Origin of the sequence: Clostridium beijerinckii HUN142, assembly GCF_000621745.1 — a bacterium.
GTDB classification, from domain to species: domain Bacteria; phylum Bacillota; class Clostridia; order Clostridiales; family Clostridiaceae; genus Clostridium; species Clostridium beijerinckii_A.
Map to the genome: position 1 here is coordinate 129,833 of NZ_KK211335.1, position 182,417 is coordinate 312,249.

Genomic DNA, 182,417 nt, shown 5'->3' on the forward strand with positions numbered 1-182,417 from the left:
AAATAAATTTATATATTTTTATTACTTGGGAAATATCAGAAATTACGCTAGAAAAAATAATATGTAAAGGATTTTATCAAGGCAATATTAATTTTATCTTAAGAAAATAGGGTTGATTTTTTATTTTTATTGAAATATTATTAAATAGGTATAGTATGATGATAAATATATAAAATAATAAATGGGAATAAATCTCATTAAATATTAGGAGTGAATGTAATGGGAAAATACATTTTTACCATAACAGCATTTTTTCAAATTTTTGTTTTTGCGATAACATGTTACTATTTAGCTTTAGGAGTTATAGGGCTTTTCAGAAAGAAAGAAAATAAGAACTATGAACCTAAAAATAAATTTGCATTGTTAATTGCAGCGCATAATGAGGAAGTTGTTATTGGTAGTCTCATAGAAAGTATGTTAAAACTAGATTATCCTAAGGAAATGTATGATGTTTTTGTTATTGCAGATAATTGCACAGATGATACAGCTAAGATATCTAAGAATTATGGAGTAAATGTTTGTGAAAGATTTGCAAAAGATAAAAGAGGAAAAGGTTATGCGTTAGAGTGGATGTTTGCAAAGTTATTTGCAATGGAAAAACAGTATGATGCTATTGCTATTTTCGATGCAGATAATCTTGTACATAAAGATTTCTTAAAAGAGATTAATTCAAAGATGCTGGAAGGCTATAAAGTTGTTCAAGGATATATAGATAGTAAGAATCCAGATGATTCATGGATTTCTGCCGCTTATTCAATAGCTTTTTGGACTCAAAACAGAATGTTCCAATTAGCTAGAGCTAATATAGGGTTTTCTAATCAAATTGGTGGAACAGGATTTGCTATTGAAACTAAGACATTGAAAAAATTAGGCTGGGGTGCTACCTGTTTAACAGAGGATTTAGAATTCTCTTGTAAGCTTGTACTAAATGGAGAAAAAGTTGGTTGGGCTCATGATGCGATTATATATGATGAAAAACCATTAAAGCTTAAACAATCATGGACTCAGAGAAAAAGATGGATGCAAGGATTTACAGATGTTGCTTCAAGATATTTCTTTAAGCTCGTTAAGAAATCAATAATGGAAAGAAAATTTTATATGTTTGACTGTGCACTATACGTATTGCAGCCTTTTGTAACGTTATTACTAGGTATTTCAGCAGTTTTAACATTGATACAGGCGAATACTACAGGCGTAAATATATTTATTATAAATTATTTATTTAGTGATGTTGGTTTTAAAACATTTGCGGCTATTCAATTTTTGATTACTCCGTTAATATTAACAATTGATAAAAAAATTACAAAACCATTCTTAGTTATGATGGTATTATATTCTAGTAATGTTTTTGTAGTTCCTTATTTAACAGCTAATATGGATAATTGGATTATTGCCTGGATAATTGGAGTAGGGTATAACTTAGCATTCTTGATATTAACAGGGATATTATTAGGAAAGAGAGAATTGATCTTATTCTTTAGATTTTGGCTATATGCTTTATACACATTAACATGGATACCAATTACAATTCAAGGTATATTAAATAAGAATAATAAAGAATGGAGTCACACTAAACATGTTAGAAAGATAGAAATATGTGATGTATAAGACTCTAAACAAAAGTATAATTTAGAAATTAGGATGTCGTAAAATGGTTAGAAAAGCATTTTTGACATCCTATTTTTATGAATAGCTTTAGGCACATTAACCAACTGTTTTTATGTTAGGCATTATTAAAATAAAATATGAATTTAGATATAGATGTATATTATTAACTTACATATGCAAATATAATTATAAGTGAAATATGCTAAGGAAATAATATTCATTCCTAAGAGTATATTACTTAAGTAATTAATAATATTTAAGTTTTTTTTGACATTAAAGCAGAAAGGCAGTATATTTTATAGAGCGAAATAATTACGAAAAAAATAAGAACTGGTGTTCAAATGGAGGAGTTTTATGGAAGTAAAAAATACTAATGCCTATGATGTAACAGATTTAACATCACTTGAAAAGTTAGAACCTGTAAGAATAAGACCGGGTATGTATATAGGATCTACAGGTAGTAAGGGGTTACATCATTGTATATGGGAAATAATAGATAACTCCATAGATGAAATAGCTAATGGATATGGTGACAAAGTAACGATAACGTTAAATGAAGATAAAAGCGTAACCGTATTGGATAATGGGAGAGGTATTCCTACAGGAATTCATCCAATTAAAAAGAAATCTGGAGTTGAAATGGTATTTACTGAGCTTCATACAGGAGGAAAGTTTGATAATAAAAATTATAAGACGTCTGGAGGGCTTCATGGAGTTGGAGCAGCAGTAGTAAATGCTTTATCAGAATGGTTGGAGGTTGAAGTCTATCAAAACGGAAATATATATAGACAAAGATTTGAATATACTTTTGATAAAGAATTAAAAAGAGAGATGCCAGGAACAGCTGTTGGCAGCTTGAAGACTATTGGAAAAACAGGCAAGGTTGGAACAAAGATTACATTTAAGCCAGATAAAGAAATATTCTCAACTACTGATTTTAAATTTGATATAATAGATAGTCGATTACAAGAATTAGCATTCCAAAATAAGGGGATAAGACTAGAATTAATAGATAAGAGAAAAGGACAAGAAATCTCTAAAGAATATTACTCGGAAAATGGTCTTTTAGATTTTATAAATTATCTAAACGAAAGCAAAACACCAATTCATGAAGAACCCATAATTTTCGATGGCGAAAGAACTGTTGGAGAACTTCAATTATATGGTGAAGTCTGTATTCAGTTTACTGATTCAACTACTGAATATATTGCGAGTTATGTAAATAATATTCCTACAACAGAAGCCGGAACTCATGAGACTGGATTTAAGACTGGAATGACAAGAGCTTTTAAAGAATGGTCTAAAAAGTTAGGATTGGTTAAGGAAAAAGATAAAGAATTTGAAGGTGATGATTTAAGAGAAGGCATGACTGCCATTGTAAGAATTAAAATCACAAATCCCATCTTTGAAGGTCAAACTAAAACTAAACTTGGAAATAATGAAGCATATACCATGATGAATGATTTAGTGTATACTAAATTTTCTGAATGGATAGAAGATAATAAAACTTTGGCAACAAGTATAATTAACAATGCATTAGAAGCTGCTAAAAGAAGAGATAAGATTAAGAAAATAAATGAAGCAGAAAAAAAGAAAATAGGAAAAGGTACAGCACCGCTTGCAGGAAAAGTTGCGGTATGTACATTGAAAGATAAAACAGTAAATGAATTTATAGTTGTGGAAGGAGATTCGGCAGGAGGATCTGCAAAACAAGCTAGAGACAGAAGGTTTCAAACTATAATGCCATCAAAAGGTAAAATAATGAATACCGAAAAGCAAAAACTTGAAAATGTATTAGCATCTGAAGAACTAAAAATATTTAACACTGCTGTTGGAACAGGGACTTTAGACAACTATAAAGAAGAAGATTTGAAATATGACAAGATAATAATAATGAGTGATGCTGATGTAGATGGATATCACATTAGGACACTATGGATGACTTATATTTATAGATATATGAGGCCGCTTATTGCTAATGGACATTTATATTTAGCACAGCCTCCATTGTACAAAGTATATAGGGAAACTAAAGGTAAAACTATAATTAAATATGCATATAGTGATGACGAACTTGAAAGTACAAAGAAACAGGTAGGAAAAGGGTCATTGATTCAGAGATATAAAGGACTAGGAGAAATGAATCCAGATCAGTTATGGGAAACAACATTAAATCCAGAAAGTAGAACGCTGCTTCAAGTAACTATAGAAGATGCAGCAAAAGCAGAAAAAATGGTTTCGTTACTTATGGGCGATATTGTTGAACCTAGAAAGAATTATATGTATAAGTATGGAGAATTTTAAAAAGCTTAGATTCTATTAGCGTAAAAATAAAGTTTGCTAGAATGCTTTAATAAAATATGTACATCAAAAAAGATGTATAACGAAAAAATAAATTGTAGAGCATAAACACAATTGTTTATATGCGACATTAAAGGACGCTAACTGTATATTAAAAAAGGAGAAAAGTATGGCAAAGAAAAATGAAAATATTATACCTAAAGATAATAATATAATTGGCATTCCGTTAGAAGAAGCAATGCCAGAAAATTATTTACCATATGCTATAGAAGTTGCTAAAGATAGAGCTCTTCCTGATGTGAGAGATGGGCTTAAACCTGTGCATAGAAGAATTTTATACGGTTCATATATGCTTAAAGCCTTTCCTGATAGACCTTATTATAAATCAGCAAGAATAGTTGGAGATATTTTGGGTAAGTATCATCCTCACGGAGATTCATCTGTATATGAATCTATGGTAATTCTAGCTCAAAATTTTTCGACAAGAGCGCCACTAATTGAAGGACACGGGAATTGGGGATCTATTGATGGTGATGGTGCGGCTGCTATGAGATATACAGAAGCCAGATTATCTCCTATTGCTATGGAAATGCTGAGAGATATTGAAAAGGATACAGTAGAAATGGTTCCAAACTACTCAGATAGTGAAATGGAACCTAAAGTATTACCAAGTAGATATCCTAATTTATTAGTAAATGGAGCGTTCGGTATAGCTGTTGGACTTGCAACTAATATACCACCACATAATTTGGGAGAGGTAACAGAAGGAGTACTAGCATATATTGATGATAATGAAATAACTACTTCTGAACTTATGAAATATATAAAAGGACCAGATTTACCTACTGGTGGAATTTTAATAGGGGAGAAATCCATTTTATCAGCATATGAAACTGGTGAAGGAAAAGTAGCGTATAGAGCAAAAACTTCAATTGAAAAATTAGAAAATGGAAGAATAGGAATAATTATAACTGAATTTCCGTATAGAAGGAATAAGTCTAAGATTCTTCAAACAATATCTGAAATGACTGGAGATAAGAGACATGCAAAAGCCTTAGAATCTATAACAGATATTAGAGATGAATCTGATAGAAGTGGAATAAGAGCTGTAATTGAATTAAAGAAAAATGTTGATGAAGATGTTGCTGATAAAATTCTAAAATATTTGTTCAAAAAAACTGATTTACAATGTAACATAAGTTTTAACATGGTAGCACTTGCAAATGGAAAGCCAGAAACCATGAGCTTAAGGGCTATAATAAGATATTATGTAGAACATCAGAAAGAAATAATAACTAGAAGAACCCAAAAAGAACTTGATGTAGCGAAAAAGAGACATCATATTGTTGAAGGTTTCATCAAAGCTATAAGTGTTTTAGATGAAGTTATAGCAACCATTAGAAGTTCAAAATCTAAAAAGGATGCATCGGACAACTTAATAAGCAGATTTGAATTTTCTGAGACGCAAGCACAAGCTATATTGGAACTTATGTTATATAGATTAACAGGTCTCGAAATAGAAATATTTGAAAAGGAATATGGACAGCTTGAAAAACTTATAAAGAAACTTGAAAAGATTTTATCTAGCGAAAAAGAACTTTTAAAAGTTATTAAAAGTGAATTAAAAGAAATAAGCGATAAGTACGGAAATGATAGAAGAACTGAAATTATACATGATGATAATGAAAGTAAAATTGACGTTGAAGAATTAATTGTTGTAGAAGAAGTTATGATAACAATATCTAAAGATGGATTTGTAAAGAGAATACCATTAAAAAATTACACCAGATCTAACTCTAATCCAGAAGATATTGAGTATAGAGAAGGGGATTCTTTAAAATATTTAATAAATTCGAATACTAAGGATACACTTCTTGTATTTACAGATAAAGGTTTTATGTATCAAACCAAAGGTATTAATATTCCTGAAATGAGATGGAAAGAAAAAGGGGATAGATTGGATGAGATTATTAAATCTTTAAATCTTGATAATGAGAAGATCATTGCAGCTATATCAATAGATAATTTTAATCCTAGTAAAGCATTTAGGTTTATAACGAAACATGGAGGAATTAAGTTAAGTTCTTTAGATAAATTCCAGACTGCATATGGTAAACTTCAAGCGTTAAAGATTAGAGACGGCGATGAATTGCTTGATGTATCCATAAGAGAGCTTGAAGAAGAAAAGAAATTCTTAAAAGTTAAAAGTAAATTAGGTTTAGAATTTACTCTAGAAATAAAAAATCTTGAAGAAACTGCTAGGAATATTTTGCCTAACCAGCTATTCAATTTCTCGGAAGAGGATGAAATTGATCAAGTAGAAGATACTAATGAAATTGAATATTTTGAGTTAAGTGTTGGGATTACGGATAAAAATAAGTTCAAATTTTATGAGCGAATAAAAGAGGATTCATTAAAAGTTAAAACAAACTCGTTAAAAGAATTATTGATTTTTAGCAATAAGGGATATGTATATAAAATACCGGTATTTTTAATGAAAAATGTTTTGAATAAAGAAATAAATATAGAGGCATTTACAGGTAAACTAGAAAAGGGAGAGAAAATAATAAGTCTAATTTCGGTTAATTCTTATAATGAGGAATTAGGAGTATACACATTTACCAAAAAGGGAATGGTTAAGAAAACCTTATTAAAAGAATTTGAGGGTGACTTTTTAAGGCAAGCATGCTATAAGTTTAAGTTTGAAGATGATGAAGTGGTATCTGTAGAAATCAATCAAACAAAGTTTGGACATTTAATTATGATAACTAAAAAGGGAATGGCAATAAAATTCCCGGTTGAGAATGTAAATATTATGGGTAAAATAGCATCAGGCGTAACTGGAATAAGTCTAAGAGATGAAGATCAAGTTATTTTTGGAAAGTATCATAGCAATTACGTGAAGAGTGATGAAAATAGCGTGATTTTATCTTCAGATAATACGAAAATCACACTTGTTTCTAAAGGCAAGGAAAGATTAGTAATGGACATAAGTGATATTAAATTACAAAATAGAGCTGGAAGAGGAACGAGTATAATGATGGTTTCACTTGATGATGAAATTAAAGATGTACACCTATAAAAAAAGTGCGAAGCACAACCAAGAACTTATCACCTATAAAAAAAAGTGCGAAGCACAATGAGGAACTTATTAAGCACAATATGGAACTCGTTAAACACAACTAGTTATGTTGTCGATAAAATAAAAGTTTTGATTTTTATTTTTAACAAAGTAAATGACTCACACAGAATATATCATTATGTGTGAATCATTTATGGTAGTTGGTTAGAAACTTATAGATTTTAAAATTACCAATTCTGGCCATTAAGTTGTGGTAGTTAAACAATAAATAGGGTATAATGTAGATATGAATTGAAGAGAAATAGAATGAGGGTGTTCTAAAGAATAGTTTAGGATATCCTCATTGTTTAGATTTAAGGAGGAATTGATATGAAGAAAGTATGTGTATTATTGGCAGAAGGTTTTGAAGAAATAGAAGCTTTAACTGTCTCTGATATAATGAGAAGAGCAGATGTAACTTGTGATTTAGTATCAATTGCAGAAAAACAAGTTAAATCAAGTCATGGTGTGGTAGTTCAGGCGGATAAGCTTTTTGATGAGAAGATGGAATATGATTTAGTGGTAATACCAGGAGGTATTCCAGGAGCTACTAATTTGAGAGACGATGAAAGAGTAATAAAATTTGTTGAAAAGCAAAACAAGGAAGGAAAATTAATTGGAGCAATTTGTGCAGGACCGATAGTTCTTGGCAGAGCTGGGATCACAGAGGGAAGAAATATAACTTCTTATCCAGGATATGAAGATGAATTGCCAAATTGCGAATATTTAGAAGATGCTGTAGTAGTTGATAATAATATAGTAACTAGCAGAGGGCCTGCAACAGCAATGGCATTTGCATATAAATTATTAGATATTCTTGGATATGAGCATAAAGTAGAAAGTATCTCATCTGGTATGTTATATAAGATGTTTATAGGTTGAAAGGTCTAAAGTTTACCGAGTAGGTTTTGAGTTATTTCCATATAAGAGAAATGAGAAAAATAGAAAACTTAAAGTATATAGCCTCTAGGATCAATGGTCTTAGAGGTATTATTGCGGCATGCTGTGAGGGGAGAAGAAATGTCAGAAAGATGGTTTATAAAAAATATAAAAGCTGATTATAAATACATATCTAAAAAATATGCACTTTCAGAATTAGTTAGCAAGCTTATAATAAATAGAAATATTACAAGTGATGAAATGATAAGAAGTTATATTAATCCGGATTTTGATAAATTTCATAAGGCAAGAGAGATGAAAGACCTAGAAAAGTCGGTTGATATACTACGTGATAAAGTAGAATCTCAGAAAAAGATAAGAATTGTTGGAGATTACGATGTTGATGGTGTAATAAGTATTTATATTTTATATTCAGCGTTGAAAAGGTGTAGTGCAAATGTAGATTATGAAATTCCAGATAGAATAAAAGATGGATATGGAATTAATATGAGCATTATAAAACAAGCAAAAGAAGATGGAGTGGATACAATTCTAACTTGTGATAATGGTATATCGGCTATAGATCAAATAAAATATGCAAAAGAATTAGGAATTACCGTGATAGTGACAGATCATCATGATATACCGTTTGTTGAGAAAGAAAATAATGTTAGAGAATTCATAAGTTTAAGTGCTGATGCAGTAGTAAATCCAAAGCAAAGTGAATGTAATTATAAATTTGAACAATTGTGTGGAGCAGGCGTAGCATTTAAACTTGTAGAGGTTCTTTATGAGACTTTTAATATAGATAAAAGGGAATGCTATAAATTTATAGAATTTTTAGCAATAGCAACAGTTTGTGATGTTGTTGACCTAATAGATGAAAATAGGATATTCGTTAAAAAGGGATTAGAGCTTATTAATAGTACGACCAACTTAGGATTACAAGAATTAATAAGAGAGTGCGAATTGACAGAAAAAACTTTATCAGTGTATCATCTTGGGTTCATTATAGGACCATGTATAAATGCTTCAGGAAGACTAGACTCAGCTAAAAGAGGATTGGAATTATTGCTTTCGGATGACGAGGAAGAAGCAGTAAAGCTTGCAAAAGAGTTAGTTAGATTAAATGAAGAGAGAAAAGATATGACCATGAGAGGTGTTGAAGCTGCTGTTGAAATTATAGAAAAAAGTGGGATGGTAAATGATAAGGTATTTGTTATTTATATTCCGGATATACACGAAAGTTTAGCGGGTATAATAGCAGGAAGAATAAAAGAAAAATATAATGTTCCAACTTTGGTTATAACAAAAGCAGAGAATGGAGTGAAGGGGTCTGGGAGATCAATAGAAGAATACAATATGTTTGAAGAGCTTATTAAGTGCAAAGATCTGCTTGAAAAATTTGGCGGTCATCCTATGGCAGCAGGTTTTTCTTTAAAGGAAGAGAATATAGATGAATTTAGAAGAAGATTAAATGAAAATACAATTTTAAAAGACGAGGATTTATTGAGAAAAGTTACTATAGATTCGGTTTTGCCGATTGATGCTATAGACTACGATGTGATAAATGATTTGGAAAGATTAGAGCCTTTTGGTAAAGCAAATTCTAAACCATTGTTCGCTGAGAAAAATATTAATTTATTAAGAGCAACAATACTTGGAAAGAATAGAAATGTACTGAAATTGAAACTGAAGACCAAGTTAAACAAAACTCTAGATGCCATTTATTTTGGGGATATTGAAAAATTTGAAGAAGAAGTTAGCAATAAATATGGAAATGAAGAATTACAAAAACTTTATAATGGGGAATACAACCATGTAAATCTTGATTTAGTATTTTATCCAAGTATTAATGAATATAATGGTAATACGACTATCCAAATTGTAGTACAAAATTATAGGTAAAAGTATAAAGTTTTAGGTTAAGTATAGAAAGATGTTATAAACTTAAGATTACATAGTAAAAATTTTGAGTTATTACCAGGAAAGGATGATAGTTTTTGGCTAAGTATAAAATAATAATGACCGGGGGAGGAACTGCTGGTCATGTTACCCCTAATTTAGCACTGGTTCCTAAATTAAAACAAAAAGGTTTTGAGATAAAATATATTGGAAGTGTTGATGGCATTGAAAAAGAAATAATAACTAAAAACAATATACCTTTTTTCGGAATTTCATGTGGAAAATTACGAAGATATTTTGATGTGAAAAATTTTACTGATCCATTTAAAATTTTAAAAGGCATTGCTCAAGCTCTAAAAATATTATCTAAAGAAAAACCAGATGTGATTTTTTCAAAAGGTGGTTTTGTAGCTGTTCCAGTTGTAATAGCAGCATCTATAAAAAAAATACCAGTAGTGGCGCATGAATCAGATATGACGCCAGGACTTGCAAATAAACTTTCAGCACCATTTTGCGATAAATTGTGTGTCACATTTAGAGAAAGTCTAAAGTTTATAAAGGATAATAAAGGGGTACTTACAGGAAGCCCAATCAGAGAAGAAATACTTAATGGAGATAAGGCTAGGGGGAAAAAAATATGTGGATTTTCTGATAGCAAAGAAATTCTATTTATTATGGGAGGAAGCCTAGGTTCTAAACTTATAAATGAAGAAGTAAGAAAAAATCTAGACAAACTTTTAAAAGATTTCAATATAATTCATATCTGCGGAAAAGGTAATGTAGATAAAAATTTTATAAATAAAAATGGATATAAGCAATTTGAATATGTAAGTGAAGAATTGCCAGACCTTATGAAAGCTTGTGATTATATAATTTCAAGAGCGGGAGCTAATTCCATATTTGAATTCTTAGCATTAAAAAAACCGACACTATTAATACCACTTTCTAAAAAAGCAAGCAGAGGTGACCAAATATTAAATGCCAAGTCATTTGAAAAAGAAGGATATTCACTAATGCTGCAAGAAGAAGAAATTAATAAAAATATATTATATGAAAAAGTCCTTGAACTAAAAAAAAGAAAACAAGAATTAATTAGCAATATGGAAAAGAGTCAAGCTAAAAGCGGTGTTGAAGCAATAATAAACGTATTATTAAGAAGTATAAGATAAAAAAATAATTTATTGGACTTATAATTATTATTTAAAAAAGTACAAATTATACAATCAAATCTTGCAAAAAAAAATATGTGAGATATAATAAAAGGGTAAGTTCATTTTAGTGAAAACATAAGTTAATTATTTAACAAGAAGATGAGGTGCATTTCAATGAAAAAAGTTTCAATCATTTATTGGAGTTGTGGAGGAAATATAGAAGCACTTGCGAATGCTATGGCAGATGGTGCTAGAGCGCAAGGCGCAGAAGTAACTGTAAAGCACGTTGCAGATGCCACAGTAGAAGATGTTTTAGAAGCTGATTCTATTGCTTTTGGAAGCCCAGCAGTAGATGCCACTAAAATTGAACAAGAGGAAATGAAACCATTTTTAGATCAATTACAAAACTATAGAGATGTAAATAAAAATAAAAATTGTATTTTATTTGCAACTTACGGGTGGATTGAAGATACTTTCATGAAGTTATGGAAAGATGAAATATCATCTTATGGTTTTAATGTAATTGGAGATTTAGCAATTAAAGATTCACCAACTAAAACACAGGCAAACATTATTAAACAATTAGGAAAAAAACTAGTTAATTAATATAAGGTTTGTCATATTGTTTCGTGTGTCTAATGTTAAAAAATCTCTTAAGCTAAATATTAATATGTTTATTAGGTGGTCTTTAAGACTAACTTATATAATAAATTTAAATTACTAATTTATGTTTAAAATTAGAAAGAGGGGTCAACGCGATGAGAAAAATGAAAACTATGGACGGTAATACTGCAGCAGCTCATATATCTTATGCATTTACAGAAGTTTCTGCAATATTCCCAATTACACCATCATCACCAATGGCAGAACATGTAGATGAATGGGTAGCACAAGGAAGAAAGAACATATTTGGACAACCTGTAAAAGTTATGGAAATGCAATCAGAAGCTGGAGCAGCTGGTGCAGTTCACGGATCTTTACAAGCTGGAGCTTTAACAACAACTTATACAGCTTCACAAGGTTTATTATTAATGATACCAAACATGTACAAAATTTCTGGTGAAATGTTACCAGGAGTATTCCACGTATCAGCTAGAGCATTAGCTACTTCTGCTTTAAACATATTTGGAGATCACCAAGATGTTATGGCAGCAAGACAAACTGGTTTTGCAATGCTTGCAGAAGGATCAGTTCAAGAAGTTATGGATTTAGCAGCGGTTGCTCATTTAACTGCTATTAAAACAAGAATTCCATTCTTAAACTTCTTTGATGGATTCAGAACTTCTCATGAAGTACAAAAAATTGAAGTTTTAGAATATGATGAATTAGCAAACTTACTTGACTGGGATTCAGTTAAAGCTTTCAGAGAAAGAGCATTAAACCCAAATCATCCTGTAACTAGAGGAACTGCTCAAAATGCAGATATCTATTTCCAAGAAAGAGAATCTGTTAATAAATTCTATAATGAATTACCAGAAACAGTTGAAAATTACATGGCTGAAATCACTAAGTTAACTGGTAGAGAATATCATTGTTTCGATTACTATGGAGCACCAGATGCTGATAGAGTAATTATAGCTATGGGTTCTGCTACAGACGTTTGTGAAGAAACTATAGATTACTTAAATGCTAATGGACAAAAAGTTGGTGTTATTAAAGTAAGATTATTCAGACCATTCTCAAATGAAAGATTATTAGCTGCTATTCCAAAGACAGTTAAGAAAATTGCTGTTTTAGATAGAACTAAGGAACCAGGATCAACTGGAGAACCATTATACTTAGATGTAAGAAATGCATTCTATGGACAAGCTGATGCACCAATTATTGTTGGTGGAAGATTCGGTTTAGGTTCAAAAGATCCAAATCCAGGACATATTGCTGCAGTTTACGCTAACTTAGCACAAGCTACACCAAAGAATGGATTCACAATCGGAATCGTTGATGACGTTACAAATACTTCATTAGAAGTAACTGAAGATATAGATGCAACTCCAGAAGGAACTACATCTTGTAAGTTCTGGGGATTAGGATCAGATGGTACTGTTGGAGCAAACAAGAGTGCAATCAAGATTATTGGAGATAATACAGACATGTATGCTCAAGCATATTTCTTCTATGATTCAAAGAAATCAGGAGGAATTACTGTATCTCACTTAAGATTTGGTAAGAAAGCAATTAAGTCACCATACTTAATAAACAAAGCAGACTTTGTTTCATGTTCTAACCAATCATACATTCACAAATACAATGTACTTGAAGGATTAAAACCAGGTTCTACTTTCTTATTAAATACTATCTGGACTCCAGAAGATTTAGAAGAAAAATTACCAGCTGCATATAAGAGATTCTTAGCAAACAACAACATTAAGTTCTACACTATCAATGCTGTAGGTATTGCTCAAGAAATCGGTCTTGGTGGAAGAATCAACATGATAATGCAATCAGCTTTCTTCAAGTTAGCTAACATTATTCCAGTTGAAGATGCTATTAAACACTTAAAAGATTCAGTTGTAACTTCTTATGGTAAGAAGGGTGAAAAAGTTGTTAATATGAACAACGCTGCTATAGACAAGGGCGTTGAATCAATTGTTGCAATAAATATTCCAGAAGCTTGGAAGACAGTTGCAGATGACGAAGTAGAAGAAGTTAAGCATGCTACAAAATTCGTTAAAGATATAGTTATTCCAATGAACAGACAAGAAGGAGATCAACTTCCAGTTTCAGCATTTGCAGGTATGGAAGATGGTACTTTTGAAAATGGTACTGCTGCTTTCGAAAAGAGAGGAATTGCAGTAAATGTTCCTGAATGGGATTCAGAAAAGTGTATCCAATGTAACCAATGTTCAATGGTATGTCCACATGCTTCTATAAGACCATTCTTATTAACTGAAGCAGAAAAAAATGCTGCACCAAGTGCAAATAAAGCTGTGGCTGCAAAAGCATTAAAGACAGAAGAACCATTATTCTATACAATGGGTGTAACACCACTTGATTGTGCAGGTTGTGGAAATTGTGCTCAAATATGTCCAGCACCAGGAAAAGCATTAGTTATGAAGCCACAAGAATCTCAACATGACCAAATAGAAGCTTGGGATTACTTAACTCATGATATATCAGCTAAGAAGAACCCAATGAACAAGAAGACAGTTAAAGGTAGCCAATTTGAGCAACCATTACTTGAGTTCTCAGGAGCTTGTGCAGGTTGTGGAGAAACTCCATATGTTAAAGCTATAACTCAATTAGTTGGTGATAGAATGATGGTTGCTAATGCAACTGGATGTACATCAATTTGGGGAGGATCAGCTCCTTCAACTCCATACACTAAGAATAAAAATGGACATGGTCCAGCTTGGGCTAATTCATTATTCGAAGATAATGCTGAATACGGATTAGGTATGTTCTTAGGAGTTAAGGCTATAAGAGAAAGATTAGCTGAAAAAGCTGAAGCTGCTATAGCTGCAAATGATCCAGCAAAAGCTGAATTACAAGAATGGTTAGATAATATAGATGAAGGTGAAGGAACTAGAGAAAGAGCTGATAAATTAACAGCTGCTTTAGAAGCATCTAACACTGAATTAGCTAAAGAAATATTAGCTGAAAAAGACTACTTCGTTAAGAGATCACAATGGATCTTCGGAGGAGACGGATGGGCTTACGATATCGGATACGGTGGAGTTGACCATGTATTAGCTTCAGGAGAAGATGTAAATATATTAGTAGTAGATACAGAAGTTTACTCAAACACTGGTGGCCAATCATCTAAATCTACTCCAACTGCTGCAATCGCTAAGTTTGCTGCAAGTGGTAAGAAGACTAAGAAGAAAGATCTTGGAATGATGGCTATGAGTTATGGTTATGTATATGTAGCTCAAATTAACATGGGTGCTGATAAGAACCAAGTTATGAAAGCTATTGCAGAAGCTGAAGCTTACAAAGGACCATCATTAATAATAGCTTATGCACCATGTATCAACCATGGATTAAGAATTGGTATGGGTAACAGCCAAGAAGAAGCTAAGAGAGCTAGTGCATGTGGATATTGGCAAACATATAGATTCAACCCAGAATTAAAAGATGCTGGAAAGAATCCATTTACATTAGACTCAAAAGAACCAACTGCAGACTTCAAGGAATTCTTAATGGGAGAAGTAAGATACTCTTCACTTGCTAAGGCATTCCCAGAACAAGCTGATGCTTTATTTGAAAAGACTAAGAAAGATGCTATGGAAAGATTAGAAGGATACAAGAAATTAGCTAATCAACAATAGTAATTAAAATATTGAAATAACTAAATTTGCGCGAAAAGAGGAGTCACTTCTTTGTAGAAATTATTCTATAGGAAGTGGCTCCTTTTTTGATTCTTTAGGAAATTATGATGCAGTTAAATTTGTGAACGAGGTACTTCTTATGTGTAAAAAATCTTCTGCTTCACAGTCGTTTGGGATTTTGTCCTTAGAAAAGCTGAATATATGTGCTACAACAATAAAATCACATTCAAAAAGCGTATATATTAGATACATGATTATCTATAGAATCCAGAAAATTAATTATAGTGTATATAAATATTACATAACATAAATTTCATTTCTATATAAAATGTTTTGTCTTTTATGACCTATAATTTGGATGGAATTTCGAAGAATTGAATTTTTTAAACGTAAATAGCTAATATTTATTGAAATTACGCTACAATTTTTTTATTTAAGGGTTTTAATTTTTATCATTTAAGGGTAAAATTAATTAAGAACCAAAAGGAGGTTGAAACATGGAAAAAGATTTAGAAAAATGTGGATGCAATAGTGAAGAAGGAAATTGTGGATGCGGTGGGCATAACCATGATGAAGGTCATGAATGCGGATGTGGCTGCAATGATGAAGAAAACTTCGTTATAGATTTAGAAGATGAAAATGGAAATGTAGTTACATGCCCTATAATCGATGAATTTGAATGCGAAGGGAAAGCATATTATTTAGCTCAAAATCCAGAAGAAGATTCAGTTTATCTTTTCAGATTAGATGAAGATGAACTTGTTGTTCCGGATGAGGAAGAATTTGATAGAGTATCAGCTTATTATCAAAACGAGTTAGTAGGCGAAGAATAAAAAATAAAAGGCTTTAGTAATTTATTACTAAGGTCTTTTATTTAATGTGTCTTAGGGACATTAAATAAAATAACAAGTGAATCTGCCAAGCCTATTTTCCATCATATCGGAAGGTCGACTCGCTATGAGAACAATCTGCTTCATTGTCTGATGAAAAATAATCATTGCATTTTTTGACTTGTTATTTTCATTCATGTCCATTAAATATTCCATATTGTTTACAATTCAATATATTAATGATATATTTTTATTATGTGACAAAAGAATATACAAATGAATTAGAACATTTTTCACGATTCATTTTAAGGTCAAAATTGGAGGGAAAAAGCAATGCAATTATCTAAAAAAGCGGGGAATATCACACCATCAATTACATTAGCAATTACAGCTAAAGCTAATGAACTAAAAAGTCAAGGCGTTGATGTAGTAAGTTTTGGAGCAGGGGAACCAGATTTTAATACACCAGAAAACATAATTCAAGCAGCTATAAAAGCGATGTATGATGGGAAAACTAAATACACTCCAGCAGGAGGTTTGTTAGAATTAAAAACTACTATATGTAGTAAGTTTAAGAAAGATAATAACTTAGATTATAAGCCAAATCAAATAATAATTTCTACAGGTGCAAAGCAATGTCTTGCAAATGTATTTATGGCAACTTTGAATCCGGGGGATGAAGTGTTAATTCCTGTACCATATTGGGTTAGTTACCCTGAATTAGTGAAGTTAGCTGATGGAGTTCCGGTATTTGTTGAAACATTAAAGGAGAATAATTATAAATATACAGTTGCTGATTTAGAAAAGGCTTTAACTAGTAAAACTAAAGCACTTTTATTAAATAGCCCTAATAATCCGACAGGAACAATTTATCACGAAGAGGAATTGTTGGAAATTGCTAGTTTTGCAAAAGAACATGATTTGCTAATCATATCAGATGAAATTTATGAGAAGTTAATATATGATGGGGAAAAACACATAAGTATAGCAGCATTAAATGAGGATGCATATGAAAGAACTATAGTAATAAACGGTGTTTCAAAAACATATGCAATGACTGGGTGGAGATTAGGATATGCAGCAGCAAGTGAAAGTATAACTAAACTTATGACAAGCATTCAAAGTCATATGACATCTAATGTTAATACAATAGCTCAATATGCTGCAATAGAAGCATTAAACGGACCAATAGAAGATTTAAATAATATGATTAAAGAATTTGAAAATAGAAGAAATTTCATGATATATAAATTGGAAAAATTAAATGAAATATCAATTATAAAACCTAATGGTGCCTTTTATATAATGGTTAATATATCTTCGTACTTAAACACTACATTTAAGGATCAAACTATTAATAACTCTGTAGATTTTGCAAAAGTATTGTTAGAAGAAGAGAAAGTTGCTGTAATACCAGGCGCTGGGTTCGGTTTAGATGATTATATAAGATTATCATATGCGACATCTATGGATATAATAGAGACTGGAATAGATAGAATTTCAACATTCTTAAGTAAAATTAAATAATGAATTGCTTTACTGATATGTATATCAGTTGAAGTTAGGTGAATACTTATTTCAATGAGCTGTAAAATTTCACTGGAAAGCACTAAATGGCAGGTTGTCACCATTTATGAATATTCCCAATATTTATTGTGACAAGTAAAATGTAATGATCTGTTATTAAGTGTTTTCAACAGTTCATATTAAAATATTACTCTAAAAATATGTATATAATTTTTATTCTATATTAATACTAAACAATAGAAAATATTGAATCCATTATTTCATTAGAAGAAATTTTATGCAGAAGATATAATATCATTTAATTATATATATTGCAATAATAAAGTTAAATTTAGAACTCTAGTAAACCAATTATTCAATTAAAGCTAGAATGTAGAAACTTAATTGCAATGTATAATATGCGAATAATATTTAGTTCTAAGCACTTAATAATTTAAGATAAAAGTTAAATAATATATTTAAGTGTTAAGAATTAAATATTAAAAAGGTAGGTATTTGTGTTTTGAAGAAACTTGCTATATTTGACATAGATTATACCATTACTAAAAAAGAGACTCTAATGGAATTGTTTAAGTATGTAATTAAGAAAGACATAAAGAATCTTAGATTCGTACCAAGAGCAGCATACTGTGGAATTATGTATGCAATTGGAATGTATGATGAGAGAAAAGTGAAAGAGGCATTTTTAAAGTTTATAGATGGAATAAAAGAAGAGGAGTTAGCAGAACTTGTTAAAAGGTTCTATGATGACAAGCTAAAAACGATTTTATATGAAGATGCATTGAAAATGATGAAAAAGCTTAAAAATGAAGGTTATGATATATATTTGATTTCGGCTTCTCCTGAGTTTTATGTTAATGAATTTTATAATATAAAAGAAGTTGATAGAGTAATTGGAACTAAATTTACTTTTGAAAATGGAACTTTTGTAAGAAAGATGGTGGGAAATAATTGTAAGGGAGAAGAGAAGGTTAGAAGATTAAAAGAAATTATTGAACGTGAAAAAATTGAAGTGGATTTTAAGGAGTCATATATGTTTTCTGATTCTTTATCAGATAAACCACTACTAGATTTAGTAGGTAAGCCTTATTTAATAAATTATAAAAAAAATCATAATATAGAAATATTAAGATGGAAATAAAATATAAATTAAAGTGTTAGTCTTATAAAGAAATGAAATTAGGTTATATATAGTTTTTATAAAGTTAGAAAGGAATGGCGAGCCATGGGAGATAAAATAATTTATGAAGTTTTAAGAGTAATAGATAGAAAGCCAATTTTTCTAGAAAGTCATTTAAAAAGAATGAAAAATTCGTTTGATTTAATAAATGAAGAATTTCCGCTAAGTTACGATAATATAAGTAAGGAAATTGATGAGTTGATAAAAAATGAAAATAAATCTGACGGAAATATAAAAATAACATTTGGAATTAATGAAAAAAAGCTAAGAGTATTTTTTATTGAACATTCATATCCATCTGATGAAATGTATATAAATGGTGTTGATACCATACTTTATTTTGGAGAAAGAGAAAATCCTAATGCAAAAATAATAAATGATACCTTTAGAGAAAAGGTTAATAAAGAGATAAAAGATAAAAATGCGTATGAGGCCATCTTGGTTGATTCAAACGGATATATAACGGAAGGCAGTAGATCAAATATTTTCATTGTTAAAGGAAATAAACTTTTGACATCACCTGTAAAAGCTGTATTACCAGGTGTGACTAGAGGAGAAATAATAGATATTGCCAATAAAGTTGGAATTGAAGTTAATGAAGTAGAGTATAAATATTCAGATATTGATAAATTAGATGGTATGTTTATTTCGGGAACATCTCCTAAAATATTACCAATAAAAACAGTAGATAGAATAAGTTTTAATGTAGATAATAACATAATTAGAAAATTGATGAAAGAATATGATAGTGAGATAGAAAAGTATATAAAAAATCATTAAAATTAAGTTAATTTGTATTTTCATGTAAAATAATATAGATTAATAGAAATAATGGATATAAAATTAAAATGGGCTGTGGTATACTTAAATAAAGGAGTATATTTAGGGGGAGATATTTATGGAATTGAAGTTTTCTGGAACATCCTTAGATGAATGTCTTGAAAAAGCATCTTCTGAATTAAATATTTCGAAAGAAGCTTTAAAATATAGAGTTATTAAGGAAGAAAAGAAATTTTTTAGAAAAAAAGTAGAAATAGAAATAATAGAAGTTGACGAAAATAAAATCAGCATCGAGGAAAAAGAAATAATTGAAGAACTACCAGAAGCTAAAGAAGAATTTGGAGCTAAGATTGAGAATGGGAAAATAATAATAACAGAATCTAAGAATAAAGACGAAATTATTACTATAAAAACTTGTCCAGATGTAATTTTGATTATTAATGGACAGAAATGTGATGGTATAACTCCTGTAACGTCACGAGATAAAATTGAATATAAATTTGAAGAGTCTGAACCGGTAAGAAATATCAATATATCGATTACAGATGATAAAATGGAAGCATATGTTGATATCAAATCAACCCCATCTCATGTATACGAATTAGTTGATCAAGAATATCAAAAAAACTTGACAATTAAAAAGAAGAATGCTGATAATAAATATCCACCAAAATATACAGTAAAAGAATTAGAAGATTTATTAAAGAATAATAGAATTAAATATGGAATTATTAAAAAAGAACTTGAAGCTATATGCAATGAGCATAATATAGAAAAGAAATTAGTTGCCAAAGGAGTACCAGCTGTAGATGATATTCCGGATGAGATTCAAGTTTTATTTCACGATTCGGAAGAATTAATTCATTATAAAGATTCAGAAGAAAGAGTTGATTATAGAAATAGATTTCTAATTGCAAATGTTAAAGTTGGAGAGGTTATAGGTAGAATAGTACCTGGTAAGCCAGGGAATGATGGACAAGATATCTTTGGCACTACTGTTAAAAGAAAAACTTTTAAAAAGGTAGGAGTAAAGATTGGAGAAGGGTGTAAACTTGAAAATAACAGTATTATAGCAACATCTGAAGGTAAACCTGCTTATAAAGCTAATACATTTGTAGTGAACAAACTATACAAGGTAGATGAAGTAGATCTAAAAAGCGGAAACATAGATTTTGTTGGAAATGTTGAAGTTGTCGGCAATGTTTTAGAAGCTATGGAAGTTAAGGCAGGGAATGAGCTTCATGTTGGCAAAAATGTAGAATCTGCAATATTGAGATCTTCAGGAGAAATTTTTATAGGTGGAAATATATTGAATTCAACAGTAACAGCTGGATCTGAAAATGTTGAAAAAAAGCAGTATTTAGAAAGTTTGAAGAGCTTATCTAATATTATTAATGACTTAGTTAATTCAACAAAACAAGTAAAAGAACATAACTTACTAGGTTCAAAGAAAGATGGAGAAATAATTAAAATATTAATAGAGAATAAGTTCAAATCATTACCTAAAATATGTAGAAATATTTTGAATTACAACATGTCCGAAGGAATTCAACATAATGATGTTACTACATTTATAATAAATAAACTATTAGGGCTTGGGCCACTTAAAATAAATAATATTAATGAATTTGACATTTTTAAGGAATTGTTAGATGAAGAAATTTGCGAAATAGAGGATTTAATAGTGATTCCTACAAATGTTCATTTAGCATATGCTCAGGGATCAACAATAGAAGCATCAGGAAGTGTTTTCATAACAGGTAAAGGACAGTATACATGCAACATAATAGCTTTAGAAAATATAGAGTTTACTAGTGAAAAAGCTGTTTGTAGAGGTGGTACACTTTCAGCTGGATCTGAAATAAAACTAAAGACAGTGGGAAGTGTAGCAGGAGTTAGTACTGTTTTAAAAGTCTCTAAAAAAGGAAGAATTACAGCTGACATAGCTTATAACAATACTATTTTTTGCTTTGGAGAAAAACAAATTATGTTAGAAGTTTCTTCTAAAAATGTAGAGGCATATATAGATAAAACTGGAGAAATAACAATTGATAAATTTATACTATAGGAGGGTTCAAAATAATGTCAAGTAATGAAGTGAAAATTTTGATATTTGGATTAAATGGAGAACATTACGCAACGGATATAAAAGAAGTTGAGAGAATTTTAGGGTATGAGGAACCAACTATTCTTCCTGATTCACCTAGTTTTGTAAAGGGAGTAATAAATTATGAACAAAGTATACTTCCAATAATTAGTTTGTCAAAAAAGTTTAACTTTGGAGAAGACAAAGAAAATGATAATAGAAAAATAATAGTTGTAAAAAGAGCCGAAAATAAATTTGGAATTATTGTGGAAAATGTTTACGAAGTGCGAGATGTTAATAGTGATTTAATGGAAGAGGCGCCTCCTATAACAGCAACAATAGACAAAAGATATATAGCTGGTCTAATAAAATTAGAAGATAAGATAGTTATTTTATTGGACTTAGAAAAGATACTGTCTTCAGAGGATGAAGAAAAAATCTTTTAGGGGGTAAAGATGGTAAGTGCAGAAGTAAAAGTTGGAATAGCTGATCTGAATTTAGTGATAGATCCAGGAACAATAATGACAATTGGCTTAGGATCATGTATAGGAATTGCTTTATATGATAAGGCAGTTAAGGTGGCGGGATTAGCACATATAATGCTTCCTGATAGTACACAATTTAAGAGCAGTGCAAACCCCATGAAATTTGCAGATTTAGCTATTCCAATATTAATTGATAAAATGGAAAAGCAAGGGTGTAAAAAGAGAAATATAGTAGCTAAAATAGCTGGAGGAGCTTCAATGTTTAATTTTTCTGATAAGAGTATAATAAGCGATATTGGAAAAAGAAATAGTGATGCGGTAAAGAAAAGACTAAAAGAAGAAAGTATTCCTTTAATAGCTGAAGAGATAGGTGGAAATAAGGGTAGAACTATGATACTTTATGCTAGCGATGGAAAAGTAATACTTAAAGTTGTAGGACATGGAATTGTAGAATTGTAGAATAAAAAGAGAGGTGTGATTAGGTGGGTAAGATAAAGATTATTGTTGTTGATGATTCAGCTTTTATGAGAAAAGCTATATCAGATATGATAGAATCAGAAAGTAATTTTGAAGTTGTGGCTAAATTAAGGGATGGAAGAGAATTAGTTGAGAAGGTAGATGAGTACAATCCAGACCTTATCACATTAGATGTACATATGAGGGATTTAGACGGGCTTGCAACTCTTAAAGAATTAAAAAGACTTGGAAAAAGTTATCCTGTACTAATGCTTAGCAGTTCAACGACAGAAGGATCGGAATTAACTTTAGAATGTTTAGATAATGGAGCTGTTAGTTTTATAACTAAGCCATCAGGAAGTATTTCATTGGATATAGCAAAAGTTAAAAATAACTTAATAGAACAAATAAAAAGTATAACTAGTAATATTAATTCTAGAAAGAAGTTAACAAGCTTAGAAATTAATAAAAATAACACAATGACCAATAATGAGGCGTTTTTAAATAATTTAAATGCAATAAAAGAAAAAAATATACATAGAGTAAGCGCTGTACCTAAAAATAAAAAGATAGATGCAGTTGTTATTGGAGCATCTACTGGAGGACCTAAGGCTCTTCAGGAAGTATTAACTAAATTGCCTGAGAACTTAGGTGTTCCAGTTTTTGTAGTTCAGCATATGCCAGAAGGGTTTACAAAAGTATTTTCTGAAAGATTAGATAAAGCTTGCAAGATGAAAGTGCTTGAAGCAGCAGAAGGAATGAGAATTAGCAATGATACTATATATATTGCTAAGGGCGGTCAACATATGACTGTAGGCTCAAATAATTTAATACACCTAAATGAAGAACCACCTATATGGGGTGTAAGGCCAGCCGTTGATAAGCTATTTAACTCTGCTATAAAAGTTTACAGGGGAAATTTAATATCTGTAATTCTTACAGGAATGGGCAGAGATGGTGCTGATGGTACTGCTAATATAAAAGATAGTGGTGGTATAACAATTTCAGAGGATAAATCTACATGTACGATTTATGGCATGCCAAAGGCTGCATTTGAAACTGGAAAAGTAGATTTAGTAGTTCCGCTTGATGAGATAGCTGAAAATATAGTAAAAATAATTAAACACTTATAGGAGGAAGTATGGATTTTAATGAATTTCATAAATGGGTTCATAAAGAGTTGGGGATAAATCTGTCAGCATATAAGCCAGAACAACTCAATAGAAGAATAAACAGCTTAATGACAAGAGTTGGCATAAAAACACTAGATGAATATTCCAAGTCTATAAAAAGTAATTCAGAGCAGAGACAAAAGTTTTTGGATTTTATAACAATAAATGTAACAGAATTTTTTAGAAATCCAGAATTATTTACTGATCTAGAAAAACAAATTGCAAAAGATTTACTACCAAGTAATCCTAGTCTAAAAATTTGGAGTGCAGCTTGTTCAATAGGCTGTGAGCCATATTCATTAGGAATGATATTAGATAAGTTAGCGCCAAATGGAAGACATAATATAATAGCTACAGATATAGATGATACTATACTTTCTAGGGCAAAGCTTGGGGAATATACTCAAAATGAAATGAAAGGTGTAAATAATGCAGATTTAAGTAAATATTTTAAAGTAAAGGACGATAAGTATTATGTAGAGTCTAAAATTAAGAATATGGTTACTTTTAAAAAACATGATTTAATTTTAGATAGATATGATACTGGCTTTGATTTAATTGTGTGTAGAAATGTAGTTATTTATTTTAATAATGATGTTAAACAGGAAATTTATAAAAAATTTAGTAACTCATTAAAAAAAGGTGGGCTTTTATTTGTAGGGGCTACAGAGAGCATTTATAATTATAGAGACTATGGATTTGAAAAAGCATCAACCTTTATTTATAAAAAGATATAGAGGAGGAGTAAGGATGGATACATCTCAATATATGTCAATGTTTTTAGAGGAGTCATTAGAAAATTTACAAACATTGAATGAATCACTATTAGATTTAGAACAAAATCCAGATGATACAGATAAGGTTAATGAAATATTTAGAGTTGCTCATACAATTAAGGGAATGGCAGCGACTATGGGATTTACTGATTTGGCAGAACTTACCCATAAGATGGAAGACGTATTAGCTGAATTCAGAGAAGGAAAGTTAAAAGTAACTCAGGATGTAGTAACAGTACTATTTGATTGTCTTGATACATTAGAAAAGATGGTTGATAATGTTCAAGAAGGTTCTGAAGAAAAAATAGATATAGATGGGATAATGAAGGCTTTAGCCTATATAAAAGAAAATGGAAATAAGAGTGCTGCACAAGAAGAAGCACAAGCTAGTGAAGTTAAATCAGAAAAAGAAAGTAAGCATGCATTAGGCGATGAGTTTGATTTAGATTTAAACCAATATGATACATCTGTTATTAGACAAGCTAGAGAAAAAGGATTTAACTCTATTGAACTAAAAGTAACATTGAGTGAAAATACTTTATTAAAATCAGCAAGAGCGTTTTTAATTGTTAAAGACCTTGAAGATCATGGGGAGATATTAAAATCAGACCCATCAACTCAAGAAATTGAAAATGAAGAGTTTGATTTTGAATTAAAATTTATCCTAGTAACCAAAAACACTGTAGATGAAATATTAACTGTTGTAAATGGGATTTCAGAAGTTGCAAAAGTTGAAGCTTCTTTAATAGAATTAGAAAGTTCAGATATAGCTCCAAAAGAAGCAGAAGTAAAAGAAGTGCCACAACTACCAGTTATAGAAAAAGCTGCGGTAGAAAAGCCGGCTGAAGCAAAAGTTGAGATAATTCAACCAGTTGCTAAAAAGCCTGCTCAAAAGAAAGAAGTTAAGAAAGCGCATCAATCAGTAAGAGTTGATCTAGAAAGAATAGATAATTTAATGAATATGGTTTCTGAGCTTGTAATTTACAGAACACGATTAGAACAAATCGTAAATGTTCATAAGTCGCAAGAATTAAATGAAACATTGGAACAAGTTGGAAGAACAACATCTGATCTTCAAGACTTAGTTATGAAAATTAGAATGCTTCCATTAGACACAGTATTCAATAGATTCCCAAGAATGATAAGAGATATATCAGTAGAACTAAATAAGGAAATTAACTTTATTATAGAAGGTGCTGATACAGAACTTGATAGAACTGTTATTGATGAAATAGGTGAACCATTAATACATTTATTAAGAAACGCAGCGGATCATGGTGTAGAATCTGTTGAAAAGAGAGTTGCACAAGGTAAGTCTCCAGTTGGAACAGTCAAGTTGGTTGCTTATCAAGAAGGTACTAAAGCATTAATAAAAGTAATTGATGATGGTGCAGGAATAAATCTTGAAAGAGTAAAAGCTAAAGCAGAGCAAAGAGGAATAAACACAGAAGGAATGTCAGATAGTGATATTAAGAACTTGATTTTTGCTCAAGGATTTAGTACTAATGAAGTTGTAACAGATATCTCAGGAAGAGGAGTTGGAATGGATGTTGTTAAGACAAAAATTGCAGCACTCGGTGGTACTGTAGACTTACTAAGTGAAGAAGGAAAAGGTTCAACTTTTGTAATTAAGCTTCCACTTACATTACAAATAATACAAGCTTTACTTGTAAAAATAGGAGAAGAAACATTAGCAATATCATTAGGCTTTATTGATAGAGTAATTGACTATAAAGAAGAAAATATAAAGAAAAGTAATGGAAAAGAAGTTATTATTTATAGAGAAAATGTAATTCCATTAGTAAGATTAAATGAAACTTTAGATATAGAGGCTAGTAATACTGATAAGAAATTTGTTATAATAGTTAATGTAGGTGATAAAACTATAGGTTTATTAGTCGATTCATTACTTGGGCAACAAGAAATAGTTATAAAACCACTCGGAAAAACATTAAAGAATTTAGATCAGTATATTGGTGCAACTATACTTGGTAATGGTTTAGTAACGCTGATACTAGATGTAGGGGCATTATTATAAAGTGAAATTTTTAAGTAAGATTTTTAAATCTAATTAAAATTAGTTTGACTTATAATTCCGTAAAAGTGAGCAAAAGGCTAAAGGTTTGGAGTGGACAAGATATATTATTATTGGTATGTTATAACAGCAATAATAATATATAAATGTGAGATGATTGGCCCTTTAGGGTGAGAAATTTTAAAGGAGGGTTATAAGTGGAGTATTCTAATTTAAGCACTTTGCAATTAGATGCACTTAAAGAAGTTTCTAACATAGGTGCAGGTAATGCAGCAACTGCTCTTTCTATGATGATGGGAAAAAAAGTAGATATGACAGTACCAGCAGTAAATGTAGTAAAACTAGAAGAAGTATTTCAAGAAAGTGGAGAATGTGCTGTAGCTGGAACAGTTGTAAGAGTGCTGGGCGATATTTCGGGAAATATGCTTTTGGTGTTCGACCAGGAAACAGCTGAAAATGTAATAAAAAAATTAGTTGGAAGCAAGCAGTCTCCAGAAAGTGAAATGGGAAGTTCTGTATTATGCGAGATAGCGAATATAATATCAGCATCATATATGAATGCTATTGCACAATTAACTAATCTTGTTATGGCACCATCAGTGCCTGCAACTTCATTTGATATGTTAGGTGCAATACTCACAACTACATTTATTGAGTCCAATCAATATGATGAATATATACTAGATATTGAAACTGTATTCTTAGACAGTGATACAGAAGAGAATATAGGTGGACATTTTTATTATATCCCTATGCCGGGTTCGTTAGAGAAAATATTGAAATCTATAGGAATAAATTAAATTTTGGAGGTAAAATTATATGGCTAGAGTTTTAATTGTAGATGACGCAGCATTTATGAGAATGATGATAAAGGATATTTTAGAAAAAAATGATTTTGAAATAGTAGGGGAAGCAAATAACGGAATAGTTGCAGTGGACCTTTATAAGAAAGAAAAACCAGATGTAGTAACAATGGATATAACTATGCCAGATATGGATGGAATTGAAGCAGTTAAACAAATAAAAGCATTCGATCCAGATGCTAAAGTAATAATGTGTTCAGCTATGGGACAACAATCGATGGTTATGGATGCAATAAGAGCTGGAGCAAAAGACTTTATAGTAAAGCCATTCCAAGCGGATAGAGTTTTAGAAGCTATAAAGAAAGTTGTAGGTTAAATATAAAAGCAACAAGAAATGAATTTTAGCAGGCTATAAATAAATCTTTGCAAATTTTAAGGAATTTTAAATTTAAGTGTCAATTATCAATGGTTGATTGTATATTATTGTAGAGGAGGAGTATGAATGCAAATAGTAGTATTCAAACTAGGAGAAGAACATTTTGCAGTAGAAACAGATAGAGTCCAAAGTATTAACGATACTATGGGGATTACAAAAGTTCCTAAGGCTCCGAGTTATATTAAAGGGTTGATAAATTTACGTGGGAGTATTAAATCTCTTGTTGACATAAATTTGTTACTTGATGTAACTCCTGGAAAAGAGCAAAATAATATAATTATTTTAACAGTTGAAGATGAAGAAATAGGAATATCAGTGGATGAGGTTGAAGAAGTTTTAGATATAGATGAAAGAAATATACAGAAAATAGAGAAAGATGCAGGTAAAGCACAACCTTATATTAAAGGTATATTAAATTATGATGAAAAACTTCTTACAATAATAGATATCGACAAATTATTAAATTAGTTTATTGAAATGAGGGAAAAGTATGGCAGATGTCTTATCACAAAATGAAATAGATGCCTTATTGTCTGCCTTATCTACAGGTGAAATAGAGTCAGAAGATGTTGGTAAAGATGAAGAAAAACATAAAGTTAAACTTTATGATTTTAGGAGTCCTCAAAAATTTTCGAAAGAGCATATAAGAACACTTGAATTAATTCATGATAATTATGCAAGAATTATTTCAAACTACTTAACGGGCCAGACTAGGCAAAATGTTAAAGTTAAGATAGAAACTGTAGAGCAGATAACATATGAGGAATTTATTCACTCTGTGCAAAACCCTACCATTATTACAATATTTAAAATGGCTCCATTATCAGGGACAATAATATTTGAAACCAATCCTCAATTTTCTCTTCAAGTGATAGATGTTTTACTTGGGGGGAAGGGGAATAGAAAAGCTGATACAAAGGAATTTACAGATATAGACAAGAATATAATGCGACAAGTAACTACCGGAATGATAAGTAATTTAAAGTTAGCATGGGATTCAGTATTGGAAGTTGAGCCAGAAGTAGAAGCAATTGAAACTAATCCGGCAATCAATCAAACACTAGCACCTAATGACCCTGTAGCGTTAATAACATTTTCAGTAGAAATGAATAAGAGAAGCACATTTATTAATATGTGCCTTCCTTACTTGAGTGTAGAAAAAATATTAGATAAATTAGTAGTGCAATATGCATTTAAGAGTGATAATGAAGCTTCGATAGCTGAATCAAGAGAAAAAATAGAAAAGGGAATCAATAAAGTTGATGTTGAAGTTATAGCAGAACTAGGAACTGCCAATATAACAGTAGATGATTTCTTAAAACTAACAATAGGTGATGTAATTAAACTTGATAATAAAAGTTCATCTCCAATAAAAGTGTATGTAGGTAATGAGGAATGTTATTATGCTAAACCAGGTGTAGTAGGAAAAAATACAGGTGTTATGATTTTAGATATAACGGATAAGGAAGTGAATGGGTATGAGCAATAACTTTTTATCACAAGATGAAATAAATGCATTATTAGCAGGTGAAGATTTAGCGTCCGCTGAATCGGAAAATGTAGACACGTCAGCTGATAGTAATAAAATAGATACAGGAGTTATAACTGATATTGATAAGGATTTGCTTGGAGAGATCGGAAATATTTCTATGGGATCAGCTTCGACTGCCTTATATCAGCTTATAAATCAACAAGTTAACATAACTACTCCAGTAGTTAGTGTAACTACATTGAAAGAAATAAAAGAGGGATTTGAAACCCCCAACATTGTTTTAGATATTGAATATATTGCAGGGATAATAGGAAGAAACATTTTAATTATAAAAACATTAGATGGTTTAGTCATATCTAACCTGATGATGGGTGGAGATGGAAATGTTACTGAAGCTCATGATTTGTCTGAAATAGAGATTAGTGCAGTTTCAGAAGCTATGAATCAAATGATAGGCTCTGCAGCTACATCAATGGCTACTATGTTTGGAAGAAAAGTTGATATATCACCACCAAGTGCTAAAATTGTAGTTGATGGATCTATACCAATTTCGGATGCAATACCAGAAGATCAGCCGATAGTCAGAGTATCATTTAGAATGACCATTGGAGATATAGTAGATAGTAATATAATGCAAATATTTCCAATAGAGACAGCTAAAAACATTGTTGCAATAATGACTGGAGAAGATAAGGAAAAAGAAGTGGCGGCATCAGAGCCATCAAAAGGTAATAAAAAAGATACAATTGTAAATAAAGAAATATCTGAACAACCAAATGCGGTTCAACAGCAGCCACAGTATCAACCAGAGCAACAAACACAATACGAACAGCCAAGAATGCAACAGCCGGTAGAGGTTCATGCAGCAGCATTTGAACCGTTAGTACCGCAAAACAGTGTTCCGCCGATAAAGAATATTGACTTAATTTTAGATGTTCCTTTAGATATATCTGTAGTTCTAGGAAGAACAAAGAAAAGTATACAGGATATCTTAAACTTAGGGACAGGTTCCTTAATAGAGTTAGACAAACTTGCAGAAGAACCAGTTGAAATATTAGTCAATGGAAAACAAATAGCTTTAGGTGAAGTTGTTGTAGTTGATGAAAATTTTGGAATAAGAATAACTAATATAGTAAGTAGTGTTGAAAGAATAAAGAGATTAAAATAAAAACTCCCGAGAGGGAGTTTTTATTTTTTTTTAGGAAAAATTTTATTAGAACCCTTTATAGATTTCTTTTTTTGCGTATATATTAATTAGAAGGATAAATATACACTTATAAAAAGAGCAGCTATGCTGCAATACGGAACTTTTTAAGTGTAAGAAAACTTTTGTGAATTAATTTATTAATATATATGAAGGGGATTGATGAGAATGAGAGAAAGAAAGTATGTTAAATTTAGAGTTGATATGTATGAGGACACAAAATTTAAAATAATAGATAGGATGCCTAAAAGGGATCTTATTCATTATGTTTGGAATAGGATAGTTGTTTTAGCTGGAAAGGTAAATCAAGAGGGAGAACTATATATGTCAAGAAATATTCCATACACAGTAGAGACTTTATCAATAGAATTTAATAGAGATAGTGATGAAATAAAAGCTGCATTAGACGTTCTAATTAACTTAGAGATGATTGAAACCATAGATAATAATATATATAAGGTGAAAAATTTCGTAAAGCATCAAAATATTAAAGTAAAAGAAAAAACTGAAATTGTGAAAAAAGAAAATGAGATAAAAATTCCAGAAAAGAATGATATGGAGGAAAATAAGAATATAGAAGTAAGTCCGAAAAAAGTGATTCATATAAAACAAAAAGGAGAAGTCCATACTAAAGAAAATAAGAATAATGAAATAACACTTTTAAAAGTAGATAATCCAAATTTAAATAGTGAAAATAAACGTGACAAGGATAGTGATGTGATTAAAGTAAGGAAGGCGGAGATTAGTAAACATAAAAATTCTCCTATAATTTTTGAAGTTGAAAAAAATACAAGTAAGAAGAAGAGAAAAGTAAATAAAAAGAAAAATGAGAGCGATATAGAAGTTTATGATGAAGGCATTTCTGATGATATTACAGATAAAAGTAATAAGGATGATCTTTTATGCTGGGTTAGTGAAGGTGAGATTGTCTTAGGGGAAGGAGAAACTAAGATTGCAGAGTGGTCTTTTGATTAATAAGAACATATAACAATGATATTTCATTGAAAATAGTTGATATCAATTATTTTTTATTGACTTTTCTATAAACTTATAAAAGAAAAGTACGATAAGTATAGTAATGAAGTAGTAATGAATGGAGAAATGTATTATGAGTATTGATAGAATAAGTAGATCCACATATATAAATGCATATAACTCAAATAGCGGTAAAGCTGTAGAAAAGACAAAGAAAACTAATGATGTGGATAGAATTGAAATTTCAGAACTTGGAAAAAGTCTTAAAGGTTACTCATTAGATAGTAATATACAAAATGCAAAGAAAATAGCAGATATTAAAAGTAAAATAGATAGCGGAACATACAATGTTGATGCAAGGTTAACTGCAAAAAGTATGTTAGATGCAATGAAGGAGAGTAAGGCATAAGTATGATAAATGAACTTATTAAATTAATGCAAAGCCAAGAAGAAGAGTTGAAAAAACTTTTAGAATTGTTAGAAACTCAATATAAAATGATAATGAGTAAAGATGTGTTTGGTTTAGAGGGATTAGTTGATAAGATTAATGAATCGGGTAAGAAAATTGCAAAACAGGAAATTGAGAGAAGAAATATACTCGGGAATAATGGAATAACAGAAGTTGTGAATGATTCAAATAATGAGGAATTAAGAGAAAACTATAATAAGATAAAAATAACATTAAATTCAGTTATTTCTCAAAAAGAAACAAATGATATGCTGTTAAAGCAACAGATAATATTTAATAATAAAATGTTAGAAATAATAAATCCAAGAAGAGAAATAAAGACATATAATTCATATGGAAATTTATCAAGATAGATTAAACATTTGATTATGTATAAACTTTTGTGCAATTGAATAAATGTTGTAAAATCAACAATTACAAATTTCAAAATGGACTATTTCTACATTAATAACTTATAAGTGAAAAAATAATAAGGATGTTACAATATCTAAAACATGGAAGTTGGTATTATTGAAAGGTAGGAAAATAAATGTCAGGATTATTTGATACGTTTACCATTGCTAAAAGAGGGTTAAATGTACAACAAAGCAACTTGAATACAACATCTCATAATATAGCGAATGTAAATACTGATGGTTACTCAAGACAAAGGTCAGTAGCACAAACAACCAGACCTTTTGGAGGAATGTCAAGATTTGATACTTGTTCAGTTGGGCAGGTTGGTACAGGTGTAGAAATAACTTCTATACAAAGAATAAGAGATACTTTTATAGATTATCAAGTTCGAAGTGAAACAGGAACATCTGGATATTATACTCAAGCAAATGAGACACTTTCAAAGGTTGAGGATATTTTTGGAGAACCATCAGATAAAGGAATACAAGAACTTTCAAGTAAGTTTTTTAATGCATTTCAAGAAGTTTCAAAGAGTCCAGATAAATCGGATGTAAAAACTGTAGCTATTCAAAATGCATCAGCACTTGCAGATGCGCTTAATTATACTTATAATCAACTAAAAAATGCTTCTAATGATAGTCAAAAACTTCTCCAATCAAATGTTACTGATGTTAATAGTTATTTAGATCAAATAAATGAATTAAACAAACAAATAAGATCTATTTCGGCGGTTGGACAAACACCAAATGATTTAATGGATAATAGGGATTTACTTTTAGATAAACTCAGCAATAAATTTGGAATAAAAGTTGATAGAGACAGTTTGGATACAATAAATCTATCGTCGACAGAATACCCTAATTCACCATTAGTAAAATCAGATCCCAATGATACTGGATATTCAAGATTATCATATGTAAAAAGTGCAAAGGCGGGTAAAGATACATCTGGAAATTCTATTGTAACACTGGAGTATTATCCAAAGGGAGATGAAAAGGCAGTAGTAAATACTGTTAGTATAAAAGTTGATAATGATACTAACGCTAAAACATTACAGGATGAATTAACACAGTGTAGAATTTTAATTACAGATAATAATGGGATAATGACAACAAAAGATCCAAGTACAGGTAAAGATGTAGAAGTTTCTAGTGGTGGGACTGTAGATGCTACTTCCACGGGATTTGCAGGCTTAAAAGCAAAGATTTTTCAGACTTATAAGTATGAATCAGGAGTAAACAATGTAGATGATAAAAATGTTAAAGGAGATATAGCAGCTAACCAATCAGTACAAGAAACTATAACTGGATATATGGATAATTTAGATAGGCTTGCAGCAGGATTAGCGTATTCGGTAAATGCAATTCAAACTGGAAGTGTAGATGATAGTACATCATCACAGGGATTGAATAACAATCCTATATTTGTTAACAATGGAGCAAGTACAAAAACAGATAAAGGAATTACAGCATCAACAATCACAGTGAACAGTGGATTATTGAAAGATCCCACAATGCTAAATTGCAGTGCAACATCAAAAAGCGGAAGTGGAGATGGGGCAAGAGCTAATGCGATAGCAAATCTTAGTGTATTGAAAATGAATTTAAGTAATGTAACTTCTGGACAAGATTTAACAACCATGGATAGAAAATCATTCTTAAATGCAATAGGAATAAATACATCGGGGACAGGATTTAATGATAGTACTTGTTTAAGTTTAAATGCAGGGACAAATGGATCGACGGTTGATTCTTATTATAAAACAATTATAAATAATATTGCGGTAAAAACACAAGAAGCTGGAAGAATGCAGGATAACCAAGAAACAATATTATCTAATTTACAAGATCAAAAAAGTTCAGTTTCAGGTGTGTCATTAGATGAAGAAACTACAAATTTAATTCAATATCAACATGCATATCAGGCAAATGCAAAAATGATATCAACAATAGATGAATTGTTAGATGTGGTGATAAATGGGCTGAAAAAATAATCAATTGAAAATGGATGTATTTAAGATTGTTAGGAGGGAAATTTATGGCTACTAGAGTTACTAGCAGTATGTTAACTAATAATTATTTAAGAAATGTTAAGCGTAACTTAAATAATATGAAATCACTGCAAAATCAATTATCATCAGGGAATAAGATTCAAAAAGCATCAGAAAATCCTTATATTGCATCGAGAACAATGCAATTAAATTCAGGAATCTCTTATAATAAACAATATGATGAAAATATAAAGGATACATCAAATTGGCTTGATACAACAGATACAGCCTTATCTCAAATTGGGAACGTCTTTGGTAGAATACAAACTCTTCTTGTAAATGCAGGTAATGGTAGTTATAGCAATGATGAAAGAACTGCAATACAAGATGAAATTAAGGAAAAGGTAAATGAATTGTCACAAATTCTAAATACTAATTTTGATGGTTCTTATATATTTGGAGGAACAAAAACTAATTCAAAACCTACTACTGTAGTAAATGGAGTATTACAATATGCTAATTCAGATGGAAATATGATAAGTACATATCTTGATGCAGGGGGTGCAGTTACTAGTGATTCTGTATCCACTAATACATTACTAGCACAAAGTGCTTCAATATATTTAGATCAAGGTGGGAAGATTACCACATCAGCAACCTCAACTAATGGAACGGCTAATACACAAATAATTCAAGGGAGTTCTTTATATGTGGATACATCATCAGGAACTGCTTATACATCTAAAAGTTCAAGTGTAAGTGCAGGCGCAACTGCAAATCCTCTTATATTAAAAGATGAGTTATATATAGACTTGAATGGAAATATTACGCCATCCAAAACAACAGATAATACGTTAATTACATCAGATAATGAATTGTTATATTTAACTAGTGATGGAAAGGTAACAACAACATATAATTCGGCATATACATTAATATCAACTGGAACACCTTTATATAAAGGCGCGAATGGACAAGTAATGACTACAGGTGCAGCTGGAAATCAAATCAATCAAGCAGTACCTATATATAAAGATGCTAAAGGATTTGTAACAACATCATCAATTACGGTAAATACAACATTAACAGCAGCTTCTGTAAATGCTTTAAATGTTTCGAAATATGATCCGACAACTGGATATACAACAAGTTCTATAGATCCTTCGTGTAATGTATATATGGATTCTAGAGGCATTTTAACAAATTCCAGTACTACAGATTTAAGTAAGAGAGAAGCTAGATTGAAAGATTTATGGACTAGTTCATATATAGACCCAACCAATCAGCAGGTAAAAACTGCAACACCAATACCTTCACATAGCAATCAAATAAATTTATATAAGGATGCAAATGGATTGGTGACAACATCACCTGGGGCATATCCAGCTAATGAACAAATACTTTTAGGAACTACTAATTTATATAAAACTAGTGATGGTAAAGTAACTACTGTAGCAGGAGCAGGAACAACGCAAATACAGTTAACTGATGCTGTATACGTTGATTTAAATGGGAAGCTAACTACATCAGCGTCAGTAGCAAATAATTCTGTTTCAGTAAGAGATACGTTAAGTATTTCAACAACGGGGACACATGCTTTAGCTAAAGCTTCAATTAATCCTGTATCTTCTCCAGATACAGTAATACCATCAGATAGTATTACATTGTTTACAGATGGAGCAGGAAATATAACAAATGATGGAACTGTGGCAAATGCAACTAAAATAGTTTTAAGTGATTCATTATATAGAGATAGCTATGATAATATTACAACTTTTGCAAATACTCAAAATAAGTTGATTAATTCAGATGATAAATTATATAAAGATGCAAATGGAAATGTAACAAATTCAGCATCAAATATTGCAATAATTTCAGGAACAACTCTATATAAAGATTCAACAGGAATGGTGACAACATTACAGGGAAGTGCGCCTCCAAATGAAGCAATAGATTTAAAGAATGCTGTACTGTATAAGGATGCAAATGGTAATGTGACCACAAATGCTTCTTTAGGTGGTGTTACTAATACATTAGTTGATCATACAACGAGTTTTTATAAAGATGTAAATGGAAATGTAACAGTTGCCGCAAATAATACACAGATAGATTCTAGTACTCAGTTATATAAAACTGTTGATGGAAAAAGTATAACAACTGATCCTGTGGGATCATTATCAAACACAACTCAACTATATAAAGATGGAACTGGAAATGTAACAACTACAGCAGGAGCTGGAAGAACTCCCATGTCAGTACCAATATCAGCAAACAGCTTATATATGGATACAAGCGGTAAGGTAACAACTTCAGCGGGAACTCCTCCAACAAATACACCAATTCCTTCTGGGACTAAATTATATGATGATGGTACCGGACAGGTAAGAACTAGAATTGTATCAACAGGTGACCCTTTGTATGCAGATACTAATGGAAAGATAATAACAGCTAAAACAACATCCAATACTATACTGACAGCAAGTGATAATATTTATGTTGATGCAGCCAAAAATCTAACAATGTCAGCAATTACTGCAAATAAAAAATTAACTATGTCAGATGTAATAAATCTTAAAACTGAGTATGATGCTGCAGGTACAACTTCGACTAGAAAGACTCAAATTAATGCTATACTTAACGATAAAAATGTTGCTCAACTGTCTCAGCTGGATTCAGATTTAAAAGTAGATATTTCTCAGGGTGTTAAGACAAAATATAATGAGACTGCAGTTGGAATATTGGAGTTTAAAGATAAGAATGGAAAAAGTATAAATGTATCCGATCTTTTATCAAATATAATAACTGATCTAGGTTCAGGTGGAAATACTAATAATTTGACTACGACAGAATTAACAGATATACAATCAGTTACAGCAAATTTATTACAAAGGCGTTCAGAAGTTGGATCTATGCAAAATAGAATGGACTCTGCTCAACAGAATAATGAGGCTCAAAATTATGATATGACGGATATATTATCAAAAACATATGATATAGACTTTGCAGAAACTACAATGGATTATTCAACAATGCAGACAGTATATACCGCATCGCTTCAAACTAGTGCTAAGATATTACCAATGAGCATATTAAATTACTTATAGTTAGGAGAAGATAAATATGAAATTTATTTCTAAAGTTCATGGTGAGATGCAATATGAAGAAAATAATATAATTTCTTTTAACAAAGGTATTCCAGGACTAGATGAATTGAAAAAATTTATTCTTTTAGATTTGGAGGAATATGAACCTTTTAAATTACTACAATCATTGGAAGATGAGGAAATTTCATTAATAGTAACTTCACCATATGAATTTTTTGAAGAATATGAAATTAAATTAAGTGAAGAAACAATTAAAAATCTAGAAATAAAGTCTCCAGGACAAGTGATGATTTTGACTACAGTGACATTAAATTCAGACGTTAAAAAAATCACCACTAATTTGCAAGGACCTATAGTTATAAATACTTCTACTAATTTTGGGGAACAAATAATACTAGATAATTCTAAATATAAAGTAAAAAGTCCTTTGTTATAAGGAGGCATGATATGTTAATCATAACTAGAAAAAAAGGTGAATCTCTTATGATTGGAGACGACATAGAGATTGTTATAAGCAAGATAGATGATGGAAGTGTAAAGATTGGAATAAAAGCACCAAAAGATGTAACTATATTAAGAAAAGAGTTATATGAGGAAGTAGAAAAAGAAAATAAGGAAGCAACTAAAATTGATATAAGTATTTTGAATAAGATTAAGATAAAGTAAGAGTTATTGGGTTAATTTATAATTACATGGAGGTAATATAGACATGGATGTTAATAATATAAGACAAAATGCAATTAATTTATATAGTAATAATGCAAATATATCACAGTACACACAAACTGATATAGATGTAGCGGTTCAACAAGTGCAACAGACTCAAAAAGATGATGGCACACAGAAGGAAAAATCAGACAATGAGGATAAACAAATTAATAAAAAAGATGTAGAGCAGGCAGTAAAAAAGATTAATGATTTTTTGAAAGATGAGCATACACGCGCAGAATTTTCCTATGATAAGGAATTAAAAGCTACAAGTATAAAAATTATAGATGAAGATACTAAAGAAGTTATCTTAGAAGTTCCGCCTAAGAAAATATTAGATATGGTAGCAAGTATGATGAGGCAAGTTGGTTTGCTAGATAAAAAGGCCTAAGGTAAAGACGTTGAATTAGGAGGCGTTTAACTTGGAGTTTAGGTTAAATAAGATTGATACTGATATTAGAAAAAAAATGCAGGAAGAAACAAAAGATGATAAAATTCATTCAAGTGATGGCATAAGTGTAAAGAAGGATTTAAAAGAAGAAAAAAATGAAGTAAATATAGAAGAGCTTTGTGATAATAGTAAAGAAAAACTATATTTTACTATAGATGGAGTAAAATATAATAATGCAAGTGTAAAGATAAAAGCAGAAAAGTTAGAAGAAATAAGTGAAGAGAATTCTAAAGGCAGAGTTTTAGATGCCACAAAATAGGAGGATTAAAATGTATTCTAATGGATATAATGTATATAAAAATAATTCTGTAAATTATGCATCAAAAGAACAATTGCTGCTAATGTTAACAGAAGGAGCAATTAAGTTTTGCAAAATAGCAAGACAAGCTATTGTAGATAAAGATGTAAAAAAGGCTCATGATGCATTAATAAGGACTCAAGATATATTTTCAGAACTTATGGTTAGTTTAGATACTACAGTTGGGGAATGGGCGGTTCAGTTATTTAGAGTTTATGAATTCATAAAACAGAGATTAATAGACGCTAATATTAATAAGGATCTAAAAATTATAGATGAAATTCTTCCTCTAGTAGAAGATATAAATGAAACGTGGAAAGAAGCTTATAAGAGAGCTAAAAAATAAAAAAAGGAGTGATATGATATGACAAGTATTATGCAAGGTAGTAGTACTAGCTCTAATAGTAGTACTTCAAGTGCTAATTTATTAAGAATTTCAGGTATGGCATCAGGGATTGATACAGATTCAGTAGTTAAATCTATGGTTTCAAACTATCAAAGTAAGATAGACAAAGCAAATCAGGCAAAACAAACTTTGCAATGGAAACAAGATGCTTATAGAGACATTATAAAGAGCGTAAAAAAGCTACAAGACTATTTTGATCCAATTTCAAGTAAGTATATTCTAGGTGGAAGTTCTATGAATATTAATACAGCTACAAGTGATAACACAGCTGTAGCTTCAGCAACTGCAGCATCAACTGCTACGGCTGGAACTTATGTGGTAACTACAAATAAATTGGCGGAACAAGCAAAAGTTACTGGTACCTCATTGGATTCGATGATAACAGTAGGTAATGCAACCAGTAATGGATCAACTTGGAGCAAGGCAACATTAGTTTTTGGGACGGATTCTACCGATACTTTCCAAGTAAAGGATGGTATTACATCTATGTCTGATTTAGTAGCAGATATAAATACAAAATTAGCATCAAGTAAAACTGCAGGTGGGAAAGTTTCAGCATCCTATGTAAATGATGGAACTAATAGTTATATAAAATTTACAAGTACTGATAGCACTATTGGGGTGAAAGCAACAACTTATGATGGAACAACGCCATTAGGTTCACCAATTACCAAAATTAATAGTGGAATATCTTCGAGTACAAAATTATCGGATTTAGGGATTGGTACTGCTGGTTTTAAATTATCTTATGATTCAACAACTACAGGAACACCAGTACCGATTACTGCAACTGGCTCTGATACAGTACAAAGTTTAATGGATAAAGTAAAAAGTGCAACTAGTGGTGCAGTTACAATGAGTATAGACGATGCAACTGGAAAAATTTCCTTTCAATCAAAGGGCTATGGTTCTGCATCGATGATTAGCATAAGTAGTGTAAGTGGTGACATAGCTAAATTAGGTATATCAGCAAATTCTGATCAAGGAGCAGATGCAAATGTAACTATTACTGCACCGGGACAATCAGCTGTAACAACTACACAAACTTCGAATCAATTTACAATTAATGGAGTGAGTTATAATCTTTCTAATGTAGGAACTGCTAATGTAACTATAGCAGCAAATACAGATAATATTGTAAATAATATTAAGAGTTTCATTACAGATTATAACGCTATAATTTCAACAATTAATACAAAATTAACAGAAAAGAAAGATAGTGCTTATCCGCCACTTACTGATGCACAAAAAGAAAGTATGAGTGAAAGTCAAATTACAGCGTGGGAAACTAAGGCCAAAGTAGGGGTACTTAAAAATGACGATTACTTAAATGATGTAATGACTCAATTAAAAGGAATATTTTCATCGCCTGTATATAATAGTTACAATGGTGACTCTACTACAGGAAAAGTACCATTAAGTCTTGGTAAATATGGATCAAATGCCATTGGGATAGATACTTCCTCAGATTATACAGATGGAGGGAAGATTGTTATTACAGATGCAGCTAAATTAGCAAGCACAATTCAAAATCATTTTGATGATTTTAAAAAAATGTTTAGCGGAACTTCAAGTACTTCTCTTGATTCACTACCTGCAAACACACCATATATTGGCTCTAAAACGTATATGGAAGATGGACTGTTTACGAGGATGAATACTATACTTAGTAGTTATGTGGCAACACCAGGATTGGGTACAGATGGGACTTATACTTTATCTGGAAGTATGAATATATTTGTAAATAAGCAGTATGACTATAGCACTTCAGGTGCTTCTAGTAAAAATACATTACCAGACCAAGTGTATCAGAGAACTTTAAGCATTAGTAAGCTTAAGACTCAAATGTCAGATGCTGAAACTAGATATTACGCTAAATTTACAGCATTGGAAACTGCTATGAGCAAATTAAATGCACAGCAGAGTCAACTTAGCTCAATGCTTGGAACAGCCTAATCATTAATGGAAATAGTTAATAATAAGCATCGAGAAAATTTGCTGTCAAGTTTTATACAACAAAGTGGGTGGAAAATTGGAGATACAAGAACAATTTGTACAATATAAAAATATCACTTTAATTATTATGGAAACAGTTAAAACAGAAAATTACGAAAAGCTAGATGAGTTTTTTTCACAAAGGCAATCTGTTTTAGATAATATTAATAAATTAGCTTGTTCAAAAGAGGAATTAAATAGATTTTATCTAAAATATGATGTTTATGAATTGGATAAAACATTAGAAAAAGAAATGAATAGTAGGAAAGAAGCATTGTTGGAAAAGATAAAAGAAAATCAAAAAAGAAGAATAATGATGAATGGATATAACGATTTGCAAGCGAGATCGGTCTTTTTAAGTAAAGAGCTATAAAAAACTTTTGAATAAATGTATAAATTCTAAAAATACTATTAAGTATTAAAATTTATAACCGAATATATAAATATAAGATTTAAAATATTATTATTTTACTTAGTAAAAAAGATAAGAAAAAAGTATAAAGTAATATAAAATTAAATCGAATATATAAAGAGTATAAGCTATTAACTCTTAAGAGTTGATATAAATTAAAAAAACAAAGAGATGGACATGGAAGTCCAAAGCTCAAAATCAAGGAGGAATATATTATGATAATTAATCACAATCTTATGGCAAACAATGCAATTACAAGTGCGAATTCTAACGCAAATAAGGCAGCTAAATCAGCAGAAAAACTTTCTTCAGGTCTTAGAATAAACAGAGCTGGAGACGATGCAGCAGGTCTTGCAATCTCAGAAAAAATGAGAGGACAAATTAGAGGACTTGATCAAGCTTCAAGTAATGCTCAAGATGGTATTTCATTAATACAAACAGCTGAAGGTGCATTAAATGAAACTACTGCAATTCTTCAAAGAATGAGAGAACTTGCAGTTCAAGGTGCAAATGATACAAATGTTAGTGTTGATAGAGCATCTATTGGTAAAGAAGTTCTTCAACTTAAGAATGAAATTAACAGAATAGCAAGCCAAACAGAATTTAATACTAAGAAGTTAGTAAATGGTAGTGCAAAGAATATGAAATTCCAAGTAGGTGCTAATAGTGGTCAAATAGTAAGTTTAACTATTGCTACAATGACAGTAACAAAATTAGGTGTATCAGGTGTTACTATGGTATCAGCAACTACTGCTGCATCAGCGACTGGATTTATTAAGAAGATAAATGACGCAATAAATACAGTATCAGCTGAAAGAGCTAATCTTGGTGCATACCAAAATAGACTTGAACACACAATAAACAACTTATCGACTTCAAGTGAAAACTTGACTTCAGCTGAATCAAGAATTAGAGATGTTGATATGGCTAAAGAAATGTCAACTTTCTCAAAGAACAATATTTTATCTCAAGCTGCTCAAGCTATGCTTGCTCAAGCTAACCAACAACCACAACAAGTTCTTCAATTATTAAGATAATTATTTTATTAGTGAAGTTTAAGAAATGTGTACAAGGAGACCAGCGTGTCTCCTTGTATAATTTTAAGCGTAAGTAGAAAGTATTTGTATTAGTTATATTGTGAAATTTGAATTGAGGAGAATTTTATATGGAACATAATAATAATTCAAATGATTATACAGTTGTAACAAGTAAAGATGGTAAATTGATACTTAGAGTGAATAAAGAAGAAAAAACTGTCTATTTGGGAAGTTTCTATTCTGTAAGTAGGGATATAAATCAACTTATTAGTCAGTTAGGGGGAGTGAAACCATATGATATTATTATTATCTTTGGTATTGCGACAGGAGAATATTTACCCCAATTGAAAGAAGGATTATCTAAAAATAATAAGGTATTGATATTTGAGCCAGATGAAAAAATCTTTTCTGATTTTCTGAAATCTAAAAATGCCAAGCTAATAACTTTAGATGATAAAATAAAACTTTTTAAATTTAATAGTGATAACAATAGTTTAAGGGAAATATTAAACTTTGAAATAAATGATTATGAGTTAGAAAGAATTAAATTTGGATTTTATGCAAATTATAATGTTATATATAGAGAAGAATTAGGGACTTTTGTTGAGGGACTTAAACAAACTATAAGTGGCGGATATGTAGATAGAGTTACAAATTTAGTACATTCAAAAACATGGTTTAACTGTTTTTTGAAAAATGTTAAGTTTATGGCGGAAAGTACTCCAACTAATTATTTGGAAAACATTTTTAAAAAAAGACCTGCAATAATTGTTTCGGCAGGACCTTCGTTGGAAAAGAATGTACATAAATTAAAAAAGATTCAGGATAGATTTGTAATTATAACAGGAGGCAGAACTCTTAGAACATTATTGAATGAAGGAATACGGCCTGATTTCTTATGTGTAGTGGATCCAGTTGAAAATACATATACACTAGTTAAAGATTTTTTGAAATCCAATATTCCGTTGGTATTTTATGAGGGAAGCAATCCTAATGTAGTAAATGAACATAAAGGAAAAAAAATATATTTTACAGGAAATTATTTTACCAATGAAATTTTAGGTAAGGAAGTAAAGACGCTCGCATATGGCGGCTCTGTAGCCCATACTTGCATGGGGTTAGGGGTGCATTTAGGATGTGATCCTATAATATTTATGGGACAAGATTTTGCTTTTACAAATGAAAAATTGCATGCTAATAATGCAACTCATAAGGAAGAAAAAAATGATATAGAAGATATAGAAGATAGTATTTTTGTGGATGATGTTTTTGGTAATAAGGTGAGAACAAATCCAACATATAATGAATTTAGGATAAAAATGGAGAGTCTTATACAAGTTTTTAGTAATATTACATACATAAATGCTACTGAAGGTGGAGCAAATATTAAAGGGACAAAAGTCATGAGTTTAGATGAAGTAGCATCTTCAATTGAAAAAAATGAATTTTCTAAAAATATAGATGAGTATTTAGTGAAAAATGAGGATGTTGATTTAGAAAAAATAATTAATAAATTTAATGAAACATTGGAATGCATGATGAATATAAAAAAAGATTGCAAGAAGGCTATTGATTTATCAGAAAAATTAAATGATTATTTCGAAAAAGGGAATAAAGTTGATATTATAAAGATAAATAACAAACTGGATAAAATTGATGATAATCTTAATAAGGCGTTTGAAGAATTTGCATTTGTTGATTTTTTACTTTATCCAACAACACAATATGTGCTTGGAAATGATAAATTTTTAATATTACCTGATGATTCTGATAAGGTTGCTGGAAAGAAAATAGCTTTAAGAGTAAAAGCATTATATGAAGGAATTTTAAATGTTATTGAAGAAGCAGTTCCACTTATTAATAAATATGTTTTCAATAAATAATTTATACATAAAAGGAGGAATTTTAATGAATAATTATAAAAAACCTAGAATAATTGCAGAAGTAGGCTGCAATCATATGGGAGATATTGAGATAGCAAAAAAATTCATAAAAATGGCATCTGTATTTTGTGAGGTTGATGGAGTAAAGTTTCAAAAGAGAAATAATAAAGAGCTGTTAACACCTGAACAATATAACGCAGCACATCCTAATCCATATAATTCTTATGGAAAGACTTATGGAGAGCATAGGGAATTTTTGGAGTTTACAGTACAACAACATTTAGAATTAAAAAAGTATTGTGAAGAATTTGGAATGGTGTATAGTACGTCTGTTTGGGATTTAACTTCTGCAAAAGAAATTGCGGAATTAAAGCCTCAGTTTATAAAAATACCGTCTGCTTGTAATAATAACTATAAAATGCTTGATTGGTTATGCAAGAATTACCAAGGAGAAATACATATTTCGGTTGGTATGACAACGTATAATGAAATTAAAGAAATGATAGAGTTTTTTGAGGAAAGAGGAAGAAATAAGGATTTAGTAGTTTATTCTTGTACATCTGGATATCCTGTTCCTGTAGATGATATATGCCTTCTTGAGATAACACGATTAAAAGAAAAGTATGAAAATAAAGTAAAGGAAATTGGCTTTTCGGGGCATCACAACGGAATTGCTATTGATGTGGCTGCATATACATTAGGTGCATCTACAATTGAAAGACACTTTACATTAAACAGAACATGGAAAGGTACCGATCATGCTGCATCATTAGAACCTGATGGAATGAGAAAGCTTGCTAGGGATTTAAGAAATACTTATAAAGCACTTACATATAAAAGAGAAGAAATTCTTGATATAGAAAAAGTTCAAAGAGAAAAATTAAAATATAGGGGTATATAGAAATGTATAAAAACATAGCGTTTATACCAGTAAGAGGAGGAAGCAAGTCTATTCCATTAAAGAATATTAAGTTATTAATGGGGAGGCCGCTTGTATACTGGACTTTAGATGCAGCAGTGGAATGTAAGTGCATAGATAAGGTATTTGTTTCAACCGATAGTGATTCAATTAAAGACGTTGTCATGAAATATGGATCTGATAAAATTGAAATAATTGGTCGTTCAAAGGAAACAGCAGAAGATACTTCAACTACTGAATCGGCTATGCTTGAATTTGCAGATAAATTTGATTTTGAAAATATAGTTCTTATACAGGCTACTTCACCGCTTTTGACTGTAAATGATATAAGCAATGGTTTTAAAAAGTTTACTAATGAAAAATACGATGCTGTCTTTTCAGCAGTAAGACAAAAAAGATTTATATGGGAAAAAGGCGTAGATAATTCTTTTTATCCTAAAAATTATAATCCTTTAAGTAGGCCAAGAAGGCAAGAGTTTGAAGGATATCTTGTTGAAAATGGAGCTTTTTATATTACAAAAAAAGAATCACTTTTAGAATCCAAGTGCAGAATGTCGGGTAAATTCGGCGTTGTTGAGATGAGTGAAGAATCTTATTTCGAAATAGATGAAGAAAGTGATTGGGTTATCATTGAAGAATTATTAAGAAAAAGAAAATCAGAGAATTTCAAATATAGTGATATTTTGAAGAATATAAAAATGCTTATAACAGATAGCGATGGAGTCCTAACAGATGGGGGAATGTATTATTCCGAAAAAGGTGACGAGTTGAAAAAGTTTAATACAAGAGATGGCATGGCATTTGAACTTTTAAGAGAAAATGGAATCAAAACAGCTATAGTAACTGGTGAAAAAGTTGATATGGTAAAAAGAAGAGCTGATAAATTAAAAATAGATTATGTATATCTTGGAGCAAAAGATAAATTAAAGATAATTAGAGAGATTGCCGATATTAATAATCTAGAACTTAATGAAATAGTTTATATTGGTGATGACATAAATGATTTAGAGGCAATACAAAGTGTGGGTTTTGGATGCTCGGTTTTTGATGGAGTAGAAAAGGTAAAACAAGCATCAAATTATATCACTAATGCAAAAGGCGGATCGGGGGCAGTACGAGAAATTACAGATTTAATACTTAGATATAGGACTTAAGGAGAATTCTCGGATGAACTGTTTATTATGCGGAAGCGAAAAGACTACTATTGTTGATACCAAAATAAGAAATGTAAAAACCGATTCAATAAAGGTATACATATGTAAGAAATGCGGTGTTCATTTTTTAAATCCTCGACTTACTGAAGAAGAATTAGAGGAATATTATAATGGTGAATATAGAAAAGAATATACCGAAAAAGAATATTATTCACGAGAAAAGTTAGAAGAGTTTTTTAAAAAATCTTTACCAGAAGCAACAGTAAGAATTAACAGAGTGAAGCAGTATATAAATAAAGAAGATGAGATTCTTGAAATTGGTTGTTCTTCTGGATACTTTTTGTATGACATAAGAAACAAAGTAAAAACGGTTTACGGAACAGAATGGGATGAAAATAACTTAAGATATTGCAAGGAATTAGGGATAAATGTTGCTAAAAATCCACCTGATTTTCATAAAAAATTTGATAAGATATTTTTATTTCATGTGTTAGAACATATAAAAAATCCAATAAGTTTTATGAAATCATTGAAGGAGCAAATGAAAGATGATAATTCAATGATTTTTATAGAAGTTCCAAACAATCAGGATATATTGCTTAATGAATATGATATACCTGAGTTTAAAAGTTTTTATTATCAGTCTGCTCATTTATGGTATTTTAATACTACTAGTTTATCATATGTTTTAAATGAAGCAGGATATGAATTTGAAATTCATAATATTCAACGATATGATATTTCAAATCATCTTTATTGGTTAAAACATAGAAATCCAGGTGGCCAGGAATATTTTAATGAAATATTTAATGATGAGTTAAAAAAATCTTATGTTGATAATTTGATTAATACAAATAGAAATGATACATTATTTGCAATAGCTTATAAAAATAAATAACTCTTAAATTGCGGAGGAACTATGAATAATAATAAAATTGAAGTATTGGAGACTGCGAGTAAATATATAGTAAATCTTAAAATGGGGATAAATAAAGCAGTAGAATATTATCAAGAGGGTCGAGAAAATGAGGCGTGTAATTTAATAATACCAATTACAGAAGGCATGGAATGGTTAAATAATGCTATTCGTCTTACATCGGAGATACAAAAAGAACCAATATCTTTTGATGTTATGAATGGAAAATTGGTTGAAGTCTTAGAGGCATTCGAAAACTCTGATTATATTCTAGTTGGAGATTTGTTAGAATATGAAATAATGCCAATAATTCAAAGAATAGAAGAAATAGTAAATAAAACTATTAATAACTAATAATGATTTTGATTTTATTTAAATAGCACCAATAAAATTTGAAAAAGTTTTATTGGTGCTATTTTTAAAATATTATTGATAATGTTGCCTAATAGTGATTCTAGTAGATGTTAAAGATATCGGACATAATCACGATAATTATATATAGTTAACTTATGCAAAGTATAATAGAACATACAAATTAAACGGATTTCAAAGGAGAAAATTATGATTAGCATTTGTATGATAGTAAAAGATGAAAGTAGAATACTAGAAAATTCTTTAAAAAATATAAGTAAATATGGTTATGAGATAATAATTGTAGATACGGGTTCAAAAGATAATACTAAAGAGATAGCTAACAAATATACAGATAAGGTTTATGATTTTAAATGGGAAAATGACTTCAGTATGGCAAGAAATTTTTCTATTAGTAAAGCAAGTAATGACTTGATATTGGTTGTAGATGCTGATGAAGTGATAGTAGAACTTGATAAACAATTATTGAAATGTAATATTAATAAACATATGGTTGGTAGAATACTTAGAATAAATAAATATTCAAGAGGTCAAGATGAATTTAAATATAATGAAAGAGTTAATAGATTTTTTTGTAAAAATGAATTTAAGTATGAAGGCAGTATCCATGAGCAAGTTGTTTCAAAAAATGGAAAAAACTATTTAACATATAATATACCAATAACTATGGAGCATTTTGGTTATGAAGATGATGAAATAAAAAGAAAAGATAAAACTAAGAGAAATATTGAGTTGTTAAAAGTAGAATTAGAGAGTAAAGGGAAAGATCCATACATATTATATCAATTAGGCAAAAGTTATTATATGGAGAGTAATTATCAAATGGCAGAATTCTATTTTAATAAGGCTTTAGATTTTGATTTAGATACAAATCTAGAATATGTGCAAGATATGATAGAAAGTTTAGGATATGCATTAATTAATGAAAAGAAATATGAAGAGTCTATGAAGCTTCTAGGAGTATACTCGGAATTCAGTTCTTCGGCAGATTTTGTTTTTTTAGTTGGTCTTATTTATATGAACAATGGGTATTTTGATAAGGCAGTAAAAGAATTTAAAAATGCAAAAAAATATGAAGAGTGCAAAATTCAAGGGATAAATGATTATCTCGCTAATTATAACATTGGTGTGGTGTTAGAATGCTTAGGTAATGAGAAAGAAGCTATTAAATATTATAAAAAAAGTATAACTTATAAATTATCTAAAGAACGTATAAATTTATTAGAGGCAAAATAAGGAATTAATTTAAAAGTTAGATATATTAGCCAATAATTAAAGTAGACAAGATGTTGGGAAGTATAAACAAAATTATGATATAATTATACATATATTGTGAGTTCAAGGAACTTTTTAAAATAAAATGTAAAATAAAAAGGAATAATGATATTTATAGAATTATAATATTAAAAAAGTGATGGTGGTTGTTATGAAAGTAGTTATTTTGGCAGGCGGACTTGGAACTAGGATTAGTGAAGAAAGTCATCTTAAACCAAAACCAATGATTGAAATTGGTGATTCTCCAATTTTATGGCATATATTAAAGTATTATTCATCGTACGGATTTAATGAATTTATTATTTGTTGTGGATATAAGGGATATTGTATTAAGGAATATTTTGCAGATTATTATTTACATAGAAGTGATATTACATTTGATTTTTCAGATAATAATAATATGGTAATACATAATAATATAGCAGAGCCTTGGAAGGTTACTGTAGTAGATACTGGCTTGGAGACTCAAACGGGTGGGAGAATTAAAAGAATTGAGAAATATATTAATAACGAAACATTTATGCTTACATACGGTGATGGCGTTTCTGATGTGAACTTAACTAAGCTCTATGAATTTCATAAGCAACAAGGGAAAATTGCAACTATAACAGCTATACAGCCAGGGGGGAGATTTGGTGTATTAGATATTGATAATAATCACCAAATTAATAAATTTGCAGAAAAAACAAAAGAAGATGGAGGCTGGATTAATGGTGGATTCATGGTGTTAGAACCAGAGATATTTAAATATATAAATGATGATATGACTGTTTTTGAAAGAGAGCCATTAGAAAGTTTAGCAAGAGAAAAACAGCTAATGGCATATAAGCATGATGGTTTTTGGAAGTGCATGGATACACTAAGAGATAAAGAAACATTAGAATACCTATGTAAAATAAAAAATGCACCATGGATAAGATGGTAAATTGGAACCATAGAATGGAGGGATATAATGATTACTAAGTCATTAGAAGTAGATTTACAATATACATATAACAAATTATCAGAGGAAGAAATTAATAAATTAACTGATTCAACTATCCTAATAACAGGTTGTGCTGGATTTTTAGGATATTATTTTATCCACTTTTTATATAAGTTTAAGGATGATTTAAAATTAAAGAAGGTTGTTTGTCTTGATAATTTCATGCTGGGCTATCCAAAATGGATAGACGAAATTGGAAAAGATAAAAGATTTGAAGTTAAAAAGTTTGATATTATTAAAGATAAAATAAGTGATATAGAGGAAGCAGATACTGTAGACTTTATTATACATATGGCGTCTATTGCATCTCCGATATTTTATAGAAAATATCCTATTGAAACATTAGATGCTAATATATGGGGGTTAAGAAGCCTTCTTGATTATTATGCTGAAAAAGAGATTAAAGGATTTCTTTTCTTCTCATCAAGTGAACTTTATGGTGATCCATCACCAGAGGCTGTACCTACATCTGAAGAATATTATGGATATGTATCAGCAACAGGACCACGTTCATGTTATGATGAATCGAAGCGTTTTGGAGAGACTATGTGCATGCTTTTTGCAGAAAAATACAACATGCCAATTGGAGTAGCAAGACCATTTAACAATTATGGTCCAGGTATGAAGCTTAATGATAAACGAGTACCAGCAGATTTTGCTAAAAATATAATTGATGGAAACAATATTGCTATATTATCAAATGGGAGTCCAACAAGAACTTTTTGTTATATAGCAGATTCTATAGCTGGATATTTTAAGGTTATGTTACACGGAAAATATGATTATTTTAATATTGGTATAGAAAAACCTGAAATTACAATTACACAATTAGCAGAGATTTATAAAAAAGCAGGAAAAGAAATTTTCGATTATACAGGAGAGGTAATATTTAATTCATCAGAAGATAAAGATTATTTAACTAATAACCCACAAAGAAGATGTCCTAGTATTGATAAAGCTAGAAACATTTTAGACTATAATCCAGAAATCTATGTAGAAGATGGTGTATACAGATTTTTAAGATTTATAAAAGAAAGTACTGAGGATAATTTAATATGGTAACAGTTTTTGGATTGGGATTTGTAGGACTTACAACAGCCTTAGGATTTGCTCATTTAGGCTATACAGTATATGGGGTTGATGTTGATGAAAAACGTAAAGGTACACTAAGAAGTGGACAAATACCATTTTTTGAACCATATATGGAAGATGTGTTAAATGAACATCTTGATAAGAATTTCTTTGTGACAGATGATATTGAAGAAGCAATAAAAAATAGTGAGTATGTATTTTACTGTGTTGGGACTCCATATGGAGAAATGGGAAGTGCAGATTTAACTTATTTATTTTCAGCTATCGATACAACTGTTGATGCAATTAAGGATGAAAAGTTTAGAGTGTTGGTCACAAAATCAACAATACCACCATCAACTACAGCTGAAAAGATATATCCATATGTGAAATCAAAAGGAAAAATAGCGGATAATATTGGAGTTGCAAATAACCCTGAATTTTTAAGAGAAGGGCATTGCTGGGAAGACTTTATAGAAGCAGATAGAATTGTTCTTGGATGTAATGATGGAAGATCTAAGGAAATGCTATTAGATCTCTATAGAGATATGAATATACCTATTAAGTGCGTATCCCATTCTACAGGTGAATTTATAAAATATTTATCAAATACTCTTTTAGCTACTTTAATTAGTTACTCAAATGAGATGTCTCAAGTAGCAGATAGTATTGGTGGAATAGAAATTGCAGAAGCATTTAAGATTCTACATATGGATAAGCGTTGGAACAATTGTGATATGACTTCATATGTATATCCGGGCTGTGGATATGGTGGATATTGTCTTCCAAAGGATACAAGTGCTTTGTATTCTCAAGCTAAAGCTAAGGGGTTTGAACCTCAAATATTAAAAAATGTAATAAGTACAAATGATAATATTTCAAAGGCTATAGTAAAAAAGATTACTAGTGGACTGAATAGAGATCAAGCAATAGGAATTCTTGGATTATCTTTTAAACCAGAATCTGATGATGTAAGAGATACGCCAGCGGCTAAAATTATTAAAGCAATGATTGAAGCTGGTTATAAGAATATATATACATATGACCCAATAGCTATAAAAGAATTCAAAGAAAAATATCCGAGTATCATTGTAAATTATTGCGATAGTGCTAAGGAAGTTTATGATAATTCAGAAGTTATAGCAGTTGTCACAGCTTGGGAAGAATTTAAGAAGATCAAAGAATTTGGCGATAAGAAAATTATAGATTGCAGATATATGCTTTAGTCTATATTTTGAGAGGTGGTAGCGTTTTGGAAAAAGAAAAGATTTTAGAACTTGTAAAAGAATACTATAAAGAAAATCATGAAAAAGAAGCTTATAAAATCGGTGATAGGATTAATTATGCAGGACGTGTGTATGATGAAGAAGAAATGTGTAATTTAGTAGATTCAGCATTAGATTTTTGGTTGACAGCTGGAAAATATACAGATGAATTTGAAAAGGGATTAGCTAATTATTTAAATGTTGCATATTGTTCATTAGTTAATTCAGGTTCATCAGCAAATCTTCTTGCTATTATGGCATTAACATCGCAACTATTAGGGGATAGAAGAGTTAAGCGTGGTGATGAAATTATAACAGTAGCAGCAGCTTTCCCTACAACAGTTGCTCCTATTATTCAATGTGGAGCAGTTCCTGTATTTGTAGATATTGAAATTCCTTCATATAATTTAGATATTTCAATGCTAGAAGAGGCTTTATCAGATAAAACAAAAGCAGTATTTATTGCGCATAGCTTAGGTAATATTTTTGATTTGCAAATAATTAAGAATTTTTGTAATAAACATAACTTATGGCTTGTGGAAGATAACTGTGATGCCTTAGGTGGAGAATATGAAATAAATGGAGAAACAAAGCTAACTGGAACTATTGGAGATATAGGAACATCTAGCTTTTACCCAGCACATCAAATGACTATGGGTGAAGGCGGGGCAGTGTATACAAGTAATTCATTATTAAATAAGATAATACGTTCTATGAGAGATTGGGGACGTGATTGTGTATGTTCTGGCGGACAAGATGATACATGTAATAGAAGATTTAAGGGTCAATATGGAACATTGCCAGTTGGATATGATCATAAATATGTTTATTCACATTTAGGATATAATTTAAAAGCAACAGATATGCAAGCAGCTATAGGAGTAGCACAATTAAAAAAGCTTCCTAGCTTTGTTGAAAAACGTCGTGCAAATTGGGATTATTTAAGAGAAAATTTAAAAGGATTAGAAGAAAATATTGTACTTCCAGAAAAAGAAGATAATGCGAACCCTTGTTGGTTTGGTTTTATAATCTCAGTAAAAGAAGAAAGTACTAAAACAAGGGATGAAATTGTAGCTTATCTTGAAAAATATAAAGTACAAACTAGGTCGTTATTTGCAGGTAATATTACAAGGCATCCATGTTTTGAAGGTTTGGTTAATGGAGAAGATTACAGAATAGTTGGAGAATTAAAAAATACAGATTTTGCTATGAATAATGCATTTTGGATTGGTGTGTATCCAGGAATGACAAAAGAAATGTTGGATGAGATGATAAAGAGAATTAAAGAAAGTATAGAGAAATAATTCCTTTGGATTTAATGAGAAAGGATGAAATATAAATGATTAACGGTATAAAAATATTTGATTGTACATTAAGAGAAGTAGGATATCAAACAGGTTGGAATTTTGAAGATGAGTTTGTTAGAAATTTATATAAATTTGCACAAGGTAAAGGAATAGATTATCTTGAATTAGGATTCTTTCATAATGAAGAAGCAGATCCTAATAGAGGAATATATAGATACTGTAGCACTAAAAATAGAGAAATTGCAGAAGTATTTAAGTCTATAAAAAATTTTACAAAGATATCAGCGATGAGGGATGTTCAAAGACCATTATCGAATTTATTACCTAAAAAAGATAGTGTAGTAGATACTATTAGATTACTTACAAGATCACATGAAACAGATTTCGAAATATTAGATAAACATGTTAATGAGTCGCTAGAGTTAGGTTATGAAGTGTTTTTGAATTTTACAAGTGCAGGATACAATGATATCGAAAAAAATATTAAATTTGCTGAATTTGCGAAATCAAAAGGTGTAAAAGCAATAGAGTTTGCTGATACAGAAAGCGTTATGACAGAAAAGTATGTTGTAGACACAATTAGAGAATGTCATAAGGTCGGAGTTGAACTTGGAGTTCATTTTCATGATAAAAATGGTACAGCTGAAAAGCTTGCTGATTTAGCTATTAATGAAGGTGCAGACTATATGGATGTTACCCATTTAGGGCTTGGTGGAAAATGGAGAGATGGAAATCTTACAATGGAATATTTATTAAGAAAACTTGAGATTAATGGCGGGTATGAAGCTACAATGGTTAAAAATGAGTTGATAGAGGATTTAATAAAGTTCAATGAGTTTTCAGTAGCAGAGTAATGAGGAATATTAGAGTTTTTAATTGGTTAATATTTATGTAAATTTTGGAGGAAAATATGAAAATATCAGATTATGTTATGAATTTTATATCTGGACTAGGTGTGAAACATGTGTTTTATATCAGTGGCGGTGGAGCAATGCATCTTAATGATTCTTTAGGAAGAAATGAGAATTTAAAAGGAATATGTATGTTGCATGAACAAGGAGCTTCAATTGCAGCAGAAGCCTATGCTAGAATTAATGAAGGTTATGGAGTATGTTTAGTAACATCTGGGCCAGGTGCAACTAATGCAGTAACAGGTCTTGCAGGAGCATATTATGATTCAACACCAGTAATATTTATATCTGGGCAAGCTAAGAGAGCTGATTTAGTTAATAATCAAAATATACGTCAGTTTGGAATTCAAGAGACGGATATAGTTTCTATAGCAAAACCAATAACTAAGTATGCTGTTCAGATTAAAGAACCTGAAGATATAAGATATGAACTAGAAAAGGCAGCTGCTATTGCAGTAAACGGAAAACCAGGACCAGTATGGCTTGATATACCATTAGATATTCAAGCCACACAAATAGATATAAAAAGCTTAACAGGATATGATGTTTCAGAACTTAAGGAATATCCTTGCAATAAGGAAGATATTGATAGAACTATAGAATTATTTAATAGAGCAAAAAGACCAGCACTTATTTTAGGGAATGGAATTAGGTTAGCAGGTGGAGTTGAAGAGGCAAGAGAACTTTATGAATTATTAAATGTACCTGTAATGACATCATGGAATGGTGTTGACTTAATTGAAGATACCCATTCGTTATTTTGTGGAAGACCAGGTGCAGTGGGACATAGGCATTCTAATTTCATTCAACAAAATGCTGATTTTGTATTAACAATTGGTACAAGATTAAATTTGCTTTCTACAGGCTATAATTTCGAAAGTTTTTTAGAAAATGCTAATCATGTAATGGTAGAGATAGATGAAAATGAAATGAAGAAGAAAAGTGTTCATCCGACACTTGCAATAAACTGTGATGCAAAAGCGTTTATTGAAGCTCTACTTCAAAGAAAAAATGAATTGAATACTGAGATAAGAACAGAGTGGATAGAGCATTGTAATAAATTAAGGGATAAATATCCTAGATTTATTCCAGAGCAAGCGGCAAGAGATGGTTTTGTAAGTACATATAGATTAGTTGATGAAATTTCAAATCAAATGAATGAAAATGACATATATCAATTTACAAGCTCTGGTACATCTGTAGATATTGCAATGAAGACATTTAGAATTAAAAAGGGACAAAGAGCATTCTTAACAAAAGGATTAGCAGCAATGGGATATGATTTACCTGCATCTATAGGATCTTGTATTGCATCAGGTAAAAAGAGAACTGTATGCGTTACAGGTGATGGCAGCGTGGTTATGAATATTCAAGAACTTGAAGTATTAAAGAGGTTACAACTTCCAATAAAATTATTTGTTGTTGATAATAATGGTTATAGTATGATTTATGGTTCTCAAAATGGAAACTTTAAAGGTCATCTTACTGGATGTACACAGGAATCAGGACTAACACTGCCAGATGTTAAAAAGCTAGCAGAAGCCTTTGGAATAAAAGGATATCATATTGATAATGAAAGCGAACTAGCTGATAAAATAACAGAAGTTTTAGAATATGATGGTCCGGTAGTCTGCACTGTAAAGGCAGATATTATGCAACAAATCCTTCCTAAACAAACAAATTATATGAGAGAAGATGGGCAAATGGCATCTAGACCATTGGAGGATATGTCACCATTGCTTGATAGAGATGAATTTGAAGATAATCTTATTTAAAAAATGAGATATTGAAAGGTATGGGATATATGAATGTATTAATAACAGGAGCAACTGGATTTATTGGAACTGCATTATGTGAAGAATTTGTACATAATGGTCATAATGTTACAGCTGTAATAAGACCAAACTCTTACAAAAAAAAAAGATTACTTAAAGATGTTAATGTCATAGAATTATCTATTGATAAATTAAGTGAATTAACTGGTAGTTATGATTTATTTTATCATCTTGCGTGGAATGGTTCTTCTGGTGATGAGAGAAATGATTTTGAAATACAAAATAGCAATATACAGTATACGGCGGATGCTATAAGAGCAGCTAAAAGATGCGGATGTAGGAAATTTATAGGAGCAGGAAGTCAAGCTGAGTATGGCGTAGTACATGGCTTATGTAATGAAGATACTACTGTACCTAATCCGTTTATGATGTATGGAGCAGCAAAGTTAGCTTCTTATCATATGGGGAGAGTATTAGCAGAACAGTTAGAAATTTCATTTGTATGGCCAAGAATCTATAGCGTATATGGTGTTGGGGAAAATGAAGGAACACTTATATCATATGTAATAAAGACACTAAAAGAGGGGGGCATACCTGAACTTTCTTCTTGTGAAAATATGTGGGATTTTATGTATATTACTGATTGCGTACGTGCATTGAAGATTTTGGGAGAAAAAGATTTAAGCAATAATGAACAATATATATATAATGTATCGCATGGAGAACCAAAGATGCTTAAAATTTTTGTAGAACGAATAAGAGACATTATAAGTCCTTCTGCAAATCTTAAATTTGGTGTCAAAAGTTTAAATGTAGATCGAACATTTTGGCTTAATCCAGATATTATACATCTAAAAGAAGCTACTGGATTTATGCCAGAAGTGAGTTTTGATGATGGCATAAGAATGATGGTTAAATGAAAATTTTAGATTATATTAGGAGTAATAAAGGAGGAGTGATTAAACATGCTTTCTGATAAACTGCATTCATTGGAACTCACATTGCAAATAGGATGTAAGCTTAATTGCAAGTTTTGTCCGCAAGAAACATTAATAAAAAATTTTAAGTACAAAGGTAGTGACACAACTAGATTAAGCTACGAAAACTTTAAAAAGTGTTTAGAAAAAGTAGAAAAAGGAGCAACAGTAACTTTCTCTGGAATGGCTGAACCTTTTCATAATAAGGAATGTGCAAAAATGATTAAGCATGCCTATAGAGAAGGGTATAAAGTTGTATTATTTACAACTTTAGTTGATATGACAATGGAAGATTATGAAATGATAAAGGATATAAAGTTTGATAATTTTATTTTGCATATTCCGGATGAAGAGGGTAATTCAAAATTTGTTATAACATCAGAATATTTGGAATTGCTTAAAAAAGTCGTTAATAGTATTGAGATTGGATACTATTCGTGTCATGGAACAGTACATCATGCAGTATCAGATTTGATAAAAAAAGATAAATGTGATAAGTTTCAGCCAATTGATAGAGCAGGAAATATTAAATCAGAAGAATGCAAAAGTTATTCTTCTAAAGGTAAAATTACTTGTGTTGTCGGTAGTGGCACAGAAAAAGGACGTTGGGCTCCTGAAATGTTACCGGATGGAACACTAGTACTATGTTGCATGGATTATGGGATGAAGCATATACTTGGCAATCTTATAAATCAGAGTTGGGCTGAAATTCAAGATCGAGATGAGTATAAGAAATATGTTGCAGGTTTAAGTGATGATACTATAGATATTTTGTGCAGACAATGCCATGCTGCATGTGAAGAAAAGAATCTTGATGCTATGAAACTGAAAAGAGCATTAGATGAGTTGAAATGTAATTCAGAACAAACAAGTTTTGAAAGTTTGGGAGGAGAAATGAATACGGATTCTCTAAATACGATGAATAAAATCATAGCTGCAAAGAATATATGTATATTTGGATTAGGTAAATTATTTAATGATAAATATTTTGTCTTGTCTTGGAACGAAGCAATTGGTGCAAATATTTTTAGTGATAATAACAATCTAATATGGGATACAGAAATTAATGGAATCAGATGCATTTCACCAAATGAGCTAACTACATATGAAGATTTACTAATTATAACTCACATGAAGAATGATTCAGAAGTAAATAAACAACTGGATGCTATGGGCTTTTATAATCATATAAATATTTATGATATTTATTGTTTGCTAAATTAATTATTTGTTTTATTATACAATTACAAATGGAAGGAAGAAATTATATGAGTATTTCTGAAAAATTACATTCATTGGAATTTACTTTGCAGTTAGGTTGTAAGCTTAACTGTAAATTTTGTCCACAAGAAACATTAATAAGGAACTTTAAGTTGAAAGGCAATGGAATAACAAGATTAAGTTACGAAAATTTTAAAAAGTGTTTAGAAAAAGTTGAAAAAGGGGCGACAGTCACTTTTTCAGGGATGGCTGAACCTTTTCATAACAGAGAATGTGCAAAAATGCTCAAACATGCTTATAAAAAAGGTTATAAAATAATATTAGCGACTACATTGGTTGATATGACATTAGAGGATTTTGAAATAATAAAAGATATTGAATTTGATCACTTTATTCTACATATTCCTGATGAAGAGGGAAATTCAAAATTTCTTATAACACCTGAATATTTAGAAGTGTTCAAAAAGGTTGTTAATAGTATTGATGTTGAATACTATTCGTGCCATGGAACAGTACACCATGCAGTAGCTAATTTGATTAAGAAGGATAAATATGCTGGGCTTGATCCGATAAATAGAGCGGGAAATCTTAAATCAGAAGAATATCAAACGTATTCTCCAAAAGGAAAAATAACCTGCATTGTTGGTACTGACAAGGAAAAAGGAAAATGGGCACCAAGCATGTTACCTGATGGAACATTGGTATTATGCTGTATGGACTATGGAATGAAGCATATACTTGGAAATTTGATAAATCAGAGTTGGGCTGAAATTCAGGCAGGAGAAGAGTATAAAAAATATATTGCTGGGCTTGAAGATGATACTATTGATATTTTATGTAGGCAATGTAATGGGGCTTGTGAAGAAAAAAATCTTGATTCTACGAAATTGAAAAGAGCGTTAGAAGAGTTGAAATCAAATCCAAATCAAACTAGTTTTCAAAGTTTGGGAGGAAAGATTGAGGAAGATGCGATAAATATAATGAAGAAAATTATTTCGGCAAGAAATATATGCGTATTCGGATTGGGTAAATTATTTAGGGATAAATATTTTGTTTTATCTTGGAATAAAGGAATTTGTGCAAATATTTTCAGTGATAATAATAATGAAATATGGAATAAAGAGACTAATGGAATTAAATGTATTCCTCCAAATGAACTAACTGAATATAAAGATTTACTTATTATAACTCACATGAAGAATGATTCAGAAGTAAGTAAGCAACTAGATGATATGGGATTATACAATCATATAAATATTTATGATATTTATCGTATTTTTTATTAATTTAATGAAATGGGGAAAAGTAATGAATTATATTAAACGTATTAATGAAGCAATTGATTATGCTATTGAAAGTAATTATTCTATTTATAATAGAGAAACTGAAATATTAGAACGATTAAAAAATGCACAAAATGTATGCATTTTTGGAGTAGGGGCTTTTTTTGAAGGATATTCTGATGGATTTGCAAGTATTTTTTCACAGTTTAACATTAAATGCGTAAGCGATAATAATCATAATAAATGGGGTAAGAAAATTAAAGAATTTGTGTGTGTTTCACCAAAACAGCTTCAAGAAATGAAAGATGTTGTTGTTATAGTTATGGCTGGAGTATATAAAGATATTTGTAATCAGTTGACTAATATGGGGATAGAAAACTATTTCATAGGGGATATAGTTTTAAATGTGTATGGAAAATTTCATAATTGTGAATGGTTTTTGAAGGAAAAAGAGAATATTTTAAATGCATTTGAACTATTTGAAGATGAAAAATCAAAAGAAATTTTTACTGAGGCTTTGTGTAATAGAATTGCACCTCATTTAGCTGAAAAAATATTTAATCAGTTTGAAACCAAGGATGAGTATTTTGAACATGGAATTTTTGAATTTTCAGATAATGAATATATGGTTGATGCAGGGGCATTTGATGGAGATTCCATGAGTGATTTTATTAAAAAAGTAAATGGGTGCTTTGGAGGTGTTTATTCATTCGAATTGGATGTAAACAATTTTGAAAAGCTTAAGAAAAATACAGAAAAATATAATACTGAAAAAATTGAGATTTATAATGCAGGTGTCTTTGAAAAAAATATGGAAATTAGTTATGAGAGCAATGGACCTTTGGCATCTATTGGTAACGGATTATCCCAAAAAGCAAAGGTTATAAAGCTTGATGACATGCTTGCAAACAAAAAAGTTACATTTATCAAAATGGATATTGAGGGATCAGAGCAGGCAGCATTAAGAGGTGCTGAACAGATTATTATTAGTCAAAAACCTAAACTTGCAATTAGTTCATATCATAGACTAGAGGATTTATGGCAAATTCCTTTACATATAAAATCATTAAATAATGATTACAAGATATACCTTCGTCATCATTCTCCAATTGTATGGGATACTGATTGTTATGCATATTAGAAATGTGAATAAATTGAAAAGGAACTATAAATGGGAAATATTAAATTCTAAATAAAAAACAAGGAGAAAAGATATGTTCAATTTAGAAGAATTTTATAAAAAGTGTAAATCAGGAGAAAAAGTTGATTGTAGTGGAATATTTGAATATATTAAAGGGTTTAAAAATATTATTTTAAGAGGTGCTGCAGGACAGGGAAAAGCTGTAGGAAAAAGGCTTTTGGAAGAGGGAATCAATGTAACACTATATTGGGATCAAAGATATGAAGAATTACAATCAGTAAATGGAATAGTAGTGGAAAAGCCTTTTGAAAAAAAGTTTGATAGTGAGGATACCATAGTAATTTACTGTATTCCTAACCATGTAATTATGCCAGAGTTAATGGAAGAATTGAAAAAAGAAAATTATAATAACATAATCCGCGGAGATATTTTGTATAGTGGAAGTGTTTGTGAACTCTCAAATGATACTAAGCTTTCAGCGCAAAAATGCTGGGCAAGTGGAGAGTGTAGATCTGTAATTTGTGAGAAAGCTCAAAATATAATAAAAAATCAAACTAGTTATGATAAATCTGGGGATAGAATAGATCTTACATATTGTTGCTTTATAATTAATTCAATTTGCAATTTAACTTGTAAGCATTGTGTGCAGTTTATTAATAATTATCCTTTGCATGCAAGGGGAAACGTTCCTGTTGAAACAATATGCAGAGATATTGATATATTTTTAGATATGATAGATTCAGTAGGTACTATATCAGTAATGGGAGGTGAAACATTTATGCATCCAGATATAGCTAAGATAGCAAAGAAGTTTTCTGAAAAGAAAAATTTTGGATTCGTTTCATTTCCTACTAATGGATTATATCCAATTAAGCCAGAACAATTGGAAGGTATTACAGATCCTCGTATAGTAATTGCATTTGGTTATTATCTCCATGTTGCGACTGAAGAACAAAAAGAGATATATCGCAAGAATGTAGAATTGGTTAAATCTTATGGTATTACATACACAGAATCATTACACCTTCCGTCTTGGGTTGCTCCAACAGGAATGTACAAAAGAAATGTAGATGAACAGTACATGACAAATCTTAAAACTGGATGTACTATGCCGCCTCGTAATTTGCAAGTTAAGAATGGAAAAGTACATACATGTGACAAAGGAGTAGCAGTATACAATATAGGAGTAGCAGATTATCCAAGTGATTATGTTGATTTGACTAAAGGGGTATCATTAGATGAAATGAGAACGGAATTTAGGAAATTTGTAGATAGACCATTTTATTATACATGTGGTCATTGTAGTGTAGGATTAGAAAAGGTTGAATCAGCTACTCAAGGGAAGATAGATATGATAAATAAAATATAAAAATGTTAAAAAGTAGCGATAATGGAGGGAAGTATGGATTATTTAAGTAAGATAGAAGAGGCTGTAAAATATGCAGTAGATACAAATTATGAAATATATGATAGGCAAATTAAGGTGAGAAAGCGATTTAGCGAAGCTAAAAATATTTGTATATTTGGGACTGGAGAATTTTTTGATGATTGTTCTGAGCACCCTGGATTTACTTTCAAGTACGTAAGCGATAATGACGAGAGCAAATGGGGAATGACTTTTAAGGGAAAGTTATGTGTACCACCTAAAGAATTAGCGAAGATTGAAGATTTAGTTGTTCTAATCATGGTAGGAAATTATCTGCCAATATCAAAGCAGTTAACTGAAATTGGAGTTGAAAATTATTCATGTGATGAAATATTTTTAAATCTCTTGGATGAACATTATGATAAACAGTGGTTTATGGATAAAAAAGAGCGAATGATACAAGCTTTGAATGTATTTGAGGATGAAGAATCTAGGGAAGTGTATATTGAGGTATTATGTAATAGAATAGCACCACATTTAGCTTCTAAGACATTTAATGAAATTAAAATACCAGGAGAATACTATAATAGTGGAGTTTTTTCACTTACAAATAAGGAATGTCTTGTAGATGCAGGTGCGTTTGATGGTGATTCTGCAGAAGCATTTATGAAAGCCGTAAACATGAAATTTGAAAAAATATATGCATTTGAATTAGAAGAAAATAATTTTAAATTATTAAAAAAGAAGATGGAAGTGTATTCAAGTGAAAAAATAGAATTATATAATGCAGGAGTATATAATGAAAACAAAAATTTAACATTTGATGGTGGAAAAGATGGGTCTCATATAATCGAGGGGGGAAGGAAAAACGCTGAAGTAGTAAAGTTGGATTCGGTACTTGGAAGTAAGAAGGTGACTTTTATTAAAATGGATGTAGAAGGTTCAGAATTAGCGGCACTAGAAGGTGGAATGGGAATAATCAAAGAGCAAAAACCTAAATTGGTAATAAGTGCGTACCATTACCTTTCAGATTTATGGGAAATTCCATTATATATTAAAGAAATTAATGGTGAATATAAAATATTTATGCGACATCATGCGCCAACTGTATGGGATACTGATTGTTATGCGTATTAACAAAATTATTAATAAGGGGAAATATTATGAATAGAGAACCATTGGTTAGTATTTTAATTCCTAATTATAACTATGCACATTATCTCGAGCAATGTTTAAATAGTGTATTAAATCAAACATATAACAATATTGAAGTGATATTTTGTGATAATAATTCAGAGGATAATTCATACCAAATTGCAATACAATATCAAAAACTTTTCAAAGAAAACGGTAAATATTTTGAACTGATGAAAAATAAGAGAAATATAGGAAGTTCAAGAAATTCATCTAGATGTTACTATGAATCTGAAGGTGATTTTGTTATATTTTTATCTTCAGATGACTTTATGGAATCTACATTTATTGAAAAATGCGTTAATATTATGAAAAAAAATCAATATGTTGGAATGGTTATGGCACATAGAAATGAAATTAATGAGAAAGGTGAAATATTTTCTACTATGCCGTTTTATAATAAAAGTTGCATTATACCAGGGGAAGAACAATCAGCTGTCTTTATGATGGCAGGAATTGCAGTTCCATCACAAATTTTAATAAGGCGAAGCATTTATGAAAAATCAAGAAAGGAAGCAGCATTAGCATTTCAAATCGCGGGGGATTGGTTTAATAATTTCTTAGTTAGTATATATTCTGATGTTGCATACATTGCAGAGCCTTTATGTAATTATAGAGTTCATTCGGGAAATGAAACTAGTGGTTCTGAACTTAATTTATTGGGAATATTCGAACATTATCAATTAATTAATCAATTTGTCAGCATTGCGAAAGCGCATAAAATGATTAAGCCTATTGCAAGATATGATGAAGCTGTAATAAAATTGGGATCTATGTGTTTAAGATATACAATGAAAATGTTTAGAGATAATCAAATTGAGAGTGCAAGGAGATATCTATGTTTGGCACCAGTGTTTGATAAGGAAATTGTAAAAAATGAGTTATATAATGAATTTATTAATTGTCTAGAGTTAAATGAATATGAGTTATTAGAAAAACTTGATGAAATTGATAAAAAAAATTCTGTTAAAAGAACTATTTCTTATTCGCCTCCAGAAGGTGCAATAGAAATTTAATTCAGAAACAAGAAATAAAGTATATCGAATATTATTAATTACAAGAGGTAATGTATGGATGAAAAGAAATATATAGATGGATTAAATGAGATAATTAAAGAAATATCTAACGGTAATTGCAGTGATGATATTTTGGATGAAATAGAAGAATATTATAAAATTAAACCAGTTAGACTATTATGGTTCATTACTAAAGCAAAATATATGTATAAAGCTGGCTTTAGTTTTGAGGATATATACAATACACTAGAAGGTAAGATAACTGTTTTTGATAGTTATTGTGGAAGTAATGAATATCTTCAATTATGTATTGATTTAGCAGAGATTAGACAAGATAATATTGATAGATTAAGAATAGAGTACCAATTTAATTGTATTAATTATTCGAAAGGATTATTAAGATATAAAAACCATTTGTTAGAGGTAAATGATAAATTAATTTTAGAACAAAATAAATATATTAACGAAAAAGAAATATCAATTGCGATAACTAATAAAATTTCAGAGGCCTACTTTATAAAAAGTGATTATATTTTATATCTTATAATGCTTTTATATGACAACAAAATGCCAACATACAATAGAGAATGGGTATTAAATATACCGAACATGGGATATCTGGTGGAAAGAATTAAGTCTACATCAAATGATGTGTTTATAATTTTGGTATCGAATAAAGCAGAAATCAATGAATATAAAATTGTTGCAGATATACTGTTTAAGCTTGGTAAAAAAGTTTGTTTTATAGGAGTGCCGATAGATGTAAATATAGATAATTTAATGAATATTTCAGATTCATTAACGATAACTCTAGATAATATTGAAGAGTATAATAATATGATAATTTTTCATCCTATTGAACTAATATATAATAGATCAAGTATTGGTGATAATAGAGAATATATAATTGATTACATTTGCCGGAATTATACGGATAATACTTTGGCAACTATATTATGTAATGGAAGATTAATTGATGAACTATGTCAAAGACCATTGTTGAAAAAACAAATGGAACGGCTCTCACCATTTTTGGGCGAATATCTTGAAGATAATATGGCTTTTGGCTGGGTTGGAAAATATATGTCATATATAAGTAATGTTTATCAGTTTGATGTAGAGGCTGAGATTCAAAAAAAATCAGAATGTAATTTCTCAATTGTAATTCCAGCTAGAAATTCATCAATTTCATTAAGGTATACCTTAGAAACTTGCTTAAATCAACGATATTCAGGATCTTATGAAATAGTATTAAGTGATAACTCAACAAATGGAAATACCCAAGTCTATGATTTATATTGTGAAATTAATGACCCAAGGATAAAATACTATAAAACACCTAGAGATTTACATCTGCCAAAGAGCTTTGAATTCGCTTTGTTAAAAGCAAAAGGTGATTTTATTATATCAATTGGTTCTGATGATGCTTTGCTTCCTTGGACGTTAGAAGTATTAGATGATGTTATTAAAAAGTATCCAGAAGAAGAAATATTTCAATGGGAGAGAGGTTTTTATGCTTGGCCTGGATTTAATGGAGGACAGGAAAATCAGTTCGTAATTCCATCAAAATATGAAAAGAATAAATATGAAGTATATAATGTAGATAAAAATGATTACTTAGCAAAAATACTTAATAATCCAAAGTCAATGTATGGGTTACCTATGCTGTATATTAATTCGGGATTTAGAAGAAGTTATATGAATACTTTACTTAATAAGACAGGAAGATTATTGGATGGAATATGTCAAGATATATATATAGGAGTTGTTAACATATCTATAAATAATCATATAGCCAATATTAAATATCCATTAACAATAGCAGGTATGACAGGTGCCTCAGTTGGAGCACAATCTAATATAGGAGCTACTAGTGTTAATGAGAGTAATAATAGAGCGAAAGAATTAATTAAAACAAACAATATTGGTGGTTTCTCTACATCTGCTATAGAAAGACTAATGCCAGAAGTAACAACGGATACTAGTTCATTATATAACAGCATATTAAGAGTAATAGCTAGAGGACTGTTTCCATTAGAGTTTTTAGATAATCTATTAGATTGGAAACAAATGTTTAAGGAATGCTTCAGTCAATTAGAAGTAACAGATGTATTATATGATAAGAAATTGCATTATTTTCGTTATACAGCAGCAAAGCATGGAGATGAATTTTTGAAGTGGTTCGATGAAAGTATATATGAAAAGGCTATTATACCAAGAAAAATAGATGATAAAAGAATAGAAGAGCTTTTAAAAAGAAAGACATATAAAGAAGGAATAACAGAATCAGGTGGAGAAATATTGGATGCATCTAAATATGGAGTGACGAATGTATATGAAGCTTCATTATTATTTGAAGAATTAACAAAATTATAAGCCTTTAATAAAAATAAATAAATAGGATTAATATAATAATTTACGAATTTTAAAGAATATATAAATATTTAAAAAAAATAAACTGGGTTTTCTGGAAATATGTTATGCGAAGGTGGTACAGAATGATAAGATTTTGCGATAAGGAAGTTTATTCTGTTTATGAAGAAGAGTTGGATAAAGTAAATCTATTTTCTTTTTTTTGTGGAAAAGGTCATAGTACAGATATTATTCTAGTTATTAATTACCAAGAAGAGTTTGTTGGTATTATAACATATGAACGGATGCTTTATGACAGAGAAAATTTAATTCAGAAACAAAGATTAATAGCAGATGAAGAGATTTGGAGTAATGCTGGTAAAATATTTGCGGAAAATAAAAACATTATATTTATACCAGTGTATAACAAAAAACATGAATTAATCTATTTTTGTTATAAATCTAATTTTCCAAGTGATTATAGTAATATTATTAGAGAGCTTGATAAAAATGAAGATTTACTATTTATCAATGAATTATATCCTCAAATTCAAGTAGTGTACATACATGATTTAAATGAAATGGCATTTAGATTTTATAAATTACTATTAAAAAGGAAAATACCAACGGTAGTCGTTGGAGAAAAGTGGAAGCATATACTTGGAATTGATTCGCAAATTATTGAATGTTCTAGTTATTCTAAAATGGAAATATATGCGGAGGGTACTCCATTTATAAAAGAAGATAAGGAAATATATGATAAAAATAGATTTGTAGCACCTAATGTATGGGGATTTTTACTGGAAATTGCAAATGTAAATCGTATAGTAATTGAAAATAAAATTAAAAAAGATTATAGATATGATGGGAAAAAAGTATTTATTTGTAGACTGCCAATGTATGATGAATTGATAAATTGTACTTTAGAAGAAGAATACCGGCATTTAAAAGGAATAAATATAGTGAATTCAGATTTAGATTTTAAAAATGATTTAATTAATAATCAAATTGTTAATATTTATAATATGGGATATATGGAAGTTAATAATAAGATTAATGTAGAAAAAGCAAGGCAGAGAGGACAAAAGCTCCATTATAGTAAAAATATTAAAAAACTTGGGACTGGAGATAATATTATATATTTGATAGGACCATGCATTGTTGAGGGATTATTCAATTTCGAAAAAGAAGAATTACTATATTATCTTTTTCATAATCTAAATAGAGAGTATAACGGTGAATATTCAATTGTTGGAATTGCTATATCAGAGGAACAATGTGGTAATTTGAGAGAAATTGTTAACTCTATATCTATTAGAGATAATGATATTATAATTTTTTTAGGAAGTTCATTTTATTCTTTATGCAAAAAATTTGATATTAATGATTCTATAGATCTGAATTTAAAAGAATTATTTAATACACGTTCTAAAAATGAGACATGGTTTATGGATGGACCAATACATACTACAGGAATAGCTAATAAAGCAATATCAAATGAATTAACAGAAAAAATAATAAAACCTGAGATAGATAGAATAGATTTTACAAAAGAATCGAGATGTCTTCAACTTGGGAAAGTATACTTATCCAATAAAGAAAAAGAGAATTTATACAAGTATATTAATAATATACAAAAATATAAATTTAATGTGGAAAATAATGAAAGAGTTGGATCAATTGTGATGAATTGCAATCCAATAACATTAGGGCATATGCATTTAATTGAATATGCAAGAAAAAATGTAGATTGGCTATATATTTTTGTAGTCGAGGAAGATAAGTCGTTTTTTAAATTTAATGAGCGTTATGAATTGGTTGAAAAAGCTATTAAAAATATGGAGAATGTTAAAGCAATACCTTCAGGACAATTTATTTTATCTAATAAAACGATGCCATCATATTTTACAAAAGAGTATGAACAAGAGCAAATAATAGATGCTTCGGAAGATGTAAGAATTTTTGCTGAGTATATCGCACCACAAATGAATATAGATGTTAGGTTTGCTGGAGAAGAGCCGTTGGACAATATTACTAATCAATATAATTTTGAAATGAGGAGAACCTTAACGGATTATGGAATTAAGTTTATTGAAATTCCACGTAAAAAAGCATCGGGAGAAGTCATTAGTGCTTCAAGGGTTAGAAAATTGTTAAAAAGTGATAATATGAATGAAATTCAAAAATTAGTACCTGATGTTACATTTAAGTATTTGGTAAATATGAAGAAATAGTATTATAATCTATATAAATTTATTTTACTACATAGCACACAGAATGATGATGAATATTTGAAATGATTTGTTGATAATATATATGAAAAGTTATTTTTCAAAGGGAAAAAGATAATAAAAAATAGAAGAATAGAATTAAATGAAGAAATATTATATGGAATTATTATTCAACCAGTAGATCTTACTAAAGATAGAAAAAAGTTTTTATAGTAGTTTATTTATAAAATTGTTATATTTAGCTGCAGATTTTACTATAAAAGACTTTAATTACACTTTATTTATGATGTTATATAAATAAAACGGAAGAGAGTGGAAAATGATGGGGAGTTTTTTTGAGAAATTTGTTAATCAAATCCAAATTGAAAATTATATAAAAAATATTAAGAATAGAAAAATTGTCATTTGGGGTGCGGGTGAGGATGGAAAAGTTCTACATAAAATATTATTAAATAAGAAACAATCTGTATATGCATTTGTTGATAAAAAAGCCTGTAAATCTGACTTTGAGTTTAATGGAATTAAAGTTGAAGCTCCTGAATTTTTAATGAAGAATAAAGGGGAATTTTATGTTTTTGTTGCAGCTAACTTTTATGAAGAAATCGAATTGTTTTTAAATAATAATGGTTACTTCGAAATTCATGATTATTTATATATATTACATAAGCCTATTGAAATAGAGAAAAATGAAGAATACATTGATAAATATGGGAATATTATAAAAGGAAGCAAAGGAACAAAAATTAAGTTTATTGCATATAATAGTGTTTTAAATATAGGTGTTGATTGCGTACTAGAAGAGAAAAATTCTATATATTGTGTTAATAGCAATATAAGTATAGGGGCAGGAAGTAATTTAGGGAGAAATACTAAAATAACAAGTATTAATAGTAGCATAAGTATAGGTTCAAATTGCAAATTAGGAATAAATGGAAGCATAGATTGTACTAATAATAGTGATATAAAAATAGGAGATGATTGCTTTTTTGGAGAAAGATATATAATGTGTTTAAATAATGGAATTATAAACATAGGAACTGAATGTTATTTTGAAGAAAAATGTCATATAGACTGCAATGATAATAGTAATATACATATAGGAAATCAATGTAATTTTGGAGAAAAATATTTAGCATGTTGTGTTAATGATAGTATATTAAATATAGGAAAAGGATCTACATTTGGAGAGTCATTTTTTTTATTTAGCTATTACGGTGGAGTGGTAAAAATAGGAAATGATTGTATGGTATCACTTTATGTTACTGTTGGAAATAATGATGGACATCCAGTATTTGATATTAATACAGGAGTTCAATTTAATAAAAATAATGATATTATTATAGGAAATCATGTGTGGTTAGGCAATAAATGTACAATAATCTCTGGAAGTGATATTGGGGATGGAAGCATTATTGGAGCTAATAGTTTAGTAAATAAAAAGTTTCCTAATAATTGTACTATTGCAGGAAATCCAGCTAATTTGAAACGAAAAGATATTGCATGGGATAGAAGTGAGACCAATATTGATTTAATAAACAAAAAGTTATATTGGAATAAGACAATAAAATAAGTTTTTATTAGCTAGATTAAAGTTTTTGATTATGGATTTAAATCACATATTATACAATATATTAAATAGAAAACAACACAATCAGGTGTAGAAATCTTAGATGCATCTAAATATGGAGTGACGAATGTATATTAAGCTTCATTGTTATTTGAGAAAATAACAAAATTATAGAATTTAATAAAAATAAATAGTATATTTAGGATGAAAAATATTATAATAGACATCAATAGTTATTGATGTCTATTTTGTTATAGAATATTTAGACCAATATGAAACTAATATAAATTTTTAATAAAAATATAAAGGAAGAGCGCTGGGGGAACAAGAATGAATAATTATGTAATATTAGGTGGCGGAGTAGCAGGAATAGCTTGCGGTTATTTTTTAGGAAGAGAATCTTGTACTATATATGAAAAAGATGAAGACTATGGTGGATTGTGCGGCAGTAGAAAAATAAATGATTTTACTTTTGATGAGGGTCTTCATTTATCTTTTGCAAAATCATCAGAAGTTAGAGATATTTTTGATAAACCATCTCATTTTACCTATAATCCAGAACCATACAATTATTACAAAGGATTATGGATTAAGCACCCTATTCAGAATAACTTGTATAAGCTACCAACTGATGAAAAAGTGAAATGTATAAAATCATTTTTGGAAAGAGAAAATTCAAAAGAAGATTATAATAATTATGAAGAATGGCTTTACACTCAATATGGTAAATATATTGCTGATAAGTTTCCTAAACTATATACAAAAAAATATTGGTGTGATGATGCAAGAAATTTAGAAACGAAATGGATACAGAATAGAATGTATAGTCCTAGTATAGATGAAATACTTAAAGGTGCAATGAGTGATAATACAAATGATGTATATTATGTAAAGGAAATGAGATATCCAGTGAGAGGTGGGCATAAAAGCTTTTTAGAGCCAATGGCAAAGAATTTAGATATTAAACTAGATAAGAAAGTCATTTTAATTGATGGAAAACATAATTATGTGGAATTTTATGATGGTAGTAAAGTATATTACGAAAACCTAATAAGTAGTATTCCTTTACCAGAATTAATTAAAGTTTTAAAAGATGTTCCAAATGAAATAATTAACGCTTCTAAAAAATTAATAGCTACATCTATGAAAACAGTATCTGTCGGATTTAATAGACCTAATGTTAGTGATAAGTTATGGTTTTATATATATGATGAAAATATTTTACCAGCAAGAGCACATTCGCCAAACTTAAAATCATCTAATAATGCTCCGTATGGATGTAGTTCTATGCAGTTTGAAATATATGAATCTCCATATAAAAAAATTGATATGACTGATAGTAATTTATGTGAACATATAAAAAAAAGTATGGTAAATATGAAAATCGCTGATAATAATGATATACTTTTTATAGATGTAAAAGATGTACAGTATGCTAACATTGTTTTCTATAAAGATATATATAAGAATAGAGAAATAGTACATAAATATTTAGAGAAAGTTGGAATTCATTACATTGGAAGATTTGGTGAATGGGATTATTTGTGGAGTGATCAAAGCTTTTTAAGTGGTATGAATATGGCATTTAAATTAAAGAATATTTATAAATAAAATTTCATTGAAAAATCAAAAGGGGATAACTAAAAAATGATAATAAATCACAATATTAATTCAATAATTTCAGCGAATAAAGCAAATAAGGCAGAAAATGATAAAGCTAATGCAATGGCGAAGATTTCATCAGGTCTTAGAATAAATCAAGCTTCAGATGATGCAGCAGGTTCTGCTATTTTACAAAAAATGAAAGCACAGATTAGAGGACTTGAGCAATGCCAAAGAAATATACAAGATGGTATTTCTTTAATAAATACTGCAGATAGTGGGTTAGCTAATATTATGGATCCAAATTTATTTAGATTAAAAGAATTAGCTGTAGCTGCTTCAAATAGTACATTAACTCAAAGTGATCTTCAAAAAATACAGCAGGAAGCAAATCAGATTGTAAGCGGCATTAATGATATTGCAAACAATACAGAATTTAATGGAATAAAATTATTAAATGGTAGCAATCCAACTGGATCAGTTCAAACGAATATAAATCAAATTCCGTTTGATTATAAAGACGTACTAAAGCTACCTGTTCCAAACGGTAAAGGAGAATTAACATTAGGTACAGATAAAGGATATCCTACAACAGTTGATGATGACAATAAAAGATTAGTTTTTGGTTCGGGAGGTACTTCATATCCTTCGGTAACCGTTAATGGAAGCAATTACTATTTTCAAAATAAAACCAATATGAATCCAGTTGGCACTAGTATAAATGTTACAAGTGATAGCATAGTTAATAATAAATATGTAACGACATATAAAATAACTGATTTATCTAATAATGTGGATTTAGAAGTAACACAATCAGTGGGTATTGTAGCAGATAAATATGAAATAAGATATGATATAAAAAATAATTCTAGTATAACTTCGCCAGTAGGACTTGAATTTAATTTAGATACAGATATAGCAGATGATGATGCTGCTAAATTTATGGTAAATGGATCGGTTGTTTCTGAGCAAAAATTATATTCAACCTCTTCAGATGTTCCAAATTCTTTTAATGTATATAATCAGTTTGGAAGTACAAAAAAAATTGAAGCTTGTGGAATATTAAAAACTCAGGTAAATCCGTACAATTCTAATATTAAATATGAAGTTTTAGAAGAACCTTCGAAATTTGGCATAGGTCAATGGGCTAATGGAGTAGAGTCAAGTAATTGGGCGCCACCTGCAAACTCGAGTTATGGAGATAGTGCATATAGTATATGGTATAATGAAAAGCCACTGAATAGTGGAGAAACACGTTCAGTAAATACTTTTTATGGTCTATCGGTTCCTCCAACTATTCCTCAGCCAGATCCACAAGTAATTGAAAATCCTTACGATATCAAATTACAGGTTGGACCAAATAGTGAACAATTATTTCATATTGAATTAAGTGATGTTAGAGCAGAAAAATTATTTCAAGATGGTACTTCACTTGGCACAAGGGATGATGCAAATAAGTTTATCAACTATGTTAATTTAGCGATGGAAAAGGTCTCAAATGAAAGAACAAAATATGGAGCATACCAAAATGCATTAGAACACATAGGAAGCAATGCTGCCAATTATGATAATAACATAATATCAGCAGAATCAAGGATAACTGATGCAGATATGGCGAAAGAAGTAATGGAGATGTCTAAAAATAGTATAATTGAACAATCAGCACAGGCCATGGAAAAGCAATCTGAGAATATGTCACAAAGTATTATAGATTTAATGAGTAAATGGAAAATGCAAGGGTAATTATGATCGTGTATAAGTCATAAAGTAAATGGAATATTAGAATGAGCATCAATGATGTAGAAGCTATAGATGCTTATTTTAGTATTGTATTAATACTAAGGGGAATAAGTTTAAATAATGGAAAATAAAATGTAATTACTAAAAAATAGATTTGCAGAAAGTTGGAAACATATAATTTTAAAATAGTTATAATCCATTTAATTTATGAAGATAGAAGTATTGTTAAAGATATTTATATTTCTCACGATAATAAGCTATAGACATGAAATGATAATAAGGAAAGGATCTGATTTTATGGATATAGAGGCAATGTCGATAAATATGCATCAAGCATCATTACAAAATGCAGTTTCAATATCACTTATGAAGATGGCTATGAACACGGAGGATCAATCTTCATCACAAATGATAGATATGATGAAGAATATGGCGGTAGATCCAAACAGAGGCACAAACTTAGATGTAAGTGCCTAAATTTAATAAATATATTATTATTTATTAATAAAAGGAGGTTTTAATGTGAGACTTAATCATAATATGTTTTCACTAAGTATATATCAACATTATAAAAATGAACTTGTTGATAATGCAAAAGCATCAAGAAATGTCAGTAGTGGGAGCAAAATAAATTCAGCTAAAGATAATCCTGCTAAAATAGGGAAAAATGAGACTTTAAAGATACAAGTATTAACTAATGATGCAGCAAGTAAAAATGTTCAAGATGCTACTTCTATGCTTCAAACTTTTGATAGTTCACTTCAGGGGATAAATGATAATTTAGCTAGAATAAAAGAACTTACAGTAAGTGCAGGATCTGGATCTTTAACAGCTGAAGATAAAAATAATATTCAAAAAGAAATTGATAGTATTAAGAAAAGTATAGATGATTTAGGAAATAATACAGAATTTAATGGAATGAAATTAAATTCACCTAGTACATCAACTTTAAATGGAAATCCAACAAGCACAGTAAAAACTGCTGTTGGAAATATGGATGATGAAAATATTGATATACCTTTATTTGATGTAAGTGCATCAAATTTAGGGGTTAGTAATCTAGATATAAATGATGTTAACACATCTCTTCAATCTGTAGATAAAGCAATTCAAATAGTTAGCAGAATAAGAAGTAAGTATGGTTCCATTCAAAATAGACTAGATAGTACAGCAGATTATTTAAGTAGTAAAGATATATCAATTGAAACGGCTCAAAGTAGAATTGGAGATGCAGATATTGCAGAAGAGATGATGAATTATTCTAAAAGTCAATTGTTGGCTAATTCTTCAATTGGATTAATGGCCCAAAGTAATAATTTCCCTAAAGATGCATTAAATATTTTAGCTAATGTTAAATAATGCATTAATAATTTAATGCTTAAGAAATAAACTATAGTAAATCTTAATTGTTGGGAGTTACTATAGTTTATTTTTTTTGAAACTAAAATAAATGATTTAAACAATTTTGATGGATAATTTTGTGAAATGTTAGATTTATATTTATACAAAATTCGATTATCTGAAATTATTGAACAAATTATAATGAAATTTATAATTTATTAGATAATTTTATCAAAAATTAAAAATAATTGTGGTGAAATAAACAAAAATACATTATAATTTAAAAGGATAAATTATATTGATACTAGCACACTTATTGAAAAATAAGGCCGCAAAGCCGTGAGTCTAAGGGAATTTTTTATTCTATGATTGTCAGGTTGCCAAAATATAAAGTGAAACTTAGTTCTTAACTTCATAAAAAGAGTTTTATGTTGAAGACTATTTCAACTTATCTAATGTCGTGTAACTGTTATCTCGAATCTTAATAAAAAGTAGAGGGAAAATAAGATTTTTGATTTTATTTGATTTTTTATTTTTTAATATGCGAGTATTACAAGACTAGACATAAGATAATTATAATAAATTTTATATTTATTTTGCTTTAAATATTTTTGGTGCCTATAATTTATAGACACCTTTTATTTTGTAGATATATGGTAGGCCACAGCACAAATAAATACAGCAGAAAGTCTAAAAATGACATTTAATTTATTTTAAAAGATTTAATATGTGGGACAATATTACAATAAAACCAAAAAAAATCGGAATTAGTAAATAAATTGGAAAACATTTTTCAAAAAATTATAGATAAAATTGCATAGTTATTCTATAATTAGATTATTAATTAGTTAAAATAAAATGTAATATTTTACTTAGGTGAAAATTGTGAGGAAAAAAGCATTTTATTTTACATATTTCTAATAATGTGTAAAATAAAATGTTTGGACTTAAAGTTTTAGATATTTATGCAAGTAGAAGACGAAATGTAAGGATGTGAATTTATGGCAATACAATCTATTAGTTCAGATGCTACTTATGACTTGATTAAACAAGGGATTAAAGCATCAAATGTTAGAGCTAAAACAATTGCTAATAATATGGCAAATGTTAATACGAAGGATTATAAGAGATTTAATGTAGTATTTGAAGAAAATTTAAAAAATCAAGGAAATTTTTCAAATTTAGAGTTAAAACGTACTAATCCAGCTCATTTTTCTAGCAGCAATTCAAATAGTGATAATATATCAATCGAACAGGATAAGAGTACAAGTATGAGAAATGATGGGAATAACGTTGATTTAGACATAGAAAAGGTAAATCAAGCGGCCAATACTCTTAAATATAATGCTTTAATAACTGATATAAATAATAAATTTAATAATTTAAAGACTGTTATTAAATAGTGATAAATAATACATAATTAGGAATTATATTTAGATAAGCTAGGAAATTTGGAATTATTGATTACATAAAGGAGGATTATGAATGAATGCATTTACTTCTATGCAAATAAGTGCAACAGGTCTTTCGGCAGAAAGATTAAGAATGGATACTATAACTTCTAATATGGCTAATGCAAGTACAACAAGAAGTGCAGATGGTAAAGGACCATATGTAAGAAAAGTAGCTGTATTTCAAGAGGCTCTTGATGCTAATAAAGATATGGCAGGAGTTAAAGCAGTTAAAATTGAAAAGGATCCATCACCTTTAAGAAAGGTATATGATCCAACGCATCCAGATGCAGATAGCAATGGATACGTTACAATGCCAAATGTAAATGTATTAAATGAAATGGCAGACATGATGGTAGCGACGAGGTCTTATGAGGCAAATGTTGATACTTTTAATGCCTTAAAGGGTATGTTTTCAAAAGCTTTAGAAATTGGTAAATAGGGGGATGAAAAATGAGAATAGAAGATAATTTTTCACAGAATGAAATTATATTTAATAATAAATTTAAAGATATTAATAATAGTAAGAGCAATAATGAAAATAACAGTTCAGTTAGTTTTGGAGATGTCTTAAAAAAGGCAGTAGACGATACTAACGGTAAGATGACACAAGCTGATGAAACTGCAACAAAGTTTATTAAAGGCGAAGATGTTAATATTGATGAAGTTATGGTTAAAAATCAAGAGGCTAGTTTGAGTCTTCAGTTTTTAGCACAAACTAGAGACAAGTTATTAGAAGGATATAATCAATTATCGAGGTTGCAATTGTAGTAAGGTGAGGAGAGCTTAATAATGAAAAAACTTTTAGAAAAAGTTAAGGGGCTTTTGGAAAAGTTTAAATCCAAGAATAAGAAGATAAAAGCTGCTATAATAGTAGCAATTGTGGCAGTTATTATTGCAATCGCAAGTGGGATCTTTTACTCATCTTCTAACAAGTATCAAGTACTATTTTCTGATCTTGATGCAGCTGATGCTCAAACTGTCGTTAATAGTTTAAATGAAAAGAAAGTTGACACTAAAATAGATAGTAACACAAATACGATTTGGGTTCCTAAAGATCAAGTAGACAAATTGAGATTGGAGCTGGCACCAACTTTGACATCTGGAAGTAAAGGCTATGAATTAATGGATAGTGGAAGTTCCTTTGGAATGACGGATGAAGAATTTAAAATAAAAAAAGTTAGAATGCAGCAAGGTGAGTTGGAAAAGACAATAAAAAGTTTTCCACAAGTAGAAGAAGCAAGAGTACATATAACTGAAGCTAAGGATTCTGTTTTTGTAAAGGATAAAGAACCTGGAAAAGCAGCAGTTTATCTAAAATTAAAAAAGGGGACAACTATTGGTGAAGATCAAGTTAAATCAATAGTAGCTCTAGTATCTGGAGCAACTGAAAACATACCAAGAGAAAACATAGATGTTATAGACGATAACATGAATTTACTTACTAAGGATATAAATTCAGATCAAAATAATTCAGTAAGTTCTGAAGCAATATCAAAGCAACAAGATGCTGAAAAAGCCTATGAAGATAGGATGCAAAAGGCAATTGTTAGTTTATTAGAACCAATTGTCGGTAAAGGGAAAGTTAAGGCTACTGTTAATGTAAACTTAGATTTTGATTCAAAACAAAAGACACAAACAGTAGTAGATCCGAATAAAGTAATTGTAAGCCAAGAAAATTCTAAGGAATCAAATAACTCAGGATCAACAACTACAAGTCAAAGTCCTGTTGATAATAATATGAGTAATACAACTACAGCTACAAATAATAACCCTTCGGCTTCAAGTAAGGAAGATCAGAAGACAAATTATGAAGTGGGTAAAAGTGAATCTAAAGTTATTAGCGCACCAGGAGAAGTTAAAAGACTTACAGCATCAGTTGTGATTGATGGAAATTTAGATGCTGCGACGCAACAGACACTTGAAAATACAGTTGGAAATGCAATTGGATTGGATACACTTAGAGGAGATAAAGTTTCAGTACTTGGAATGGCATTTGACACAACAGCTCAGGATCAAGCTAAGGCAGAAATTGATGCTATGAATGCAGAGACAGCTACAGCTAGCAAGAATAAGATGATGATTGTTGCAGGAATTTTAGGAGCATTGCTTTTAGGTATTATTATTTACTTCGTCGCAAAGAGAAGAAAGAAGAAGAAAGAAGAAAATGAACAATTATTAAATACTTTAATTGATGATACTATATTACCTAAAGAACCATCAGATGATGTTTTTGAACCAATAGAATTTGAGGCTAAAACTAAAAAATCTCACTTAGAAGAAGAGATAAAGAAATATGCAACAGAAAAACCAGAGCAAGTAGTAGAAATAATCAAGTCATGGTTGACTGAAAATGAGAGGTGATGGCTATGTCAAAAGAACCAAATCAATTGACAGGGGTGCATAAGGCAGCAATATTATTTATAACTCTTGGACCTGAAGCCTCATCGGGGATATTGAAAAAACTACCAGAGGCAGATATACAAAAAATAACTTATGAAATTGCTAATATTACGTCTGTTACACCAGAACAAAGAGAAGAAATATTAAATGAGTTTTATCAGATGAATAAAGCCAGAGATTATATAATTGAAGGTGGCATGGATTATGCCAAAACTTTATTATCAAAAGCGTTAGGAACTCAAAGAGCTGGTGAAATATTAGATAAGGTATCTGAGGCTACAGCTCAATACAGACCTTTCTCAATTGCAAGAAAGGCAGATTCTCATCAATTATTAAATGTAATTATATCAGAGCAGCCTCAAACTATAGCTTTAATTTTATGTTACTTGCAGCCAGATAAAGCGGCACAAGTTATGGCTGAATTACCAGAAGAAACTCAAAGTGAAGTTGCTTATAGAATAGCAACTATGAGCAATACTTCACCAATGGTAATTAAAGAAATTGAATCTGTACTTGAGAGCAAGTTATCTTCAGTAGTAAGAACTGAAATGACGACTTTAGGTGGTGTAGAAACTTTAGTTAGCATATTAAATGCAGTTGATAGAACAACAGAAAAGAATATTACAGAAGGATTAGAAAGAGAAGATGCAGAACTTGCAGATAAAGTTAAGAGTTCAATGTTTGTATTTGAAGATATTATCTCTCTTGATGATGTATCTATCCAAAGAATTCTTAGAGAAGTGGAAGTAGGAGACCTTGCACTTGCACTTAAAGGATGTTCTGATGAGGTGGCAAATTCTATATACAGGAATCAATCTAAGAGAGCCGCAGCTTCATTAAAGGAAGATATGGAATTCTTAGGACCAGTAAGGCTTATGGATGTTGAAAAAGCACAACAAAAGATTGTTTCTGTTATTAGAAGACTAGATGATGCTAATGAAATCATCATTGCAAGAGGTGGAGAAGATGCAATCATCGTATAAATTAATAAAAAAGGACTTTGCAAAGTCCGGAACAAGTAAAGTTATTTCAACAGAGTATGTTAGTAAAAAGGCAGCATCTGAAGAAATAGAAGAGGAAAAAGAGGAAGAAGAAATTGTAGTAAAAGCTCCACAGATTGATCCAGAAGAACTTCTAAAAAGGTATGAAGATATTGGTCAAAGGATAATACAGGATGCTAAAAACGAGAAGCAGATTATTGTTTTAAGGGCACAAATGGATGCCAATGCTTCAGAGAAAAAAGCATATGAAAAAGGATATGCTCAAGGATTAGAAAATGGATATGATGATGGGTATAAGAAAGCTTATGATGAAACAATTGAAAGTGCAAGGGCAGAGGCGGCAGAAATTGTTAATAAAGCAGAATCGCTGCTGAAATCAGCTCATGATAACTATGAAAGATATCTAGAAAATAAAAAAAATCAGATAGTAAAATTGGCACTAGAAATTGCAGAGAATATTGCAAAAAAAGCATTGAGTAATGATGATTCAATGAATGATATTATTGAAGAAGCTTTTAAAATTTCTAAGGGAGAAGAAAATGTTATTTTAAAGGTAAATTCAATCCATTTTGAAGAATTAAAATCTCAAGTGGAAAGATGGAAGGTATCATATAATATAAAAAATGAAATCTTTGTGATTGCAGATGATTTTATGGAACCAGGAAATGCAGTTTTAGAAAAAAATAGTGGGATGGTAAAAGTAGGCGTAAATATTGGAATGGAACAAATACGAAAAGCAATATTAGGATAATTAGGTGATAATTCATAATTATTGAGATAAGTGAAAAGTTATTGTGAATTGTCCATTGTAAAGGGGTAGTTCTAAATGCTAGATTTAGACGTGGATTTTGATAAACTTATTAAAAAAGCAAGTGATACTTCAACAATATATAGTGAAGGCGTTGTTAAGAAAGTAATAGGGCTTACTATTGAAGTACGGGGCATTAAGGCTTTTGTTGGTGAACTTTGCATAATATATAATGAGAAAAATGTTCCTGTAAATTGTGAAGTTGTTGGATTTAGAGATGAATTTGTAATTCTAATGCCGCTTGATGAGCTCATAGGAATTTCGCCTGGATGTAGAGTTGTACCACAACGTAAGCCGTTAAGTGTAAAATGTTCAGATAAGCTACTTGGTCATATCATAGATGGACTTGGGAATCCTTTAGACTGCGATAGTATATCTATGGATGGAGAAGAGTATCCACTAGAAAATGATGCGCCAGATCCATTAAAGAGAAAAAGAATAAAAGAAATAATGCCAACTGGAGTAAGAGCAATAGATGGTTTCTTAACTTGTGGGGATGGTCAGAGAATTGGTATCTTTGCAGGTAGTGGAGTCGGAAAAAGTACTACACTAGGAATGATAGCAAGAGAGGCAAAAGCTGATGTTAATGTTATTTCACTAATAGGTGAAAGAGGTAGAGAAGTTCTGGAATTTATAGAAAATGATCTAGGGCCAGAAGGCATGAAAAAATCTGTTGTAGTATGTGCTACATCAGATAAGCCAGCATTAATAAGACTTAAAGGAGCATTGACAGCTACAGCTATCGCCGAATATTTCAGAGATAAAGGCAAAAAAGTAATTCTTATGATGGATTCAGTTACTAGATTTGCAATGGCACAGAGAGAAGTTGGACTTGCAATAGGGGAACCTCCAGCTACTAAAGGATATACGCCTTCAGTATTTGCAAAACTACCTAAGCTCATGGAGAGATCTGGAACATCTATAGATGGATCAATAACTGCCTTTTATACTGTGCTTGTTGATGGCGATGATTTTAATGAGCCTATAGCAGATGCTGTTAGAGGAATATTAGATGGTCATATAGTTTTATCAAGAACTTTAGCTCATAAAAATCATTATCCGGCTATTGATATTTTAAATAGTGTCAGTAGACTTATGAACACAATAGCACCTAAAGAACATAAGGAAGCTGCATCTATGGCAAGAGATCTTTTAGCAACTTATAAGGACTCTGAGGATTTAATAAATATAGGAGCTTATGTTAAAGGTAGCAATAAAAAGATTGATATGGCAATCAACTACAATGATGCATTAAATGATTTCCTATGTCAGGGAATTGATGAAAAATCGTCTTTTGAAGGTACACAAAATTCTTTAATATCAATGTTTAGATAAGGGAGGTTCTATTTTGGCTGAGAGATTTAAGTTTGGCTTAGAAAAGCTCCTTGAAATGAGAATGGAAAAAGAAGAAGAAAGCAAAAGATTATTTACTGAAAGTCAGAGAGAGAAAAACAAGATTGAAGAAAAATTAGAAGAACTTAAGGAAAATTATCAAAAATATAACGGCATATCTCCAAATGAGGATGTGGTATATCAGAAATTAAAAAGATACTATATCCAAGGTGTTCAAAGTGGAATAAAATCTACAGAGAAAGATTTAGCTGTCAAAAATCAGGAGATTGAAAATAGAAGAAAAGATTTAACAGTTAAGCAGATGGAGAGAAAAACTGTTCAGACCTTAAAGGAAAAGAAGTATTCTGAATATGTTAAAGAACAGGATAGAATTGAACAAATCAATATTGATGAGTTGGCTCTTTATGCGTATGTGAGAAATCAGAAAAATTAAAAATATTAATCTATGATTTAGAGATAGAGGTGGAGTTAATCTTAATTAAATTTCAATTTATAGAATTGGACTACTTGAAGGGAGGTGAAAATAATGGTTACAGCTACAAAAAATTCAAATAATTCGTCAAACAGCTTAGATAGTATGTTAAAGTCATTTACGTCTAATACAAATTTTGAAAGCAAATCTACTTCGGAAGTTACTAAGACGCTAAATAATTCATACACTTCTAGGAAAGATGATTTTAGAAATGTATTAAAATCAAAAAGTGATTCTAAAGCTGATGAAAAGGATAGATATATATCTTCTGTAAATCAAAGCCAAAATTCAGCTGGCGTTGAGAATACTGATGATACAAATGAATTAAATGAAAAGCTTGAGGAGTTAGAGAAGGAAAGTAAGTCAGCATCGAAGGATAAAATGAAGGACATATTATCAGAACTGCTAAGCTTACTTGCTAAATTAGGGATAAAACAAGATAACATAAATGCCAATGGAGCAATTAATTCTAAATTGGGAGTTGATGGAACTAATAGCACATTATCTAATGGTGGTTTAAATAGTATTATGGAAAAGATAGTTGAGTTACTAAAAAATGATTCCGTAAAGAGTAAGTTAGATGTTAGTTCTTTAAACTTAATGGAAAAACTTTTAGGAAATTTGAATGGTAGTATTAAAGAAAATGCTACAGAATCTACTAAAAGTAATTTAAAAGGAATAATGTCTGAAATATCTGATTTGCTAGAAAATAAGCAGAATGCAGGTAATAAAGTTTTAACACTTGAAGATATGCTAAGCAAAAATTATTCTCAAGACAATGGTGAAAGCGAAGATTCTTCAGCATCAAAAAATAATACTCCGACAGCTTCAAAAGAGGAAAAGTTTTTAAATTCCTTAGTTGATGATAATAAGGATGATTCCTTAAACAAAATTAACTTATTTGCATCTAGAGCTTCAGCAATACAGAATCAAAGTGTAAATAACGCTAGAGGACTTACAATTAATAAAGCTACTTTTGCTGATGATTTAATAAAAGATGTTAAGTTTATGAATACTAATTCACTAAAGGAATTAACTGTTAAAGTAAACCCAGGGAATTTAGGGGAGATAACTATAAAACTTGTTCAAGAGGATGGCTTAATAAAAGCGAACCTAAAAGCTAATTCAAAAGAAACAAGTGCTTTGATTTCACAAAATTTATCAGATATTAAAAAGCAGCTTGGAGAGCAAAACTTGAAAATAGCAGATGTAAATATTGATCTTTATCAAGATGATACTACATTTTTTAGCGATCAAAGTTTTGGTGGACAGCTTTCAGAGGAAGAAAGAAGAAACAATACTAGAAATAGTAATGCAGGAAATAATTTAGCAGCCAGTGAAGAAGATTTAGTGGAGAATATTGAAGCTAATGATAGTAATATAGAATTTTTTGCATAGGAGGTAGAAGTATGAGTACTACATTAAGTCCATTAAATGATTCAACAGTAAATGTTGCGAGTTCAGGGACAACTGATAAAGGAACTAAGATTTTAAAGAAAACGGATAATACTATGGATAAAAATTCATTTTTAAAAATATTATCTGCTCAATTAAGTAATCTGGATCCAACCCAAAATCAAGATTCTAGTGCGTATGTAAGTCAAATGGCTCAATTTGCATCCATGGAACAAATGCAGAATTTAAATACTACTATGTCAGATTCATCGTACCAGCAAATGGTTGGTAGAACAGTAATAACCAATGAAAAAGACGATAATGGCTCATATATACAAGGTTATGTAACTCAAGTGTTAAAAGAATCTGGTGGAACATATTTGAACATGTTAGTTAATGGAAAAGAAGAAAAAGTTGCTGTTGAAAATATAATCGGTACTGTGCAAGCTACTGATTCCAATACTAACGCAAATAGTAGAACTGCTCTTAATTCTGATTTCTTAGCTGCTTCAGCTTTAGCTAATAAACAAGAAAAAGTTGTGATAGCAACTTTAGATGATAATAAGAAGACTGTTTTAATAAAAGGAAAGATTACTGGTGCTTATATTGATATTGTCAGCGGTCCTACTGTAAAGATAAAAGTTGATGTTTTGGACGATAACGGTAAGCCAACAGGACAAACTAAGACTTATGATTATGGAGATATAGTAAGAGCTGGTGATTTGGCGGACGATGATATGAAAGTGAATTTAAATAGCACTACTACTAACGGAAGTACAAGTGAAACAGGTACAAACAGCTCGAGTAACAGTAGTTCTAGTGGTAGCGGAACAACTACTAATTCTAGCTCGACAGGTACTAATACAAATAGTGAAACATCAAATAATGCTACAAGTACTAATACAGGAACAGCAAGTAATACTGGAACTGCAACTAATTCCACAAACACTAATACCGAAGCAGAAAATAATACTGCAAGTGCATCTTCAAATGGCACAATAAATACCCTTTCAAGTGCAACTAGTGATTTGACAGCTACAGAAAATGCAATTTTAGCTAAAATAGCAGGTGTATAAATGAGTTATAGAATTATTAATGGGCAAGCTTATTCTATAGGGAATATTGGGCAATTTGCAAATTCCCAAAAGACTATAGGTAATAATCCTAGTGGCAAACAGAAGGAAGCAAGCTTTCAAGATGTACTGGATGATGTTAAAAATAAAGATCAGAGTTTTAATGTATCAAAACATGCGGCTTCAAGATTAAATGAGATTAATTTTACTAAAGAAGATATGGAACAAATACAAAAGGGGTTTAAAATAGCTCAAGATAAAAATTCTAAAAATACAGTTATGTTATATAAAGATATTGCATTAATTGCTAGTGTTGAAAATAAGACTTTAATAACAGCTGTGGAAAAGGATAGAGCAAAAGATAATATATTTACGAACGTAGATAGCGTAGTAATTTTATAGGCTGGACCTAAAAGGAAGCCTAGGCTTGTTGAACGATAGAGACAAGTTATAATTAAAAAAGATTGGGAGGTATGTTTATGTTAAGATGTATGTATTCTGGGATAAGCGGAATGAAGGTTAACCAAACTAAATTAGACGTTATAGGTAATAATATAGCAAACGTAGGAACAACAGGATTTAAATCTTCAAGTGCAAGATTTAAGGATATGCTTTATCAAAATTCTTCAGAGGCAACAGCACCGACTTCAGTGCTTGGAGGTACAAATGCTAAACAGATAGGACTTGGAGCACAGCTTTCAAGTATTAACAAAGTTATGGGACAAGGTAATGCATTATCAACAGGTAGAAGCCTTGATGTATGTATTGATGGTGATGGATACATGGTAGTATCTAAAGGAGATTTGAATTCGGGAATTGGTGCCAATCAAAGTACTGGTGAACCAGATACAGCAGCTTCTGATGCTACAGGAGAAATTTCAGAAACCTTGTTTACAAGGGATGGAAATCTTACGTTAGATTACCAAGGAAATTTATTAACATCTGATGGACATAGAGTAATGGGATATTATTTAACTAGCTCTACAAATGCTGGTGGAACTGCTAGTGCTAAAAGTTTAGCTTATGATTCAACAAATAATGTTATAAATGCTAACTATGTAAATGCAGATTCTAAAGATTTAACAGTGTCTGATAGTACAATGAGACCTTTGGTTATACCAGATAGTGTTACTATTTCAGGGACACCAGGTGCATCAGGTGCGGTAACACAGCCTGTTAAGAAATTTGAAATCGGAAAAGATGGTGTTATTACAGCTGTATTAGGAGATGGTAAGAGAGCTGCAATTGGTCAAATTGCTATGGCAAGTTTCAAAAATCCAGAAGGATTGACTGATCTTGGTGGTAATATGTGCATAAATTCTTCTAATTCAGGGCCTATAGTTTATAAAACTGGAAAGGTAGCTACTAGCGGATCATCTTCTACAACTACTCCAACAGGCAATCAAGGTGGTTTTGGATCTTTAATTCAAGGAGCACTTGAAGGTTCAAATGTAGATTTAACAGAACAATTTACAGATATGATTACAGCAACTAGAAGTTTCCAAGCTGCCTCAAAGATGGTAACTACAGGAGATGAAATTCTACAAACAATTACTGGGCTTATGAGATAGCTTAGATAATAAAAGATAAATAATATTATATTAAAGCAGGTTGAGTGAAAGCTCAACTTGCAATTAAATATTAGCAGAGTATTTTACTTATCAGTAATATGTTTTATAGTGCACAATTCACAATGCACAGTTGGTAAGTTATAGTATTACTTAAAATCTATATACTTTAAATAATATAGTGAATATAATAATAATTAAGTGTGTATTGTGAACTGTACAGTTTATTATTAAAGGGGTGAGGATTTTATGATAGATGTAACTGGAATGAACCATGAGCACTTCATATTAAATGCAGATCATATTGAAAAAATAGAAGAAGTGCCTGAAACAATAATTACATTAACCAATGGAAGAAAATATATAGTACTTGAAAGCATAGAAGAAGTTAGACAGGCCGTTATAAAATACAAAAACAAAATATTTACTTATAAAATATAATTATAAAATTTTATTAAAATAAAGTGAAACTTAGCTTCAGAGGGAGATTTCCAGGTGCCCCTTGAGGGTGGATTTTCAACTGAAGGTTAGTTGAACTTATCTAGGGTCGTGGCACTGTTGTCTCCCGCTTTAATAGAAGATGGGAATGCTACAGTGGCTAGACATCAGATAAAGCTAATAATAAAAAAGTTAATACTTTAATTGTTGCAAGTGGTAAGGAGTGGTAATAGTGGCTTTAGGAAAAGGTAAGGACAAGGAAAAAGAAAAAGGTGAAAAATCAGGTAAAAGTAGTAAAGGTCTTATGATAGTTTTATTTATTTTAGGATTATTAGTATTGGGATCAGCGGCATTCGGTGGAATGTATTTATTTTTCAAAACCCAAAAAACAGTAGATGCTCAAGAAGTTGTTGTTGAAAATGAGTATATGGATTTAGCTGAATTTACAGTAAATTTAGGTGATGAAGGTGGCAAAAGATTTTTTAAGGGGGAACTTTCTTTAGGTTATGATAAGACTAAAACTAAACTAAAGGATGAATTAACAGCTAATCAAGTAGTTGTAAGAGATGATATTATATTTTTCTTTAAGAGCCAAAAAGCTGATTATTTAAATAATGTAGCGAATAGGGATTCTATAAAAAGACAATTAATTGATTCTATTAATAAGGATTTAACAAAAGGCAAGATTACTGATGTTAGATTTAAAAGCATGATAATTCAGTAGGTAATAGAGATGGATTTTGGATTTTTAGGAATGATTGTACAGCTTATTTTGGCCTTGGGAGTTACTTTAGGATTAATATTTTTAAGTTTTAAGTTAGCAAATTCAAAATTTAATGTTATTAATAGTAATAAATATATTAAGGTTATTGAAAGAGTACAAGTAACAAAAGATAATTCTATATTAATAGTTAAAATCGGAGAAAAAGGATATATAATGACTAGTACTGCAGGCCATATGGAAAAATTATCAGAGTTATCAAAAGAAGAAATTGATAATATTGAAGAAGATAAAAAGAAAGCATCGCAGGAAATGGCAGAATATTATACTAATTTAATATTAAAATCGAAAAAGAACTTTTCTAAGATTACAAAGAATATAAAATCAAAGGAAGAGAAGCATGAAAAATAATAAAAAGAGAATTGCATTTACCTTCATGATGGCTCTTGGGATTATGATATTTTGCACTATAAGTGCATCTGCAGCTCCAAGTAGTACAAGCGTGCCGCAACTAAATATATCTTTTGGAGACGGAAGTAGCACACCGCAGGATTATGTGTCGAGTATTAAAATATTGATATTTTTTACAATACTATCATTATTGCCATCAATAGTGATAATGATGACATCTTTTACTAGAATAGTGGTAGTGTTTTCATTTCTTAAGAGTGCAATGGGAGTACAACAAGCTGTTCCAAATCAAATATTGACAGGGCTTGCTATATTTTTAACTTTATTTATTATGCAACCTGTTTATAATGAGGTAAATACCAAAGCAATACAACCATATTTGGAGAATAAAATAACTCAGGATCAGGCATTTGAAGAGGCATCTAAACCTCTAAAATCATTTATGCTCAAACAAACAAGGGAAAAGGATTTAGAGTTATTTGTTGAAATAGGTGGAGTAGATAAAGAGAATTTAACAAAAGAGAATGTTTCATTTACAACATTAATTCCAGCCTTTGCGATAAGTGAATTAAAGACAGCCTTTCAAATAGGATTTTTAATATATTTACCGTTTTTAGTTATAGACATGGTAGTATCTAGTGTGCTGATGTCTATGGGTATGTTTATGTTACCTCCTACAATGGTATCATTGCCTTTTAAATTGATATTGTTTGTAATGGTAGATGGTTGGTATTTACTGGTGAAATCTTTAATACAGAGTTTTATGTGAGGTGAAATAAGATGACGCAGACAATGCTTAATGCTGTAGTTAAGGATACAATAATAACAGCGGCGAAAGTATCAGCACCTATATTAATAGTAGTTCTAGTGTTGGGGTTAGCTATAAGTATTATACAAGCTACAACTCAAATACAAGAGCAGACATTAACATTTGTTCCTAAGTTAATAGCAGCAGCAATTGTTGGAATATTTTTAGGAAGCTGGATGCTTGAAACAATTATGTCTTTCACAACCAGGATTTTTGATTTGATTTCAAAAGTTATTACATAGGGGGTAGGACAGTATGGTGGATATATCCTACTTTCTTGCATTGTTTCTAATTTTTTTGAGAATAACCTCATATTTTATAGCTGTTCAAATATTTTTTCCAACTGGAACACCTCAAATTATGCAAGGAGTATTTTCACTTATATTATCATTTGGAATTGTAGCAGGGATAGATCATTCTACATTGAGTGCTTTAAATAGTGGCTACATGTTGATGTTTTATGCTATAAGTGAAATAATGTCTGGCTTAATATTGGGATTTATAACCAATTTGATTTTCCAAGTGGTAAAGTTGGCGGGAGAATGGATGGATATCCATGCAGGTTTTTCTATGGTATCAGTGCTAGATCCGACAACTCAGACTACATCGACTTTACTTGGAAATTTATCATATTTTGTTTCTTTAGCTTTCTTTTTTATAGTTGATGGACATCATGTTGTTATAAATATGCTGGTTGAAAGTACAAAGATAGTACCTATTGGTAAAACTATAGTCTATCAGGAAACTTTAATGGGCGTTATGAAAACTATTTTTAGCTATTTTGCTTTAGGCGTTAAAATAGCAATACCAATAGTTTTGATAATAGTTATAACTGATGTATGTTTAGGGTTAATTTCTAGAACAGTACCAACAATTCCAATTATGATTTTTGGGATGCCAATAAAAAATTTATTAGGACTTATTACATATATTATACTGCTTCCGTTAATGTTAAAGTTAATTGGAACAGCTATATACAATCTGCCAAGTATTTTCCGGGAAATAGTTAATTTAATACCGGCAGTACCCTTAGTTTTAATTTTTGCTGGTGATGATAAAACTGAAGAAGCAACTCCTAAGAAAAGATCAGAATCTAGAAATAAAGGACAAATAGCTAGAAGTAAAGATGTATCAGTAGCAATTACAATGGTTATTTGCACGTTATTAATATCATCTTTATGGGGAATGTTAACAAATGGATTTAAAGATGTTCTGATCTATTTTTTGAATTTTCCAATGATAAAAGATTTTGATAATGCAACTATTTCCAATTTAGGAATTACTACTGTTATAAAGATAGGAAGTTATTTATTACCTTTTGCATTACCTATAATGGTTGGAGGAATTATTGCAAGCTTACTGCAAACAGGTTTTCTAATAACTGCTGAACCTTTAAAACCATCCTTTGGAAAATTAAATCCCTTAAATGGATTAAAGAACATGATATCCAAAAGGAGTATGGTGGATTTATCTAAAAATTTAATTATAATAACAATAATATCAATTATTTGTTATAAATACATAGCGGGAAACTACCAAAGTATCCTAGGAATTTCAAATTTATATTTACCTTCTTTAAGCGAAGAAGTTAAAAAATTAGTTGTAGGAATTTTTAAACAGATATGCATTGTATTGGTTATTATTGCAGCAATTGATTATTTTCTACAAGTTAGAATGCATAATAAAGAGATGAGAATGACTAAGCAGGAAATTAAAGATGAGTACAAACAATCTGAAGGAGATCCTAAGCTAAAAGGGAAAATTAAGCAAAGGCAAAGGGAATTAGGAATGAAAAGAATGATGCAATCTGTTGCAGATGCTACAGTTGTAATAACAAATCCTACTCACTTAGCAATTGCTATAAAATATGAAGAAGGAAAAGATATGGAAGCACCTAAAATTGTGGCGAAAGGTGCTGATTATGTAGCATTTAAAATAAAAAGTATTGCGAAAGAAAATGAAGTCCCAGTTATTGAAAATAAGCCTCTTGCAAGGCTTATGTATGATAGGGTAGAAATAGATGACGATATACCGCAAGATTTATATCAAGCTGTAGCAGAAATATTGGTAGTGGTAATGAAACTTAAGAAAAAATAAAATTTAAATGCACAATGTATAATGCACAATTTAGGTTGAAATTCTTACAGAAGCTGTGAATTGTGGATTATGCACTGTGAATTGATCAAAAAGGGAGGTTTGAACTTTGGAGTTTGGCAATAGAAAATTAAGGGTAAAAGATAATCTAGATGTATTAATTGCATTTGGTGTTATAGCTATAGTTCTTATGATAATAATACCTTTGCCTAAACAATTAATCGATTTACTTTTAGCTTTAAATATAACAATTTCTATAATTATAATTTTAATTACAATGTTTACAACGAATGTATTGCAGCTTTCAGTCTTCCCTACATTATTGTTGGTTACAACATTGTTTAGATTAGCACTTAACATATCTTCAACAAGACTTATACTTACAGAAGCAGATGCAGGAACTATTATAACAGCTTTTGGAAACTTTGTTATACGTGGAAATTATGTAGTTGGTATTATAATATTCTTAATTATAGTAGTAATTCAATTTATGGTTATTACTAACGGTGCAGGAAGAGTTGCTGAAGTATCGGCAAGATTTACACTTGATGCAATGCCAGGTAAGCAAATGAGCATTGATGCTGATTTAAATTCGGGAATAATAGATGAGGCTATGGCAAAGAAGAAAAGAAAAGATCTGCAATCAGAAGCAGATTTTTACGGTGCTATGGATGGTGCATCTAAGTTCGTTAAAGGTGATGCGGTAGCAGGTATTGTAATTACTATTATAAACATCGTTGGTGGTATGATAATTGGCGTACTTCAAAAAGATATGACTGCAGCTGCAGCAGCTCAAACATATACGATTTTATCTGTTGGAGATGGTCTTGTGAGCCAAGTTCCAGCACTACTAGTGTCAACAGCTTCAGGTATTTTGGTAACACGTTCAGGTAGTGAAGAAAATTTAGGAAATACACTATCTGCTCAATTGACAGCTTTTCCGGTGGCGACAGGGATTGCAAGTGCAATTATGTTGTTTCTGGGCATTATACCAAGCATGCCTAAAGTTCCATTTTTTGTAGCATCTTTAGCAATGGGGGTATTAACCTACTTACTATATAAAGATGTAGCTGCTAAAGAGATACAGGAATTTGTGTCAGAGGAAGAAGAAATTATTCAAGCGGAGCGTAAAGAGCCGGAAAATGTTATGAATTTAATTTCTGTAGAACCAATGGAAGTTGAAATAGGATATGGACTTATACCTCTTGCTGATGAAGCATCTGGTGGAGATTTACTTCAAAGAATTGCATCTGTTAGAAGGCAATGTGCTATAGAAATGGGGATTGTTGTTCAACCTATAAGAATTAGAGATAATCTCCAATTGAAGACAAATGAGTACATAGTAAAAATTAGAGGAACAATGGTTGTTACTTCTGAATTAATGCCAAGCATGCTCCTTTGTATGGATCCAACAGGAGAAAATTCAGAGATGCCTGGTATAAAGACAATTGAGCCGACTTTTGGACTTCCAGCAGTCTGGATAAATAAAGATCAAAGAGAAGAAGCTGAAATTAAAGGCTTAACTGTAGTTGACCCAACGACAGTAATGGTAACTCACTTAACTGAAACTATAAAGAGTCATTCATATGAATTGCTTGGAAGGCAAGAAGTTAAACTTATTGTTGATAATGCTAAAGAAAAATATAGCGCAGTTGTTGAAGAACTTATACCAGACTTGTTAAGTATTGGTGAACTTCAAAAAGTGCTACAAAATTTACTTAGAGAAAAGGTTCCAATTAAAGACATTGTTACGATAATGGAATCTTTAGCCGATAACGCGAAAAATACTAGGGATTTAGAGGTATTAACTGAGTATGTTAGATTTGCACTAGCTAGGACTATTTGCAACCAAGTTGTTGATGAGAATAGAACAATTACAGTGGTAACTTTAGATCCAAGTATAGAAGAAATGATAGCTAACAACACTCAGAAATCGGTACAAGGATCTTTCCCAACAGTAGATCCAGATACAACTACAAGAATACTTACAGGAATTAAGAATACGGTAGAATCAGTTTATTTTTACAATAATCAACCTCTTATACTTGTTTCGCCAAATATAAGAGCTGTATTTAGAAAGTTAATCGAAATGGTATTTCCTCACATTATGGTAATTTCTTTAAATGAAGTGCCAAATGATGTTCAAATTAATAGTGAAGGAGTCGTAAGAATATAGATGATTATAAAAAAATATCTTGTAGCAAATATGAACGAAGGTTTGACTCGCATTAGATATGAGCTAGGAAAAGATGCTATTATAATAAGCCAGAGAAAGGTTAGAAAGCCAGGTTTAAAAGGCTTATTTTCTAAGAAAGTAATAGAGGTTACAGCAGCTATTGAAAATTTGCAAAGTGATGATAATAATAATTCTAATAAGTATAGCAGTAAGTACGATAAAAAGGATGAAGAATTTCAAAATTCATTAGAAAGCATTAAAAGATTAATGCAGGATGAAGTATCGGCTTCAAAAGATTTAAGAGAAATCAATAAGGCTGATACAATAAGAGATAAGATATTAGAGCATAATGCTAATCTTGAAAAGGAAGAAGCTAATAGTAACAGATATGAAGAAATTATAGATAAGCAGGAAATTAAAAGTAGCATTATAAAAATGGAAAATAGCATTAAAGAGAAAAAAGATACGGATTATATTGATAATGCTAGAAATAATGAGGCAAATATAGAATCGATACATAAAGAAGTAAATGAATTAAAGAGCTTATTAAGCAAAGTTATAAAAAATACTTCCAACGAAGATGTCTCAGTAAACTTTCTAAAGGAAAGATTAAAAAGTTTGGATATTGATGAAGAATTACAAGATGGAGTTATAGAGTCAATAGAGAATATGAATTCTGGTGAAGTTTTAGGGGAAATAGAAGCTTTGAGAGAAGTCTTTGAACGAGATATATTAGTATCTACTAAGAGTTTGAGTGGACGCGTAGTATTAGTAGGTCCAACAGGTGTTGGTAAGACAACTACAATAGCAAAGCTTGCCGGAAGACTTGCACTTATAGAAAAAAAGAAGGTAGGATTAATTACAGTAGATACATATAGAATTGGAGCTATCGAGCAACTAAAAACATATGCGGAAATAATGAATATACCATTTAAAGTTGTAATTACAATGAAGGAAATGGAAGATGCGATTGAAGCGATGAATAACTGTGAGGTTGTTCTTATAGATACTACAGGAAGAAGTAGTAAAAACGCTATGCAAATTTCAGAGCTTAGAGCTTTTGTTCAAAAAGCAAATCCTGATCATGTGAATATGGTAATAAGTGCAACTACTAAAAATAGCGATATAAAATCTATACTTACAGGCTATTCAAGTCTTGAATATGATAATGTTATTATTACTAAACTTGATGAAACTACCGTGTATGGTTCTTTATATAATATCGCTAAATTTGCTAACAAGCCAGTTAGTTTTGTAACTATAGGGCAAAATGTTCCAGATGATATAATGGTACCTACAAAGGAAGAAATTGCTAATTTTATCCTAGGGGGGGAGATTCTATGCTAGATCAGGCTGAATCATTACGAAAATTAATTAACAATGAAGAGCAAGAAATAAAGAAGACAACTACAAAAATTATAACAGTAACATCTGGAAAAGGTGGAGTTGGGAAAAGTAATTTTGTTGTGAACTTGGCAATATTACTTCAAAACAAAGGAAAGAAAGTTTTGGTCTTTGATGCTGATTTAGGAATGGGAAATGATGATGTACTAATGGGATTATATCCCAAGCATAATATATTTGATATTATATTTACTGACTTGGAAATAAAGGATATAATTATAACAGGAACCAATGGAGTTGATTTAATTCCAGCAGGATCAGCCTTGAGCAAGGCTCAAGAATTAGAAGAAGATCAAAAGAAATTATTTATAGAAAAACTTGAAACGTTAGATGAATATGATTATATATTAATGGATACAGGAGCTGGAGTTAATAAAGATGTTTTATCTTTTATAGCTGCTTCTGAAGAGTTAATTATTGTAACTACGCCTGAGCCTACGTCTCTTACAGATGGATATAGTTTGATTAAAGCAACAGATCACTATAATCTTAAGACTAAGGCAAAAATAATTGTAAATAAAGCGTTTACCAAAGAAGAAGGCGAAGAAACCTATAATAAATTCAATAGAGCAGTTACTAAATTTTTAAAGATTGATGTTGAATATTTAGGATGCATTTTAGAAGATAAAAAATTAGTACAGAGTGTTAGACAGCAGAAACCTTTTGTTGTATTATATCCAAATTGTGATGCATCTAAGGATATAGAAAAGATAGCTACAAAACTTTTGGGACAAGAAGCGGATTCATCAGATGGAGCAAAAGGATTATTTAAGAGACTATTTAATATATTTTCATAGGAGGATTTTAAGGTGCTTAATTTTAACTTGAAAGTCAATGATAGAGTGGAAGTAATAATTGGTGAAAAAGCATATAAAGCTCTAATAATGGATGTAGAAGATGACTTTTTAAAAATAAATGTTCCAGTTTGTGATGGGGATTACTTAATGCTCCATACAGGTGAAAAGATCGAAATGAATACTTACCTAAGTGAAAATGGTTGCTTTAATTTTTCGTGTGAAGTAATTTCAAGAGGTAAAGAAGGCAGCATAATATATTATAAAATCTCAACTCCATTTAATATCATAAAAATACAAAGAAGAAACTTTTTTAGAGTTGGATTATTAAATCCAGTTCAATATAAAAAAATTACTGGAATCGATGAAGAAGATATTCCTAAGATACCTTATAAAGATGGATTAATGGTTGATCTTAGTGCTGGCGGGTTGAAACTTAAAATAAATGAAGAAATTACGAAAAAGGATTTACTTTTTATTAGCTTAAAATTAAGCAGAATTGAACTTGAAATTAAGTGCGATATTGTAAGAGTTGAGAATACTCCAGATAAAGAAAAATTATGTGGATTAAGATTTATTGATATTGCACCAGCTCAAAGTGAAAAGATAATTCAGGAGCTTTTTGAGATAATGAGAAGGCAAAGAGCTACTACGTAAATGTGTGAAATTTTGAATAAACTATATATAGAAAACTCTAATATTGTATATTAAGGTATAAAGTTAAAATACAATAAGATGAAAAATATTATAGATTTTTATAATAGATTAAGAGTAAGAATAAAACAACTGTGGATATATATTGAAAAACGAATTTAGGGGGAGGTAATAAGGGTATGCACGCATTAAAAGACGTTGATGGAAAAGAGCAAATAATACAAGAATATATCCCGTTAGTAAAGTATATTGCCTCGAGGGTTATGTTTGGAAAAAACAAATATATGGAATATGAGGATTTAGTTAGTTATGGTATGGTCGGACTTATGGATGCATTAAATAAGTTTGATAATACGAAGGGGATGAAGTTTTCATCATATGCGTCTATAAGAATAAAAGGTGCTATGATAGATGAACTTAGGAAAAATAGGCCCATATCTAAAGGTGCAATGGATAAACTGAATAGATATAATAAAGCAATCGATACATTGCAGTTAGAATTATTAAGAGAACCTACAAATATTGAGATTGCAAAGTACCTTGGAATGTCTATAAGTGAAGTAGCAGAAGTTGAAAATTATATAAATTATATTTCGATGGTATCGCTAGAGAATGTGATTTTTTCGGATGATGAGGATGTAAACCTTATTGGAATTATAGAAGATAAAAATAGTCCAAGTCCTGATACTCATCTACAAGATAAAGAACAATTAGAGATTTTAACAAAGGCAATAGATCTCCTCAAAGAAAAAGACAGAATCGTATTAAATCTTTATTATTATGAGGGATTAACTTTAAAAGAAATAGGAACAGTGCTAAGTGTTTCCGAGTCTAGAGTTTGCCAATTACATAGTAGAGCTATTAGTAGTTTGAGAGAATGCATGAGAAAATTGCATTATATTGATTAAAAACATACTTAACATAAATTTCATTATAAGTTGAACTGAGGTGTTTTATGCCATTAATATTACTGATAATAGGATTCAGTTTAATAATTTATAATTATCGCGCTATCAAAAGAGAAAATAATATAAGCAAAGAAAATGATGGATTAAATATATCATTTCAAAGTGTGTTACAAGATAGTAAAGAGGAATTAAATGATTATAAAATGGAAATAGGACTTTTAAGAAGAGATATTGCAGAAAGTCTAACTGAATTACAGGAAGAAATTATTAAAATAAAAAGTGATTTAAAAGAGCTTAAGAATGGTGAAGAAGGATACGAAAATAAAGAAGATCTAGAAATTGAAGATTTTCTAGATAAATATGATATAGATGACAGTATAAATTATGGCGAAGATAGAGATGATCATAAAAAATCTAAAAGGCTGTACATTGTGGATGATAGTATAATGGATCTAGATGAGGAATATACTGAATCTTTAACAGATACTGATATAGACGAAGAAATTGGAGTGATATCTGAAATTAATTTTTCAGAAAGTGACGATAGTAACAAAACTCAGAGCATAAAAAGACTTTTAAATGCAGGATTAACAGAAGATGAAATATGTCGTGAATTATCTGTGAGTAAGGGGGAAGTACTATTAGTAAAAGGCTTATTCAAAAAATAAAAAACAAATTTATATTTCTCATGGATAGGAAGATCTTATTGGGTATAGGGATAGGATTGGTTTTAGGAGTTATATTTATGTTTGGATATAAATATACTGCTAGTCTTTCGGATAGCCAGATAGAGGAAAAGGCTAGAGCTTTAGGTATGATTTATGAAAGTGAACGTAAATCTATTTTGAAAGGGGACAATTAAAGTGATAAGAGGATTCTATACTTCTGTTTCAGGATTAATAGCACTTCAAAATGATCAGGAAGTATCAACTAATAATATAGCTAATGTTAATAATACAGGATATAAAAAGCGTGAACTTACAAAAAGTAGTTTTGAAGATGTGATGATATCTAACAGACAAAAGCTTGTAGGAGATAAATACGTTAAAAATGATATTGGGAATTTAAATATGGGTGTAAAAGTTAATGATGTTGAAACAGTTTTTACACAAGGAGCGTTTAAATCAACAGATAGCATGACAGATTTTGCTATAGATGGCAGAGGATTTTTTGTAGCTCAAGATGGGAATAAAGAAGTTTACACAAGAGATGGAAATTTCAAAATTAATAATCAGGGATATCTAATAACAAATGATGGATCACAAGTATTGGGAATAAATAATTCTACAGGGGCTAGAGAACCAATATATGTTGGTGATTCAAAGTTTTCAATAGATGGCGAAAATAATATTAATATCGAGGGAGTTGGAGCTGCAGATAAGTTATTAACAGCAGACTTTCAAAATTATAATAATTTAGAACCAATAGGTGATAACTATAGTACCATGGATAATCCAATTTATAATGCGAAAGTAAATGTAAGGCAAAACTTTCTTGAAAGTTCGAATGTTGATCCATCAACAGAAATGGTAAAACTTATGGAAATAAAAAGACAGTTTGAAACAAATCAGAAATTTGTTAAGATGCAGGATGAAACTGTGCAAAAGGCTGCAAGTGAATTAGGTCGAGTATAAGGGGGAGAAAATTATGTTTAATATTTTTGCTACAGCAAAGAGTGGAATGAATGCGTATCAAGAGAAGCTAGATTATCTTTCTAATGACCTAGTTAATATCTCAACAACAGGTTATAAGAGTACAGATGTAAACTTTAAAGATTTGTTGACTGAATCACTGGATAGAAGAGGAACACCTCTTGTGGAAAAAAAGGCGATTACTGGAACTGGAGTTAAACTAGGCGTAAATTATGCTGATAATAAACAAGGGAATCTCTTAACAACAGGTCAAAAAACAGATCTTGCTATAGATGGAAAAGGATACTTTGCGCTTTCAAAAGAAGATGGTAGCATAGTATATACTAGAGATGGTAATTTTAAAATAGATTCAAATGGGGCTTTAGTAGACTCAAATGGAACTAAAGTTTATGTTCAATATGAGAATGGATTTTCAGAGGGAAATCCAGCGTTAGACAGAGAGAAGATGTCTATAGATAAAGATGGAGGAATATCCATGGAAGTCAATGGACAAGCAACTAAAATAGGTACCATTTCGGTATTTACAGCTGTAGGTGATAAGAGCTTTATACCTATAGGAAATAGTTATTTTGTTCCAAGCTCAGATGCACAAGTTACATTAAGTAGTAACTATAATATAGAACAAGGTATGTTAGAAGGCTCAAATGTAGATGCAGGAGAAACATTTTCAGATATAGTATTGACACAGAGAGCTTTTCAACTTAGTTCAAAGGCTGTAACTACAGCGGATGATCTTTGGAGTATGATAAATAATATGAGATAATTAAAACAAGAATAATATAGGTTTTAGATAAATTAGATATATGTTTGTTGAAGATGGAAGAGTGAAATCTCTAAATATTTTCAACCCATATATCTAATTTTTTTAGTTTGCAGTAAGTTATTTATAGTATTTGTTTTGTAAACAATACTGTAAATACAATTAACGCTTTACAATAATTAACTTTATAAGTAAAATAAATATGTGTGAATTAAGTAATATACTTGTTCTAATATGTCAATTTATATAAGGCACAATCAAAAAAATAGCAATTTCATTATTTTCATGTGCCTAATGTACTAAAGTAAAACAAAAATTTAGGAGGAATTATTTTGGAAAATGTAGTTTACGTAACTGGACATAAAAATCCTGATTCAGACTCTATTTGTGCTGCATATGGTTACGCAGAGTTTAAAAATAAGACAGGTAATATTCCAGCTATACCTGTGAGATTAGGAAATGTAAATGCAGAAACACAATTTATATTAGATCATTTTGGTGTTAAGGCTCCAAGACTTTTAGAAACAGTTAGATTAAAAGTAGAAGATTTAGATATTGATACAATTGGACCTATAACTTCTAATATTTCTTTAAAAGCAGCATGGAATATAATGAGAGACAATCATTTAAAGTCATTACCTGTAATTGGAAAAGATGGCAGATTAGTAGGAATACTTTCGATTTCAAACTTAACTTCATCATTTATGGATATATGGGATAACAATATATTAGGTAAAAGTAATACATCAATTGAGAATATATTAGATACGCTTTCTGCTACTAGTGTATATATAAATGAGAAGTGTAAGACATTCCAAGGGAAAATTACTGTTACAGCAATGCAGCCAGACAGTTTAAAAGAAATTGTAGATAAAGATGATATTGCCATTGTAGGAGATAGACCAGATGTACAAGAAGCTTTAATTGATATTAATACATCATTAATAATCATTACAGGAGCACATAAGCTTGCTGAAAATTTACTTTCTAAAGCTAAAGAAAAAGGAGTTACTATAATAAGTACACCTCATGATTCTTTTACAGCTTCAAGATTATTAATCCAAAGTATACCTGTAAGTCATGTTATGGCTACTAAAGATTTAATATCATTTTCTAAAGATGATTTAGTTGATGATATCAAAGATATTATGGCTGAAACTAGATATCATAGCTATCCTGTAACTGATGAAGATGGAAGAGTAATAGGAACTGTTTCAAGATATCACCTTATTTCAAAGCATAAGAAAAAGGTTATTCAAGTAGACCATAATGAAAGAGGACAGTCAGTTGATGGATTAGAAGATGCTGAAGTACTTGAAATTATAGATCACCATAGAGTTGCTGATATACAAACAAGTAACCCTATATTCTTTAGAAATGAACCACTAGGAAGTTCTTCAACTATAGTTGGAAAAAGCTTTTTTGAACGTAATATAACACCACCTAAAGAAGTTGCTGGATTATTGTGTGGCGCAATAATCTCAGATACTTTATTGTTCAAGAGTCCAACTTGTACAGAACAAGATAAAGATATATGTCATAAGTTAGCTGAGATAGCTGGCATTTCAAGTTTGGAGGAATTTGCAAAAGAGATGTTTAAAGCTGGAACTTCTTTAAAAGGAAAGACTGTATCTCAAATATTTAATCAAGACTTTAAGCCTTTTAATATGGGAGAATCAAGAGTTGGAGTAGCTCAAGTAAATACAATGGACATCGATGGATTTATGCCATTAAAAGATGAAATGTTAAGTTATATGAAGAGTGAAGCAGATAACAAGGGTTATGCAGTAGTAATGTTACTTTTAACAGATATATTAAAAGAAGGTTCACAAGTGCTAGTTGCTGGTGAAAGACATGATTATGTTGAAAAGACATTTAATATTGAATTAGTAGACTCAATGGCATTTTTACCAGGGGTTCTATCAAGAAAGAAACAGGTAATACCACCGCTTACAAATGTAGTTAACTCAATGAAATAAATAATCTTTAAAAAGAAAAAATCCCTTATGGGGATTTTTTCTTTTTTTTAATGTGAAAAGAACTAATAAGTGCTAACGCACTTTTATTTTTTTTAGGTGAAAATAATTGATAAGTGCTGACGCACTTTTATTTTTAAATGTGCATAACTTTTGTAATGGAAAATATATATATTATATAAAGTTCTATATTTAGGAGGAAAAGTTGTGGTACAGGAAAAAGAGTTGACATCTGGTCTTAGCACTAAGGAAGCGGAAAAGAGGATTAAGAACTTTGGACTTAATGAATTGAAGCACCATAATAAAGCATCAGCATTCAAAATATTTTTATCTCAGTTTAATGACTTCATTGTTTGGGTGTTAATTGCATCTACTATAATTTCCGGAGTAATTGGAGATAAGGCAGATGCCATTACAATACTCATAATAATAGTTATTAATGCAATACTAGGATTTGTCCAAGAATTTAAAACGGAGAAATCTTTAGAGGCACTGAAAGAATTGGCAGCGCCTACGTGTAAAGTTTTGAGGGATTCAAGTATACAGATTATAAATTCTATCTACCTAACAATAGGTGATGTTGTTATTTTGGAGGCTGGAGATAGAATACCTGCTGACGGATTCTTTATAGAAAGTTCATCAGTAGTTGTTGATGAATCACTATTAACAGGTGAATCAGTTGGGGTAAACAAAGAAGCTAATCCATATAAAGCTGATGGTAAAAAGACAAAGAAGAATAACGAAGGATTTATGGGAACTACTGTAGTAAAAGGAAAAGGGTTATTTAAAGTTGATTGTATAGGAATGAACACCGAAATGGGGAAGATTGCAGACTTAATTCAAAATATTGAAGAAGAAAAATCCCCTTTAAATAAAAGGTTAGACTCTCTAGGGAAAGTCTTAGTTGTAATTTGCCTTGTAATATGTGCAATTGTTACTGCAATGGGAATAATAAGAGGAAATGATATAACAGAGATGTTCTTACTTGGCGTTAGTTTAGCAGTTGCTGCAATTCCAGAGGGGCTAGCAGCAATTGTTACTGTTTCACTAGCTCTAGGTGTGTCTAGAATGCTTAAGAAAAATGCACTCGTAAGAAAACTTCCAGCAGTAGAAACACTTGGATGTACATCTGTAATATGTTCCGATAAAACAGGAACTTTAACTCAAAATAAGATGACTGTAAAAGAGGTATACCTAAATGGCAGAATTCATGAACTTGAAAAAGAGAAACTAAGTAATTACACAAAGTTCATGAAAGCTCTTGTATATTGTAATGACTGTAATTATGATTTTACAAAGAAAAAAATGAGTGAAGCACTTCATGGTGATCCAACTGAAACTGCACTAATAAATATGTTTTTTAATGATGTTAATGATTTAGAGGATTTTGTGAATGATGCAGATAGAGTATATGATATACCATTTGATTCAACCAGGAAGATGATGTCTGTTATAATTAAAGAAGGGACTAAGGAAACATGTTACGTTAAGGGAGCTCCTGAAAGAGTAATAGATAGATGTGAATTTATACTAGAGAATAACAAAATAAAACCATTCACATATCAAAAGAAAAAGCAAGTTAGTGATTTTATTACAGCAATGTCATCTAGAGCACTTAGATGTATAGCAGCAGCATATAAGGAAGATAATCTAACAAAAAGTGATAAGCTAGAGCAGAATTTAATTTTTATAGGTATAGCAGGAAGTATTGATCCACCAAGAGAAGAAGCTAGAGATGCAGTTTTAAAATGTAAACTTGCAGGAATAAAACCTATAATGATAACAGGAGATCATCAAAATACTGCACTTGCAATAGCAAAATCTTTGAATATATGTAATACTGCAGAACAAGTAATGACAGGCGATGAGATTGAGGCTATAAGCGATTTAGAATTAGAGGGAAGAATAAAAAAAGTAAGAGTGTTTGCACGGGTATCACCTAACCATAAGTTAAGAATTGTAAGGGCTTTTAAGAAAAAAGGGAACATCGTTGCAATGACAGGCGATGGTGTAAATGATGCACCTGCTATTAAGGAATCAGATATAGGAGTTGCAATGGGAATTTCGGGTACAGATGTAACGAAGGAAGCATCATCTATGATTCTTATGGATGATAATTTCTCAACTATAGTTGCAGCTGTAGAAGAAGGAAGAATAATATATGATAACATAAGAAAGTTTATAAGATACTTACTATCTTGTAACCTTGGAGAGGTATTAACAATGTTTTTGGCAACTTTGTTCTATTTACCTAATCCATTAAGCCCAATACAAATATTACTTGTAAATCTAGCTACTGATGGACTTCCAGCTATAGCACTTGGAGTTGATCCGCCAGAGCAAGATATAATGAGACAATCTCCAAGAGAAAAAAAGGAAAGTATATTTGCAAGAGGATTAGTTGAAAAAATAGTAATAAGAGGAACACTAATAGGATTGTGTACCTTACTATCATTTATGGTAGGAAGATATTACAAGATGAATTTAGAAACATGCAGAACCTTAGCATTATGTACATTAGTTTTATCTCAATTAATACACGTATTTGAATGTAGATCAGAAAGATACTCCATATTCCAAATTAAATTATTTACAAATCCTTATTTAGTTGGAGCAGTTTTAATATCTATATCGCTAATGTGTTCAGTTTTATATGTACCGTTTTTACAAAATATATTTCATACAGTAGCATTATCTCTTAATCAATGGCTTATAGTCCTATTCTTTTCAGGGATAATAGCATTTATTAACAGTGTATATTTATTAATAAAGACAAAATAAAAAAAAGGGCTCAGCCCTTTTTTTATCTTCTCATCATATTGTTTGCTTGTTGACGTGATTTTTTTATTTGGCTATGATCTATTGGCACTAAGTCTTTCTTAGTTGTAAGATTTAATAGGTTAAATATTTGAACTTCCTGAGAATTTTCCTTCTTACTATCCTTATCACCTGTAACACCCATAACAATAACTTTGTTACCTTGCTTTACAGCAATGAATTCAGGTTTCTTAAACCATCTATTCTTTTTATACCAACACTTAACAACTTTTTTTCCAACTTCAGGCTTTATAACCATTTCAACCATTAATCTATTGAAGATAACATAACTTTTTTCAATAAGCTTTACTGATAAAACAGTTCCAGATATGCTTGTAATTCTGTCACCATACTTTTCCATATAAGCATTTTGGAAATAGTTACTGAATTTACTACCTATTTTTTCTTTAAGACCCATAATAATTACTCCTTTACATAAAAATATCGCTAATAACGCTATTATACTTAAAATACTTTATTATTATACCATATGTCAAATAAAATTAGCTAACTTTTTAATATGTATAGTAATTAATATAAATGCAAGGTTTATATCATATATTATTGTTTCATTAGTTAATGATTTGTATGTTAAAATACTTATAGAATGTTATGTATAATAATGTACATAACATTCTATAAGTATATGAAAAAAACGGGTTAAATTTTTGTTGTGCCAATTAGATATTAAAAATTAGTTAATCATAAAGAGGTGATTTTAGAAAAATGGATAATGTAATATTGCATGTAGATATGGATGCTTTTTTTGCATCTGTTGAGCAAAGAGACAATCCAGATCTTAAAGGTAAGCCTGTTATAGTAGGCGGAATAAGTGAAAGGGGAGTAGTATCAACTTGTTCTTATGAAGCAAGAAGATATGGGATTCATTCAGCTATGCCGATGTTCATGGCTAGAGAGAAATGTCCAAATGGAATATTTGTATCTGGAAGATATGGAAAGTATGCTAAGGTATCTCAGGAGATATTTGAAATATTTAATGAAGTTACGCCACTAGTAGAACCTGTATCTATTGATGAAGGTTTCTTAGATTTGTCTCAAGGAAAAATGAAAGATGGAATTGAAGCAGCAAGGTATATTAAGAATAGAGTATTTAAGGAAGTTGGTTTAACATTATCTATTGGTATATCTTATAATGTATGTTATATTTTATGAATGAAATATACATGTAATTATATATAGAAATAAATAAGATGAATACTAGAAATAAAGTATTTCATCTTTTGTTTATAGTTAGAAACAAAATTATATAAATACAAAATACTTATTATATGGTAAGATATATTGGAGACGAAATTAAAACTTATTATATGAGAGGGTATAGTTTTAATTTAAGATAACAAGCATAAGTTGAAGGTGGTGCAAAAGTTGAAAGATAACATACTTGAGATATCTAATTATAAACAACGAATATATAGATTAAAAAAAGGATATACAATTGTTAATGGAACAATAAGCGAGTATCCTGTAATAGTACATTCATATGTTGGAGAAATAAAGAAAGAAGTGAGCATTTTTAGTGACTTCTTTTATTATAAATCAACTAACAGGGCTATAAATTTGTTGAATGATAGCATGAATACTATAACAAAAAAATATGGTAGATTATTAGTTATGTTTCTTAACTATGTGTTTTATGGATGTGAAAAACCTATTTCAAGGATAGAAGATATCACAATAGAAATGGGTCAACAATTTTTACAACGATATGCTAAAGGATTAGAAGGTAGAAAACAGAGTAAATCTGAATACACAGTAAGCGGAGGCGAAATGACTTTAACATATTTTTTTTATTGGTTATTGCATAATTATCCTGTGAAACTCAAATATATTAAACTATCTAATTTTGAATGGGAAGAATATTACTCAATAAATGAAGCAACTAAATTTAGAGAGGAAAAAGTAAAACGCAAAAGGCTAAATTCAATATTTTGTATTGATGCTGATGATGAATATGTGACAAGGGATAAAGTTGTTACTGGAAGTTTGTATATGGTATTGTTGCTACTTGATATAGCAAAGAAACATGACAAAATGCTAAGATTGGGAATCGCTCTAGGTGCATTTGCGGGACTTAGAAAAGGTGAAGTGTGTCAAATGTCAAAAAGTCGCATTAAAACATTTGAGCCTTATGTGAATGTTCAATTTGAAACAACTATAGATACTACATACAATCAAATTCTTAGAAGCGATGGTTTGATGACTGGATATATAAAGACTAAAAAAGTTAGACCAGTATATGAACCATTTTTACCGATGCTTAATGACATATATAATGACCATTTGGACATGCTTAATGAAGATGGATTAAATAATCAGTATGGGGCTTTATTTATTGATAGTAGAGGAAATGCAATGATGGACTATACATACTTAGAACGATTTAAAAAATTAACAGACATAATGAGAGATATACTCAGAGTTGCAGCATTAGATGATGAGCAAGAAAGTGCAAAAGAAGCCTATTCTTTATTGCAAGGTGTAGCATTTACACCTCATTCATTGAGATATTTTTTTTCACAGTATATATGTGAGAGAGAAAATAATCCTATAGTTCTTCAAAGATATAGAGTGGATAAGCAAATAGCAACCCAGATGGGATATATATTAGAGTCGAGAAAAGCAAAGGAGCGTATAAAAGAATTGCAAGAAGAACTTCACAAAGATGCTGTAGAGCATATGAAGAACGTAGAAAAATTATTTGATCAAGAAGTTAGGAAATATAAAGGAGATAGAGTGTGGTAGGAATAAAATTGGAAAATGGGGAAAATTATTATTCATATCCAGATACGCTTGGAAGATTGGGTTATGGTAGTGCAGCATATTCAAAAAAGATTAGGGATAGTTTGGAGAAAATATTTAATCCAATACATTTAAAAACAAGAGTATATTATTTGAAAAATGATGTAGATGAATTTGCTATCAAATATGTAGATACTACCTGTAAACAAGTGGAATTTGCAGAACTGTTAGATAAAGAACTTAATAAATTAACTAGAAAATTAGTTCCTCACTACCAGACACCAAGTAAAGCAGGTGGTGACTTTCCGAAACTTTTTGAACAGTATGGGAAAATTATATTAGAACCATACACAGATGAAAATCCGAGTGGAAATAGACGTTTTTATCGTTCTGATGTTAAAGATATAGCTGATAATTTGGTGAGAGATCATGTTGAAATATATAATGTGGATGGTAGCAATTATAATATTAACAGTATTAAAGAACTATCTTTGTATATTATTGAAACTAAATATTATACTTCGGAAAGTTATGAACAAATCTATAAAAAAGAGCCTGGAAGAGGACAGTGGATAGGTAAAGTTCCTATGATAAAAATTAGATATATGTATTACTTTAGAAAAGAACACATACAATTTAATGAGGATTTGAAATGTAATACAATAAGCATAGTGGACTTAATTATAAAAATTAAAAAGGATACTGGTAAATCAGTACCTAAAGTTTCTTTAATAGATTATTTGGTTACGAATGGAATTCCATATTACTCCGGTAGAGATTTACAAAGTACGTCATATTCACATATTGAATATGATTATGTAGGAACTGTTTTAGATCACTATAGACGTATTGCTGAATATGATGAATGTAAATCAACATTTGAAAAAGTAAAGCTCTATATGAAATATAGTCCATTAAAAAATAATAATATACATGAAACACTAAAAGATTTCGATGAATTCATGATAGAGAGATTCAAGAACAAAGCTAGAAGCACTAAAGAACGCTGTAAATGTTCATATTATGCGATATATGATATGCTTATGTCAAAATTAAGCTGTGAACTAAAAGATATTACATCAGAGAAATTTGTGTCTTTAAGTACATATTTGATGAATTATATTAATAAATATTCACAACAAGAATTTGGTTATTTTTATAATACTATAATGAAGAAATATAAGATTTCTAGAAATATAACAGTTGGGCAAGCGCCATCAGTTATAAATGAAGTGTTACCATATGAGTTAGAAAAATTTCTAGAAATGTATGGAATTATTTTCTTAAAAATGCAAGATAAGAAATGGATAAATAGACTTGCTACAGAAGGTGCAATAGCATCAGCAACTCTTTATGTAGCTGTGCATTATTTAAGTGCATGGAGGTCGGTAGATATAAGAGATATTCCATTTCCTAACTTGAAATTAATTAATTTTAGGTCTCCAGAAAAATTTTTGGAATTTATTAAGGACGATTCAGATTCTTTTACCGATTCAATGGGGCAAAAAATTTGTATGGATATTGAGAATAAGATAAGGCTCTGGAGAAAAAGGGCTAAAAAAAATAAAGGTAACTTAGTTTTGTATATTAATGATTCGAGTAAAAAGCATATAGGTATGCTGCTAGCAATTTGTGAAGCACACAGACAAATAAGGGAGAATAAAATACGAAAAAGTGGAGGGCAAAATATAGGTTCTGGTAGTACGTTGATATACAGGTCAACAATATGGCAGAGAGTTTATTATAAAGAAATTTTTGAAGAAAGAACTGACTATCTTCTTGAAGAAAAAACTTTTGGGAATAGAAAAGCTAATAAAGCGTTTATGACATACATACAGAATAAAAGTGAGGAATGGGGACTAGGAGTAGGATATCTTTTAGATTCAATTCTAAGGGGGCACAAATTGGATGATAGACTTATATCTGAAACTACTCAAATATATATAAAAAGAACGGTAGATAAAACCACAATAAGGATATTTACAGCGGGTATTTTTGGAGGAATTAAACACAAACTTTTAGAACTTGTATATGATGATTATGAAGATTTATCTTTAGATGAAAGAGCAGAGAGAGTTAAAGGATTGAAGATATTACCTTCAGAAATAGAATCTATGAATAAAGTTTTAGCGGATAGAAGTTCACATGTTGGTAATCTCTTAGATACGTGCTTGAAGGTAAAATACACAGAATTTAAAAAAAGTAAGGGGTATAAAGTTTTGCAAGAACTATTATACGGAAAGGATTGCTATGGTAAGCATGAAGGAGCAAAATGCTTAGTAAGAGCTATTCAGAAAGTTGAAAATGATGAGTTAAATATAACTCATGTTTATGGAAATTATGAATGTATAAATAGTGAATGTAAAACATGTTTTGGTTGCCAATATCTACTAGGTAAAAAGCTTTTTTTACATGAGGTTAGTAGCAGTTTTAATGAAACTAAAGAAAATCTGAAAAGATGTATATCACCAATAGATAAAATAATTCATATGAAAAGAATTGAAAAAATATATTTCCCTATAATTTTTGAGGCGATAGAAGCCTTCGGAGAAGATGAAGTTGTGGATATTATTCAAATTGGCAATATAACAGATATATTGAGAATTGAAAAAAATAAGATAATAAATCAAGGAGAACAAAAATGTTAGTGAAAAAATATATAGATGATTTAGGAATTGTAATTAAAGAAAATGTTACTTTTGATATCAATGATGAATCTAAATATATTCATGAATTTAAATTTTTACAATCTAGGGGAATTATTAATAATGCAGATAATTTTTATGGTACTAAATGGAATATACGTGAACGAGGCACAATGAAAGTTCTTAAATTTCCATTTAATGAAGTTTGGTTTGAAAAAATGAAAAAGAAAAATAATTTACCTTTTACATATAAGGCATTTAATATGGCTATTAGAATATTTATTGTGGAATCAATGAAAACATATGTTTTTAGGACTTATTATTCAGTGATGAGAGTGTTATATAAGAATCTTAATCTTACAAATTTTTTTGCTTTAGATAAGTTTGATGACATGGAAAAATATTATGATAAACTTAAAACTTTTCATAGTACGACTCATGGTTTAGGGTTAGAGTTTTTCTCGTTTTTTTATGAATTTGATGTAGCATATGAATATAGGGAACTTATCTATGATTTAATTAGGAGTAAAGGGATAAGGAATGTAAGAACATTGCCGCATTTTGAGGATATATTTGATTTCAATGATATTATAAATGATTTTGTGCATACTGCATTTGAGGAAGAACTGAAAAGATTTTACCCAATAGTTTTATGGTGGAAAATAACGAATATAATCCCTTTGAGAACGACAGAGTTTTTGGTGACTAAAAAAGATTGTATTAATAGGATTAATGGTAAATGTTATTTAGATATTAGGCGATCAATTCTTAAGGGAAAGGGAATCGTTCAGTTGCAAAAGAAAGAATTAAAAGATGTATATAAAGACGAAACCATTGAGATAACTGAGGAAATATATAATTTAATTGATTCTTATCTTAATTGTGTAAGAAATGAAGTTTGTGATGAAGATCGTGAATGTCTATTTTCTTACCAATTTTATTATAAATATAAGACAGATAAAGCACATCTAAATGCTGATACATCACAATTGACATATAAAAATTTATATTCCCTTTTAGAATTATTTTTCGAAAAGATTGTAGAAAAGAAATACAACAGAGAGGTTATTAGTAGATATGAGGAAGTTGATTTGTTAGGAAGTAGTTCTAATAAGAAACTTGTAAAAATGCAATTATATGATACAAGACATTTAGCTATTATAAATCTGATTTTCAGTGGGTGCGAAGCTGAAACTACTAAAGCGTTAGCAGGACATACAATGATGTCAACAACTGCTGGTTACTATGACCACTATGAGGAATATGTTAGGAGCTATGCAATAGCATATGCTAAAAGACTTAAAAGTGAAAAGGATAAAGATACTGAATTGTTTATAGATACTATAAAAAGCAATGCTGATGAACAAGAAAAAAGATTGATTGTGTGGGATGGAGTTATCAATGGAAATAGGAAGAGTAATATTAGATATAAAAAAGTTGATGGAGGATACTGTACACATACTCTAAAATCATATGAACAATGTCTTAAGATGGAAGGGGTACATAAGGTATGTCCATACTTTGAACCTGATAATGATGAAATACTAATAGAAGAAATCAAAAAAGTAAATCATCAAATAAGAGCTGAATTAGATACGCTAAAAGAAATCTTGGAATCTGAAAAAATGATATCTAATGTATCTGAAAAAAGAGCCGTGGTATTAGAAAAGATAAGAAGGCTATCAAATTCAAAAGCAGAAACGATGAGCAAGTTATCAAGTGTGGAATTAATTGAAGCAAATGAGGGGCAGGTATGAGAAATATAAAACAAGAGAATGAAAAAAAAGAAGGTAAAGTTGGTAGAAAAAGAGCTTTTACAACAGAAGAATTAAGTTATGTTATAAAAATGTACATATCTACTAAAAAGTATATAACAAAGTTATCAGGCAAGCACATGGCCGAGTTTGCTCAAAGATATCTAGTTGAGCAAAATTCCAAATATGAAAATATACAAGGATATCATTTTAATAGAAATGAAGAAATAAAACAAGCTATTAAAGATTATGAAACTCAAACATCTACTATTAAACTAATAGGCAAAAAAGATACTCGTACAATGGTTAGATTTGATATTGATGCATTTTTTAAATTGACAAAAGGTGATGAGAATTCTCAGAGAAAGATATTGCAATCGTTCAATTCTAATTATGAAAAAACATATAGAGATTTAGCAAAGGTTGATAAGAAAGTTGAGGAATTAGAGATACAATATAGGCGAGATATAGCCGAAAAAGACGAAGAGATAATAGCACTTAAAAAGCGTAACATGGAACTATCTACAGATAACAGAAAAATTAATATGAAAATAGCTAATCTAAATAGATTAGATAGATTTATTGAGCAATTGGATATATATGAATATTTACGTTCTAAAGGAATGGTGGGTGAGCTAGACCTAGAGAATCTAGAGCTATTATTAAGTAGAGCTGGTTTGATTAAAATCAAGGATGTGTATAATGATATTGAACCAGAGGTCTTAGAATTAAAGGAACTTTCTATAGCAGTAGATGATGATATAAATAACGATGTGGAAATGGAAGAAAAATATGAATACACTGACTTTGTGAATGAAGCTATTGATGTAATAGAGGAAGATGACATGGAAGCTAGGGCTTTTGCATTTATGGATAAGTTTTCTAGTAAAAATAAATAAGTTGTACGTTAAACAATTATAAAATATTATTATATATCATAATTAAAATAACTATGTTTTAAAGAATAATTTATAAAGAATACGATGTTAGATTTAATTTTTGATACAATCATAGTAAAAAAATTTTAACTAGTGAGGTGATACTTATGCCAATAATTCTATATGTAGATATAAATAGTTTTTTTGTATCAGTAGAGATAGCTAATAACCCTAAGTTGAAAGCTCATACGTTTCTAGCTGTGGCAGGAAGTGAGTCTTCTAGAAAAGGTGTAATTATGACTGCAAATTATGCATCAAGAGATTATGGAGTTAAAGCTGGAATGTCAAATAGGGATGCTTTACAGTTATGCCCTAATCTAAAATTAATTCCACCTCATATGGATTTATATAAAGAATATTCCAATAAGGTAATGGACATCTTATTGAGTTTTACACATAAAGTAGAGAAGCGAAGTATAGATGAAGCGTGTGTGGATATAAGTGAGCTTGTATTTGATTATAAAAATGCTAAATCTTTAGCATATGAAATAATGAAACAAATAAAAAGTACATTAGATATATCTGTAAGCGTAGGATTAAGCTTTAATAAGAGTATGGCTAAGCTAGGTAGTGACTTAGCAGGGCCATTAGAAGTTTTTTTAATAGCTAAAGAATCTATTGAAACGATTGTATGGGCATTACCTGTAAAATATTTAATGGGAGCTGGACCCAAAACGTGTAAAAAACTGAGAAATGTAGGTATTAATACGATTGGTGATCTGGCGAACACCGACATACTGTTGTTAAAAACTATACTTAAGAAACAAGGCGAAGCCTTATATAATTGTGCTAATGGTTTAGATACATCTCCAGTAAATCATATACAGACGCTACCTAAGAGTATAGGAAATTCGAAAACAGTTTCTTCAGACATGACAACAATAGAAGAATGCGAAGAACTTTTAAAGTCGATAGCAATTAGTATTGAGCAGAGATTACTTAAGTATCAAGCAACAGCTACTACAATATCTATAGCAATAAGAACAAATGATTTTAATACAATTACAAGGCAGAAAACATTCGAGGGTCCTATTAGTTCAAGAGATACTATATACAAAGAAGCATGTTTGTTATTTAAAGAAAATTGGAAAACAGAAATTCCAGTTAGATTACTAGGCATATCTATGTCGGGTATAGAATACTTTAAAAGACAACTATCTTTTATGGATATGATTTAGGTATTACAGTAAGAGTTATCAAAGATATTTATTAAAAATGTTCAAAAGCAATCAAGAATTTAGACCTTAAATAAAATAAAGGCCATCTATTTAGAGAATATAAATATCTTTGTGTAAATTTATAGTAATCATATATAACTGGAAATTTTATTTTCAGTTATATTTTTAGAATCAAGTGTAATACTAATACGAGGTTATTAATCAATTTTTAGTGTTTGAAAAATGAACCAAAATATACATAAATTTATAAAAATGTACAAGTCTTAAGTTTAAATATTTTCAATCCTTTCTTTGAATTTAATTATCAATTGTGCTAGTGTAATACCCCAATTAGGTATAGGTTTGGAGTAGAAAGAAGAAATGAAAATCTGGCTGTACCTCCTTTTGAAAGACCAGAAAATAATCAAGTTTCATAGTGATTCCAAATCGAGATACGCCAGGTATAATGGCTAAAACTTGTGATAGACCAATGAAAAAACTTCTTTTAAAGCCTATATCTTCAACTGTTACTTTACCATCATATATCTTATTTGCCATATATGATACTATACCAATTATTATAAGCATCATACCTATAAGTCCTAAATTTCTAAAGGCAGACTCAGATTGCTTTTCAAATAGATTTCCTATTATAGCTCCAGGTATAGAAGCAGCAGCAATAAACCAAAATAACTTACCATCCGTAGAGTTTGGGTTTGTAATACCAGGATGAATTAAATTAACCCAATATTCCCCAAGCAATGCTATTACCGCAACAAGAGTTCCTAGATGTTGTGATACATCAAATGCAAGACCATGATCTTCCAATCCCAGTATTTGTGGAATAGCTATTAAATGAGCTGGCTAGATATAGGTAAAAATGAACAATCCCATAGATAATTGCTTGTAATATTGACGTTTTGATTCCTCCTAAAATTAATTTAATGTAATTAAATAGAACTTTATATTGTATATATGGATTGACTTACCATAATAAATTATGTATACCTTAATGTTATAAATAATTAACAATATTTATAGGGGAATTCTTAACAATAGAATTGTTGAAGTAAATGTAGATTCGAATGAAGGTATAATTTCAGCAGCTGATAATGATCAGGAAACTGCTGATTAAGTAGTATTAATTGAGTTTTTATTAGGGTATGCTAAAATAAATAACAGGTTCATTTATACTTTATTTCAAATTCCAGCTTAGTATTTAAAATATTAGGTTGGTTTTAATTTACATTAATAATTCAAAGAATAATTTCAAAGTGGTAAAATTAATATATAAATTGATTAAGAAATACTAAAATCAAAGGAAGAATGGTGATTATATTGAAAAAAATTATATTATTGTTATCTTTAACGTTATGTACCAGTTTTCTTGGTTGCTCAGCTCAACAATCTTCAAGTCAAAGTAACCAAAGTCAAAGTGGAAATACTACAAAGCAGATTACTGTAAATAATAGTTCTACTGTGGGAGGCAACACTGATTCTAGTTTAGATAAAGAGGCGTTTAAGAAAGGGTATACACCTTTTTCTTTAAAGGATTCAGCTATTTATACATCTTTATTTCAAATAAATGACAAGACATTAGTTTTTCCTAACTGGGATGACAATAATAATCTTTCTGTGGTTAAAGAACCATATCCTAAAAATATTATAAATACTTCGAATGTAAGTGATTTTTATAATTATCCTATTAATTCTTTAGTTGTCATGAATAAGGTAGCATATTTTTCTGATGCCGATAATAACAGTAAATTATCAAAAGTAGATTTATCAAATAGGGCATATACAACTAATTTAGCCTCGGGAAAAGTTTCAAATATGATAGGTGTAAATAATGTTGTATATTTTATTGATCCTGACAATGGAAATAAACTTCATGCTTTTGATACAAGTAACAATACGGACACAATTATATCTTCTGATAACGTTGGAAATTATTTGGTGGATGAAGATACTATACTTTATGAAAATAAAAGTGATAAATCTACTTTATACTCAATGAAAGTAGATGGGACACAAAAACAAAAACTTTCTAATTTTTCAGTAAATAGCTTTGTACCTTATTCAGGACAAATATTAGCTTTTAATTCTTCAGATGATAATAACCTTTATTCTATTAGTTTAACTGATCTATCAACAAAAAGATTAGGGGTAATGAATGGAGAGGATATGAAGATTTTTAATGGAACAATATATTTTATAAATGTAACTAATAATAGACATCTTTCAAAGATGACAGTAGATTTAGCAACTCCAAAGGTAAGTTTCAATGATTTTTCTGATTATGAGGTAAATGAATATTATCCAACTAGTAAAGGGATATTTGCACGGAAGGGTGTTAATGTTGATAATAGTTATATATACTTACCTGCATAAAAAAGTATATTTATCTCCTATGCAAGAATTATAGAAAAAGCAGTTCTTTAAAGTAATGAGCGAGATTAATATGAAATAATTATAAGTATTGGAGGTGGCTTAATGTTTTCGAAATTAAAAGGAGGTAATCATATGTGGTTTGCATTTGCAATATTGTCAGCTGTATTTGCAGCTCTTACATCTATATTAGCAAAGATAGGTATTGATGGTATAAATTCAAATTTAGCAACAGCTATACGAACTGCCGTAGTTTTAGTAATGGCTTGGGGGATAGTTTTTATTACAGGAGTACAAAATCAAGTTTCGAATATAAACCAAAAGAGCTGGATTTTCTTAATTCTATCTGGTATTGCTACGGGATTGTCATGGCTTTGCTACTATAAAGCATTGCAGATTGGAGAGGCTTCTAAGGTTGTTCCTGTGGACAAGTTTAGTATTGTAATTACAATGATACTTGCTTTTGCAATATTAAAGGAAACATTAACTGTAAAAACAATTCTTGGGGGTATATTTATTACTGTTGGAACATTTGTTATGATTTTATAGTAATATACTAGTAATGTTATGATAGTCTGTGTAATCAGATTAAATTAAAGGACTTAAATAAGATTTGTATTTATAATCTTATTTAAGTCCTTATTTTTGTTGGAATAAGTTACAATCAAAAAAATAATATACTGTATATTACTGGCCTCTCATCATACTGTATCAGCAGATTTTCCTAATATGCTCCCTCTATGAGACCAATCTTGACACGAAACATTTAGCGCACATTTTATTTATCACTTTCTTTCATGTGCCTAATAAAATTTTAACATTAGTTTATAAATAGTTTAACTTTGATTTCTTTCTATTTTACCTTTCTAATTTAAACTGTATATATGAATGAGAAACGAGGAGTGAAAAAAATGAAGATAGGACTTTTTACTGACACATATTACCCACAAATTAATGGAGTAGCAACCTCTGTGCTAATGCTTAAAAATAACCTTGAGCTTAGAGGTCATCAAGTATACGTATTTACTACAACAGATCCTAAAGCAGATAGTGAAGAAATAAATGTATATAGAGTGCCAAGTATTCCTTTTATTAGTGCAAGACGTGTTGGAATGTTCTATAATCCACGTCTATCAAGGATTATAAAAAAAATAGGACTTGATGTGATTCACACTCATACAGAATTTTCCCTTGGAATTTTTGGAAGGGCTATGGCTAGAGAACTAAATATACCTTTTCTACACACATATCACACTATATATGAAGATTACACACATTATATAGGGAAATTGGGAATACTTGACCCAATTGCAAAAATGGCTGTAAGAAAAATAAGTATAAATTTCTGCAATTCAGCAGATAAAGTAGTTGTTCCGACTAATAAAGTAGAGGAATTACTTTTGTCTTACAATGTGAAACAAGATATTTCTGTTATTCCTACAGGAATAGAACTTAATAAATTCTATAAATCTAACTTCGGTTTTGATGACGTACAAAATTTACGTGAGAATTTGGGAATTAGAGAAAAAGACAAGGTTTTACTTTTCATTGGCAGATTAGCAAAGGAAAAAAATATTGAGGAAATTTTAATTGCCATGAAATATTATTTGGAAGATAAGGAAGATGTTAAATTTCTATTAATTGGTGATGGTCCAGAAAAAGATATTTTAGAAGAGAAGGCAAAGGAATTAGGAATTAATAAAAAGACAATATTCGCAGGTGAAAAACCATGGAACGATATTGGTATATATTATCAATTAGGAGATATTTTTATAAGCGCATCACAAAGTGAAACTCAAGGTCTTACTTATATTGAAGCACTAGCTTCAGGAGTGCCTGTTGTTGCAAAAGCTGACAGATGTTTAGATGGTGTATTGAAAGATAATGTTAATGGATATGCATTTCATAATCAAGATGATTTTATAAAAGCTTTAGATTCTATTCTTAATACTAATTCAAAGAAAGAGAGTTTATCTATTGAGGCTGTAAAATCAACAGAAAAGTTCTCTGCTGAAAATTTTGCTAGTAAGGTAGAAGAATTATATAAAAATATGATTTATATAGAAAATAAGTATCAAAGGATTTCTGTATAAAGTGAAACATTTCAGGTGTAGTTTTCTAATTGGCCTTTGAGAGGAAACTACGGTTGAATTTAGTTGAACTTATCTAGGGTCATGCCACTGTCATCTTCCACTTAAAGATGAGGGAGTGTTACAGTGGCTAGACATCAGATAAAGACACCAGTCCCCTTAGAAAGTACAATAGTATTAAAAAGTATAATTTATATACCATGTAGTTTTGCTTTTTAATTAATATCCAATATTAGACAGGAGAGTGTATAATTATGAAAGTAAAAACTCATGTTAAGATAGCAGAATTAGCATTTAGTAATAGTATAAAAGTTGTTCCAAATGGATTTTCTAAGTTTATGTTTAATTTTGGACTTGTGATGGTTGATCAAAGCTGGCATGTAAAAACACATCCTCATTATAGGCAAAAATCTTTTAAATATGTTATTGAAAAGATAGAAGAACTTCTATCAGTTAAAAGATTTAATGGTTATTACTCAATGCAGCTAGGTATAGTTATTCATTACTTATGTGATTTTTGCTGCAATGCACATATATCTGGTTCAATAGGTAATATAACAAACCATATAAAGTATGAGAGGGAGTTACAAAGATATTTATTAAATAATTTTGATAATTTAAGGAATTATTTTATTAAGACGGAAGATAATAAAAACCGTATATTCAATAGTCTTGCTTCAATAAAAGAATCAATTGAAAATATTTTAGAAGATTATATGAAAGGTAAAGCATCTTATTTATTAGATATTAAGCAATGTGTTAAAATCACTTCCGTAGTTTGTTATAATGTTTTTGCTTATAATGAAAGCTTATCAAGAAATATCTCGGTAAGCCAATATAAGAAAGTAACAAGTTCAAGAGCTGCTGAAGAAGTAGGTTATTCATGATATAATAAATTAGAGAGGTGAATTATGTGACTATAAAGAAGCGTTTGTTTATTTCAAACCTTTTAATGCTTGTTATACCTGCAATTTTAGGTCTTATAATGGTAGGCGGTACAATCTTTGGAGTTATGGAGATAATGGGAGAGCATGATCCAAATGAAAAATTCTTTTACGAATCTATGGACAAAATAAATAAGATTACAAATAAGTGGTCTGATAATATAAATCTTGATCAGATGAAGGTAGATATAGATAAATTTAATGAAAAGAATAAAGATAAGAATATTGCATTAAGTGTTTATGAAGGGCAGGAATTGTTATATCCTTCGTCAACTGTTGAAGATACGTCTATTTTAAATACTGCCTTATCTAAAGATGGGAATCATATGTTTATTATGGATAATATAGCTATTTATAAAGAGAGTGTAGGTAAATACAATATAGTTATAGAAGATACTGATTTTGCTCATCATAATAAGGAAGATGGCAAGGTTTACGATAGGATACTATATACCTTAGGAGTAGTAATGTTCTTTGCTGCAATTGCTATTATATTGTTAACAAATAGATTTCTGACTAGTTTCGTGTTTAAGCGTATTATTAATCCATTAGAAACATTAGTTTATGGAGTACATCAAATTCGTGATGGCAATTTGGATTTTCATATAGACTACAATGAAAAAGATGAATTTCAAGAAATATGCTCTGATTTTAATGAAATGGCTCAGCGGCTTTTAGATTCTGTAAAGGCAAGGCAAAAGGATGAAGCCAACCGTAAAGAGCTGATTGCTGGAATTTCACATGATTTAAGAACTCCGTTAACATCAATTAAAGCCTATGTGGAAGGCTTAGAAACAGGAGTGGCATCTACTCCGGAAACTCAAAAGCGTTATTTGGATACAATAAAGAATAAAACTAGTGATTTAGAGCATATTGTCAGTCAATTGTTTTTATTTTCTAAATTAGACATTGGAGAATTTCCTCTATATTTAGAAAAGGTAGATATTGGTAGGGAACTTTCGAATATTACAGTAAATCTATCTGAAGAATACAAAGAAAAGGGATTAATTATTAAAATGGTGCAAAATGCAAAAGATATTTGCATTCAAGTAGATATTGTACAGTTACGTAATGCTGTAATAAATGTTTTGGAAAACAGTGTGAAGTATAAAAACAAAGAACAGGGTCAAATGAAAATCAGCTGCGAGGATAAAGATAATTATGTTACAATCAGATTGGAGGATAATGGACCTGGTGTTAGTAATGAAGCACTTGAAAAGTTATTTGATGTTTTTTATAGAACAGATCCTTCTAGAAGTAATCCAAGCAAAGGTAGTGGACTCGGGCTTTCTATAACAGCAAAAATCTTAGAGCAGTTAGGTGGATCTATAAAAGCAGAAAATGTTATAGAGGGTGGGCTTGCTATTATAATGACATTGCCTAAATATACAGAAAATAAAGCACTTGAAAATAAATAACAAGTCTAAGAACAATCGGAGATAGTTCTAGCTTCAATGGGAATATGGGAGACAAAATAATTGATGATTATTTTCGGATTAAATAGAATACAGGAGGCAAAATAATTATTAATTATTTTGTTACCTAAAGGAGTAAAGGAGTATAGGGAGGAATAGTATTGAAAAAAATTCTAATTGTTGAAGACGATAAATCTATTGCTGAGATTGAAAGGGATTTTTTAGAGATAAGCGGATTTGAAACCTTTATTGTGGCAGATGGGATGGAAGGTTTAAAACATGCATCTTCTGGGGAATATGATTTAATACTTTTGGATTTAATGTTGCCCAATATAGATGGATATGAGATTTGTAAAAAAATACGTGGATCAATTAACATTCCAATAATAATGGTAACTGCAAGAATAGAAGATGTAGATAAAATAAGAGGTCTAGGACTTGGAGCAGATGATTATATTTCAAAGCCTTTTTCTCCTACAGAGCTTGTGGCAAGGGTAAAAGCAAACTTAGCACAATATGAACGATTAACAACTGGTAATTCAGAAAAGAATGAGGAAATACAGGTTGGTAGTGTAAGGATTAATTCCAAAGCGCATCGTGTTTATGTAGATGGAAAAGAGATTGAGTTAAAAAATAAGGAATATGAATTATTATTGTTTCTTATTACCAATGCTGATATTGTTTTTAGCAAAGAAATATTATATGACAAAATATGGGGAATGGATTCGTACGGAGATATGAAAACAGTAGCAGTTCATATCAATAGGTTAAGAGATAAAATTGAAAAAGACACTTCTAATCCTGTACATATTCAAACTGTATGGGGTGCTGGTTATCGATTTAAAGTTTAAGCAGAGAACCAAAATCTATGATTTTGTGTGAATCGCTTACTCAGTGAGCGAATGCGAATCGAGTTTCCTTAAAATTGTAAACACTTTTGCATTAAATTGCGAGGGTGTTTTTTTATTCATTAATGATAAATAGTTTACCTTTTGTTTAACTTTTAAAGGTTAAGAGTTTAACATTGCCTGATAGTATATATATAACCCAAGAAAACATGGGGAAGGCATATGAAAGAAAATAATGAGTTTGTAATGTAAAGTTAATTTCAACTAGTGTAAGGGTTTTTTATGAGAATTAAGGAAGAATATTTTTAGCAAGTAGGTTATTAAGGGAATATTTTGAGAAAAAATGAATTAGGGATTTAGATTCATTATTTTTGAATATGCCAAAATTTGAATGGAGGTATTGACTATGATAAGTAAAAAATTAAAAGCAATTGTAAGTTCAGCAGTAGCAGGAGGAGTACTATTAGCCCTAAGCGTAGCAGCCTTTGCATCATCAAGTTCTGGATATGAAAACTATAAAACTGCAGTAAAAGCAATTGTTACCACTAAAAATGCAACAATCGACGCACAATATGAAGTGAAAGATAACGGAACAGTACTAGTTACAGGAGACACTATTCAAAAGCTTGATAATGAAAACAGATCATCAAAAACCAGTGTTACAGTTGATGGAACAAGTAAAACCTATGAAAGTAGCAATGCAAATGGAACTTTTATTATAAACGATGATGGAAATTATTATCAGATGAATAAAGGTACTAATAGTGCGGAAAAGGATAAAAAAGAAAAATTATCGGAATCTAGTAGCAGCGTAAAGCTTGCAGAAATGGTTACAGATACTTTGGTGGGGGATGTTAAGAATCAATTTGTCCAAGATGGAGATAACATAAATATAAAGCTTGAGGGTGAACAAATTCCAGAACTAGCCAAACTAGCAGTTTCAGCAGCAGTAGAAAACAGTAACCGTGAGAAGGCTCACAATAACAATAATGATAAAATAGGTCACGATGCAGATTTAAAAGCAGCTATGGATAAGGTACCAAGTCTAAGCAATATAGAGGTTAAATCAATAGCAATGACTGCAACTGTTGATGGAGATACATTAAAGGATAATAAAATTACAGCTGTAATAACAGGTACAGATACAAATGGTACTTCACATGAAATAACATTAACACTAAATGCAAAAGTTTCAGAGGTAGGAAGTACTAAAATTGATTCAATAGATGTAACTGGTAAACAAGTTACCGCTATTGATGGGAAAGAACAACATCGTAATAAATAATAAGTGAAATTTCAATAGGGGGGGATTTATGCCACCCTTTTAATTAGGAGGGAATAAAGATGGCACTTAAAATTAATAATCTCACTAAAATATATAAGAACGGACGTGGCATTAAAGAGGTTTCTTTTCAAGTTAATGAGGGTGACATATATGGCTTATTAGGTCCAAATGGCTCTGGTAAGACTACTACTATGAAAATCATAACAGGATTAATACCAGCCTATCAGGGAGAGGTTGAAATTTTTGGGAAAAGCATTGAAAAATACGGCGAAAGATCTCTTGAAGAGGTTGGATGTTTAATTGAAGCTCCTGCTGTTTATGATTATTTAAGTGCGAGAAAAAACCTTGAAATTGCAGCAGAATATTATAGTAAGGTAAAAGCACCTCAAATTAAACATATTTTAGAACAAACTGGACTTATAAAATATCAATATGATAAAGTTAAAGAATTTTCCCTAGGCATGAAGCAGAGATTAGGTTTAGCTTTAGCTTTGCTATCAAATCCAAAGCTTGTTATTTTAGATGAGCCTGCTAACGGCTTAGATATTGAAGGTATGGTTGATATTAGAGAGATTATTGTGAGAGAAGCAAAAGCAAATGGAACCACTTTTCTAATCTCAAGTCATCTTGCTCATGAATTAGAGATTATTTGCAGCAAAGTTGCAATTATGAAAGAAGGACAATTATTTAAAACTGCTACAATGGAAGAAGTGATAAATGAAAGCGGAACACTTGAAAAATATTTTCTTAAAACTGTAGAAAGTGGAAGGAGGGATCTATATGAGAATGATTAAGGCAGGTATAAAAAATGAAAGCATTAAACTATTTAATCTTAAGAAATACAAGGTACTACTTTTACTATTAGGTCTTTTTAGTTTTCTAGGCAATATTTTAAGAGCAATTATACCAGGAAGTGCTATAATTTCATTTATTAATTCTCCATTTTTAATTTTGACAATATTAACACAATTCATGCTACCCCTTATAATAGCAATGACAGCAGCGGATTTATTTACAGCAGAACAGGAAAAAGGAGTTATCAAAGCAATAATCACAAGACCTGTAGGCAGAATTAATATCTTTATTTCTAAGGCTCTAACAATTGCTTTGTATACAATTTTAGCATTAATGACTTGCTTAGTAATAAGTTTACTTTCAGGTATTGGATTTAATGGGATAGAATCAGTAAATATTGTTGAAACGGTTATAGCATATATATTATCAATTGTTCCAATTATACCTATAGTTCTCTTTGCAGTTACGATTTCGCAATTATGTAAAAACAGTTCTAGTACAGTAATGGTGTTTGTATTAAGTTATATAATTATTTTAGCAACAGCTACTATTATTCCAAGTATAAACCCTATGGTATTCACCACCTACACAGGTTGGTATAAGTTATTTATAGGTGCAGCAGCACCAGTAGGAAAAATTTTAAATGTACTTACCTTGCTGGCAGCTTATACCTTAATCTTCTTTGCAGCTGGCTCATGGGCTTTTGAAAAAAAAGAATATTAAGTTTCTCTATTATGTTATTTAAGAGGATATTTTAATATTTCTGTATAACATATATGTAGAGTTTATGTTTTTTGGAGCAAGTCTAGATTACATGTTCTTCTAACATTGGTTGAATGCTTGGATTTTCATCTATGCCAGCAGTATATTTCTTTTGGTTAGGAGCTATGATATTAGCATATATGGTTTTAGGAACAATATTAAAAAATTATATATAAGAATATATGGTGGATTTTTATAGTATTGAAATATTATGGGAGAATTTATTAAAATTTAGATTAGTAAAAAAGTTGCTGAATTAATTAAATGATTTAGCAACTTTTTAGTATATAGAAATTTATATAAATATTAGAAATATACATAAATGCAATAATGTGAGATGAATAAAATTCGTTAGAAATACCTAATAGGGGAAAACTAATTTAAATGATAAAAATGAATAGAAATCAAAAGGAATACTTGGAGCAATAAAAGCTTTAAGTATTCCTTTTGATTTTTACGTGTATGTAAATATAAAGAGATTGTTTGATGGAATTATTCATTTTAGCAGTTAATTATTTTCTGGAATAAAAAGATAGGTATTATATAGAAAGTGAAATATAATGCGTTTATCATAAACGAGTAATATCATTGTGATAAATAACTTTTATTGTGTATTAAAAATCTTTATACAATCTTTATACAAATAAAGATTGTTTAATCCAATCTTTACACTGTAAGTAGTATCATACAAATATGGAAATTAAATTATTGAAGGGGGAAAGATAATGTTGGATATTGTATTTTTCGGATCACTAATTTTAGGATTTTGTTCTATAAGGTTTTTTGCTAACTGGTGCGAAAAGCAAGTTAATAAATAAAAATAAACGGGGGAATGCATATGTGGATTTTAATTGCAATTATAGTTTTACTTTTTGGATATTTAAGTTATGCACTATTTAATCCAGAAAAATTTTAGTTATTCAAAGTAAAGCGGGAGGAATAATTTATGGAATGGTTACAAATAATAATAACTTTACTACTTTTTATGTTGATCGTAGTGCCACTTGGAAAATATTTATATTTTGTTAGTACTAGAGAGAAGACATTTGCAGATAAGCTTTTTAATCCAATAGATAATCTTATTTATAAAATATGCAGGATTAATAAAGATGAAGAAATGAATTGGAAGGAATATGTGTTTTCAATTATTGTTATAAATGCAGTTATGGTACTTATAGGATATGTAATACTGAGAGCACAGGGATTTCTATTTTTAAATCCAAACAAAATAGATGGAATGGAGCAAAGTTTATCATTTAACACAATTATAAGTTTCATGACAAATACAAATCTTCAAGATTACAGTGGAGAATCTGGAGTTTCTCATTTAAGTCAAATGATAGTGATTATCTTTATGATGTTTACATCAGCTGCAACAGGCTTTGCAGCAGCACTTGCTTTTATGAGAGGAATAATTGGTAAAAGGACAATGGGAAACTTTTTTGTGGACATAACAAGAATAATAACAAGAGTTTTATTACCATTTTCAATAGTAATAGGACTTCTTTTAGTAAGCCAAGGTGTACCACAAACTTTATCAGGAACTAAAACAGTTACTACAATAGAAGGAAAAATGCAGGATATAGCAATGGGACCTGTAGCAGCTCTTGAATCAATAAAGCATATAGGAACAAATGGTGGTGGTTTCTTTGGTGCTAATTCGGCTCATCCTTTTGAAAATCCTACACCTTTATCAAATTTAATTGAATTACTTTCTATGATGATGCTTCCAGGAGCATTAGTTTATACCTTTGGTTTAATGTTAAAAAATAAGAAACAAGGTTGGACGATATTTTGGGCAATGGCAGGGATATTTATTATTGCATTACCAATATGCTATTTTGCGGAAAAAGCAGGAAATCCAGCTTTAGCGCATATAGGATTAAGCCAAGCTATGGGTAATATGGAAGGTAAAGAAGTGAGGTTTGGAATAGCAGAATCTTCATTATTTACCACAGTAACTACGGCATTCACAACAGGAACTGTTAATAATATGCATGATTCATTAACACCGCTTGGTGGAGCTGTAGCATTAATGAACATGATGCTTAATGTAGTCTTCGGAGGAAAAGGCGTAGGATTTATGAATATGATGATGTATGCAATCCTTACAGTTTTCTTATGTGGACTTATGGTTGGAAGAACACCAGAATTTTTATCAAAGAAGATTGAAGGTAAAGAAATTAAATTAATAGCTCTAGCTATAATAATTCATCCATTTTTAATATTAATGTTTTCAGCCTTGGCTTTAATAGCTCCTCAAGGACTTGCTGGAATATCAAATCCAGGATTTCATGGTTTAAGTCAAATAGTTTATCAATTTACATCATCTGCAGCTAATAATGGTTCTGGATTTGAAGGAATGGCAGATAACACGTTATTTTGGAATACTACAACAGGAATAGTTATGTTTTTGGGAAGATATTTATCAATTATAATTCTTCTTTCAGTAGCAGGATCTTTAGCAGCTAAAAGAACAATACCACAAACTGCAGGAACTTTTAGAACAGATAACACAATGTTTACAGTAACGCTAATTGTAATTGTATTAATAATTGGTGCATTGACATTTTTACCAGCTCTAGCTCTTGGACCAATAGCGGAACATTTGACATTATGGCGTTAATATAACCTTGATTATTGAGATATTTGAAGACAAGGAGAAAAATAATATGAGTAGTGAAAAGAAAGAATCTAAATTTATTACAAGAGAAATATTAAATGAATCAATTATAGAATCTTTTAAAAAACTTAATCCAAAATATATGATAAAAAATCCAGTAATGTTCGTAGTTGAAGTAGGATTCATTATAACTTTGATTCTAACATTTTTACCAGGATTATTCGGAGATCAAGGTAATAATTTGAGAGTATACAATTTTATTGTAGCATTAATATTGTTTGTAACGGTGCTTTTTGCAAATTTTGCAGAAGCAGTAGCAGAAGGAAGAGGAAAAGCTCAGGCTGAAAATTTAAAGAAAATGCGTAAAGATACCGTAGCTAAACTTTTAAATACTGATGGAACTACTAAAATTATAAATGCCAATGAATTAAAAAAAGGCGATGTAGTTTTAGTTGAAAATGGAGATATAATTCCTAATGATGGTGAAGTTATAGATGGAATAGCTTCTGTAGATGAATCAGCTATAACAGGTGAATCAGCACCAGTTATGAAAGAACGTGGAGGAGATTTTGCATCAGTTACAGGAGGAACAAAAGTCGTAAGTGATTGGTTAAAAATTGAGATAACAGCAACACCAGGAGAATCTTTCTTAGATAAAATGATTTCTCTTGTAGAAGGGGCATCAAGACAAAAAACTCCAAATGAAATTGCTCTTAATACTTTGCTTGTAAGCTTAACTATAATATTTCTTATAGTAATTGTTGCACTTTATCCTATGGCTCAATACTCAGGAGTTGCAATTTATATTTCAACTTTAGTTGCACTTCTTGTATGCTTAATACCTACAACTATTGGAGGATTATTATCAGCTATTGGGATTGCGGGTATGGATAGAGTTACTAAATTCAATGTTATAGCTATGTCAGGTAAAGCAGTAGAAGCATGCGGTGATGTTGATACAATGCTTCTTGACAAGACAGGAACAATAACCTTTGGTAATAGACTTGCAGCAGAGTTTATACCTGTCGGAAATACAAAAAAAACAGATTTAATAAATTATGCTGTAATATGTTCAATAAAAGATGATACGCCAGAAGGAAAATCAATAGTTGACCTTGGCAAAAAGAGTGGAACAACAGTTAATGATGAAGAATATAAGAAGCTAGATTTTATTGAATTTACAGCTCAAACAAGAATGAGTGGATTAGATTTACCAAACGGTTTAAAGGTTAGAAAAGGAGCTTCTGATGCTATAAAAAATAGAATAAAAGAACTCGGTGGAAACATTCCAAATGACTTAGATGACGCTGTAAATGGAGTTTCTAAATTAGGTGGAACACCTCTCGTAGTATGCGTTAGTGAAAAAGCATATGGGGTTATATATCTAAAAGACACTGTTAAGCCTGGTCTAGTAGAAAGATTCCAAAGACTTAGAGAAATCGGAATTAAAACAGTTATGTGTACTGGAGATAATCCTTTAACAGCAGCGACAATTGCTAAAGAAGCTGGCGTAGATGAGTTTATAGCTGAATGTAAGCCAGAAGATAAAATCGATGCAATTAAAAAAGAGCAGGAACAAGGTAAAATTGTAGCAATGACTGGTGATGGAACTAATGATGCACCAGCTCTAGCACAGGCAGATGTGGGACTTGCAATGAATAGTGGAACTACAGCAGCTAAAGAGGCAGCTAATATGGTTGATTTGGATTCAGATCCAACAAAAATCCTTGAAGTAGTTGAAATAGGAAAACAGCTTTTAATTACAAGAGGAGCTTTAACTACTTTTAGCATAGCTAATGATGTAGCTAAATATTTTGCTATAATTCCAGCTATCTTTACTGTAGCTATACCTGAAATGCAGGTTATGAATGTAATGGGACTTTCAACTCCTTATAGCGCTATTCTTTCAGCACTTATATTTAATGCAATAATAATACCAGTGCTTATACCAATAGCAATGAGAGGGGTAAAGTATAAACCTATGAAAGCGGAAACTATGCTCCTTAGAAATATGCTTATTTTCGGAGGAGGGGGAGTACTTGTTCCATTTATAGGAATTAAGGTGATTGATATTATTATCGCGCCTCTAGTTAGGATTCTTAATATAGGTTAACTTAGTCAGTTAACAATTAATAGTATGTATTTCAATAAAAAAGGAGATTTTTATATGAAAATAATTAAAAAATCTATTCTCATAAGTATTACTTTTATGATACTTTGTGGGCTTATATATCCTCTTTTAATGACTGGAATAAGTAAGTTGGTATTTAATAAGCAAGCAAATGGTAGTATGATTGTGGCTGATGGGAGGGAAGTTGGCTCAGAGCTTATAGGACAGAATTTTACAGATCCTAGATTTTTTAGAGGAAGAATTTCAGCTGTAAATTACAACACTTATACAGATGAAGATACAAAGCCAGATGAAAGTGGAAAGGCAGCATATACAGGAGTAGGTTCAGGATCTCAAAATTTAGCACCATCTAATGATGCCCTTAAGGAAAGAGTAGAGAAAGATATAGATGATTTCTTAGAGGCTAATCCAGGTGTTAAAAAAGAGGATATTCCAACGGATTTACTTACAAGCTCTGGTTCAGGCCTTGATCCAGATATAAGTCCTAAAGCGGCAGAAATTCAAATACCAGCAGTTTCAAAAGCTTCAGGAATAAGTGAAGCTGATCTTCATAAAATAGTAGATAAATACACTGATGGCAGAACTTTAGGGATATTTGGAGAACCAAGAGTAAATATAGTAAAAGTTAATACTGAGATAGCTTCAATTTTAAAAAGCAGGTAACTTAGAATGTAGTGGTAGTTAACCGAAAGTACGGGTACTCTGTTGTTTCGATTTCTAGAGAATATAACTGTGGTAAGATGAAACACTGCACAAAAGAGTCCGTACTTTCTGATATATATTACACTTAATTCTTACGAAAATAGAAAATTTTTATTTGAGTTACTATCACTTCACAGTGTAGAGTATCTATATGTTTTAGATAAAGGCACTAATACTGAGAATCCTTGTAGCATAATCTTTTATATTAATGCAAATTGTTATATAATTCTAATAAACATTAAGGTACAATCAAGAAAATAACAAACCAGTATGCTTGCATGTCTTCGTTTATGTACCTAAGTATAGATTAATGAGGGTAAGGAGTGATTTAAATAGATATTGATAATAGACCAAATCCAGATTATCTTTTAAATCAAATAAAAAAAGAAGAGAATGAATCGACAAAAGGAAAATTAAAAATTTTTTTTGGTTATGCAGCAGGTGTGGGAAAAAGTTATACCATGCTTATGGAAGCTCATGATATGAAAAAGATGGGCAAGGATATAGTAATTGGTTATATAGAACCTCATGCTAGACCAGAAACTATGGCTTTAGTAAATGGAATTGAAGATATAGGCGTTAAAGTTATTAATTATAAAGGAATAAACTTAAAAGAATTTGATTTAGATAAGGCTCTTGCTAGAAAGCCGCAGATAATATTGGTGGATGAACTTGCTCATACCAATGCTAGCACTAAAAGGCATAGAAAAAGATGGCAGGATATAGAAGAGCTTTTAGAAGCTGGAATAGATGTTTATACTACTTTAAATGTTCAACACATTGAAAGTTTGAATGATATAGTTGAAAGTATAACTAATATTGCTGTAAGAGAAACAATTCCAGATAAGGTTTTTGATGAAGCTGATAAAGTAGAATTAATAGATATTGAACCAACTGAACTTCTAAATAGATTTAGTGAGGGAAAAGTTTATGGCAAGGAGCAGACAAGAAAAGCTTTTAATAATTTTTTCACTAAAAATAATTTGTTTGCTCTTAGGGAAATTGCATTAAGAAGAACAGCTGATAGAGTAAATTATGAAGTTGAAAGTGTAAGATTATCAAAAGGACAGATAACTGTAATGCCAACATCAGATGTAGTGCTTGCATGTATTTCTTCATCGCCTTCATCTTCAAGGGTTATAAGAACAGCCACAAGGATGGCTGAAGCTCATCATTCAAAATGGATAGCATTCTATGTTGAAACAACAAAATCTCAAAATTTAAGTAAGGAAGATAGAGAAAGGCTCAACTCTCATTTTAGTTTAGCGGAACAATTAGGGGGAGAGGTAGTAACAGCATATGGTGACAATACTATTGAACAAATAATCCAATATGCAAAATTTAGAAATGTGACTAAAATAATTATAGGTAAAAATCACAAGAAACCTAATAATTTATTTCATTTTTATGCAAAAGACATAGTTGATAAGCTCATGGAATCTAATTCATATATAGATGTTTATGTTATACCAAATGCATCCTCTGATAAACAAAAAAAATATAATATAAAAAATAATAGACAAAAATTTAATGTATCAAGGAAAGAAATTTTAGTATCCACTTTAATAATGATAATTACTATAATAATTTCATTATTTATTGATTATTTAGGTTTTAATGAAGCCAATGTTATTATGATTTTTATATTAGGTGTTATTATTGTAAATATTAAAACAAGAGGGTATATTTTAGGTTTTGTTTGTTCAATTATAAGTATATTTTTATTTAATTACCTTTTTACAGAACCAAGGTATTCATTAGAGGTTTATGATAAAAGTTATTTGGCGACATTTCCTATAATGTTGATAGTAACCTTTACAATTGGTACACTTACAAATAAAATACAAAGAGAAGCACGTAATTCTTTACAAAGAGAAAATAGAACAAGAAATTTATATAGAGTAAGTAAAAAATTATTAAGTGCAACAGGTACAGCAGATGTTGTTGGAATAGGAATAAAATATCTATCAAGATTATTGGAGAGAACAGTTGTTTGCTATTTAGATCAAGATAACAAACTTTCAACCCCATTCATTTATACAGCTGCTAAAGGTGAGAAAGATAGAACTTTGTTAAATAAAGATGAAGAAGCTGTTGCATATTGGACATTTTTAAACGATAAGGAATCGGGAGCTGGTACCAATACATTTCATGGTGCTAAAGGATACTATATGCCTTTAAAAAGTCATGGAAAAATCTTAGGGGTATTGGGTGCCTCGTGCATTAATGGTTCTTTAAAACCAGAACAAAAATATATATTTGAAACAGTTGCCAGCCAAATTTACATTGCATTAGATAGAGAAATATTAGCTGAAACTCAAAAGAAATCAAATTTAGAGATTGAAAGTGAAAGACTTAGAAGTAATTTATTACGATCAATTTCCCATGATTTAAGGAGTCCTCTTGCAGGGATTAAAGGGGCTGTAAGCACTATTATTGAAACAGGTGATCTCTTATCAGAAAAAACTAAGGGAAAGCTTCTTCAAAGTGTTTATGAAGATACTGAATGGCTTATTAGATTAGTAGAAAATTTACTTAGCATGACAAGATTTGATGGAGGTAATCTGAAAATTAAGAAGAACATAGAGCTTATAGAGGAAGTAGTATATGAGGCGGTTCAAAGAACTTCAAAACGCTTTAAAGATCATAAAATAAAAGTGATAGTTCCAGAAGATGTGATAATGGCACCAATGGATGGAAGTTTGATTGAACAAGTGCTTATAAATTTATTTGATAATGCAATTAAGTTTACACCTAAAGATTCTTTGATTGAAGTTAAATTTTATGAAGATGAGAAAAATATTATTTTTGAAGTCATTGATAATGGACCTGGAATATCAGAAGATATATTGCCACATATCTTTGATAGATTTTTTACTAATGGAGATAAAATAACTGATTCAAGAAGAGGGGTAGGATTAGGACTTGCAATTTGCAAATCTATAGTTGAAGCACATGGTGGGAAAATTAGTGCTTATAACAGCGGCGGAGCTATTTTTAGATTTAATATTCCAAAGGAGGGGAATGGTGATGAACAGTAAACAGTATATTCTTGTTGTGGAAGATGATAAGCCAATAAGAAATTTTATTACAACATCTTTAAAAACACAAGGATTTAATTATATAGAAACAGATAAGGGAACAGAAGCTATTGCACTTTCTATGTCACATAAACCAGATTTAATAATACTTGACTTGGGACTTCCAGATATGGATGGTATTGATGTAGTTACAAAAGTAAGAGAATGGTCTAAAGTTCCAATAATAATTGTTTCTGCAAGAGAGAATGAAAGGCAGAAAATAGAAGCTTTGGATAAAGGAGCTGATGATTACTTAACAAAACCTTTTGGAATAGGGGAATTATTAGCTAGAGTCAGAGTATCATTAAGGCATAGTGCATCTACTAATAATGAAAAAGAGATTTCTGGTATATTTAAAGTAAAAGATCTAGTTGTTGATTTTAATAAAAGAAAACTGACGATAGGAAACGATGATATACATTTAACTCCTATAGAATATAAAATAATGGCTCTTCTTTGCAGTTATTCAGGAAAGGTATTAACTCATAATTTTATAATTAAGGAAATTTGGGCTTTACCAACTGGAAGCGAAACTCAATCTCTCAGAGTATTTATGGCAAGTCTTAGAAGAAAAATAGAAAAAAATCCAGCTGAGCCACAATATATTTATACAGAAGTTGGAGTTGGATATAGATTGGTAGATGAGTAAGTATATATCTAAACTTATTAGTTAAAGATTAAGGTGTTGTGTCTTAAAAACCACAGATTAGGTCTGTGGTTTTTAAAGTATAAAATATATTAAGAATACTGTGATATAATCAAGGATAGATAAGTTAGAAAAGCATTAGTAGTATAATGGAGGAAAAAAAGATGGACAAGTTAACTTTTTTAAAAAAGTATAATATTTCGGAAGAAGATTTTATTAAAACTAATCTTGAATGGGATAGTCTGATTGAAATATATAAAAATTTTGAATCAAGAATCAAAGAACTTGAGAGAATAGCTAGCGTTGTCGGAAATTCATTGAAAAAAGTTCAAGCTGTTCATTTAGTTAGTCATAGAATCAAAGAGCCAGAACATCTTATAGAAAAAATAATAAGAAAAAAGTTAAGAAAACCTGAAATTACTATAACCGTGGGGAATTATACTAAGAAAGTTACTGATTTAATTGGAATACGAGTATTACATCTTTTCAAAGAAGATTGGGAAAATATTCATGAATATATAGTAAATACTTGGCCTGCGTTAGAAAAACCAAAGGCTAACATCAGAAAAGGAGATTCAGGAACCTTAATTGATAGGTTTAAAATAAAAGGATGCAAAATAGTGGAACATCCATTTGGGTATAGATCGATTCATTACATAATTAAAGCGAGTAATGGCAGAAAAACTTTTATTTCAGAAATACAAGTAAGAACAATATTTGAGGAAGGATGGAGCGAAATTGATCATAAGATTAGGTACCCTTATGATATTAATAACACTATTTTAGCCAATTTTTTAGTTATATTCAATAGATTTGCTGGAAGTGCGGATGAAATGGGATCCTACGTTAATTATCTACATAATGAATTAAAAAATATAAATGAGAATCATAGCAAAGAATTAGAAGAGAAAAATAAAATTATTGATGAATTAAGAAGTACCATAGATAAGCTAGAAATAGAATCTATGGATAAAGAAAAATTAAAAAGTAAAATTGCATGTTTAGAAAATAAATTTCCTAAGTTAAATATATATAGTGAGAGAAGAGTTACTGAAGTATTACAAAAATAGAAGTAAGCTAATTAAAAAACCGAATTATAGCTTACAGTGATGGCATTGTTTGAGTTTTTTTGAACAAGTCAAAGCTTATAGCCTTTCCATTGAAATCAGGAATTGAAAAGATTAAAATTTTGTGTTTCAAAAACCATAGATTAGTTCTATGGTTTTTATTTGTAATTGATACTAAATAATATTTTTATAAAATATTATTTAGGTTAAGATATGATTTGTTATATCTAATAATTACTATAAATTTAACATTAGCAGTCATTGATAACATACTTATAATTAAGTGAATTATGTATATTATGAATTGAAACTACTATCAATTGAAAATAAAAAGGTAATAATTATGTTGTTCGAAAGGTCAGATGCTTAAAAAAATCTCCGGCTCAAGTTGCCTGCAATTTAAATTTTCTCTAATAAATTGTTTACCTTCTGTTTAACTTTTAAGTATTTTGAGTTTAACATTCAGTGATATGATTTAGTTAATACAAGGACGATAGAAGAAATAATGTAATGATATAAATTTAGTAAAATAAAGATGCTTCAGTTAGGAAATTAGAGAACGAGGAGGTATAAAAATGGAATATGCGCAAGGTACAAAATCGAATATTTTAATTAATGGATCTACATTAGTTGGGCTATTTATAACAGTTGCATTTTTCGTATATGGTATTCAAATGAATTTATTTACGTCTCAAACAGCATTGCAAACATTTTTACAGCAATTTGGATGGTTTGCACCAGTAGTATTTATAATGTTTCAGGCTATACAGGTAGTATTACCGATATCTCCAGGAGCTATTGGATGTGTGGCTGGGGTTTTGATCTTTGGTTCAGTTCAAGGATTTATATATAACTATATTGGTATCTGCATTGGTTCAATTGCTGTATTCTTACTTGCAAGACAGTATGGACTTAATTATGTCATGAATATGTCTAATAAAAAAGTTTTTAATAAATATATAGGATGGCTAAAAAAACCTAGCTTTGAGCGTATATTTGCTACAGCAATATTTTTACCAGTAGCACCAGATGACTTTCTTTGCTATATAGCAGGGATGAGCAAAATGAAGCTCAAAAAATTTGTTTTGATTATACTTTTAGGGAAACCTTTTGCAATTATTATGTATAGTCTTATGCTAAATATCATAGTACAAAAATTATTACCTTTATTATAAGGAGGAATTATAGTATGAAAATACTCTTATATACTGGTCTTTTGAAACTTGTAGAAAAAAGTGGAATTGGTAGAGCTATTCACCACCAGCAAAAGGCATTAGAGGAGAATAATATTCCATATACAACAGATATAAAGGATTCTTATGATATTATTCAACTTAATACTATATTCCCGGATTCTGTGCTTTGGGCAATTTTATCGAAGATTAGAGGAAAAAGAATTATATATTATGCTCACTCTACTATGGAAGACTTTAAAGACTCTTTTAAGGGATCAAATCTTATAGCTCCTATTTTTAAGATATGGATTAAGTTTTGCTACAGCCTGGGAGATGTAATTATAACGCCAAGTGAGTACTCTAAAAAATTATTATTAAGCTATGATATCAAAAAGCCTATTTATGCTTTATCTAATGGAATTGACCTCTCATATTTTTCTAAAGATGCAGAAGGTGCAAAAAGATTCCGAGAAAAGTATAGTTTATCAGATAGTGAAAAAGTAATTATTTCCGTAGGTCACTATATGGAGCGTAAAGGAATAAGAGATTTTATAAAATTAGCAAAAAGTATGCCGGAAATAACATTTATTTGGTTTGGTTACACCAATTCTAACATTGTACCCCAGACTATACAAAATGATATTACTACAGCTCCAAAAAATGCGAAGTTTCCAGGCTACGTCTGCAAAGAACAATTACGTGATGCCTATAGTGGAAGTGATTTATTTTTATTTCTTACTCATGAAGAGACGGAAGGGATTGTATTACTTGAAGCTCTTGCAATGAAGATTCCAATTTTAATTAGAGATATTCCTATTTATAAAGAAATGTTTTCTGATGGAAAAGAAGTGTATAAAGGAAGCTCCATAGGTGAGTTTCAAGATAAAATCAGAAAAATACTTATTGGAAGGCTTCCACCATTACAGGATTCGGGTTACAAATTGGTGAAGGAAAAAGATATTGGGAAGATTGGTATGCAATTGAAAATTATATATGAGAACATATAGTTTTAATAATGCTGAATTTATATGAACATTACCCAACAGATGTATTAGCGGGTATTATTTTAGGTTTAATATGCAGTAAAGTATCAATTTATATATTTAGTAAAATTAATAAGAATTATAAAGATTCTATGCAATTTATAGAGGGGTGATTGCTTGTATTTAAGTATTTGTAGAAAGATAATTGTATTTGATAATTATATTCTCTTTGTTATTGACAAGTATTTGAAAAATAAATATTTAGATAAGTTAATGCCGATGATAACATGCATGGGCAACTTGGGGATAATTTGGATTATAATGTCTATCACTCTAATATTAGATAAACCCTATAGATTGATTGGTAATATAGTAATACTAACATTAATCATAAGTACTATTGTTGGAGAAGGAATAGTAAAGCATATAGTAAAACGAATTAGACCTTGTAATCAGCAAAAAAATGCTAGTCTTTTGATAAAAAAACCACTATCGTATTCCTTTCCTTCTGGACATACTTTATCATCTTTTGCTGTAGCAGAAATACTTTCTATGTATTTTAGTCAATATAAGCTTATATTTATAGGAATAGCATTTTTGATAGCTCTATCAAGACTATATTTGTATGTTCATTATCCAACTGATGTTATAGCAGGAATTATAATTGGAATAGTATGTTCTAAATTAATATTCATAATTTTACACGATGGTTATATGGAAAAGTTTGATGCTTTTTATAAAAATATATTATAGAGGAGATAGTTAAAATGAATATGGAGATTTTTAACCTAATAAATAATTTAGCAAATAAAAATACAATTTTAGATAAGATGATGATTTTCTTTTCGGAATATGGTCCTTATATTTCTATGGCGGTCATTGTAGTAGTATTTATTTTAGGACTTAAACAAAGGAAATATGAAAATAGAAAAATTGCTGTAAGTACGGTTGTTGTAACAGTAATTAATATGATTATAAACATAATAGTTAGAAGTATATTTCATGTAGACAGACCTTTTGTTCACAATAATGTGAATTTATTATTGCCTCATGATTCAGCTTCATCATTCCCAAGTAATCATGCAACAGGAACGATGAGTATAGCATTGGGACTTGAAAAATACAATAAATTACTTAGTAGAATATTAATTATATTATCAATAATTATTGGTTATTCAAGGGTTTATGTTGGACATCACTATCCTATGGATGTAATAGGTGCATATATAATTGTTTTTGTAGTAAATTATATTTACAATTTGAAATTAAGAAGTAGAGTTGACAATTTATATGAACTAGTTGAGAAAAAAATAGCAGAAAGATTAGGAAAGTTACACAGTAAATTATTTCAACCCAAAAGTTCAAATTAAATTCTAATGTTAATCGAGAAAAGTATAATTTACACAAATTTCATGCAATTTTCATTTTCTTTAAATAGAATAAAAAAATGAAAAGGAGATGATAGAAAATGAGTAGTTCTATAAGTAATCATTATGTTACACAAAATATGTCTACAATAAATGTGAAGAATAATGCAAATAGTAAAGCAACTGAAGAAGCTAATGAAAGTGCTAGCGAAAAAAGAGTTGAATTAAGCAGCAAAAGTTCAGAAACTAAATCAAATCACATAATTGATTCATATGCTTAAGACACAATTAAGAAAATAACATCTAGTAGAGAAAAGTAGAAAATTTATTTTCTGCTTTTTCCTGTTATATAAGTGTATATATGGACTTATATAATGGTAAAAATAGTTAAGATATAAAGAGATAATTAAAGATTATAGAATAAGGGGCATGAGAATGAAGATATTATTTGCTGAAGACGATATTAGATTGGGTAAACTAATTACTCATATGTTAAAAAAAGAAGGTAAAAATCACGCAGAATGGGTTGACAATGGAAATGAGGCTTTGTTTTTGGCATCTAATTTTTACTATGATTTAATAATATTGGATTGGATGATGCCAGAAATGGATGGAATAACTGTTTGTAGAAAACTACGAGAAAAGGGATATAATGGAGCGATACTAATTTTGACTGCAAAAGATTTTGTATCAGATAAAGTAGAGGGGTTGGATGCAGGAGCTGACGATTTTCTTGTGAAGCCTTTTGAATTTGAAGAGTTGTTTGCGCGTATTCGAGCATTGTCAAGAAGAAGTAACAAGCAAATTAAAGCTGATATTATACAATACAAAGATATTTTATTAAATCGAACTACCTTTATATTAAAAATAAGAGGAAAAGAAATTCAATTAACCCCAACTGAATTTCAACTGTTGGACTTATTAATTATAAATCAAGGTTGTGCATTAACTAGAGAAGTAATCCATGATAGGGTATGGGGTTATGATTCTGATGTAAATTATAATACAATAGATGCATTTATACGTATCCTACGGAAAAAGATTGATGATACAGGTTATCCATCTTTGATAAAGAGTATTCGAGGGGTAGGTTATAGAATTGAGTCATAAAAGCAGCTTATTTTCTGAAACTAGAAGATATTTAAGAGCATTTAACAGTAGAATAATTATTACAGTTCTATTTTTATTCATTTTTATTACAAGCTTGGTGATGGCTGTCAGCATTTATAACGAACAGAAGATAGAGCTAAGAGATCTAGTAGAGTCTGAAGTAGTAGAATTACAACAAAGACAAGTTGATGAAAAAGATAAGATGGATAGCAATTCCCAATCTGAAACTCAATATGATAGCACTTATGAGATGTTTTTTAATTATTTTATTAAACCTAATGGTGAAGTAATTGTGCAGGATGAAATTTCTACAACTATACGCTCTCAGGTCTTGAATTACATAAGTGGATGGAAACCAAATGAGCCTCAGATAAAATACCATACAATAAAATCAATGGACGGTAAAGTAAGAAATATATTAATGGTGGCACAAAATGTGCAGCTAAAGGAAGGGCAATTTGGAACAGTATATTTAGGAAAAGATGTCACATATATTTGGAGTATTTTTCAAAGGGCCTTTTGGATTCTTTTGGGATTTTCGTTATTATTTTTTGTGATTTCAATTTTGTGCAGTAGATTTATGACAAATAAAGTTATGAAACCAATTATTGAAGCCTATGATTTTCAAAGGCAGTTTGTTGCTAACGCGTCACATGAGCTTAGAACACCATTAACAGTTATAAGCGCAGGATTAGAAGTTATAAAATTAGAAGAAAAAGATAAGTTGTCGTCTTTTTCTTGTGAGGTACTTGAAGATTTACAAAAGGAAGTAAGAGATTCAACGAAGCTAGTCAATGATTTACTATTCTTGGCTAAAACAGATAGCAGAGAATTAGAATTAATTATTGAATCAGTAAATGTAGTTAACTTAATTAAACAAGTAGCAAGAAAATTTCAATCATATGCAGAAAAACAAAATATAAAAATATCAGTAAAAGAATCTAGAGACTTTGATATATATTCAGATGCAGATAGGTTAAAACAACTTTTAAATATATTAGTAGAAAACTCCATAAAATATTCACCAAATGGTGGAACTATATATCTATCAGTAGGACGGGACTTATTTATGGAAAAGGATAGCATTTATATCAAGGTAACTGACCAAGGTATTGGTATTAGTAAGGAGGAGCAAAAAAATATATTTAAACGATTTTATCGTGTAGATAAACAAAGGCAATACGGCATAGGTGGCGCAGGGTTAGGTTTATCTATTGCCAGTGAAATTATATCTGCTCTTAGTGGTACCATCGAGGTAGTAAGTGAAATAGGGAAAGGGAGTACATTTATTATATGGTTGCCTGATGTGATTAAGAAATTTAAATAAGCCAATTTTCATTTTATTTTCATTTTTATATGCAAGAATAGTAATATGAACAAATCAATAATATTAAGTTTAATGTAATTTTTCAATTACAGTTTATAACTTTAAAACCTAAGGAGGTAAAATGGAAAACTATAATGCAAAAGAGACAAAAAACTTATTAAGTAAAGTTCCAGAGGTAACTATTTTCTTCTGGATAATCAAGATTTTATGTACAACTGTAGGTGAAACATTTTCGGATTATTTAAGTGTCAACCTTGGATTAGGCTTGACGCTAACTACAATTATAATGGGAATAGTATTTATAGGTATATTATATCTTCAATTCAGAGCAAATAAATATGTGCCAGGTATTTATTGGTTAACAGTTGTACTTATAAGTGTATTTGGAACCTTAGTAACCGATAATTTAACAGATGGAATTGGGGTACCTCTAGAAATTAGTACAGTAGTTTTTAGTGTACTATTAGGATTAACTTTTCTGTTTTGGTATCTTAATGAAAAAACACTATCTATACACTCAATTTACACAAGAAAAAGAGAAGTTTTCTATTGGCTCACTATTCTGTTCACATTTGCACTTGGAACAGCAGTAGGAGACTTATATTCTGAACAGCTTGCTCTTGGTTATCTTCATACAGGAATAGTAGTTATTATCATAATAGCTTGTTCATTTTTAGCATGGAAATTTATAAAACTTGATGCAGTATTAGCGTTTTGGGTTGCGTATATTTTTACTCGCCCACTTGGAGCATCACTCGGAGATTATTTATCTCAACCTAAGGAATATGGTGGATTAGGTTTTGGAACAACAGTTACTAGCGTAATTTTTCTTATACCTATTTTAGCAATTATAATATTTCTTGCTGTTACAAAATGTGATATAAATCTCAAAAATAAAGCAGTAGCAGAAAATCAAACAAATAGAAGTAAGAAAAATGCTTTGATACAAACAATTGCAGTATTGTGTATTTTCTTAGTTGCTGGTATAGGTGGTTATGTTTGGTTAAGTAGAAATATAACACCTGAATCCAATTCTTCGCAAACTACATTAAACGGACAATTAACAGATTTCATTACAATTGAAAATGATATACTAAATTCTGTGAACTCAAATGACTTTGATTCAGCAAAAAAAAGAGCTGATGATTTAGAGCATGATTGGGATACATCAGAACCGCAGTTAAAGAAGATAGATAGTACAAAATGGACACAAATTGATGGAACTATTGATAATGTATTAGCGGAAGTACGTTCAAAAAATCCTGATGCCAGCAAGTGCAAATCGGTTCTTGATAATTCACTAAGTATCTTAAACGGAGCAAATAATACAGAGAATAATGTGGAGGGGAATACAGATTCTACTGCAGAAAATAATACAAATACTAATGTAGAGAATAATACGGATAATAATACAGATACTAGTAAAGCACCACAATCTGAATCTCCACAAACTGCATCGCAAAATGCATTAAAAGGACAATTAACAAATTTCATTACAATTGAAAATGATATTCTGAAATTTGTGAATTCAAAGGACTTTGCTTCAGCCAAAACAAAGGCTGACGCATTGGAGCATAATTGGGATACATCAGAGCCTCAGTTAAGGAAAATTGATAATAAAACATGGACTCAAATTGATGGAACTATTGATAGTGTATTGTCGGCAGTTCGTTCAAAAAATCCTGATGCTAGCAAGTGTAAATCAGCACTTGAAAGTTCGCTCAGTATCTTAAATGGAGCAAACAAATAAAAATGATAAACGGTCATCTAGCAGGTGATCGTTTTTTATTATAGATGGAATTGTGAAAATTATGTTTTGATTTATCTAATGTCTAGCCTCTGTAAAACTCTCACTCACACTGGGAAAGTGATTCAAACCAAATTCATTTTCATTTGTTGAATTATATTGATAAAAAGAGTGAAAATACTGGTGTCTTGGGTATAAAATATGATGATGACATGATAATCAAAAAGTGATGTCATATTGTTTGATGGATTATCATTACGTAAGCTAGAACAAAAACATATGGATTAATTTGAAGAAATAATTGAAAAGTAAAATTATTGAAAGGAGACTTATTTGATGTCGGATCTAAGTAAAGAAAAAATTTACTTAGTAATTCGATTTTCAGTATATAGATATGTTCCGTGGATATATTGGATAACTGTCATTATGGTAAGCATTTTTGGTACTATGGCTGCCGATGTTGTGCATGTTGGATTTGGCATTACATACATTGCCTCAACAATATTCTTTGTGGCTCTGCTAGCAATTATCTTCATAATATGGTATTTGAGTGAAAAGATTTTATCTATACACAGCATCTATACTAGACGTCGAGAGTTATTTTACTGGGCTATCATTTTAACTACATTCGCACTAGGTACAGAAGCAGGAGACATGACTGCGACAACAATGCATTTGGGGTATTTATATTCTGGTGTGATATTTGTAGTGATGATTGCTATTACAGTTCTAGGTTACTGGCTGTTATCATTGAATGAAATTTTTGCATTTTGGTTTGCTTATATAATTACACGACCATTAGGTGCTTCGTTTGCGGATTGGATGGGGGTGCCTTATGATTGAGGGGGGCTTGGACTTGTAACAGGAGTAGTTAGTTTATGTTTAACTATTATAATATTTATTCTTATTAGTTATATTACTATAACTCATAAAGATGTTAAAGATTTTAAGGAGGTAGAGTAATTGGCATGTAATAAAGTAGTATTATTGTATTGGTATTAGAAAGTTATAAAAAAGCAAGCTATTCCCAAATGTATAATGAAAGTTGAAGAGAAATTAAATAATAATATTGAAGTAACAAAGGAAGATTTAGTTGCATTAACATCTACAACTAAAATGAGAGGTAAACTAACGAAATTAGATAAAATAATAAAATAACTAAGACTTGTAAAGAAAATATAAAAAATTATAGTAAATGCAAATTCAGCTGGATATGTATAAAAATGCCATTTGGAAATTAGATAAGTTTTAATATATGCCTAAAATTGCTATAAATAAAAAGAGTAAAGAAGCTAATATTAATAATAAAAAGAAAAAGCTTTTAAATTTATAAAACAAGTTACAAAGGAGGAAGTAATATTGAAATATAAATTAAAGTATACTTTAATCTTTTTATTAAATTTTATCTTTATTTTAACTATATTTACAGATGGTATGATTAAAACTTATGAACTATCTGATATGGCATTTAGTGAGGATGTTGATTTAAATGAAAATACAATTAGTGGTAAGAAAAAAATAATTTATTTAACTTTTGATGATGGACCTAGTTATAAAGTAACTAATGATGTTTTAGATGTATTAAAAGAGAACGGTGTAAATGCAACATTTTTTATAATTGGAAATCAGATCAAAGGGAAAGAAGATGTTTTAAAAAGAATTTATAATGAAGGAAATGGAATAGGCCTTCATACGTATACGCATAAATTAAGCAAAATTTATAGCCGCGAAGATGTATTTATAGAAGAAATGATTGAATGCCGTAACGAAATAAATGAGGTTATTGGAATTTCACCCAACATAATCAGATTTCCCTGTGGAAGTAACAAACGCTTAAATAAGAATTATCTGAAAAGGCTACATGATGAAGGCTTTAGAATATATGATTGGAATTTAGATAATACGGATGGATTAAATTCAAAACTTTCGCCGGATACACTATATAGAAAAGCAATAAAAGGAAGTGAAAATTTTCAAGAAATAATATTACTTCTGCATTGTACGGATATGCATAAAAATACATGTAAGGCTCTTCCACAAATAATAAAATATTATAAATCTAAGGGGTACGAATTTAAAGTTATCACGGAAAATACCCCTGAATTATATTTTCACATGAAAAGAATAACATCTAAATAGAAATGAATATCTAAAGTTGAAATACCGTATTATTCATAACAAAGAATTTGGTTCTAATTCTAATGTTATTCTAATTATATTTTAATCTAATTTTAATGTTTTGATGTAATAATATTATTGTAAAGAGATTTACTATTCTAGCAATAAGGAAAAGTATTCTTTCATCATCAAATATTTTTCCTAGAATTTTGAAATTTCTGAATGTCGTCATCAGAAATTCATATAAGATCTTTTTAAATTTTTACTCATATTCATAAAAGGAGTTGTTTTTATAGCAACTCTTTTTATATTTAGATGAAATTATTATAAAACAATTCAGTTGGAGAAAATATCTAAGTATTTTTGGACAGTAAAAGATTTAATACTTATAGAAATAATATATATAGACGTATATAATATTTTTATTAAAGATAGTGAATTAATTAAAACTATGTAGTGTAAATTCTTTAACAAGGTAGAAGCAAAGCAGTAAATTGGGATATCAAAATATTAAAAAAGTGTAAGTTTTGTTATTGTATATAAATATTTTTTTATGTGATGCTGCAACTAGATTATGTAAGGAGGCTATAAATTTGAATGATTTTAGAATTCTTTTAGTGGAAGATGAAAAGCAAATGGCTATGTTTATTGAAATGGAACTTATTCATGAAGGATTTAAGGTTGATGTAGAGTACGATGGAAGAGAAGTTGTTAAAAAAGTAAAGGATGTAGAATATAATTTAATACTTCTTGATATCATGATACCTAATTTAAATGGAATTGAAGTTTGTAGGAGAATTAGAGAGTTTTCTAATGTGCCAGTAATAATGCTTACGGCTAAAGGAGATGTATCAGACAAAGTTATAGGTCTTGATGCTGGAGCCAATGACTATTTAACTAAGCCATTTGCAATAGAGGAATTATTAGCAAGGCTAAGAGTATATACAAGAGAAAAAGTATTGATAAGTGAAACTGACACAATAAATGTGAATGATATAACTATGAATGATAAAACTCATCAGATGTGGAGAGCTGGAAAGGAAATTAAACTTACAAAGAAAGAGTATGATCTTCTTAAAATATTATTAGTTAATAAAAATATTGTCCTTACAAGAGACCAATTAATTGAAGCAGTATGGGGATATGAGTATGCAGGAGATACCAATGTAGTGGATGTTTTTATAAGATATCTAAGAAGTAAAATTGATGACGGATTTAGTGAAAAGGCTATAATTACTGTAAGAGGAGTAGGGTATGTCATTAAAGGAGAATAATTATGAAGCTCAGAGTTTTTAATAAGGCAAGAATTTCTAGAAAGCTTACTGCGGTTTATGCTCTCATGTTTTCATTAATATTAATTATGTTAAATGCATCAATTCTATTTGGAATAGAACATTATTTATATAGTGAAGCAGATAGTGATATAGAAGATACTCAAAGTATTATATTAGATATGGTGTCAGTAGAGAATCAAAAAGTAGATTTATCAAATGATGAGATATTTGCTGATATGACATCAAAAGATGATATATATGTAAGGATAATAAAAGATGATGGAGAATTAATAAATGCTTCGGATAATTTTCCGGATAATGTTAGTAAGCTTGGATATAATATTCAATCTTTAGACGATAAAGTAAAACACATAGAAGATAGAGAAAGACATTTTGGATATAAAAGTGTTAAATATAACAGTCAACAATATGGAACAGTATATTTTCAAATAGTAAAAGATATGAAGAGTGAATATGATTTTATGAAAATGGTATTTCTACTCATGGCTATTGCTGATTCTATAGGTGTTATTGCTTCCATTATGGTAGGATACATAGTTAGCAAAAAAATGCTAAAACCAATTGATAATATAACTAAAACGGCTGAGAATATAAGTATTAACAATCTAAAAGAAAGAATAGACATTATAGGTCCAGATGATGAATTAAAAAGACTTGCAAATACTTTTAACAATATGATAGATAGGCTTCAAGATTCATTTAATAGGCAGGCACAATTTGTATCTGACGCCTCTCATGAGCTTAGAACTCCAATTGCGGTTGTACAAGGGTATGCAAACCTACTAGATAGATGGGGAAAAAATGATAAAGATGCATTAGAAAAATCAATATATGCAATCAAATTAGAGGCTGATAATATGGCTGATTTGGTTGAAAGGCTATTGTTTTTGGCAAAAGGTGATAGCGGAACTCAGGTGATAGAGAAAAAAGAATTTTGGCTTAATGAATTAATTGAAGAAGTAGTTGAGGAAAGTAATGTAATCGATCAAACTCATGAAATATTTAGAAATAGAAATGATATTGGAAAAATTGTTGCAGATTGTGGGATGATCAAGCAGATGTTAAGAATATTTATTAATAATAGTATTAAATTTACTCCTGAGAATGGAAAAATAATAATAAATTCTGAAATAAATAAAGAATTTGCAGAAATAACTGTTAGTGATACGGGAATAGGTATAGCTAAAGATGAAATAGATAATATTTTTGATAGATTTTATATAATAGATAAATCAAGATTTAAAGACAAAGCAGGTACTGGATTAGGATTATCTATTGCTAAATGGATTGTTAATATTCATCAAGGAAGCATAAAGGTAGAAAGTGAGGAAGGAAAGGGAACAAATATAATTGTTAAATTATATTTTAATAAGGAGCATAATTAAATTAAAGAATTCTTCTACACAGTTGTTTTAAAGTTTCATGGATATCCTTTGCAATAACTTATAGTATAAAGAAACTTAAAAAAATATTGCTGGGAGCTTTTGCTCTCAGCAATATTTTTTTATCTTATTAATAATTATGTGAACTTTTAGTTAAGTATCATATATCATTAAATGGTTAGATTATTGAATCCAAGCTCCAGAAGATCCTAATACATAACCATCAACAGTTGTGTTAGCTAACATAGCTCCTGATGCATTTAGGTAATACCAAGTACCATTATCATTAATCCAGCCAGTAGCCATAGCTCCTGATGCATTTAAATAATACCAAGTACCGTTATCATTTACCCATCCAGTAGCCATAGCACCTGATGATTTCAAGTAGTACCAAGTACCGTTAGCATTAATCCAGCCAGTAGCCATAACACCGTCAGCTTTTAAGAAATACCAAACTCCACCAATATTAACCCAGTTATTAACAACCTTATTTCCAGTTGCATCATAGAAGTTCCAAGTTCCATCTGCTAATTTATCCCAGCCAACTTTAGCTGTTGTAGTTGCTCCAGCTGTTGTAGTTGCTGAATTATCTGCTGCATTTCCGTTAACAGTTGTATAAACGTCTCCATTAGCTTTCCATGCAACTATGTTGTTGGAATCATAAGCACTTATTGAATCCAATGAAGAATCACAAGTATAAACTTTAGTCATACTTCCGCCAGCTTTGTATTCATAGATCTTACCATCTGCAACTACCCAAGCATTTCCATCAACATCGATGTCATATGATAGATTTCCAGATACACCATTGCCATTATTTAAATCAACACTGTCATCAGAATCTTTCTCTAACATATATACATCAACTTTGTTGTTAGTATCAAAATTGCTTGCTGCAGCTACAGTAGTACTTGCAGTTCCCTTATATCCTGGGAATGTTAAGAATTTTACTTTATCTTTCTTGAACTTTAAAGTAAATGCATCTACTTTAGAATCAGTAGCCTCAATAGCAACTAAGTTACCATTATTTACTGTAAATAATGGCTTAACTTCTCCGTTATCTGTCCTTACCACTACGTCCTCTTGAGTAACATCTGTCAAATTGCTTACTGAATGATTTGCATCACTAAGTGTAGTTAGTATTGCTTGGTATGCATCATGCGCATCACTGCAATCATATTCAGTCTTTCCAGAGTAACCATTAGTGATATAGTTACCAACTTCGTATGATTCTACTGTTTTTGGAAGATATGCATCATCCTTTTGATCTCCTTGCGCTTTAGAAATTTTTTGGATGTAAGTACGTACTGTTGTAACTCCGTCTGAAAAACTTGGAACGTTTGCAACTGCTGATGTAGTAGTTCCACCAGTTACATTAGCGCTTGTACCAAAATCAGTTATTGCAACTGTTGCTAATGCATAGATATAATCTTTATCTTGAGTTAAAGCAACTGGTTGTTGAATTAATGTGGCTAATAATTTGCTATCACTGTCTTGATCACCAGCTTGTTTACTGTAGTTGCTTATTTTAACTGTCTTACCTTCTGTTGTACTGTAAGCATATATATTTGCAGTATAAGAAGCATCTATATATTTACCACTGTCATCAGTAAATCCATATAATTTATTATCGCTACCTACATATTTATCAGCATCTGAGCTATTTGGCTTAACAGCATATGAATACCAGCTATCACCCAATTTGCTTCCTGGTATAGTAAATAAAGTACTGTCTTTATCAGAAGCAGTTTGACCATTTTCTAAGTCAGATGTATTTACACTAATATTTGTTGTTTTCTTATATCTAGAAGCTTTATTTAACTTAGTTTGCAATTTTGTTGCAGCAGTATCTATGTCATCTGATGGAGTTGTTGAATCAGTCACATCTCCATTTGTTAAATCAACTAAGTATTGAGTTGATCCATCATTAGTAAATGCATATTTATTTTTATATTCTGTATTAAGAGTTGCGTTTGAAAGATTATCTAGTGCTTTATCTTTATTTCCATCATTATAATAGACAGCATCAGTATCATCGCTGCTCTTATATCCTTGATATATATATTTCCCATTTGAATATGCGATTGCATTTGTAATATTACCATTGTTAGTTGTTAACCTTGTAGCAGTAGTATCACTTGCCATAGCTGGTACTATTGACATAATTGAAGCAGCAGCTACTAGTAAAGCTGTAATTTTATTCTTTCTTTTAAACATAATGTTTCCTCCATTAACTAATATTTAATATTTTTACATATGCTATTTTTACATTTAAAAATTAAAATTACATTAAAGTAACATTAGAATAGGATTAGATTATAATAAAAATATCAATTAAAGTTTATTCTAAACTGTGCAGGAAACATATGTAACTGATTTTATGGGCATATATAAAATACAGATTATAGAATATCTATAGTTTTAATTACGAATAATTTATATTATTAACGGTATTTAAGGAAGTTTTATTATTTATATTTTATTCTACTAATAATAGGTAGTTTTTTTTCATTTATTAATTCTAATACTACTTAGAATCGATTTGCTTGGATAGATGAGTCTATTATTTAATCACTAGTTTGTATTTTTTCTATAATAATTGCATCATTATTATCAACTATTCTAATGTTATTCTAATATCATTTTAATATTATTTTAATGTTTGCATGTAAGAATAGGAATGTAAAAAATATTCATAGTATTAACCATTGAAAAAACATTTTGTTTGCTCTTTTAAATATTTTTTCTGCGTTTTTTAATTTCTGTATGATTTAGGCAGAAATTTATATGAAATTTTTTCAACATAATTTCCTAAGTTTTAAGAAAGTATTGCTAGAATATTTTAGTTCTAGCAATACTTTTTTGTATGTTTAGAATAACATAGTTGTATCAGTGGTTTTATGGAATTTTTAATTATGTCATGAAATAAATTTTACTATCCTTAAAATTATATACAGATTTGTTAGCTACATAAGAATAGTAAAAGGCGAAGTGAAAATTATTTTATAGCGAGAATTAAGAGATTTTTAATCTAATTTTAATCTTTTGGGTTCATAATAACAAAACAAGATGATTTACATTAAAAATTGTTAAAATTAATAATCACTTTCTTCTCTAAATTATTAATTATCAGTATATATTAAATTAATATTAATTTAGTCATTTTTTAAGAACACTAAATTTGTTAAATGAAGAGGATAGGAGTGTGGCAGCACTATTATAAAGCATTGATAATTAAATTTTACTATTAGTAAAAAATATAGAAAAATAAGTTTAAGTTTTGTAGTTTTAGGTAGTTTGTTGTTAAGTGCAATTTTAGGTGAAGTAATATTAAAACATGTGGTTCAGCATATGCGGCCATAAGCAGAGTATCAATTATTTTGTAACAATACATTACAGAAAGGATAGATAAAAATGAATATGGAGATTTTTAACCTAATAAATAATTTAGCAAATAAAAATGCAATTTTAGATAAGATTATGATTTTCTTTTCAAAAGATGTCCCTTACATATTTATGGTAGTTGCTGCAATAGTATTTATCATAGGAATCATGAAAAAGAATTCTAATAGCAGAAAAGCCGTTTTTAGTGCTTTTGTTATTACAGTAATTAATTTAACTTTAAGTTTTATAATTGGGAATATATACTATGTAGACAGACCTTTTGTACACAATAAAGTAAATTTATTAGTACCACATGTTACAGATGCATCATTTCCTAGTGACCATGCTACAGGAACAATGAGTATAGCTTTGGGACTTGCAAAATATAATAAGATACTTAGTACAATTTTAACTATATTATCATTAATTGTTGGTTTTTCAAGAGTTTATGTTGGAAACCATTATCCTATGGATGTAGTAGGTGCGTATATAATTGTTTTTGCAGTAAATTATATTTATAATTTGAAATTAAGAAGTAAGATTGACAATTTATATGAACTAGTTGAGAAGAAAATAGCAGAAAGATTTGGAATCAAATCGTTCTACGAGACTGTAAACAGATAAGTTAAAACTTCATAAGAAAATCTTTTATAGAAATTTTTCATTAAGATAAATCCTCTTTTTTATAAAGCAATGGTAGGTTCTGTTCTCCTACCATTGTTTTTTTATATTAAATATATATTTTAACGTAATTAAATAATAAATTATAGAAATATTTTTTTATATAAATCTAGTAATAAGAAATACTATCTACATAAGTTCTTTGGAGGTGATACTTTTGAAAAAAATTGCGTTTGTAATAAGTTTTTTAACTGTAGTAGCATCCTTTGTAGTTCAATACAATGTATATGCGATAACCATAGAAACACAATTGCTAATAACAAACGACTCAAAAGAAATTATTTATAGAGATGTAGTTCTTTCATTAATTGTTCCATATATGAAAAAAGAAATTAATAATTATTATAAAGAGTATTTGACAGAGTCTCCTACAATAGCTCCGTATAGTGTTGATATAATAAATGTGAAAAGGATAGGTGGAAATAGAATTCAATTGGATGTAATTACACATCCGTATGTTGGGCCTCATATTACTGTTGGTGATGATAGAATGATAATTGAGATTGCAGCATATGGTTCAATTGAGATAAAGAATTTTGAACATGTAAAAAGTCATCCGTTGCCTTGGAATTGGAAATACATAATAAAGAAACCTTATTAAATAAAAATATTTTATAATAATTTTAATTCACAACATTATTAAAGGAAGAATAAAAAGATTTAAATCATAATTCTACTGACTATGCAAAGTTTAATAGAAAATTTTATTATAGACCACATACACCCATTCATACGCACAATTTTATATAAATGAAAGATTAAATATTAATATTATAATTTAATCTGAACATTACTAATGTTATCTATGTATTAAAAGAATGGATTAAATTCGAATAATAATAAGAGTACTAAAAAGTCATCATGTTTATTTAGTACTCTTATTATTATGTGAAAATTAAAATAAGCATTCGGTGTTTATATTACAATTTAAGAAAAATAATAAGCTCCACCTAATAGGGCTTATGGTAAGGAGAAATCAGTAAAGATAATTAATCTGCTTCCATTTATATTATATGAAGTAGTGATACAAATGTGAAAAAGAAATTATGAAGTTATAATAATAAAATGTAGTGGGTAATAAAAGAAAAATACATTATCTAAATGAATAGTGTGTTTTTTGATTTGAATTCAAATACGAGAAGTGAATTCAGAGAGTAGCTTTTTTTAATGATATAGAGTTGGGACTTACAATTATAACAGATGAGAAGAATAAGTTAAATGAAATATCAAAGGATAAGCACGTTGCTTTTGATAATCTGCCTAAAGGTAAATCTATAAATACAATTAGCGAAATTAACAACCCAGAAAGTGTACAGACTGAAGAAGCGTTATCTAAAAGTCTAGGGATGGGTTATTTGAGAATAACTGTAACTGACCATGAAAAACCATTAGATGATCAAGTAGATTTATTTGTTGAATCAGTAAAAAATCTTCCACAGGATACTTGGTTACATTTTCACTGTAGAGGAGGAGCTGGAAGAACTACTACTTTTATGGCAATGTATGATATGATGCATAATGCAAAGAATGTTAGCTTTGAAGATATAATGAAACGCCAAACTTTAATAGGTGAATCAGATTTATTAAAAGGTGAAGATCAAGATGAAAGCAAAGATAGATCAAATTTTATGAATGTTTTTTATAACTATTGTAAGGATAATAAAGATGGATTTCAAACATCATGGTCTGAGTGGATTAAAAATAATAAAAAATAGTACTGCTAAAATTTAATTAATATTTTTTGTGTACGTTATTTTTGTTTTGTTCGAAAGTATAATTTAATCTACCTATTATGTTCATATTTCTATATATATTTATTTTACAGGATATTTTTATATTCATAATAATTTTGGTACTTAATCCACCACCTAAAAAAGAGACAGGTCATCAGCAAGAAATTCTAGAGACTTAGATGGATTTTCAGGCAAACTCTAACTTCATTTAAGTCGAGAATTTCTAAGCATTATACTAACCTTCTATTTGGGTACCCGATGGAGCGCAATAAGGCAAGTACACTTCGCTAAATAAGTCGTTGTCCCGTAAATGTCCAAGCTAAAATATTAAAGGCCATGAATTTTTATGGCCTTTTTGAGTTACTAGAAACTATGAAAAATTAAGTTTATTCTTTAATTTCAGCTAGGACACTTCGGGAAACGTTATTTAGCTAAATGTACATGCCTTCTTTGTTGTATTAGGATTTCTTGATGTAAATCATGGAGAAGGAGGTGTTAATATGGTTTTTGGTGTATTGTGTTAATTGAGACAATAATGCATGCGCAGATAAATATTTTTTTGTGAAACGTGGGAATATGAATGGAGAGTTAATGTTTTTCTTTCCGAAGGGAATCATTTAAATGTACTTCTAAACTCTAACTCCAGAAAGAGTCAATATGTAATACTAAGGAGCTTTGCTCCAAATATTACACTGACACTTTCTTCAGGTGTTAATTTAAGTGTAGTGAGAGGATTAAAGGCTGCGCCTTAAATCCGATGAATAATAGAAAGCATATGAAATATAGATTATTTTAAAGATTATGAAGAGGTTCTGTTTGGGATATTACCTGATCAATGGAGAAGCAATGCATGCGCATACAGGAAATGGCGCCTTGGACTTGCCACCACCAGGATAGAGATAAGATTTGATAGAAGGCGGTGGCAGGTCCACAATGTACTTGCTTGCCTGCTAGTCCTCATTAGCAATGGCGTTGTTTTCACTTAAGAAATCCAATCACTAAAAATAATAAAAATAAATATTAGAGAGGAAATTATTTTTAGTGATGCGATTTATTGCGCTTCAACAACACTCATAACTAATAATGACAGATAGAAAAGCAAGTACATTGACGACGCCCATATGAAATGAAAGTCTTCAAAATAGAAATTATGTTGATGCGTAGTCTGTAGATTTGGCGTAGTAAGTAATAAAAAAGATGATCTTTGAAAACTGAATAATATGATTTTACAATTTGTGTTATAATTAATTCATAATGGTAATTTCTGACGAATTAATTATAAGGAGGAGTAAACAATGAATTCACAAAAATTTATTTTTACTTGGGAAAAAACACAAGAGAAAGGGATTGCATTATATATATTTAAATATGTGATTTTAATAGTAACTATGTCTGTAATTGGTAAGGTAATAGGCGATTATATAGGTAGTAAGACTATTTTTAAAACCTTTAGCCTTCTAGACTATGTCGGATTACTTTTTATATGCTTTATTGGTATTTTAATAGGATTATTTTCGTGGAATCGCAATAGAACCCGATATAAAGAATCAATAAAAATTGTTAATAGTAACAAATAAAATTTAGTCTGTTTTTAAAAGAGTTGAGTTATTAATGAATAATATTCCTAAATTATGAATCACTAAAAACAAATAGCAAATTGTAAAATCGTATTATTCAAGAGACTGAATTTACGATTTTTTTACTACGCAATTTGTAGATATGGCGTAGTAAATTATATAAATGTTCTTTGAAAATTGAATAATATGATATTTACAATTTATTTATAATAGTAAAACAGCGTGCACTTATAATTTTTTTTCGAGTAAATGAAAGTAGGGATAGTGAATGAAAAATATTAAATTTGTATATAGCGCAATTTTTATATTAGGTATATTCCTTTTGTTAACAGGTTGCAGTTCTAAAACCAATAGCAATGAAGTTAAGGAAAACCCAGTAATCAATAATCATGATTTTACTAATACTAATGAAGTTGATTTAAATTTAAAACTAGAATCAACTAGTCGTGGTCGTAGTCCACTATGTGATAATATTGATATTAATAAAAATATATATGTAAACAAAGGCAATATGACTAACGATGGAATTATTAGTTCAATTATGGCGATTTTATTCGATAGATACAAGGGGTTAAATGATTCAAATGTTGCAATTGAAGATTATGAAATAAAGAAAATAGATACTGTTGTAGAAACAAAAGAAGGATCTGTTTTTGGAGTATTATATTCAGTTAAAGGCACTAAAACAAGAACAAGATGGGACAGTAATAATCAGTCAGATAAATGGACACCAACAAAGACCATATATTGCAGTTATTATAAACAAGGTGATAAATATGAATTAAATATTATTGGTGAAAATCCTCTTTATTATAAAGGGCATGGGGATAAATTAAATACAGAGGATATTATAAAAAAATTATTTGAGCAGGAATATTTATTGCCACGAACATTTGATAGTGATGAAGGTTCTGTACTATTATCTTATAGTATAGATAGGATTGAACCTATTATATCTAAAGATAATATTAAAGATACATTTAACATAGACTATTCAATACAGGGGATAAAAGGAAAGTGTTTCTGGGTTTTTGCTGATAAAGATGGTAAGGGCAATGGTACTATGTATAGAAAATTAGTATCAATAGGTGATTTTTATGAAATACAATATGTAGATTAAATATTAATATTTTATAATATTCTTAAATCATAAATCAATAAAATTAAATAACAAATTGTAAAATCGTATTATTCAAGAAAGATTGAATTTGCAATTTTTTTAATGCCGTAATTCTAATAATGGATAAAATATAAAAAAATAGAAGAGGAAGAATAAAAAGATTTGAATTTATATTCCCCCCTTACTATGTAAAATTTAATCAAAGACGTTATCATAGACCACATGTCCTCATATCCTCATGCAAACACACAATTACCAATAAAGGAGATTCTAGAAATAATACCGTATGGGAAAGTCAGTCTTAAATTAACTTTTATGAAAATATTACATTACCATCAGTAAAGATTATAATTGAAGAAGTGTATGTAAGTGGAGGTAAAGTCTGTTGGGCAACTCGAGTATTTAATCTTAATAGAGCTTCCATAGTTTGGTCTGAGTCAACAACCATAACTATAGCTTTATTAGTAGATGCCCCAAGTTTTATAGTAATAGGTGAATTGGCCGGTAAACCTGTATCGCTCCAAGTGTAAATGCCTTGTTTAAATGTTTTAGGTTCAGCAGATACGCCTGTAATATTAAAGTAAGTTGATATAAAGAAAAAGATTAAAAATATAGAAATAAATTTTTTCATTGCTTTACCACCTTTAATGTTAAAGTTTATTTAATATATCATTGTTATTATGTCAACTTAGGGATGAAATATTCAAAATGTAGATTAAACAAAAAATGCCCCAATAAGGTGGCATGTATGTATGTAATAATTAATATTTGCGGGGTATTTATATTATAAGTTAATATATCTTAAATAATAATAATAATTTACAATACTAATAAAGGCGGCAGATAATATAAATTTGATTTTGTAATATTGCTGTCACAAATCTCAAGTATTATATAAATATAAAGTAGTTAAATATTATTTACCCCTTATTAAATAAATATTAACCAGTATTCAGAATGGTCTAGTACACTCTAGTAGATCATTCTTTTTTATTTATACGGCTAGATAATTCATGTAATATGGAAGTACTAAAAATGAAATTTTAAACAAGCTCTATTAATAAAAGTAATTTCAATATATAAATATAGTGATGAATAGAAAAGATGGATTTTAAGTTTATAGTAACGGAGCTTATCTAAAATAATGTTTTTTGGAAGAGCGATTATACCAATAAAAAATAAATATTGTAAAGGTGGTTGCGAACTCTCACCCCTGTACAATATTTATTTTTTATGGAGCTTAAGTATTTGCCCCAAAAACAACAGAGACTCGTCTTATAATTTCGGTAATTAATTCTGTAGTTTGTGCTATATTAAATGGAAACAAAGCAAACCTGAAGAGGACCTCTTCAGGCTTATTTTATTTCAAGTTCTAGTTGCATTGGTCTTGTATCAAGGTAATGTTCATATTCTATTTTATAGTATATGATTAACTTTCTTCTGCTTTCATATGGTAGTGTATTTACAAGTGAATCAAATTGAGCTTTTGATACAAAGCCTTTTTCTTTTATAAGCCATGTTGCAAATGTATCATGTTATATGAAAAAAACTATATAATATGTATAATATAGAGTTTATCAATGGGAGCGGTCTTGGACTGGCTTTTTTAATATTTCTAAATAATTAAAAGTAGATAATAGCTCTGAAAATCGTATCATTAAAAATAATTTCCCTGTAATACAATTTATTATTTTTAGTGATTGGATTTTTAGAGCGTAAAACCATATAATCAAACATTATAGTAATTAATATAAGCCTGTACAAGATAGGCATGCCGTCACATTACTAATACTTTCTTATATAATTGTGATGGCATGTCTAAGCCTCCAAAAATTCTTGTCAGCTTGTCTGGCCAACTAAACATTATCTTTACATTTTCCTATACCATAAACAATAATTTAACAATGAACTAAAAAAAGAACCATAAACAAAAGTTCCAGTCAGAGGGATGGATAAATATTCTATACATATTTTAAAGAAAGAATTTAACTGCATAGTTACTTAATTATAAGTTATTCATGAAAATCTCCATCCCGAAGTGCCTCACCGGGAACCCAAACAATGGAATAGTCTAATGCGTACAGATTCTTACTTTGTAAAAGGCTCCGAGTGATGAGGAGACTTTTACAATGTTAGAAGTCTGTAGCTGTATGACCTGTCCGTTTTTGGGTGGTGGATGCGGCACCCGAAGAATTCAAAAGAAAATAAACCTGTCCTTTAAAAAATTAGTATATAGGTATATCAATAACATCTATAACATAAGAGCATAGATAAAATATAATTAATCACAAACTATTTAGTGGTATACAAAGATAATTTAAATTAAGCACGTAGAAATAAAAATAAACTGATAGAGGGCACAGCCACAAGGAGCACGCTGTGCTCCAATATATTTATTCCTTGCTGCCGCAGGCTATAAGAATTAATGAGAAGTTCAAGACATATAGAGTTTACAAATGCTTAGAATATACTATCGTGACATATAGGTTCTAAAAGTAATAAAATATATAAAATAGCTTGAACTTCTCTTCATTAGGAGCAAAGCGACGTTATTGTATTACAAAAGATGGACTGAATAAAGCTATATCTAAATTTGAAAATATATTATCACTATAATAGCTTTATTCTGTCCATCTTAACTCCTATAGATTGAACAGTGAGAAGTTTATGTGTATTGAATATATAAAATTTTTAGTTATAAATATTCTTCATATTTAAATATAACAATAAAACTAAAAAAGAAAAATATAATAGATATTCATAGAAAAAGCAGAGATATATTAAAGAAAGTTATAATGAAGTAAAATAAAAAGTTTTTTAATTATGAATATTCAAAAAAGAGTTTCACAGTGAAGATAGAATTTGTAGTATGATGATAATTAGTTTTGATTTATTTAATTTAAATATATACAAATAATAGATTGTATAAGAGCCCCTTACAAATTAAGAGGGTTCTTTTTGTGCATATAAAACAAAAATACTTACAGTTTAATACATAATTCTCTTTAATTGTTATAATTGGATGACGAAAGGAGGGGTATTATGAAAGAAATGGAGAACATAAATAATAAAATTAATGTGATGAGAAAATTATTACAGGACCTGATTAATGAAAAATCAAATCTATTAGATCCTGACGTAATTTTAGCAAGTCAAGAATTGGATGAAATTTTGAATGAGTACAACAAACTAATTAGCAAAGTAGAAAAGTAAAACGAAGAGGAGAAATTTTAAAATTTCTCCTTGTATAATAACTAAAACTCGTCTTATAAAGTGTACATATTTTCAGGAATTACACTATACCTTTTTTGTTAACTAAAAAAGATTAATATAGATAACGCTTTCTTCTAAATGTGTAGAAATAAATATTTATAAATTTTAATGAGAATAATACTATTATATAAAATGAAGGAGATGATTTCAGATGAGAACATTCAGAAGAATATTAGTAATTTTATATTTAATATTTATTATATATGAAATGCCATATAGAGATATTGAGGTAAAAGGTGAGGAAAACTTATTTAGACAAAATCATGCAACAGTAGTAGATGTAGTATTATATGACTTTAAAGATAAGTATATTTCCTTGGTTAAACAAAACTTAGAAGAAATTCAAAATCAAAATAAGGGGAAAGTTAAGTTTAATTTCTATGATAGCAAGGGGAACCAAGCAATACAAAATGAAATTCTTAGTAATTTAGAAAATAATCTTCAAGATATTATTTTAATTAATTTGGTTGATACAAAAGCTACTCAAGAAGTAATTGATCGTTTTAAGCAACGAGGGATACCTATCATTTTCTTTAATCGTGAACCTCTTTCAACTGAAGCAATTAAATCCTATGAAAAAGCTTATTATGTTGGAACAAATGCAAAAGAAGCAGGAAATTTGCAAGGACAAATTCTTGTTAATTTGTGGAATCATAAAAGAACGTCCATTGATATTAATAATAATGGTGTTTTGCAATATGCTATATTACGCGGTCCTCAAAATAACATAGAAGCTCAAGAAAGAACAGAATTTTCAATTAAAGCTCTTGAAAAAGCAGGAATACAAATAGCACAAATTGCATCAACTATTGGTAACTGGGAGAGAGATCTGGCTAGGACAAATATTAGTGCTTTATTCTTGCAATATGATAATAGAATAGAAGCGATAATTGCAAATAATGATGAGATGGCCATAGGAGCTATTGAGGCATTGCAAAAATACGGATACAATTTAGGTGATCCAAAGAAAACAATAGCTGTTGTAGGAGTGGATGCAACACCTGATGCTCAAGAATTGATAAAAAATGGGAGGATGGCAGGTTCAGTCTTTCAAGATCCTTCGGAAATGGCAAAAGCTATTTATACTATAGGCTTAAATGTATTTCAGGGTAATCCTCCACTTCTAGACACACAGTATAAATTTGATGAGACAGGAAAGGCAGTTAGATTACCATATAAGGAGTACATAGGATAATAAAGTGATTTTAATATAATTAATGCATATAGATACTTATTTTGTTAGACCTTACTAGTTGAATTACATAGATAATGTTTTTGTTTAGCATTATAATAAAGAAGAATGAATTAGTTTATCCCATTATACTAAGCATTCCACTATCAATCTTTATCAGGATACAGATAAATATATATCTGTATCTTTTTATTTATAATAACATCAGCAATTGGCGATTGTGATTATGAATTTAAATATAGATCTGAACAGTTTCTTATAAAGTGTAGAATGGTCAATTTTGGTGTAACTGTATTTGAAATAGATTTACTAGAAAGTTGTTATTAAGATTAAATTATAATTGTAATAGTTATGAAGTATGCTGTATATTTTTAATTTTTGACATGTTTGGTAATTGTAGTAGTTTTCTATGGGATGTAATTATGAAGATTATTATATTTTAGAGCTTAAATAAAATTGTTAGAAGACCTAGTATTTTTAAAAGATTTAAAATACCAGATCCTTTTGACTATTTCAACATACGCAAAATATGATTAAATTTATATAATATTTTACGTTCGGAATGTTTAAATAAATTATATATTTGGCGACTGCTTCAATGAGTCAAAGGTATGCATGGAACGATATTTATATTTTTATATTATGTAAAGGAGAGTGCATTAAAATCATTTGATAATGATGATGTGTTTGTAGAATTTATTAATCATATAAGTGAAGATTATATAGTTAAAGATAGAAAAATGAATATAGGATGCAGCGTTGGAGGTGCTTTTTTTCCACTGCAAGGTATGATCCAATGGAAATAGTAAAGATGGCGGATCAATGCATGTATGAATCTAAAAGAAGCGGTAAAAATAGATATACTTTTTATTATGAAAAATAATTTGAATAATATAAGTATTTAAAACTAGCAAGAATCATGGGTGGGATGCTTTGCGGTACTTTAAGTTTATAAAATGAAAGTTCATCATTTTCTGTGATGAACTTGTATTATTTTCATATTAATAAACTATTATCATAATACGTTGTTAATAAATTAATATCCGTATATAAATTAAATGTTCCTACATTCCATATATTATATATGTAGTTCAAATAACACTGCTTGCGATTTATAATTAAGTATTTTAACAATAATGTTCCTAATTTTAATTTAGTAGTATAATAATATACCTATTAGTTCAGTTTATTTTTATGATTAGTCTAGTGATCATAATTTTTATAAAATGTATACATCACCATTACCGATTATTGTGATTCTATAATCAGGCTCAAATGGGATCAGATTATATTTTTGCGAATTAGGAGATAAGTATAAAGCTTGAACAGCACGAAAATTTTTATCGAATATAACTATATAAACATCTTTATCACTTGAAGCATTTTGAACATTATATGTATTAGTGTTTATGGCAAAGTTTTTTAAATCATCTGGAGTGTACACACCTTGGTTGTATATGTTGCTTGGAGTAGGGTCTGCTAGAGCTATATTAGGAGAAAAACATAATAAAACTAATAATAAAGATATAATATTCTTCATTTAAATACCACCTTTCATATTTAGTATGGCACTAAATTTCAATAAAATTCCTTAATATTAGAGCATAAAAATTATAGAAAAATGTAAATATCAGTTATAGTAAATTCAAATACTACCTATTTTAATTATATATTATTTCTTAATTAAGTATGCAGTCTTACATAATGGAAGTGGTTAAAATGCATAAAAGATTAAAAGCTAATAGGAATGTTACAAACTACAAAAAACAATTAATGAACAAATTATTAGTAAATTTATATAAAAAAGTATAAATTTTGGATTAAATTCTTATTTGAGAGTGCTATAATATAATTAAGGCAAAAAATAAAAAAATTGAGTTCTTATTTAAGAATTTAGGAATGGGGAGAATAGAGATAAATCTTTATTCTCTTTATTTTTTTATATCAAATATAAAACTAATAACTGCCATGAGATAATAGTTAGTTTACTTCATAATATATAGTTTAAGTACGGAAAAAAAGGATTGGCAACAGAAGTTTTAGTAGTTGTGGGAATTCCAATGTACTTGGAGCTGTAGAAATTATAGAATTCAATAGAACACTTGGCGAGAATAATGCTGATCCTAAAAGAAACTATTTTATGGTAGATGCGTTAGAAGATGCATATAATCAAGAATATTATTCTGGTGGGGAAGCTAGAAGCGAAGAAGGATATTGCCAAGGATATCAAAAAGGATGTAAAACACTAAACAAAAAGCTTTGGATTGTATAAGAAACATTAATTGATGCCCCAAAATATATTTATTATTTAGTAAGTTTACTAAGTAACCCAAAAAGAGGTAGGAAAAAATCAGGTAAGAATAATAATGCTATCTTTTGCTATTAAAAATAGAAAATTGTGAATTACACATTTGAGATGAATCTATTATACAATTCAATAAATATATTAAAATTTGAAAAAAATTATTTAAAATTGAAGAATGTAAATGGTTACTGTGATATAATATATAAAAATGGTTTTTGGAGGAGAAATTTGTGGAAAAATGTGATGGCGATTTAAATATGTTAGAATTAAGAGATATTATTGATTTGAACTTTCTTCAAAAGTTTCAAGATGAATTTGCACAAAGTATGGATATTGCGAGTGTAACAGTGGATAAAAATGGAGCTCCGGTTACAATGCCAAGTAGTTATACTAATATATGTTCTAATCTTACTCAATCGACACAACTTGGGAAAAATCGATGTGCACAATGCCATGCCAGTGCTGGAGAGGAAGCATTTAGAACTGGAAAACCCTATATTTATAAATGTCATTCAGGACTTATTGATTTTGCAGCACCAATAATAGTTAAAGGAACTCTTATTGGCACAATTCTTGGTGGTCAAATTCTCTTTGATAATCCTAAAGAATCTGAGTTTAAACATACTGCAAGAGAGCTTGGTTTAGAAGAAGAAGAATATTATATTGCAGCTAAAGAGGTGAAGATAGTAGAGGAGAAAAAGATTAAGTCAGCAGCCGAAGTTTTATTTTCGGTAGCCAATACATTATCTCAAGAAGGATATCAACGGTTAAAGATTACGGAATTAACTGGAACCCTTACAGAAAGCTTTGAACAAATATCTTCTGCAACCCAACATCTTGCTGCATCATCAATGGAAGTTACTGAAAATCAAAATTTATTAAATAGTGAAATAGTAAAGGTACGAGAACTCTCTAATAAAATAAATGTTATTTTGGGTTATATAAAAGACATAACCAATCAAACAAAAATGCTTGGACTTAACGCTTCAATTGAAGCAGCAAGAGTTGGGGATTTGGGAAAAGGATTTTCTGTTGTTGCAAAGGAAATTAGGAATTTAGCAGAAAATTCTAGAGAAACATCAAAAAATATTGCTGAGTTGGTGAAAAAAATACAGGAATCAGTAGAAAAGACTATGCAGGTATCCAATACTACACTAGATATAACTGAGCAACAATCAGCTGCAATAGAAGAAACAAATGCTAGTGTTGAGGAATTAACAAGTTTTACTATAGAATTAGATAAATTAGCTAAATCACAGTAAATTATAAAATATGAATCTTATCAATAATATAATGTGTTCCCCATTTTGGGGATCTTTTTATTCTTTAGGAACTTCTCATGAAGCAAAAACTTCTCAGAGTATAATAAAATAGTTTTATTAAAAATTATAATTGAGTAATCATATTCAAGTGGAGGTAAAACTTGTTAAGAGGTTTTTGGATTCAATCTTAATAGTTTTACTGGGATCGATTACTAAGATTGTAGCCAAACTATTATTAGCTGTGATTCTTACATTAATGGGGGTGCTAATTAATAAAATTTGTATCTCTTGCATTATAAATGTCAGTAATAATAGTTTGGGGAGGAACGGCAAGTGCAACAGGTATATTTATGTTAAAGAATAAAGTTATAAAGATAAAAAAATATTATAATATTAATAGTATTGGTTTATATCAAATGACAGCTAGGAAATTTTAGCTTGCTTAAAAGTTAATTTAACGTCACCATATATTATAAATTTGTAGTCAGGTTTAATTGGAATTAATGGATTTCTGGTAGAACTAGGTGGTATTCTTATAAATTGCTCTACATTTTTACTAGAATTAATAATAAATAATAAACCATCAACGTAAGGTTCATTATTTTCTACAATGTAAGTAACATTATCAGAAAGATTAAGATCTTTCATTGTATAAAAACCTTGGGAATATATTTTTGTTTGAGCAAATGTATTTACTGTATTGATAGTAAATGATAGAAAGAAAAAAATAGAAAATACAATAACAGATTTTCTCATATTATTATCCACCTTTCATAACTTAAGGAGTATTCAAATAATTAGTTGAATTTATTATATGGAGTATAGATAAATATATTCGTTATAGAAAGGAGGATACTTGTGTTAAATAAGAAAGAAATTAAATATTTTAAGTTTATTCTGAAAAAAGAGAATTGCAAATTAGAATCAAATATTAAATTCTTTAAATCAAAAGGGGCTAATCTTGATGAGATATGTCAAGAAGAACAGAAGAGGCAAGAAAATGATTTGTCTGAAAATAAAGAGACAATTATAAAATTAGATAAAATGTTAAGAGAAATATGTAACTAAATATTTAACCAATTGAATAATATTGAAAGAGCATATAAAAGCCCCAATTAAGGGGCAGAAAATGAATAGACTAAAGTATAAGATAACTATTAAATTAGAGCTACTAAAAGAGAAAATAATATTTTGAGGATTATATTTAATTATATGAAGATGATTCTAAACATGGATAAATAACTTGTAATCTTAAAAAGTGAACTTAAGTCAATGATACTGGACTGTTGCCATAAATTATGACATATGAGTCATAGGCAAGAGGTTTCAAAAAATGCTAATTTGATTGAGGATCCAGCTTTACTAATTTTGTATAATCTGGTTTGTATCAATAATAATAATTATAACTTTGTCATTAATATTAGTGATCTTGGCTGTTAGAGAAGAGGTGATTTTCAATTTTTCATCTCTTACATCATGTGTGTCTTGAGTAATAACTACAGGAGAAGCATGAACAATAGTCATGATAAGAATAAAGAAGTAAGAATTGATATGATGAATTTCTTAATTATAGTAAAGACCTTTCACGACTTAAAATTAATAGATCTGATAACTAAATACCAATTCATAACAGTAAATAAGCTCTTACAAAGAAGAAATTAAGATAAAACATGTTTAGAAATAATTTAAATATATGAGTTAAACTTTCTGTGTAAGAGTACTTTTGAAGTCCTATTTCGTAACCGCAGCGTTTAATCTCTTTAAATCTTCCTTTGCTTATGATACTAAAGCTCTATTAATTCACTATTTTTCTTTTTAAACTGATTTAAAATACAACTAGCAATCATATAGAAAAAGAGGGATTTAGGTCTCAATGTGTAATACTATACTTTAGATTATTTATGCTTATGTTATAAAAAATAAGGGGTGGTATACAAATGAAGTACTTATTAAATGAAAATGAAATGCTAGAAGAATGGGAAAGCTTTATATCAATTGTAAATAAAAATGCTATAGCAAGAAGCATTACATTGGAATCATGGAAGAGGTGTAATGATTTAGGATTAGAGCGTGATAAAATTAAATTTAAGTTCTTGCGTGATGGAGATCTTAAACAAAAGGTGCAAGAAAATTCGCATTTAATTGAAGCTTCGAAGTTGTATATGGATTCTTTGTCTACTAGCTTAATTGATATACCACATATAGTTGCTTTAGCAGATAATGAAGGATGGATAATTGATTTAAGAGGAACACCAGAAGAATTTTGGGGAAAGCAGGAAGTTCTCTGCCTTGGTGCGAATTGGTCAGAAGAAAACATAGGAAATAATGGAGTGGGAACAGCTATCGCCATAGGAGAACCAATCCTTGTTTATGGAAGAGAACATTATGCAACTGCTTATGCTGGTTGCTCATGTATAGGTGCGCCTATTATATATAATGGTAACATTATAGGAGCGGTGGATATAAGTGTACCGGTTAAGTATGCAAATCCAGCAAGACTTCATATACTTATTGCATGCGTAAATTCAATTGAATCTACAATTATGCATATTAATAATAATGACTCTGAATTGGTTTCAATTAACATGAATCCATCGATAATAAGTGAGTTAATTGCAACAACTATCCATGATCTAAAAAATCCATTAGCTGTAATTAGAGGATTAGGACAGTTAGGAAAGTTGAATTCAGATAAATCTAAAGTTGATAATTACCTTAATAGGATAATTAAACAAGTTGATGAAATGAATGATATGGTTATTGAACTCTTAAGCATATTTAAACCGGAGAAACTTATAGCACAAAAAGTAGCATCTACATTAGAAGAAATCTTATTCTCGTTTGAGCCCATTTGCGAGTCAAAAAAAATCAAGTTATATTTACATAAAAATGAAGATAATTATGTAAATATATCTGAAAAACTTTTAAAGAGAGCAATCGAAAATATTATCAATAATGCGGTTCAAATAATGGATGAAGGTGGAACAATTGAAATTTTAACAGAACAAGATGGGGATTTTATAATAATATCAATTAAGGATACTGCAGGAGGTATACCAGAAGAATTAAGTGAAACTTTATTTGAACCATTTACTTTTAGAAGAAGTGGTGGGACAGGATTGGGCTTGTTTATGGCATATCATACAATTACAAATGTTCATAAGGGTCAGATATGGTTTGAAACAGAATTACAGAGAGGGACTACATTTTTTATAAAATTACCGATATCTAAAGACTTTGAAAGTTCAAGAATAAAAGAATATAGATTGGTTTGATTTATTTTAATTAAATAATACCATCTTATAAAGAATTTGTAAGAGTAGAGATAAAAGAATAAAATACTACTTTTATGACAACAAATGATAAAAAAACGAGCAATATTAATTTTAATAATAATGGGAATACATAGAGGAATAGGAGCATTCAAAAGTTTTACAAAAAGGAATAAACAAATGAATGAAAAATTGGATGCCATTTTAGAAGAACTAGAAAAAACAAGAAGTGAATTTGAGGTGGCTTCCCAAAAATGTTTCTTGAGATTATACTATTAGGAAGTGAATACATATGAAGTTAAAAAGGCCAGCATTAGTAACATTCATTGCATATTTAAATTTGCTAGGTACATTTTTTATAATAATATCAGTTTTTCCAATACAAAAACTTATTGAACAATTCGGTATTCTTATTATTCCAATATCGGATTCATTGGATGCTGCAATTAGAATATCAAGTGCTCTAGTCATGTTAATAATATCATACGGATATTTTAGACTTAAAAAATGGGGTTATGGTTTAATGATAACTTATAATTTATTCTTTTTAGTGTTATCTATGATCTTTATAGCATTAAAGATTAAGAATTCATATAATGTGCAAGGAATAATACAATCACTTGTGGGACTAATAATTACATTTCCATCTAAACGGTACTTTATTAAAGAAAATGAAGAGTTGTAATATTAATAAGTCGTGTATCATTTTATAGTCTAAATTCAAATTAAACTACTAAGTTTTGTTTTCATAATATAAGCAAAGTTTAAAAGCAATAAACACTTCAAAATGTTTATTGCCTTTTTACTCATGCCACTTTATGAGAATCATCAGTAGAACTCTCTGTATCGATAGCTACTCCAAGTTTAGCTGATATTATAGTATTTAACTTATTAATTGAACTTGATAAGCTAACAATTTGTTTCTCTAAGCGTATTAGCAAATATGCAGATACAGCCACAGGAAAACCATTATTTACTATAAGATTAATTAAATCTGTTACTTCCATGATCACATCACCTCCTACAAAGGATATATGAAATAAAATATATTAGTTCATGTTAGAGAACAAATAATTATCTGAAATTAAAATAAATTACTGAGTGCCACCTTCATTTACAATATGGTTATGATAATAATCTATAGCAATATCAACTATGGTACTGACACATACAATAATATCTGGGTATATGCTTTTTAATTCATTTATTTTTCTTATGGTAGAACTTCTAAGGGTGTAGCTTCTTTTAATATTTGGAGTTTCACCATCAATGGCAGGAGTGGCACCATTAGGTATCAAACAGTTCCTTAGCAGAGCTTAAAGTATTTTTTATTTCTATGGAGTTAGTTATATTATTTTGAAAATTGCTGTTAATAGTTGAAGCTGTATTAGTTTGAGTATTGTTTTTAGGATCTTCTTGAATAGCAGCATTATTATTAGATTTACTATCAGAGCTAGTTTGAATAATATTAATATCAGAATCATCATCAAAAGAGAAAGAAGATATGCAGTCACCAGCTATAGGAGATTCACTAGTAAATCCGTATACTTCACCTTCATCATATTCAAAATCATTTTTAGGAACCTTTGATGTTTTTCTTCTAGCCATAAGTTATATACCCTCCTTGGCAGTATTTTTATGTATCTTCATAAAAGATATATGGTTATTTATCAGAGATTCTCAAATTCTAAAGAATTTGAGAATATAAATTTTTTAGAATTAAGGAATTTTAGAATGTAAGATTTTAAGAATATATATTCTTTAGAATTTAAGAACTTAAGAATTTGCTTATAAAATGCGGGTTAAGAGATTAGACATGTAAATTTAATTATGATTTTAATGTTACGTTGCAGTATAAAACATATATCAATAATATCAGAAGATTAAGTCTTAATATTTAGGAGTGTGCAGCAGTTAACTCTCACTATAAGAAATGAGAGTCTAGCTATCGGATAAATTTTCTTAAGCTGTAAATAAATTATTGGAGTGTGTTGTAAAAATGATTAGAGATGAAATTAAACTTAATCCAGAAGAAGTAGAGTGCTTTGATAAAAAGCAGATTGCTTTAGCAATTAGAAATTCGACTTTTAATGATGAACTTCAATGTTCTTTAATTACTGAAGGAATACTTAATAAATGTGAAGGATGTTCTCTTAAGTATATTTGTGATAGCATTGATCAAGTAGCTCAAAACTATATTGATAAGACTACAGATGTTATTAATAATTTTAATTTTGAATAAGTGGATATAGATTAATATAGTTATATAAAAATAAAAACTCCTAGGTTAGCCTTGGAGTTTTTACGCTTTGATGCTTTCATAATAATGAGATATATTGTTTAGTATTTTCTTTAGAATAGTGTTCTTTTTTAGGATAGCAGTAGAGTAGCACATATTTTTAAAATAAGCATATTCTTTTACAGTGTAATTTTTATAGAATACATAATCTATGAGTTCAAGTTCATCTTCATTTAAATCTTCATAATCACACATTTCACATAATGAAGTTTCAGTTGAGATTTCTTCTGAAGGAAGATTACTTTCAAAATTATCATATAGACTTAATGCATCATTACCTTCAGTAGATCTTCTAGTTTTAATTCTTTTGATTAAATCACTCATATTATTTTTAATGGCATTAGTAGCATAGGCAACGAATCTATGCTTTTCTATATTGTACATGTAAACAGATTTAAAAAGTGATTGGTAACATTCCTGCATAATATCATGTGCGTTATATCCATCAATGAAAGTTCTTTTAGAAATATTATAAATTAAAGTCCTAAATTATTCAGCTAATTTTTCTTTTGCTTCTTCATCATTATTCTTGCACTTGGTAACTAAAACTTCAATATAACTAAAATCCATATAAGCCTCCTTCCTCAACTAAGAGTTATAAATCAAATAATTTACATATATTGTGTTTGATGTTAAATTTACCTCTACATATAGTATATATGGTTAAAATTCATATAACGTATATGAGTAATTAAAAAAATTAAGAATTATAGGGAGAGATGTAAAATGAGCAATTTTATAATAGCAGTAGGTCATACTGCTAGTGGTAATGTTGGATGCGGAGTTATTGATAGGCTTGATGAGAGTAAGTGCACTAGAGAGATTGGAGCTTTAGTTACGCAGTATTTACAGGAGAAAGGCCACGGTGTTAATTTACTTAGGATTGATGAAGGCAATAAATATAACTGTGAAGATTGCTATATTAGATCAGTTCAAGCTAATCAAATAGCACAAACTATAGAAGTTAACCTTTATGTAGAAATTCATATTAATGCAGGAGGAGGTAGTGGTCCTGAAGTATTAGTATTTGGAAAATCAGAAGTAGCTAATCAATATGCTACGAAAGTCTGCAATGAATTATCAAGTACTCTAAATTTACCTAATAGAGGAGTAAAAATAAGAAACTTAATTGTTCTTAATAAAACTGTTATGCCTGCAATTTTAGTTGAATGTTTATTTGCTGATAGTGATGACGCAGACAAATATGATCCAGATATTATTGCAAGAGTTATCGTTAATGGATTAGTTGGAGATGAGGTTTATGGTAATGAAGAGTGGAAGAATGGGTGGAATCATAATGATGTTGGTTGGTGATATTGTACGGATATAGAGAATAAATACTATTACACTTCTCAAAATGGCTGGCAGGTTATTGAAGGGGAGTGGTATATTTTTGATGATAGGGGATATGCTTTGCAGAATTGCTGGTATCATGATGAAAACAATAATGTTTGGTATTACTTAGATGAAAATTGCATGATGGTTAGGGGAAATAAAGAAAAGCCGCTTTGGAAGTGTATTAATGGGAAATTTTATGCTTTTGATGAACATGGAAGATGGATAAAATGATATATTGATTTTAGAAAGAGATAAACAGGTTGATTTTTAGGTTTAGTATCTCTTGTTTAAGATAATCATTAAAATACACTAATAATAAATTTTTTAAATATCATCTATAGAAAATTTATTATTATTAAAGAATGCTCATGCCGATATAATCTGTCGATAATTCTCTGGATCCTAGAGCTAGTAGATTTGAAGATTGATGTAATTTATAGCCTCTTAGGAGGCCTTATTTTATATGGTTTTAAGATTTATTCAATTCATTTTATCATGTAATATCATAAAAAATTAACTGTTTTTTGTTGCATGAGTGCCATTAAAAGTAAAATTTATTTAATTGATTATATAATAAGTTGGAAATTAGTAAGTGATTAAACATTTGGAAATTTGTACATATTATATATAGAATTAGAAAATAAATATTTAAATTTATGTCCCAAATATTGAATTTATGTCCCAAGATGTAGTATAATAAATTAGGAGGTGACTGATATGAAGAAAAAAAATGTATTAAATTTAATAAAATATTATGCTGAAAAAAATGATGCTGGATTTAGAGATCAAGCGTATGAAATAGCAAGATATTTTGATGGGATTGGAAATTATCAGTTAGCTGAATATATAATGGCATTAATGTCGAATACCAATACTTTTGTTCCTCAAATAAGTGATAGTAATTCTAGTTTCTTTCGAAAAGTAGAGTATGGTACTGATTCGTTACCTTTACCAGAAGTTATTAAAGATGATGTTATTGGAATAGTAAATGCAATTGGTCATAATGCTGGTATTAATAAATTTTTATTTGAAGGCGCGCCAGGCACTGGAAAAACTGAAACTGCAAAGCAGATTGCACGAATATTAGAAAGAGATTTATTTATCGTGGATTTTGATTCTATAATTGATAGTAAACTTGGTCAGACATCTAAAAACATTGCTTCTCTTTTTGAAGAGATTCGTAATTTTTCACATCCTGAAAAATTAATCATTTTATTCGATGAAATTGATGCAATAGCTATTGATAGAATTAATTCAAATGATTTACGTGAAATGGGCAGGGCTACATCATCAGTATTAAAAGGAATGGATTCACTAAATGAAAATATAGTTTTAATTGCAACAACAAATTTATTTGATGCATTTGATAAAGCTTTGACTAGAAGATTTGATTCGGTTATTGATTTTAATAGATATAAGAGAGAAGATCTAATTGAAATTGGAGAAGCAATATTGAATGAATTGTTAGCTAAGTTCAAATTTGCTGGAAGAAATATGAGGTTGTTTAAAAAGATAATTAGTCTTATGGAAACAATACCTTACCCTGGGGAACTTAAAAATCTTTTAAAAACAGTTATTGCTTTTAGTAATCCGAGTAATGAATATGATTATTTAAAAAGATTATATAATAGCGTTAATAAAAAGAATTTAGAAATGGATTTAAAAGAACTTCAAAATGAAGGATTTACCACTAGAGAAATAGAGATATTGACAGGAATTTCTAAAAGTCAAGTTTCTAGAGAATTAAAGGAGTGATTATATGAATGACCTTTTACAATTAAAGGGCACGTTTGAACAAAAATCAAATAATTCAAGGCCTGGATCACCTGAATTGCCATCTGAAGCAACTGTAAAAGTTGAACACTTGGAAAAGCTAAAAAATGATTTAGAGGCTTTAAAAGAATTTTGGAGTGAAGATACAATTCTTAATGGAGCTCTAGTAAGTGTTTTTTATATAGACGTTATTGCTAAAAGTAGAAGAATATCAGGAACCTTAACAAAGGGCTCTATCACTGCAAATAGTTCTATAGTTGGTGCCAAATTTTCAAAATCAGATAGAATGAAACATATAATTACTCACTATGTGAGTTTGGAAATGTTAAATGAGTCCATAGAAAGATACAAAAAAAGTATAACTGTTTTGAAGAAACAGTTTAATGGTGTTATTAATTGCGAGGATGTTAAGAAATTAAATCAGAAAAAGATATCGTATGACAATAGTTTAATAGCAAAGACAAATTTTTTAAAAATAATTGTTGATGCTCATTATGTTGAAAAATTTTCTATTGTTATGCAAGAAGAGGAATTGAGAGAAAACTCAATTATTACAATTTATAAGACTGATACAGATACAATTGAGCTTATGGATAAAATAGGGATTAATCTTCTTTCTGCAAGATTGATTGATGATACTACAATGTTATTAACACCAGACCAATTAGCAATTTTAAAGCAAAAAGCGCCATATTTGATATCTATGGCTATAAGTGATATTTCAAAATTAACAAAAACAGATTTTGAGAATATCGATAGAGAAACTATTAATATTCCAAGTCCTAAAAATGAACCAACTATTGGTGTTATAGATACAATGTTTGATGAAAATGTATATTTTTCTGAATGGGTTGATTTTAAGAATATGGTTAGCAGTGATATAGAATTATCACAAGATGATTATTTTCATGGAACTGCTGTTTCATCAATTATTGTAGATGGGCCATCAATTAATCCCGATTTAGATGATGGTTGCGGAAGGTTTAAAGTTAGGCATTTTGGTGTAGCGGCTGGAAGATACTTTAGTTCGTTTTCTATTCTGAGAGCTATTAATGAAATTATTAGTTCTAATAAAGATATAAAAGTATGGAATTTATCATTAGGAGCACCTGTAGAAGTTAATCCTAATTTTATATCACCAGAAGCAGCTATCTTAGACAAAATCCAATATGAAAATGATATTATTTTTATCATTGCAGGAACAAATAAAAATTCAATGAATAAAACAGTAGAGGCTATAGGAGCACCAGCTGATTCTATAAACTCACTAGTCGTTAATTCTGTAGACTTTGAAAATAAACCTGCTAAATATTCAAGAAAAGGTCCAGTATTATCTTTTTTTACTAAGCCAGATGTTAGTTATTATGGAGGAGATGGAAATAAAAAAATAAGAGTATGTACATCTATGGGAGAGGCCTTTGTAGCAGGAACTTCATTTGCAGCTCCGTGGATTTCAAGAAAAATGTCTTATTTAATTGATGTTTTAGGATTAAGTAGAGAGGTGGCAAAAGCATTAATAATAAATTCAGCTACTGGATGGCATCCTCAAAAAATATCTTCTTCATTAATTGGACATGGTGTTGTTCCTCAAAAAATTGATGACATATTAAAATCACCTAATGATGAAATTCGTTTTATATTATCAGGAGTATCGGAAAAGTATGATACATATAATTATAATTTGCCTGTTCCAATTGATAAAGAGAAACACCCTTTTATTGCAAAAGCAACTATGTGTTATTTTCCTTACTGTTCAAGGAATCAAGGCGTAGATTATACTAATACAGAACTTGATATATATTTTGGGAGAATTAATGGAAAAGAAATAAAGTCTATAAATAATAATCAACAATGCACAGATGGTAATCATCTATATGAAGGAAATGCACGGAAATTTTATAGAAAGTGGGATAATGTGAAACATATTATAGAGTTTGCCAAAAATAATAAACCTAAAAAGGTGTATGATAAAGGTATCTGGGGAATTAGTATAAAAACAAAAGAACGCCTTGAAGAGAAATTTGGGGATGGAATTAAGTTTGGTATTGTTGTTACGTTGAAAGAAATAAATGGCGTTAATAGAATAGAAGACTTCATTAGAAATTGTTCATTAAGAGGATGGTTAGTGAATAGAGTCGATATTGATAATAGAATTGATATTTATAACATAGCTGAAGAAAATATTGATTTTGATGATGTGTTTTAATTAATGTTTTAGTTTAGTAGACAAGCAGGTATTTGGAAAAAATTTAAAATCTTATGAAGAAGAAAAATAGAATTATATAAAATGGGAATATGTGACGAAGCTAATTAAAAATCAACGACTTAGGATAGTTATCATATGAAGGATTGTCAAAAAAATATGAAAAAGATGTGAAAGAAAAAATGATAAATATTTAAGATTTACTAAAGTTTTAAGAACAAATAAATTTTAGGAAGATGATAAGATCCCAAAGCAAAAAAGTCTTTGGGATTTTATTGATTTATTCAATATAATAAATTTAATTTGTGGTATAGAATATAAGTATTTTTATTTTATAGGTGTATAATTCGGTAATAATACATATACAATGGTGGGGGAATAATGATGAATTATTTAAGAAATTTATTATTAACATTAACAACAGTAGGAGCGGTATTAAGTTTTTATATAAAAGTATGTAGAGATTTTTTTATAGAAACCATCAAATTAAATTATAAGAATGTTCCAGGTAAGCAGTCAATTTTTGAAATAATTACAATATGGATTATGTATAGTAGCATAATTATATATATAGTTTGGGTTATAGTATTTATATTAACTAAAGGAAGTATGATGAATATAAAGTCTACAGATATAATAACTCAAGATAGAGTAGCATATTTAATTGCTGCAACAATACTTATTCTATTTTTGAATTCATTTTCATGTTTGGTAGTTAGTTTTTATATGCTAAGAAAATATTTTATTTATAAATTAGAGAGAAAATGTATAAAACGAGTAAGCAATAAGATGCGATTATGGATTAGGGGGAGCAAAATAACATCATCATTGTTATGCTTGATTGGTATGTTTGTAATAATATATTATCCAATGCTTCAAATGTCGTTATTAAAAGAAGATAGAAATTTTATATTTATAAACACACTTAGCGTAGAAGAAATATCTACATTTGCTACATATGGAATTATAGCGTTTATAAGCTTAACATTTTTTATAATATTAAATAGTATGGAGGAAATTGCAAAAACTTTAAATGAAAACTTCACTTACATAATTTTGACGGACACAGAAGAGATAGCATGCAATATTTATTTAGAATATAATGAGTATTATTTAGTATTTAGGAATGGAGTACAGAGATATATAAGTAAAAGTAAAGTTAAAGAAATAAATAAAAGTACTTACTATTATGCAGACAAGATTTTAATTTAAAAATATAGCAGAATTTATGTATAAGAATATAAATATTTTTTGTTATTGTAATAACTTACTCTTTGATATAAAATAGGTAAAAAAACAAGATGAATTTTAAAGGAGTGATTTTGTGAGTGGGATAATGTATTTGTACGTATCTGATAAAAATGGAGCACATAAAATACCTAAACCAAAGCGTTCCACTTATACATATAGTACAACTTATAAAGCAGTTCCTAGTTTAGCAAATGAAGAAGTATTACTTGTAATATTATGCTATGAAACAGTAAATCGTAAACCTCGTGAATTAGACCTTGTATCATTTCATAGGGCCAGATTGGATGGAAAAGGATGTTATATACAGGATAAAGAAGAGGTTAATAATTCTTTGATTAATTTTGTTAATTATGCTTTTGCAACTTCTGATGAGTTAGCTTTAAGAGATACAATCCCTATACCAGTTGCGCCTAAAAACATACCTACAGAAAACGAAAAAAATGCACTTTATTCATATGTTAAAGAAAATTATCCGAGCTTATGGACTAACTGCTCATATTTAGTAGAACAGAATGTTAAAAGTATGGAAAAGCATCATAATGAATTAAAAGAACTTGTTAAAGAAGCATATAAGAAGAAAATAATATAAAATATTAAATAAACAACTAAGGAATAAATTTATTAAGGAGCATTAAGTGCTCTTTGTGTCTGCGTCACTACATAATTCTTTTGTTATTTTTCTATGTAAGTAATTATCACTATATTCATATAAATATAATTAACTGTAAATATTTATTCTTATATATGCTAGTTGCTACTATATACATGTTTTCTAAAGGATAAGTTAATTTATTGAATAATTATATTGGCGCTTAACCAATCACCCCAAAAAGTACTGGTCATATAGCATATGTCTCTAAGCGTATAGGAGTTTTCCGGCAGCTCTAACCTAACATATACTAAGAGATATTATATATTAGACTAGTCTTTTGTTTGGCACCCGATGAGTTCAGAAGGTTAGTACACTTCGGGAAACGTTATTTAGCTGAAATGTATATGCCTTCTTTTCTGTATTAGGGTTTCGTGATGTAGATCATGAATAATATGTTACTATATTTTTAAGTGAATAATTTTAATTTTGAGTAAATAGAAAACATATATTAAAGAAACATAAGCCTTTATTGATATTGTTACAAAAGTGATTGGTAGCATTCCTGAATAATATCATATGAGTTATATCCATCAATGAGAGTTCTTTTTAAAATATTATAAATTAATGGACCGAATTCTTCAGCTAATTTTTCTTTTGCTCATTATTTTTCCATCTGGTAACTAAAGTTTCAATATAATCAAAATCCATATGAACCTCCATTATCAATAAGAGTCATAAATTTAATGAAATATCTTGCATATATTGTGTTTAATGCTAAATTAACTTCTACATATAGTATATATTGCTAGGTTACATATATCGGAGTATAAAAATAATTAGATTTATGTTGTTACTTAGGTTTAGATATTGAAGTTCTTGGTTGCAGCATCATATATCTGCTCTTTTTAAAGGTGTACAACTTAGATGTAAATATAAAAAACTAAAGATTGTAGAGGAGATAGGTAAAATTTAGGAGAGGATGGAAAGATGTATTGTGATTGTATTACACCTCATGGATGGGAGGTTGATGTGAGCGGAGCTTGGATTAAGTAATAACGATCTCATAGTTTAATTAAAAGTTAATTAGAGATTTTTAGAAAATATAGTGTAAATTATTGACATAACAATAAAAGTCAATATAATATAAAGTATAGGAACTAAGTAATTTATAGCATATCGAGAGTTTACTAGTTACTATAACAAGGCATAAAGCCGTAAGGTATCCCCTAAGTTCGTTTGAGCTTAGGGGTATCCTTTTTTTATAAGAAAAATAAAAAAAGGTTCGATATAAATGTATATAATTTAATATTATGTAAAGTATTAAAGGTAGGAGGAGTTATGATGAAGGAAGATGTAAATTATAGATTAGGGTTAGATATAGGGATTACTTCCGTAGGTTGGTCAGTAATAAATTTGGATAAGAAACGAATAGAAGATTTGGGAGTAAGAATTTTTAATGCAGCAGAAAATTCTAAAGATGGAGCTTCTTTAGCATTGCCAAGAAGGTTAGCAAGAGGCAGAAGAAGATTATTTAGAAGAAAATCCTATAGGGTTGATAGGGTAAAAAAATTACTTATGGAAGCAAATATTTTAATCACAGATAAAAATATTTTAATCAGAGAAGAACGTGAAAAATTTTTTGCTGAATTTTTTAAGAAATGCAAAACTAAAAGTGGATTAGATGTTTGGGAAGCAAGAGTAAAAGCATTAGATGAAAAAGTTACAAATGAAGAATGGGCTAAAATATTAATTAATTTATGCAAAAAAAGAGGATTTAAATCTAACAGAAAAAATGAAGCTAATGATAAGGAAACAGGACAAGTTCTTTCAAGTATAAAGAGCAATGAAGAAAAAATGAAGAGTTTACAAGCGAGATCAGTAGGTGAATATATTTATAAGGAAGTAAATTTATCGAATGATAGTTATAAAGGTTTTCGTAATAAAGTAGGACAGTATAATATGTGTGTGTCCAGAGCAATGTTAATGGATGAAATTATAACATTATTTGCTAGGCAAAGGGAATTAGGCGCAGATTTTGCGTCTGAAGAAATTGAAAAGAAGTATCTGGAGATTTTTAATTCTCAAAGACCATATTCAAGATTTGAAGATTTAGAAAAAATGATAGGCTTTTGTACCTTTGAAAAGAAAAATAAAATTAAAAGAGCTTCTAAGAATAGTATTTCAGCTGAAGAATTTGTTTTATATGAAAATTTGAACAAGCTATCAATAGTAAATAAAGGTGATAAAAGAAAACTTACGAGTGAAGAAAGAAACTTAGCTATCTGTGAAGCTTACAAAAAGAATGAGATTAAATATACAGGATTAAGAAAGTTATTAAATTTAAATGATGAAGAAAGATTTTCTACTTTATCCTACAGTAATAAGGTTGAGATTGCAAAAACTGAAAATACTAAATTTGTATCATTAAAAGGATATCATGAGGTTAGAAAAGCGATTGAAACAAATTTAGGTAAGGATAGATGGTTAGAGATTAAGGATGATAGGAATATGCTTAATGATATAGTATATGTATTATCTATAGCTAAAACTGATGAGGAAATAGAGAAACAATTAAATTTGAGAGAAATTTCAGAAGATATAATTAAATCAGTATCAGATTTATCATTTAGTAAATTTATTAATCTTTCTATAACAGCAATTGAGAAAATAATGCCTTATTTGAAAGAAGGGTATCAATATAATGAAGCATGTGATAAAGCTGGATATGATTTTAAAGCAGTGTATGAAGGAACAAAATTAATCAAATTACCCAAAATAGGTATTGATGAAATAGTTAATCCTGTTGTAAATAGGGCATTAGCTCAAACAAGAAAAGTAATAAATGCAGTTATAGATGAATATGGTTCTCCAATTGGAATTAATGTTGAACTGGCTAGGGAACTTGCTAAGAATTTTAAGGATAGAAAGACAATAGAAAAAGAACAAAAAGAAAATAGAGATAATAGAGAAAAATTAAGAAATCAACTTAAAGACTTAATGGGGAAGGAACCAACTGGAGCTGAAATTTTAAAATATAGATTGTGGAGTCAGCAGAAGGAAGAATGTGCATATACACAAGAAAGAATATCTATAGAAAAATTATTTGAACCAGGTGAATATGAAATTGATCATATAATTCCATTTAGTAGAAGTTTTGACGATAGTATGAATAATAAAGGTTTGGTTAAAGGTACTGAAAATCAAAGAAAAGGTAATAGACTTCCATATGAGTATTTTGGTGAAGATGAAGAAAGATGGCATAATTTTGAGATATGGGTTGAAGATAGTAATCTTCATCCAAAGAAAAAATATAATTTGCTTAAAAAGAAGTTTTCTAAAGAAGAACAGCGAGAATTTAAAGAAAGGAACTTGAATGATACAAAATATATTTGTAGTTATATATCTAATTTTATTGCAAATAGATTAATTTTTAAGGAAAGTGAATCCAAAAAGAAAGTTATTACTATTAATGGTAGAGCAACAGCTTATTTGAGAGCAAAATGGGGACTAACTAAAGTAAGAGAAGATGGGGATAAACATCACGCTTTGGATGCGACTGTAGTTGCAGTTGCAACTCAAGGCATGGTTCAAGAAATATCAAAATATAGTAAGGCTAAAGAGTTAAATTATATAAGACAAGGTGATGATTTTGTTGATATTGATACAGGAGAAATTGTTGTTTTAGAGGATTACAGGTATTTATTGAAAGACAGACTTCCTAGGCCATGGCTAGGCTTTAGTGAAGAATTGATAACTAGGCTAAGTGATGATCCTGCAGAGGAATTAAAAAAATCACCTATTAAAACTTATGATGAAGATTTTATAAAAAATACAGTAAGGCCTATCTTTGTTTCAAGAGTTCCATATAGGAAAATTGGAGGAAAGCTATTTAAAGAAACAATATACTCTCCCAAAGCATTTCAAGGAAAGACATTTGTAACAAAGAGAAATTTAACAGAACTAACACCTAAAGATATTGATAACATTTATAATTATCAAACAGATAAAAAACTTTATGATGCTATTAAATGTAAATTAATTGAGCATAATGGAAATGCGAAAAAAGCATTTGAAGAAGAATTTAGAAAGCCAACTAAAGACGGAAAATTAGGTCCGGTGGTAAGAAGTATTAAAATTAACGCTACAGTGCCATTTAAAGATGGAATAGATTTAAATGGTGGAAAAGTGGCTAAGGAAGGAATTGTAAGGGTTGATATATACGAAAAATGTGGAAAGTATTATTCAGTGCCAGTCTATAGAAATGAAATAGCTAAAGGGATCATTCCCAAGAAGGCAGCCTTAGCAGCTAGTGATGAAAGTAATTGGACAGTTATGGATGAAAGTTATAATTTTAAATTCTCAGTATATAAAAATGATTTAGTTGAAATCATATATGAAAAGAAAAGGGGGTACTTTGGATATTTTGATGGTTTTGATAGATCTACAGCATCATTTACCATAGAAAGTAATGATAGTTCGGAAAGGTATAGAGGTATTGGAATAAAAACAGGAGTAAAAGAGATTAACAAATATCAAGTCGATGTGCTTGGTAGATACTATAAAGTAAAAAAGGAGGATAAAAATTAATTGAGTTTTAGGAGTGTTGTAATTTCAAATTCAGCAAACTTAGGATTAAGTAATAATAGTTTAGTAATAACTAATGAAGATGAATATAAAATACCAATAGAGGATATATCAACTTTGGTTATAGAAGGTATAGGTGTAAAATTGACAAATAGATTATTGAGTAAACTAGCAGAAAATAATGTTGCAACTATTATTTGCAATGAAAAGCATCTGCCTTCTTCAATAGTATTACCTTTAAACATTCATCATAGATCATATAAGGTGATTAAGGAGCAAATGAATCAAAGTGCTGCTTTTAATAAAAGAATATGGCAAAATATAATAAAACAAAAGTTGTATAACCAAGGACAATGCTTAGAGATATTATCATTAAAAGGATCTCAATATCTTAAAAAGATATCTACAGATGTAGAGAGTGGAGACAAAGGTAATAGGGAAGCTATAGGTGCTAAATATTATTTTAAATCATTATTTGGGGAAAATTTTAAAAGAAATAATGATAATGGAATTAATGCAGCGTTAAACTATGGATATACAATAATAAGGAGTGTAATAGCAAGAACTTTAGTTGCATATGGATTTAATACAGTATTAGGGGTAAACCATTGTAATGAACTTAATTCATATAATTTAGCTGATGATTTTATTGAACCATTTAGACCAATGGTAGACTTATGGGTATATTCAAACATAAAAAGTGAAGATGAACTTACAAAATCAAATAGAATGTCACTTATTGATCTTGTAAACTATGAATGCATAATGGATAGGCAAAATCATTCAATCTTAAATGCAATTGATAAAATGATATCTTCTTATACAACGGCTTGCGATAAAAAAGATTTTAGATTGCTAAAAGTGCCTACAATTAAAAGTATGGAATACCATTTTTATGAGTAGAAGATTTATGAGATTATTAGTTTTGTTTGATTTACCAGTTGTAAAAAGAGAAGATAGGAAAGAATATCAGCAATTTAGGAGATTTTTATTAAATGATGGTTATACTATGATACAATTTTCGGTTTATTCTAGAATATGTAATGGAATTGATGGTGTTAACAAGCATATTATCAGATTAAAAAAGAGTTTGCCACATAAAGGTTCAGTAAGATTTCTTCAAGTAACAGAAAAGCAATATTCAGAAATGAAATTTCTTGTAGGAAAGCCAAAAATGCAAGAGAAACGCGTGAATGCAAGGCAATTAAGTATTTTTTAGAAAGCTAAAATCCCTTGAAACTTAGTGTTTTCAAGGGATTTGTTAACTCGTATTATAGCATATCGAGAATTTACTAGGAACTATAACT

At 29.5% G+C, this 182,417-nt stretch carries 158 protein-coding genes, 4 pseudogenes and 1 riboswitch (1 of these 163 cut by a window edge); of the genes and pseudogenes, 151 read left to right on the top strand and 11 right to left on the bottom strand.

The window, feature by feature from the left end; all coding sequences use genetic code 11:
• From T483_RS0118815 to T483_RS0119275, 91 genes are all read left to right on the top strand, one after another.
• Window positions 1-2, top strand: partial view of a rhomboid family intramembrane serine protease gene (locus tag T483_RS0118815; protein ID WP_026888219.1) — a 2-nt sliver only. 1,039 nt of this gene lie to the left of the window's left edge; only 2 of the gene's 1,041 nt are visible here; the start codon falls outside the window, past its left edge; the stop codon is cut by the window's left edge — 2 of its three bases fall inside, at window positions 1-2.
• 217 nt (window positions 3-219) lie between these two features.
• Window positions 220-1,608 carry a glycosyltransferase family 2 protein gene (locus tag T483_RS0118820; RefSeq protein WP_026888220.1) on the top strand — a complete coding sequence of 463 codons (1,389 nt, stop codon included), beginning with the start codon at window positions 220-222 and terminating at the stop codon, window positions 1,606-1,608.
• A 354-nt stretch (window positions 1,609-1,962) separates the two neighbouring features.
• Window positions 1,963-3,912 (top strand): DNA gyrase/topoisomerase IV subunit B, encoded by a 1,950-nt coding sequence (locus T483_RS0118825; protein WP_026888221.1) that lies wholly within the window; start codon window positions 1,963-1,965, stop codon window positions 3,910-3,912.
• A 166-nt stretch (window positions 3,913-4,078) separates the two neighbouring features.
• Window positions 4,079-6,991, top strand: coding sequence for a DNA topoisomerase IV subunit A (locus T483_RS0118830; RefSeq protein ID WP_026888222.1), 2,913 nt, complete (start codon window positions 4,079-4,081; stop codon window positions 6,989-6,991).
• Window positions 6,992-7,360: 369 nt separating this feature from the next.
• On the top strand, window positions 7,361-7,912 hold the full coding sequence (locus T483_RS0118835; protein ID WP_026888223.1) for a DJ-1 family glyoxalase III: 552 nt from the start codon (window positions 7,361-7,363) through the stop codon (window positions 7,910-7,912).
• 138 nt (window positions 7,913-8,050) lie between these two features.
• On the top strand, window positions 8,051-9,817 hold the full coding sequence (gene recJ, locus T483_RS0118840) for a single-stranded-DNA-specific exonuclease RecJ (protein WP_026888224.1): 1,767 nt from the start codon (window positions 8,051-8,053) through the stop codon (window positions 9,815-9,817).
• A 95-nt stretch (window positions 9,818-9,912) separates the two neighbouring features.
• Window positions 9,913-10,983, top strand: a complete 1,071-nt coding sequence (locus T483_RS0118845; protein ID WP_026888225.1) for an undecaprenyldiphospho-muramoylpentapeptide beta-N-acetylglucosaminyltransferase — start codon at window positions 9,913-9,915, stop codon at window positions 10,981-10,983.
• Window positions 10,984-11,139: 156 nt separating this feature from the next.
• Window positions 11,140-11,571: a flavodoxin domain-containing protein gene (locus T483_RS0118850; protein WP_026888226.1), complete on the top strand. Its 432-nt coding sequence runs from the start codon at window positions 11,140-11,142 to the stop codon at window positions 11,569-11,571.
• Between the two features lie 152 nt (window positions 11,572-11,723).
• A complete protein-coding gene (nifJ, locus tag T483_RS0118855) occupies window positions 11,724-15,233 on the top strand; it encodes a pyruvate:ferredoxin (flavodoxin) oxidoreductase (RefSeq protein ID WP_026888227.1) in 3,510 nt (1,169 codons plus the stop codon).
• Window positions 15,234-15,730: 497 nt separating this feature from the next.
• Window positions 15,731-16,066, top strand: a complete 336-nt coding sequence (locus tag T483_RS0118860; protein ID WP_026888228.1) for a DUF1292 domain-containing protein — start codon at window positions 15,731-15,733, stop codon at window positions 16,064-16,066.
• A 330-nt stretch (window positions 16,067-16,396) separates the two neighbouring features.
• A complete protein-coding gene (locus tag T483_RS0118865; RefSeq protein ID WP_026888229.1) occupies window positions 16,397-17,590 on the top strand; it encodes a pyridoxal phosphate-dependent aminotransferase in 1,194 nt (397 codons plus the stop codon).
• Window positions 17,591-18,092: 502 nt separating this feature from the next.
• On the top strand, window positions 18,093-18,731 hold the full coding sequence (locus T483_RS0118870; RefSeq protein ID WP_026888230.1) for an HAD-IB family hydrolase: 639 nt from the start codon (window positions 18,093-18,095) through the stop codon (window positions 18,729-18,731).
• Window positions 18,732-18,815: 84 nt separating this feature from the next.
• Window positions 18,816-19,550, top strand: coding sequence for an aminotransferase class IV (locus T483_RS0118875; protein ID WP_026888231.1), 735 nt, complete (start codon window positions 18,816-18,818; stop codon window positions 19,548-19,550).
• Between the two features lie 118 nt (window positions 19,551-19,668).
• On the top strand, window positions 19,669-21,618 hold the full coding sequence (locus T483_RS0118880; protein ID WP_026888232.1) for a flagellar assembly protein A: 1,950 nt from the start codon (window positions 19,669-19,671) through the stop codon (window positions 21,616-21,618).
• Between the two features lie 14 nt (window positions 21,619-21,632).
• A complete protein-coding gene (locus T483_RS0118885) occupies window positions 21,633-22,082 on the top strand; it encodes a chemotaxis protein CheW (protein WP_026888233.1) in 450 nt (149 codons plus the stop codon).
• Window positions 22,083-22,091: 9 nt separating this feature from the next.
• On the top strand, window positions 22,092-22,580 hold the full coding sequence (locus T483_RS0118890) for a chemotaxis protein CheD (RefSeq protein ID WP_026888234.1): 489 nt from the start codon (window positions 22,092-22,094) through the stop codon (window positions 22,578-22,580).
• Window positions 22,581-22,603: 23 nt separating this feature from the next.
• Window positions 22,604-23,710 carry a protein-glutamate methylesterase/protein-glutamine glutaminase gene (locus tag T483_RS0118895; protein WP_026888235.1) on the top strand — a complete coding sequence of 369 codons (1,107 nt, stop codon included), beginning with the start codon at window positions 22,604-22,606 and terminating at the stop codon, window positions 23,708-23,710.
• Between the two features lie 8 nt (window positions 23,711-23,718).
• Complete coding sequence (locus tag T483_RS0118900; protein WP_026888236.1) at window positions 23,719-24,486, top strand: CheR family methyltransferase; 768 nt, start codon at window positions 23,719-23,721, stop codon at window positions 24,484-24,486.
• Between the two features lie 13 nt (window positions 24,487-24,499).
• On the top strand, window positions 24,500-26,563 hold the full coding sequence (locus tag T483_RS0118905) for a chemotaxis protein CheA (protein WP_026888237.1): 2,064 nt from the start codon (window positions 24,500-24,502) through the stop codon (window positions 26,561-26,563).
• Between the two features lie 194 nt (window positions 26,564-26,757).
• Window positions 26,758-27,360, top strand: coding sequence for a chemotaxis protein CheC (locus T483_RS0118910; RefSeq protein WP_026888238.1), 603 nt, complete (start codon window positions 26,758-26,760; stop codon window positions 27,358-27,360).
• Window positions 27,361-27,379: 19 nt separating this feature from the next.
• Complete coding sequence (locus tag T483_RS0118915) at window positions 27,380-27,739, top strand: response regulator (protein WP_017211295.1); 360 nt, start codon at window positions 27,380-27,382, stop codon at window positions 27,737-27,739.
• 126 nt (window positions 27,740-27,865) lie between these two features.
• Entirely contained in the window at window positions 27,866-28,267 is a 402-nt protein-coding gene (locus tag T483_RS0118920) for a chemotaxis protein CheW (RefSeq protein ID WP_026888239.1), read from the top strand.
• Between the two features lie 22 nt (window positions 28,268-28,289).
• Complete coding sequence (gene fliM, locus T483_RS0118925; RefSeq protein ID WP_026888240.1) at window positions 28,290-29,288, top strand: flagellar motor switch protein FliM; 999 nt, start codon at window positions 28,290-28,292, stop codon at window positions 29,286-29,288.
• Window positions 29,272-30,459 (top strand): flagellar motor switch phosphatase FliY, encoded by a 1,188-nt coding sequence (fliY, locus tag T483_RS0118930; RefSeq protein ID WP_196244898.1) that lies wholly within the window; start codon window positions 29,272-29,274, stop codon window positions 30,457-30,459. The genes fliM and fliY overlap by 17 nt, the downstream gene beginning before the upstream one ends.
• 198 nt (window positions 30,460-30,657) lie before the next feature.
• Window positions 30,658-31,470: a phage replisome organizer N-terminal domain-containing protein gene (locus tag T483_RS0118935; protein WP_026888242.1), complete on the top strand. Its 813-nt coding sequence runs from the start codon at window positions 30,658-30,660 to the stop codon at window positions 31,468-31,470.
• A 133-nt stretch (window positions 31,471-31,603) separates the two neighbouring features.
• Window positions 31,604-31,879, top strand: a complete 276-nt coding sequence (locus tag T483_RS0118940; RefSeq protein ID WP_026888243.1) for a flagellar biosynthesis anti-sigma factor FlgM — start codon at window positions 31,604-31,606, stop codon at window positions 31,877-31,879.
• Window positions 31,880-31,881: 2 nt separating this feature from the next.
• Window positions 31,882-32,292 carry a flagellar export chaperone FlgN gene (flgN, locus tag T483_RS0118945; RefSeq protein ID WP_026888244.1) on the top strand — a complete coding sequence of 137 codons (411 nt, stop codon included), beginning with the start codon at window positions 31,882-31,884 and terminating at the stop codon, window positions 32,290-32,292.
• A 176-nt stretch (window positions 32,293-32,468) separates the two neighbouring features.
• Window positions 32,469-34,328, top strand: a complete 1,860-nt coding sequence (gene flgK, locus T483_RS0118950; RefSeq protein WP_026888245.1) for a flagellar hook-associated protein FlgK — start codon at window positions 32,469-32,471, stop codon at window positions 34,326-34,328.
• 44 nt (window positions 34,329-34,372) lie between these two features.
• Window positions 34,373-37,429 (top strand): flagellar hook-associated protein FlgL, encoded by a 3,057-nt coding sequence (gene flgL / locus T483_RS32220; RefSeq protein WP_026888246.1) that lies wholly within the window; start codon window positions 34,373-34,375, stop codon window positions 37,427-37,429.
• A 16-nt stretch (window positions 37,430-37,445) separates the two neighbouring features.
• Complete coding sequence (gene fliW / locus T483_RS0118960; RefSeq protein ID WP_026888247.1) at window positions 37,446-37,865, top strand: flagellar assembly protein FliW; 420 nt, start codon at window positions 37,446-37,448, stop codon at window positions 37,863-37,865.
• 11 nt (window positions 37,866-37,876) lie between these two features.
• On the top strand, window positions 37,877-38,095 hold the full coding sequence (csrA, locus tag T483_RS0118965; RefSeq protein WP_026888248.1) for a carbon storage regulator CsrA: 219 nt from the start codon (window positions 37,877-37,879) through the stop codon (window positions 38,093-38,095).
• Window positions 38,096-38,138: 43 nt separating this feature from the next.
• Window positions 38,139-38,528, top strand: a complete 390-nt coding sequence (locus T483_RS0118970; RefSeq protein WP_026888249.1) for a flagellar protein FlaG — start codon at window positions 38,139-38,141, stop codon at window positions 38,526-38,528.
• Between the two features lie 31 nt (window positions 38,529-38,559).
• Entirely contained in the window at window positions 38,560-38,847 is a 288-nt protein-coding gene (locus T483_RS0118975; RefSeq protein WP_026888250.1) for a hypothetical protein, read from the top strand.
• Window positions 38,848-38,857: 10 nt separating this feature from the next.
• Window positions 38,858-39,232, top strand: coding sequence for a flagellar export chaperone FliS (gene fliS / locus T483_RS0118980; RefSeq protein ID WP_026888251.1), 375 nt, complete (start codon window positions 38,858-38,860; stop codon window positions 39,230-39,232).
• An 18-nt stretch (window positions 39,233-39,250) separates the two neighbouring features.
• Window positions 39,251-41,248: a flagellar filament capping protein FliD gene (fliD, locus tag T483_RS0118985; protein ID WP_051560450.1), complete on the top strand. Its 1,998-nt coding sequence runs from the start codon at window positions 39,251-39,253 to the stop codon at window positions 41,246-41,248.
• Between the two features lie 76 nt (window positions 41,249-41,324).
• Complete coding sequence (locus T483_RS0118990; protein WP_026888253.1) at window positions 41,325-41,660, top strand: hypothetical protein; 336 nt, start codon at window positions 41,325-41,327, stop codon at window positions 41,658-41,660.
• 254 nt (window positions 41,661-41,914) lie between these two features.
• Window positions 41,915-42,736, top strand: coding sequence for a flagellin (locus T483_RS0118995; RefSeq protein WP_026888254.1), 822 nt, complete (start codon window positions 41,915-41,917; stop codon window positions 42,734-42,736).
• A gap of 128 nt (window positions 42,737-42,864) precedes the next feature.
• Window positions 42,865-44,619: a motility associated factor glycosyltransferase family protein gene (locus tag T483_RS29455; protein ID WP_051560452.1), complete on the top strand. Its 1,755-nt coding sequence runs from the start codon at window positions 42,865-42,867 to the stop codon at window positions 44,617-44,619.
• 25 nt (window positions 44,620-44,644) lie between these two features.
• Window positions 44,645-45,520 carry an N-acetylneuraminate synthase family protein gene (locus tag T483_RS0119005; protein WP_026888255.1) on the top strand — a complete coding sequence of 292 codons (876 nt, stop codon included), beginning with the start codon at window positions 44,645-44,647 and terminating at the stop codon, window positions 45,518-45,520.
• Window positions 45,521-45,522: 2 nt separating this feature from the next.
• Window positions 45,523-46,692: an acylneuraminate cytidylyltransferase gene (locus tag T483_RS0119010; RefSeq protein WP_026888256.1), complete on the top strand. Its 1,170-nt coding sequence runs from the start codon at window positions 45,523-45,525 to the stop codon at window positions 46,690-46,692.
• 13 nt (window positions 46,693-46,705) lie between these two features.
• Entirely contained in the window at window positions 46,706-47,590 is an 885-nt protein-coding gene (locus T483_RS30230) for a class I SAM-dependent methyltransferase (RefSeq protein ID WP_051560454.1), read from the top strand.
• Window positions 47,591-47,611: 21 nt separating this feature from the next.
• Window positions 47,612-47,962, top strand: coding sequence for a hypothetical protein (locus tag T483_RS0119020; protein ID WP_026888257.1), 351 nt, complete (start codon window positions 47,612-47,614; stop codon window positions 47,960-47,962).
• A 207-nt stretch (window positions 47,963-48,169) separates the two neighbouring features.
• On the top strand, window positions 48,170-49,216 hold the full coding sequence (locus tag T483_RS0119025; RefSeq protein WP_026888258.1) for a glycosyltransferase family 2 protein: 1,047 nt from the start codon (window positions 48,170-48,172) through the stop codon (window positions 49,214-49,216).
• Between the two features lie 190 nt (window positions 49,217-49,406).
• On the top strand, window positions 49,407-50,180 hold the full coding sequence (gene rfbF / locus T483_RS0119030; protein WP_026888259.1) for a glucose-1-phosphate cytidylyltransferase: 774 nt from the start codon (window positions 49,407-49,409) through the stop codon (window positions 50,178-50,180).
• 27 nt (window positions 50,181-50,207) lie between these two features.
• Window positions 50,208-51,302 carry an NAD-dependent epimerase/dehydratase family protein gene (locus T483_RS0119035; protein WP_026888260.1) on the top strand — a complete coding sequence of 365 codons (1,095 nt, stop codon included), beginning with the start codon at window positions 50,208-50,210 and terminating at the stop codon, window positions 51,300-51,302.
• Window positions 51,296-52,537 carry a UDP-glucose dehydrogenase family protein gene (locus T483_RS0119040; protein WP_026888261.1) on the top strand — a complete coding sequence of 414 codons (1,242 nt, stop codon included), beginning with the start codon at window positions 51,296-51,298 and terminating at the stop codon, window positions 52,535-52,537. The genes T483_RS0119035 and T483_RS0119040 overlap by 7 nt, the downstream gene beginning before the upstream one ends.
• Window positions 52,538-52,563: 26 nt before the next feature.
• Complete coding sequence (rfbH, locus tag T483_RS0119045; protein ID WP_026888262.1) at window positions 52,564-53,880, top strand: lipopolysaccharide biosynthesis protein RfbH; 1,317 nt, start codon at window positions 52,564-52,566, stop codon at window positions 53,878-53,880.
• A 35-nt stretch (window positions 53,881-53,915) separates the two neighbouring features.
• Window positions 53,916-54,737, top strand: a complete 822-nt coding sequence (locus tag T483_RS0119050; protein ID WP_026888263.1) for a pyruvate carboxyltransferase — start codon at window positions 53,916-53,918, stop codon at window positions 54,735-54,737.
• 56 nt (window positions 54,738-54,793) lie between these two features.
• Window positions 54,794-56,569 (top strand): thiamine pyrophosphate-binding protein, encoded by a 1,776-nt coding sequence (locus T483_RS0119055; RefSeq protein WP_026888264.1) that lies wholly within the window; start codon window positions 54,794-54,796, stop codon window positions 56,567-56,569.
• 20 nt (window positions 56,570-56,589) lie between these two features.
• The gene (locus T483_RS0119060) at window positions 56,590-57,489 is read left to right on the top strand and encodes an NAD-dependent epimerase/dehydratase family protein (protein ID WP_051560456.1); all 900 of its coding nucleotides are present in this window, start codon (window positions 56,590-56,592) and stop codon (window positions 57,487-57,489) included.
• 45 nt (window positions 57,490-57,534) lie between these two features.
• Window positions 57,535-58,770: a radical SAM/SPASM domain-containing protein gene (locus T483_RS0119065; RefSeq protein ID WP_026888266.1), complete on the top strand. Its 1,236-nt coding sequence runs from the start codon at window positions 57,535-57,537 to the stop codon at window positions 58,768-58,770.
• Window positions 58,771-58,814: 44 nt separating this feature from the next.
• Window positions 58,815-60,053: a radical SAM/SPASM domain-containing protein gene (locus T483_RS0119070; RefSeq protein WP_026888267.1), complete on the top strand. Its 1,239-nt coding sequence runs from the start codon at window positions 58,815-58,817 to the stop codon at window positions 60,051-60,053.
• 22 nt (window positions 60,054-60,075) lie between these two features.
• Window positions 60,076-61,191, top strand: a complete 1,116-nt coding sequence (locus tag T483_RS0119075) for an FkbM family methyltransferase (protein WP_196244899.1) — start codon at window positions 60,076-60,078, stop codon at window positions 61,189-61,191.
• 73 nt (window positions 61,192-61,264) lie between these two features.
• The gene (locus T483_RS0119080; RefSeq protein WP_026888269.1) at window positions 61,265-62,560 is read left to right on the top strand and encodes a radical SAM protein; all 1,296 of its coding nucleotides are present in this window, start codon (window positions 61,265-61,267) and stop codon (window positions 62,558-62,560) included.
• 33 nt (window positions 62,561-62,593) lie between these two features.
• Window positions 62,594-63,694 (top strand): FkbM family methyltransferase, encoded by a 1,101-nt coding sequence (locus tag T483_RS30235; protein ID WP_026888270.1) that lies wholly within the window; start codon window positions 62,594-62,596, stop codon window positions 63,692-63,694.
• Window positions 63,695-63,720: 26 nt separating this feature from the next.
• The gene (locus T483_RS0119090) at window positions 63,721-64,767 is read left to right on the top strand and encodes a glycosyltransferase family 2 protein (RefSeq protein WP_026888271.1); all 1,047 of its coding nucleotides are present in this window, start codon (window positions 63,721-63,723) and stop codon (window positions 64,765-64,767) included.
• A gap of 54 nt (window positions 64,768-64,821) precedes the next feature.
• Window positions 64,822-67,143 carry a glycosyltransferase family 2 protein gene (locus tag T483_RS0119095; protein WP_026888272.1) on the top strand — a complete coding sequence of 774 codons (2,322 nt, stop codon included), beginning with the start codon at window positions 64,822-64,824 and terminating at the stop codon, window positions 67,141-67,143.
• Between the two features lie 122 nt (window positions 67,144-67,265).
• Window positions 67,266-69,353: an adenylyltransferase/cytidyltransferase family protein gene (locus tag T483_RS30240; RefSeq protein ID WP_051560458.1), complete on the top strand. Its 2,088-nt coding sequence runs from the start codon at window positions 67,266-67,268 to the stop codon at window positions 69,351-69,353.
• Between the two features lie 316 nt (window positions 69,354-69,669).
• Window positions 69,670-70,920 (top strand): hypothetical protein, encoded by a 1,251-nt coding sequence (locus T483_RS30245; protein ID WP_051560460.1) that lies wholly within the window; start codon window positions 69,670-69,672, stop codon window positions 70,918-70,920.
• Window positions 70,921-71,247: 327 nt separating this feature from the next.
• Complete coding sequence (locus T483_RS0119110; protein ID WP_026888273.1) at window positions 71,248-72,528, top strand: protoporphyrinogen/coproporphyrinogen oxidase; 1,281 nt, start codon at window positions 71,248-71,250, stop codon at window positions 72,526-72,528.
• Between the two features lie 36 nt (window positions 72,529-72,564).
• Window positions 72,565-74,262, top strand: coding sequence for a flagellin (locus tag T483_RS32225; RefSeq protein ID WP_026888274.1), 1,698 nt, complete (start codon window positions 72,565-72,567; stop codon window positions 74,260-74,262).
• A 204-nt stretch (window positions 74,263-74,466) separates the two neighbouring features.
• Entirely contained in the window at window positions 74,467-74,736 is a 270-nt protein-coding gene (locus tag T483_RS0119125) for a YjfB family protein (protein WP_242841889.1), read from the top strand.
• A gap of 45 nt (window positions 74,737-74,781) precedes the next feature.
• A complete protein-coding gene (locus T483_RS0119130) occupies window positions 74,782-75,618 on the top strand; it encodes a flagellin (protein WP_026888276.1) in 837 nt (278 codons plus the stop codon).
• A gap of 278 nt (window positions 75,619-75,896) precedes the next feature.
• Window positions 75,897-75,985, top strand: a riboswitch (cyclic di-GMP riboswitch).
• Window positions 75,986-76,601: 616 nt separating this feature from the next.
• Window positions 76,602-77,003 carry a flagellar basal body rod protein FlgB gene (flgB, locus tag T483_RS0119135; protein ID WP_026888277.1) on the top strand — a complete coding sequence of 134 codons (402 nt, stop codon included), beginning with the start codon at window positions 76,602-76,604 and terminating at the stop codon, window positions 77,001-77,003.
• 82 nt (window positions 77,004-77,085) lie between these two features.
• Window positions 77,086-77,493: a flagellar basal body rod protein FlgC gene (gene flgC, locus T483_RS0119140; RefSeq protein WP_026888278.1), complete on the top strand. Its 408-nt coding sequence runs from the start codon at window positions 77,086-77,088 to the stop codon at window positions 77,491-77,493.
• Between the two features lie 11 nt (window positions 77,494-77,504).
• Window positions 77,505-77,822, top strand: coding sequence for a flagellar hook-basal body complex protein FliE (fliE, locus tag T483_RS0119145; RefSeq protein WP_026888279.1), 318 nt, complete (start codon window positions 77,505-77,507; stop codon window positions 77,820-77,822).
• Window positions 77,823-77,843: 21 nt separating this feature from the next.
• Window positions 77,844-79,415: a flagellar basal-body MS-ring/collar protein FliF gene (gene fliF / locus T483_RS0119150; protein ID WP_026888280.1), complete on the top strand. Its 1,572-nt coding sequence runs from the start codon at window positions 77,844-77,846 to the stop codon at window positions 79,413-79,415.
• Window positions 79,416-79,420: 5 nt separating this feature from the next.
• On the top strand, window positions 79,421-80,437 hold the full coding sequence (gene fliG / locus T483_RS0119155; RefSeq protein ID WP_026888281.1) for a flagellar motor switch protein FliG: 1,017 nt from the start codon (window positions 79,421-79,423) through the stop codon (window positions 80,435-80,437).
• The gene (locus T483_RS0119160) at window positions 80,421-81,206 is read left to right on the top strand and encodes a FliH/SctL family protein (RefSeq protein WP_026888282.1); all 786 of its coding nucleotides are present in this window, start codon (window positions 80,421-80,423) and stop codon (window positions 81,204-81,206) included. Before fliG ends, T483_RS0119160 begins: the two co-directional genes overlap by 17 nt.
• Before the next feature lie 75 nt (window positions 81,207-81,281).
• Window positions 81,282-82,598, top strand: coding sequence for a flagellar protein export ATPase FliI (fliI, locus tag T483_RS0119165; RefSeq protein WP_026888283.1), 1,317 nt, complete (start codon window positions 81,282-81,284; stop codon window positions 82,596-82,598).
• Between the two features lie 13 nt (window positions 82,599-82,611).
• Window positions 82,612-83,049 carry a flagellar export protein FliJ gene (fliJ, locus tag T483_RS0119170; RefSeq protein ID WP_026888284.1) on the top strand — a complete coding sequence of 146 codons (438 nt, stop codon included), beginning with the start codon at window positions 82,612-82,614 and terminating at the stop codon, window positions 83,047-83,049.
• Window positions 83,050-83,142: 93 nt separating this feature from the next.
• Entirely contained in the window at window positions 83,143-84,486 is a 1,344-nt protein-coding gene (locus T483_RS0119175; RefSeq protein ID WP_026888285.1) for a flagellar hook-length control protein FliK, read from the top strand.
• 11 nt (window positions 84,487-84,497) lie between these two features.
• Entirely contained in the window at window positions 84,498-85,559 is a 1,062-nt protein-coding gene (locus tag T483_RS0119180) for a flagellar hook capping FlgD N-terminal domain-containing protein (protein ID WP_026888286.1), read from the top strand.
• Window positions 85,560-85,958, top strand: a complete 399-nt coding sequence (locus tag T483_RS0119185) for a TIGR02530 family flagellar biosynthesis protein (RefSeq protein ID WP_026888287.1) — start codon at window positions 85,560-85,562, stop codon at window positions 85,956-85,958.
• Window positions 85,959-86,035: 77 nt separating this feature from the next.
• Window positions 86,036-87,127: a flagellar hook-basal body complex protein gene (locus tag T483_RS0119190; RefSeq protein WP_026888288.1), complete on the top strand. Its 1,092-nt coding sequence runs from the start codon at window positions 86,036-86,038 to the stop codon at window positions 87,125-87,127.
• Window positions 87,128-87,373: 246 nt separating this feature from the next.
• On the top strand, window positions 87,374-87,565 hold the full coding sequence (locus T483_RS0119195; protein ID WP_026888289.1) for a flagellar FlbD family protein: 192 nt from the start codon (window positions 87,374-87,376) through the stop codon (window positions 87,563-87,565).
• Window positions 87,566-87,794: 229 nt separating this feature from the next.
• On the top strand, window positions 87,795-88,286 hold the full coding sequence (locus tag T483_RS0119200) for a flagellar basal body-associated FliL family protein (RefSeq protein ID WP_026888290.1): 492 nt from the start codon (window positions 87,795-87,797) through the stop codon (window positions 88,284-88,286).
• A gap of 9 nt (window positions 88,287-88,295) precedes the next feature.
• The gene (locus T483_RS0119205) at window positions 88,296-88,694 is read left to right on the top strand and encodes a FliO/MopB family protein (RefSeq protein WP_026888291.1); all 399 of its coding nucleotides are present in this window, start codon (window positions 88,296-88,298) and stop codon (window positions 88,692-88,694) included.
• Window positions 88,684-89,463 carry a flagellar type III secretion system pore protein FliP gene (fliP, locus tag T483_RS0119210; protein WP_026888292.1) on the top strand — a complete coding sequence of 260 codons (780 nt, stop codon included), beginning with the start codon at window positions 88,684-88,686 and terminating at the stop codon, window positions 89,461-89,463. The genes T483_RS0119205 and fliP overlap by 11 nt, the downstream gene beginning before the upstream one ends.
• A gap of 11 nt (window positions 89,464-89,474) precedes the next feature.
• Window positions 89,475-89,744 (top strand): flagellar biosynthetic protein FliQ, encoded by a 270-nt coding sequence (locus T483_RS0119215; protein ID WP_026888293.1) that lies wholly within the window; start codon window positions 89,475-89,477, stop codon window positions 89,742-89,744.
• Between the two features lie 13 nt (window positions 89,745-89,757).
• Window positions 89,758-91,599: a fused FliR family export protein/FlhB family type III secretion system protein gene (locus T483_RS0119220; RefSeq protein WP_026888294.1), complete on the top strand. Its 1,842-nt coding sequence runs from the start codon at window positions 89,758-89,760 to the stop codon at window positions 91,597-91,599.
• Between the two features lie 106 nt (window positions 91,600-91,705).
• Window positions 91,706-93,772 carry a flagellar biosynthesis protein FlhA gene (gene flhA / locus T483_RS0119225; protein WP_026888295.1) on the top strand — a complete coding sequence of 689 codons (2,067 nt, stop codon included), beginning with the start codon at window positions 91,706-91,708 and terminating at the stop codon, window positions 93,770-93,772.
• The gene (gene flhF, locus T483_RS0119230; RefSeq protein ID WP_026888296.1) at window positions 93,773-95,119 is read left to right on the top strand and encodes a flagellar biosynthesis protein FlhF; all 1,347 of its coding nucleotides are present in this window, start codon (window positions 93,773-93,775) and stop codon (window positions 95,117-95,119) included. It abuts the gene before it with no gap.
• The gene (locus T483_RS0119235) at window positions 95,113-95,973 is read left to right on the top strand and encodes a MinD/ParA family protein (RefSeq protein ID WP_026888297.1); all 861 of its coding nucleotides are present in this window, start codon (window positions 95,113-95,115) and stop codon (window positions 95,971-95,973) included. The genes flhF and T483_RS0119235 overlap by 7 nt, the downstream gene beginning before the upstream one ends.
• Window positions 95,974-95,985: 12 nt before the next feature.
• A complete protein-coding gene (locus T483_RS0119240; RefSeq protein ID WP_026888298.1) occupies window positions 95,986-96,627 on the top strand; it encodes a flagellar brake protein in 642 nt (213 codons plus the stop codon).
• 176 nt (window positions 96,628-96,803) lie between these two features.
• The gene (locus tag T483_RS0119245) at window positions 96,804-97,532 is read left to right on the top strand and encodes a FliA/WhiG family RNA polymerase sigma factor (protein WP_026888299.1); all 729 of its coding nucleotides are present in this window, start codon (window positions 96,804-96,806) and stop codon (window positions 97,530-97,532) included.
• A 47-nt stretch (window positions 97,533-97,579) separates the two neighbouring features.
• A complete protein-coding gene (locus T483_RS0119250; RefSeq protein WP_026888300.1) occupies window positions 97,580-98,200 on the top strand; it encodes a hypothetical protein in 621 nt (206 codons plus the stop codon).
• Window positions 98,201-98,395: 195 nt separating this feature from the next.
• On the top strand, window positions 98,396-99,166 hold the full coding sequence (locus T483_RS0119260; RefSeq protein ID WP_026888301.1) for a flagellar basal-body rod protein FlgG: 771 nt from the start codon (window positions 98,396-98,398) through the stop codon (window positions 99,164-99,166).
• A gap of 13 nt (window positions 99,167-99,179) precedes the next feature.
• On the top strand, window positions 99,180-99,947 hold the full coding sequence (locus tag T483_RS0119265) for a flagellar basal-body rod protein FlgG (protein WP_026888302.1): 768 nt from the start codon (window positions 99,180-99,182) through the stop codon (window positions 99,945-99,947).
• A 329-nt stretch (window positions 99,948-100,276) separates the two neighbouring features.
• Window positions 100,277-101,923 carry a putative manganese-dependent inorganic diphosphatase gene (locus T483_RS0119270; protein ID WP_026888303.1) on the top strand — a complete coding sequence of 549 codons (1,647 nt, stop codon included), beginning with the start codon at window positions 100,277-100,279 and terminating at the stop codon, window positions 101,921-101,923.
• Between the two features lie 204 nt (window positions 101,924-102,127).
• Window positions 102,128-104,701 (top strand): calcium-translocating P-type ATPase, SERCA-type, encoded by a 2,574-nt coding sequence (locus T483_RS0119275; RefSeq protein ID WP_026888304.1) that lies wholly within the window; start codon window positions 102,128-102,130, stop codon window positions 104,699-104,701.
• 22 nt (window positions 104,702-104,723) lie between these two features.
• Here the strand turns inward: T483_RS0119275 and T483_RS0119280 are convergent, their stop codons facing one another.
• Entirely contained in the window at window positions 104,724-105,155 is a 432-nt protein-coding gene (locus tag T483_RS0119280; RefSeq protein WP_012060399.1) for a hypothetical protein, read from the bottom strand.
• Window positions 105,156-105,463: 308 nt separating this feature from the next.
• On the opposite strand from T483_RS0119280, the pseudogene T483_RS29485 reads away from it, so the two are divergent.
• The 6 genes and pseudogenes from T483_RS29485 to dinB form a co-directional block, all read left to right on the top strand.
• Window positions 105,464-105,892 (top strand): annotated as a pseudogene (locus tag T483_RS29485) (DNA polymerase IV); the annotation flags it as partial.
• A gap of 231 nt (window positions 105,893-106,123) precedes the next feature.
• Window positions 106,124-107,500: a tyrosine-type recombinase/integrase gene (locus T483_RS0119290; RefSeq protein WP_026888305.1), complete on the top strand. Its 1,377-nt coding sequence runs from the start codon at window positions 106,124-106,126 to the stop codon at window positions 107,498-107,500.
• The gene (locus tag T483_RS0119295; protein WP_026888306.1) at window positions 107,494-110,145 is read left to right on the top strand and encodes a hypothetical protein; all 2,652 of its coding nucleotides are present in this window, start codon (window positions 107,494-107,496) and stop codon (window positions 110,143-110,145) included. Before T483_RS0119290 ends, T483_RS0119295 begins: the two co-directional genes overlap by 7 nt.
• The gene (locus T483_RS0119300) at window positions 110,139-111,899 is read left to right on the top strand and encodes a hypothetical protein (RefSeq protein WP_026888307.1); all 1,761 of its coding nucleotides are present in this window, start codon (window positions 110,139-110,141) and stop codon (window positions 111,897-111,899) included. Before T483_RS0119295 ends, T483_RS0119300 begins: the two co-directional genes overlap by 7 nt.
• Complete coding sequence (locus T483_RS0119305; protein ID WP_026888308.1) at window positions 111,896-112,795, top strand: hypothetical protein; 900 nt, start codon at window positions 111,896-111,898, stop codon at window positions 112,793-112,795. Before T483_RS0119300 ends, T483_RS0119305 begins: the two co-directional genes overlap by 4 nt.
• 146 nt (window positions 112,796-112,941) lie before the next feature.
• On the top strand, window positions 112,942-114,012 hold the full coding sequence (gene dinB / locus T483_RS29490; protein WP_051560462.1) for a DNA polymerase IV: 1,071 nt from the start codon (window positions 112,942-112,944) through the stop codon (window positions 114,010-114,012).
• Between the two features lie 330 nt (window positions 114,013-114,342).
• On the opposite strand, the gene T483_RS29495 is transcribed toward dinB, so the two are convergent.
• Window positions 114,343-114,819 carry an undecaprenyl-diphosphate phosphatase gene (locus T483_RS29495; protein WP_051560464.1) on the bottom strand — a complete coding sequence of 159 codons (477 nt, stop codon included), beginning with the start codon at window positions 114,817-114,819 and terminating at the stop codon, window positions 114,343-114,345.
• Between the two features lie 510 nt (window positions 114,820-115,329).
• Between T483_RS29495 and T483_RS30620 the strand changes: the two genes are divergently transcribed.
• The 24 genes from T483_RS30620 to T483_RS0119440 all read left to right on the top strand — a co-directional run bounded on the left by T483_RS30620 (window position 115,330) and on the right by T483_RS0119440 (window position 142,479).
• Window positions 115,330-116,382 carry a DUF5050 domain-containing protein gene (locus T483_RS30620; protein ID WP_242841890.1) on the top strand — a complete coding sequence of 351 codons (1,053 nt, stop codon included), beginning with the start codon at window positions 115,330-115,332 and terminating at the stop codon, window positions 116,380-116,382.
• A gap of 132 nt (window positions 116,383-116,514) precedes the next feature.
• A complete protein-coding gene (locus T483_RS0119325) occupies window positions 116,515-116,928 on the top strand; it encodes an EamA family transporter (RefSeq protein ID WP_026888310.1) in 414 nt (137 codons plus the stop codon).
• A 362-nt stretch (window positions 116,929-117,290) separates the two neighbouring features.
• Window positions 117,291-118,472 carry a glycosyltransferase family 4 protein gene (locus tag T483_RS0119330; protein ID WP_026888311.1) on the top strand — a complete coding sequence of 394 codons (1,182 nt, stop codon included), beginning with the start codon at window positions 117,291-117,293 and terminating at the stop codon, window positions 118,470-118,472.
• A 251-nt stretch (window positions 118,473-118,723) separates the two neighbouring features.
• The gene (locus T483_RS29500; RefSeq protein WP_051560466.1) at window positions 118,724-119,356 is read left to right on the top strand and encodes a zinc dependent phospholipase C family protein; all 633 of its coding nucleotides are present in this window, start codon (window positions 118,724-118,726) and stop codon (window positions 119,354-119,356) included.
• 26 nt (window positions 119,357-119,382) lie between these two features.
• On the top strand, window positions 119,383-120,831 hold the full coding sequence (locus tag T483_RS0119340; protein ID WP_026888312.1) for a sensor histidine kinase: 1,449 nt from the start codon (window positions 119,383-119,385) through the stop codon (window positions 120,829-120,831).
• A 158-nt stretch (window positions 120,832-120,989) separates the two neighbouring features.
• Window positions 120,990-121,679 (top strand): response regulator transcription factor, encoded by a 690-nt coding sequence (locus tag T483_RS0119345; RefSeq protein ID WP_026888313.1) that lies wholly within the window; start codon window positions 120,990-120,992, stop codon window positions 121,677-121,679.
• A 403-nt stretch (window positions 121,680-122,082) separates the two neighbouring features.
• A complete protein-coding gene (locus T483_RS0119350; protein ID WP_026888314.1) occupies window positions 122,083-122,961 on the top strand; it encodes a hypothetical protein in 879 nt (292 codons plus the stop codon).
• A gap of 59 nt (window positions 122,962-123,020) precedes the next feature.
• Window positions 123,021-123,755, top strand: a complete 735-nt coding sequence (locus tag T483_RS0119355) for an ABC transporter ATP-binding protein (RefSeq protein ID WP_347460321.1) — start codon at window positions 123,021-123,023, stop codon at window positions 123,753-123,755.
• Window positions 123,742-124,479, top strand: a complete 738-nt coding sequence (locus T483_RS0119360) for an ABC transporter permease (RefSeq protein ID WP_026888316.1) — start codon at window positions 123,742-123,744, stop codon at window positions 124,477-124,479. Before T483_RS0119355 ends, T483_RS0119360 begins: the two co-directional genes overlap by 14 nt.
• Before the next feature lie 877 nt (window positions 124,480-125,356).
• Entirely contained in the window at window positions 125,357-125,434 is a 78-nt protein-coding gene (kdpF, locus tag T483_RS32670; protein WP_396128421.1) for a K(+)-transporting ATPase subunit F, read from the top strand.
• Between the two features lie 30 nt (window positions 125,435-125,464).
• Complete coding sequence (gene kdpA, locus T483_RS0119375) at window positions 125,465-127,144, top strand: potassium-transporting ATPase subunit KdpA (protein ID WP_026888317.1); 1,680 nt, start codon at window positions 125,465-125,467, stop codon at window positions 127,142-127,144.
• Between the two features lie 46 nt (window positions 127,145-127,190).
• Window positions 127,191-129,254: a potassium-transporting ATPase subunit KdpB gene (gene kdpB / locus T483_RS0119380; protein ID WP_026888318.1), complete on the top strand. Its 2,064-nt coding sequence runs from the start codon at window positions 127,191-127,193 to the stop codon at window positions 129,252-129,254.
• A 54-nt stretch (window positions 129,255-129,308) separates the two neighbouring features.
• Window positions 129,309-129,935: a K(+)-transporting ATPase subunit C gene (locus T483_RS0119385; RefSeq protein ID WP_026888319.1), complete on the top strand. Its 627-nt coding sequence runs from the start codon at window positions 129,309-129,311 to the stop codon at window positions 129,933-129,935.
• 371 nt (window positions 129,936-130,306) lie between these two features.
• A complete protein-coding gene (locus T483_RS0119390) occupies window positions 130,307-133,015 on the top strand; it encodes a sensor histidine kinase (protein ID WP_026888320.1) in 2,709 nt (902 codons plus the stop codon).
• Window positions 133,005-133,703, top strand: coding sequence for a response regulator (locus tag T483_RS0119395; protein ID WP_026888321.1), 699 nt, complete (start codon window positions 133,005-133,007; stop codon window positions 133,701-133,703). Before T483_RS0119390 ends, T483_RS0119395 begins: the two co-directional genes overlap by 11 nt.
• Window positions 133,704-133,864: 161 nt before the next feature.
• The gene (locus T483_RS29505) at window positions 133,865-134,770 is read left to right on the top strand and encodes a hypothetical protein (RefSeq protein WP_051560469.1); all 906 of its coding nucleotides are present in this window, start codon (window positions 133,865-133,867) and stop codon (window positions 134,768-134,770) included.
• A 572-nt stretch (window positions 134,771-135,342) separates the two neighbouring features.
• Window positions 135,343-135,942: a TVP38/TMEM64 family protein gene (locus tag T483_RS0119405; RefSeq protein ID WP_026888322.1), complete on the top strand. Its 600-nt coding sequence runs from the start codon at window positions 135,343-135,345 to the stop codon at window positions 135,940-135,942.
• A 14-nt stretch (window positions 135,943-135,956) separates the two neighbouring features.
• Entirely contained in the window at window positions 135,957-136,949 is a 993-nt protein-coding gene (locus tag T483_RS0119410) for a glycosyltransferase (RefSeq protein WP_026888323.1), read from the top strand.
• A 153-nt stretch (window positions 136,950-137,102) separates the two neighbouring features.
• A complete protein-coding gene (locus T483_RS0119415) occupies window positions 137,103-137,678 on the top strand; it encodes a phosphatase PAP2 family protein (RefSeq protein WP_026888324.1) in 576 nt (191 codons plus the stop codon).
• Window positions 137,679-137,692: 14 nt separating this feature from the next.
• Window positions 137,693-138,295 (top strand): phosphatase PAP2 family protein, encoded by a 603-nt coding sequence (locus T483_RS0119420; RefSeq protein ID WP_026888325.1) that lies wholly within the window; start codon window positions 137,693-137,695, stop codon window positions 138,293-138,295.
• Window positions 138,296-138,393: 98 nt separating this feature from the next.
• The gene (locus T483_RS0119425; RefSeq protein ID WP_026888326.1) at window positions 138,394-138,573 is read left to right on the top strand and encodes a hypothetical protein; all 180 of its coding nucleotides are present in this window, start codon (window positions 138,394-138,396) and stop codon (window positions 138,571-138,573) included.
• A gap of 154 nt (window positions 138,574-138,727) precedes the next feature.
• Window positions 138,728-139,402: a response regulator transcription factor gene (locus tag T483_RS0119430; RefSeq protein ID WP_026888327.1), complete on the top strand. Its 675-nt coding sequence runs from the start codon at window positions 138,728-138,730 to the stop codon at window positions 139,400-139,402.
• Window positions 139,392-140,729: a sensor histidine kinase gene (locus T483_RS0119435; RefSeq protein WP_026888328.1), complete on the top strand. Its 1,338-nt coding sequence runs from the start codon at window positions 139,392-139,394 to the stop codon at window positions 140,727-140,729. The genes T483_RS0119430 and T483_RS0119435 overlap by 11 nt, the downstream gene beginning before the upstream one ends.
• A gap of 121 nt (window positions 140,730-140,850) precedes the next feature.
• Window positions 140,851-142,479 (top strand): COG4705 family protein, encoded by a 1,629-nt coding sequence (locus tag T483_RS0119440; protein WP_026888329.1) that lies wholly within the window; start codon window positions 140,851-140,853, stop codon window positions 142,477-142,479.
• 359 nt (window positions 142,480-142,838) lie between these two features.
• Here T483_RS0119440 and T483_RS32230 read toward each other — a convergent pair whose 3' ends face one another.
• Entirely contained in the window at window positions 142,839-143,012 is a 174-nt protein-coding gene (locus T483_RS32230; RefSeq protein WP_242841891.1) for a hypothetical protein, read from the bottom strand.
• Here T483_RS32230 and T483_RS32505 point away from each other — a divergent pair.
• From T483_RS32505 to T483_RS0119465, 4 genes are all read left to right on the top strand, one after another.
• The gene (locus T483_RS32505; protein ID WP_431603160.1) at window positions 142,939-143,319 is read left to right on the top strand and encodes a hypothetical protein; all 381 of its coding nucleotides are present in this window, start codon (window positions 142,939-142,941) and stop codon (window positions 143,317-143,319) included. The two genes, T483_RS32230 and T483_RS32505, sit on opposite strands and share 74 nt — an antisense overlap.
• Before the next feature lie 516 nt (window positions 143,320-143,835).
• Entirely contained in the window at window positions 143,836-144,615 is a 780-nt protein-coding gene (locus T483_RS0119455) for a polysaccharide deacetylase family protein (protein ID WP_026888330.1), read from the top strand.
• Window positions 144,616-145,187: 572 nt separating this feature from the next.
• On the top strand, window positions 145,188-145,868 hold the full coding sequence (locus T483_RS0119460) for a response regulator transcription factor (protein WP_026888331.1): 681 nt from the start codon (window positions 145,188-145,190) through the stop codon (window positions 145,866-145,868).
• A 2-nt stretch (window positions 145,869-145,870) separates the two neighbouring features.
• Window positions 145,871-147,274 carry a sensor histidine kinase gene (locus T483_RS0119465; RefSeq protein WP_080697081.1) on the top strand — a complete coding sequence of 468 codons (1,404 nt, stop codon included), beginning with the start codon at window positions 145,871-145,873 and terminating at the stop codon, window positions 147,272-147,274.
• A gap of 180 nt (window positions 147,275-147,454) precedes the next feature.
• On the opposite strand, the gene T483_RS0119470 is transcribed toward T483_RS0119465, so the two are convergent.
• Window positions 147,455-149,488 carry an N-acetylmuramoyl-L-alanine amidase family protein gene (locus T483_RS0119470; RefSeq protein WP_026888333.1) on the bottom strand — a complete coding sequence of 678 codons (2,034 nt, stop codon included), beginning with the start codon at window positions 149,486-149,488 and terminating at the stop codon, window positions 147,455-147,457.
• Between the two features lie 1,197 nt (window positions 149,489-150,685).
• Between T483_RS0119470 and T483_RS0119475 the strand changes: the two genes are divergently transcribed.
• From T483_RS0119475 to T483_RS0119500, 5 genes are all read left to right on the top strand, one after another.
• A complete protein-coding gene (locus T483_RS0119475; protein ID WP_026888334.1) occupies window positions 150,686-151,279 on the top strand; it encodes an undecaprenyl-diphosphatase in 594 nt (197 codons plus the stop codon).
• A gap of 214 nt (window positions 151,280-151,493) precedes the next feature.
• Complete coding sequence (locus T483_RS0119480; RefSeq protein WP_431603158.1) at window positions 151,494-151,937, top strand: DUF3888 domain-containing protein; 444 nt, start codon at window positions 151,494-151,496, stop codon at window positions 151,935-151,937.
• Window positions 151,938-152,514: 577 nt separating this feature from the next.
• Window positions 152,515-153,051 (top strand): fused DSP-PTPase phosphatase/NAD kinase-like protein, encoded by a 537-nt coding sequence (locus T483_RS29515; RefSeq protein ID WP_242841893.1) that lies wholly within the window; start codon window positions 152,515-152,517, stop codon window positions 153,049-153,051.
• A 1,313-nt stretch (window positions 153,052-154,364) separates the two neighbouring features.
• Window positions 154,365-154,646 (top strand): hypothetical protein, encoded by a 282-nt coding sequence (locus T483_RS0119495; RefSeq protein ID WP_026888336.1) that lies wholly within the window; start codon window positions 154,365-154,367, stop codon window positions 154,644-154,646.
• 268 nt (window positions 154,647-154,914) lie between these two features.
• On the top strand, window positions 154,915-155,766 hold the full coding sequence (locus T483_RS0119500) for a hypothetical protein (protein ID WP_026888337.1): 852 nt from the start codon (window positions 154,915-154,917) through the stop codon (window positions 155,764-155,766).
• 313 nt (window positions 155,767-156,079) lie between these two features.
• Here T483_RS0119500 and T483_RS0119505 read toward each other — a convergent pair whose 3' ends face one another.
• On the bottom strand, window positions 156,080-156,397 hold the full coding sequence (locus T483_RS0119505; protein WP_026888338.1) for a hypothetical protein: 318 nt from the start codon (window positions 156,395-156,397) through the stop codon (window positions 156,080-156,082).
• 1,498 nt (window positions 156,398-157,895) lie between these two features.
• Between T483_RS0119505 and T483_RS31180 the strand changes: the two genes are divergently transcribed.
• From T483_RS31180 to T483_RS0119520, 4 genes are all read left to right on the top strand, one after another.
• A complete protein-coding gene (locus T483_RS31180; RefSeq protein ID WP_155268517.1) occupies window positions 157,896-158,036 on the top strand; it encodes a hypothetical protein in 141 nt (46 codons plus the stop codon).
• A gap of 772 nt (window positions 158,037-158,808) precedes the next feature.
• Window positions 158,809-158,979: an aspartyl-phosphate phosphatase Spo0E family protein gene (locus T483_RS0119510; protein ID WP_026888339.1), complete on the top strand. Its 171-nt coding sequence runs from the start codon at window positions 158,809-158,811 to the stop codon at window positions 158,977-158,979.
• A 211-nt stretch (window positions 158,980-159,190) separates the two neighbouring features.
• Window positions 159,191-160,234, top strand: a complete 1,044-nt coding sequence (locus tag T483_RS0119515) for a galactose ABC transporter substrate-binding protein (RefSeq protein WP_026888340.1) — start codon at window positions 159,191-159,193, stop codon at window positions 160,232-160,234.
• Window positions 160,235-160,842: 608 nt separating this feature from the next.
• Window positions 160,843-161,037 (top strand): hypothetical protein, encoded by a 195-nt coding sequence (locus T483_RS0119520; protein ID WP_026888341.1) that lies wholly within the window; start codon window positions 160,843-160,845, stop codon window positions 161,035-161,037.
• Window positions 161,038-161,450: 413 nt separating this feature from the next.
• On the opposite strand, the gene T483_RS0119530 is transcribed toward T483_RS0119520, so the two are convergent.
• Window positions 161,451-161,771, bottom strand: a complete 321-nt coding sequence (locus tag T483_RS0119530; RefSeq protein ID WP_026888342.1) for a hypothetical protein — start codon at window positions 161,769-161,771, stop codon at window positions 161,451-161,453.
• Between the two features lie 600 nt (window positions 161,772-162,371).
• On the opposite strand from T483_RS0119530, the gene T483_RS32510 reads away from it, so the two are divergent.
• The 3 genes from T483_RS32510 (at window position 162,372) to T483_RS31185 (ending at window position 164,235) form a co-directional block, all read left to right on the top strand.
• A complete protein-coding gene (locus T483_RS32510) occupies window positions 162,372-162,503 on the top strand; it encodes a hypothetical protein (RefSeq protein ID WP_278247459.1) in 132 nt (43 codons plus the stop codon).
• Window positions 162,504-162,793: 290 nt separating this feature from the next.
• Window positions 162,794-163,798 (top strand): PocR ligand-binding domain-containing protein, encoded by a 1,005-nt coding sequence (locus T483_RS0119540; RefSeq protein WP_051560493.1) that lies wholly within the window; start codon window positions 162,794-162,796, stop codon window positions 163,796-163,798.
• A gap of 299 nt (window positions 163,799-164,097) precedes the next feature.
• On the top strand, window positions 164,098-164,235 hold the full coding sequence (locus tag T483_RS31185; RefSeq protein ID WP_155268518.1) for a hypothetical protein: 138 nt from the start codon (window positions 164,098-164,100) through the stop codon (window positions 164,233-164,235).
• Here T483_RS31185 and T483_RS0119550 read toward each other — a convergent pair.
• Entirely contained in the window at window positions 164,222-164,554 is a 333-nt protein-coding gene (locus T483_RS0119550; RefSeq protein ID WP_026888344.1) for a hypothetical protein, read from the bottom strand. The two genes, T483_RS31185 and T483_RS0119550, sit on opposite strands and share 14 nt — an antisense overlap.
• 102 nt (window positions 164,555-164,656) lie before the next feature.
• On the opposite strand from T483_RS0119550, the gene T483_RS0119555 reads away from it, so the two are divergent.
• The 4 genes from T483_RS0119555 to T483_RS0119575 all read left to right on the top strand — a co-directional run bounded on the left by T483_RS0119555 (window position 164,657) and on the right by T483_RS0119575 (window position 167,755).
• Window positions 164,657-164,866: a hypothetical protein gene (locus T483_RS0119555; RefSeq protein WP_026888345.1), complete on the top strand. Its 210-nt coding sequence runs from the start codon at window positions 164,657-164,659 to the stop codon at window positions 164,864-164,866.
• Window positions 164,867-165,735: 869 nt separating this feature from the next.
• A complete protein-coding gene (locus T483_RS0119565; RefSeq protein ID WP_026888346.1) occupies window positions 165,736-167,073 on the top strand; it encodes an ATP-binding protein in 1,338 nt (445 codons plus the stop codon).
• Between the two features lie 84 nt (window positions 167,074-167,157).
• The gene (locus T483_RS29525; protein WP_035790391.1) at window positions 167,158-167,349 is read left to right on the top strand and encodes a hypothetical protein; all 192 of its coding nucleotides are present in this window, start codon (window positions 167,158-167,160) and stop codon (window positions 167,347-167,349) included.
• 13 nt (window positions 167,350-167,362) lie between these two features.
• Window positions 167,363-167,755: a hypothetical protein gene (locus T483_RS0119575; RefSeq protein ID WP_026888347.1), complete on the top strand. Its 393-nt coding sequence runs from the start codon at window positions 167,363-167,365 to the stop codon at window positions 167,753-167,755.
• 121 nt (window positions 167,756-167,876) lie between these two features.
• Here T483_RS0119575 and T483_RS0119580 read toward each other — a convergent pair whose 3' ends face one another.
• Both T483_RS0119580 and T483_RS29530 read right to left on the bottom strand, forming a co-directional pair.
• Entirely contained in the window at window positions 167,877-168,077 is a 201-nt protein-coding gene (locus T483_RS0119580) for a YvrJ family protein (RefSeq protein ID WP_026888348.1), read from the bottom strand.
• Between the two features lie 87 nt (window positions 168,078-168,164).
• Window positions 168,165-168,678, bottom strand: a pseudogene (locus T483_RS29530) (hypothetical protein).
• Between the two features lie 391 nt (window positions 168,679-169,069).
• On the opposite strand from T483_RS29530, the gene T483_RS0119590 reads away from it, so the two are divergent.
• Window positions 169,070-169,312, top strand: a complete 243-nt coding sequence (locus T483_RS0119590; protein WP_026888349.1) for a hypothetical protein — start codon at window positions 169,070-169,072, stop codon at window positions 169,310-169,312.
• Window positions 169,313-169,372: 60 nt separating this feature from the next.
• Here the strand turns inward: T483_RS0119590 and T483_RS29535 are convergent.
• Window positions 169,373-169,939: pseudogene (locus tag T483_RS29535) on the bottom strand (sigma-70 family RNA polymerase sigma factor).
• A gap of 156 nt (window positions 169,940-170,095) precedes the next feature.
• Here T483_RS29535 and T483_RS29540 point away from each other — a divergent pair.
• The 6 genes from T483_RS29540 (at window position 170,096) to T483_RS0119620 (ending at window position 176,523) form a co-directional block, all read left to right on the top strand.
• Window positions 170,096-170,683: an N-acetylmuramoyl-L-alanine amidase gene (locus T483_RS29540; protein WP_347460326.1), complete on the top strand. Its 588-nt coding sequence runs from the start codon at window positions 170,096-170,098 to the stop codon at window positions 170,681-170,683.
• A 75-nt stretch (window positions 170,684-170,758) separates the two neighbouring features.
• Entirely contained in the window at window positions 170,759-170,938 is a 180-nt protein-coding gene (locus T483_RS32610) for a hypothetical protein (RefSeq protein WP_347460366.1), read from the top strand.
• Window positions 170,939-171,424: 486 nt separating this feature from the next.
• Window positions 171,425-172,462, top strand: coding sequence for an ATP-binding protein (locus T483_RS0119605; RefSeq protein WP_026888350.1), 1,038 nt, complete (start codon window positions 171,425-171,427; stop codon window positions 172,460-172,462).
• Window positions 172,463-172,466: 4 nt separating this feature from the next.
• A complete protein-coding gene (locus T483_RS0119610; RefSeq protein ID WP_026888351.1) occupies window positions 172,467-174,686 on the top strand; it encodes a S8 family peptidase in 2,220 nt (739 codons plus the stop codon).
• A gap of 381 nt (window positions 174,687-175,067) precedes the next feature.
• Window positions 175,068-175,895 carry a hypothetical protein gene (locus T483_RS0119615; protein WP_026888352.1) on the top strand — a complete coding sequence of 276 codons (828 nt, stop codon included), beginning with the start codon at window positions 175,068-175,070 and terminating at the stop codon, window positions 175,893-175,895.
• A 112-nt stretch (window positions 175,896-176,007) separates the two neighbouring features.
• Window positions 176,008-176,523, top strand: a complete 516-nt coding sequence (locus T483_RS0119620) for a hypothetical protein (protein ID WP_026888353.1) — start codon at window positions 176,008-176,010, stop codon at window positions 176,521-176,523.
• A 547-nt stretch (window positions 176,524-177,070) separates the two neighbouring features.
• Here the strand turns inward: T483_RS0119620 and T483_RS32240 are convergent.
• Window positions 177,071-177,234, bottom strand: a pseudogene (locus tag T483_RS32240) (sigma-70 family RNA polymerase sigma factor); the annotation flags it as partial.
• Window positions 177,235-177,867: 633 nt separating this feature from the next.
• On the opposite strand from T483_RS32240, the gene cas9 reads away from it, so the two are divergent.
• From cas9 to cas2, 3 genes are read left to right on the top strand one after another with little or no spacing between them, the layout of a single operon-like run.
• Window positions 177,868-181,113 (top strand): type II CRISPR RNA-guided endonuclease Cas9, encoded by a 3,246-nt coding sequence (gene cas9, locus T483_RS0119625; protein ID WP_026888354.1) that lies wholly within the window; start codon window positions 177,868-177,870, stop codon window positions 181,111-181,113.
• A complete protein-coding gene (gene cas1, locus T483_RS0119630) occupies window positions 181,114-182,013 on the top strand; it encodes a type II CRISPR-associated endonuclease Cas1 (RefSeq protein ID WP_026888355.1) in 900 nt (299 codons plus the stop codon).
• Between the two features lie 7 nt (window positions 182,014-182,020).
• The gene (cas2, locus tag T483_RS0119635) at window positions 182,021-182,329 is read left to right on the top strand and encodes a CRISPR-associated endonuclease Cas2 (protein ID WP_035790393.1); all 309 of its coding nucleotides are present in this window, start codon (window positions 182,021-182,023) and stop codon (window positions 182,327-182,329) included.
• Window positions 182,330-182,417 lie beyond the last annotated feature (88 nt).

Excerpts from the sequence above, each read along its gene's own strand:
- T483_RS0118820 (WP_026888220.1), top strand. The coding sequence starts at position 220 with ATGGGAAAATACATTTTTACCATAACAGCATTTTTTCAAATTTTTGTT.
- T483_RS0118825 (WP_026888221.1), top strand. The coding sequence starts at position 1,963 with ATGGAAGTAAAAAATACTAATGCCTATGATGTAACAGATTTAACATCA.
- T483_RS0118830 (WP_026888222.1), top strand. The coding sequence starts at position 4,079 with ATGGCAAAGAAAAATGAAAATATTATACCTAAAGATAATAATATAATT.
- T483_RS0118835 (WP_026888223.1), top strand. The coding sequence starts at position 7,361 with ATGAAGAAAGTATGTGTATTATTGGCAGAAGGTTTTGAAGAAATAGAA.
- recJ (WP_026888224.1), top strand. The coding sequence starts at position 8,051 with ATGTCAGAAAGATGGTTTATAAAAAATATAAAAGCTGATTATAAATAC.
- T483_RS0118850 (WP_026888226.1), top strand. The coding sequence starts at position 11,140 with ATGAAAAAAGTTTCAATCATTTATTGGAGTTGTGGAGGAAATATAGAA.
- nifJ (WP_026888227.1), top strand. The coding sequence starts at position 11,724 with ATGAGAAAAATGAAAACTATGGACGGTAATACTGCAGCAGCTCATATA.
- T483_RS0118860 (WP_026888228.1), top strand. The coding sequence starts at position 15,731 with ATGGAAAAAGATTTAGAAAAATGTGGATGCAATAGTGAAGAAGGAAAT.
- T483_RS0118865 (WP_026888229.1), top strand. The coding sequence starts at position 16,397 with ATGCAATTATCTAAAAAAGCGGGGAATATCACACCATCAATTACATTA.
- T483_RS0118875 (WP_026888231.1), top strand. The coding sequence starts at position 18,816 with ATGGGAGATAAAATAATTTATGAAGTTTTAAGAGTAATAGATAGAAAG.
- T483_RS0118880 (WP_026888232.1), top strand. The coding sequence starts at position 19,669 with ATGGAATTGAAGTTTTCTGGAACATCCTTAGATGAATGTCTTGAAAAA.
- T483_RS0118885 (WP_026888233.1), top strand. The coding sequence starts at position 21,633 with ATGTCAAGTAATGAAGTGAAAATTTTGATATTTGGATTAAATGGAGAA.
- T483_RS0118890 (WP_026888234.1), top strand. The coding sequence starts at position 22,092 with ATGGTAAGTGCAGAAGTAAAAGTTGGAATAGCTGATCTGAATTTAGTG.
- T483_RS0118900 (WP_026888236.1), top strand. The coding sequence starts at position 23,719 with ATGGATTTTAATGAATTTCATAAATGGGTTCATAAAGAGTTGGGGATA.
- T483_RS0118905 (WP_026888237.1), top strand. The coding sequence starts at position 24,500 with ATGGATACATCTCAATATATGTCAATGTTTTTAGAGGAGTCATTAGAA.
- T483_RS0118915 (WP_017211295.1), top strand. The coding sequence starts at position 27,380 with ATGGCTAGAGTTTTAATTGTAGATGACGCAGCATTTATGAGAATGATG.
- T483_RS0118920 (WP_026888239.1), top strand. The coding sequence starts at position 27,866 with ATGCAAATAGTAGTATTCAAACTAGGAGAAGAACATTTTGCAGTAGAA.
- fliM (WP_026888240.1), top strand. The coding sequence starts at position 28,290 with ATGGCAGATGTCTTATCACAAAATGAAATAGATGCCTTATTGTCTGCC.
- fliY (WP_196244898.1), top strand. The coding sequence starts at position 29,272 with ATGGGTATGAGCAATAACTTTTTATCACAAGATGAAATAAATGCATTA.
- T483_RS0118935 (WP_026888242.1), top strand. The coding sequence starts at position 30,658 with ATGAGAATGAGAGAAAGAAAGTATGTTAAATTTAGAGTTGATATGTAT.
- T483_RS0118940 (WP_026888243.1), top strand. The coding sequence starts at position 31,604 with ATGAGTATTGATAGAATAAGTAGATCCACATATATAAATGCATATAAC.
- flgN (WP_026888244.1), top strand. The coding sequence starts at position 31,882 with ATGATAAATGAACTTATTAAATTAATGCAAAGCCAAGAAGAAGAGTTG.
- flgK (WP_026888245.1), top strand. The coding sequence starts at position 32,469 with ATGTCAGGATTATTTGATACGTTTACCATTGCTAAAAGAGGGTTAAAT.
- flgL (WP_026888246.1), top strand. The coding sequence starts at position 34,373 with ATGGCTACTAGAGTTACTAGCAGTATGTTAACTAATAATTATTTAAGA.
- fliW (WP_026888247.1), top strand. The coding sequence starts at position 37,446 with ATGAAATTTATTTCTAAAGTTCATGGTGAGATGCAATATGAAGAAAAT.
- csrA (WP_026888248.1), top strand. The coding sequence starts at position 37,877 with ATGTTAATCATAACTAGAAAAAAAGGTGAATCTCTTATGATTGGAGAC.
- T483_RS0118970 (WP_026888249.1), top strand. The coding sequence starts at position 38,139 with ATGGATGTTAATAATATAAGACAAAATGCAATTAATTTATATAGTAAT.
- fliS (WP_026888251.1), top strand. The coding sequence starts at position 38,858 with ATGTATTCTAATGGATATAATGTATATAAAAATAATTCTGTAAATTAT.
- fliD (WP_051560450.1), top strand. The coding sequence starts at position 39,251 with ATGACAAGTATTATGCAAGGTAGTAGTACTAGCTCTAATAGTAGTACT.
- T483_RS0118995 (WP_026888254.1), top strand. The coding sequence starts at position 41,915 with ATGATAATTAATCACAATCTTATGGCAAACAATGCAATTACAAGTGCG.
- T483_RS29455 (WP_051560452.1), top strand. The coding sequence starts at position 42,865 with ATGGAACATAATAATAATTCAAATGATTATACAGTTGTAACAAGTAAA.
- T483_RS0119005 (WP_026888255.1), top strand. The coding sequence starts at position 44,645 with ATGAATAATTATAAAAAACCTAGAATAATTGCAGAAGTAGGCTGCAAT.
- T483_RS0119010 (WP_026888256.1), top strand. The coding sequence starts at position 45,523 with ATGTATAAAAACATAGCGTTTATACCAGTAAGAGGAGGAAGCAAGTCT.
- T483_RS30230 (WP_051560454.1), top strand. The coding sequence starts at position 46,706 with ATGAACTGTTTATTATGCGGAAGCGAAAAGACTACTATTGTTGATACC.
- T483_RS0119020 (WP_026888257.1), top strand. The coding sequence starts at position 47,612 with ATGAATAATAATAAAATTGAAGTATTGGAGACTGCGAGTAAATATATA.
- T483_RS0119025 (WP_026888258.1), top strand. The coding sequence starts at position 48,170 with ATGATTAGCATTTGTATGATAGTAAAAGATGAAAGTAGAATACTAGAA.
- rfbF (WP_026888259.1), top strand. The coding sequence starts at position 49,407 with ATGAAAGTAGTTATTTTGGCAGGCGGACTTGGAACTAGGATTAGTGAA.
- T483_RS0119035 (WP_026888260.1), top strand. The coding sequence starts at position 50,208 with ATGATTACTAAGTCATTAGAAGTAGATTTACAATATACATATAACAAA.
- T483_RS0119040 (WP_026888261.1), top strand. The coding sequence starts at position 51,296 with ATGGTAACAGTTTTTGGATTGGGATTTGTAGGACTTACAACAGCCTTA.
- T483_RS0119050 (WP_026888263.1), top strand. The coding sequence starts at position 53,916 with ATGATTAACGGTATAAAAATATTTGATTGTACATTAAGAGAAGTAGGA.
- T483_RS0119055 (WP_026888264.1), top strand. The coding sequence starts at position 54,794 with ATGAAAATATCAGATTATGTTATGAATTTTATATCTGGACTAGGTGTG.
- T483_RS0119060 (WP_051560456.1), top strand. The coding sequence starts at position 56,590 with ATGGGATATATGAATGTATTAATAACAGGAGCAACTGGATTTATTGGA.
- T483_RS0119065 (WP_026888266.1), top strand. The coding sequence starts at position 57,535 with ATGCTTTCTGATAAACTGCATTCATTGGAACTCACATTGCAAATAGGA.
- T483_RS0119070 (WP_026888267.1), top strand. The coding sequence starts at position 58,815 with ATGAGTATTTCTGAAAAATTACATTCATTGGAATTTACTTTGCAGTTA.
- T483_RS0119075 (WP_196244899.1), top strand. The coding sequence starts at position 60,076 with ATGAATTATATTAAACGTATTAATGAAGCAATTGATTATGCTATTGAA.
- T483_RS0119080 (WP_026888269.1), top strand. The coding sequence starts at position 61,265 with ATGTTCAATTTAGAAGAATTTTATAAAAAGTGTAAATCAGGAGAAAAA.
- T483_RS30235 (WP_026888270.1), top strand. The coding sequence starts at position 62,594 with ATGGATTATTTAAGTAAGATAGAAGAGGCTGTAAAATATGCAGTAGAT.
- T483_RS0119090 (WP_026888271.1), top strand. The coding sequence starts at position 63,721 with ATGAATAGAGAACCATTGGTTAGTATTTTAATTCCTAATTATAACTAT.
- T483_RS0119095 (WP_026888272.1), top strand. The coding sequence starts at position 64,822 with ATGGATGAAAAGAAATATATAGATGGATTAAATGAGATAATTAAAGAA.
- T483_RS30240 (WP_051560458.1), top strand. The coding sequence starts at position 67,266 with ATGATAAGATTTTGCGATAAGGAAGTTTATTCTGTTTATGAAGAAGAG.
- T483_RS30245 (WP_051560460.1), top strand. The coding sequence starts at position 69,670 with ATGATGGGGAGTTTTTTTGAGAAATTTGTTAATCAAATCCAAATTGAA.
- T483_RS0119110 (WP_026888273.1), top strand. The coding sequence starts at position 71,248 with ATGAATAATTATGTAATATTAGGTGGCGGAGTAGCAGGAATAGCTTGC.
- T483_RS32225 (WP_026888274.1), top strand. The coding sequence starts at position 72,565 with ATGATAATAAATCACAATATTAATTCAATAATTTCAGCGAATAAAGCA.
- T483_RS0119125 (WP_242841889.1), top strand. The coding sequence starts at position 74,467 with ATGAAGATAGAAGTATTGTTAAAGATATTTATATTTCTCACGATAATA.
- flgB (WP_026888277.1), top strand. The coding sequence starts at position 76,602 with ATGGCAATACAATCTATTAGTTCAGATGCTACTTATGACTTGATTAAA.
- flgC (WP_026888278.1), top strand. The coding sequence starts at position 77,086 with ATGAATGCATTTACTTCTATGCAAATAAGTGCAACAGGTCTTTCGGCA.
- fliE (WP_026888279.1), top strand. The coding sequence starts at position 77,505 with ATGAGAATAGAAGATAATTTTTCACAGAATGAAATTATATTTAATAAT.
- fliF (WP_026888280.1), top strand. The coding sequence starts at position 77,844 with ATGAAAAAACTTTTAGAAAAAGTTAAGGGGCTTTTGGAAAAGTTTAAA.
- fliG (WP_026888281.1), top strand. The coding sequence starts at position 79,421 with ATGTCAAAAGAACCAAATCAATTGACAGGGGTGCATAAGGCAGCAATA.
- T483_RS0119160 (WP_026888282.1), top strand. The coding sequence starts at position 80,421 with ATGCAATCATCGTATAAATTAATAAAAAAGGACTTTGCAAAGTCCGGA.
- fliI (WP_026888283.1), top strand. The coding sequence starts at position 81,282 with ATGCTAGATTTAGACGTGGATTTTGATAAACTTATTAAAAAAGCAAGT.
- T483_RS0119175 (WP_026888285.1), top strand. The coding sequence starts at position 83,143 with ATGGTTACAGCTACAAAAAATTCAAATAATTCGTCAAACAGCTTAGAT.
- T483_RS0119180 (WP_026888286.1), top strand. The coding sequence starts at position 84,498 with ATGAGTACTACATTAAGTCCATTAAATGATTCAACAGTAAATGTTGCG.
- T483_RS0119185 (WP_026888287.1), top strand. The coding sequence starts at position 85,560 with ATGAGTTATAGAATTATTAATGGGCAAGCTTATTCTATAGGGAATATT.
- T483_RS0119190 (WP_026888288.1), top strand. The coding sequence starts at position 86,036 with ATGTTAAGATGTATGTATTCTGGGATAAGCGGAATGAAGGTTAACCAA.
- T483_RS0119195 (WP_026888289.1), top strand. The coding sequence starts at position 87,374 with ATGATAGATGTAACTGGAATGAACCATGAGCACTTCATATTAAATGCA.
- T483_RS0119205 (WP_026888291.1), top strand. The coding sequence starts at position 88,296 with ATGGATTTTGGATTTTTAGGAATGATTGTACAGCTTATTTTGGCCTTG.
- fliP (WP_026888292.1), top strand. The coding sequence starts at position 88,684 with ATGAAAAATAATAAAAAGAGAATTGCATTTACCTTCATGATGGCTCTT.
- T483_RS0119215 (WP_026888293.1), top strand. The coding sequence starts at position 89,475 with ATGACGCAGACAATGCTTAATGCTGTAGTTAAGGATACAATAATAACA.
- T483_RS0119220 (WP_026888294.1), top strand. The coding sequence starts at position 89,758 with ATGGTGGATATATCCTACTTTCTTGCATTGTTTCTAATTTTTTTGAGA.
- flhF (WP_026888296.1), top strand. The coding sequence starts at position 93,773 with ATGATTATAAAAAAATATCTTGTAGCAAATATGAACGAAGGTTTGACT.
- T483_RS0119235 (WP_026888297.1), top strand. The coding sequence starts at position 95,113 with ATGCTAGATCAGGCTGAATCATTACGAAAATTAATTAACAATGAAGAG.
- T483_RS0119245 (WP_026888299.1), top strand. The coding sequence starts at position 96,804 with ATGCACGCATTAAAAGACGTTGATGGAAAAGAGCAAATAATACAAGAA.
- T483_RS0119250 (WP_026888300.1), top strand. The coding sequence starts at position 97,580 with ATGCCATTAATATTACTGATAATAGGATTCAGTTTAATAATTTATAAT.
- T483_RS0119265 (WP_026888302.1), top strand. The coding sequence starts at position 99,180 with ATGTTTAATATTTTTGCTACAGCAAAGAGTGGAATGAATGCGTATCAA.
- T483_RS0119280 (WP_012060399.1), bottom strand. The coding sequence starts at position 105,155 with ATGGGTCTTAAAGAAAAAATAGGTAGTAAATTCAGTAACTATTTCCAA.
- T483_RS0119300 (WP_026888307.1), top strand. The coding sequence starts at position 110,139 with ATGTTAGTGAAAAAATATATAGATGATTTAGGAATTGTAATTAAAGAA.
- T483_RS0119305 (WP_026888308.1), top strand. The coding sequence starts at position 111,896 with ATGAGAAATATAAAACAAGAGAATGAAAAAAAAGAAGGTAAAGTTGGT.
- dinB (WP_051560462.1), top strand. The coding sequence starts at position 112,942 with ATGCCAATAATTCTATATGTAGATATAAATAGTTTTTTTGTATCAGTA.
- T483_RS0119325 (WP_026888310.1), top strand. The coding sequence starts at position 116,515 with ATGTGGTTTGCATTTGCAATATTGTCAGCTGTATTTGCAGCTCTTACA.
- T483_RS0119330 (WP_026888311.1), top strand. The coding sequence starts at position 117,291 with ATGAAGATAGGACTTTTTACTGACACATATTACCCACAAATTAATGGA.
- T483_RS29500 (WP_051560466.1), top strand. The coding sequence starts at position 118,724 with ATGAAAGTAAAAACTCATGTTAAGATAGCAGAATTAGCATTTAGTAAT.
- T483_RS0119350 (WP_026888314.1), top strand. The coding sequence starts at position 122,083 with ATGATAAGTAAAAAATTAAAAGCAATTGTAAGTTCAGCAGTAGCAGGA.
- T483_RS0119355 (WP_347460321.1), top strand. The coding sequence starts at position 123,021 with ATGGCACTTAAAATTAATAATCTCACTAAAATATATAAGAACGGACGT.
- T483_RS0119360 (WP_026888316.1), top strand. The coding sequence starts at position 123,742 with ATGAGAATGATTAAGGCAGGTATAAAAAATGAAAGCATTAAACTATTT.
- kdpF (WP_396128421.1), top strand. The coding sequence starts at position 125,357 with ATGTGGATTTTAATTGCAATTATAGTTTTACTTTTTGGATATTTAAGT.
- kdpA (WP_026888317.1), top strand. The coding sequence starts at position 125,465 with ATGGAATGGTTACAAATAATAATAACTTTACTACTTTTTATGTTGATC.
- kdpB (WP_026888318.1), top strand. The coding sequence starts at position 127,191 with ATGAGTAGTGAAAAGAAAGAATCTAAATTTATTACAAGAGAAATATTA.
- T483_RS0119385 (WP_026888319.1), top strand. The coding sequence starts at position 129,309 with ATGAAAATAATTAAAAAATCTATTCTCATAAGTATTACTTTTATGATA.
- T483_RS0119395 (WP_026888321.1), top strand. The coding sequence starts at position 133,005 with ATGAACAGTAAACAGTATATTCTTGTTGTGGAAGATGATAAGCCAATA.
- T483_RS29505 (WP_051560469.1), top strand. The coding sequence starts at position 133,865 with ATGGACAAGTTAACTTTTTTAAAAAAGTATAATATTTCGGAAGAAGAT.
- T483_RS0119405 (WP_026888322.1), top strand. The coding sequence starts at position 135,343 with ATGGAATATGCGCAAGGTACAAAATCGAATATTTTAATTAATGGATCT.
- T483_RS0119410 (WP_026888323.1), top strand. The coding sequence starts at position 135,957 with ATGAAAATACTCTTATATACTGGTCTTTTGAAACTTGTAGAAAAAAGT.
- T483_RS0119420 (WP_026888325.1), top strand. The coding sequence starts at position 137,693 with ATGAATATGGAGATTTTTAACCTAATAAATAATTTAGCAAATAAAAAT.
- T483_RS0119425 (WP_026888326.1), top strand. The coding sequence starts at position 138,394 with ATGAGTAGTTCTATAAGTAATCATTATGTTACACAAAATATGTCTACA.
- T483_RS0119430 (WP_026888327.1), top strand. The coding sequence starts at position 138,728 with ATGAAGATATTATTTGCTGAAGACGATATTAGATTGGGTAAACTAATT.
- T483_RS0119440 (WP_026888329.1), top strand. The coding sequence starts at position 140,851 with ATGGAAAACTATAATGCAAAAGAGACAAAAAACTTATTAAGTAAAGTT.
- T483_RS32230 (WP_242841891.1), bottom strand. The coding sequence starts at position 143,012 with ATGAAGATAATTGCTAGCAGAGCCACAAAGAATATTGTTGAGGCAATG.
- T483_RS0119465 (WP_080697081.1), top strand. The coding sequence starts at position 145,871 with ATGAAGCTCAGAGTTTTTAATAAGGCAAGAATTTCTAGAAAGCTTACT.
- T483_RS0119470 (WP_026888333.1), bottom strand. The coding sequence starts at position 149,488 with ATGTTTAAAAGAAAGAATAAAATTACAGCTTTACTAGTAGCTGCTGCT.
- T483_RS0119475 (WP_026888334.1), top strand. The coding sequence starts at position 150,686 with ATGAATATGGAGATTTTTAACCTAATAAATAATTTAGCAAATAAAAAT.
- T483_RS0119495 (WP_026888336.1), top strand. The coding sequence starts at position 154,365 with ATGAATTCACAAAAATTTATTTTTACTTGGGAAAAAACACAAGAGAAA.
- T483_RS0119500 (WP_026888337.1), top strand. The coding sequence starts at position 154,915 with ATGAAAAATATTAAATTTGTATATAGCGCAATTTTTATATTAGGTATA.
- T483_RS0119505 (WP_026888338.1), bottom strand. The coding sequence starts at position 156,397 with ATGAAAAAATTTATTTCTATATTTTTAATCTTTTTCTTTATATCAACT.
- T483_RS31180 (WP_155268517.1), top strand. The coding sequence starts at position 157,896 with ATGTTAGAAGTCTGTAGCTGTATGACCTGTCCGTTTTTGGGTGGTGGA.
- T483_RS0119510 (WP_026888339.1), top strand. The coding sequence starts at position 158,809 with ATGAAAGAAATGGAGAACATAAATAATAAAATTAATGTGATGAGAAAA.
- T483_RS0119515 (WP_026888340.1), top strand. The coding sequence starts at position 159,191 with ATGAGAACATTCAGAAGAATATTAGTAATTTTATATTTAATATTTATT.
- T483_RS0119520 (WP_026888341.1), top strand. The coding sequence starts at position 160,843 with ATGCATGGAACGATATTTATATTTTTATATTATGTAAAGGAGAGTGCA.
- T483_RS0119530 (WP_026888342.1), bottom strand. The coding sequence starts at position 161,771 with ATGAAGAATATTATATCTTTATTATTAGTTTTATTATGTTTTTCTCCT.
- T483_RS32510 (WP_278247459.1), top strand. The coding sequence starts at position 162,372 with ATGGTAGATGCGTTAGAAGATGCATATAATCAAGAATATTATTCTGGT.
- T483_RS0119540 (WP_051560493.1), top strand. The coding sequence starts at position 162,794 with ATGTTAGAATTAAGAGATATTATTGATTTGAACTTTCTTCAAAAGTTT.
- T483_RS31185 (WP_155268518.1), top strand. The coding sequence starts at position 164,098 with ATGTCAGTAATAATAGTTTGGGGAGGAACGGCAAGTGCAACAGGTATA.
- T483_RS0119550 (WP_026888344.1), bottom strand. The coding sequence starts at position 164,554 with ATGAGAAAATCTGTTATTGTATTTTCTATTTTTTTCTTTCTATCATTT.
- T483_RS0119565 (WP_026888346.1), top strand. The coding sequence starts at position 165,736 with ATGAAGTACTTATTAAATGAAAATGAAATGCTAGAAGAATGGGAAAGC.
- T483_RS29525 (WP_035790391.1), top strand. The coding sequence starts at position 167,158 with ATGATAAAAAAACGAGCAATATTAATTTTAATAATAATGGGAATACAT.
- T483_RS0119575 (WP_026888347.1), top strand. The coding sequence starts at position 167,363 with ATGAAGTTAAAAAGGCCAGCATTAGTAACATTCATTGCATATTTAAAT.
- T483_RS0119580 (WP_026888348.1), bottom strand. The coding sequence starts at position 168,077 with ATGGAAGTAACAGATTTAATTAATCTTATAGTAAATAATGGTTTTCCT.
- T483_RS0119590 (WP_026888349.1), top strand. The coding sequence starts at position 169,070 with ATGATTAGAGATGAAATTAAACTTAATCCAGAAGAAGTAGAGTGCTTT.
- T483_RS29540 (WP_347460326.1), top strand. The coding sequence starts at position 170,096 with ATGAGCAATTTTATAATAGCAGTAGGTCATACTGCTAGTGGTAATGTT.
- T483_RS0119605 (WP_026888350.1), top strand. The coding sequence starts at position 171,425 with ATGAAGAAAAAAAATGTATTAAATTTAATAAAATATTATGCTGAAAAA.
- T483_RS0119610 (WP_026888351.1), top strand. The coding sequence starts at position 172,467 with ATGAATGACCTTTTACAATTAAAGGGCACGTTTGAACAAAAATCAAAT.
- T483_RS0119615 (WP_026888352.1), top strand. The coding sequence starts at position 175,068 with ATGAATTATTTAAGAAATTTATTATTAACATTAACAACAGTAGGAGCG.
- cas9 (WP_026888354.1), top strand. The coding sequence starts at position 177,868 with ATGAAGGAAGATGTAAATTATAGATTAGGGTTAGATATAGGGATTACT.
- cas2 (WP_035790393.1), top strand. The coding sequence starts at position 182,021 with ATGAGATTATTAGTTTTGTTTGATTTACCAGTTGTAAAAAGAGAAGAT.